Below are 230,686 nucleotides of genomic sequence, written 5' to 3'. Positions count from 1 at the left end.
TCCAGTCCGGCGTCCCAGAATTGCCGGCTTTCAAGAAAGTGTCTGAAGCGTTCAATCGGCTCTTTTAACTGGGCTTCTTCCACTTCGGTTTTTGGTTGATAACGTGTCGCATCATCCGCGGTGGTGTGATCACAGAGTCGGTAGGTGATGGCTTCCACAAGTGTCGGTCCGCCGCCCATTCTGGCTTGTTCAATGGCATCGCCTATGACCTGACGGCAAGCGATCACATCGTTGCCATCCACCTGAATCCCCTTGAAACCGGCGGCAATGGCTTTTTGGGCAATAGTCTGAGTGCCGGTTTGTTTGGATAAGGGCACGGAAATAGCCCATTGATTGTTATTCACCACGAATACAACAGGTAATTTCCAGGCTCCGGCTACATTCATCGCTTCGTAAAAATCGCCTTCCGACGTACCGCCTTCCCCGATGCAGGTGACCGCGACACGTGGCTGTTTGCGGTATTGAAAGGCAAAAGCGATGCCTGAGGCATGCTGACACTGGGACGCGATTGGCACACAAATGGGCAGATCCTCGGAAGTGCCGCTAAAAAGGCTGCCCCGTTCATCACCGCCCCAGTAGGCAAGAATTTCAGACATCTTGACGCCACGTTGAAACTGGGCTGCGTAATCACGATAATAGGGAATCAGCACGTCTTCCTTGCGCATCGCGTGTCCTATCGCGGTAGAAATCGCCTCCTGGCCGTTAATCGGGGCGTAAGTTCCCATTTTTCCGGTGCGCTGCAAGGCTATGGCTTTTTTATCGAACGTTCTTGTGCGCACCATAACCCGGTATAGTTCCTGGAGTATGGTTTTGTCCTTGGCAAAATCTGGCAGGGGATTGCATGGTTCGCCTTTTTCATTAATGTATTGAGTAAAGGCGATTTCGAAACGGGCGACGGTCGTCACTGATTCTCTCCTTGTCCACATAAAGTCGCCATAGAATACTCACTATTTTTTGCAAAAACCAGTATCACGTTTCATCGATTCGACAGGTTGGGTTGCAAGTTTTGTAATTCCTGTTGTAATTGCGGTAAATTTACGAACAAATTGTTGGGATTGGGATGAACGCGAGTGAATACAGCCTTGTTGCCCTGCCTTATGAAAAGGATCTGATTGCCCGTTACCAGACTCTGAACGATCTGCCCGGCTTTACTCTATTGGAAAGTATGGATAAAACACGCGGACGTTACGATATTGTGACGGCCTGTCCCTATGATAAGGTCGTATTAAACAGAGACGATGATCTTGCTGACTCCCTGATAAGGCTAAGGCAGCGTATGTCTACTTGCCATCTGCCGCTCGATCTGCCGTTTCAGGGTGGGGCCATCGGCTTTTTTTCCTACGATCTGGCGCAGATCCTGGCCGGGATCCCCTGCCATGCCCCGGCCGCGGTTGCGGGATCACTGTCATTGGCTGAGCTGGGTTTTTATGATTGGGCTATCATTGCCGATCATGTTTTACAACAGGTGACGTTGCTGGCGGTTAATACGCACCACGATACCCGGGCCATAACACAAGAAGTGCTGGAAAGATGGCATACCGGGGATTCTGATTTCTACGGTGGAAAGGCTGTTTCCTCTTTTTTGCCTCTGGTTTCAAAAGAGGAGTATCGAGACGTGTTTTACGCAGTCCAGCACGCTTTGCAGAAAGGTCGTTGTTACCAGGTTAACTACACTCAGCCGTTTAATGCGCGTTATGATGGGGGGAGCTGGTCCGTATACCGGCGGGTGAGGGCGAGTAATCCGGTACCCTTTGCGGCTTATATGAAAACCGAATGGGGGAACATTCTCAGTTTTTCTCCCGAGCGGTTTATTAAAATGGAAAACAGGGTCTTGCAAACCTCACCTATCAAGGGTACGGAACGTCGATCTTCTGATCCGGATGACGATAAACGGTTAATGGCCGGATTGTTGAGCAGTGCTAAAAATCGTGCTGAAAATGTTATGATTGTCGATATGATGCGGAATGATTTTAGTAAAATTGCCCAGGTCGGCAGTGTGAAGGTTAACACGCTTTGCGAGTTGCAAAGTTTTGCCGAGGTGCACCATCTGGTCAGCCATGTTGAGGCGCTCTGTCATGATGCGGTGTCGCCATTGGATGCCTTTCTGTCCTGTTTTCCGGGGGCGTCTATTACCGGTGCCCCAAAACTGGAGGCCATGAAGATGATAGCCGAACAGGAGCGTTTTGCCCGCTCTGTTTATTGCGGGAGTATCGGGTATTTTTCCTCGCATGGGTGTTTCGATACCAATATTGCTATTCGAACCATGCTTGCCAGAGATAATGTTCTTAGTCTGTCTGCCGGCGGCGGTTTGGTTGTCGAATCGGATTGTGAAGAGGAATATCAGGAATGTCTTACTAAAATTGCGGCGATTAGCAAGGGGATCCATTAAATTGAGGACAGTTGATCAGGATAAACAGGCGGGTGTTATTGTTCTTTATGAAGAATGTCATGATGCCTTGATTCTCACCCAGAGAAGCCATCAATTGCGCGAACATCCCGGAGAAATCTGTTTTCCGGGTGGACGCTGGCAGGAAGGCGATGTTGATTTTTTTGCAACGGCACTTAGAGAATTACAGGAGGAGTTAGGCATAGAGTCCGAGCGTCTCCATTCTCCTGTCTTAATGAATACAGTGCGGACACAGAGTGGTTTTGTGATTCATCCCTGGTTTGCAAAAATCCCTCACCTGGAACCGTATCAACTGGATTGTCAGGAAGTCATCGAGGTATTTCGGTTACCAATGGCTGATGTTGAAAATCCGGATAATTACCAGCCCATTCGGGTGCGTCGAGGTGATCAGGATATCGAATCGTATCAATTTGCTACCGGGCAACGATTTGTCTGGGGGGCGACAGTTCGTATTATGATGCAATTGACTAAATCCAGTGCGACATCAAAATGATGTACATCATTTTAAACCGGATGGGAAGCGTTGCAATCCATTAAATACAGGATGGGCTGTCTGGGTTCTGTGAACCAATTTTTTCCGATCGAAACCAAGGCAACTATTGTTGCACACCAAATAATAATGTCTTGTAGCCCGTCATGAAGGCGAAGCCGTAATGCGGGATAACGTTCCTAATTGGCACATCAAACCCGCAATACGGCCGCAGGCCTCCTTACGGGCTACGGCCTTTTCGCAAAAAATGGTGCGAAGAAACTTTGGTTCACAGAACCTAGACAGCCCAACAAATCAACTGGTCAAAATTCAGGGTTTTCTTAACGCCCTTCTTAGAATTTTCCCGACGTTGGTTTTTGGTAATTCATTATAGAACTCCACAACCTTGGGAACCTTATAGCGGGTCAGATGTTCCCGGCAATGCGCGATAACCTCTTCGGCCGTCAGGCTGGGATCCCGTTTTACGATACAGGCTTTCACGCGTTCCCCGCTGTCTTCGTACACCTCACCGACCACGCCTACCTCCAGGACTCCGGGAAGCATGCCAATGACCTGTTCGACTTCATTGGGGTACACGTTGAATCCGGACACGTCAATCATATCCTTTTTACGATCTACCAGATAGACAAAGCCTTTTTCGTCAACCGTGGCAATATCGCCGGTTCGCAAATAACCATCTTTGGTGAATACCAACGCCGTTTCGTCCGGGTGTTGCCAATAACCGCTCATCACCTGTGGCCCCTTGACGCAAAGCTCGCCCGGTGTGCCTGGAGCCACTTCCTCTCCTGATTCATCCCGAACGGAGATGTCCGTTGAGGGCAAGGGAAGTCCGATGCTGCCGTTGTATTCTTCCAGATACATGGGGTTAATGGTCACGGCCGGCGACGTTTCGGTTAAGCCATACGCTTCCAATACCCGCGATTTTGTGACTTCACGCCATTTCAGGGAAACGCTCTTTTGCAAGGCCATGCCTCCGGATAAGGCAAGTTTGACCTTGGAAAAATCCACCTCGGCAAATTTGGGATTATTCAGCAAGGCGTTAAACAGAGTATTGACACCGGTAATTGCCGTGAACTGGGTGTTTTTTATTTCCTTGATAAAATGAGGAATATCCCGCGGGTTGGTAATCAGGATATTTTTGGCGCCGGCTTTCATAAACGTCAGGCAATTGGCTGTCAGTGAGAAAATATGGTACAGGGGCAGGGCGGTAATAATGGTGTCATGGCTGCCAATATGCAACGGACAAATCCAGGAATAAGCCTGCAATACATTGCTGACCATATTGCCGTGGGTCAGCACCGCCCCTTTGGCCAAACCGGTTGTACCGCCGGTGTACTGCAGAAACGCGATGTCCTGGTGAGACAGCGTTGGAGTGTTGAGAGGTTTGTTATGTCCGCTTTTCAGAGCTTCGTTAAATGGGACGGCCATAGGAATATGATAGGCGGGCACCATTTTTTTTATGTAGCGGACAACGGCGTTTACGATGACTCGTTTGACAGTGGGAAACAGATCGCCTATTTCGGTAATAACAACGTGTTTCAGACTGGTGTGCGGCAAGACTTTTTCCACGGTATTGGCAAAATTCGCCAGCACGACGATGACTTCCGCCCCGGAATCGTTCAATTGATGTTTTAACTCATCGGAGGTGTAGAGAGGATTCGTGTTGACCGCGATGAACCCGCCTCTTAAAAGACCGAACAAGGCAACCGGGTATTGCAGCACATTGGGCATCATCAGGGCGACCCGTGCCCCTTTTTTCAGGCCCAATTGCTGCAAAAATACGGCAAACTGCCGGCTTTTCTGTTCCAGTTCCTCATAGGTGAGTTTGCAGCCCAGGTTAACGTAAGCCGTATTTTTTGCATTTTTTTTACAGGACTCCTCAAACAGCGACACCAATGAGGCGTATTCATCCGCATTAATTGTCGCAGGAACGCCCTTTTGATACTGGGAGAGCCATACCTTATCCATATTGATGTCCTTCTGTTATTTTCCCACTCGTGTTAGTATAAACAAAAAAATCAGTGATGGATATCGTAGATATGCCGGATAATATGTTGAAATCACAAGCTTTTAAATTAAAGGGCAGGTTGTACACTTTTACGGTGCTTCAGCTTCTGCATCAGGACAAACAGGCTTTTGAACAACATCTGGACGAAGTCATCGCCCAGGCGCCAAAATTATTCGATAATACCCCGGTGGTACTGGATTGCACCGCTATCAGCGAGAATAGCATTGATTTACAAGATATTTGCCGGATTTTAAGGTTGCGCCAGATTCTTCCCGTTGCTATTCAGGGAGCAAACCCGGCGCTTTCCTCTATCGCCCAGTGCATGGGTCTCGCCGTATTAAACGCCTCGGCCAGCCATGATAAAAGCCTGCTGGAAGAAACACCGGAAGAACAGGAACCTGCCGTTGACTTGAACCGGAACAAGCTGTTAACTACGCCGGTTCGTTCCGGCCAGCAGGTGGTCGGCAAGGGCGGGGATTTGGTTATTACCGCACCGGTCAGTCATGGCGCCGAATTGCTGGCGGACGGTAACATTCATGTGTATGGCGCCTTGCGCGGCAGGGCGCTCGCCGGTATATCCGGCAACAGAAAGGCCCGAATATTCTGCCTTTCACTGGAGGCCGAGCTGGTGTCTATCGCCGGTTTTTATCGCCTGAGTGACGCGATTGACAGGCAGGAAGGCCCTTGTCAGATTTATCTTCAGGATGATCATATACAAATTGAACCTTTATGCTAGACGCCGTATTTATTTCCGATTTGCATTTGCATCCTGAGCATCCCGACATTACCTCGCGATTTCAGTCCTTTATGGCATGGGCGGTTGTCAACACACGAACGCTTTATATTCTCGGTGATTTTTTTCACGTCTGGCCCGGTGATGACGGGATGGATTCGTGGAGTCTCGGTATTGCCCGGATGTTGCGGGAAGCGGCAGAGCAAGGGTTAACAATCTATTATATGCACGGCAACCGTGATTTTTTACTGGGGAAGGCGTTTGCAGCGATTGCCGGGATGGTTCTGTTAAAAGACCCGGCGATTCTCCATGTAAGCGGAGAGTCGGTGTTGTTGTCCCACGGGGATAGTTACTGCACCCTGGACAAAGGGCATCAGCGTTTTCGCCGGCTAACCCGTAATCGTCTTTTTGTGCCCCTGTTTTTGTTACTGCCGTATCGATATCGTAACCGAATGGTGAATCATGTCCGGCAACGAAGCCAGCAACACCGCGGCAAGGATCCGTCGGTGATGGATGTTGTGCCGCAAGCCATGTTGCCGCAACTTGCGAAATGGCGGACTACTGCTGTGATCCATGGCCATACACACAAGCCTGGAATAACCCGCCATGAGTTTCAGGGAAGGGTTTATCAACAGTATGTGCTGAGCGATTGGGATGACAGACCGACCATACTGTGTTATCATCATTCAAAAGGGTTTGAATTTAGTCAAAGTATAGTTTATTGAGGGTTTTTGCCATGCCGACTCATGAAGAAATCAGACAAGAAGAGAAACGAAAAAAAAATCTTGAAAAAGAACGGGATATACTCATTCGCCAGGAATTGAGGGGAAAGGAACTCACTTCCCAGCAACTCATGAAAGATGAAGCCAAAAAAATCAGGGATGAAAAGCAGCAGACCAAAGCTGACAAGGCATGGGCGGAAGTTGAAAGGGTCGCTAAAGATCTGCAGTCTCCCGGCACGGCCACTTTTGCGGTTGAGCTGTATACGGCCTTTATGAAGATGTGGGAAGGTGCCGAACTGCTAAACAAAGCCGTACACGCCTCGGCAGGTGCGGGTCCGACAGCGTGGTTGTTGAAAAAAATCTTTGTTGGCGGGCCTACCGCAATGGCTTCTTTTATCAATAGAAAGATAGAAGACAAGGCGGGAAAAATAATCAGCGACACGGCACCGGGATCATTTGAGTATGATCTTCATTTTAACGAGGATGGGAGTTTTGATCTGGATGGGCCGCGTTATGATGGAGAGGATATTTCCGACGATAGTAAAGAGCGGTTTAAAGCCGGTATCATGATATGGGCGGACTTGAGGGGATACAAACCAAACAATGAAACCCCGCCCAAGCTCCTTAGCAAGGAAGGCAATGAGCCTTTGACTCAGGAGAAATTTGAGGCGCTCAATACGGACGGCGGCTTAAACATTAATACTTTTCTCGGTAAACGTTTTACCATGCCAAATATAACTCTGGAAAGTACTCCAGGTCCCAGATAAAAGGAATCGAACCCGGTATCACGAGCAAGGTATGCCGCTATGAAAGCGAAATACCTTGTCGTCATTTGTAATCAGAACGTTTTCACACGCCAGTAATTTATCCAGTCTGTCCGCACAGGGCACCCCGCAATTGTTAGCCAAAGCCAGGTAATTTTCAAAATGGCGCGCTTCCGATTTGACCAGAGACCGGTAAAATTTATGTAGTTCCTCGTCTTTTAGAAAAGGCAGCAAGGCAAAAAAACGTTCGCAGGAGCGTGCTTCTATAATGGCGCCTGTCAGCAGTTGCTCACATAATCGTTCCCTGCCGACCTGTTTGGTCACCATCTGATGGAGTGTTTGCGCGTAACCGCCGGGCGGCAAGGGGCGAAAACGCAGTTTACGCGCATTCATCAAATCAAGCACTTTTTCAAAGTGCAATAATTCTTCACGTGCCAGAGGAGACATAACCGCCACCAGTTGCTTTTGTTCCGGATATTTGCTGATAAAGTTCAGGGCGGTTGCGGCCGCCTTGCGTTCACAGTGGGCGTGATCCAGTAATAAAAGCGGCAGGTTGTCTACGGCGGCCTCCAGCCATTGGACAGGGGTTGGAACACGAAGAAAATCCGTTAATATTTGCAAATCGGTGGTTATTGGGTTTAGCATCTGTTAATAATCTATAATAACGATAAAGTCTTATAACACAGACGGTTATAAAATCAAGTTGGAAGAATAATGAACGAAGAACAAACCGAGCATGAAGATTTGTCCATGTGGTTCTCCACTTACGGATTGGTAACCATCAGTCGGATTCTAGCACGTTATAACATTCAACTTGATCAGGATGATTTGATAAAGGCTTTAAAAACGCCCAATACGTTTTATCGTCGTCTTATTCAATTGCCGTTAAAAAACGTACTGAACGGCATTATATATCAACAAGCCTACGACTATCAGGTTTACGCACAAAAGCTTTTTGTGGATTATCTTCTTGCCGGACAGGGTACCAAAGATGACAATTCTCCGGGATACACAACCCGGGAAGAACTGGAAGAAGAACGACAAAAATTAATGGCGATGAGCGAAACGTTGCATGAACTGGAACTGGAACATTACAAACTGATATCGGAAAGTCAATCCCTTCTTATCAAACATGCCGCAGCATGGAATCAGGCGATGGTAAGCGTTAATAAAGGGATCCGGGATTTTTTGCGTCGGAACAATGTGAGCAAAACCGAAGAGCAGGTTAAGCAGATCGTAACCAAACTGCTGGTACAGTATGACTTTAAAAAGGAGTCCGCCATGTCCGGTGACAAGTACCGGGCGAGTGTCGAGGCAATTTTGGGCGTGACATTGACTGCGGAGATGTACGCAAGCATCATGGAGCAGCTGGCAACACTGAATAATTTTAGTGCGGAAACCGATGCCATAAAAGAGAATTTCAGTGATAAAGTGACGCAGATGACTGCAAGGCTGAAACAGTTTCGCAGTGATTTTTCCAGTATGATAGTGCGGGTAAACACTCTTATCATGCAGTTATCCGATTATAAAATCGATAAAAATCAGGTTGAAATCAATCGTCAGGAGCTCTATTTTGATCCCGAAATAGGAGATGAATCCTCCTGATTATATGGACGTTTCGTATAAGGTGCGGTTGGCAACCGAACGATTGAGTGAGGAGATGTCTTGACTGCCATCGATATTCACCTTATTAATAACCAAAATGACTATTAATTACCCATATGTTTGCTGCGCGAAGCGAAAATATGGGCCGACCTTATTATAAAATAAGGTTACATAATCACTTATTGATACGAATGTGGTATCCTTCCCGTTTGCTTAAATCGAATTGAATTACTCTTAAGAATGCAACGTTTAAACAACATTTTTCATAATGTTTATCAATACATAGTAAAACAAACGGAAGATGCCAGTCATCAGATCACCTTGTTCGGGCTTGTCATGATGGTTAATTTTCCTCTTTTTGGTGTTTTCTGGAAGCTGGAAAGTTTTCAGCTGAGTGAGGAATTTTTCCTCAGACTTTTAGCTACAACATTATGTGCCTTGTTAGCGGCAAACAAATTCTGGCCACTTCGTGTTCAAAAAATACTTCCTGTCTTCTGGTACATGACCCTGTTGTATTGCCTGCCCTTTTTTTTTGCTTACCTGACCTTGCTTAATCATGGCGCTACGTTGTGGCTCATGAATTGTGTGTCCGCCATTTTTTTTCTCCTTCTGGTAACCAGTGTTTTGGGTGCACTCGTATTATTGTGTCTAGGCGTGGGTTTCGCGTTTATTTATTTTTTTTACATGACCGGTAATGCTTTTGAATACATACCCGGAAGCTTGTCCACATTCAGTTTGATGATTACTTATAGTGCTGCGGTCATTATTGGTGCCCTGTTTGCCAGGGACAGGGAAATTATCCAGGCAGGGCGATTATCGGGCATGCGATTGCTGGCCGGTAGTCTGGCCCATGATCTCAGAACGCCACTCGCCAGTATTCATATGCAGGCCGAACTTCAGGAAATGATTCTGGATAAATTAAATAACTCCGAGGTTCAAAAAATATTAAAGGAAAGTCTGCATAAAATAACCCGCGGGATAGAAATGGGTAATCAGCTTATCAGTATGCAGCTTCACAATATTAGCCGCGATAAATTCGACACCAGTACATTTACCATCCACTCCATAAAGTATCTTCTGGAAAAAACACTGGATGATTATCCTCTGGAAGAAGAACAAAAATCATTGGTCAAGCTGAATCTCGATGTGGATTTTTCAGTCTGGGTTGAAGAAGTCGCATTTAAAAATCTTATGTGGAATCTGTTAAAAAACAGCTTTGAATTCATTGAGGAAACCGGCAAGGGCAACATCATGATATGGCTGGAGCCAGGTGATGAGAAGGATGATTTTAATTATCTGCATGTCAGAGACACGGCCAAGGGCTTGTTGACAAAAAATAATGACAGGATTTTTGAATCCTTCTTTTCCGATCGCAAGGAAGGAACAGGTGTGGGGCTGGCTTATTGCAAACTTCTCATGGAAGCCGCCGGTGGCGGAATTACCTGTAAGGGTAAGGACAGGGAATTCGCTCATTTCATAGTCAAATTTCCCAAGGTTGATTAGACGGGCTCCTTACAAAAAAGAGGTAGCCCGTCATGAAGGCGAAGCCGTAATGCGGGAAAACCACTCACCTGTTCATCTGGTACAATATTGGAGCATAAAACCTGCAATACGGCCGCAGGCCCCGTGAAACGATATACCCGATACCCTGAACAAATTTTGCAGACCTAACTTCCTTTCTAAGCAACGCGACAGTCCGCATCCACCAGTGAAAATACGGAATCCGACAAATTACGCCACATTTTATATTGGTGGGAATAGATAAAATCAAACGCACTTTTTAATTTTTCGGGCGTATCATGCCAAATGGGAAGTAATAATTCGATGGTAGAGTCAAAGTGCTCGACATAAACATGAACATTAAAAAATGTCAAAGCCGACTGAGGGAGAGACAGGGAACGAGCCAGTTCAAGTAAATCAGGATAGTCAAGGTTATCAAGCCGTTCATAGGCGGCAAAAGCAGCGATTCGTTCATCCTCATCATGGCAGGTCAGCCATTGTAAATGAGACTTGTTAAACTCCCTCGCAAACGGGGTATAGTGGGTTTCATTAACGATTTCACTATGAATATCCACACCGCATTGCGTGGCGAAGCGTTCATATAAGAGCTCATGGGAAAAGCGAGTGCCTATACCGAGCTCTTCATGAATATTATTGATAATAATTTGTTTGGTCTGCTCGTTAGAGGAGAAATTGGCAACGTACCACATGAAGTTGATGAAATGTCCTCTCAGATGATAAAAGACGGCGGCAAAATATTTTTTCTGATCGTGATTCCATGTCCTGGTTTTTTGGGGATTAAACAAAGGGATAGATGCTAATGATTTTTTATAGTCCGCATCGGCTTTTGATAAAAATTGACTCAGTGATGCAGGAATATTGATAACCGGATTTTTCGCCATGATTCAATCTTCTATTCTAGAGATGGTTAATTTAGCAAAAATTTTACCATATGATTAAAATATAATCAATTGTAAAGGCCTATTTTGTCAGAAAGGTGATTTCCGGACCGTGGAATAAAAAGAATTTTCCCTATTTTCATAGGGGTTTATTTCACCATATTTTACTCATTTATTGAAGCATAAATCACTTTTTATTCTACTTCTTGCCTGGAAGGGGGGAATAAAGGATTGCCGGCCTCACAAAACCTGGTCGTCAGGAAATTTCTGATGTTAGATTATATAGAGTATATACTTAGTAGTGTTGAATAAAAATTTTATTTCCGTCATGAAGATAGGAGATGGTTATGATTGATCCTCTCAAATACGAACCCAAAGGTGATAAGCATAATTCTGATTATTTTAATGAATACCGCATAAAAATCTATGAGCGCCGCAAGGCGGTTGGTTTAGAGGATTTGTATGGCGATATGGCCGCGGTGGTTATTCAGGTACAAACAGGCGAAGCGCTGGATTATTTCAGGGAATTGTATTTAATGACACCTTATCGTTATCGTGCGAGCTATATCAGCGATACCCATAAAATTTATTTTCTGGAAAATACCGGTAAAGCGCCCTTGTATATCATTATGGAGCCGCTGGATCCGAACTTTAAGGATGACCTGACCCGGGTTAACAAAATGTATCCTAACGCCCGGGAGAAATACAACGCGCGTTACGTTGGTGAGATATTTCAAACCAGAGACAAGGATGAAACAAAGAAAATATTAGTATCACAGGGGTTTCATTTCCATGATTCGGACGTTACGGAAAACAAGTTTTTCTGTAACGAACATTTTCGATTTACTAAATTATCCGATTATTCCTATAACTCCATTGGCTATACGGATAATGATTTATTTGATTTTGACAGCCTTAACCTCGGGCAACGTTTTTATCTCACCAAAAACCAGCTCGAAACGCTGGATAACGTGGATAAACTCAGTGAAGACAAGGGGATCAAACCGTTGCTGAAAGGGGTGGATCACATGGCCACCCGGATCCTGGCCGGCGAGCGCGAAGATGCGATTCTCGAATTACTGTGTTTAACCAATTATTATTTTTGGGGGGCTTACAATATTTATGATATGAACTCGTCAACCAACGTGAATCGTACCCGGCATGGGCACGATATCAAATCTCCAGCTAAGGTTTTTACCGCGAACAACACCCCGTTTATGGTCAATTCCTTTGAAAACCTCCCTATGCCGACTGAAAATTTTGTGCGTAATTATGGCCGACGTATGCACCATATCGCTTTTGAAGTGACGGACGGGGATCATTCCAGTGGCTTGAAAAATATTGATTATGTTATCAATACGCTGCGAGATTTGGACATTCCATTTTTGGCGCAGGTATTCGGTGCCTGTACCGACTCGCCGGATCTGAAACAGATTTTTTCCAAACACTCGCCTTATTCTATTTTAATTACCGAATACGTCGAACGTTGCCATGGTTTTGATGGTTTCTTCACCAAGGAAAATGTCGCGGCCCTAACCGAGGCGGCCAGTCTTGATGAAGCCGTTCAGCAACATCATGCCAAACATGGTCTGGTTGGTGACTAGGCTCTGTGAACCAAAATGTCCTGTCACCATTTTTTGTAAAAAGCCGTAGCCCGCAAGGAGGCCTGCGGCCGTATTGCGGGTTTCATGCTCCAATATTGCCTCAGGAACACAAGTGATTATTCGGGCGAACGTTTTCCCGCATTACGGCTTCGCCTTCATGACGGGCTACAGGAAACACTACAAAAAAGAGATAATTTTGCAGCCGTAATTAATTTTTTTCACAGAACCTGGGCCTGGCCGATGCTTGTAATTTCATATTTTTTTAAGTCATTTGATATACTATTCGATTCATTCGGAGTTGGTTATTTATTAAACAAAGCCATTGCAGGTTAATCAGACGCTCCGGGTTTTATTTTTATATGAGGAAAGTTTATGCCGTTTCGCTATAAATTTCATCCGGCTATTAACAGGGAAAAGGCGTTCGAGACAGATTTTTGTAAGGATATTTCGCTGACTGATTATATGATTCCGGACGATTTTTTGGAACAATTGGCGACATTATGCGGTGAAAGGCGAAATTATTTTGATAAAAAAGCAGGGAAACATTCCTCATACACGTTAAAAAAACAATTGCGTGCGGAGCTTAAACTCATTTATTTGCGTTTGAACGGTGATTTGAACGAGACACTTCATCCGATGTCTCCTGATGAAAAAAAAGCGCTGATCACAAAATTAAAGGAAGAATCGGATAAATGTATACCGGGTTTTCATAACCGTGTCCGTTCCATAACCCAAAGCTTTTACATACCGCAAACTTTCAGCCAGCTACTAACCCGGGTTCGTCAAAATCTGGTCACTAAAACGGCGTCAAGCCTGAGTGGTGAAGTCCATGCCAATAATCGGGTAACTGCCATTGCTGCTACGGACGGATTAGGTGTTGAGGTTAATTTTGCCGGCGATATCTATGAAGGTCGTTTATCGGAGGGACAGATTCGGGTAGCCCTGAACAAAACATTCAGGAAAAATTACACGCCCGCGTTATTGCCTTTGCTTTTAAGTGATGAGTTGCGCGGTATCTTGATGAATGTCGGATACCTTGGTCATCATGAACAGGGCTATGGCACCGGCACGATGTCGCAGATAGTTCAAACAATCCATGCCATGCTGGGTGAATATTTAAACGAAATAATAAGTATTCCTTTTGAGGGTGAGCACCAATTAACAGATTGGAGCTATCTGGAACAGCTTTTCTTGAAAGAGGATTATTACGACGAGGATGGCGACTGGGATTTTTGTCGTCTTGTGGATATTAACTGGCCATTAATTCAGTATTGTTTCTGGGTAACTCTGGTAGAGGAAGGTGTTATTGATTTCTATGGACCCAGGTTATTGGATGTTTCAGAAGCGCTGGATTATGAATTGTATGCAAAAGAGGATGCTTTTCCGTTTTTGATGGACTGCCTGTCAAACCATCCGGCCACATCGCTGAAATCCGTTTTTCTGGATAAGAAAAAAAGTGTCATGTTATTGCATTTTTTAAATCGTCATATGGAAGAGCTTGACAGGCAAAAGGTAAAGGACATTTTTGCCGTATTTAATTCTCAAAAAAATCTGGTTAACCCTGCTGCTGTTTCGGCATTTCTGGATTGCCTTGAGAGCCATAAGGATTTTATAGGACGCGAAACGATAAAAAAAATGCTGATGGACAGGGATGGTTTTCTGCTAGCTAATATTGCCTTGATTACTCTTGGCCAGGGTGCGGAAGCGTTGCCGGGTTTGATAAGCTTTTTAGAGGCTAATAAAGAGTATCTGAACCCTGACGTTTTAGAGGAAATTCTTAGAAGAGCACTTGTGGAAATAGCTGTTCCGGGGATATGTAAGCCATTTTTAAACTCTCTAAAGCGATGTCCTCACGACTTTCTGCCCTGGATGGCGTTTGTAAGTAATAATTCGGAATCCCTCTATGGAGAGCGGTTATTAAAAAAATTATTAACGCTGGAACATAGTCTGTTACTTGTAACAATGAAAAACCGGCCGGATGTGGCTTGTGATTTATTGCTATTGTATGCCCGGCATCAGGATTTGATAAGCGTTTTTTATTTAGATTTAATTTTCAGTTACCGAGACTGGGATTACGAGAACGTGTTGAGCCTGGCGGTATGCCATAGTGTCGAGGCGGGTCGCAAAATGCTTGACTTTTTCAATGATAATAAAAATGCGTTTCTAGTCGATACTTTAAAGCTGATCCTCTGTGGAAGAAATATGCGCGGTGAAGACGTCTTTTGGTTGATTGTTTCTAAACAGCCCGATTTGCTTCCTGCATTTATCGATTTTATATGGGAAAATAAAGAATTGTTTGAGCGTGGTTCTGCCAAAAAGTCTTTGCTCATGATCAAAAAACAGGGTATTACAAAGCTGATTCCTGAATCCTCTCAATTTTCCGTTGCCCTTTTGATGCTGGAGTATGGGCTTATGTCAAAAGAGGTGATATCCCTAATTAAAGCAGCTCCCCCGTCTGACGATTGGCTGCATTTTTCTACCCGAAATATCTCGCATCCGGAAAAAATCAACGGAGCCAGGGAGGTTGCGCGCGTTTTGTTTTCTATTATAAATGATGTTCGTTTTGGTAAGGATGAGCGGAGGCAGGTGTTGAAAAATAACCATCTTCTTTTAATAAACAGTCTGGCGGACAAAAATATCTCTATTGCAGGTGAGCAAGGGTCATGGATAGTGAAACAATTAATAGCACACCATATCTCTTTTTTACGAATAAAGGTTGCGAAAGGCGAACACTCTCACCACCGCTATCGTTTTATGACCGGTTATTCAGCCTCCAGCCAGCAACGCGCTCTCGAAGCCTTGCAACAAGCACTGGACGAAGGCGAACCTATAGCTGGTTTATTGAAACAACACCCCGCCCTCAAGCATGGTACACCGGGCCAATTGTTCAAGGCAGGGCAGGCCATCCTGTCTCACCGGGCATGTCGTGTCGATCCGAAAGGAGACCACGTTTCGGGTCTCGTATGATTGGTTCAAATTGCGCAGGTTCGGCTGCCGAAGGGGCAGCCCGGTAAAGTTAGGGCGTGTCCCAGGTTCTGTGAACCAATTTTTTCCGATCGAAACCAAGGCAACTATTGTTGCACACCAAATAATAATGTCTTGTAGCCCGTCATGAAGGCGAAGCCGTAATGCGGGATAACGTTCATAATTGGCACATCAAACCCGCAATACGGCCGCAGGCCTCCTTACGGGCTACGGCCTTTTCGCAAAAAAATGGTGTCAATTGGCCTTTTTGTTCACAGAGCCTAGGGGAATGGTAAAATGGAAAGCCTGCGTCACACGCAAACTTCTACGGGCAATTGCCTGATCTCCTGAACGATATCATCCAGCAATTGTTCGGATTTGGTTTTGGGCGGTTTAAAAAAATGATGATCACCGGTGTACACTTTTCTGGCAATATTAGCCATTCCAAGACTCGCTACAGATGAAACAATAAAGGCGATATTAGCCAACGTTTCAGACCATCCTCGGTGTCTGGCGAGTTTTGGGCGCGCCTTCTTAATGGCTTCATCGCAGGTTTGTTTAAACAAAACATAATGCTGCGCAGGAGGGCGGTTTTCGGTAAAGAAAGCGTCTCCTGCGTCGTTCAGTTTTTTGTATAGCAGACCTGCGGCCTCGCTGGCAATTTCGTAGTTTCGTCTGGTTTTTGCCGTGATGAATCGTTTTTTTGATTTTTTGAGAAGGTCTTGTTGTTTCGTCTCCAGACCTTGAATGATTTGTTTAAACTCACCAAGCGTGTCAAAAACGGTTTTGTTCTCTATAAAATGGTTGATACCTTTGTATTCATTTTCTTTAAAAGTCTGATAATCCTTGCGTTTCTTCTCGAGTTCAAGCATTCCAGCTTTAATAACGGGCGTTTTCTCGGCGTCTATAAATCGTTGTTTTAACGCGGGCGCATTCTGATCGTAATGATTCATGATGCCTGTTATTAGTTGATAAGCCTCTTCCATGCGAGTTATGAATCGGGAAAGGGCTTGTTCTTCATCTTCGGACAGTGGCTGTGAGGCCGCGTTGTCCGTGAACGCGTATTTTTCCAGACAACTTGTGAGTTCGTCCAGCAGTTTTATGACTTTACTCAGGTTAGCACGTAATCGACCCTCATAAAGAAAGATGTTTGTTTTTAATGCGTGAAACTGTTGCGTTATGTCTTGGGAGACGTCTGTTGAATCGAGCGTATCCAATGTATTGTCATTAAAAAACGTTTCGGCTTCCTTAAGAAAGTCTTCCTCTTCATCGACTTCTTTATCGGATGGTAAATATTGCAACTCCGTATCCAGTTGCTTAAATAAGCCTTCTATATCGTTCCTGATTTTTTGTCGTAACTCTTCCACGTCCGAACGGGGGTTTATGACCAACGTATCTTCGTCTTTGGGGTATTGCTCGGGAAGTTGGGCAAGTTTTTCAATATCCTCACGAATGGCTTTGCCTTTTGTGCCTATTTGTCCGACTTCACTTTTATCACCCTGGATAAGGTTGCTTAAAAAAAGCTCGGCGGTGCTTTTTTGCCAGGTAATGAATTCGGAAGTCGACCATTTCTTGTATTGGCTGGTAAGGTGGTGTTTATAAGCAACGTTTACATTTTCTCGAACCCTGTCAAATCTGTCTTGTAATTCGGCCATATAGTATCCTGAAAAGTTTTTAAAAACTCACGTTGCGTTCTTAATTTGATCAGAAAGCCATCAGACAATACCATTTCAATACCTGGAGAATCAAGATCACAGAGCGACCATTCAGTTGTATTGAACTTTTTGAAAGGAACGGGGCAACAGGGATTGATTGTGTTTTGAATCCTGATTTTGTGTAAACTGGATAATGAGTGACGGCCGATTCGTTCAGGGTATGAAGTGACGGCTGGCTCTTGAGTCGGGAAGTTTTTCTCATTTTAAAAGGAATTAAATATGAAAATTTCAATCATTGCCGCGTCACTAATGGCGGCGTCCCTGTCCGGACATGCGGAATCGTTACAGACGTCTTTTGATATCCGGATGACTGCTCCGTCGGCCGGGAAACATACTGTCGTGAAAAAATACTCGAATCTCAAGGAGGTGATGAGCAATCACCAGTCATTGATCCGGAATGGCAATTATCCTACCCAAATCGTTCGTATCAGGGGAGAGTTCGCTCATCCTTCCCGCTATTGTGATGAGGTACTTGGTGACATCGATGAATTTTTTAATAGAAAAATCACGTCCGATCAATTCCTTTATAACACGCTGGTTTTTTGTGGTTTTGATCCGGCTACGGAATACGCGACGCAATTTGCTATCAACAGCTATTTTGATCCCTTAAACGATAAAGCCGTCGCCTATTTGCAAACCTATCTGGCGGAACATAACGGGCGTGAATTATTGGGAACGACGTTTCAGGTGGAAGAAGCAAAAGGTGTGGCCGTTTCCATGGATATCGATGCCGGCGAGGAAGCGGATAGAAGCAGCCAGGTATTGACACGCTATCGCCATGATAATCAAACCCACTATTTTTCCAGTAATTACGATCTGACAAAGCAATTGATCACGGATATTCGTCAGCGTTTTTACTCCAATGATCCTGATAAGATATTGCCGTTTCTGCAAAAATGGTTTTTCCACAATGCGGGCAGTATGTATTATTACGTGTTGAAAAGCTCCAACTTCGTGGAATTGCGGCCACAGAGGTTATTCATTATGGATAAGGAGCCCAAGGTATACACGTCTCCGTTGCGGATGTATTTTGCTCATCACTGCGATAACTATGAGAATAGTCGTTGTTTATAGGGGGGAACGTATTTTGCCGGGCTGCCATTGTAGTCCGGTCTGCAAAAAATGAATTCACGATATCATTCTGGCAAAATTAGGTTCTTTGTACGGTTTTCATGTCATTTTGCAAGGTTCTGTCATTCCCGCGAAGGCGGGAATCCAACTGTCTGGTGGCGCCGCGCCATTATGAAAATGGATCCCCGCCTTCGCGGGGATGACACAAAAATAGAGCGCAATGTTCAACACCACCTTGCAAAACTAAATGGAAACACGCCCTAGAAGGAATCCGGGTGGGCACGATCCCAATACCGTTTATAACTTTCCGGTATGTTTTTACCCAGTAATTGCCCAGGCTCCAGATAGTCATAAATTTCACGAAAGGATTTCACCGATTCCTCGCTGATACGCCTCATCAAATACTCGGGTTTGAGATCGCTTGGGTTACAAAGCCCCATTGCTCCGACCATTTCCAAAAAACTTTTGACCGTATTGTTATGAAAATTGGCAACACGATGTTTTTTGACGTCAACAACCAGACCACGCTGTAAACGCTTGTTCTGGGTTGCCACACCTGTAGGACAAGTGTTGGCGTTACATTGCTTCGATTGTATACATCCTGTCGCCATCATCATGGCACGTGCCGCGTTGCACATATCCGCGCCCATGGCAATTTTTGATACCATGTCATAACCTGTCGCGACTTTGCCGCTGCAAATCACTCTGATTTTATCGCGGACGTTAATACCCACCAGAGCATTGTGTACAAAAATCAAGGCAGACTCCAGAGGCTCGCCGACACGATTGGTGTATTCAAGCGGTGCGGCTCCGGTTCCTCCTTCCGCGCCATCGACCGTGATGAAGTCCGGTAATATTCCGGTATCAAGCATGGCTTTACATATGCTTAAAAATTCTTCACGACGACCGACACATAATTTAAATCCGACGGGTTTACCGCCCGTGATGTCGCGCAGTTTTTTGACAAATTGCAGTAATCCTTTCGCAGAATCAAACGCGGTATGTGCCGGTGGCGAGATCACGTCATGCCCCATTTTCACCTTGCGGACAGTCGCGATTTCCTTTGTCAGTTTAACCGCGGGCAAGATCCCTCCGTGTGAAGGTTTCGCGCCTTGTGATAACTTGATTTCGATCATTTTTACTTCCGGACGGTTAGCCTCCTTTTTAAATTCCCCTTCATCAAAATTGCCGTCTTCATCACGGCAGCTGAAATAAGCGGTACCAATCTGGAAAATAATATCACCGCCTTGTAAATGGTAGGGACTAAGACCGCCTTCGCCGGTATTATGGGCAAACCCTCCTAACTGAGCGCCTTTATTAAGCGCCATAATCGCCCTGGGCGACAGCGATCCGAAGCTCATGGCCGAGATGTTAAGGCGGGATGCGCTGTAAGGTTTTTTACAGTCAGGTCCCCCGACAACAATTCGAGGTTCTACTTCCGAAACATGCTTGGGTTGCAGGGAATGCAGAACCCAGGTATAGCCAACCGAGGTAATTTCTCGTTCGGTACCGAAAGGAACGGTATCCCGGACATTTTTAGCCCGCTCATAGATAATGGAACGTATTTCCCGATTAAAAGGGCGCTCCGATTCGTTATCAGCAATAAAGTACTGTTGGATTTCAGGACGGAAAAATTCCAGAATATAACGTGAATGTCCCAAAACGGGAAAATTGCGTAGTATGGTATGTTCCTTTTGCAAGACGTCGTAAATCCAGAGTAATACAAAAGGGATGGCGATGAATAATATCCAGATGGCTTTGTCAATCATAACAAGTATCAGAACAACGGCTAACACAATAACGGCTAATCCCGCATACCATTTCCCTCTCATAAAAACCTCCGTCAGCAACGCGTATATATTTGATTATAGGTATAAATATGAAAATTACACAATGTGTTGGCACGCTTGGGAAATGCCGGTCAGGTAACTGTGGGTGGAATTGGCTAAGGCCCTTAAATGGTAGCCTCCTTCCAGTGTTGAAATGATGCGTCCGTTGCAGCAGGTATTGGCCAGTCTTGCCAGGGTTTCACCCAACCAGAAGTAATCGTCTTCTGCAAGATTCAAGCCGCCTATGGGATCGAGGTGGTGAGCGTCAAATCCGGCGGATACAAACAAAATGTCCGGGTTGTAGTCTTGCAGCCGGGAAAGAAAGGTGTCTTCAAACCGTTGCCGGTATTCATTCCCCCGTGTTCCTGCGGACAACGGTAAATGAATGATAGTCGGATGGTCGGTAATAACCGGACTGAAAGGATAGAAAGGATGTTGAAAAGAAGAGCAAAAAAGGACATTGCTATGGTTCTTCAGAATATCCTGGGTACCATTGCCATGATGAACGTCAAAATCAACGATGGCAACACGGGTGGCTTCGTATCGATTGAGCGCATACAGTACGCCGCAGGCAAGGTTGTTGAAAAAACAAAATCCCATGGCCTGATGATATTCGGCGTGATGGCCCGGGGGTCTTACCAGACAAAAAACCGGTTCTGTTTTCTGCCGATACACCAGATCCACCGCGTCAATGATGCTGCCCGCCGCATACCGCGCGGCGTCTAGAGTAGCCGGATTCATGGTGACATCCGGGCCTAAAAAGTAATACTCCTGTGAGGGGGCAACCGCTTTGATCCTCTCGATATGCTCTTTGGCATGCGCCTGAAGTAACAGATTCTCCCCGATTTTTCGCGCCGTGTGCCACCGCAAGGATAAAGGGGACGTTGCAAGTTCCTTGTAAATGGCTTCAAGTCTGGCCGCGGATTCCGGATGGGCGTCGCCCATATTATGACGCAGGCAAGCATCGTGGGTAATGAGGTGTATGGTGTGTGTTGCCATAGTTTAATGAAACAGAACGTATTATGAATGTAACTATAGCATGCCGTATGAGTGTTAAACGGGTATAGGGACATCTGGAAATTGAGCAAGGCTTGTTCATCGTATGTTTTTTAAAGCGTCTCGCTCCCTGGTTGAAAGCATTGATTTCCTATTCATTTCATAATGATTTTTAATCAATTCCAATCTTGTTTTATAATCGTGAAAATGTTTATTTAATGTGCCTGATGCTTTATTTTTGCCATGTTTTTCAGACAAGTCATTATTGTTTTTGGCGTATTGGTCCACGATCCCGATCATTTCCTCGATTTTTTTCACAATCGTTTCCGGATGATTTAACGAATCAAGCTGATTATCCAGCGTTGCCATTGCGTCAATAAATTGCATTGCCAGTATTCTCCTTTCCCGCGTCAGTCCTTTATTATAAATGCCGAATCGAACGTACAGTTTCCTGTTGATACTTCCACGTTGATAATCAGAAATGACTTTTGTCGCTTGCGCCACATTATTTTTCATAATTTGCTTGATACCAACAAAAATATCCGTGGCAGACGTGGCGTGGAATTTTAACGTCACTTTTCCATCGTAGGCGTTTATCTTAAGTTTTTTGGACTGGCATCTGAGCGTATCGGCCGGATCGTCAAAGGTCAGGATATTGGCCTGTGAAATATCGACCCCGTGACTGGAAAAATACTGCAGCAAGCGGTAAACAGAAAAAAGAGACGGTTGGTAGTGCCCGCTATGGGTGGTAATGGCGATAAGCCGCCCTTCTTTAATTTGCATTTCTCCCGCCGCTACGACCGGAGTACCCTTGTTAAGGGATGAGTGGGCAATTCGGTCTTTCATATCCTTGTGATTAAAGAGTGATAATTCACCATTGGCGTTGAGGGTGTAGGCGGCAAATTCTTTTTTGCCGTGGGTAACGTATCGCCTGGTGTCAAACACTTTACCATGACGGTAAAACAGTCCTTCCTTTATGGAGACACGATAATGCGCCCTTGAGTGCTCATCGTAAAAACTCGTATGGTGAATGTGATCCTTGATTCTTGATTCCGTACGAACATCAAGTAAATCGCCTTCATCCAAGGCGGCGGCAATATCGCTGTCCGGACTGACTTGATAGTCTTTTGTTCGTCCAACACGTAGTTTTTCAGGGGGGAGGTCGAGAAAAAAAGGCGCTTTGCCCGGCACGTATTCGGGGTTGTTTTTTTTATGCCTGTTCCGCTCGGCCATTAAATCGATCAATTTAACGGTAACTTCAATATCACGTTCCTCAGGGACTTGTAAATCAAAGGCAAAAATTAAAAAATCGAGGGCTTTTTCTCTTTGTTTGTCTTCCTTGTCCTCATTTCTAAAATCATCCCAGGCCTGATCGATTCTTTCGGCTAATGTTCCAAAGTGGGCAGAATAATATTCATTCATCGGTTCGGGTTAAAAATCATTGTCTTATAGTTAATATAGTCTATTTTTTTAACCCTGAGGATATTTCTTACCCCAACTTATTTTCTGCTGTTATAATCGTGGCATTGTCAACAGACCCTATATTAACGGTTATAGTGATTTGAATTTTAAATGACTTATCTCGACGTACCGCTGCTTGTCAGCGGTATCCATAAATCACTCTGGATGCCTCGGTTGAGCCGAGGCACGTAGTTTTTTTGAATAGGTCATTTCAATTTACTATAAAACCGGTTACGGAGAGACCATGACGTTACCTTTGTTTTATGCTGTGATTTTTATTGGTGCCGCATTATTAACAGGATTGATTCGCCGTTACGCGTTAGCGACGGATTTGCTGGACATTCCCAACGACCGCAGTTCCCATGCCCTGCCGACTCCCAGAGGTGGAGGGCTTTCTTTTGTCCTGTGTTTTATGGCTTCCATGTTGATGTTGGGCAAACAGGGCGTTATACCTCCTGGCGAACTCTATGTGTTTATCGGGCCTTGTTTTATTGTGGCTATGTTAGGTTTTCTGGATGACAGGTTTCATTTGTCAGCGGTATGGCGTCTCGCCGGTCATTTTATGATGGCTATTCTGGCTATTTACCTGCTCCGTGGCTTCCCGGTTGTTTTCGAGATGACTCCGTATGTTGTACCGGGATATCTGCTCTGTGTTTTCGTCGTTTTTTACCTGGTATGGCTATTGAATTTATTTAATTTTATGGACGGTATTGATGGCTTGGCCGCGGCTGAAACGATTTGTGTGTGCGCAGGAGGCGCGTTTCTTTATTACCTGCATGGACAAGCCGGACTGGCGGTTCCCCCTCTTTTACTCGCTGTGGCTGTGGGGGGCTTTTTGATCTGGAATTTCCCACCGGCGCGTATATTTATGGGGGATGTGGGCAGTGGATTTCTGGGGTTTGTGATTGGTGTTTTTTCCCTTCAGGCCGCCATGGCTCAGGGAACGCTTTTCTGGGGTTGGGTCATTCTGGCCGGGGTGTTTATTACCGATGCGACGTTGACTCTCATACGCCGCGGGTTGGCAGGTGAGCGGGTATTTGAGGCCCATCGCAGTCATGCTTATCAACAGGCCGTGCAATATGCTGGCAAGCATTGGCCGGTCACTGTCTCGGTCATTTTGATTAATGCGGTCTGGCTTTTTCCGTGGGCGCTGCTGGTGGCGTTGGAAAGAGTCAGTGTGATAACGGGAATAACGATTGCCTACGCGCCATTATTGTTGACAGCGATAAAATTTAATGCCGGAAAAAAGGCGGAGTGTTAAAAATTTTGCTATTTTTAATGTAGCGGGAACTATTTTCTTAATAATTTGTTAAGTTAGCTTGTGTACAATTACAATCAGATAGTCAAAAATGACTATTATTTGTACAGATAGTAGCAACCTGGAGCGCCGTGGATGCATTCTATGGAAGAAGAGGGGAGCTGCGAGACAAGGGAGATTTATTATGTTAATTTTAACTCGCCGTATTGGTGAAACATTAATTATCGGTGATGATGTGAATATCACCGTACTGGGTGTTAAGGGAAACCAGGTTCGTCTGGGGATCAACGCGCCCAAGGACGTTTCAGTCCACCGTGAAGAAATTTATTTGCGTATTCAACAGGAAAAAGAATCCTCTGATACTGAAGAAGCGGTATAAACGAATTACTTCGCAGTCCTCCTGTCCCGAGCGAAATAAAGTAGTCCGGGACAAACCATCTCCCGACCATGTTTGATAACAATACCCTATGCGTATTTCGATACTGACGTATCTCCTGAGGACAATTCGTGGATCATGCCCTGTTCATCCCTGAGATACAGTTGACCTGAATCACTAACTCCACATGCCAGGCCTTGAAGGGAACCTGATAAATGAGTAACGGTTATCCATTGATCCCGCAGGTAATCCACTTGCTGCCATTGTTCTTGAAACACTGGAAATCCACAGGTTAGAAATCGATTCAAATAGATATCAAGATAAACAATTAAATCGGCGATTATAAGATTGCGGTCAAAATGGCGTCCGGTAATCTCATACAAGGAACACCAGGGCTTATCAGGTATTTGCTGTAGTTGAGTTGCGGTGTTGGTGTTGATACCTATACCGATGATCAGTTGTATCTGTCCATTGCTTTCAGCCTGAACCTCAATGAGTACGCCCGCCAGTTTTTTATGACGCCACAATAAGTCATTCGGCCATTTCACACGAATGTCTTCCTTAATGCCGTTATTATTCAGGCAGGCTAAAACGGCGAGGCTTACCACCAGACTGAGTCCGGATAATCTCGATAAACAGCAGTGTAGTTCCCAGCGCCCGGAGAAATAAATGTTTTCAGCAAAGGGCGATATCCATTGACGCCCGAAACGACCTCGTCCGCGCGATTGCATTTCCGCACAGCAGACGGTCAGGGATGGTGAGGCCGGACAATCTTTTAAAAATTGATTGGTTGAATCTATTTCTGCAAAAAGATGAATATCAACGGGGTTGGTAAAACCGTGCGTTGCCAAACGGGTATGAATGATTTTATCGCGGAGAAAATATCTTGGCGAAATCAGTTGATAGCCGCGGTTAGGCAGTCGTTTGACAGTGATACCCAGTTCACCCAGTTGTTTGATCTGTTTCCATACGGCCGTTCGTGATATTTGTAAATGATTGCCCAGGGTACTGCCGCTGTGGCATTCACCATCGGCGAGAAAATCAAGTAATTGTAATTGTGTGGCACTGAATTGTTTCATAGCGGATTTCGCAAAAAAGTGTCGGCGAATTTATCGAGTGATCGCAGGTTGTAATAGCGAAACCGTGTAACGTTCGGATGGCAGCATAAAGCGGCGCTGCACGCGGCTTTGGGCATGAACGGTATCATCTGCCAGTTTTTTTTTGTTTCATGGTCTTTTATCGAGGAGCGCATGACTGGCAGGACCGGTACATCAAATTGTTTGGTGGGATAGGATAAGCCCAGGCCGACCGCTTTGATAAAGGCTTCCTTTTGTGCCCAGATATTAAAAAAACCGATGGGTCTTAATGGCCTTGGTAATTGGGATAGCGTTTGGATTTCCGCTTCCGAAAACAAATGTCTGGCTATGCCAAGATACGGCCTTGCGGAAAAAAATTCCAGATCGATGCCGAGCGCGTGCTGTTGTCCCACCGCCAGTAAGGCCCAGTCGCCGGAATGACTCAAATTAAACTCCAATTGTCGCGTGCTCTGCAAATACGGTTTGCCGTGCTCGTTGTAGCTAAAATCCAGTAGTGTCGGATCTTTCTTGAGGTAATGAGCCAGCAGGGCGCGCAACATCGCTCGGGCCACCGTAAATCGGCGTTGGTGGCGAGGAAAGTGGAAACGTCCCGCTCGCTGTTGTTCGGCTCCCTGTAAAAGGTCAAAAGCCCGGTCCGGAAGGGTATGAAGGGGGATTTGCCAGATATCAATGTTATCGGGCCGCATTTGGAAATCAAAGGCAGGCTGGATTTGAAACAGGGACATACTCATAATCAGGATCAACGGTGGCGTCAAAATGCAGTTGAGGTTATCATAGCGCATGATTATAAATCCGCCAAAGAGTTACCAATGAATCGACAATTTTTGGACTTTGAACAACCCATTGAAGAGTTAAATCAGAAAATAGAAGCGTTGCGCATGGTTGGCAGTGATAATGAAGTCAATCTGGGTGAGGAAATTGCTCGCCTGGAGGCGAAATGCGAGGAACTGACCGCGACGATTTTCGCCAATCTGGAGCCCTGGCAGGTTGCTCAGGTAGCCCGACACCCCCTGCGTCCGCAAACAACGGATTATATTGAGCATATATTTACCGATTTCCAGGAATTGCACGGCGATCGTCATTATTCCTCCGCGCCTGCCATCATAGGCGGACTGGCGCGTTTAAATGGCGAGCCGGTCATCGTGCTTGGCCATCAGAAAGGCAAACGCACCAAGGAAAAAGTGTATCGTAATTTCGGCATGGCCAGACCGGAAGAATACCGCAAGGCACTACGTTTAATGAAAATGGCCGAAAAGTTTAAAATACCGGTTTTCACTTTTATTGATACCGCCGGTGCCTATCCTGGTATTGGCGCAGAAGAGCGTAACCAATCGGAAGCGATTGCCCGTAATTTGCTGGAAATGTCTAAATTAAAAACACCAATAATCTGTACGGTAACGGGGGAAGCCGGTTCCGGAGGTGCTTTGGCTATCGGAGTGGGCGATCGGGTTTTGATGTTGCAATATGGTATTTATTCCGTGATTTCACCGGAAGGTTGTGCCTCCATCTTATGGAAAGATCCTGCCAAAGCGAGCGAGGCAGCAAAGGCTATGGGTATTACCGCGGACAGGATTTCCGAATCGAAACTGGTGGATGGGGTTATCAAGGAGCCGTTAGGCGGTGCCCATCGGGATGTCGCTGCGATGGCTTCGCGCCTGAAAGACGTTTTGACGAAGGAATTACAGAGTTTGAAACACCAATCTATGGATGAATTATTGAACACGCGTTATCAAAAATTCATGGCTATGGGTGCCTGTGAGTGAGATGCAACCGGAAACAGGCTGGTTTAAGGAACTGTTCTCCCGTAAGCGTTTGTATGTAGGGTTCAGCGGAGGGCTGGATTCTACGGTTTTGCTTCATTTGCTCGCAACGCACCCTGATCTGAAGCGTAAACTGTCGGCCATTCATATTAATCATGGTTTAAGTCCCAATGCCCAGATCTGGGAGTTACATTGCCGACGCTTTTGCAGGCAACTTGATATTCCCTGTCTGGTGAAACGTGTAAGCTGCCAACAGGAAGCCAATATAGAAGAATCGGCAAGGCGGGCGCGTTACCAGGTTCTGGCTGGACTGGTACAGGAAAATGAGTGTCTGCTTATGGGGCACCATCTTGATGATCAGGCGGAAACGTTGTTACTGCAATTGTTTCGTGGAGCAGGCATCGATGGGCTGGCTGCCATTCCGGCACAAAGCCGGATTGGTCAGGGCGAGTTGCACCGACCTTTATTGTCTTGTCCCCGTTCCGTTCTGAAACAGTACGCGAACACGCATCAACTGGACTGGATCGATGATGAAAGTAATGAGGATACCCGTTTTTCCAGAAATTTCATCAGGCACAGAGTCCTGCCATTAATTCAGGAAAGATGGGAGGGGGTGCACAGGACTCTGGCTCGTACCGCACAGCATTGTCAACAGGCGCAGGCTAATCTGCAGGATCTCGCGGAACTCGACTGTCCGGCGTTAAAAGAAGTATCCTCCCGGCTTTCCGTTCGCCATTTAACGCATCTTGCGCCCGCACGTATTAGTAATGTGTTACGTACCTGGCTGCGGCAAAATCAGGTACGGTTGCCGACAACCGCGACGTTTTCCCGTCTTATTGATGAAATCATTTTAGCCGGTGACGACGCGAATCCCCAGGTCGCATGGGATGAGGTCGTGATTAGACGATATCGGCAGACCTTGTATCTTCTGCCGCGCCAATCTGTTGATACGACTTTGAAGCCCATGGTGTGGACTTCTTTTCCAAAACCACTGGATTTGGGCGAGCAATGCGGGGTGTTGCGGGCGCGGCATGCGCCAACGGGAATTGTCATTGTACCGGGCAGCACGATTGAGGTTCGCTATCGACAGGGCGGTGAAACATTGTTCTGGCACGGACAAACCAAATCGTTGAAAAAATTAATGCAGGAATGGCAAATTCCTGTCTGGTTGCGGCAACGGACTCCTCTTCTTTATATGAACAATCAATTGGTTATGGTGGTTGGATATGCTATCTCCGATCATTTTTTTTCTGAACATCAGCCTGATACCTTCCAGATTAATGTTGATTGTTAATAATATATTAACAGTTAATAACATAAAACCATATTTATTGAATTATTGTTAATTGTTAAAATGGTGTTCAATTAATCACCGAGGTATCCTGATGATTTCGAATACTCGTTTGGCGTGGCTGATCAGTTATATTGCCACCGCTTCCATTTCAGCAGCGATCATAACGCCGGCGTTACCGATCATCGCCCTGCAATATCATCTGTCGCAGGGCGCCGTCGAATGGCTGGTGACGGCGTTTTTAATCGGTTATGTGATAGGACAATTAATTTACGCACCCCTGGCGAACCGTCTGGGACGTGTTACGGCACTGCGTATCGGATTAACTATCAACCTGGCCGGCATACTGGTTTGTATCGCTGCCATTTACAGTCAGGAATACTGGCTATTAGTGGCAGGGCGTCTGGTGAGCGCTTTGGGGGCTGCCGGTGGTCTGACATGCACATTGATGTTAATTAATGAATGGTTGCCGGAAACGCAGCGGCGCGCTGCCATGGCGTATTCGATTCTGGCGTTTACCCTTGGTATTGGTATCGCGGTGACCCTTGGCGGATTCATAACGGAATACGGTCAATGGGCATGGTGTTTTGGAGTCTTGCTGGTACATGGTGTCAGCTTGCTGGCCGGAACAATCTGGTTACGGGAAACGCTGACGGAGGTGCAACCCATCAATTTCCCGAGCATTATCCAGGGGTATCGCAGGGTATTGGCCTCGCCGATGCTGTTGTTATTTTCTGTGGTGGTGGGTTTTTGTTCCGCCATCGGTTATTGTTTTTCTGCAGCAGGTCCGCAAATTGCGGAACAATTTCTGCATTTATCAGCAGCAGGTTATGGTTGGTGGAATTTACTCAATATGGCGGGTATGCTCGGTGGCGGATTGTGGGCCAGGCGATTGATGCTGAACATGGCGGCTAAACAGGTGGTTTATATCGGCCTGGCCGGTTGTGCCCTGGGGTTGTGTAACCTGATTGTGATGGTAATACATCATTCCGCATCGGCGCTCTGGTTTTTTAGTAGTTCTACGGTTCTTTATCTGTTTGGCGGTTTGCTGTTCGCCGGCGGATCCTTCCAGGCATCCAGCGCGATTATGGACAAGGGAAACGGCTCGGCCATGCTGAGCTTTATCAATATGTCAACAGCAACGCTGAGTGTCATGGTGATGGGATACCTTAGCCGTAATCCGTTACTGGCATTCATAGAGATTTTGTCGGTGTTATGGATAGTTATAACGGTGTGCCTGTTAACCCATGTCTCGCAACAGGCGGTTGAACTGCAAAAATGAACAATGCCCGCACGGCAGTCACTCTGAACCTGGTGTCAAACACTCAGCATTCCGGAAGATTGACTGCCAGGCCGCCCATGGAGGTTTCCTTGTAAATACTCTGCATGTCCATGCCGGTTTGTTTCATGGTCTTGATGACCTTGTCCAGTGAAATCTGATGCTGACCATCGCCGATCAGAGCCATGCGTGAGGCGTTGACCGCTTTGACAGCACCCATGGCGTTACGTTCGATACAGGGGATCTGCACCAAACCAAGTACCGGATCACAGGTCATGCCGAGATGATGTTCCATTGCGATTTCCGCCGCGTTTTCAATTTGCTCGATCGTGCCGCCCAATACCGCGGTTAATCCGGCCGCAGCCATGGAGGACGCAACACCCACTTCGCCCTGACACCCTACTTCCGCACCGGAAATGGAGGCGCCTTTTTTATAGAGTATGCCAATGGCTGCCGCGGTTAGAAAATACGTGTAAATGTCTTCCTTGCTTAATCGGTCATGGGCCTCCTGGCAATATTTGAGGACGGCGGGAATAATACCGGCCGCACCATTGGTTGGCGCGGTGACAATACGGCCGCCGGCAGCGTTTTCCTCATTAACCGCCATAGCGTAAAGATTCAACCGGTTCATAATGTCGGATTGTTCAAAGACGCTCGGTACGCCTTTATGATCGCTCAGTTTTTTATACAGTTCCGGTGCCCGTCGTTTTAGCATCAAGCCTCCGGGCAGGATGCCGGGATGATGGCAGCCGTTGTCAATACATTTATCCATGACTTCGGCAATGGCTAGAATCTCTTCGTGAATGGCGTTTTTGGTACGCCAGGTTAATTCATTAACCATCATTAATTCCGCGATGGTTAACCGGTTTTCCTTGCAAAGGGAAATCAGCTCAAACGCGGAGGAAAAAGGATAGGGTGGTGCGTTGGTATCCTCGGTGGTTTTATCAAAATCCTCTTCCGTGGTGATGAAACCGCCGCCGATGGAATAATAGACCTGGGCGGCGAGGATCTGCTTTTGTTCATCGTAGGCCGTATAACGCATACCATTGCTATGCCTTGGCAATAACTCTTTCTGTAAAAAAAGAAAATCCCGTGTGTCGTCAAACGCGATGTCTTTTTTTCCGTTTAAGTTAATTTTTTGTGCGGCAATGATTTCCCGCATGCGCGGCACCATGCTTTCAGGATCGACCGTTTCGGGCTTTTTCCCCTCCAGGCCGTTCAATATGGCCTTGTCTGTTCCGTGGCCTTTGCCGGTCAGGGCAAGGGAGCCGTATACCTCAATCCGGATCCGAACTACCTGATTCAACAGATTTTTATCTTCCAGCAATTGCACAAACGCGTTGGCCGCATACATGGGGCCAACGGTGTGAGAGCTCGATGGACCGATACCAATGGAAAACAAATCGAAAATACTAATACTCATAACCAACGCTTAAATGTTTTAATTTATATCAAGTTTAGAAGGAAAGTGAGCACTAAACAATAGGGACTGCGCTCCATTTGCAGGATATAAAACCGATGTTAAAAACTTAATCCTGTCGTCGACTGGAAATTTCAGTGAAACTTAGGCAAAATAATCAGGCGAGTCGGCATTCACATTTGTATGTGCAGTCTGGTTGTAATGTGCTCAAATTGAAATGAATTGATATTACCGTGTTATTTCAGGAAAATTCATATAAATTTAAGTCAAATTATACTATATTTGCACCAGGAAGTTGATGCCCGCGGACGTACAGGCATTATCGCATGATGCTAATCTCACAAAGATAAAAAGGGGATTGTTTATGAAGATGAAACTGGTCGCTGCAGCTGCCTTGGGTTTGGCAATGTCAACGACGCATGCTGTAACCGATACTACTACGAACTTAAATACGGATACCGATAAATTGTCTTATAGTATTGGGGCTGATTTAGGTAAAAACTTCAAAAAACAGGGTATTGATATCAGTCCGGCCGCAATGGCAAAAGGGATCCAGGATGGCATGAGCGGTGGTGAGCTGATGATGACCGACCAGCAGATGAAAGATGTGCTCAATAAATTTCAGAAAGATTTAATGGCCAGACGAAGTGCGGAATTTGCCAAAAAATCAGAAGAAAACAAAGCCAGAGGCGAGACGTTTCTTAGCCAGAATAAAACCAAGGATGGCGTGGTAACTTTGCCAAGCGGCCTGCAATATAAAGTTATTGAAAAAGGCAATGGCGCCAAGCCAAGTAAAGACGATGTCGTCACGGTTGAATACACCGGACGATTGATTGACGGACAGGTTTTTGACAGCACGGAAAAAACAGGCAAACCGGCGACATTTAAAGTGTCTCAGGTTATTCCGGGATGGACTGAAGCGTTACAATTGATGCCGGCAGGGTCTACCTGGGAAGTATATATTCCTGCTTCTCTGGCCTATGGCTCACGCAGCGTTGGCGGCCCAATCGGACCCAACGAAACACTCATTTTTAAAATCCATTTGATTTCCGTCAAAAAAACGGACGCATAAAACCGCATTTGAGCGCTTCCGGATAGCAGCATGCTTACCGGAAGCGATTGCTGTTCAAAAAGTGGAGGCAGAGCGAGCGGTGTTATGAATAAGCGCCTGTTTATTATTTTTCTTCTGGGCTTTTCTTCGGGCCTTCCTCTTGCTCTGATTACCGGTACACTGCAGGCATGGTACGCGGATGACGGTATGTCCGTACTGGCTACCGGCATGCTGAGTCTGATTGGACTTCCTTATGTGTATCGCGTGGGTTGGGGGCCTCTTCTGGATCGCTACTCGCTTCTGAATATCGGAAAACGCCGCAGCTGGATGCTTGTCACACAATTGTTGTTGCTTCTGGCTTTTAACCTTCTCGCCTGGTTTACACCGTCTCATTTCCCTCAGCTTATGGCCGTTATCGCTCTGCTGATAGCTTGTTTGTCCGCGACTCAGGATGTGGCTATCGATGCGCAGCGTACCGAATACTTGCCTGTTGCGGAGCATGGGCTTGGCGCATCGCTGGCTGTTTTTGGATATCGCCTGGCTCTTTTGATAGCCGGTGGCCTTGCGTTGATCATCGCACAGCATGTCGGCTGGCATTTTACCTACAGACTTATGGGTTTTTTAATGCTTATAGGCGTATTGGCGACGTTATGGAGTGAGGAGCCCTCGCATAGGGAAGTGGTGAAACAAGCAGGGTTTTTTGCTTCTTTTGTTGCGCCGCTTAAAGACTTGTTTGCCCGTCGCGATATTATTGTTCTTGTCCTGTTTATCCTGCTTTACAAAACGGGAGAAGCGTTTACTGCGACGACCAGCGGTATTGTCATGCCGTTTTTAATCCAGGGACTTGGTTTTCCCCTGGAAACGATAGGTTATGTCAATAAAATGCTGGGTATTGGGTCTATTTTATTAGGGGGGCTGGCGGCCGGATTAATTTTAATGCGATGGTCCTTGTATCGCTCCCTGCTGGTTTTTGGCTTGTTGCAGGCGGTAACTAACTTGTTGTTCGTTGCGCTGGCTATGACCGGAAAAAATCTGTCGTTGTTTGCCACCGCAGTTGTTTGCGATAATTTTGCGGCAGGCATGGGATCAACAGCTTTGGTGGCGCTATTTATGAGGTTGGTGAACCTGCAATATACCGCGACGCAATTTTCCGTGCTTGTCGCGATATCAACTATCCCGAGAATTTTATCAGGCCCAATAGCGGCTGGTTTGCAAATGTGGCTGGGTTGGGCAGGTTTGTACGAACTGTCCTTTTTTTTGGCTTTGGGGTTTGTGCCTTTTTTATTTATGATTAGAGATCAGACGAAACTGTTGCCCAAAAAATATCCCGATCTTGAACCAACCCATTAACCGGTGCACAGAACCCGGCAAACAGTTCAACATAATTTCTTGAACATTCCAGGAAAAATCAGTAGTATCCTGCGTTTTTAACATGACATGCAACATGAAAATTATAATCGCATGTCATAATGGTGAGGAACAATGCCTGAACCACGTAGCTTGAAATATCTGGCAGCCAAGCAATTAAAAAAATCCAATCCAAATCAGTTTTTTAAATTTCACAACAATATTGTTCTCGATAAGGAAATTCAGGAGCAATTTGTAGAGCCAGCAGTTGCACAAATTATTAAAAAGCAGGAACATCTTTTTGAAAGAAAAGTTTTGGCTCGTCAGGAGCAAGTCGAGGACTGTAGTGGCAATCTGGCTCAAAATCGTTGTTTCTCAAAGACGACTGCGAGTATGGGATTGGTAGTCACGGCGGGCATACATCTTGGTATTTATTTCATATTGAAGGCGAGCAATGTTTCACAGTCCACACAATCAACTTTTTTGTTGACGATGCCGCTTACAGCTATTGCGGGAATATGTGGCGGTGTGTTTATGGTCAGACAGATTGCCTCATGTCTGGCGCATTGTTGTATTCCAGGGGTATCAAATAATATTACGGTTGATTTAAACGAAATAGCAGATGAAGAAAATTTATTAAAGGCGGCATTTCAAGTTTAAACAGTTTTATTTTTAAAATTTACAAAAAATAGCAGGCTCTGGAAGCAAGTTTTTTTGGGAAAGAAGGCGGCGGTAGCCCGTAAGGAGGCCTGCGGCCGTATTGCGGGTTTCATGATCTAATATTGCAGTAGCAGAACAAGTGGGTACCCAAGTGCAGGTTATCCCGCATTTCGGCTTCGCCTTCATGACGGGCTACATGAAATATTATAAAATAATTAAAATGGTTTGTACGTCAGAAAGAGTAGTACTTGATATTTTTTAAATGGTACCGAGGGTGGGAGTCGAACCCACACGGTGTCACCACCACCGGATTTTGAATCCGGCGCGTCTACCAGTTCCGCCACCCCGGCACAGGTCGCCATTATAACAAAGATGGCCATTGAAACAATGGGGATTACAAAATAAATTTTACCGGTGGCCGATTGTCATAACCCGGGTTGACAGCCGGTTAAATATTGACAAATAATGACTCAGTCGGAGTTGTTGAACTTGGTGGAATAAAGGAGTGAACGGATGAATAAACGAGCCAGGGTAGTGGTGATGGGCTGTTCGTTAATTATGTCATTTGCGTTGCAGGCACAGGTTTGCCCTGATCCGAACAGCAGTTCCCTGCAATGGGGGGAGCCGCCTGCGCCATGGACTGTGAGTCCCTTCTCGATGAATTCCCCCCAGGGCGAGGAAAATACCACGTTTGTCCGGGCGAATATTCTGGTCGCTGGACTGGGCCGTGGTGTGGCCTGTACATATAAAAACTCGGTTGGTCTTTATACCATCTGGTGGCCTGTTCTCGTTAAGGTGCCTTCAAGAAATGATTACCGATGGATAGATACGGTAGGAGGATTTGTCTGTACCGGATCGGTGGATTATTGCGAGTTTAGTGCAGCGGAATAACAATTTTCTATTAACTACCTGTGGTTTTTCAGGAATTCATCCTGTTCATGGTCTCAAACATTGCTGATTTATTATTTCTCGTGGCCGATCCAGGCCACAGCTATCCCGCGACGATACAATCTATAGCTTGCAGGGATTATTTTCTGTTGTACTCAATTAATTCAATATTTTCAAAATAATACGATTTCTTATGGCATAAAAAAAACACTTTGACTCAAATTATTTCATTAATTTGTTTTTTTGGTATAAACTTGCCCGTTTTTGCGTTGCAAGTACAGGGAAGCACGTCCTTTTTTATACGAAAAACGCATAATTTTATTCAATGATAGGTAACAAGAAGGAAAATGATGTCAGTTGATCCAATAAAAGATTTTAATGAGAAATTAAGAAGCCGGCTTAGTCAGCTTGAGACGATACTGGAAAATGTCATTAATAACGCCAACGGTAGCCTGGATGAGCATTTGAAAAACCTGAACCAGACTATACAAGGCATAGTTCAAATATTAGGCGAATACTCCACTGAAGCTGCGGAAAAAGCGAATGGTTTTCTACAAAGTCTGTTAAAAGGAGTTACCAGTAATCAAGTTGAACTGGTAGCGGCTGTTGATCGTTTATTAAATGAGTCCAACGCCTGGCGAAAAATTGTTGAAAATGTCATTAGTTCCGGCAAGAGTTCAGCTATTGCGTTTGGCCGCTCGACCGGTAAAAGTCTCGTTTACACCAGTGCCGCCGCCTTTTTTGGGACTTTTGGACGAAGAACGGCAAAATATTTAGGATATTCCGAGGATACCCTGAATAAAGTGGAGTTTGCCAGTTCGGCAGTAGGTGGAACTCTGGTGGCCGTTGCGAGCAAAGCGACGCAGTTAAGGCCGGATGCAATTGCCTTACGACTGGCAAGCTATCTTTCCTTACCTGTTATTAAGAAGGGACTCGAGTTGGGGGGATGCGATTCGCAACAAGCGCTGCTCTACGCCGTCAGCGTGCAGACATTGGTGGATTGTTATAGTGATCCTGTTAAAGGGATCAGTACTACCGCAGGTTTTTTTGTCGGTAATTATGCCGGGCAAAAAATAGGTTCCAATAGTGCGGATGCTATTGCCAATCTTTTCTATGGGCCAGGTAATACGGCTTAAATCCGCTTTCTGTTTATTCCAAACTGTAAAAAGTGTTTGATGGGTTTTTTTGGCAGGCTGGTTTTCCTGTAGGCAAACCAGCCTGCCATTTTGGGGATGGGATAAATGCAGGGAACCTGGAATGCCGTTTCTTGTTATCACAACCGGTTTTCAGTAATGGCTATCATCATTTGTAACGCTTTTTTTGCGTTGTCGATGACCCATTGTTGCTCCTGATCGGACAGACGCTGACGTGAACCGGTGAACTCGTTCACGACATCACCGGCTTTGACTTCATTGTAGTCCATGGTCTTTCCCTGACGCAGAAGATCAAGAAGGGCGACCAGATGCGGCGGGTCGTTTCTTGACATGGTTGCGCAACCACATCCAATGCCTTTTTCATTATCTTTTTTGGGAGCTTCGGCCAGATTGACGACAGCAATGCCCAGGCGTCGGCAATGTTGTTTCAAATTTTCAACCAGATGATTTTCAGTACCAATGGCGTAATACCCTGTATTGGCACGGTCGTTGACGACATAATCCCAGATAAACGCGGTAGAGCCGGCATGCTGGGCGACGCGTATAACGTCGTTACGGCACTCCGGGTGGACAATGGTTGTATAGCCTTTGCTGTGCCAATACTCGCACATATAAGGTTGGTAATGGGTATGAACGGCGCACTGGCTGGCAAATAATATTAATTCCGCCTGATCAAACCGGTTTAAAGTCTGTTTTTCCTGTGCGGCGAGGGAATATTGGGCACCGGCTGTTCCTCCCGGCCAGTAAGCGATGTTTTTTATACCTAACCAGTAAGCAATATTTTCACCCATATGTTGATCGGGAATAAAAAGAATTTTTTTATTCTGCTCCCGGGCCCATTGAAAAATTTTTTTCACGTTGGAGCTTGTACAGACGGCTCCACCCTGAGCGCCGGTCATGGCTTTTACCCGGCCGGAGGTATTCATGTAACAGACGGGAAGGATGTGATCGCTGCCATAACGTTCGTTTAAATCGAGAAATGCCGGTTCCACCATGAAATCCTTGGCCAGCATTTCCATGGTACAACCCGATTTGGGGTTGGTAATATAAACCTGTTGATTGTTGCTGGCGAGAATACTGATGGACTCCGCCATAAAGTGAACTGCGGATTCGATAATCACTGATTTTTGCGGGTTGTCGGCGGCCATCAGGGCCAGTTGATACGAATCACCGATTTGGCCGCCAAATTGTTCGACCAGGCGCACGATATCACCGCCCATGTAATAATGCGCCAGTAATAATAATTGATCACCAAAATGATCCTGTGCCTTTTTTAAATAAGGAGTCATCCAGGCAAGTACCGTAGTTAACTTACGGTCAGGCAACGCCTGATATTCCTCGGCATAAGGGATGAATTCCGTTTGATACCAGTCAAGCGGATAATCACTTTGACAGATACTCATATCATTGGTAATCGACATGAGTGTTTTTTCAGGCTGATAAGTCAGGGAACTGTTGAACATAAAAAACCTCTGCTAAATAAACAGGTTTTGTGGTGAGGTTAACCGCGCGATGCTTTCTTCGGAAAATTCGTGTTTGCACGGGAAATCCTCACGGTAATGACCGCCCCGGGATTCTCTTCGTGATAAAGCCGCGCTGACGATTAATTCAGCGTTAAGGACAATATTGCGTAATTCAATGAAATCACGGGTAATACAATGCTTCCAATAATATTCCTCAATCACTTTTTTACGCTTCATAATTAATTGTAGTATATCCTGGAGACCAGCCTCGGTACGGATAATCCCGGCGTAGGATGTCATTTCGCCGCGGAGACCGCGCCAATGGGCGTTGATCTGGCTTGCTCGCCTGGCGTTGACCTCACCGGGTGAGTTCCAGTCCGGTATTTTACAGGCCAGCTTTGTGACGGTCGTGATATCTTTCAGGGAGCAACGCGCCGCGTTACCGGCCATGACCAGGGCTTCGAGCAATGAGTTGCTGGCCAGACGGTTCGCGCCATGCAGGCCGGTAAAGGCCACTTCACCTATGGCGTATAAGCGCTTTAAATCGGTACGGCCATCGACATCGGTTAATACGCCTCCGCATTGGTAATGGGCGGCGGGAACCACCGGTATCATATCCTGACTCATATCTATACCGATGGAAAGCAAGGTGGCGTAGATGTTGGGAAAGCGTTTCTTCAGGAAAGATTTGGATTGATGGGTAATATCAAGATAGACAAAGCCGCTGTCACTGCGTTCAATTTCATTGAAAATGGCGCGTGCAACCACATCACGTGTGGCCAGTTCCATCTGTTGTGAAGCGTAACGCTTCATAAAGCGTTCGCCGGTATCGGCGCTTTTTAACAGGCCCCCTTCACCGCGCACCGCTTCGGATATCAAAAAATTATTCAGGGAGTGGTGATGGAGCAGGGTCGGATGAAATTGATAAAACTCCATATTGCCGACACGTGCCCCGGCTCGGTATGCCATGGCAACGCCGTCTCCGGTCGCTACCATGGGGTTGGAGGTGTAGCGATAGGTTTTGCCGGCACCTCCGGTGGCAAGGATGACACAGCGAGCGATAAAGGTATCGATGTGATTGGCGTTACAATCCAGCACGTAAGCCCCCAGTACCTCGCCCTGGTTGTCAGTGCGATGGGGATGATAATGGGTGATCAGGTTAACGGCCACATGATGCTCAAATACATGGATTTGGTTATGCTGCCGTACGGCAGCTAATAAAGCACTGGTAATGGTTAAACCAGTTTCATCGCCGCTGTTAAATATGCGGCGATGAGAATGGCCGCCTTCCCGAGCCAGGGCAAAATGCCCCGCCGAATCTTTGGTAAAAGAGACCGGATAATCCAGCAATTCGCTAATGGCTTGCGGGGCCTGCCGTATGATAAATTCGACCGCCGGTGTAAAGCATAAACCGTCTCCCGCCTTGATCGTGTCATCAATGTGTGACTCAGGGGAATCACTCTCGGACATTGCGGCTGCAATGCCGCCCTGGGCATAACGGCTGTTACATTCCGTGATCTCAGCCTTGCTGATCAAGGCTATTTTTACTCTGGGTTGGAGTTTGACAAGTTGCAGGCAATAGTGAAGCCCGGCAAGACCACTCCCAATAACCAGCACATCAAACTCTTTCGCGCTGCCCCGTTGCGAAGGTGATTGGATCATGAAAAAGCCTTCACCAGTTGCGCCGCAAGCCCGGTGTATTTTCCAGGCGTTAAATCCATCAGAGACTTTTTGGCTTTTTCGGGAATATCCAGTGAGTGGATGAATTTTTTCAGGCTGTCACTGTCTATGCCCTGACCGCGCGTCAATGTTTTCAGTTGTTCATAGGCATTGGGGATCTGGTAGCGTCTCATAACAGTCTGGATGGCTTCGGCCAGTACTTCCCAGTTTGTCTCCAGATCCTCTTGCAACGCCTGTTTGTTAATTTTTAATTTGTCATTGCCTTTGGCAATAGCCTGATAAGCAATCAAACTGTAGGCAAAGGCAACACCCAGATTTCGTAATACGGTTGAATCCGACAAATCACGCTGTAGCCTGGATTGTGTGAGCTTGTTGGCAAAATGGTCAAACAAGGCGTTGGCAAGGCCAAGATTACCTTCGGCGTTTTCAAAATCAATCGGATTGACTTTATGAGGCATGGTTGAAGAGCCGACTTCCTCGGCTACGGTTTTCTGAGTGAAATAGTTTAACGAGATATAAGTCCATACGTCACGGGTGTAGTCAAGCAGGATGTTATTGATTCTGACCATGATATGGCACACTTCGGCAATGCCGTCGTGCGGTTCTATCTGGGTCGTGTACGCACTGAACGACAGACCCAGCGAATTGACAAAGCCGGCGCTGTGTTTTCGCCAGTCTACCTCCGGGTAGGCAATGCTGTGCGCGTTATAATTACCGACGGCCCCATTGCATTTGGCAGGAATCAGGACTTCCGCCAGCTGCTGTTGCGGACGTTTGAGCCGGGCGACGAAATTAACCAGTTCCTTCCCTATGGTTGTCGGCGTGGCCGGTTGGCCATGGGTCCTGGCCAGCATCGGGATATCTCCATGCTGCTTGCCCAATAACATGATGCCGCCGATGATTTCAGCAAGCGTGGGCTGGATAATTTGGGCTATGGCTGATTTCATCATCAGGGCATAGGCGAGGTTATTGATATCTTCCGAGGTACAGGCAAAATGGATGAAGCCGGCGTAAGGCCGTAAATATTCATCTTTCTCCAGTTTTTCTTTCAGGTAATATTCAATCGCCTTGACATCATGATTGGTCTTTTTTTCAAAATCCTTGACTTTCTGGGCTTCCTGCTCGTCAAATTGATTAATAATTTCGTCCAGATACGATCTTGCTCCATTGTCCAAAGGAGGAACTTCCTCGATATTTTCATTGGCGGCCAACGATTCCAGCCAGCGAATTTCGACCATCAGGCGATAAAAAATTAAGGCATATTCACTGAAATATGGACTTAAAGTAACCGTTTTTTTTAAATAGCGACCATCTATGGGGGAAATGGCAGTCAATGAGGATAGCGTCATGGGAAATTCACCAATTTCGTAAAGCGCATATAATATTAGATGCGGCGCCGGATGTGAAATAAAACAGACGATTATCGCCATTCTGTGGTGTAAAATATGATTTCACGCCCTCGCGACATGATGTCACGGCCCGAATCGGACGGAAATCCGGCCAATGTGGTTGGCGATTTCCAGTGCCGTAAACAGGTGTTTTCGTGAGCCGGTTTTTTTTCATTCACTTCCCGGATCAATTTAAGTAGAATATCCCTCATTTTGAAGTATAGGAGTGGTTATGACTGATAACGTCCATACGATTGATTTTAAGCAATTAGGGATGCGGGATATTGAACTTGTGGGCGGGAAAAACGCTTCGTTGGGAGAAATGATCAGTCATTTATCGGCAGCGGACGTGATGGTACCTGCCGGATTTGCAACGACGTCCGATTCCTTTCGCGCTTTTTTATCTCAAAATCATCTTGACACGAAAATATACGAGTTACTGGGTCAACTGGATCCTGAAGATATCGCGCAACTGACCCAAGTTGGCAAAACCATCCGTGATTTCATTTTAAAAGCGTCTTTCTCCCCGGACTTTGAAGAAGCCATCCGAACCTCGTACGCGCAACTGGCCAGGACTATTGGCCATGATGACTTTACGGTGGCGGTACGGTCATCGGCGACGGCTGAGGATTTGCCGGACGCGTCCTTTGCCGGCCAGCAGGAAACGTATCTGAATGTCTGTGATATTGACGGCGTATTACAGGCGATAAAACAGGTTTTTGCCTCGTTGTTTAATGATCGGGCCATTACATACCGGGTTCATCATGGTTTTGCTCATCAGGACGTCGCGATTTCGGCAGGTATCCAGCAAATGGTTCGCAGCGATATCGCCGCAAGCGGTGTGATGTTCACTCTGGATACGGAGTCGGGTTTTAACGAGGTGGTGTTTATAACTTCTTCCTATGGTTTGGGAGAGATGGTGGTGCAGGGCGCGGTAAATCCGGACGAGTTTTATGTTCATAAACCCGGCTTGCGATCCGGGAAACCGGCCATTATCCGCCGGACTCTGGGAAGCAAGGCATTGAAGATGGTTTACGATGATAATCCGGACAGTCACGAAACCGTCAGGACGCAGAAAGTTGATGGCGACGATCGGTTACGTTTCTCCCTGAAGAGCGATGAAATCGAATTATTGGCACGTCAGGCTCTCATTATAGAAGATCATTACGGACGTCCCATGGACATCGAATGGGCCAAAGACGGAAAAAATGGCAAGCTGTACATATTGCAGGCCAGGCCTGAAACGGTTAAAAGTCGCGGTAATTCCCGTATTCTTGAGCGGTACTCACTGAAAGACAAGGGTATCGTTTTAACGGAAGGTCGCAGTATCGGGCAGCGTATTGGCCAGGGACGTGCGCGGATTATCAAGGATGTCCATGAAATGGACCGCGTTGAGCCCGGTGATGTTCTTGTTACGGATATGACGGATCCTGACTGGGAACCGGTCATGAAACGGGCTGCAGCCATCGTGACCAATCGTGGCGGCAGGACATGCCATGCGGCTATTATTGCCCGGGAACTGGGTATTCCGGCTGTCGTGGGGTGCGGCGATGCCACCAAAACCATACATGATGGGGATGATGTTACCGTCAGCTGCGCGCAAGGGGATACCGGATATATCTATCAGGGGTTGTTAGCTTATGATCGAGTGACTCTTGATGTGGATACCATGCCTGAGTTGCCGATAAAGGTGATGCTGAATGTCGGCAATCCTGAAAGGGCTTTCGCCTTTCAATCCGTGCCCAATGCAGGGGTTGGCTTGGCGCGGCTTGAGTTTCTGATTTCCAATACTATCGGTATTCACCCTAAAGCACTGCTTGAATACGATACCCTGACCGATAAGCAACTTAAAAAAACCATTGATGAAAAAACGATGGCGTACGATTCTCCGATTGAATTTTATATTGAACGCCTGAAAGAGGGGATAGCGACCATTGCCGCCGCGTTTTATCCCAAACCGGTTATTGTCCGTTTGTCGGATTTTAAATCAAATGAATATGCCAATCTGGCTGGCGGCCAATACTACGAACCGGATGAAGAAAACCCCATGCTTGGTTTTCGTGGTGCGTCGCGCTATGTTTCTCCGGACTTCGCAGCGTGTTTTGCCCTGGAGTGCAAGGCGGTTCGCCGGGTGCGCGAGGATATGGGGCTGACAAACGTTGAGGTTATGATTCCGTTTGTACGAACCGTTTCTGAAGCGAGTCAGGTTATTGACGTATTAAAAGCGCAGGGGTTGGAGCGTGGCAAGCATGGTTTGCGAATCATTATGATGTGTGAGTTGCCCTCCAACGCGTTATTGGCCAGCGAATTTCTGGAGTATTTCGACGGATTTTCAATCGGATCAAACGACCTGACGCAACTGACTCTTGGCCTGGACCGTGATTCAGGATTGATTGCGTCCCAGTTTGACGAGCGAAATGAAGCGGTAAAAATTTTACTGCATATGGCCATTTCGACGTGTAAAAAAGCCGGAAAATACATTGGCATTTGTGGACAAGGTCCTTCGGATCATCAGGATTTCGCTCAGTGGTTGATGCAGGAAGGTATAGACAGTGTTTCCTTAAACCCTGACTCCGTACTTGAAACCTGTTTGTTTCTGGCCAGGCAGAATGTATGAAAAAATATTTTAAACCAATTCTTGCAGCCGGTTGTTTTTATCCCCTTTGGGGATGGGCCGGTGCTGTGGCGGGACAGGAGCATGATCCGGTGTCCGCCGTCATATTATGGGTAACCGTAATTTTTTCGCTATCCATTCTTGGCCGTTATATTGCCAAGCGCTTTCATCAGGCCGGTGTGCTCGGTGAGCTCATTATGGGCGTTGTGGTCGGCAATCTGTGCTATTACTTCGGCGTGCAGCTATTTATAGTGCTGCGTGAAGGATCCTCGGTGTTTAATATTATATCGGATATGCTTCATGGCATGCCTCTGGGCAAAGCCGTCAGCGACAGTATAGCCAATCCGTTCTATGCAAAACAGATTACGGACGCACTTAGCAGTAGTCACGGGTTTGAAATCATTAAAGTGGGATATGTTCTGGATATATTCTCCCGCTATGGTGTTATTTTTCTGCTGTTTATGGTGGGGTTGGAAAGTTCTGTAAAAGATCTCAGGCAGACCGGTTCGGAGGCCGTAAGAGTAGCTGTTATTGGTGTTCTGGCACCAATAATTCTCGGGTTTGTCATAGCTCATTTAATATTGCCTGAAGCATCCTACAAGGCGGATTTATTTGTAGCGGCTACCTTGTCTGCGACCAGTATAGGCATCACGGCAAGAGTATTGGCTGAGATGAAAAAATTGCGTACCCGCGAAGCGAGAACCATCCTCGGCGCCGCCATGCTTGATGATATTCTGGGTCTGGTTATTCTGGCGATTGTCAGCAGTGTGGTGGTCAGCGGAGAAGTTGACATGATGACAGTGCTGCAAGTGGTTGTTTCAGCGGCTTTGTTTTTTATTGTCGTTTTACTGGTCGGACCGTGGATTTTAAGCAAGTCGATTAAATTGTTCGGTTTGTTTGAACTGTGGGAAGCAAAGCTGTTCGTGTCATTTGTTTTTGTTATGGGGTTAGCCTGGTTGGCTACCTTGATGCAGCTGGCTTCCATTATGGGTGCCTTTGCCGCAGGTTTAATTCTCCACGACGGTTATTTTGAAACGGACGGTAAAACTCAAAAACGCCGTTTTGACATCAAGGATCTGGTTTCACCCTTTGAAGCTATTCTGGCACCCTTGTTTTTTATGTTGATAGGGATCCAGGTCAAGCTGGAAACGTTTTTTGACGGACGTGTCCTTTTGATGGCCGCCGGTTTGATTGTAGCGGCTATCGTTGGTAAATTGGTCAGTGGTTTGGGAGGCAGTAAAAAAGACAACCGCTTGCTGATAGGCATAGGCATGTTGCCGCGTGGTGAAGTAGGCCTGGTGTTCGCTTCCATAGGAAGAACATTGGGTGTTATTAATGATCAGTTGTTTTCAGCTATTATTCTCATGGTCATCGTGACGACCTTTCTTGCTCCGCCCTGGCTTAAGGCTCAATACGCCAAATCACCAAAGGATGCGCAAGCATGATGGAGCCGCGCCCGGATATCATCGCCGATGTGGCTCGCGCTCTGTCAGAGGATGTTGGCGAAGGCGATGTCACGGCCTTACTGCTGCCTCCCGAACAACGAATTTCAGCGGAGATTATTTCGCGGGAACCCATGCTGGTCTGCGGAAAACCCTGGGTGGACGAAGTGTTTGCGCAGATCAATCCCGATATCGGCGTGCACTGGCTGGTGAAAGAGGGTGAATGGCTTGCCGAGCCGACTACCTTGTGCCGGGTTCAGGGGTGTGGCAAGGATATACTAACCGCAGAGCGTACCGCATTGAATTTTTTGCAAACCTTATCGGCCACAGCGACCAAAACGCATTTTTTTCTGGAGCAGGTTGCCGGAACCGGTACCCGACTGCTTGATACGCGTAAAACAATACCCGGTTTGAGGCGCGCCCAGAAATATGCCGTTGCCATCGCCGGTGGAAGTAATCATCGTTTTGGTTTGTACGATGCTTATTTAATTAAGGAAAATCATATCAAGGCTTGCGGCTCAATTACCGATGCCGTGCGACTGGCGAAAGAAACGCATCCAAAATTGCATGTCGAGGTTGAGGTTGAAACCACAGATGAGCTAAAGGAAGCTTTACATGCCAGGCCGGATCGTGTTCTTCTGGATAATTTTTCCCTGCCGCAATTGCAGGAAGCGGTAGCGATAAACAAGGCTTATCGCTGTCAGCTGGAGGCGTCGGGAGGCGTGACTCTGGCGAATATCAGGGACATTGCACGGACCGGGGTGGATTTTATCTCCGTTGGGGAATTAACCAAATCCATCCGTGCCATTGATTTAAGTTTACTAATCAGGGAAGTGCAATGAATGCAAAACTGGTATTGACTGGCGGTGGAACGGCAGGGCATGTGACCCCCAATCTGGCGTTGATTGAGCACTTGCAATCGCAGGACTGGACGATTGATTACATCGGCTCGGCAATGGGTGTTGAACAAACGATTGTCGCATCGACAGGTGTTCCATTCCACGCCATCAGTGCCGGAAAATTACGGCGCTATTTCAGCTGGAATAATTTTCTGGATCCGTTTAAGGTTCTCCTTGGTATTTTTCAGGCTTTTCGTCTGCTTCGCCGTCTGGAAACGGACGTTGTTTTTTCCAAGGGAGGATTTGTTGCCTTCCCTGTTGTTGTGGCGGCATGGCTGAACCGGATTCCGGTGGTGGCGCATGAGTCGGATATTAGTCCCGGACTGGCCAACCGGTTGGGTTTTCCCTTTGTCAATAAAATCTGTGTGACGTTCGCCATAGCGAAAAAGCACTTCAGGAATCAGGATAAAGTGGCAATTACCGGAACGCCTATCCGTCAGCAACTGTTTCAGGGAGACAGGCAACGCGGTCTTGAACGTTGCGGTTTTCAAGGTGACAAGCCCTGTCTTATGGTGATTGGCGGCAGTATGGGGGCTAACGCGATCAATCAGGCTGTCCGGGAAGCGTTACCGGTTTTAACAGCCCAATTCCAGGTTATTCACTTATGCGGCAAGGGCAAAACGGATCCCGCCCTGGCCGGGAAATCCGATTATTTTCAACTGGAGTACGCCACGGATGAACTGGCGGATCTGTTTGCGGCCAGTGATTTGGTCATTTCACGGGCTGGAGCTAATGCGCTGTATGAAATCCTTGCCTTGCAGAAACCACATATTCTCATTCCCCTTTCTGCGAAAGTCAGTCGTGGTGATCAGATCCAGAACGCTGAATATTTTCGTGAGCAGGGTATCAGCGTGGTTATTCCTGAAGAAGAATTAACGGCAACCAGCCTGTTAAACGCGATTGAAGACGTCAATGCAAGACGTGATGAGATTATGACCCGGATAAATTCATTAAATATTGAATCGGCGGTTCTGAAAATAGTAAGTATTATCAAGGAGCAATTGCATGCTGAATCCCCGGAAGCTGTCTGAAGACATTGAACAATACTGGCAACAGGACATTTTGCCAAGTCTGATGGAATACATCAGGATCCCCAACAAATCCCCCCACTTTGATAAGCGTTGGCAAGAACATGGTTTTATGGAACAGGCGGTTTCACACGTCAGTGCCTGGTGCGAACATCATGCGCCGGCTGGTATGCTTCACGAGGTGATTCGTTTACCAGGAAGAACACCGCTTTTGTTTATGGAGATTCCCGGAGCCTCGGATGAAACCGTTCTGCTTTATGGCCACCTGGACAAACAGCCCGAAATGAGTGGATGGCAGGAAGGATTGGGTCCCTGGGAGCCTGTTATTCGTGACGGGAAACTGTATGGCCGCGGAGGTGCGGATGACGGGTATGCCGCCTATGCTTCCCTAACGGCCATTAATATGCTGCAAAAGCATGGTTTGCCGCATGCTCGCTGTGTCGTTATTATTGAAGCCTGTGAAGAAAGCGGCAGTTATGATCTTCCCTATTATATTGATGCCTTGAAAGATCGTATCGGAAAACCTTCTTTGGTGATATGCCTGGATTCCGGAGCCGGAAATTATGAACAACTCTGGATGACCACGTCCTTGCGGGGGAATGTGGTTGGTGAATTGACCGTGGAATTAATAGAGGAAGGGGTGCATTCCGGTAGTGCCAGCGGTGTCGTCGCTGACAGTTTTCGCGTGGCGCGGGAATTGCTGGGTCGTCTGGAGGACGAACGCACGGGTGACATCAAACTGCCCGGACTTTATTGTGATATTCCACAAGAACGGGTTGAACAGGCTGTCCAGTGTGCGGATATTCTGGGAGAGGCCATTTATACCAGTTTTCCATTCCATGAAGGAGTGATGCCGGTGAGTATGGAAAAATCCGAATTAATTCTGAATCGTACATGGCGGCCTGCCTTAACCATCACCGGTGCCGCGGGATTGCCGTCCATAGCCGATGCCGGAAACGTCATGCGCCCAAAAACGGCACTAAAATTATCCATGCGGATCCCTCCTCTGGTTTGCCCTGAAAAAGCATCCGAGGCTATGAAACGATGTCTGACACAACAACCGCCTTATCAGGCGAAAGTCGATTTTCGTATTGATGACGGGGCAACGGGGTGGCATGCTCCGCTTTTGGCAACGTGGCTGGCAAAAGCGGTTGATGATGCATCCATGATTTTTTACAACAAACCGGCCGCGTATATGGGTGAGGGTGGTACGATACCTTTCATGGGGATGCTGGGTGAAAAATTCCCGGACGCCCAATTTATGATCACTGGTGTTTTAGGCCCCCATTCCAATGCCCATGGGCCTAATGAATTTTTACATCTGGACATGGTGAAGAAATTAACCGCATGTGTAACCTATGTTTTGCACCAGCATTATCTTAACCGGGATAAAACCCGCAATTAATTGTTTCCAATGATATTTTTATGTCATTTTTTATGAAAATCTCTCGACAGGCCATGTGGTTTTTGACATAATCCCGAGCCTCCTGCCAAGGAAAATAGCAGGAGGTTAGCGCGGTGTGTAGCCGCCAGGTCCAATCAAATAAAGGAGAAATTTATGAAAGCAAATGTATTTGCCGTTGTATTATCATGTCTGTTATTGGCATTGCCCGTACATGCGGTGACTCATCAGGAACCCTCCCAGACCGGGAAAATTAGTGCTTCGGCGAAAATCAACCTCAATCAGGCGGATGCTAAAACACTCACTCACTCCATTAAAAGTATAGGTAAAAAGCGGGCGGAAGCCATCGTTAAATATCGTGAAGCACATCATGATTTCAAATCACTGGATGAACTGAGCCACGTGCCTGGGCTTGGCAAGTCATTCGTCAATCGGCTCCGTGCGGAACTGGAGCGGGTCTTTACACTCCAGTAACAACTGGAATTATTTTGTTGGGTTGCCCATATTCTGTGCATTTATCCCATCTGAAAATTGGTAGGTCGGGCGCCTCGCCCGACGCTTCCGACGAGCCAAACAATTTTATTTCAAAAAAACAGAGCCGGTAAGCCGTCTTTTATGTGGGCAAAATACAGTGGGATAGTCCCCTGTAGCCCCTCATGAAGGCGAACCCGAAATGCGGGAAAACATTCACTCGGTTACTCACCTGTTCACCTGCTACGATATTGGCACATGAACGGCCGCAGACCTCCTTACAGGCTATGGTTCTTTTGTAAAAAAACGGAACCTCACAATTATGATCTTAAATTTATGCAAATTAATCAATTTTAAAACCAGATCAATAATGGATAGCAGTTTCGAATAATTTTTTATCCCGTTTATAGATATCTTCACAAAGATATGTCGATTTTCATGTGAATTTAGGGTAAAGTACAGTGCAAAAAAAGAACGAGGTAGTGTTGCACATGTTAAGGAAATTAAGGGGCGTTTTTTCCAATGATTTATCCATTGATTTGGGTACGGCCAATACACTTATTTATGTAAGGGACAGGGGGATTGTCTTAAATGAGCCTTCTGTGGTTGCCATCAGAAATGAATCCGGACAAAAACGTGTTGCTGCGGTAGGGCTTGAAGCCAAACGCATGCTAGGAAGGACTCCCGGCAACATCAATGCCATCAGGCCGATGAAAGACGGCGTGATTGCTGATTTTTCAGTGACGGAGAGAATGTTGCAGCATTTTATTCATAAAGTGCATGAAAACCGTTTTCTACGTCCCAGTCCCAGGGTATTGGTTTGTGTGCCATGTGGTTCCACCCAGGTGGAGCGGCGTGCCATTCGCGAATCGGCAATGGGCGCGGGAGCTCGTGAAGTCTTTCTGATTGAAGAACCCATGGCGGCCGCCCTGGGATCCGGGATGCCGGTTGAGGAAGCCAGTGGTTCCATGGTGGTTGATATTGGTGGCGGCACGACGGAAGTGGCCATTATTTCCCTGAGCGGTATCGTGTACCATCAATCCGTTCGCATTGGCGGTGATAAATTTGATGATGCCATCGTGTCTTACGTTCGTCGCAATTATGGCACATTGATTGGTGAGACTACGGCCGAACGCATCAAACATGAAATTGGTTCTGCCTTTCCGAGTCGTGATCTTTTTGAAATCGAGGTCAGAGGCCGGAATCTGGCTGAAGGCGTGCCGCGAAGCTTTACCTTGACCAGCGCGGAAATACTTGAAGCCTTGCAGGAACCATTGTCAGGTATAGTAGGTGCGGTAAGAGCGGCTCTGGAACTGGCGCCGCCTGAATTAGCCGCTGATATTGCCGAGCGCGGTATGGTATTGACCGGCGGCGGAGCGTTGTTAAAAAATATGGACACCTTATTGATGGAGGAAACTGGTCTACCGGTGCTGGTGGCAGAAGATCCTTTAACCTGCGTAGCGCGAGGTGGTGGCAAGGCGTTGGAAACAATGGATTTACGTGGCGGTGATTTCCTCTCAACCGAATAATTCAAATAACAAGCTTTTTGCCAAGGGCAAGCATAGAACCGTCTCGTATATGTTTGCTCTCGCGCTGTCTATTTGCCTGATGTTTTCCGATTATCATTATCATTATCTCGATAGTGTGCGCAGTGGTTTTTCATTTCTCGTATCCCCCGTGCAATACCTGGTTGACTATCCGGTGCGGATTATAGGATGGGTGCAATCTTTAGTCAGTTCCAAAACTTTTTTGATAAACGAAAATATGGAATTGCGTTATCAGCAAACCATGCTCGAGGCCGAGTTGCAAAAATTGATGATTATCAAAGAGGAAAACTCCCAGCTGAAGGAATTGCTGCTCACTTCATCCAAGGCGGGAATGAAAGCTATGGCGGCGCAAATACTGGCGGTAGATACCAGCGTTTCCCGCCAACTGGTTATTTTGAACAAGGGAAAACGTGACGGGGTTTATACCGGTCAGCCGGTGCTTGACGCCAAAGGTGTGATGGGGCAAATCATTGACGTTGGCTATATGACCAGCACCGTATTGCTAATATCTGACGGCAAGTGTGCTGTGCCGGTAAGAAATAACCGCACAGGTGAGCGGGCCATACTGGTAGGAACTAATAATCTGGATCAATTGTCTTTAATTAATTTGCCAAAAACATCATCGACTCGCAAAGGCGATTTACTGGTAACGTCCGGATTGGGTCGTCTATATCCTGAAGGATATCCTGTCGGGCGTGTGGAGAAAGTGACCAGCGTGTCGGGTGAAGCGTTTATCAAGGTCGATGTAAATCCCGTCGCCCTGTTAAACCGTAGCCGCCTGGTGTTACTCATCTGGCCGGATAAGGAACAAGCCATGTTAACCGCACAGATCAATGAGCGAAGGAGAGTACTGGGAGTTCCGACATGAGCCTGGTGAAATGGCGTTTGGTTCTGGTTCTTCTTGCGGCGCTGACTCTGACCATCATGCCGTTGCCAGAGTTATTTGTCAGTATCAGGCCTCCCTGGGTATTGCTGGTTATTTTATATTTGCAGTTTTACATGCCGGATTATTTTAAAGTGTTTCTGCTTTTTTTCCTTGGGCTGATACTGGATACCCTATTGTCCTCCGTGATTGGAGAGCATGTTTTTGCTCTTTGTCTGATCAGCTGGTTGGCCAACAGCAAGGCCAGACGTTTTTATGTGTTTCCGATTGGGCAGCAAATGACTCTAATTGGAATTCTTTGTGCTTTTTACCAGATGATTGTGTTATTGATCGATGCGTTTCTGGGCTATCACGTAAGTTTTTTCAGTGTGCTTGGAACCGGATTATTGAGTGTTTTGTTCTGGCCCTGGATAAGGTTGGCGCTGGAGGAAACCTTGCTTATGAATAACCATACTAAAACCTGAGTGCTGGCAGGCTTTACGCCAGAAAAGGTAAAAACCTGTAGCCCGTCATGGAGGCACAGTCGTAATGCGGGATCAACGTTTTAAAACAAGCCCGGGAATCTCGCAATCCACTGCGCGGTTTCAAAGCTACGGATTTTTATAAGAATCTCCCGTCCGGGGAAATAATAAGCGCGCATTATCAGGCGGTGACTATTTTATACTCCCCCGGTTTTAAGTCTTGCAGCGACCAGTCTGCAATGCGATGGCGAATTAATCGCAAGGTCGGGAAGTGGATGGCTGCCGTCATTTTTCGGATCTGGTGATTTTTCCCCTCTCCAAGGATGATTTCGAGCCAGGAAGTGGGTACGGTTTTTCGAAATCGAACAGGAGGCGTTCTTGGCCATACCGGCGGCTCATTGATTATTCGTACTTTAGCCGGCAGATAACGCACGTTATTTGTAATCAATCCCTGTTGCAAGGGAAGCAGATTTTTTGTTTCCGGAATACCTTCTATTTGCACCCAATAATATTTTAACTTATTGAAGCGGGGATGACTTAACTGATGCTGCAAACGACCGTCGTCCGTCAACAGCAATAATCCCTCACTGTTTTTGTCCAGGCGTCCTGCCGGGTAAAATCCGGGCATTTTTATAAAATCCGCCAGGGTTTGCTCATGGCCTTCACCGCTGAACTGACAGACGACGCCATAGGGCTTGTTGAAAAGTAACAGCTTGCTTGAACTCATAAAACGAATGAACCTGACAAAATGTCATTATGCCGTGATTCTCATTTGGGACAAAGCATTTTAGCATGCTATTATTACCGACTCTAATCAAGACGGAGTTGTCCATGACTTTTGATAAAATTAATGTTCCCGAGCAAGGAAAAACAATCAGCGTAGCTTCCGATCTTTCACTCAATGTGCCTGATTGTCCGGTAATTCCATATATTGAAGGGGACGGTATTGGCGTTGATGTGACGCCGGCTATGTTACGTGTCGTTGACGCCGCGGTGGCCAAGGCTTATAACGACAGGAAAAAAATTTCCTGGATGGAAATTTATGCCGGTGAAAAAGCAACCCGGGTATATGGCAAAGACCAATGGTTACCGAAAGAAACCATGGACGCCATGAAACAATTTGTCGTCGCCATCAAAGGTCCTTTGACAACACCGGTTGGCGGGGGGATTCGCTCATTAAATGTTGCGATTCGCCAGGAACTTGATCTGTACACCTGTCTTCGTCCTGTAAGATATTTTACCGGCACGCCCAGTCCGGTTAAGGAACCATGGAAAGTTGATATGGTTATATTCAGGGAAAACTCCGAAGATATTTATGCTGGTATCGAATGGCAGGCCAATACGCCTGAAGCACAAAAAGTGATTCATTTTCTGCAAGAAGAAATGGGAGTGAAAAAAATCCGTTTTCCCGAGAATTGCGGCATAGGCGTGAAACCGGTCTCCAAAGAAGGAACAACCCGTCTGGTCAAAGCAGCTATACAATATGCGATTGACAATGAGCGTGATTCAGTGACCCTGGTGCATAAAGGGAATATTATGAAATTTACCGAGGGCGCGTTTAAGGACTGGGGCTATCAGGTTGCTCGTGATACGTTTGGCGCCAGGGAATATCAGGGTGGGCCCTGGATGGAAGTAACAAACCCCAAAACAGGAAAACCCATTATTATCAAAGACGTGATCGCGGATGCTTTTTTACAACAAATACTGTTGCGACCCGAAGAATACAGTGTGATTGCCACATTGAATCTGAACGGTGATTATATCTCAGACGCATTGGCTGCTCAGGTTGGGGGTATTGGTATAGCTCCGGGCGCCAACATGAGTGATGATGTTGCCGTATTTGAAGCGACGCATGGCACAGCACCCAAATACGCGGGGCAGGACAAGGTGAATCCGGGGTCATTGATTCTCTCCGCTGAAATGATGCTTCGCCACATGGGCTGGACTGAAGCGGCGGATTTGATTATCAAGGGAATGGAAGGAGCCATCGAAGCCAAAACCGTCACGTATGATCTGGAGCGCTTAATGAGCGGCGCAACGCGCGTGAGTTGTTCAGGTTTCGCAGACGCGGTTATTAATCATATGTAACCAAAACGGCGTTGTTGAGTTTTTATTTGGTCGCTTCGTGAATAAAAATTTAACAGCGCCTGGTGCTTCGTCAATATTTTACTTGGATCCGGCACCATTTTTTTGCGAAAAAACAGTAGCCCGCAAGAAGGCCTGCGGCCGTATTACGGGTTTCATGTTCCAATATTGTGCCAGCAGAAGGGGGTGGTTACCCGAGTGAACGCTATCTTGCATGACGGCTTCTCTTTCATGACGGGCTGCGGGAACTGGTAATCCACACTGTAATATGAGCCAAAAGCGGTTGGCAGGTCGGGGGATGGGTTCACGGAACCCGTAACAAGCGATATAAACGCTATAATAATTAAGAGAACAATAGTTTATTTCCCGAAAGAGTGAATGTAATGTAATCAAGCTGGTAATAATCATTACCAGGTTTGATTTTTTCATGAATTAATTGATGTTTTTACTGGCCAAAAGCCTGTTGTAAGTCTATAAAATTAGTAAAGGGTGTATGAAAATGGGTGGGCAGTTTTTAGAGGAAATTGTTGAACGCAGGAAATTGGAAGTAGAAGCGGAACCTGCGATTAAACAGCCTAAAAAATATAAAGTCATCCTGCTCAATGACGATTATACGCCTATGGAATTTGTAGTGGATGTGTTGAAGCGGTTTTTTCATTTGAGTGAGCAACTAGCTACCCAGGTGATGTTGCAAGTTCATTTTGTTGGAAGGGGTGTTTGTGGCGTGTTTACGAGAGATATCGCGGAAACCAAGGTGGCTCAGGTTAACGATTACGCCCGAGCGAACGAACACCCGCTGTTGTGCGACATGGAACCCGAATAAGTGGTGGTGGATTGAGAGGAGCAACGAACATGTTAAACAAAGAACTTGAATTCACCTTAAATCTGGCTTTTAAGGAAGCGAAAGAGAAACGTCATGAATTTATGACGGTTGAGCATTTGCTCCTTTCATTGCTCGATAATCCGGCGGCCGGCAACGTGTTGCAGGCCTGTGACGCCAATATTGATTCCTTGCGTCGTGATCTGATTGAATTCATTGATGAAACAACACCAAGAATTCCTGAAGACGAGATTGATCGGGAAACCCAGCCTACCCTGGGCTTTCAGCGAGTATTACAACGCGCGGTATTCCACGTTCAGTCCGCGGGAAAAACGGAAGTTACCGGTGCTAATGTACTGGCGGCCATATTCAGTGAACAGGAAAGTCAGGCCGTTTATTTCTTAAGAAGAGAAAATATTACCCGTCTCGACGTCATTAATTATATTTCTCATGGCGTATCCAAATACCACAATAATGAAATGAATGACGGTATGAATTCCGGTATGGACGAAGATATGATGGCTTGTGAGGGGAACGAATCGCCGCTTGAAAGCTATTGCATGAATTTAAACAAACGGGCCAGGATGGGAAAAATCGATCCATTGATTGGCCGCCATGAAGAAATCCAGCGAACCATACAGGTTTTGTGTCGACGACGTAAAAACAATCCTTTGCTTGTTGGTGAGGCGGGAGTCGGTAAGACAGCTATAGCAGAAGGTCTGGCAAGACGTATTGTGGATGGGGAAATTCCCGAGTCCATTCAGAATTGCGTGGTTTATTCCCTGGATCTTGGGGCGCTGCTGGCCGGTACCAAATACCGTGGCGACTTTGAAAAACGTTTGAAAGCGGTTCTCAAACAATTAGGCAGCCAGGAAGGCGCGGTATTGTTTATTGACGAAATTCACACCATTATAGGTGCGGGCGCCGCTTCCGGTGGCGTTATGGATGCGTCCAACCTGATTAAACCGCTGCTGGCGAACGGGGAACTAAAATGTATCGGTTCCACCACGTATCAGGAATACCGGGGGATCTTTGAAAAAGACAGGGCGCTTGCCCGTCGTTTCCAGAAAATTGATATTAAAGAACCGACCGTGGACGAAACATTTGAAATTCTCAAGGGTCTTAAAGGCCGGCTTGAAGAGCACCATGGTGTCAAATTTTCCATTCCTGCTTTAAAAGCGGCTGCCGAGCTGTCCGCAAAATACATCAACGATCGTTTTCTGCCCGACAAAGCCATTGATGTCGTTGATGAGGCAGGCGCCTATCAGAACCTGCTTACAGCGAACAAGCGTAGAAAAATCATCAGCGTGGCTGAAATAGAAAGTGTTGTTGCTAAAATTGCCCGCATACCGGTGAAGAAAGTGTCAGCACAAGACAAGGATACCTTGAAAAATCTGGAGCGGGATCTGAAATTGCTGGTTTATGGCCAGGATGATGCGATAACCGCCCTGGCTTCCGCCATCAAACTGGCTCGTTCCGGTTTACGTGAGCCGCAAAAACCGGTTGGATGTTTTCTGTTCGCAGGCCCTACTGGAGTCGGAAAAACGGAAGTGACCAAACAGCTAGCCAATGTTCTTGGTATTGAGTTGCTTCGTTTTGATATGTCCGAATACATGGAAAAACATACCGTATCCCGATTAATCGGTGCGCCTCCCGGCTACGTCGGTTACGATCAGGGGGGGTTATTGACCGAGGCGGTTACCAAAAACCCGCATTCCGTGCTATTGCTTGATGAAATTGAGAAGGCGCATCCGGATGTCTTTAATCTCCTGTTACAGATTATGGATCACGGTACTTTGACCGACACCAACGGCCGCCAGGCTGATTTCAGGCATGTGATTCTGGTGATGACCAGTAACGCCGGCGCCAGTGAGATCACCAGAAATTCCATTGGTTTTTCCCTGCAGGACAACAGTAACGACAGTCTCGAAGTCATCAAACGTCAATTCAGTCCGGAATTTAGAAACAGACTGGACGCGATTATTAATTTCGCGCCGCTCGATACCATGACTATCGGACTGGTTGTGGACAAGTTTATTATGGAGCTGGATGAACAGTTGAGTAATAAAGGTGTTACGTTCAAAGTCGATCAAGCGGCACGTGACTGGTTAGTCGAACACGGTTATGATAAATCCATGGGTGCTCGACCAATGGCCAGATTAATCCAGGAAAATGTCAAGAAACCGCTGGCCGATGAACTGCTGTTTGGTAAACTGGTAAATGGCGGCCATGTCACATTGAAAGTAAAAGACGGCAAACTGCACTTTGAAAGCCACGATTATCGGGAAGGAGTCTGTTAACTTGAGTGAGAACAGTTCCTTCCTGACTATTCTGATGGAAAAAGATTTTTCTGCGCCGCAAAAAGCGTGTTTTGCAGAAGGGTTGTAATAGTCATCGGTCCGACGCCTCCTGGTACGGGTGTAATCCATGCCACTTTGGCGGCCGCTTCATCAAAATTGACATCACCTGTTAATTTGCCGTTGGGCAGGCGATGGATCCCGACGTCCACAACAATTTGTCCGCTGTGCAGCCATTCCGTGCTGATTATGTTACGCCGTCCCGTTGCTACAATCAGAAGTTCGGCCGAACGGACGTGTTTTTCCAGATCTCTGGTAAAACGGTGACAAACAGTAACGGTCGAGCCAATCGCTAATAATTCCAGAGCCATGGGTCTTCCAACTATATTGGAAGCACCGACGACGACTGCGTGCATACCTTTCAAGGGGATATTATAGGCTTCCAGTAACTGAATAATGCCGTAAGGTGTGCATGGCCTTAACAGAGGCAGGCGTTGAGACAGGCGACCAACATTGTAGGGATGAAAACCATCAATGTCCTTATGGGGGTGAATACATTCAATAATATGGTGGGTGTTCATGGATTTTGGAAGAGGAAGCTGCACAAGGATCCCGTCAATATCCGGTGAGTTGTTCAATTTGTTTATTAAGTCAAGCAGTTCCTGTTCGGTGGTGTCGTCAGAAAGATTGTAAGACCAGGATTTAATGCCGACTTCCTGACAGGCTTTTTGTTTATTGGCCACGTAAATTTCAGAAGCCGGATCATTGCCTACAAGAATCACCGCCAGCCCGGGCGTCCTGTATCCTTCATTTGCCATGGCCTCTATAGCCAGTTTTATTTCATTTCTTTTCAGGGAAGAAAGTTGCTTACCGTCTAAAACTGATGCTGTCATCGAATACGTCTCTAGGTCTTAAGTTAGGCTTTGCGAAAAAATTGGTTCACAGAGCCTGGGATAATTTTACGACAAAATCGATAGCATAAATCTCGCATTTTGAAGTTTCCTGGGTATAAAACCGGCAAAGCTGGTCTGGATTATGAAATAGACCCGGCTCATATGCAATCCTGGCGTGTTTTATTTTTTAGTCTGAAAGAGAAAGGCGTGTCAACAACCCTGGATTTATTATTATCCTTTATGATTTTTTGGTGATCAATTCTGCGCTATTGTCGGCTAAATTGTTGAATACCACTAATGAAGATGCTATTTTTTTAACTATTAATTAGCAAGTTAATAGTTCCGTGCAGGGAGCGCAGATTGAAAAAAACCCCTTTGTATGCGGCGATACTGGCACTGTCATTACCTTATGCTGCTTTTCCGTTAGGCATGGGCGACATGATGGTGGACTCTTCGTTGAATCAACCCTTCAAAGCGGAAATTTATCTGATTGATGTGGACGTTCCTCTGCCTGGTATCAAAGCCAGTGTGGCAGCGTTGGAGGATTTTGAGCGAATCGGACTGGATCGCAATCCTGTTTTATCCCTTTTAAAACTCACGGTAAAAAAGAATAAAAACGGCAAGCCGGTTATTTCCATAACCTCCAGTGAACGAATCGATGATCCTTATCTGGAAATTCTGGTTGATCTTGCCTGGTCAAACGGACAACTCTACCGCGCCTACACCGTTCTTCTCGATCCCCCGGATTATAAGCTAAGCGGCCCTGCCAGGGCGACCGGTACCGCGGTGCGAATCAAATCAGGCGGTGCTTATGAAAAACAACGCGGCGTCGTCAGTAAACCACTCTATGCCCATGTGATTGATCAGCAGGCCGAGGAGGTTAAAAGCCGCAAGAAGGCTACATACGGCCCGACCCTGGCCAATGAGAATATATGGCAAATAGCCCAGCGCTATACCACGCCGGGTACGTCTATTCAGCAGGTAATACTCGCCATTGTGGGTACCAATTCACAGGCGTTTACCCAAGGTAACCTGAATGGTTTGAAGAGCGGCGAGCATTTACTCATTCCATCCAGCGAGGAAGTCAGTAAAGTTCCCGCCGAGCTGGCTATCAAGGAAGTGGAAGCCCATGATGTGGCATGGCAAACCAAAACGGAAATCAGGCATGTTCTGTTGCCCCCTTATATTAATGGGGAAAAAGGTATGTCGCAATTTGCCAAAAAACCGAAACCGGCAGGTGAGGCGACACAAGCTTTTTCTTCCTCTATTCCACAGGCTCCTGTTTTCAATGAGGAAAAACCTGAATTACAGGAAAAGCCTGAATTACAGGAAAAACCCGTATCGAATAATGCCTTTACCAGCATTTTTTCTTCCGCCAACGAATTCCTGTCAGGTAGCGAAGACAGTAAAAAGCCTACCTCCACTGCGGATGAACCGGTCAAACAACAGAGGAAGATCAAAGCGCAAATCGATATTACAACCGCGGCCATAGATTCGGTACAAATGGATAACTCACAATTGAAGGAACAATTAAAAACATTGCAGGAAAACAATAATCTACTGCAGCAGAAAATGGAGGCGCGTGACAAGGATATCCAGCAACTGCGTGAACAAATTCGCATGATTCTTAAAAAACGCCAGGCGATAGCGGCACAAACCAGTTCGCAACCCCTCGAGGAAGAATCATCGTATCTGTGGCTTTATGTACTGTTGATCCTGGTTGCGGCAGGATCCGGTGGCTTTGTGTATTGGCGGTTCTTTCTACAACAGGATAAAAAACCTGATCAAAATAACGGCGACTCAATACCAGCACCAGCACCGAATTTGCCTGTCAAACCGACAGAGGAAACGGATAAAGAGGAAGGCGCCCATGTTGAAATTACCGGTTATCCCGAATCGGAGAAGAGTAACGTACTTTCCACAGAGGATAGCGAGCATGCGAAGCAAGAGGAGGTTTTAAAAGCGAAGACGTCCTCGACACTACCCCCATTAGAAACATTGCTGACATCATCGGAGTTGGCCGGAGAAGATGAATTACCCATTCCTCGTAAAGACAAACAGGAACCTGCTTCCGATGTTTCCGAAGAACCGGTTTCAGTATTATCCGGACAAAGGACTGCGGGGGAGGAAAAGACCGGGGAAAACAATGAGGAGGGCCATGTCGGTTCCGATGCGGATAATGAAGAAGAGGTTTCCGATGAGAGGAAGCAAACTTACAAACGACCATTGAGCGACCTTGCCAAGACCAATTCCCTTCCGCCTGAAAAAGATCCTCTGGCTGGCGAATTGAGGGACGAAGATTTTGAGATTGTGGAAAATAAAACCGAACTGACCGTAACAGATCAGCAGGATACAGCCCCGGCCGAAGAAAAACCTGAGGATTATGTTCTTGATTTTGAACCCAGCCTCAATGAAATCGTCGAGCAGAACAAGCAAGGCAAAAAAACAGCGCCTCCGGTTAGCCAGGAAGATGATAAAGGTCTTGAATTTGTAACCGGTTCCGAGTCTGGTGCTGACAAGGTTGATAAGGGTATTGCCGAGGGGAAATCCGAAAAATCGGAGGAGGAAAAGTCGCAGACGTCCGGTGATAACGCCCTGTCGTTTGACAGTAACGCGAAACCTGATGAAGCGAGTGATAATAGTGTGCCGCATGTGAGCGACACCAAGCCTGATGAAAAAGACGATAACGCGCTTGCCTTTGAACCGGATGCCGGATCGGATGAAAAAAATGGTACTTCCCTGCAGAAGAAAGAGGAAATCAGGCCAGCGGAATCCGATGATCATGTACTGGAATATGAACTGGAGTTGGATACGTTACCCGGCGAGCCCCAAGAAAAGCCGGCTGAATCAGAGATGGAGACCAAGGGTAAAAAACCTGCGAAAACGACAAGGGATATCGAGCCGGATAAGGATTTGGCATTGGAATTATCGTTACAGGAAGAAAGCCTGAGTGATGAGTCGACGAAAGAAATAGAAGATATGCTGAAAGAGAATACGGAGACAGGCGAGAAAATGGATGATGATTCAACACCGGCAAGTCCGGCGGCAGAGATACCTGAGTCCGTCCAATTTGAGGATTTGGTGGAACTCGACGAAAAGCCCGAAGCCGTTCAAAACGATGATGATCAAAAAGATCACAAAAAGAAAAGCGTAAAAAAGGATCGCGTTGAATCGGAATCGGATTTGCCATCCGGGATTGAAGACAAGTCGGGAAGAAAACTGGTGAAGAGCAAACAGGCGCTTGATACACTGCTTGCCTTGGCTAAAACCTATATCGGTATGGAGGACTTCGATTCCGCGCGGCAATCACTGGAGGAAGTCGTAACATTCGGTAATAAAAAACAGCAAAAAGAGGCACAGGCATTGCTGGATGAATTGCATAAAAAATAGAGTCGGTACCACGGACAAAAGCCGTTGTTCCGTCGTTTTCCGGGTGCCTGCCCAAACTGTTTTCAGAACTGGACAAACGCAATCCGGTGTTATACAGTCTGCGTTTTAGGCAGGAAAAGCACATGCGTATTGCCTTAGGGGTCGAATACGATGGTAGCCAATATCATGGCTGGCAAGAGCAGCCGGGTCTTCATACCATTCAACAAAGAATTGAATCCGCACTCGGTCGTGTGGCAGATACCCCAATCAGCGTAGTTTGTGCCGGCAGAACCGATACGGGCGTCCACGCAACCAATCAGGTTATCCATTTTGACTGCGACAAGGAACGGTCAACCCGATCCTGGATTCATGGTGCCAATTCCTATTTACCAAAAGACGTCTGTATCAAGTGGGGACGGGAAATGCCCGGCGATTTTAACGCTCGCTATTCGGCTCTGTCACGTCGTTACCGCTATATTATCTATAACGCCTCAATAAGGCCGGCGTTGTTACGCTGCAATGTGACCTGGCAATACCGATTGCTTGATCATCGCGCCATGGCTGCGGCGGGGAAATGTCTCCTTGGCGAGAATGATTTTACGTCATTTCGATCCGTGGAGTGCCAGTCCAACACGCCCATGCGCAACGTCCATAACTTACAGGTCAATCGTTTTGGTGATTTGATTGTGATTGACATAACGGCCAACGCGTTTCTTCACCATATGGTGCGCAATATTGCCGGTGTGTTGATAGCGGTTGGCTCCGGTAAAAAACCGGTTGAGTGGGTGGCTGAAGTGCTTCAGGCCAAAGATCGAAAGTTAGGTGCCGAGACAGCGCCTCCCTATGGCCTGTACCTGGTTGCGGTGCATTATCCCAAAGAGTTTGGCGTCATTCAGATGCCGCCGGGTCCCTTGTTTCTTGGGGAGCGGTGAGAATGGTACGGGTAAAAATGTGTGGTATGACACGCCGTGAAGACATCGAGTATGCCCATCGCCTGGGGGTTGATGCCGTCGGGTTTATATTTCATCAGTCAAGCCCCCGTTTTGTTACCATAGAGCGGGTGAAGTCGTTGCTGGCATCGGTACCGGTTTTCATGGACACGGTAGCGGTACTCGTTAATCCGGACGCTGCGTTTGTCACGCGGATTTTGCAGGAGCTGCCTGTATCATGGCTGCAATTTCATGGTGAGGAATCACCGGCGTTTTGCGAGCAATTCCGATGTCCGTATATTAAAGCGGTGCCCGCCTTATCGTCCGGCGTTATCAATGAGGCGATGGATAATTATCGAAGTGCTACGGCTATTTTGATCGATACGCCATGTGAGGCACGCGGTGGTAGCGGGCAACCATTTGCATGGGAAATAATTCCTGAACAGAGAAGCAAGCCTCTTATGTTGGCGGGGGGACTGGATGCGTCCAATGTCAGGCAGGCCATTGCAGCCTGCCATCCGGAGGTTGTGGATGTATGTAGCGGTGTGGAATTATCACCGGGTATTAAAAGTCATGAAAAAATGAATTTATTTGTTCAGGCTTTAAAAGATTACCGCAGTTGTAAAGGCAGTTAACCGGTACCATGGTGGCTTGGATACGTTAATTAGAACTCGCTATTCGCCTCGTTCAAACGTAAAATGACACACCATCGTCCACAATTTTACGCCAAAAATGAATACTCAACAGAGCCTGGGAGACAGAAGATGAGCAGTTACGATCTTCCCGATGAACGGGGCCATTTTGGGCCTTATGGCGGAATTTTTGTCGCCGATACCTTGATGGAAGCCTTGCAACAATTACAGCAGGCTTATGAACGATATAGCCGGGATCCCGAATTTCTGGCCGAGCTGGCTCTGGAATTAAAGGATTATGTCGGACGCGCGACGCCGCTATATTATGCCAGACGGCTCAGTGAACAGACCGGCGGTGCCCGGATTTACCTGAAGCGTGAAGACTTGAACCATACCGGCGCGCATAAAATTAATAATACGGTCGGACAAGCCTTGCTGGCCAGCCGCATGAACAAAACCAGAATTATCGCCGAAACAGGCGCGGGGCAGCACGGTGTCGCATCCGCGACGGTAGCGGCCAAACTGGGGCTGGAATGTGTCGTTTATATGGGTGAGGAAGATATCAAACGTCAGGCCAGCAACGTTTATCGTATGAAACTCCTGGGTGCAAGGGTGGTGCCGGTTACGGCTGGTTCCAGAACGCTAAAAGACGCCTTGAATGAAGCCATGCGTGACTGGGTTACCAATGTAGATAATACGTTTTATATTATCGGTACGGTCGCCGGACCGCATCCCTATCCTAAAATGGTCAGGGATTTTCAAGCGATTATAGGGCAGGAAGCGCGTGCTCAAATGCTTGAGAAAACCGGGCAGTTACCGGATGCGCTGGTCGCTTGCGTCGGAGGAGGTTCGAACGCCATTGGCCTTTTTTATCCTTTCCTGAAGGATGATTCCGTGGCCATGTACGGCGTGGAAGCGGCCGGAAGAGGGATAGAGAGCGGTGAGCACGCGGCATCCCTGATAGCCGGAAAGCCCGGCGTACTGCACGGGAACCGGACGTATCTGCTGGCCGATGAATATGGGCAAATTAAAGACACCTACTCCGTTTCAGCCGGTCTTGACTACCCGGGTGTTGGTCCGGAACATGCCTATCTGAAAGACACCGGACGGGTTGAGTACGTTCCGATTAATGATCAGGAGGCACTGGACGCGTTTCGTACCCTGACCAGGGTTGAAGGGATTATTCCGGCTCTGGAGTCCAGTCATGCGATAGCCTATGCCATGAAGCTGGCCAAAACCATGACGCCGTCACAACGTATTATTGTTAACTTGTCCGGAAGAGGCGACAAGGACATGCAGACCATAGCCCATATTGATGGTTTGACGTTATAACGTTCAGGAAAAATAGTTTATGAATCGAATTGACGCGACACTGGCACGATTACAGAGCAGTAACCGAAAAATGTTAAGCCCCTACATTACGGCAGGTGATCCGACGGCAGACAGCACGGTGAGTCTGATGCACGCGCTGGTTAAGGCCGGTGCCGATGTTCTGGAAATCGGCATCCCCTTTTCCGATCCCATGGCCGAAGGGCCTGTGATTCAGGCGGCCATGGAACGTGCCTTGCAACAGGGCATAACCCCGGATCATGTCCTGGACATGATTGCCGCCTTTCGTGAGCAGGACAAGCAAACGCCCGTGATTTTGATGGGGTATCTGAATCCGGTGGAAGCCTATGGATATCGCCGTTTTGCCGAAAAGGCGAGAAAAGCCGGTGTGGACGGCACGATCCTGGTCGATTTGCCACCGGAGGAAAGTGAGGAAACGGCGGCCATCTGGCAAGAGGAAGGGCTGCATAATATTTATCTTTGTTCCCCCACCACCAGCGACAAACGCATGGATTTGATCAATCGTTACGGTGGTGGTTACCTGTATTATGTGTCTTTGAAAGGGGTTACCGGAGCCGGCAGTTTTCAACTGGAGGATGTTAAAACGCAATACCAGCACCGTAAATCACAGACCTCATTGCCTTTAATGGTTGGTTTTGGTATTAAAACACCCGATATGGCAGCCCGGGTAGCCGACTTTGCGGATGGGGTGATAGTAGGGGCGGCGCTTATCGACCGGATGTTCGAGTCTTACGGTCAGCAAGGTGATTTTATTGCAGAGGGGGCGGCGTTAATAGGTGACATGCGGCGAGCGATGGATCATCAGTAACGGATAAAATTATGACAGAAAGCAGTGAAAAAAGAGCACATTTTGTTAGACAAATGATTAGTGAGGATCTGGCCGGCGGTAAACATAAAAAGGTGATTACCCGTTTTCCCCCGGAACCGAACGGCTATTTGCATATAGGGCATGCGAAATCCATTTGTTTGAATTTTGGATTGGCCGAGGAATTTGGCGGGCGTTGTTACTTACGGTTTGACGACACAAATCCCATCAAGGAAGAGGAAGAATTTGTCAACGCGATCATCGAGGATGTGCGTTGGCTCGGGTTTGAATGGTGCGCCATGACGCATTCCTCCGATTACTATCAGCAGTTGTATGATTACGCCATACTTCTCATCAGGGAAGGCAAGGCGTACGTGGATAGTCTTGGTATGGAGGAAATCAGGGCATACCGCGGCACGTTACAGGAACCGGGCAAGGACAGCCCTTATCGTGACCGTCCGGTTGAGGAAAATCTTGATTTGTTTCAACGCATGAAACAAGGGGAATTTGCGGATGGGGCGCACGTCTTGCGTGCCCGTATCGATATGAAATCCGGCAATATCAATATGCGGGATCCCGTGTTGTATCGCATCCGTCACGCCGAGCATCAACGCACCGGCAACACGTGGTGTATTTATCCCATGTATGATTACGCGCATCCTCTGTCCGATGCGCTGGAACATATTACCCATTCCCTTTGTACACTTGAATTTCAGGATCATCGCCCGTTGTATGACTGGCTGATTGATAATTTGCCCGTTCCTGCCAAACCCGAGCAAACCGAATTTGCCAGACTTAATCTGTCGCACGCGATAACGAGCAAGCGCAAGCTGAGGTTTTTAGTCGAGCAAGGTATTGTCGACGGTTGGGATGATCCTCGCCTGCCTACATTGCGAGGTATGCGCAAACGAGGCTATCCGCCGGCGGCTATCCGGCAATTTTGCGAGGTGATCGGTTTGTCGCGCAGCGATTCCGTCATTGATATGTCGGTTCTGGAAGAATGTGTCCGCGATGAACTCAATAAAACAGCGAAGCGAGCGCTTTGCGTGCTGGATCCCGTCAAGGTTATTATTGAAAATTACCCGGAAAACGAGGTCGAGGAATTATCGGCCCCGTTTCATCAGAAAGATCCGCAGGCAGGGGTACGGATATTACCGTTCACCCGGGAAATTTATATCGAACGTTCGGATTTTATGGAAAATCCGCCCAAGGGTTATTTTCGTCTGTCGCCGGGCAAGGAAGTGCGTTTAAGGCATGCCTATGTGATTCGGGCCAATAGAGTCGTACATGACGACAACGGCCGGATCAGTGAAATTTATTGTACCTATGATAAAGACACGCTAGGTAAAAACCCCGAGGATAGAAAAGTCAAAGGGGTTATCCACTGGGTATCCTGTCTGCACGCGTATCCGGTTACCATTTATCAGTACGATCGGTTGTTTCATGACTCCAATCCGGCTCGTGAAGAGGATTTTCTCAAGTTTCTCAATGAAGATTCCCTGCAAACCGGCCAAGCGCTTTGTGAGCCGGCCATGGCTAATCAGGCTCTCCATGACGTGTTCCAGTTTGAGCGTCTTGGATATTATTGTGTTAACTCGGTTGCGAATAATCAGATCCGGGCGTTTCATCGTGTGGTGAGTTTAAAAGACACCTGGAGTAAAACAAGCTAAGGGGCAGGCATGTTGCATTTATATAATTCCTTAACACGTAAAAAAGAGGTTTTTAAGCCGATTAAACCCGGAAAAATCGGACTTTACGCCTGTGGGGTGACGGTTTATGACCGGTGTCATCTTGGCCATGCCCGTTCCATGGTGTCTTTTGACGTGATAGTCCGTTTTTTACGCTCGCAGGGTTATGATGTGACGTATGTCCGGAATATCACGGATATTGATGATAAAATCATTGTGCGTGCCAATGAGCGTCAGCAGCCCATTGAAGAATTGACGGATCATTACATCAACGTCATGCACGAGGATGCGAGCGCGTTGCGAATTCTCCCGCCTGATCTCGAGCCACGCGCCACAGGCCATATTGATTCCATCATCAAGCTCATCGAACGCCTGCTCCGCAACGAATACGCTTACATCAGCGAGAATGGCGACGTGTGCTTTGAGGTGGAACGGTTTAAGGATTACGGAAAATTGTCCAACAAGGATCCGGACAGCTTAATCGCCGGAGCCCGAGTCGAGGTGGTTAGAGAAAAGCGTTCGCCTCTTGATTTTGTGTTGTGGAAGCGAGCCAAGCCGGGTGAGCCGAGCTGGCCTTCGCCATGGGGAGAGGGACGGCCTGGCTGGCATATTGAATGTTCGGCTATGTCGATGGAAGAGTTAGGCGAGCAATTTGATATTCATGGCGGTGGCCTGGATTTGCAGTTTCCCCACCATGAAAATGAAATCGCACAGAGCGAGGCGGCCAGCGGCAAACCGTTTGCCAATTACTGGATTCATGTCGGGCTGTTACAGGTTAATAATGAAAAAATGGCCAAATCAACGGGGAATTTTTTAACCATCGAGGATGTTTTGAAAAAGCATCATCCCGAGGTTATCCGTTATTTTCTGTTAAGCAGCCACTATCGCAGCCCGCTGAACTATTCGGAAGAAAATCTCCATAATGCCGCCAGGGCGTTAACCCGTCTCTATCAAAGCATCAAGGATATTCCGTCCGTTGATTCCTCCCAGCCCCTGGCTGAGCGCTGGGTGGCGGAATTTAATGATGCCATGAACGATGATTTTAACACGCCGGTCGCCTTGTCGGTTCTGTTTCAATTGAGTCATGAAGTCAACAAAAGCAATGATCCGGAACTAGGCCAGACATTGCATCATCTGGGCGGGATTCTGGGCATACTGCAATCGTCACCGGAGCAGTTTCTGAAGTCGGGGTTGAACGACGAGGAACGTCTTGATATAGAGCGCCTCATCGAGGAGCGCCTGCAAGCCCGTCGTGATAAAAACTGGGCGCGTGCCGATGAAATCCGGGATCTCCTGACAAAATCCGGCATCGAGCTGGAAGACGGGGCAAAAGGCACCACCTGGCGTAAAGTAATGGATTAAAAGTAGTTCGTGTGCAATGCGGGGAGAGAGGCGTGAATTTGGCGTATTTCCCCGCATTACGCTTTGCTTCATGCGGGCTACCCTCAGCTTATTTTTTGCGCCGAACTTCAGGGTTTGAACGAAGAATCCTCGTGTGGTTGCTCCTGTTCAAGTTCTTCGGAATTTTCCAGTTTGGATTTTAAATCATTAAGATTTGAAATCAACGTTCTCTGGCGTTCATAACGTTTTTCATCTTTACTTTGTAATAATTGTTCATTTCCTGTAAGGAATCGAACAACTCGAACAAAAAAATTAACCTGTGGTTTGGATGGGCTGGTCTGTAGAGCATTCTCAGCACCATCTAGAAAAATTTTTACAGCCTTATCGTATTGCTCTGTTGCCTTATTATGTTTTGTTTCTACTGGTAAGTCTACAATATCTTCATTGTGTGGATCTAACCAATATAGAGCCGTATCAAGATTTGAATTAATTACGTCTGAACTGGGGATATTTATTTTTTGTTCTGTTGCTTCATTCATTAGTGCTTTAAAATTCAGTAAAATTTTGTGTAAATCAACTAAGTCCATTTTTTTCTTTTCATCAGCCAATCCCTTCAAGGAAATATCTTTGGCGAGGTTTTCCATGGAGGGGAGAAAAGAGTTAAATGCTTCTACTTTTAAATGTTCATCCTCAATTTTATCCAAAACTCTTTGTCCATAGCTTAACATGGATGCTTTTACAAACTGCATGGCAACTTCTTCCGAATTGCCATTCACTTCAGGGCTTTCTAAAATAGCGTGATAGTTTTCTTCACCTATAGCTTCAATAATCCTGTCATTAAGACCTGAATGCTCATCGTTTAGTAAAACGGGTAAAATTTCGTCTATATATTCCTGCATATACGCTCTTAATCCGTTAGGTTTACTGCTAATTTCCTTTATTTCCTCGTAGGATAATACCGGAAAGTCAAATGCGTCCAGTATTCTGGATAATTTTCCAAGAGTGCTTTTAGCCTCCTGTATTATTTTACCCGGTTGATTTTTCTCACCCTCAGGATTATGTTCTTGAGTTAAATAATTGAATATATTTTCTTCAAAATATTTACCGTATTTAATTATTCCTTCATCTTCTTTAGAATGATAACGTTCATGTAATCTTTGCCATTTGTTTTTAGACATGATAATTAAAATAAAATCAAGTTGTTTTTATTTTAGCAAAAAAAAGGCGTAAAGGAAATCTGTAAAATGAATGGATATATAGGCGCCAGGGGCTCAACCTCCAATCTGATTAGGATGAATGGTCAAAAAACCCTGGATTCGCAGACATTGAATGACTTAAAATAATACATTAATTGTTTTTTTATCTATATATAAATAAATAGATAAAAAAGGAGCCCTTCGGCCGTATTGCGGGTTCCATGTGCCAATATTGCAGGTGAGCGCCTAATAAGTGAACGTTTTCCCGCATTTCAGTTTCGCCTTCATGGCGGGCTACAGGAAACTATATGATCAGAATCTTTTGAGGAAGAGGGATCAGGATTTTCAAATTCTCATTTTAAGGGTATTTCATAGCGTATTCGCTCTTTTACGTTACAAATTCTCACTATAATAAGAAATTTTTGCAAAATAATCTAAATTCGCAATTATTCTCATTACAGTGAGAATTATTGGGTTCGGTTTATGAATAAAAATATTATTAATAGCGTAGAAGAATTAGCGGAAGTACTTAAAATAAAGCGGCACCAGTTGAAAATAACCCAAAAATCGCTGGCTGCCTTTTGTAATCTTTCTCATAATGGTATTAGTCGTATAGAGCTGGGCCAAACCGACGTTCAGCTATCAACAATCTTGAAGATGTCTAAAGTTTTGGGCTTTAAAGTTATACTTGAGATGGAGCCATGAAATCTCTTTATGTTTTTTACGAAAATCAAGGTGGTGCACAGATTGCATCAACAAGATTTTTGCCAGGCGCAAGGAGTCGTGAGTGAAGCAAAGTATGAGTTTAAAGACGGACCGAGTATCAAAAACAATTACGAATTATTACTTAATAATGTCACAGCAACCAAACGTATTCATGCCTTACAGGAGTTTTTATCCTGGATAAGTTTTAATCTACTTATTGGAAATAACGACAGCCACTCCAAGAACCTTTCCTTATTGCTGGTTAACAATAAAAACGAACTTGCGCCATTTTATGATCTTCTATGCACAGCGATTTATGAAAGTTTACATAAAGATTTTTCTTTCAGGATAGGAGACCGCTATACTTTTGCCAAAATAGGCTTAAATCAGTTTACTCTTCTTGAAGAGGAGTTAGGTATAAAAAAAGGGGCGTTTACCCAGCGAATGAAAGATACCCGGGAGTTAATTTTAACTCATAAAGATCGCGTCCTGGAGCAAGTAATGGATAAACATCCACAAGCAAAAATTCCTAAACGTATTAGGGCGTGTATTCATTCTGTATCACGGCTAAAACCTGTGCTAATTTGCTCAAATTACAGTTTGAATTCGTCAAATAGGGCTGGCTATTCTCCTCATTCAATCTGCAATTTGCTCTAAATTATCCCAACTTTTAGCTCGCGAAACAGAATGAGGACACGCCCTAGTGCATTGATTGCCAGGCGAGCAAAGGGGCTTCGTCAACAAGGGGGTATGAAAAAATCAAGCTTGAAATTAGACACAATCCAAAAAATGGATGATATGTTGCCGTCCAATTTTAGCTCATTCGGTGCCCTAGGCTCTGTGCACCAATTTGTTTCCGATCGAAAACAAGGCAACTATTGTTGCCCAACAAATAATAATGTCATGTAGCCCGTCATGAAGGCGCAGCCGAAATGCGGGAAAACGTTCCTGATTGGCATATCAAACCCGCAATACGACCGCAGGCCTCCTTACGGGCTACTGCCTTTTCGCAAAAAAATGGTGCGAAGAAAAATTGGTTCACAGAGACCAGGCTCTGTGAACAAAAATTTTCACAGCTGCAAATACGGCTAATTGGCGCCATTATGTCTTTGAATTCGTTAAATAGAGCCAGCTACTCGCCTCATTCAAAGACATAATGGCACTCAATTATCCACATTTTCGCTTTGCGAAAAAACTGGTTCACAGAGCCTAGTGCTGACTGGTTACACGCAGAATTTCCGCCAGTGACGTATCTCCGGCGAGTACCCGTTTAAAACCGTCCTCGCGAATAGACGGATTGGTGGGACGTAAATGATTTTCCAGCGTCTGGATGTTCTCATTGCGATGGATCATGCCGCGCAGGGTTTCATCGATTTCAATCAATTCATAAATCCCGGTGCGGCCTCGGTAGCCTAATTGATTACACTCGGAGCAGCCATGCGGTTCAAAAATGACTGTGCCTGCTTTGGCTTGCGGCAGACCCATTAACTCGCTTTCATCCTTGCGAAGCTCGTGCGGAGTTTTGCAATGGGTGCAGAGGGTTCTGACCAGCCGCTGGGCAATCAATCCGACAATACTGGATGAGAGCAGGAAGGATTCCACGCCCATATCGCGAAGCCTGGTAAGGGCGCCGAGAGCGCTATTGGTGTGCAGGGTGGAAAGTACCAGATGGCCGGTCAAACTGGCCTGTACGGCGATTTCGGCGGTTTCAAGGTCACGGATTTCCCCGATCATGACCACATCCGGATCTTGCCGTAATATCGCCCGCAAGCCTTTGGCAAAGGTCATTTGCACTTTGGTGTTGACCTGGGTCTGGCCAACGCCGGGCAAGTCGTATTCGATAGGGTCTTCGATAGTCAGAATATTACGGCTGACTTCATTTAACTCCGTCAACATGGCATACAGGGAGGTGGTTTTACCGGAGCCCGTGGGGCCAGTAACCAGAAGAATGCCGTGCGGCTGGGCAATCATTTTGCGCATGGCCTTTAACGTATGTTGCGGCATACCCAGCAAACTTAAATTAAGCTGGGCGGCTTCCTTGTCCAGAATCCTTAACACAATCCGTTCGCCGTGATTCGATGGCAGAGTTGAAACCCGCACGTCAATATTATGTCCCCCGATTCTAAGCGCAATGCGCCCATCCTGAGGGATACGTTTTTCGGCGATGTCGAGTCTGGCCATAACCTTGACCCGTGAAATGACCAACGGAGCGATGGCTCGCTGAATTTCCAGAACTTCATGGAGTACGCCATCAATACGGTTTCTGACCAGTACCCGGTTTTCATACGTTTCAATATGAATGTCCGAGGCTTTTTGTTTGATGGCCTGGGTGAACAAGGCGTTGATTAAGCGGATGATCGGCGCGTCGTCCTGATTTTCCAGCAAATCCTCGCTGTTTGGGAGTTGGCCGGCAAACAGGGACAAATCAATATCGTCTTCCATATCGATAGCGGCGTCTAATACGGATGATTTGGATTGATAACATTGTGCCAGGTGTTGCTGGAATTCATTCTCGTTGACTTCCTGTAATATGAAGTCACGTTGCAGCAGGCGTTTTGCTTCGGCAAGTGCCTGTAGCGATGGATTGGACAGGTGATAGAGTATTACGCCCTGATCGGGTTTTTCTATGGCGATAACCCGTTGTGTTTTGGCAAAACTGTAAGGCAGTCTGGGTGTGTTCTCGTTGTTGCTCATGATGTTATTTGGTCATCGTGGCGCCATTCATGGGAGGCCCGCTGAATGGTCTGGGTAGTTCGGCGCTCCGGAGAGCCGGTAATACCGTTTCGTCATTATTTTGTACAAATACTTCCTGGGAATTCAGAAAATCAAGTTGAGTCTGGCGTAAATCATTGTATTTGGTACCGGTAACCAGAAACGAGTCTTTTTGACTTCTTAAAATAATCGGTCGGATAAAGACCATTAAAACCCGTTTGTCGCGGGTACGTATGTTGTGCTGGAAAAGTCGGCCTACACCTGGTATGTCACCGATAATAGGCAGCTTGTTATCATTGTTGGCGAGGCTGTCCTGGGCTAATCCTCCCAATACGACAATATCACCGCTTTCAACGTGTACGGACGTAACGATACTGCTGATGTTAAAGATGGGGTTTTCGGTGTTGATATCCGTTGATGAGTCCAGTGTATCATTGCCCTGATCAATCTGCATCTGAATGCCTTGGCCTCGGGTGATTTGTGGTCTGACATAAAGATGCAGGGCGACATTAACTCGCTCAAAGGTGACGTAAGGGCTGGCTGTGGTGGTTCCTCCGGCGTTGTTCGGATAGGTTGTGCTGGCTACGGAGACCTGTTTACCGACCAGAATTTTAGCCTGACGATTATCCAGCACGACTACCGATGGGGTAGACAGGATGTTAGCCTTGCGCTGTTGAGCCAGGGCATAAATCTGGGCTTGAAAATCATCAATGTTGGTTTGACTGTTAATGATGGCAAACCCGGGGCTGAAGCTGGCCGGATTTCCGGTCTGGTGATTGCTTCCCCATTCAATACCAAGACTGTTGATGTCGTTTTCATTGACTTCCGCGACCAGCGCTTCAATTAACAGTTGGGCCGGTTTGATATCAAGCTGGCTGATGACGGATTTCAGTATTCGGATCAGTGTTGCCGGTGCGTTGATAATAATTGAGTTGGTGTTAGGCTCCGCGATGATTTGTACCGTCGGTTTGGTACTGCCTTCGTTTTGTGTCGTGGCGCCGGTTGTGTTCGGGGTCGCACCCTGCGACGTCTGGCCCGTAGCCGCTGGTGTTGTCTGATTGCCGCTCTGGCCGGTAGATGTTGACGAGGTCCCATTGGCCAGACTGGATGCGGGATTTGTACTGTCCAGTTCGGGACGGGTGATGGTACCGATGGTTGTGCCGACTGTGCCGCTGAAGTTTGCCTGGGCAACGCCAGCCAGGATAGGCACCAGATCCTGGGCTCGCAAATAATTCAGATAGACCACCTGGGTGTTGCTGTTTGCACCATTGGAGCTTTCCCTGTCCAGTCTGGAAATGATTAAACGAAGTCTGATGCGCTCGGTTCGGCTTCCGCTAAGTAATATGGAGTTGCTGCGGTCGTCGGCAGCCAGGGTGGTAGGCGTCCGGCCTCCCGAGCCAGGCTGTGTTTTGACCAGATCTTTCAAGGTGTTGGCGACGTCCATAGCCAGGGTATGTTGCAGCGGAACAATATCAATGCCGTTCGCCGAGGAGCTGTCCACCTGTTTGATGATGCTGGCCAGACTTTTGATGTTACTGGCCCGGCCCGATAATATCAGCATGTTGGATGGTATGTAGGCTGAAATGCTGCTCCATTGCGGCATAAGCGGCCTTAGCACCGGAACCAGTTGCTCGGCGGGAACGTATTGTACCGGAATGACTTCCACCAGCATATCGTCGCCTTGCGGCGGATTTCGCATCTGGCTTAACAAATCGGAGGAGACGGTTTTGGCGTCAATATTTGGTACGATTTTGATGGCATCGCCCGATGGAATCGCCGCGTATCCCGATATTTGCAGCATGGAAAGAAAAACCTGATACAGTTCCTTGTCAGACATTGGTTTGCTGGAGATGATGGAAATTTTACCCTGTACCCTCGGATCAATAATAAAATTTTTGCCGGTGACTCGCGATACCTCTGCAATGACCGCTCGAATATCCGCGTTGCGCAGGTTCCATAATTTTTTTCGCGTCCCGGGTTTCGTTGCTTTTTCAGCCGGTTTCGGTTGAGCGGGCGGTGGGGATTCCGTTTCACTGTTTAGCAGTTGTTTGATATTTAAAGCAACCTGGTAGTCCTCGACCGGACCAATTTTAACGGTAAAACCGCTTTTATCCTGGCTGCGCACAATAGCGACGGGTTGTTTTAAGGTCGAGGACAGCTTTAGTTTATGCTGCAGGGCGTTATTTTCATTGGCAAAATGCCCGACTTCAAGTTCATAGACTTGTTTGCCGTCCAGCATAATGGTTTTGATATTTACTGCCGCTGTGACTTTAAATGCCGTGCAACACAAAATCAGTAATAAAAATGCAATCTTACCCATCAAACAACCATGAAATCATCAATTAGGACATCATAACCAAATTTGAAAGGATGCAATAGGTTTTTTGGAAATTTGCGATATGGAAGTATAAACGGAAAGCAATTGGTATGAAATGGTGGCTATGGGTGGACTTGAACCACCGACCTCAGCATTATGAGTGCCGCGCTCTGACCAACTGAGCTACATAGCCACAAGAGGCCGTGATTTTGTCGTTTAACACGAATGATGTCAATACTTCATGGGCGATTTTTTTTATGAATGTACCGCTTCCATTTCATTTGAGTGAGGTTCCCTTCTCCCGCGGGCGGGAGAAGGGCGTTTTAACCGGCCAGAATTAAACGATAAGCAGATACATGGCACCCGCACCGCGCAATACCTGAACCAGCATTTGTTGCTTGTTCTTTTGTGATACGGTTTGCAGGGTTTTCACGTTAGGCGTCGCCTGTTTGTTGGCGCTGATGATGATGTCGCCCGGTCTTAATCCCGCACGCCAGCCTGCGCTGTTTTCACTGGCGCCCACAACCTGTATGCCGGTGATATGGCCGTGCAGTGGTGAATCCTGTTCAAAGTTTCTTAATGCAAGTCCATACAGGAACGGATTGCTTGATTGCAATTCCTGTTCGTGTTTCTTGATATCGGTGACCACGGCGTTTAAGGTTATTTCCTTGCCTTCGCGTTTTACGGTAATTTTTACATCACTGCCGACACGTAACAGGCTGATTGTGGTTTTAACCTGAGTGGCCTGGGTAATTCTGGTGTTATTGATTTTTGTAATAATATCACCCGCTTTTAAACCGGCGCGTTCGGCAGGGGACTGCTCGTTGACCTGAGATACTAGCGCGCCCTGGAAATCTTCCGGGTAACCCATGGCCTGAGCCAGTTCAGGTGTCAGGTGCTGGACGAATATACCCATCAGGCCGCGTCGGATGGAGCCGTAGCGAATCAATTGCTGCACCACGTCTTTCGCCATGTTGACAGGTATAGCGAAGCCTATGCCGACATTGCCGCCGTAAGGGGATAATATCGCGGTGTTGATTCCAATCAACTCGCCTTTGGTATTGATCAGCGCGCCGCCGGAATTACCCGGATTAATCGCGGCATCGGTCTGGATAAAGTTTTCAATGCCTTCTATGTTCAAGTCGCTCCGCTTCATCGCGCTGATGATACCAAACGTCGCGGACTGGCTGTTGCCGAAGCTGTTTAAACCAAACGGGTTACCAATAGCGACTACGAAATCACCAACTTCCGCCTTGTCCGAATCACCAATTGGCAGACTTTTAAGGTTTTTAGCGTCAATTTTCAGGACGGCCAGATCGGTATCACTGTCTCCGCCTATCAATTTGGCTTTCAGACGACGCCCGTCATTCAAGGTGACCGTAATGAGGTTTGCGTTACGAATGACGTGATCGTTAGTGATGATGACCCCGTTTTTCGGATCGACGATAACACCGGAACCAATGCTTTGAAATTTCCGTGGTTTTTCAGGAATCATGGGAGCCGGACGCTGATTTCTGTTATCTTCATCGTCTTCACCGGCCTGCGGGAAGGCGGGAATAACACCTTGAACGGCAACGTTCACGATGGCCGGCATGGCATTCTTAAGTACAGGCGCCAGCGACGGAAGCGATTTGCTGTCTTCCGCTATGGCATGCAAGGACATGGTTGCCAGCAGCAACCCGCTCAATAATGAAATGAATTTACGATACATGGTTGTTATTCCCAACTATTTTAATTAAACCAAACCAAAGTGACCATTCTACCTGTTTGTTGCTCTCTGCGATAGGAATAGAAGTCTTTTTTTTGCTCATATGTGCATAAATTGGACAAATAGACCGCTGAAACGCCTGCATTCTCCAGAACGAGCCTGGCCAGTCCGGGTAAATCGGCTAACCATTTTTGTTGATGCGGTTGAAAAGCGTCCGCCGCAAATTTGTAACGGTTCAGGAAAGTCCATCGTACATCCTCCCCAACTTCATAACAAGACGGGCAAATGGCAGGCCCAATCCAGGCCAGCAATTCTTCCGGGTTGCTTTTCATTTTTACAATAGTGTTGTCAATCACGCCGTTGACCAGCCCTCGCCAACCCGCGTGAACAGCGGCAATTTCGGTTCCCTGTCTGTTGCAAAGCATAACAGGCAGGCAATCTGCGGTCATGATGGCCAGAACACGATCAGGGCTTCTGGTTACGGCGGCATCGGCTTGCCGGTTAGGATCCTCTTCAACGAGGACGCAACGGTTGCTGTGCGTTTGTTCCAGCCACACCGGCTCGCTCGGCAGGTTCAAAAAACTGATCAAATCCGCGCGGTTTTTCAACACGTGATCCGGGTTATCACCCACATGAAGACCCAGATTATTACTGTCGTACGGAGGCAGGCTATGCCCTGGATATCTCCGTGTTGTCAGGGCATGGATATTGTCCGGGGCGGGCCATGTTGCGATTATATTAGCCAAAATAATCATCCAATAGCGTTAGCAGATGCTGAAAATCATCAGGCAAAGGAGCCGTTAAAGTCAATGGTTTCGAGGTTTCAGGGTGAATGAAAGCAAGGCTGGCCGCATGGAGTGCCTGACGTTGAAACGCCTGTACGTTCCGGCGCAACGACTCGTCGAGCCCGCCGGCGATACGGGATTTGCCGCCGTAAAGTGGATCGCCGACGACCGGATGGTTGATATGATCCATATGAACACGAATCTGGTGGGTACGTCCCGTTAACAGCCGGATGTTGAGCAAAGTGAAATGATGGTAGTGCTTCCTGACGGAATAATGAGTTATTGCTTCTTTTCCCTGAGCCAGCACGGCCATTTTTAACCGGTTTTTGGGGTGTCGGCCAAACAGGGTTGCAATGTCACCGCCGCCAATAACGTGTCCATGTACCAGTGTTATGTATTGGCGTTGAATGTCTCTCGCCTGCATTTGCCGGACAAGATCCATGTAGGCGGGCAATGTTTTTCCTGCTATCAGTAATCCTGTCGTTTCTTTATCAAGACGATGGACAATGCCCGCCCTTGGCAACCGATCAAGTTGTGGAGCATGGTGGAGAAGGGCGTTAACCAGGGTGTGGCCAGGATTTCCGGCACCGGGATGAACAATCAATCCCGCCGGCTTGTTGATAACCAGCAAGGATTCATCCTCATAAACAATATTCAGGGGAATCGCTTCCGGCTGGCAGGACGGGTTTTGATTTTCAAGGGTTTCATCACTCACTGCAAACAGAATGACATCGCCACTCAATACCTTATCCTTGGGTTTCAACTGTTTGCGGTTGACGGTAATCAGTCCCTGCTTCAGCCATTCACTTAACAGGGAACGCGAATACCGGGGAAATAACCGGGCCAGGGCGATATCAACACGTTTGCCATGTAACTCATGAGGCACCGTCAATTCCTGCCTATCCGCGTTTTGATCAGACAACGTGACATTCATGAGCAATCAATCGTCCACGTAATGAATTAGGCAAGGCATCGGTGATATGGATATCAGTAAACTGTCCGATAAGTTCTTTCGGGCCATCGAAATTAACCACCCGGTTACATTCCGTTCGTCCAGCCAGTTGCCGGGCATCTTTCCTGGACAGTCCGGTGATTAATATCCGCTGGGTTGTCCCGACCATGGACTGGCTGTAGCGGGCCGCGTTGACCAGCAGCCTGTTTTGCAAAATCTGCAAACGCTGTTTTTTCACATCCATAGGGGTCTCATCGGGTAAATTGGCGGCCGGTGTGCCTGGGCGCGGGCTATAGATAAAGCTGAAGGACGTGTCAAAACCTATTTCATGAACCAAATCCATGGTGTCCTGAAAATCTTTATCGGTTTCCCCCGGGAAGCCTACGATAATATCCGTGGACAAGCGAATATCCGGTCGGACTTTTCGCAGCTTGCGGATTTTGGATTTGAATTCCAGGGCGGTGTAGCCTCTTTTCATCATGGCCAGTATGCGATCCGAACCGCTTTGCACCGGCAAATGCAGATGATTGGCCAACTCAGGCACTTCCGCAAAAGCGTTGATGAGATTATCGGAAAAAGCCAGAGGGTGGGAGGTGGTAAAACGAATGCGGTCAATGCCGTCGATGGCGGCGATATAATGAATTAACAGGGCCAAATCTGCGATATCTCCCTGCTCCATCAAACCGCGGTAATCGTTAACGTTCTGGCCAAGAAGATTAATTTCCCGAACGCCTTGGGCAGCCAATTGGAAACACTCCGCCAGAACGTCATCAAAGGGACGACTGATTTCCTCGCCGCGGGTATAGGGAACTACGCAATAACTGCAATATTTGCTGCACCCTTCCATGATGGACACAAACGCGGTAGGACCTTCCGCTCTTGGAGCCGGTAAATGATCAAATTTTTCAATTTCAGGGAAGCTGATATCGACAACCGGTTTCCGGGTTTTCATGCGCTCTTCCAGTAAAGCCGGCAGGCGATGCAAGGTTTGCGGTCCAAACACAAGGTCAACAAAGGGAGCCCGTTTGATGATATCGGCACCTTCCTGACTGGCTACGCATCCGCCAACGCCGATGATAATCCCGGGATTGTTTTTTTTAAATTCCCGCCATTGCCCCAGTTGGGAAAATACTTTTTCCTGTGCTTTTTCGCGAATGGAACAGGTATTTAAAAGAATCACATCCGCGTCTTCCGGCTTTTCCGTTTTTACCAGACCATGGGTATGGAACAAAACATCCGCCATTTTTGATGAATCGTATTCATTCATCTGGCAACCGTTGGTTTTAATGTAGAGTTTTTTAGTCATGCTTCAATCTGTTATCCAGGTTAATAAAAATAAAAAATCAAGATATGTCCATAAGGACGAAGTACGAGATCATACCATTTTGATGGTATTAAATACCAAAAAAAGTGCAAATTTTCGTCATCTCTAACCTAATCAATCGTTCACGCTCTGGCAATATGTTTCCTTGATGCGGGGTAAAACGAGCAAAGAGATGAATATACCGGCCGGCAATATAGCAAGGGCTACATGGTAGGCTTCAAGAGGGTATACCCGGACTTTATCGACGATTTTTCCTTGCCACATCAAATCAAGAATATAGCCGATTAACGGTTGTGCCAGGGCTATACCCACCATGTTCATCATGTTCATGAAACTGAGTCCCGTTGCGACATATCGTTTGCAGCACAGCTCTTTAGCCACGGCAAAAGCGGGTAGAAAACCGGATGAGAATATACCGAAGGCAAACAGAAAAATTTGCATAAGCAAACCGGATTTAAACGGGTAGAAAATAAATAAAAGACTGGTTAAGAGAGCACCGACGGATCCTATGTACATAGGCGGTTTACGCCGTCCGATACGATTGGAAAAAATGCCCCAGAATGGGCTGGCGATGGCCCAGCCGACAAAAACCAGCGAGATATAGTTGGCCGCGGTCGCTTTGGTCAGTCCCATTTTAAACATCAGAAAAGGTACACCCCATAATCCGCAAAACACCGGTGTGGACATATACATCAAGCCGCCAAAAACAGCGACCAGCCATAACTGTCTGTTTTTAATCAGAGTGAGCAGGCTGCTCATAAGAGGGGCCTCCCTGATCTCTTCCGAGATTTTCACCGTATGCTTGGCGTTGCGGGGTGCATCCTTGGCGATGACCAGTATCAGGAACGCAATGACCAGACCAACCATGCCCATAATGACCATACTATGCCGCCAGCCGTAGTGATCAACCAGCAAGGCCAGAGGCGCTTCTCCTCCTATCGCGCCAAGCATGCCTATGGTGACCATCATCCCGGTCAGGAAAGCGAATCGGTTGGCGGGGAACCAGTTTGCCGCAAGTTTCATGGCCCCAACCGCCGCGAAAGCTGATCCGAAACCAATCATCAGGCGAGCGATGCAGGCCGTGTAGAAATGATCCGTCAGGCCGAAAGCTATGGTGCTGATGGCGCAAATGGTTGTTGCCAGGGTAAGGAGTCTTTGCGGTCCGAAATAATCCATCATAACTCCCCCGGGCAGCTGCATGATGGCGTAAGAGTAAAAATAAATACCGGAAAGTATGCCCAAAGTATGACTGGTGACTGCAAAGTCACGCATTAACTCGGTGCTCATGACGCTTGGGGAAACCTGTAGCAGACATTCATAGAAGTAAAAAAGCGAGCCAAGTCCCCAGACTACCCAGGGTTTAATGTTGTTGGACGGATAATTCTCGGGCAGGACATGGTTCTGACTATATGACATCTATTCAAATACTCCCTATTAAAAATAACCCCGGGGCTTGTTGACCTATCATTAGGTGAATGAAAAATAGTCAAATCGAACTTAATTGTCCGCATTTTCGCAGCACGTCATGGCATGTTAACAAGCTCTGGCTATAAAGCTAAAAGCCAGTCATTTTATCTTAATCAGTCAGAATTGGAATAGAAATAAAAAATTTTATCAAATTGGTTTTAAATTGTCTATTTGTGCGGGATTTGAAGTAAAAAAAGCGCTGGTAGTAAGATTCGTTATTTTCTAGATTGTGTTTAACCCTTATATTTTATAAATTTTCCCTTATAATGCGCATTTCATAAAACCTGGTGATACGGGGTCATTTATTTCGAGTTGGCAAACTCATTGGGTATCTTTCGATCTGTGTTATCCTTAATCGGATACATATTTCAGAGATTCCTGACAAAAAGAGATGGCGCTGTCGAAAAAGGCTTTATAGCGATTTTGTTCACGGAACCTGAGGGCTGTTGACATGCGAAGACCTGCTTTGCACCATTCTGTTTCGTTTAATTTTTTGTAGGGCATTCATGTATGCATACTAATACTGTTTTTTATACTATCTTTCTGATTTTTGCCGGTGCCGCCATTTTTTCGACTCTGGTCTTGTATACAAAACAGTCGCTGCTGGTTGCTTACATACTTCTCGGTGCGGCCCTTGGTCCCTGGGGGTTGAAACTGGTTTCTGATGTCACCATCGTCCAGCAGGTGGGAGATATCGGCATCGTTTTTCTGCTTTTCTTGCTGGGGCTGCACCTGCAGCCGCAAAATCTGGTACACATGCTCAGGAAAATAACCTGGATTGCCATCGTCAGTTCGATATTGTTCGCCCTTATCGCCTATGTGATTGGCCGATGGTTCGGGTTGGGTAAAACCGAGTCCTGGATTTTAGGTGCCGCCATGATGTTTTCCAGTACCATCATTGGCCTTAAGCTATTACCTACAACAATATTACATCACCAGCATACCGGTGAGGTGATGATTAGTGTTCTTTTGATGCAGGACGTCATTGCCATTATTGTCCTTATCCTTATTAACGGTGCGAAACAGGGCGGAGGGCTGGCTGTTAACGATCTGATCCTGGTGCTGGTTGCCCTGCCTTCCCTGATCTTGTTCGCGTTTGCGGTTGAACGATATATTTTAGTGAAATTGCTCGCTCGTTTTGACAGGACCCAGGAGTATGTCTTTTTACTCTCCATCGGCTGGTGTCTGGGGCTCTCTTTTCTGGCGGAGCAGATTGGTCTTTCGGAAGATATCGGGGCATTTGTTGCCGGAGTCGTGCTGGCGTCAAGTCCCATTTCCCTGTTTATTGCGGAAAGTCTGAAGCCGTTGCGCGATTTTTTCCTGGTGATGTTTTTCTTTTCGATAGGGGCGACGTTTAATTTCGGTTATGCCGCGCAGGTTGTTATTCCGGCTTTAATTCTGTCCGCACTTATACTGGTTGTGAAGCCTCTGTTATTCAATATTCTTTTAAGGCGGGCCGGAGAGAAGAAACAGGTGGCCAGGGAAGTTGGTTTCAGGCTTGGGCAGGCCAGTGAGTTTTCCCTTCTGGTGGCCAGCATTGCGTTAAGCTCGGAATTAATTTCCGAGGTTGCATCCAATCTGATTCAGGCGACGACTATTTTAACATTTATCGTTTCATCGTATCTTGTAGTATTAAAATATCCGACACCCATTGCCCTGTCTGAAAAAATGCAAAAGGATTAAGCATGAAATTACTGGTTATAGTACTTTGTTTATTCAGCGAACGATATCTGGTTCATTCCGTCTCGCACAAGCGTTTTTCATGGTTTACGGATTATTTTAATATTGTCTGTGGAAAGCTGCCTCAAACAGGATTCCTGGCCAATCGATGGCTGACTTTATTTATTGTAATACTGCCGTTGTTTCTTGCCGTGTTCATCGTACTTTGCCTGTTTAAAAGTTTGTTATTTGGTTTTATTTATCTGATCCTGAACCTGATTGTTTTTTATTATTGCCTTGGCCCGGGCAATCCTTTTTATCCGGTCAATAATGGTGAGACCGAGGCGGAAGAAGAGTCCGCCGCCTTCAATTATTTTGCGGTAGTTAATAATCAGGTCTTTGCGATCATTTTCTGGTATATTATTTTGGGTCCGTTAGCGGCACTTGTATACCGCCTTGTCTCCTTATGCCGGGATCAGTCATTAACGTCCGGTGAGGCACAAAGACTTACTGATATTCTGGACTGGATACCCGCAAGATTAACGGTATTGCTGTATTTACTGGTTGGTAATTTTCAGCATGGCTTGCATTTTCTAATCCAGAATCTTTTTGCCTTGCCCGCATACAATACGGAATTGCTCGGACAAGGCGGGCTGCTCGCCGCACGCGCCAGGGAAAACGAAATGGTTTCACTGCCATTTGCCCAAAGCCTGGTTGAGCATGCCATGATCGTTTACCTGGTATTCATTGCCGCTTTTACCCTGGTCGCCTGGTTGTAGTTTATGAAATGTTTACAAACAAGCCCTAACCAAATACGAGTCCGAAATGATAAATTCTATTAGTCGAGTGGTGTTGTTGATTGGACTGGCGTTATTTCTGGCATCCTGCGTATCAATGACCAAACAGCCCGGGGATAAACAGGCATTCGCTGCCTGCAGGGTCGCTTGTCAGCAGGCGGCGAAGCAGTGCAACAGGGTATGTCGAAACAATTGTCCCCAATGCACGGCTTACGCCAACCAGACTGCGGCGAGACACTATCGAAAATACGTTCATGAAGTTTGTGTGGAGGGTGGAATTATTGCCCGTGATTTGAAATCCTACCGTGATCCACTACAATGCCGCAAAACAACCTGTAATTGCCGGGCCGATTATCAGGTTTGCATGCAATCGTGCGGTGGCGTTATCCATAAACGATTGCAGGTATCTCCTGTGTGCTAACAAAGCCTGAAGACTGACGAGGAATACATTCATGTCACAAGAAAATGCAAAAGATATTGATCCAATAGAAACACGTGAGTGGCTGGATGCCTTGCAAGCGGTAATAAGAAATGATGGATGTGTTCGTGCTTCTTTTATTCTCCAGGAGCTTTTTAACAAGGCCAATTCGGAAGGTGTCCATCTGGAGAGCATGGTACATACGCCTTATCGCAATACTATTAAACCACATGAAGAAAAACCGATGCCTCCGGATGAAGGAATTGGTAAACGAATCAATGCATTAATTCGATGGAATGCCGTAGCTATGGTTTTGCGTGCCGGAAAATACGCACCGGAACTGGGTGGCCATATTGCGTCCTACGCGTCGGCATCTACGCTTTATGAAACCGGGTTTAACTATTTTTTCAAGGGGCCAGAGGCTACCAGTCATGGCGGCGATTTGGTTTATATTCAAGGCCACTCTGCACCGGGAATTTACGCGCGGGCGTTTCTCGAGGGACGTTTGAGCGAACATCAGCTGGCCAGATTCAGGCAGGAAGTGGAAGTGGATGGCTTGTCCTCCTACCCGCATCCGTGGTTAATGAGCGAATTCTGGCAATTTCCAACGGTGTCCATGGGGCTTGGACCGCTACAGGCCATTTACCAGGCCAGATTCCTGAAGTATCTGGAAAACAGGGGCTTAATTCCTGCGGAGGGAAGAAAGGTATGGGCATTTCTTGGTGACGGAGAAATGGATGAGCCGGAGTCTGTGGGTGCCCTGTCTATTGCTGCCCGTGAAAAACTGGATAATCTTATTTTTGTAGTGAATTGCAATCTGCAACGGCTTGACGGCCCGGTGCGCGGCAACGGAAAAATTATCCAGGAACTGGAAGGTGTATTCCATGGGGCGGGATGGAATGTCATTAAAGTGTTATGGGGTGGCCGCTGGGACGCGCTGTTTGCCCGTGACAAGACAGGCATTCTGCAAAAACGCATGGAAGAGTGTGTCGATGGTGACTACCAGGCTTACAAAGCCAACGACGGCGCTTATGTCCGCGAGCATTTTTTTGGTCAGTATCCTGAATTGAAAGCTATGGTTGCCAATATGTCCGACGAGGAAATCTGGCGTCTTAACCGTGGTGGACATGATCCGCAAAAAGTCTATGCCGCTTATGCCCAGGCTGTCGAGCACAAGGGTACCCCTACGGTTATTCTGGCTAAAACGATCAAGGGTTATGGTATGGGAGCCGCGGGTGAAGGACAAAACATCACCCATCAGCAGAAAAAAATGACCATTGAACAATTACGCGCTTTTCGTGATCGGTTCAGTATCCCTGTCAGTGATGATAAAATAACGGACATACCTTTTTATCGTCCTGAAGAAAACAGCCCTGAAATTCAATATATAAAAAACCAGCGTGAGGCTCTTGGCGGTTATCTGCCGTCCCGAAACCATGAGCTTGAAAAACTGGATATTCCCGAGCTTTCCGCTTTTTCTTCTGTGACCAAGGGTACGGGAGAGCGTGAAATTTCAACAACTATGGCATTTGTGCGAATTTTATCCGTTTTATTAAAGGATAAAACGTTGAGTTCCCGGATTGTACCAATTGTTCCCGATGAGTGTCGCACCTTTGGTATGGAAGGACTGTTTCGCCAGATAGGAATTTATTCGCCGGTCGGGCAACTGTATACTCCGGTTGATCATGAGCAGGTCATGTATTATCGGGAAGCACGCGACGGGCAGATTCTTGAAGAAGGCATTAATGAAGCGGGGGCGTTTTGTTCCTGGATTGCCGCAGCGACGTCGTACAGCTCCAATAAACTGACTATGATTCCGTTCTATATCTATTATTCCATGTTTGGATTCCAGCGTATTGGCGATTTGGCCTGGGCCGCCGGTGATATGCAGGCGCGGGGATTTCTTCTGGGTGGTACCGCCGGACGTACAACGCTTGCCGGGGAAGGGTTACAGCATCAGGATGGCCATAGTCATATCATGGCCTCAACTATCCCGAACTGCGTGGCTTATGATCCGACGTACGCCTACGAACTGGCGGTAATCATGCGGCATGGTTTGTACCGCATGTATCAGAAGCAGGATAACGTGTTTTATTACATTACCGTTATGAACGAAAATTACACACATCCTGATATGCCGAAAGGGGTTGAAGAAGGCATTATAAAAGGTATGTATCTGCTTGAAACCATTGGTAAAAAGAATAAGGCCCATGTACAGCTTATGGGATCAGGTACGATATTACGGGAAGTAATCAAAGCTGCTCACTTGCTTCAGGAGGATTTTGGCGTCAGTTCGGATATCTGGAGTGTGACCAGTTTTAACGAGTTACGCCGCGATGGCCTGGCGGCCGAGCGTTATAATCGTATGCACCCTGACACCGCCAAGCCGCGCCGAAGTTATGTGACGGAGCAATTAAAGGATCGAAAGGGACCTGTGATTGCCGCTACCGATTACATGCGTCTGTACGCGGATCAAATAAGACCTTATGTTCCTGGCAGCTATGTGGTGCTGGGTACGGACGGTTATGGTCGAAGTGATACGCGTGAGCGCTTGCGTCATTTCTTTGAGGTTGATGCGAAATTTATAGTTCTTGCGGCACTGGAAGCGCTCGTGGCACAAGGTGAGATGAAACAGACTCATGTGAAGGATGCTATCAAGCGGTATCAAATTAATAATGAGAAGCCTGACCCGATTACTCATTAATGAAACACGAATGAATACCTTTAGCCGGGATTGAACAGCGTTTCATCCCGGTTGAACTGTTTGCGAGGATAAATATGGCCGAAGATATGAAAGTTACAATACCGGATATTGGTGGCGCGACTGATGTGGATGTTATTGAAATTCTGATAAAACCGGGCGATGAGATTTCAGTGGATACGCCCCTGGTCACGCTGGAATCGGAAAAAGCAAGCATGGACATTCCCTCTCCTTCAGCAGGAAAGGTTGAAAAAGTGCTGGTCAAGGTTGGTGACAAGGTTTCAGAGGGTGATGAGATTCTGATTCTCTCGGGCTCGCAACCGACTGCCGCCTCTGAAGATGGTGAGATGTCGAAGTCGAGCACACCGCCACAAAAAGAACAGACACCCCCGGGCAAGCCGGAATCGCCGCAGCCGAAATCCGTTTCCTCATCCGAATCGAGAGAGATCCTGATTCCTGATATTGGTGGTGCGGAAAATGTGGATGTTATTGAAGTGATGGTCAATGCCGGAGATGTTATTGCCAAGGATCAGTCTTTAATTACCCTGGAAGGTGATAAAGCGACAATGGAGATCCCCTCGCCCTATTCGGGTGAAGTGTTGTCTGTTGCGGTAAAAGTAGGCGACAAGGTGTCCCAGGGAAACAGGATAGTCACCATGAAGGTTGAGCAAGAGGAGCCTGAAAAGACGAAGTCCCCCTCCGGTGAACCGGAATCGATCGCGGACAAAACCATGGTTGAGGAAAAAGCGCCGCAACGACAGGAAAAGGCCGGGTATCAGCCGCGGGAAAGCGACGATCCGGCCAGTACGTCAACAAACCTTGTTGCGGCGGGACCGGCGGTTAGACGCCTGGCGAGAGAATTGGGTGTGGCGCTTGACAGGGTGAAAGGAAGCGGCCGTAAAAACAGGATCACCCGGGAAGATGTTCAGGCGTATGTCAAGGAACGCTTGAGTCAGAAAGCCGGTTCGGGTCTTATGGCTATGCCACAGGCACCGGTGGTGGATTTCAGCAAATTTGGCGAGATAGAAACAAAGCCGTTGAATAAAATCAAACGTCTGACCGGCGTTAACGTCCATCGTTCCTGGATTACAATCCCGCATGTCACCCAGTTTGATGAGGCCGATATTACGGAGCTGGAAGCGTTTCGTAAACAGGAGTCGGACAAGGCAAAGCAAGCCGGATATAAGTTGACCTTGCTCGCTTTTGTTACCAAAGCGGTGACCAAAGCCTTGACAAAGTTTCCGCAGTTTAACGCGTCCCTGGATGCGGGCGGCGAGAATTTAATTTATAAAAAATATTTTAACATCGGTATCGCGGTGGATACACCCAATGGTTTGGTGGTTCCGGTCATTAAAAATACGGACCAGTTATCGATTGGGGACATTGCCCGGCAAATGGGTGAATTAAGCGGAAAAGCGCGGGAGAAAGGTTTGACTCCTGCCGATATGAGCGGAGGTTGTTTTACAATTTCCAGTCTGGGTGGAATAGGAGGCACGGCGTTTACTCCCATTGTCAACGGGCCGGAAGTCGCCATCCTGGGATTGTCACGATCGTCAATAAAACCGGTTTATCAGGGAAGCGATTTTAAACCCCGTCTCATGCTTCCTTTATCATTGTCCTATGACCATCGGGTTATCGATGGTGCGGAAGCGGCTCGATTTACCCGTTTCCTTGCGGATTTACTGGAAGACGCGCGTCGGATATTATTGTAAAAAATCAGGGTCTGTTGGCAGGTCATTTCACGGCTGTAAATGCGCTGTCAACAGGCCCGGCTTTCTAATTAAATAAAGAGGCTTGTAATGAGTGAAAATGTAAAAACCGAAGTTGTAGTTCTGGGAAGCGGGCCTGGTGGTTATACGGCAGCATTCCGTGCCGCCGATTTAGGTAAAAAAGTTGTCCTGGTTGAACGTTTTGATAGTCTGGGCGGCGTTTGTCTCAATGTCGGTTGTATTCCTTCAAAAGCACTTCTTCATGTTGCAAGGATACTGGATGAAGCCCATGAAATGGGCGATATGGGGGTTGGTTTCGGCAAACCCAAAGTGGATAGCAAAAAGCTGGTTGCCTGGAAAAACTCCGTAACGGGCCAGTTAACCGGTGGTCTGAAAGCGTTGGCCAAGCAACGTAAGGTTGAGGTATTGACCGGAGTGGCTAATTTTTCCGGAGCCAATCAGGTTGTGGTTGATGGTAACGGTAAAAAAACAACCATTGATTTTGAAAACGCCATTATTGCCGTAGGCAGCGAGTCCATCACGTTACCTTTTGTGCCTGAAGATTCCCGAATTTTCAGTTCCACCGGCGCTTTGGAACTGGCCGATATCAAAGGGGATTTGCTTGTTTTAGGCGGTGGTATTATTGGCCTTGAAATGGCGACCGTATACAGTGCTCTGGGTGTCAAGGTAACGGTTGTTGAATTTATGGATCAGTTAATACCCGGTGCGGATGCCGATTTGGTGAAGGTCTTGCAGAAACGTATGGCCAACAAAGGCGTGACATTCCTGTTAAAAACCAAAGTCACTGCTATTGATGCGAAAAAAGACGGTATCTACGTCACCATGGAAGGTGAACATGCCACGGACAAACCCTTGTGTTTTCAGCAGGTTCTGTTATCGGTTGGCCGTAAACCAAACGGTGGTACTATCAGTGCGGACAAGGCTGGTGTCAAGGTGGATGAAAGAGGGTTTATTAAAGTTGATAAACAAATGCGTACCAATGTGTCTCATATTTTTGCGATAGGTGATGTGGTCGGGCAGCCAATGCTGGCGCATAAAGCGATACCGGAAGGCCGGGTTGCCGCGGAAGTGATTGCCGGTATGAAACATCAGTTCGATCCACGCTGTATTGCCAGCGTAGCTTATACTGATCCTGAAATCGCCTGGGCCGGACTAACGGAAAAAGAAGCGAAAGAAAAGGGGATCCCATATGAAAAGGGAACGTTTCCCTGGGCGGCCAGTGGGCGGGCTCTCAGTATGGGGCGTGGTGAGGGTATGACCAAACTGCTTTTCTGTCCTGAAACCAACCGCATACTTGGAGCCGGTATTGTTGGAGTGAATGCCGGAGATTTGATCTCCGAAGCGGCACTCGCAATTGAAATGGAATGCGACGTTGAAGATATTGCTTTAACCATTCATCCACATCCGACACTCTCTGAAACGGTTATGTTATCTGCCGAGGCGTTTGAGGGAACCATTACGGATTTGTATCTGCCCAAAAAGAAGAAAAAATAATAGTTTTCGTTTGAGTAAGTTCGTTGTCTACAGATAACGAACTTACATATCCTGCCATGAGCTATCACTTCCTGTCATTAAGTTACAAAAACTTGCCGGACTGAGTATAATGAGAAAAAGGATGGTGATAATTAGGCTCTGTGTACCAAATTTTCTTCGCACTATTTTTTGCGAAAAGGCAGTAGCCCGTAAGGAGGCCTTCGGCCGTATTGCGGGTTTGATGTGCCAATTAGGAACGTTTTCCCGCATTACGGCTTCGCCTTCATGACGGGCTACAAGATATTATTTTTTGTTAACCCAATCTGGTAACGGTAACATGCTTAAAGTTCGCCCAATGCAGGTTAGTGATCTTGATCGTGTCTATACTATAGAACTTGCTTCCCATAAAGCGCCCTGGAGTCGCAGTATTTTACAGGATTGCATTTTGGTTGGTTACAATTGCCGTGTTTTAGAGTCAACGGAGAAATCGACTGGACCACGGATTGTCGGATATTTGATTGCCCGTCAAAGTAACGGTGTATGCCATATTCTTAATCTTTGCATCGACGTTTCTTGTCAAGGCAAAGGCTATGGACGTTTTTTATTAAAAAATTTACTGGAGTCTCTGGACAAAAATCTGATCGCCACCCTTGTTCTCGAAGTTCGACCGACCAACAAAGCCGCCATAGCGTTATATGAAAGTCTGGGGTTTCAAAGGAAAGGCATTAAAACCGGCTATTACACGGATGAAGATGGCAAGGAGGAAGACGCACTGGTGCTGAAAAAATGGCTTTAGCTCGATCGCAGGCGGGATCAGGCCCGGCAATCTGCGATCGGCAAAACACCCTCTGCGGAATTTATTGCTTTTATCCCCCCCTGGTTATGCCGCTATCATTTTGTTTCGCTCTTTATACAACAATGCCAGGAAGCCAAGCACCGCGATACCCAGGCCAATCGGGATGATGCTGATCCCGTAGATAAACGCTTTTGATACGGTAGTACCGCCAAAATGGTTGACTACTAATCCAATCAGGGAGTGAAACGCGTATCCAAAACTCATGATAATCATGTTGGCCACCGCGGTGGTTAATCCGGCGACCTGTTCCGGTACGTAGGTGGACGCTTTATAAATAGCAAGGATCTGATAAGCGGAACAGGTTCCTATTAAAAGAAAACTGGCTACCATACTGTGGCTGGTCAATTGTCCCGATATCAAAACCAGAAAGCAAAACATCATAAACGCCCCTGCGGCGCCGATAACAGCCAGATAATTGCCGGTTTTTTCACCTATGTAGCTTAAAACAGGCGCTCCAAAGCACATGCCCACAAAAATCATGGACGTCAGATAGCTGGAGTTTTCATGGCTGAAACCATAGATTTTTTGCAGAAACGCTGCTCCCCATACATCGGCAAACCCTTCCAGGGGGCCAACCATTAATCCGGCTAACAGGCATATCATGATCACCTTTTTGTTCATGAGAACCGATTTAAGATCGGATAAGACGCTTTCAGTTCGTTTCTGTTCCAGATCAGGGATAATAAAATAAGTCATTCCGGCCAGGATGAGTCCAAATCCGATAAATATTTGCACCACATTTTTATATCCCAGACTCTCTGTCAATGCGCTAACCGGCCCGCCACCGTAGATGGCTCCGATTAAACCGATAGTCACGGAAAGACTCAGCATTCGAGTAAACTGTTTCTCTGTAAATGTCATACGAATGATTTTAAAGATGCCTAAAATAGCGGCAGACGAACCCATGCCAATCAACAAGCGACCGATAACGGGATAAATCCAGTGTTCTGCAAAAAGAACAGGTAGCAGACCGATGACGGACAGCAAGATACATGCGGTCATAATTTTTTTAGGCCCGTAGCGATCGAGGAGAATTCCTAACGGCAAGTGCATCAGGGCGTATCCTATGTAATACACGCCGGAAAACTGCCCAAATATGGTGCTGTCAATATGGAACTGCTGAATAAAATCCTGCAGCATGATATTTGGCATAACTCGTAATATATATTGGTAAGCGTAAAAGATGGATGCTGTTGTCCAGATCACCCAGGCGGCCAGTCGCGATATAGGCATAATTTAAAAAATCCTTTCTATAAGCTAACTAAAGAAGATTGAGTTTTTTTATGATGATGAAATATATGCTCCGCCCTAGCGGAGAAGAATAAGGGATAGTCGTTGAGAGTTACCGGAAAGTTGTTTGCTAAAATAGTCCATAAACATCAGCCAAATAAATAAACAGTCTATATATAATAAATGCACCAGGATTTTTAGTCAATTGTTGTTTATATTTTATTTTTTTTGAACAGTTAGGCGTTCCAGGCATTTATGAGCTTATTTTTTATTTCATAGTGTTTTTTATTAGTTCATTTGGTTGATTTTCGTGTATAATTCAGTCTTTTTAATTTTAAATGAATGGAGTAAATTCATGACTCAAGAATTAACCTTGTCAATTATTAAACCGGATGCTGTCAGCAAATCCGTTATCGGCAAAATTTACGCCCGATTTGAAGATGCCGGCTTAAAAATCGTGGCTGCCAGAATGACGCATTTGAGCCGTGAGCAGGCGGAAGGATTTTATGCGGTACACAAAGAGCGTCCCTTTTTTAATGATTTGGTTTCTTTCATGATTTCCGGTCCGGTTATGATTCAGGTTTTGCAAGGCGATAACGCCATTGCCAAAAACCGTGACATCATGGGTGCTACAAATCCCAAGGAAGCGGCTCCCGGAACAATTCGCGCTGATTTCGCCGAAAATATTGACGCCAATGCCGTTCATGGTTCAGACAGTGCTGAAAACGCGCAAAAAGAGATCGCTTTCTTTTTTGAGCCTCACGAAATTTGCGCCAGGTAATCCATCGTATTCGGGGCAGGTAATGAGCGAAAAAATTAATCTGTTGAATTTCAATTATCAGCAAATGCGAGCGTTTTTTACCGATTTGGGTGAAAAGCCGTTTCGTGCTCAACAGGTAATGCAGTGGATTCATCAGGCCGGTTGCCATGATTTTTCAACCATGACCAATTTGGGAAAATCATTACGTGATCGGCTTTCTGAACAAGCGGAAATTCGTTTGCCGGAGATTATCGCCTGCCAGAAATCCGACGATGGAACACACAAATGGTTGTTGAAACTGGATTGCGGTAATTCCATTGAAACCGTATTCATTCCTGAAACCACAAGAGGTACTTTATGCGTATCCTCACAAGTTGGTTGCGGTTTGAACTGCAGTTTTTGCTCCACGGCCAAACAAGGGTTTAACCGTAATCTGACCACTGCGGAAATCATAGGCCAGGTATGGCTGGCTGTTCGTGAGTTATCAACCAGTAATGGCAGTCATGATAAAAAAATTACCAATGTGGTGATGATGGGAATGGGTGAGCCGTTGCTTAATTTTGATAATGTCGTCGCCGCCATGGATATTATGATGGATGATTTCGCCTATGGTTTGTCCAAGCGCCGTGTGACACTAAGTACATCCGGTGTGTTGCCGGAACTGATCCGGCTGCAATCCGCGAGTCCGGTTTCTCTGGCCGTTTCGCTGCATGCCCCGACGGACGAGTTACGTAATCAACTGGTGCCCATAAACAAAAAATATCCGTTGGCGCAATTGATGGAAATTTGCAAAACCTATTTCAAAAACGAGTCAAAACGCAAGGTAACTTTTGAATACGTTATGTTAAAGGGCGTCAATGATCAGCCTGTTCACGCCGAACAATTGATTAAACTATTACGTAACGTTCCGGCCAAGGTCAATTTGATTCCTTTTAACCCGTTTCCCTATACCGAATACGAGTGTTCTTCCCGGGATACTATTAATTCGTTTCGTGATCGGCTTGTTGCCAAGGGAATCAATACCATTACCAGAAAAACACGAGGTGATGATATTGATGCGGCATGCGGTCAATTGGCTGGAAAGGTAAATGATAGAACCAGCCGCTCCAAAAGATGGCAAAAATTGCATTTTATGCCACACGAAAAGATGGTTTCCGAAGACAGAGCCTAGGCTCTGTGTGCCAAATTTTTTTCCAGGCGAAAGCGAGGCGATTATTGTTACACTAAATAATAGTTTCCCGTAGCCCGTCATGAAGGCGAAGCCGAAATGCGGGAAAACGCACTCACCTGTAACTTCTGTTGCAATATTGGCACATGAAATCCGCAATACGGCTGCAGGCTTCCATACAGGCACTCTCTTTTTCGCCTGGAAAAAAATTTGTTTGCGGAAGTTTGTGATCCTTTGCATAAGCCTTTTGAAATTCCACTGTTCATAGGTATAATGCACAATCTTTACTAGGTTTCGTGATCATAGTGCGCATGCTATTTGGTTTGACTGGTTATCGTCGAATTTCGATATTAAAAATGTTCGACCGCCATGCTTTGAAATCCGGTGTTTGCGACGAGCGATCATATCTTTGTGGTGGAATAATGGGCAGAAGGTCAGGCTGGAAACAAATTGGCTGGTTAGCTTCCTTATGCGTATTTTTGCTTCTGCAGGCATGTCAACATAGCCTGGAAACTGAGCGAAAAAAACAGGTCAAAGAGCAGAAGTTAAGCAAGGCGGCTGGTTATAATACTCAACTGGGTCTGGCTTACCTGAAACAGGGTGATACGCCGCGAGCGAAAAGAAAATTACTCTACGCCTTGCAAATGGAACCCAATTCGCCTGACGTGAATGTCGCCATGGCTTATTTCCTGGAAAAAACAGGCGATGTGGATGAGGCGAAAAACTACTACAGCAAGGCGTTGTCGCTTGCACCGAATGATGGGTCGCAACTGAATAATTATGGTACTTTTTTGTGTCGTTCAGGTAAATATAAGGAAGCCGAACGCTATTTTTTAAAAGCGGTGAACGATGTCCATTATATCCATAGCGCCGGTGCTTATGAAAATGCGGGACTTTGCGCCAGCGCGATTCCTGATCTTGCGAAGGCGGAGCATTATTTTACCAAGGCTCTTGAACAGGATCCGCATCGCAGGCAATCACTGGTAGAACTCGTAACACTGGAAATAAAACAAAATGATCCATCCAAAGCACTGAAGATTCTGCAAAAATATCAGGAAATGGCTTTGAATGATCCCTCCTTGCTTGCTTTGGCCGTTGATGCTGCGCATAAGGCGGAGAAAGCGGACATGGAAGATTTTTATAAGCAACGCCTGGGAAGGTTCACTAATAATGTTGCCGGAGAAAAAAATGACTACGAACACAACAGTAACGGATGAATTATCACAAAATCCTATTGAAAATCCCGGCGCACACCTGGCGCACATTCGTGAGCAAAAGGGTTACAGTCGCGAATACGTTGCGAGCAAGCTGCATTTACGGGTAAAAGTGATTGAGCTTCTGGAAGCAGGCGACTATGAACAGATGCCTGAGCCTGTTTTTGTCAAAGGTTATTTTCGAGCCTACGCCAAATTGCTGGATGTATTGCCGGAGCCTTATCTGGCATCATTCAATAATATCTTTATGGCCGAACGCAAAGCCGAAAAAATCGCTTTATGGCAAAGCAGACGTGAAACAAATCGAGGAGAGCGCCTTGTTCGCTGGGTAAGTGCTCTTGTTGCTATCAGCGCGATTGTCGCTATTAGTTTCTGGTGGCAGAAAAGCAATGATGGCAAGCTGTTTTTTTCCGGAAAACAAGCCGGATCGGGAGTGGCGTTAGCGAAACAGCCTGACAAGGAAATGGAAGTTAAATTAACCGATATTTCAAAAATGCAGTCGATGTTCAGAGCCGATTCATCGTCCGTTTCTTCGGAGAAAAAGGGTGGCTGAACGAATCCAGGCAATTCGAGGCATGAATGACATACTGCCTCATCAAACATCATTGTGGCGATCCGTAGAGAAAATATTCGCAGACTGTCTATTGCAGTACGGATATCAGGAAATACGCTTTCCTCTTGTGGAAAGCACGCAACTTTTCAAACGTACTATCGGAGAAGTGACCGATATCGTTGAAAAGGAAATGTATACGTTTACCGATTTGAATGGCGACAGTCTGACCTTGCGGCCTGAGGGTACCGCGGGATGTCTTCGTGCCTGTCTTGAGCACGGGCTTTTGCATAATCAACAGCAAAAACTCTGGTACATGGGTCCCATGTATCGCCATGAAAAACCACAAAAGGGTCGATATCGTCAGTTTACCCAATTTGGTGTGGAAGCGCTGAATATCCCGGGAACAGCGGTAGAGCTTGAATTGATAGCCATGTGTTTACGGTTATGGCGGGAATTGAGGATTGATCAATCCGTCGTATTGCAAATCAATACATTGGGTACGCTGGATGAGCGGCGCTTGTATAAAGAGGAATTACAGCGTTTTTTCCGGGCTAATCTGGACGTACTTGACGAGGATTCCATAAAACGACTGGATAGAAATCCCCTTCGCATTCTGGATAGTAAAAATCCTGATATACAAGCGTTGATCTCAAACGCACCGAAATTGATGGACATGCTTGGTGAAGAGAGCAAAACCCATTTTCAATCTTTTTGCGCGGGTCTCGACTCTCTGGGGATTGCTTACCAGCTTAATCCATTTCTGGTTAGAGGACTGGATTATTACGGCCATACCGTTTTTGAATGGGTCACCGACAAACTGGGCAGTCAGGCAACGGTTTGCGCCGGTGGGCGGTATGATGTTCTGGTTGAACATCTGGGCGGTAATCCGACCCCCGCGGTTGGATTCGCCATGGGGGCTGAGCGCCTGCTATTGTTAATGGAAACATTACAAGTGACACTCGATGATAATAAACACCCGACGTTGTTTATTATCATCGGTGATGATTCGGCCACGCAGAGCGCGTTAGGTCTTGCTGAACAATTAAGAGATTTTCGCAGCGACTGGTCTGTCATTACCAATACCGCGGGTGGCGGCTTTAAAAGTCAATTCAAAAAGGCCGATAAAAGCGGGGCTGATCTTGCTATTATTCTGGGCGAGGATGAAATGAAAAACGAACAGGTCAGTGTGAAAAACTTGCGAAATCACGAGGAACAGTTCACTATGCCCCAGCAGGATTTGGCAATACGAATAAACGACTATCTTGGACGATAGCAGGAGAATATGATGTCGGTTTATATGACTGAAGACGAGCAAATAGACGCCATAAAAAAGTGGTGGAGTCGCCATAGTACGTGGATTACTATTCTGGTTTCATTGTTATTATTAGGCGTTTCCGGCTACAAATACTGGAATTGGCATCAGTACAAAATCAAGACACAAGCGTCAAACGCTTACGAACACTTAATCCTGGCTTTTTCCAACGAGAATAATAAGGATATCAGGGCTTATTCCAACCAATTGATTAATGAATACGGCCAGACAGTATATGCCGATGTGGCAAGAATGACCCTGGCCAAATTGTATATAAAAAAGAATGATTATAACAAAGCGAGAGATATGCTGGATTATGTTGCAAAGCATTCCACCATGTCCGCCTTCAAGCAAATTGCAAAACTTCGGATTTCACGTTTATTTGTTGCCGAGAAGCAGTTTGACAAGGCGTTGACCGAATTGAGTGTGGTTGATGATGGGGCTTATATGCCGCTCATTAATGAGTTGAAAGGTGATATTTTTGCGGCAACCGGTAAGTATCAGCAGGCAATTTTGTCTTATAAGGAAGCAATGAGTCAGACTCGTATCAAGGGTATGGGCAATTTGTTCCTGGAAATGAAGACAAACGAACTCGCCTCGCTGACGCAATCGATGTCGAATGATAAACATTCATTACAAGCGGCTTGATAAAGAGGTTTTATGTTGTACATTAAAAGAAATTTGATTGTTATTGCTCTATGTGTTTTATCTGCGGCGTGCAGCACCATTGATGATTACATGCTGGGAAAAGACAATACACCAAAGCCGGACGCTCTGCCCCCGGTTAAATCGCGGGTAAGTATGGTCGAAAAATGGACCGCTCCTGTAGGGCGTTCGAAGAAAAATGATAATCCCAAACTAAAACCGGTCATTGTCGGCAACATCATCTATAGTGCGGACGGAGCCGGAAATGTTCAGGCCATTAATAAATCTACCGGCGCGCCAGTCTGGTCAAAAAAACTGTCATCCGATCCGGTTAGCGGACCGACTGTCGCGTCAGGCCATGTTATTGTCGCGACCGATGATTCCAGTTTGACGGCTTTGAAACAAAGCGATGGAAGCGAACTCTGGAAGGCGAAGGTTTCCAGTGAGGTATTGGCCAACCCCGTCATTTCTAACGGACGTGTGATTGCAAAATCTATCGATGGCAATCTTTATGCGCTTGATCTGAAAAATGGCGCCAGGCTTTGGGTTTCCGATCATGGCGCTCCTAATTTGATATTGAAGGCCAGCTCCTCGCCTGTCGTACTCGGAAATATGATTCTGGTTGGTTATTCCGATGGAAAAATGGACGCGGTTGAACAGGAAACAGGACGGGTTCTCTGGCAGCGAAGTATCGCCTATGCAACAGGTTCCAGTGATGTTGAACGCCTGGTGGATATTGATGCGGATCCCATCGTTATTAACAATGTGGCGCTTCTCGGAAGTTATCAGGGGTATCTTGGCGCGCTTTCCCTGCAGGACGGCCATTTTTTATGGCGAAAACCCGCCTCAATTTACAAGAATATGACCGTCGTTGGCAATAATCTTTATGTCACCGATACGGATGATGTGATTTGGTCTATTAATAGAAAAAACGGGCAGGTAAACTGGAAACAAATGGCCTTGAAAGCACGGGGATTAACGGAACCTGTCCTTATGGGCAATCGTTTGTTTGTCGGTGATAAAACAGGACTGTTACACGTTTTATCCGCTTCCAGCGGCGAATTTTTAGCCCGTGTTCCGATGGGTGGTCCGGTCAATGTCGCTCCTGTCGTTTCCGACCATAATTTATATGTGATGACGGCCAATGGCAAATTAAGCCGGTATTTGGTGAGTTAAATTCATGATTCCAGTCGTTGTATTAGTTGGTCGCCCGAATGTGGGCAAATCCACTTTATTTAATCGTTTGACAAAAACACAGGATGCGTTAGTCGCTGATTTTCCAGGTTTGACTCGTGACAGGCAGTACGGGCAAGCTGTTTTTGAAGACAAGCCCTTTATTGTGGTGGATACGGGCGGCGTGGGTGTCGATGATGCGGCTGTCGATACATTAATGTCCAGACAATCGGAAACAGCCATAGATGAAGCGAATATTGTCCTTTTTCTGGTAGATGGCCGGGCAGGGCTTGTGGGGATTGACGAAAGTATTGCCCTTCGGCTAAGAAAAATAAATAAACCCGTTTATCTGGTTGTTAACAAAGCAGACGGCCTGGATGAAGAAATTGCCGCGGCGGAATTTCAATCATTGGGTTTTAACAATATCTATGCGATTTCCGCGTCTCATGGTCGCGGAATCCAGACTCTTTTAACCAGCATTACCGAAAATTTTACAAGTAACGCCGATCAGGACGCGTTAACACCAGAAGACCATGCCATTAAAATTGCGTTTGTAGGGCGACCCAACGTTGGCAAATCCACCCTTGTCAACCGTATGCTTGGTGAAGAACGGGTGGTGGTCTATGACATGCCTGGTACAACCCGCGACAGCATCGCCATTCCTTTCGTCAGAGACGAGAAACACTATGTGCTCGTTGATACGGCGGGGGTTCGGCGTCGTTCACGTGTTGATGAAAAAATTGAAAAATTTTCCATTATTAAAACCCTGCAAGCCATTAAGGAAGCCCACGTTTGTCTGATGTTAGTTGATGCACAGGAAGGGATCACCGAGCAGGATATGCATTTGCTGGGTTTTATCATTGAAGCCGGCAAGGCACTGGTCGTAGCCGTTAATAAATGGGACGGACTGGAAGCGGATCACAAGGAACAAGTCCGTATGGAATTATCCAGGCGCCTGCATTTTGTCCGGTTTGCAAAAACACGTTTTATTTCGGCGTTGCATGGCAGCGGTGTGGGTCTGCTGTTTGAGGATATCGGACAAGCCTATCAATCAGCCGTGCAAGCTTTTTCAACGCCCAAATTAACCCGTTTGCTGCAGGACGCTGTTGAGCAACATAACCCGCCAATGGTCAAAGGCCGACGGATCAAATTGCGCTACGCCCACGCCGGAGGCCATAATCCCCCAATCATTGTGATTCATGGTAATCAGCTGGATTCCTTGCCGGAAAGTTATAAACGCTATCTGAACAATACATTTGTTACTCAACTGGGTTTGATTGGTACGCCGTTAAAGTTGGAATTCAAGGGTGGAACCAACCCTTTTAAAGACAAAAAGAACAAATTGACCGATCGCCAGATTAAGCGGAAAAAGCGTTTGTTAAAACGGGTAAAAAGACGATAATTTTGTAGCCTGCAAGAAAAAATAAAACCCTGGTTGGAGATGGCACAATGATAGCCGGTCATAAGGAAATGGCGGTTGGATTAGATTCTATTGATGAATATCTGATAAAACAAAAGCTTTCTCCCTATCTTTCCCTGAGAACCCTTTTTGAATTTAAAAACGCCTCTTTCCCTCATTATATTTTTTGTATAGAAGCGGTATTTGAAAGAAAAGGCCCTGAGGCTTGTACGTACCAGAAAATGCTGGCCGAAACATGGTTGTCTCAAGACAGGGTGTTTATCTTTTTAAGTGAGAAGGCACAACGCCTTAAAAACGCCTCTTTGAACCAACTCAAAATCGAATGGTATCACCGGTTATCCGGATCCCTTCAAGATCCGTCCGGAACGTTCCCGCACAAGCTGGCAGTTATTCATTTGTTAAGCGTGCTGTTGGGATTAAAAATAAACAATTTAGTGGATAAAATAACAGGATTTTTAATGACGACGTGGCATTATGAGGATCGCAGCCTGATTGGTGAAGCCTTCAGGAATAGCGCACGCCATTTGTCGCAAGCATCTTGGGATAATTTGATTGATAAGTTAACAAGCCGGTTAACGGGTAAGAACAATAAGGCTTCTGATGCGGCTCTGAACCTCATAGACAGTGTTGTGCTACGCCTGCCACAGGAACAGTTGGAGAAAATTGTTGATGTACTGATGGGACAGTTAATAGTAACAGGCGAGTTACTGGGTAAGGAATATTATGAGTACGATGCTACAATTGTGCAAATCATAAACAAAGCGTTACCACGTTTATCACAGAAACAGTTCGATAAATTGATCGATGAATTAACAGGGCGAATAAAGGATGGGCGAGGGCATGCTCAGTATGATGTTGTAGAAACCATAGAAAATATTGCCCCATATCCTTCACAAAGGCGCTCGGATAAGTTAACAGGATGGACAAATAAAAAGCGAAAATACCTTCATCATGCTGCGGCAGGTCTTATAAAAAAAGTGACCCCGAGCTTTTCACGGAAACAATCAGATAAAGTGCCGAATGACCCTGAAGACCAGGTAAATGATAAGGACAGGGCGGCGGTTCGTTCTGTTGCCTTACAAATCATTAAACGCCTGGCGCCATACTTGTCACAGGAACAATCGGATAAAATGTTTGATAAATTAACAAGCCGGTTAATGCCCAATGATGATGTTAAAGACATTGTGCCAGTCATAAAAATTGTTGCGCCCCGGTTGTCACAGGATCGTCTGGATAGGCTGGTTTCAAGGTTGCCAGAATGGTTCGGATATAAATATGTTTGTCATGATGTCGTGCGAATCATAGAAAATATCGCACCACACTTGTCACAGGAGCAGTCGAGTAAAGCGGTTAATGAATTTGCCGGCTGGCTAGAGTCTCACGATATAGCGGAGGACGCGGCAAGAGCCATAGTGGCTCTTGCACCATGCGCGACTCAGGAACTGTTGGATAGACTGGTAATTGGTTGGACAAAGGATGTAACTACGTATACGCATTTTGAGTTTATACGACTTATAGAAGGCATGGCACCTTTCTTGTCAAATCAACTCGTTAATGAGCTAACAAGCAGGGTTATCCCTATTTATATAGAGACAGAAACATCGTACGAATCCTGGCAGTTCTTGCGCCACATCTGTCACAGGAACAATTTGATAATTTGATTGATATATTAATAAACGACAAATTAAAGGCTTGGGACGAATCTGATCGTCATGCTGCTTTAGAAATTTTAGAACGTGTTGTGCTACGCCTGTCACAGGAACAGTCGGATCAAGCGGTTAATACAATTGCTGAATGGTCACCATTTTATGATATGGCTCTTAACTGTTACGACGCTCGGGCTATAGTGGCTCTTGCACCATGTGTGTCACAGGCGCCGTTGGATAAGCTGGTTAAGAAGGTAATCGGTTGGATAGAAAATATAAATTCGGACATACAACTTCTTATAGAGGGCATTGCACCATTCCTGTCAAAAGAACAAGCGTATCAAATGGTTAGTGAGCTTAATAACCATTATGCTATCTACCAAGTCAAACGAATGGTGGCATCTCTTGCACCACACCTGTCTCAGGAACAACTTGATAGTTTGGTTGATCTGTTACTAAACCAGTTAGTCGATGAGGACAAACATGTCCGCCATGCGGCTTTAGAAATTATAGCAAGTATTGTGAATCGTTTGTCACAAGAACAATTGGATCAAGTGGTTGGTATGCTGACGGGTCAGCTAGAGGGTAAGTATAATTGCCATCTTACCCGGCAAATTATAAAGGAAGCGGCACCAGGTTTGTCACAAGAACTGGGGGATATATTGGTTAACCAATTAACCGGGTTGATGAAGGATAAAGGGGAGTGTGTTTATCATGCTGCCTTACGCATTATAAAAAAAGTCGCACCTCGTTTGTCGCAAGTACAGTCAGGCAAATTGGTTGATGAGTTAAGTGAGTTGTTAACCCATGAGGATATTATCGATGAGGAGGTTGATATTTGCGAAGACGCTGTAAAAATTATTGGCGCTGTTACATTACAATTGACACGGGATAGGCTGGTTGGTGTGATTGAAAATTTTACAAAACTGTTGATCCATGAAAATAAAGCTATTCGTAATGCCGCGGGAGAGGTGTTGTTGGCCTGCATGCCTGACATTGCGGTTCAAGGCATCCCTATCCGTATTCCCGATGTTGATTATCTTGAACCGAGACTGGTGAATTATGTTTTTGAAATGTACAGCCATTGTATTGCAATGATGGCGGCACTAAATAAAAAACCGGCAGAAGATAGCATGAAATTAGTGGACTGTTCCGGGCTAACACATGAAGTCGGGCTATTTGCGAGACGCGCGTCGTCCGGATTTGAAGAAGGTTGCTCAACTTCAAAAACGCCGGCTATTAGCCTGGATGCTGGCTCCGGCGCGTTACCTGTTTCCGCAATATATACTATTTCCTTATAGCCCGTCATGAAAGCCAGCGTAATTGCTAATGTCGCTTTTTACCCCCTTACAAAGACTTGCCGGACTATAATCGGCAACAAGCCCTAACCTTCTCTTAAGCTTCACTCGATATAATGCAATTTATTCCTTTTATTTTATTTATGGAAATCGGCATGATTGAAACATTGAAAGTCACGCTTTTGAAGGGGGACAAAACAGCCTTTAAACAAGAGGTTGTCAACCAGACAGGCCTACATGGCGCTGCTTGCCTTAATGATATTGATGGGGAGGGAAACTCGCTTTTGCATCTTGCGGTCATGAAGGGCGCTTTGCCGTTTGTCAAATGTTTACTGGCTGAAAATGCCGATATAACCTTGCAAAACCATCAAGGCAACACCCCGCTGCATCTTGCCGTACAACAGGGCTATTTTAATATTGTCTACGAAATGCTCGGAATTTCAGCAGCGGCAAAGGACAGAAAAAACAAAATAAAATGGCAGGATAAGGATCGCGGCAATAAAGCAAGTGTACTAAAAGAATCTCAAAAACGTGCGTTGTCATTACTTCATGTGGAAAATAATCAAGGTGAAACGCCGCTTGTTATGGCGGCAAAACTGCAAGACGATCTTGTCTATAAAAAATTATTATTGCTTGAACCGGCCCCTGGTTATAAAAAAGAACATCTGGATAGTGTATCGCGTATACGACAAAAACATGTAGGGCGATTAAAAAGTAAAAGTTTTACAGCCGCCTTGATTGAAACGTTTTGCCCTTCCGCATCCATCGCGGAATTAACGGAGTCGTTTGCCTATAGTGGATTATTGGTGGGAGCCAGTGCCGCGGTGGCTTTGGGAGTGAATATTGGTTTTGCGGTCATCGCCATCCTGGGATTTAGCATCATCATGTATGCTAATTATAAAAAAATGCAATCAGAGAAAAATGCGGTGTGGGAGCTGGAGGAATTGCAAGCGGAGCTGGCTTTGCTGCTGAATATCAGAAAAAGGGTGCAGCAATTGTCTTCACAGCCTTCGCTCACCGTTCAGGAAAGAAAAGAACTGGAATTTATACGCGAGGAATTAAAAAAAACCATTAACAAACCGGAAAGCCTGCAAGGCAATGAAAGAAACGCGGCCGATTTTATAACCGGGAAAGATAAAATATATGTCGCGTTAAGTTCGACGGGCAGTTTTTTATGTGCCTACTCCGGTGCATTGGGGGTCGCGGGGTTAGGCTTGGCCGTGGCTGCACAAATAATGGGAACCAGCCTGGCCGGTCTTATTGTTTTGGCAGGTCCGGTAGGGATTTGTGTGGCGTTAGGGGGCGGCTTATTATTAGCTGCGGCACTGGCGTTTTACCATTATAAAACCCGAAAACAGGACTATATGGTTTTTGGTGAGCAGCGTCAGGCTATTTATAAACTGCAAGACAGTATTTACAGAAAACAGCAAGATATTATTCATGGTCCCGACAACGTTCTGAATAGCATTAATAGCTTGCTGGATAATAACTTATCAGAGCAACCCGAAGAAAAAAGGGCGAGCGCTATTATTGAGCCGGCACGAGATAAATATGATCATGGGCATGGCCCGGATGAGATCTGCTCTATAGAAAGTGGACAACTACAAAGCATCGGACTATTAAGACGAACCCGAAGTTTATCTGAAATTAACAGTTCCGTGCCGGATGCTCGTTGGTCAGGTTTGTTACAAAAGAGCGGTAGCCCGTAAGGAGGCCTGTGGCCGTATTGCGGGTTTCATGTTCAGGAACACAGGCGCATAGCTAAGTGAATGTTATCCCGCATTCCGGTTCTGCCTTCATGGCGGGCTATAGGAAGTTGACCAACCTATCCCAAACAGCACTGTTAGATAAATTACGGTTCTTTTAACCTGCGATGTCAGTTATTAACTGACATAAATGAATAATAGGTCAATTTTTCAAAGGATTTAATGAGCAATACGAAAGAGACAACATTGCATACCAATAATGCCGATGCGAAACCATAACCATAGTACAGTGGCCCTAAATAAAAACTGCAAAAAGTAAAAAGGAAATTCAGCAGGAAAAATAAAAGGGCCATATAAGCGGCTTTTTTGGGCATGTTCAAATAATACAACAAGTTTAACTGGCCAATAAACAAAATCAGTAATGAGGATGCGATAATATCTATACGCAACAGGTAAACAAAAACCGGTGATAACTTAAGCAGATTTAATATCTCAGGAGCCAGAATAATCGTAAATGCCGCAGTAAACGCCTGAACTTTTAACGTGTTAAATATACAGGTCCTTGCCATGGCAACCACTTCGATATGTTTTTCATGGATCTCCTGTAATGTGGCTCCGTCACGAATTGCGTCATAATAACGATGATAATAACGTGAAAAATTGGTTTCTATTTCATAAAAAAACATGGACATACCAGGAATCATAAGTAAAAACGCGATGAATATAGGCATATCGTATACAGGAGAGGCACGTAAGGAGTCGAGGATGGGGAGGCTGGTATTCGGGTTAATCCAAAAACAAAACTTGTCTATCCAGACACCCAGATAAAATAAAAATCCGCCATAGGCCAGAGATTGATATTTTTTCAGAAATTGTATTATTTCCCATCCAAGAAATTTTTTTGACGGATAATTATGCAGCAGAAAAACAAAAAACGCGAGAAGAAGCAAGGTATGGCCAATGCAAAAAGCCAGCATCAAACCGGGCAATTGATAGGAATATAATAAAATGGCCAGAAGAAAAATAATGGCGTAGCTGATTAAAAAGGAAAATAAAATAAAACGGTATTTTTTCAAGCCGGCAAACGCGTTGGAGAACACCCAGATGAGATTTAATTCAACAAAACTGCAGACCAGCAGAATTTTTAACAAAAGGGACTGGTTGGCGAATAACAATTCTATAGATACATAGCCTATTAAGGTCGCGGGAATAGTTAAAATCAATATTGCCGTAAAAAAATTGGGGCAAATTAAATCGAGTTTCTTGTCAAATATGCGATCGGCAATAAAACGGTTCAGGGTATGTTGAAAAATACCACTCAAAATCAGAGAGACGGCAATAAGATAGGTGATTACAACAAGAAACTGAATCGAAAATAAAACAGGACCCAGGCGGTCGTTGAGATAAAAATAAATGGCTATCAGGATACTGATGGATATAATCCATGCGCCGCTGCTTAAAATGCCGGCATAAAGATGGGCACGCAGAAATCCCCAGAATGAATCGTTATCCGTTAATTTTCGTAACTCTATGCCTATTCCTGCCATATGCCCATTGCCGTATTGTATATTTTTCTATAGGAAGACAGCATATCCGTTTGATTGTAATATTTTTCTGCCCGCTTGATACAAACTTCCCGCATTTGTAACCACAAGTCCGGATTATTAAGCAAATTCACAACTTCATCGGCTAGCATGGAGGCGTTAACAATAGATACCACCGAGCCGCACTTACCCAGTGCCTTGTCCTCTTCATCGCGCCCCTCAATAATTTCCCGGCAAGCACCCACAGACGTAGCAATCACCGGGATGCCGGCAGCCATGGATTCCAGCAGAACCAGGGGCATGCCCTCACTGATGGATGATAAAACAAGCACGCCGATTTGAGCCAGGACATCCAGCATGTCTCCTTCCATGACAATTTTGATTTTGTTTTCCAATCCCATTAAGGCGATGTAATCGAGACACTCCTGTTTGTAATCTGGATCATCACTGCCCGCTGTTTTTATCCAGGCTATGATGTCTTTATCCTTTGTTGCCATGATAGCGACGGAACGGATAAATGTTTTTATGTCCTTAATACGAACCACACGCCCCACATAGCAGACTATTTTAGGAACAGGCGTCCCCGGGGGGCGTCTGACGGAAGCGAATTTGGGAATATCAATGCCGTTGGGAATCACTCTGGTTTTATTGCTGTCCGCGCCGGCCGCTTGCTGCTGGATGCTGGCATTTTCGAAGAGACTGATGATCGGATTGGCGTTATGGTAGCAGATGCGGGCAAGCGTATTATAAAAATTGAGCCATAATCGGTGCTGATAGTTAAACGTCTTGACATTGGCAAGTAACCGATCAACTTTGGAAAACATGGTGGTTTGCAATAATTCGATGTTACGTTCCTTGGAGTACAATCCATGCTCGGAAAGTATAAGTGGAAAGCCGTATCGTTGATGTACCATGGCGGCCAGCATGCCGGCATACCCTGTTGATATGGTATGTAAAATTCCGGCCATTGGAACCTGGGGAATTACCTCTTCCATACGCCATAAGGGTGCGTGCATATTGCGTATATTCCAGAAATAATCAATAAAAGCCGGATCGGTGCTGTAATTGCAGTATTGCTCGGAAATATATTGCCAGGCTTCCTCACTATGTAAAAACTGAAAATAATCAAACCCTTTTCCCCGTTCAATCATTTCTCCGATATCGCCAATGGAATCGGATAATCCGATGGGTAACTCATGCGAATTTTTGAAAATATCGTGCATTCTTTTGATATCGTGTAATGTTTTTTTATGGATTTTATTTTTGTGGGGGATGTCGTCCTGATTTTCACTCTGAAATAGATAGACAATTTGCAGGTGAACGAGATTTTCGGGCAAAGGGTAGAGGGGTTCGTCGTATAAGCCCTCATAAGCGCCAAGAAATATAATCCCGAAACGGTATTCGGCAAGATTTTTGATCATCTCAAAAATCCAGGTTGACACACCGCCTTTCACAAAAGGGTAGGTTCCTTCCGCAAAGAGAAGTATATCTACTTGCTTGCTGGCAAAAAGGGTATCAATCATGGGTTTGTCCAGAAAGAGATGATGGGCTGCAACCCAAAGATACCTTTATTACGGCATGCGCAAAGAATCGGCTTGATGTTGGAATAATTACGCTCAAGGTATAAGATTTCAGCCTGATAGGCCAGTATTTTATAATCGGGCGCTTCATTGATTATGGCTAGTTTCAACCAGCTTTTGGCTTCCCGGCTGTCGGATTTCTGCAAGGCGATTTTAGTCAGCAACAAGGGAAGCTCCATATCATCGGGAAGCATTTCCAGGGCTTCTGCCGCATAAAGTTTAATTTTATCAAGGGTCATTGCGAGATTTTCATTAATCACCAGATATTTATAGACTCCTTCCCACAAGGCTTCGGCAATCTGTTTTTTAAACTGAGCCTGAATAATGATATCGTCTGTTTTTTCAAGCTCCAATGTATATGATTTTATCAGTGATAAAAGTTTTCGCTCCTGTTTTTCAATCAGACTATGAGCATAAAGACGAATCTCATCCAAATCATCGCTCAATGCCAACGAATTAATTTTATTTACATTTTTTGAATCAAATTGATTGATGGCCACCAGGATTTTCTGGCGAACCAACTTGGGCAAGACATGCTCCTTGATCAATTTAAACCCGCTGCCTTCACCATAGACAATCCTCTCCGATTGGGGAGAACGTTGATAGTCCGGATAATCGACTGTAATCCACGGACGTATGTTATTTTTCAACGGTTTTTGATAATGAAAAACCAACACCAGCAGAAAAACAAAAAAAACACCTAAAAAAAGCATCGAGATGGCTAGAACATACAGAAAAATAAAGGGCGGAAATGGTTTTGCCTTTAGTCGATGCGGCAATAATGCGGTCATAACATAAACCAATGGTATACAAAACAAACTGTACAATAGCCATATCGGCACAATATTATGGGGATGGGACAGGTAGCTAAGTGATAGCATGGGTCGCTTCTTCTATCAGGTTAATAAGGTGGTCGCTCTCACTTTGCCCTCTGATTTGGTGATAGCGGAACAGCACATCCTGTTTGTTTAACTCAACGCCCAGTTCACTTTTAAACAAGTCGGTCATGCGCTTTTTATACCCAAAAATCCCTTCCATACTGGTTAGCGGCATTAAGACAACAATGAATTGGACTTGTTTAATCGTTAGAACACAAAAACAATCGAGAGCACGTTTTTGCCGCTCTATTAAATAGACGATATTTTGCTGTTGAACACCGGGAGGCACGAGAAAATAGGACAGGGAGCTGTCCACATTGCTGTATTTTTTAAGTTGGATAACGGATCGCAGTTCAGACAGGAAGTCAGGTGAAAAATCAGGAAAATCCTTTAACAGCGGACTGATTTCTCGGATGATCGACCATTGCATGGCAAAATAAGCTGCAAAGACACTAAGTACTTCCAGGTTATCATGTGTTAGTGACCAGAAAGGCATATCCTTGATGATGACAAATCCTATCGTATCGCGTTCGTCATTGAACAGGGGAATGACCGCCAGAAAATCGGTATCATCTTCTTCGGTCAACCTGCTGATGGCCAGATAAGTGGAAACTTTATTATCGATGGCGTTTTTTACCAATGGGTCATTTGGTGAAATCGGGAATTCCTTACCTAAAAACGCAACAGCTTGTATATCTTTATTTTTTTCATTGTATAAACAGAATGCGGCATTGTTAATAGAACAGTATTGGCTGAAAATACCAAGTAGAAACTGACCATTTTCCTCATTTATTTCACAATCATTGCGGATAATATATTGTTTTATTTGAGAAAACGCCTCACGAAAGGATAAAGGTTTAACAATATAGGCCTGCTCTATGTTTTCGTGAGAAATGCGTAGCAGAAAATAATCCCGTGATAAATTCTCCAGGTGTTCACGAACATAATGATTCAGATGCTCCACGTGCCTGATGCGTGATATCCAGTACGAACTGAAAACGCTGGCAAGGGCTGTAAGCCCGGTTATTCCTATGATGTATTCCCTGATGCGAAGATCATAAAATATTTCTTTCGGGAGCTGAAAAATAATAAATAGCAGTATGAGAATTAAAGAACTCATGCCATAGGCTGCGCCGTAGAATAAACTGCAAAAAACAGGCGCGAATATTATCCATGGGACAGGCCCCATGATAGAAAACGGGTCATTGGGGTTTTTAAGGTATATAAGCAGAAGCAGAAGCAAGGTAATCAGGATCGTCTCGATCGACTTCCAGAAACTGCTTCGCCTCTGAACAAGTGCTATGGAAAAATCCTTTTCAAATTTCATTTTTTAATAACTTGGTTGTATTTTTTTGAGTAAATTGTTTAACAGGGATTGCCCAACAACATCCAGTCCGGAACGGCTCGTACCAATAACACTGCCTACGCCTGTCCAGATTGTTTTACCGGTATTGACATTAATCAGGATCAGGCTGACACCTGCTACCGGCTCGCCGTCAAGTCCGACTTTGTAACGCCACTCATTGGTAGCTCCGGTTAGTACGAATGCCATTTTGTTCGCACGCGCCCAGCGAAGGATTTGTTCTCGTGACTTGGTTTCATCAGGACAATAGAGTAGTTTCGCACAGGCTTTGTCGTGCGGATAGGGTTTTATGTTCATGAATCCCTTGACTTGTAATAAACCTGTCAGCATGGATTCAACCTGACGATTGGCCAAAGGGGTTGTAGAGTGGTTGGCCAGGGGACCAACGGCGATAGGGGTGTGCATGGGTAGCGACAGGCGATTACTGACATTCAGATTCAAAGTGGTACAGGCGGCCAGTACCCCGCCTAGTAACGCAGTAAGGCTGAGACGTAATGTAATGTATCGGCCGCGCCTTATAACATCAATGAACGATTTAGAAGTAATAATCATAACTGATCCCTATTAGATATAATATTTGTGATTCCTGTCGCTGATTTGTCAACTGCTGCTGGTTTACCTGTTGCTGGTTCACAGTATATTCAGCATACAACACTAAATGATCACGGCCAAATACGCTAGTGGCAATTCCTCCCTGTGCTACCGCGCCCCAGGTAAAAACCTTGCTGTATATGACGCCAGCTTCGCCGAAAGGTTTCCAGCTATGGGTGTATTGCTTCCTGTATTGCTGCCCGAATCCGAATGTGACTGCTCCGTTAATATCGCTGACGGGCATGTAAAATGCAATCAGGGGATCGGAACCGGCCGGGATCAAGGTCTGAAGCAGTGGGGACAGGGTCCCGGTGTTTGTCTGGTAATTAAGCCATGTTCCATATAAATTGATATTCCAGTCGGGATACTCCAGATAAAAACGATGTTGCCAATGTACATCCAGGGTTTGTCCATCGCCCAGATGCAAGCCATCCTGACCCAGAAATTGATTCATCGAAACTTGCATATCATACAGGTTATAGCTGTCGGTAAAATAATTAAAGCCCAGTTTGAGCTCGTTTTTCATCCCGCCCAGAACAAGATTGGTTGTTTCATCCGCGCGGCTATGATAACCAAGGGTTATATCCATATCCAGTTTGTGTACAAGATTATCACGATGCCATCGATAACTGATGGGGAAAAAATTATCAAGACTCTTCCTTTCTGCCAGTTTAAGCTGCCACCAGCCCCGTTTTACGTATTTGCGCAGCAATATCCCCACCGTTTCATCAACGGAGGGTGTGGTGGCAACAATAGCCCGATCATCGGTGCGTGGAAACCAGGCTCTTGCATATGGTGTGACGGACAGTGAGGGCGTTACAAAAACACGAGCGGATAATCTCGTTATCGGGCCATAGACATTGCCCCAGGTTTGTTCCGCTATACCGGCGGAAATTTTGTTTGATCGCGGTAGCATCGTGTCGATGAACAGATCATACATGTCGGAATCCTGAGGATGCTCTTCCAGTCCCTTGTAGGCTAAATTCTCGGCCAGAGTGAGATTACCGGTGCGGGTGGCCGCGGTGACTCTGTCCCGGTAAGGCAACAGATCCTGGTAATCGGACAAAAGTAATTGCAACAGATCCTGGTCATTGTTTTCAAGAGCCAGCGTTAACTGCATCCAGGGAGCTGTGGCGAGTCCTGTCGCGTTATGGATATTGACAATGTAATTTCCGAGATCATAATTTCTCTGGCCCAGCGCCCAATCCAGGATAAGATCATCGACTTGAGAATTTTTGAACAAATATTGGCTGAACAGTACCATACTGTTGTAGATCATGGATTGTGGTGCGTGGCCGGACATCAATTGCGCTACCAGAAATTGTTGAGTGAAGGGGATTTTATCTATGGGGATCCCGGACAATTGTCCGGATAGCAGGTATATTGCCCGTCTTTGCAGATAGTAGGCTTCAAAATTCCGATCGTTTTGGGTAAACAGGCCGGCTATGTTAATCAGCATGGAGACATCGTTATTAACCGTTGAGCGATGTTGTTTCATGATCCGGAGTGCGTTTTTATAATCACCGATTTGGTTAAGAGCCGAGGAGTAAACTTCCCAGAGAGCGGGTTTAAAGCCGAGTATTCTTGACCAGCGATCCAGCGTATAGGTTAATTGTTTGATGTCATTGTTATCAATTAAAAACCAGAGATAACTGCTTTGTACAATATCCAGGGCAGGCCAGCGTCTGAATATTCTTTGCCATTCGTCATGGGCTTCCATAACAAGTCCGGCATGCTGGATTATGTTAGCGATGGCTATGGAGTCCTGGGGGCGATTTCTCAAGGCGGCCATTTGTTGTGGCGAAAGAGCATCGAGAAAACGTTTTAACTCTTGCCATAAATTTAAGTCAATACCCAGTGAGAGAATGGTTTTTGCCAGATTGATATCGGGATATTGCCGATAAATGATGATCGCGTCGCGGTATGTCCTGGCGCTTTGTCCCTCCAGCTGCTGCATAAATACCAGCTGCAAGGCGGAGGATTTGTCGAGCGATTTGATGCGCAGCAGTTTTTTATAGGCCATTATGGCGGGTCGGATATGGCCTGATAATAAGGAAATGCTTGCGTAATTGTTCCAGAAATTCACCTCTTCGGAAGGTGTTGTGGCTGCCGCTTCGGTATAAAGCTGATAGGCCGCCTGAAAATCACCTCGGGAGGATAGAAGGGACGCCAGCGCCATTTTCGCGTTGTTATCCGATTTATCAATGGCTATGATCCGTTTCAGATAGCGAATCTGCTTATCGGGTTCGTCAATGCCCTCGGTAATCGCCGCCATTTGTCTCAGATAGACAAGGTTATTGTCAACGCCCGCTATTTTTTTCAGCACGCGCAATGCTTTTTGAGGAAACCCCTGCTTTTGGACAGCAATGATGTATTTGAGAAATAGATCGGGGCTGTTAGGATGTTGCTTCATTAAATAGCGTAAAATAGTAACCTGGGCATCGTAGTTGCTTAATTGTCCTGCTAAAGTTAACGCTTTATCCGCGTATTTTTCCGGTTCAATATTATGGTTGATAAAATACAGATATTGATCCAGCGCGACTTCACTATTGCCGCTCCACAGTGATACCTCAGCCAGTTTTTGACGCCATTCAATGCTTTTTGGATCGTACTTGACGGCGGCTTTGGCCACTTTATAGGCAAAGACGACTTCTCCGTTCATCACGAACACACTATGTGCCAACCGATAAATTTTAGGATCATAGCGGGTAAGGTTAATAGTGACTTTGGTACCGTTTTTAATAAACGATATTGTTTCGTCCGACGAATCCGAATCGGTAGGGGCGGGCGAATTAATTGGTATGGCCATCTCACTGCCGCCCTCACCGGCCGCGGCCAGTAAAAAAAGAGGTGGGTTGCCGGATAGTCGGGATTGGGATTTGTTTTCCCGGGAAGGACTCACACCTGGGAAAATCCTGTCGGTTAGAGGAATATGATATTTAACGGGAGTTCCGAGTTGATTTCCGGATTGTTGATGAGTCAGGCGAATGGGGATAATCGCTGATCGGTAATTGTCTTTGTCGTTATCATCCGTTCGGGTTTGTTTTTCGGAAATTTTTTTATCCCGGGCGGGAAAGGCTATAAAATTCTGAGGATTCCTTTTTTTGTCCGGAGATAAACTTGTCGGGATGGATTGGGATTTATGATATCCGGCTGGTTTGGTGAGTAACCGGCGGCTTACTTCATGTAATGTATCTGTGTCCTTAACCGGCCCGATAATGACCCGATAGAGCATTTGTTTTTGGTTAATGGTAACGATGCGTACAGGAATATCGATCCGGTTTGATAACATCGCTTTATATTTTACGGCATTAGGGCGTTTCGAAAAGGAACCGGCCTGTATAGTATACGTAGTGTAAGGATTGTCGTTTTTGAATTGGCCGGCTTGCTCCAGGCCAAAAATAGTTATGGCTTTACGGGTGGGTACAGCTTGAGCCTGTCCCATGAGGAGATAAGCAAAACATATAATGAGAGCGGTCCTTCTCATCTCAGTCATCGGCTCCCTGAAAGGGTTTGATCATTTCCCCGATATCCCTTACGACATGGTGCTAGCTGACATACTTTCGGGAATTGTAAGGACAACAGCACTTATTATACTGATTATTTTGTCAATAAAAACAATATGGAATAAAAAAATAGTTCGAACGCGTTTCCCATTAAAGATAACTGGGCCGCTGTCAGATGTGATAATTTTTTTCTATCAGGCTTTCGCCCTGATTGGTGCGGAACAGTCGAAGGTTGATGACAAATTTATCTTGACACGTTGTTGATCAACTTACTATTCTCATTGTTATTTAACAATAAATTCCAACGCTATTTACCCACTTATGGCAACTTCATGACAAGGACGCATATTTTCGTTTATGCAATGATAGGGCTTTTTCTTTGCCAGACGTCGTTTGCATTGAACGATAATACGCGGGTGGCATTTTATTATGGTAACAATCCTCCCCTGGACGAATTGCACGCGTTTAATGTGGTTGTTGTCGAGCCGCAAAACGATCTGGATCCCAAACAATATAATAATGCCTACAGTGAATTGTACGCTTACGTGCATATCGGTGAAATGGATGCGCATGCAAACTATATAAAGCGGATCCCCGCAGCCTGGCGTAAAGGAAAAAATCCTGCCTGGGACAGTCATATTATGGATTTAGCCAATCCCGGCTGGCGTGATTTTCTGCTCAATGACGTCTTTAAACCATTATGGGAAAGCGGCTATCGTGGTTTTTTTCTGGACACTCTTGATTCTTATGAGCTTTTGAAATTAACCCCACAGCAAAAACAACAGCAACGTGCCGGAATCGTTGATATTATTAAACGAGTCAAGAGCAAATATCCAAAAGCCAAAATTATTACAAACCGTGGTTTTGAGGTATTGGACGCGGTTCATCAGGATGTGGATGCCGTTGCGGCCGAGTCACTGTTTGCAGGCTGGAATCCGCAGAAAAAGCAATACCAGGCGGTTTCAAAAAACGACAGGGAATGGTTGACCGGTAAGCTTGAGACGATCCGCCGCGATTATCATTTACCGGTTATCGTCATTGATTATCTTCCGATAGACAGGCGTGACGAAGCACGAAAGGTTGCCCGGAAAATCAGCGCGTCAGGATTTATTCCCTGGGTTACTGACTGGGATTTGCAGTCTCTGGGAGTGGGAACGGTTGAAGTGATACCGCGCAAGATTTTGCTGTTGTATGAAAAAAACGCTGAGAATGCCAAAAATCCCGCAACGGCTATCGCGGCGTTTGCTTATAGTGCGTTTCCGCTCCAATTCATGGGGTTTATACCTGTTTTACAACCGGTTGATGAGACCTTGCCCCAAGGCGTTTTGAAAGATCGTTACGCGGGAATCCTGACATGGTTTAATCAACCGGTTATCAAGAATCATAAACGGTTGGAAAAATGGTTGACACAACAGATCCAACAAGGCATTCCTGTGGTTTTCATGCAGAATTTTGGGGTGCCGCTCAATTCCCCGTTGTTTAAACGTTTAAATATCACCGTTCGTGAAAACTCAAAGCACATAAGCAAGATTCGGATTAAATATCGTGATGAGAGTATTGGCTATGAAGCTTTGCCGCAGCCGATCCCGGTTGATTTTCTTGGCGTCACCTGTAAAAACGGCCAGGTGCTTTTGCAAGTGCAGGCGGATGACCTGCTGGAGGATGTCATCGTCGTTACGCCGTGGGGAGGGTATGCTTTGACGCCCTATGATATTGTTGTTTTACCTGATAGTGGCCAATCTCGCTGGGTTGTAAACCCGTTTGAGTTTTTCAGGAAAACATTAAAACTCCCCGAGTTTCCTGTTCCTGATGTCACTACCGCAAGCGGCAGAAGAATTCTGAACATACATATCGATGGTGACGCCTTTATTAGCCGCATACCCTGGATGCACGGGAAATTTACCGCGGAAGTCATACTGGAACAAATATTAAATCGTTATAAACTTCCTACCGGTGTCTCCATTATTCAGCGGGAATTTGAGATCATCAAATCCACGCCCAATATCGCCAGGCGCCTCACCAAGGTAGCCAGGCGGATATTCGCATTGCCCTGGGTGGAGATAGCCACGCATACTTATTCCCACCCTCTGGACTGGGCAAATCTTAAGGAAGGTCAACCGAATACGGAATATCTTTCCTACCCCGATAAAAATTATCATTTCAGCTTCCAGAAAGAAATTACAGGCTCCGTGGCGTTTATTAACAAGTTTCTGGCGCCTTCTGACAAGAAGGTTACTGCAATTTACTGGTCAGGAAACAGTAATCCTTTGGAAAAACCACTTAAAATAGCTTATCAGGCCGGGTTAATGAATATTAACGGTATGGCAAAAATTTACATAAACAGCACAAAATCCATCACCAATTTGGGGCCTTTAGGAATTAATACAGGGAAATTTATTCAGGTGTTCGCGCCTATTCCCAATGAGTTTGAATATACGGACAACTGGGCACCTCCCTATTATGCGTTTCAGAATGCTATTCATACGTTTGAATTGACGGACAAGCCCGTGCGTTACAAACCAATATCCATTTATTATCATTTCTACGCGGCGGTTGATCAGGCTTCCTTACGGGCGTTAAAACGTATTTACAAATGGACTGTCAGGCAATTGGTGATTCCATTACAGGTCACGGATTATATTCATAAGGTTTTGGATTTTAATAATACGGTGATTGCCAAAAATATCACTGATGATACGTCGTTGGCCTGGCTTATTGTTAATAACAAGTCATTAAGGGAATTTCGCTGGCCGATTGGACAGGGTGTTCCTGATCTCGCTAAAAGTCGCAATGTGGCGGGGTATAGCGCTATTAATAATGATTACTATATTCATACCGGCAACGCGTGTGATACGTGGATTCGTTTTACCAGTACGCCTCCGACCGAACCCTATCTGGTTGATGCCAACGCAGAAATTACACACTGGCATAGAATAAACAAGGATACGTTTCAATTGTCATTAAAGGGCTACGTGCCGTTAGATTTTAAACTGGCTAATATGAATCAGTGCCTGTTAAAACACAATAATCATGTCTTACAGACGGCTGCGGATAACAATTACTCTTTAAAGGATGCGCATTGTGGAACATTTGAGATACATTGTACCCGATGAATTGCATATCAAACATGAAAAGCGGTTAATGTCCTATTGGTTATTAGCCAGCTTTTTTTTATTGGTTTCAGGTTGCCTTGTCTACCTGTTTCCCGGACAGTCACTAATCCTGACGCTGACGCACCAGGAATATATATCCGAAGTCGATGTCGGTTATAGCATTTTATTGCTGAATCGTGACGGTGGTACGCCAATCACATTCCGGGAAATAAAAAGACATCCGTCCGTCATTATCAAACAGTTGGAAGATGATTTAATTGACCCTGATCTTAATCATCTTTGGGCGCAATATATCATTCTCAAAATGATTGCCTATGCTCCCGAAGTAGACAAAAAACTAAAACGGCAGGCCAATCGGGTCTTGCTTGATTACTTGAAGACATTTCAAAAAAAACAGACAACCTTTAACCAGGATATCGTTTTGGTTCGTGATGCGTTGGCCATTAATAATGCAGGAATGGCTCTTTATTTTTATGAACGGGCCCTTGCAAAAAATCCTGAACAGGATGTGTATTTTTACGCACACGTTGGCGAAACCGCGTTATGGGCACAACAGTGCATTAAAAGTGCGCATTACTATTTTATTGCCCAGGATAAAGCCGCGACCATCAATGATAAACGATATTTTTATATTCTGGCGGTGAAAATTCTTTTTGAATGTGAGAAATATGATCTCGCTTTGTCCGCTATCGATAAACACATTGATGGGTTGATTGATGACGAGCTAACCTATCAATTACTGACTGATATGGCGATAAGAGCGAACAAACCTGAAAAAGCCCAGGATTTTTTATTAAAACTTTTACAATTAAAAGAAAAATAATCGGGTGAGGTGCTACATGACCTGGCCCGTTGTCGCGGCAATAATAAATAGGCAAGACAACGGTAATGAAACGTTGTACCAGGTTCTGAGCATCAAATATTAATCAATTCAAGTATCATAAAAGAAAATTCTGCGCAACCCCGTCGCGACGGGGATATCCAAAAATTTAAAAATAACAATAATATCGCATCCTGAAACACGAAAGATTACACAGGGTTTCAGGAAATTCCTGTTCATTTAAAAGGCTAATGAAAGGGTATTTTTAACTGTTATTTTTATTAAAAAAGGAGAATAAAATGACGCATAATAAGGAACGTGTTTTCGCCTATAATCTCGCTAAAACGATATCTAATGACGATCTGGAACAGGTATCCGGCGGATCATCGCAATGGACTTCAAAACAAACGGTACAAGCTACCGGTGGAAGCGGGCAGGGTGTTGATGCCAGATATGATGTTTCAGTGGACTGGTAAGGAGATAAATTATTTAGATTGAACAACGAGGGCCGCGTGGATTCAAAAAAATTGATCATGCGGCCCAATACAAAGATGATTGTTCATGTATTTTTTATTTATAAATATAAGGAAAAGGGAAATGAAGTTTTTAATCCCTACGGAGCCGGATGACAGTCATGCCCTGCTTGTGAAAATGGCATTGGAAAACATGGGACATTATGTACAGTGTCTATTTACAGCTGATCAACCTACATTATTAAAAAATTCGGCATACGTTGATCAAACCGGATATCGTTGGAAAAGTGCTGATGATTATGAGTCTGTTCTCCATGAAAACTATGAAGTAGTATGGTGGAGAAGGGCAAGAAAACCCTATATCCCGCAGCATAAAACTCATCCCGGAGATTATAAATTCGCTCTCAGGGAAAATACATTATTTTATGAGTCATTAACCGATAATATGGCGCCAAATTCCTGGTGGGTTAATCCTAAGGGAGCAGCGAACAAGGTTAATTCAAAACTGTATCAACTTAATATGGCAAATGAATGTGGCATGGATATTCCAATCACATTATGCTCAAATGATCCGAAGGAAATTCGTAATTTTTTATCAAAATATGAGGAATATGGCGTTATATACAAACCATTATGTTCTAATTTTTGGTTTGAAGAAGAGCAGGTGAAAATTTCGTATACTTCCAGTATTAATTTTAAGGATCTACCTGATAATCACATTTTACAATTGGTTCCCGGAATTTTTCAGATAGAAATTGAAAAAATATTTGAACTGAGGGTTACCTGTTTTGGTGATTATATAGTTGCTGCCAAACTGCATTCCCAGATTCATCCGGATGGAAAAATAGATTGGCGAGCCATACCAGAAGGAGAGATGATTATTGAGCCTTATAGATTACCACCTGATCTGGAAGACAAGATCAGAGTATTCATGCACAAAACAGGAATTGTTTTTGGTTCGTTCGATTTTATTGTGACCCCCTGCGGCAGACATATATTTCTGGAGGTGAATGAGCAAGGACAGTTTCTATGGATTGAGGAATACAACCCTGATTTTAAAATGCTGGATATGTTTGTTCGTTTTCTGTTGAGCAGAACAAGGCGATTTCATTGGAATCCTCAAAAAACGGAACATACCATAGCTCGTTATCAATACGAAATGAATCGTGCAATATGTGTAAACATGGAACGTCATATCGATTTAAATTGCGCGAAAATCCATAGTGAATAAGGAAAAGTGATAATGAAAAAACTGGTTTTTTGTCTCTGCATTTTTATATCCCTGCATGTCAATGCCAAAAACATTATAGATATGTATGGGAGCGAGCCGGAACAGGCGGATAAATTTATAAAAAAATATGGAAGTCAGGTGGGTGAGATTGAAAGTCAATTATTAACAAAATTTAAGGAAATCAATCAGGATGATAAAAATGGCGTTAATGATCAGTTGGAAATAATTTTATTAAAAAGAAATCAATTATTAGAGCAAATCAAGAAAGAGGGTGATTTCCTTTTTGTAAATTTTAATACCATTTTTTATCCTGATGATGAAAACCAGTACACAACCATCGAAGTGGTTAAAAGGAATGATAAAAAACGACTTCGTTTTATTAATACAAGTGCTATGGCTGTTTATCAGCCCGGAAATGATTTAATAAATACCATGATTGATTTTGAAAATCTTGAACTACAGCTCATGATTAATAAGAAATTGAATAGCAAACAGTTATCCTGCCCGGTATTTCATTGCGTAAGTGGTTTCCATCATAAAAAGCTGAAACCCTATTTGAAAATCTTTAATGATGGCGCCATCAAAGAAAAAAAACTGATTGTTGACACGTTAAACCAGGATCCGGATCCCGAACGAAGGGCAGCGGCAGCGTTTTTAATGGGGCATTTTAAAGATCCCAAAGAAATCATATCCTTGCTTTTACCCCATGTGACCGATAAAAACAGCAAGGTTAGAAATAATGTCATTCGTGTGATAGGTGGAACGATGTCCAAATCCGGCATCCATGATATTGATGTAAATCCTTTTATTGAATTACTGGATTCGCCCGAAAATACGGACAGAAATAAAGCTTTTTATGTGTTACTTAACGCTGCTGAATCGGATAAGGCTAAAAAATTAATTATTCAAAAAGGAGGAAAAAAAATATTGAAATTATTGCAATTAAATCAACCTAATAACCATAAGCTGGCTTACGAGTTATTACAAAAAATAAGCAGCAAGAATTATGATGACGGCAATGTGGTTGCCTGGGAAAACTGGCTGCAAACTTGCGGTTAATCAAACGGTTGGATAATTGTATTCGGAATTAGGGATGATACGTTAATAACAACAAGCTTGATGATAAACGGAATAAAGTCCAGCTTGAATTACAGAGGAAAATAACATGGAAAAAAAACAAGAGCGAGTCCTGGCCTATGGATTATCAACAGAAATTAGAGACAGTGATATACAGGAGGTATCCGGAGGCGTGGCAAATATGTCCCGTATCGTGACATGGTATTACAGCGGCGAAAAAACAGGGGGGCATATGGCCAAGGATATTGATTATGATTTGTAACTAACCGTTTGGATATCAAATAATATTTGAATGTTAGGTTATGAATCTTATTTCCGGATTTGCCCCTGGCTCATTTAAAAGGATGCTTTTTTGAATAAGACGGGGAAAACATGGCTCTGAGTATAATTATTTGCAGTGTTTTCATGAGTTTTAATCTAAAAAATCATGTGTAAATCCGGGTTTTATAGCATTTTTATAAGGAAATATTTGTTTTATGAATGTCTTAATAGCTACCGAACCGGATGATACCCATGCCATGCTTGTTAAATTGGCTCTGGAGCGCAAGAATCATTCCTGTTTTTTATGGTATCTGGCTGATTTTCCCACACAGCAAACCAATTCTGTTTATTGTTCCAATTCACATCATTCATGGACGACCAATAGTATTTATGGTTTATCAAAAAAAATAGAACCGGAGCAATTGGATGTCGTATGGTGGAGAAGACCAAGACGGCCCTACATCTCTGAAAATTCGCACAAAAATGATTTGGAGTTCATTAGAAAGGAAAATCATATATTTTATGAATCCATTCCATTGGAAATGGCCAAAGGCCCATGGTGGATTAATCCCTACGATAGTATTAAATACGCCTCCTCAAAGATATATCAATTAAAACTGGCTGTTAAGACCGGATTTAAAATACCGGATAGCTTGATTTCAAATTCACCCGAGGATATTAAAAGGTTCATTGGGTCTCATGAAGATGAGGAGGTAATTTATAAAGGTTTTGGCTCCCATTACTGGTATGAACATAATCAATTAAGATTATCCTACACCAAACCGGTGACGGTAAACGATTTACCTGATGATCAGATCCTCCAGCTAACCCCGGGTATTTTTCAAAAAAAATTACAAAAAAAATATGAGTTACGGGTCACTTGTTTTGGTGATTATATTGTAGCAGTAAAAATTGACTCTCAAAAGCATCCTGAAGGACAGATGGACTGGCGTCAAATTCGTCCTGGAATATTGCCGATAAAACCTTATATTTTGCCGGAGTCTATTGAACATACGATACGTGTCTTTATGAGAAAACTCGGCGTGGTCTTTGGATGTTTTGATTTTATAGTAACACCCGATAATGACATTCATTTTCTTGAAATTAATCAACAGGGTCAATTTTTATGGATTGAAAAATTGCTTCCCGAGATTCCCATGCTGGATGTTTTTGTTCGCTTTATTCTGGAAAAAACAAACCGTTTTCAATGGGAACCGAATGGTAGAATTATCAGGATGACTGATCTGGAACTTGAGGCAGAGAAGATAATCCGGGAAAAAATAAACAACCATATTTATCTTAATGGTGTTCGTAATACTGGCTGAAAAAGGAAAAGATATTGGATTCTGTTCATGTCGTTTTTTACCATTTTTATATGGGAGAAATTTACATAAAAGAAACCAGGTACTCTTTCCATGTCATGTTGTTCAGTCGGCAACATTGGTTATGCGTGTTGAGATATTTATAGAAAACTACACGCCCTGATTATCGTTTCATTGATATGAGTAAGTTGTGGATAGTTTGTTTAGAAAAGAAGTTATTGAAAGCAGAAGCAATCAGGCGTATGGCTCTGTTTTCATAAACGAACCGCCAAAATACAAAACAATATTAATTGGTTATGCCGCATTAATTGTCATGATCGTTGTATTTTTTATGTTTGCTGAATTTACCGAGAAATTTATAGTCTCGGGATTTCTTAATTCCAGTCGACCTTCCGTCCAGGTTTATCCCAGGATAAACGGTATTATTACAAACAGTTATCACCACCAGGGAGACAGGGTTAAAAAGGGAGAGCCATTATTTTTGATCAATACTTCGTATACGGAGTTTAAAAGTGACATGCGCGAGATAGCGTTACAATTACAAAATAGAAAAGCAGCCATAGAAGAGGAAATCGTTTACAAGAAAAAACTTGCTCACTCACTGGAACCTTTATTACAAAAAAAATACGTTGCCATTACGGAATATAACCGAATAAAGGAAGATATTGCGGAACTTGAGAACAGACGCAATCTCGTTGAAATAGATCGGATTAAAAATGAACAAAGTAAATCTTATGTCCTTAAGTCTCCTATAGATGGTGTGATCTCGAATGTGTTGTACCGGGAAGGGCAATACATCAATACAGCCAAACCGCTTGCCAAAATTATACCCGCCGAGTCGAAACTGGTGGCTGAAATATTTGTTCCAGCCAGACAGGCAGGATTTTTACGCAAGGATAGCCCGGTGATTATTCGTTACGACGCTTATCCCTATGAACGATTCGGAACCTACAGGGCCGTGATTGAGGACATCAGTCAAAGTGCTATGACCGATGAGGAGGAAGAAAAACCGATAAAAATCGGTGAACCTTATTATAAGGTTACCGCCCGATTAAAAAAACAGTCTGTGATGCTTTATGGCAAGCGGGAAACCATGAAACATGGTATGACCTTGTCAGCCGTCATAGTGGGTTCAAAGCGAAAGGTATGGCAATGGGTTCTTGACCCTGTATACAGTTATTATGGGGTGTTATTCAAATGAGTTTTACAAACGCAGTCCTTCAATTTAAAAAATCGCCAAAATTACCTGTTATTCTGCAAGATGAAATTGGAGAATGCGGACATGCCTGTGTAGCGATGATCAGTAATTTCTGGGGGCATAAACTTGATTTGCACGCATTGCGAAAAATGAACAACCCGTCTCAGCGTGGTATTTCCTTGCTGGTTGTAAAAAATTTACTGGAAACTATCGGCTTTTCAACAAGGGCATTAAAAGTATCTCTTGAGCAGATTGGGCAAATAAAAACACCGGCAATCCTGCATTGGGATATGAATCATTTTGTTGTTTTGAAAAAGATGAAACGGGATGGCGTGGTGATCCACGATCCCGCAACCGGTATCCGATATTGCTCTATGGACGAACTGTCCAGTTCTTTTACAGGCATCGTTCTTGAGGTTGAGAAATCAGAGCATTTCGCAAGGATAAAAGATACCAGCAAACTGAGTTTGTTTTCGCTGGTAAAAACAGTGGTCGGGATCAACCGATATATTCTGTTACTAATCCTGTTATCGCTTTCTATTGAAATACTGGGTTTGTTAAATCCATTGTTTGTGCAATACGTGACTGACGATGTGGTGGGGACCAGTAATAGCAATAATCTGCATATTATTGCCTGTGCGTTTATTATTTTAGTGTTGATACAGGCGTTTACGGAATATATTCGAGGCAATATGGTGATTTATTTATCGAATAACTTAACCGAACAATTTTCGGCGAATGTTGTGAGGCACTTGTTGACGTTGCCTTTACAGTATTTTGAGAAACGACATAAAGGAGATATTCAATCCAAGTTTCAGGCAATAGATCAGATCCAGAAAAAAATAAGTACGGATTTCGTTAATGCCGTACTGGATGGCTTGATGATAGTCATTAATCTTGTGGTTATGATTATCTATAGTCGTTTTTTGACTTTGTTGGTTGTGATGGCGTTGTTTCTATATCTTGCCATTCGATATCTATCGTATCATTCCCTGAAAAAACAAACCGAATCCTCAATAACGCAACATGCGAAAACCGCATCCGTTTTTCTGGAAACGTTGCAGGGCATTATTCCGATCAAATCTTTTCTCAAGGAAAAAATGCGGTTTAACGCATGGAGGAATAGCAATATCCATTCGTTGAATGCGGATATCAAGGTTTCCCAGATACACCTTCTCTACAATATTGTGAATCAACTGATATTTCATATCGAGCCTGTTTTGGTGATATGCGCGGGTGCATCATTGATCTTGAAAAATGAATTTTCGGTAGGGATGCTCATTGCGTTCCTGTCTTATCGGTTGATGCTGGTTAATAAAGCGGCGTCTTTCATTCAGAATCTGGTCGACTATCAATTAATCTCGATACAATTGAGTCGCTTGAGCGATATCCTGTTACAGGAACCGGAAGTACTGGATAACGTTTCCTGCTATCGTCAACCGGCGCGGACAGCTGGTACTCTTAGCCTGAGAAATGTTACTTTCAAGTACAATGACAATGAAAAAAACATTTTAAATAATATTAACCTGACCATAAATCCCGGCGAAAAGGTGGTTATTGTCGGACCATCGGGTTGCGGTAAATCAACGCTACTGAAAGTCATGATGGGGTTACTGAGCATCAGCAGCGGTGATATATATCTGGATAATGTCTCCATCAGGGATATTGGTATTTTGAATTACCGTAATTTAACGGCTTCCGTCATGCAGGACGATGTATTACTGACCGGCTCCATCAGAGATAACATCTCGTTTTTTGATGAAGGGGATGTCTCAATGGAGGTTATCCATCAAGCCGCAAAACTGGCCAGTATCCATGACGTTATCCTCAAATTACCCATGGGGTACGATACGATGGTTGGTGAAATGGGGTCAACGCTGTCTGGTGGTCAAAAGCAGAGGGTATTGCTGGCGCGAGCATTATATAAAAAACCTAAATTACTGTTTCTGGATGAGGCAACCAGTCATTTGGATGTCGATAATGAAAAGCGCATTAATCAAGCATTAAAGTCACTGGAGATCACCCAGATAAGTATTGCGCATCGTGAAGAGAGTATTCGTATGGCTGATCGGATCATTAATCTGGATGCAATAAACGTCACATCGTGAATGCCGGGAATCAGGCACGTTTTCCATGTCACTGTCCATGACAGGCGCGATAAACGACATATAGTTATTAAAAATCATTATCTCTTGTTTTTTAGGGTGGGGATGGTGATACATTCCATTTTTATATGGAACAGGGTTTGATTTGAACGCCCTCATTGATTTTCATCAAAATTAACTATAATTAATAAAATACCCGATTACCTGACAGGGCATTTTATGGGAACAGCGATAGTTAATCGAATTTTCCGCAAAGCTGATTATCATGCCTTTTATAATGTCTTGCGAGATGAGACCAATTTATTAAAGAAATGGGTAAAAGAAAAGAATATGTCGGAGCGGACTAAAGAAGTCGGGTTAGAGTTGGAGGGTTGGCTTCTTGATGAAAATATGTCTCCGTCACAGTCCAATTTGCAGTTTATTCGGGATTATAAAGATTACCATCTGGTTTTTGAAATTACGAAATCATGTCTGGAGATCAATTCCGATCGTTATCCCCTTGATAGTCATGTATTTTCAAGGCATGAAGCCAGTCTCAACGAATATATAGGAAAATGTATTGCCAATGCCGGGGAGCAGCATAAGAATTTTATTTACGTAGGTGCCTTGCCAACCGCTCAAACGACCAGCTTCTCAAAAAAATTCCTGACCAAGGCGGCGCGTTATCATGCCATAGATAAAAGTATGGTTAATTTGCGTGATGGAAATCCTATATGTTTTGATATCCAGGGTGAGCAGGATCGATTCATCAAACGCATTCATTCCGTGGCTATTGGCGGTGCTATCGCTGCATTGCAAATACATTTACGGATTGGATTATCGGAATCCGCCAGATGTTATAACACGGCTCAAATCATCGCGGCGCCATTGGTCGCATTATGTTGTAACTCTCCTTGTCTGCTGGGGCAAAGACTGTGGTCGGAAAGTCGTATTCCCTTTTTGGAACAACTTTTTCAAATGAAAAATAAATATAATAACCAATGGACCACGAGAGCATTTTTTGGACGAGGTTATCTTAAACAATCCATGCTGGAATTGTTTATAGAAAATGAGACGTTTCATGAATCCTTGTTGCCGGAAATCAATAGCGCATCCAGAGAGCAAATGTTGAATTTACGTTTGCATAATGGAACGATTTACCGTTGGAACCGGCCAGTTCTTGGTTTTGACGAAAGTGGAGGTCCTCATTTCCGTATTGAAAACCGTATGTTGTCCTCCGGGCCGACGGTAGTGGATATGTGTGCGAATATGGCGTTTTACATCGGTTTGATACAATTTTTTTCCAATCGGGCGGTCCCCCTGGAATCGGAGGTGGCATTTAAAACAGCCAGACGAAATTTTTATCTGGCTGCCCGACACGGCCTGGCGGCCAAGCTGAACTGGGTTGATAATAAAACCTGTAATGCAGGAGAATTATTACTGAATACGTTACTGCCGGCTGCGTGGCAGGGCCTGACTCAACTCGATATTAATCAGAGTGAGATTGGATTTTATTTATCCATTTTAGAGGCACGAGTCAGAACGTTAAGAACGGGTAGCTATTGGCAAAATCTGTTTCTGGAAAAAAATAACAATGATGTGGTGCACTTGACTCAAACTTATGTTGAGTTGCAAAAAAAAGGTTTCCCTGTGCATGAATGGCCAATTTGACGAGCCTTTTCTATACTGAGTGGTAAGCCAGCAAATAAATCCTGTTATGAAGTCAGAGATTGATAAAAAACAAATAGCGGTATTAAAAAATACCCAGCCCTTTAAATATCTTGACGAGACACGAATCAAGATCATCCAGGAGCTGGGAGAGTTTGTGGCGTTTGATGATGCTGAAATTATTTTAAAACAAGGTGAAATAAGTCCCGGTCTTTACATATTGTTGAGCGGGAAAGCGGACGTTACGGTTATTGCGCTGGGCCAGGGACGAGTGACATTGGCACAGGTCGCACCGGGCTATTTCTTCGGTGAGGTAAGTCTGCTTGAAAACGGGCCTTGTACCGCTTCAATCATTTCCTGTAAAAAAACAATCTGCTTTTTGCTAAAAAGGGCATGTTACAATGCCTTTCTTGCGGTTATGCCTCAACTTGGTTATTTCATTAACCAGGCCATAGTAGAGGATGTCATGGAGAGGCACCGTATGATGTATAAGGAAATTAAGAAGTTAATGGAATTGCCGCAGGCAACCGTTTTTAATAAAATATTGCCGTCCGGCAAAAAAAAATATCACAGACCGGATTCTGATCATCAATTGTTTGAGCGATTTTCCTATTTGCATCGCTTGCCGGTTTTCCAGTTGTTTTCAAAACAGGAGTTGCATGATTTTCTCCAGCATGCCCGGGTAGTTGAAGTTCGTAAACATTGTACTTTAATCAGGGACGGCTTAACTCGCACTTGCGGCTATTTTATTATTAACGGCTCGATTCAGATCTCCGTCGAGTCCAGAAATAATCGTGCCAAGGTGACGGTTTATGGTCCCAATACGCTCGTTTGTCCGGGATCTTTTATTGAGAGCAAACCGGAAATATTTCATTACACAACCATTGGTGCGGCAACGTTGCTGGAAATTTCACCGGATTATCTGGAGCGTCTTGCCAAAACCAATCCATTACTTTGGTATCGTTGTCATGATGTATTCTGTCGTTACGTAGTATCGCTACAGAGTAAATTAAACAGTCTGACCCTCAGGTTAATGAATGAGAAGGTGATATCCGGGGTGAAGGAATGAATTATGTGTAGAGTGTTATCTTACCTGGGCCAGCCTATTTTAACGGATGAGTTATTGTACCAACCGGATAACTCATTGATTACCCAAAGTTACAATCCAAAATTGATGCCTCATATGATGCTTAATCTGGCCGGTTTTGGCATGGCTGCCTGGGGCCGAATTTTTTACTCTTCAAGATCTCCGTTTATCTATCGTACTCCAACGCTTCCATTTTATGACGACAACCTGAAAATAATCGCCTCGCAAATCAGGGCAAATTGCTTGATTGCTCATATCAGAGGTGTACCGTATAGCGAAACCAATATTGTTTCCAAACAAAACGTACATCCTTTTTTATACCATGGCACTGATGTGGTGTTTGCCCATAATGGCGGTTTGGCCGGCTTTGAGGATATTCGTTTTGAATTGATTAAATACATGCAGACAAGGTTTAAAAACCAGATAAAAGGAACAACGGATAGCGAGTGGATGTATGCGGTCTTTCTTTCGCAACTTCCGAATAAAGAAGTTATTGAAATAAAAGATGTTTTTGAAGCTGTTCTCATTTTGATTGATATTTTACAACAGATCCGCAAAAAAAACGGTATCAAGATTTCATCGCCCCTTAATTTTTTTATTTCAAATGGCCGTTTTCTCGCCGCTACCCGGTTTGTACTGGATTATGGCCATTATCCTGATACGGAATATTTATCGCCACATATGGTATACCATTCGTTATGGTATACCTACGGGGAACGTTATGGGTTGATTGAAGATGATTATAAAATGAAAATGGGTAAGAGAAGAAAAAGCATTATTATAGCTTCCGAACCGTTGACTGAAGACACAACAACCTGGATTGAAGTGCCTGAGTACACCTTTATTGGTGCCCATCTGGAGCAGGGAGATATTCAAATCAGTTCATCTGATATTCCTGTTTGATTGTGGGTGCCGCTCAGGTTTTCCGGCAACTATCCGGTTGTCCATTGGAGTCGCAAATACTGACGTGGTGTTCAAGGCAAAAGGAATGTGTCGTGAGTGGGCAGGGCGGTAATGGCTCGCTTTGGAAAATGGTGCCCAGACATTCACCCTGATTTTTGAACGTCAGGGAAGCAGGGCAATCCGGTACCCGGGATAAAGGCGTACAGGTTAGAAGGTTAAAATCAAGACAATAAGGTTGGTCGCCTGTTAAATCATCATAGGGTATGCAGGCACAATATTGATAGATACCGTCGTAGCAGCCGTCCTCATCAGGACCGCAAAGGAAATAACGGTCGCTGCCGTACGTTGCACGAATCATACCGGTCAGGATTACAAAACATCCGATATAAAAACGAATTCTCGTGAAAGTAGACCGAATGCAGGGTGATTGGGTATGCAGTTTGAATGTATCCATTGTTTAATTCCATGGTGTGAAACGTGTGTTTTTTCCTGCCAGTTACGCAGGATTGAGCCATAGAATGAGGGAATTTGTGAAAATATTTCATTACAAAAAACTGGACTTGATTTTCAATAAAAACAATATTCGCCAATTAGATGATCCGCTTTCTGGCTCCGCCTTCAAGACGGCTACATATTTACGTAAAAAACCGTAGCCCGTAAGGAGGCCTGTGGCCGGATTGCGGGTTTTATGGTCCAATATTGTTTCAGGAGTTCAGGTGAGTACACGGGTTAGCGTTATCCCGCATTTCGGCTTCGCCTTCATGTCGGGCTACATGTTTATGTAATAAAAAGCGTAGCCCGCAAGGAGGCCTGTGGCCGTATTGCGGGTTTCTTGATCCAGTATTGTCCCGGGAGTTTAGGTGAATACCCGGGTGAACGTTAATCCCGCATTTCGGCTTTGCCTTCATGACGGGCTACAGGAAGCTCTTATTTGGTGTATGGCAATATTCACCCTGTTTTCGCTCCGTATTAAATTTAAACGATACTCATAATCAAGAGAATAAACGCCATTAAAGCCATGCCAATGTCTTCGGCCAGTGTTACCGTAGATAGAGGAACGTCTAAAACCGTGCCCATGCAAGGGCAATTTATATCAAGTCCCTTTTGTAGCGCCTGAATGACTCCAACAGAGCCAATAGTTAAAATAACAATCGTGACAATGTAAATAAGTATCGGTAAAAAGAAAGATAGAAAAGCGAGTCCCAGAAATAACTCAATTAATGGGTAACAATAGGCATAAATACGCGATCGTTTTGCAATGATATCGTACATCTCGAAACCGTCTGCAAAATCGACAGGATGAAATAGTTTCAGGGTACTGAATAGGACAAGAAAAACACCCATGAAATAATGCATCCATATGTTCATTCCACCCTCTGCCTGCCAGTTCAGCGCGAACGCCGCCAGGAGTGAGACAAGAATCAGGGAAAATAATGGCCAGTATTTTTTTAAAGAAGAGCGGTTTTCTTTTTTTCCGGATTGGCTTTCCACCAGGCCCTGATACTCGGGATGATCGTCAATATAATTTTTTACAAAAGGGCAGGTTGGTGTGATTTTATAATTATTTTTCCTGGCGTATTGCAGTGCGTAATCGGTGATTTGACCGGCAACACCTTGCCCACGGTGTTCTTCCGGCACAAAAGTAGTAAAATAATCCAGGGTTTTTTCATCGGTTTTTTTATATTTCAGTTCACTTTCCCTGTTATCTTTCGCAACATAAAATCGCTGATTTTTTTTATCATGTTTTATATTCAAGTCCATTTGGATGCCTCTGAAATTTTTCCGTCAATGATTTTTTAAAACTAGCAGTTCTTCTATTATTTGACAACTATGACGTCAAATTGCAAATCTTTCATCATCGGAGTCGTAATCTTCAACTCGCTGAAATATGGTCTCTTTGTTAAGAACAAAAACCGGTTCGAGCAATTTTAAATGCAACTCTTGTAATAGATCGTCATGCCTGATGGTATCGTTGCTTTCTGCAAATTCGGCAACAACAAGTTGAATTTCGCTCATTTTTTGGCGGGTCAGTAATAATGAGTTATTTAGTGACTTATTCAGGTAGTTGAATAATAATAATATAAATATGGCGGCCAATAGCGTTAAAAGAAGATTGATGTCTCTATGGTAATTATCGTAATCATCATGAGCAGGGTATTTGAAAAACAGATGCAAGTTGAAAGCGAGAAATGTACTTAAAGAAATTAATCCAAATTGTGCAAATTGATATACCGGAGAAGAAATTATGTTTCTACCGTTTTCAAAAAAGCATAATTTTTTTCTGGAGACATCGGCGTCCTTTTTTAAATCATTCAAAACACTTGTATGTATTAAGTTTACGTCGATGGATGATAATGGTTCTGAGTGGTTTAATGTCATCAGAACGTCGTAAAATGCCCTGAGAATCTCAATGTGAATAATATCCTTGTAAAAAGAGAATGCCATGTTTCGACGTGATGAATGGAGTAGTGAGGCCGGATTGGATGTTTTACTTGCCAATATGGTAAAAAAGTCATGAAGATCGCTTTTATCTTTGAAAGACTCTCTTGTGTTTTCGTAAAAATATCCCATCGATTTTTTATAATTCTTTCCTGATTTCAAGCGGTCAAACAAGTCTTTCAGGCAGTTTTGTAATAATAGGCTGCCACGTTTCCATTGTGTATCATCCATCATTTTGGTTTTATAAAATGTCAGGTAGCCATACATCAAATTAACATCGTCTTTGGTAACATACATTGGTTAAAGTCTTCAATTGAAATGCTGTTTATAATTTTTTTGTGTATATTTATAAATTTAAGATAATATCATGTAAAAAAAGCAAATTTTCTACTTTGCATGTAATAAGAAAGTTTCATTGTTTTTAGGTTCACGGAACCTGGGTATTGAATTTGCAATTTGCCTTATGTATCGTAGGCGATATTAAAATTACTGTATCGTATTCCCGGGTTCTTTGCTGATTCTTACAAGGAAGTGTGTTTATGTCAACCAAATTGATAACAAAAAATACTCTGTGGGGTGTTCTCTCATCGTTGGTGGTTTCACTTGCCTTTGCCGGTACGGCAGGTGATGTTGTTCAACATCCACTCAGACAAGGGCAATGGAACCTGTCCATTGACGGTGGTGCCAGCGATACCCGATTTACCAGTCCCTCCAAAGTGTTGCGTTTGTCGGGAACTAATATCAATGGTAATGTGAATCCTGCCGGAGTGTTGGGAGTTGGTAGCGATTATTATTTTGACAAATTATTCGGCACTCATTATTTCTATGGCATTGGTATTAACTATGCGTATACGGATAATCTGGAGTGGGGGCTTGAATTTGAGGGAACCTACGCCGACAGTCAACGATACCGTCGCAATACCCCGATAGGTTTTTTTGATCAAACCTACTCGTCTTACGAATCTTACTCGTCTTATTTATCCAGCTCGTATTATTTTGACAATTCTTTCACCGCGTTTAACCGCAGGATCTATCCTTTCGTCGGCGCCAAAGTAGGAGTGAGCTACCGACCCAAGGTGGTCGTTTCCAATGATTTTCTTAATGGATCACCGGTCTCTTTTGCCGGTGGCAGCTCCAGTGTCACTTTTTACAAATCCAGTTCGAGCTTGTCAGGGGGGGTGTATACCGGGTTAATGATGTCTATTCAGGAAACCTGCGCCGCTTTTATAAAAGTCGGTGTGATGGCCAGTGATGGTTTGCTCGGAAACAATCTAATCGATAAAACCGTACCCATTCGTCCTATTCAGAAGGCAAGCATCAGTAATACCGGAGCTATTATTTCCTATCCTGTTATCATCGGGATCAAGAAATTTTTTGGTTAGGCATCAATAACGTTATTCCGCATTTCGGCTTCCCCTTCATGAAGGGCTACGTGCTTTTTGTAAAAGTACCGTAGCCCGTAGGGAGGCCTGCGGCCGTATTACGGGTTTATCGATCAACCGGGATGATTCTTGAAAATGCTTGCTAATAGAATTGTTATATCCATAATCCCAGTTTTTTATGCCACTCTTCAATGGACAATGGGGGGTAGTGGGTATGATGACTATGGTGCTCGCCCTTGGGGATTTCACACCATGGCGCCGCATAATCGGTCATAATATGAACTTGTTCAGGCGGTATCGGTAATGGTGTGTCTATAGCGGACGCAAATGGGTGGATAAGTTGTGGCCATTCAGGATCAAAGACCCATAAACAACTGCCGCAAACCTTGCAGAAATGGCGTTGTCCCGTACCTGGCTCGGGATCTTCTGGGGACAGACGCGCTCTGTAGACGGTGATGTATTCTTCACCATGCACTTTTAATGTCCTGGCATCCCCCATGATATTAATGGCGTATCCGCCGCCTCCCGCGGTTTTACGACATATGGAACAATAGCAACGCATATAGGGATAGGGTGTGTGGCTTAGGCATTCAAACCGGACTGACTGACAATGACATGATCCGGTTAATTTCATAATGGTTTCGCTATTTTTTATCGTTTTTTCTTTTTTTCTCATGCCGTCTTTCCTGCCATTGTTGTAAAAGCACGTAAAACGCCGGCACGAAGACCACCGCAAGACAGGTAGAGGCGAGCATACCGCTGGCTACCGCAATACCGATGGAGCGTCTGCCGTTGGCGCCCGCACCGGAGGCAAATACCAGGGGCATGACGCCCATAATAAACGCAAATGACGTCATTAAAATAGGGCGAAAGCGGGTTTGGGCGCCCATGACGGCAGCTTCCAGAATGGATTTGTTGTTATATAGCCTTTGTTCACGCGCCACCTCTACAATAAGAATCGCGTTTTTGGCTGCAAGGGCGATCAACAGCAAAATACCGATTTGTGTATACATATTGTTAGAAAGTCCCAGAATGGATAAGACTGATACTGTACCGATTAATGCCAGCGGCACACTAAGCAGAATGGATGCCGGGGTAACCCAGTTTTCATACTGGCCGGCCAGTATCATGTATACCAATACCAGAGATAAAATGAAAATATAGTAGCTCATATTTCCGGCTATTTTTTCCTGGTAAGCGGTGCTTGTCCACTCGTAGGATATACCGGCAGGAAGCACTTTGCTGGCCAGTTGTTCCATGGCTTGAATGGACTGGCCGGAACTGTATCCTGTCCCGGACATGCCGTTGATACTACTGGAAGGATACAGATTATAAAGGGAAATGATTGCAGGCCCTGTGTCTGGTTTGATATCGGTGAGGGTTCCGAGCGGCACCATTTCGCCGGATTGATTTTTAACATAATAATTACGTATATCCTCATCGGTCATACGGGCAGACGCGTCTGCTTGCACATAGACCTGAAATACTTGTCCGAATTTGGTAAAAAGATTGACGTAGGAAGAGCCAAGGTAAGTCTGTAAGGTATCAAACGCATCTCCAACCGCGACACCGAGCGATTCTGCCTTGGTGCGGTTGATAGGCGCTAAAACCTGTGGTACTGCCGCTCGAAACGAAGTCATGAGTTTTTGCAGCGCGGGCCATTGTACGGATTGCTTGATGAGTTGATCGGTGGCGTTTTGCAGTTTTTGATAATCAAAAGTACCGTCCTGAAGCTCCACTTGCATTTGGAAGCCGCCGGATAACCCCAGCCCCTGGATGGGCGGAGGAACCACGACCATGACTTTCGCGCTCAGGGTTTCGGAGGCTATCTTGTTGAGCTTGGTGTAAAGCGCCAGCAAATCCTCGCTTTTGCCTCGCTCGCTCCAATCCTTGAACATAACATACAAGATCCCGGCATTGGCCAGATTGGCGTTATTGTCCAGCAATGAAACCCCATCGATTGCGATGACATTATCAATACCGCCAATTTTAGCCACCTTGGTACTGAGTTCATCCAAAACGGCTTCCGTACGTTGCAAGGAAGATCCATCCGGAAGCACCACATTCATAACTAAATAACCCTGATCTTCAAGGGGAATAAAGCCGGTTGGTATTCTGCTTAATCCGTAAATAGCCAGAGCGACCAGAACCACTCCAATAAAACACGTGTGGCCGCTGCGTTTGACCAGTCGATTAATGAAACGAACGTATCGTGCTTCCATGGGATTGTAGATGTTATCAAAAGTCCGGAAAAACACGTTCTTCGGTTTGTCAGGATCAATTGGTTTTAGCCATAAGGCACATTGGGTCGGTTTCAGCGTCATGGCGTTTATGGCACTGATAAAGGCGGTTGCCGCAATGACCAGAGCAAATTGCGCATACATGGCTCCCGTCAATCCAGGCATGAATCCTGCCGGGACAAAAACGGCCATCAATACTAGCGTGATGCCTAGAATGGGTCCGAATAGTTCCTGCATGGTTTTAATGGACGATTCTTTCGGCGACATTCCCTTTTCAATATGATGCGACACCCCTTCCACAATGACGATAGCGTCATCCACAACAATTCCAATGGCCAGTACCAGTGCGAACAGGGTGAGCAGGTTAATGGTGTAGCCAAGCATGTACATCGCGATGAATGATCCGATAATTGTGACGGGTACGGTGGTGGCAGGCACCAGCGTCGCACGAAAATTCTGCAGAAACACGACGATAACCAGCAACACCAGAATGCCTGCTTCAAACAGGGTTTTATAAACCTCTTCAACGGATGCCTTGACGAAGATGGTTGTATCGAAGGGAATAGAATATTGTAAGCCCGGAGGGAATTTTTTAGCCATTTTAGCTACGGTATTACGTACTTCCTGGGCGACTTCCAGGGCGTTTGCGCCCGGGAGCTGATAAATCCCGATAGCCGCGGTTGGTTTGTTATTGAGTTTGGCCAATTGACTATAGCTGGATGAGCCCAGTTCAACACGTCCAACGTCGCGAATACGTACGATTTGCGCACTGGTGCTGGCGTTGGCGCTTTGATTGGGTTGTGCCGCCTGTGATTTGATGATGATATCGGCAAATTCATCGGGATTGGCAAGCTGACCGGGCACATTAACGGTAAATTGATAGGGCTGCTGTCCCGCCACGGGCGGGGAGGCAATCTGTCCCGCGGAAACCTGCTTGTTTTGATTGCTGACCGCGTTAAGGACGTCACGAGGCGTTAACGAATAGGTTCTCATTTTTTGAGGATCAAGCCATACGCGCATGGCGTAGTTGCCCGAGCCGAAGATCACCACATTTCCGATACCGGGCAGGCGTGCCAGTTCATCTTGCATGTTGATAGTCGCGTAATTATTCAGAAACAGACCGTCGTATTCACCGTTTTCCGAAGTCAGGGTAATAAATTGCAGGATAGCGGTGGATTTTTGCTGCACGACCACACCTTGTTGTTGAACCGATTCCGGCAATTGCGCCATCGCCGCCTGCACACGGTTTTGTACCAGCACCTGCGCGAAATTGAGATCCGTCCCGATTGCAAAGGTAACGATCAGATTATAATTACCGCTGTTTGTGCTGGTTGATTGCATGTACAGCATGTTCTCCACGCCATTGACCTGTTGTTCAATGGGAAGGGCGACGGTTTTGATTAATGTTTTTGCGTCCGCACCCGGATAATTGGTGGTAACCTGAATGGTAGGAGGCACAATGGCCGGATATTGAGCGACCGGTAAAATCGCAACGAAAATCAGGCCGAGCAAAACAAGCAACAGCGCTATGACATTCGCCAGTACGGGTCGTTCAATGAAAAATTTGGAAATCATCGTTACTTGTCCTCACTTTTAGAGTGGGGAGAAACAGCGTTTCCGGGTACGGCGTTTTGCAATCCATTGACGATAACCTGATCGGTTGCCTTCAACCCTTTAACGATAGCGCGCATCCCCTGCTCCACAGCACCTGTTGTCACCCGTTGCAGGACTACGCTATTGTTTTTGTCGACTAATAATAAATAAGGGCCAATCTGATCGTACTGTATGGCGGTATCCGGAACCGTTAATTGCGGAGATGGCTGGGAAATGGCGATACGTACCCGCACAAACTGCCCGGGCAGCAATACGTAATCACTGTTGGGCAAGAGCGCTCTGAATTCTATCGTCCCAGTGGACGCGTTCAGGCCGGTATTGACAAAATCCAGCCGTCCCTCATACGGAAATCCGGAGTCATTTTGCATGGCAACCTGCACCGGAATCTTCTTGATGTCTTTGGGTTTTAAGCCTTCGGTTCTCGCAGCTTTACGGATTTTAAGTAAATCCAGTTCGTTGATATTGAAATAGACATAGATGGGTTTGATTTGTTCAATAGTAGCCAAGTTAGTTGCCTCACCATGGCCAACCAGATTTCCCGGATCAACCAGATGACGGCCTATACGCCCATCAAACGGGGCTTCGATATGGGTATAGCTGTAATTAATTTTCGAGGAATTCTCATTGGCTTTGGCCTTGTCCACTTCCGCAGAAGCCTGTTCGGTTTGAGCCAGCCATTTTTCAACACTATTTAACGACGTCGCGTTTTCCTTATACATTTGTTTCTGGCGTGCGTATTCCGCTTTGGAGTAAGCAAGGCTGGCTTTTTGGGCAGCTACTGTTGCCTCAGCCCCTTTCAGGCTGTCCAGATAAGGTTGCGGTTCAATCACGAACAAGGATTGCCCTTTTTTGACGAACGTTCCATCGGTAAAATTTACCTCATTGAGATAGCCCTCAACTCGGGCAACCAGATTCACCGAATTGTAGGCCACGGTATTACCGGTTTGGGTGATGTATTCGACCATCTCCATACGTTTCGGCTTCATCACGACAACGGAAGGGGGCTGTATGGCCGGTGTAGTCGCGCTTTTTTTAAAGAAAGCAATATAAACCAACAAGCAAATAATAATCACCATGCCTGTAGTTTTAGCCAGTTTTATTTTTTTTTCATCAATATTCATAGTTATCACCAGTTCGGCAGATAAAGCTGTTTTATTCGTTGACTGTTAGTGGCTGGCGGTTGATGATTTTGCTGCTTCAGCAAAGTACCCCAGTTGGTACGCGCAGCCATCTCTTCCTTGATATGCCCGGGCACGATGTCATGGCCCCTGCGTATTTGCCAGCCGCCTCCTAATGCACGGTAAAGTGCCACTAACGCTTGTGAAACATCCCCTTTGGCATTCGTTAATGATCGTTGTATTTGCAGTTGTTGCCGTTCCGCATCCAGAACGGTGGTGTAAATGGATTCGCCTTCCTTATAACGTATCAAAGCCAGCCTGGTGGATTGTATTGCTGAATTATCGGCTACTGTCAGCGAATATACGGTTTTTTTAGCCTCCACATATTGCGTAATGCTGTCTTGTACCTCTTGCTGGGCTTGCAAGACCAGATTCATATATTGCAGAAGCGCCTGTTGAAACGCCGCGTCCTGAACGCGTACGGCATTGGTGATCTGTCCGTAATTCAATATTGGCCAGCTAAAAGATGGTCCTGCCGTGATGTTGCGATTTGTCCAGTTAAAAATATCCTTGATGGATGAGCTGCCAATAGTATTAGAGGCAAAGGTAAACGTACCCGCGAGGGAAAAGGCGGGATAAAGATTCGCTTTTGTCGCTCCTATCGCCGCAGATTGTGCTATGGCTTCGAGACGTGCCTGATGAATATCCGGGCGTTGCGCCAGGGTTTCCTTTGGAATACCCACCTCTATCCGGCGTGGCGCTTTGGGGATACCGTAATTTTTGGTCAGCAGGCTATCGACTTTATTCGGTGTAATGCCCAGTAACACACCCAAAGCGTCTTTTTGACGCTGCAGGCTGCTGACAAGCGAGGGGAGTGAGGCTTGCGTCTGAGCCAGTTCAGTCTGGGCCTGTTGAACGTCAAGCTTGCTTGTCTGACCCGCCCTGAAACGGGAGTCGGCAATCCTGAGGCTCATGGTTTGCAGGCTGATATTCGTTTTGGTGACCTTAATCAGTTCCTGGGTGGTACGGATGTTAATATAGGTTTTGGCAATATCGGCGGTGAGTGAAACCAGCGCGTTATCATAAGCCGCGATGGATGCCAGGAAATTGGCGTCGTTTGATTGAATCGCTCTGCGGTATTTCCCCCAGAAATCAATCTCCCAACTGGCTGAGAATCCCAGTGAAGCCGTATAAAAATTTGGCGGTAGAATACCTTGCAGCGAGCTTCCACCAATACGGTTATAGGTGTAATTCCCGAGTGCGGCCTGCTGTTGCGGATAAAGATCGCCCACTACCTCGGCTAGTTGCGCGCGAGTTTGCAACACACGAACACCGGCAATTTGCAGGGTCAGATTGTTGTGGTAACCCTGATTAATCAAGGAGGTCAGGGTGGGGTCGTAAAATACGTTCCACCAGTTCGCGGTTTTAAGCGGGCCTTCACGTACGGGGGCGTTTTTGTGAAGCGAGGCTTGCTGCCAATGATCAGCAACGGAAAATTTGGGATCCTTGTAATTCGGACCTACCATACAGGCACTAAGCAGCAGGCAGGATAAGACAATCAGGTTTTTTAACATAGGTGTTAATAATCCTTTAGTTAATAAGGATCCATCCAAAGCAGGAACTTTAATCAAACAGGCATGGGTTAATTGTTTGAATTAAAATAGAGATTAAAATTGCCTGACTTAAAGATAATAACCCAATTATTATTGTCTTTTCCATATAAAATTCGGACTTGCTGATATTTCGTTTGGACGTGGATCCCGCAATACGGCCGCAGGCCTCCTTGCGGGCTACGGTCTTTCATTGCATGCCAGGCTTACCAACTGGTTAAAAACAGGAAATAAACCATTATTTGTAGTAATGTTACGGGGATACCGTATATCAGAAACTGCCAGAAACCAAACGCTTTCACGCCTCTTTTTTCAGCGTTCTGAATAATAATGATATTGCTGGCGGCGCCAAGTATTAACAGGTTACCGGCAATGGTACTGGCCATGGCCAGTAATAAATAGTGTTGTGTCGTTGTTTGAGCAAGCAAGGGCAAATACAATGCGACCAGGGGAACGTTTGAAATAAGCTGGCTTAGTAACAGACTTAGCCACACTATTGTCGATTTCGAGGTGACCTGGATGTGGCTTTGTTCCACAATAGCCTGGAAGTAGCCCGACAGCCAGACGCTTTCCATGAAAATAAACAGCGCGATAAAAAACACGATGGTGTGCCAGTCAATATGGCGAATTAACGTAAAACGTCTGGGGCTGAGCAAAACAATGGGGGAGGCGGAAATCAGGGCTATGGCACTGAAAGGAATAGCTACTGCAAACGCCAGCAGGGCGTTCAAAATATCATACCCGATAAGAAGCAACATAATTGTCATAGATAGTTTGGCCAGGCGTGCCAATCGGCTATCCACGTCGACGTCCAGATTATGGATATCCTCTTGCACAGGCTGCTGAAATTGCCGGCGAAAGCAAAACCAGATATAGAAATATAAAATAACAAGGCCAAGCAGTGTAGGTATTAACAAATGTTGCGGGAAAAGGACGAAAGGATTATCAAGTTTCATGGCGATGAGCAGATTTTGCGGATTGCCGATAGGACTGGCGATGCTGCTTACCGTGATGGTATAAGCCAGTGTGAGTAACAACGGGATTAAAGGCAAGCGAAACCGTTGGTGCAATAAGATTAAAGCCGGTGTCGCGATGATGGCCGCTGTATCATTCATCAGCAACATCGATATGATCGCGGAAAAAAATATCAATAGACCCAGAAGCCATTTTATTCCGGTGAACGTTTGTAAAATCGTAAGTAACAGGTGCTCCAGATAATTGCTCTCCTCGAACGCCTGGCCGATGATGAAAACACCAAGTAAATACAATATCACATCGGCGTTAATCGAACGTATAGCTTCGGGAACAGTAATTTGTCGGGTAACTAAAACCGCAAGGGCGGCCAGGGTCATGATGAGCCAGATAGGCAATTGCAGGCGGCCGATTTTGCGAATACTGATTCCTGCGAAGACAAAGAGCAATATCACAATGGGCAGTGGCGGGTATCCTAAGGCATTCATCGGGTTTCGTAACCATGGCTATCGGTAAATGGCAATAAATTTTTCGGCCGTGTTTCAGGTATCGCAAAGTAAAATAAAAACAGGGCGGCTAATGCGATGCCGGCCAGAACGTAAAAAGCCGCTACAAAGCCGTATAAATCGGCGATAATCCCGCTGACCAGCGTACTGCCTGCGGCACCAATAGCCTGCAAGGTGCCAAGTGCGCCCAGCGCCGTGTTGTAGTAACCTGTTCCACGAGTCAGATCGGCGATGACAATTGGAAAGAGCGCGCCGAAAAGACCCGCACCTATTCCATCAAGCAGTTGAACCGCCAGTAAATAATAGGGATCACTGGATAGCGTGAATAAAAGACCCCGTATCGGCAAGGCAATAAAACCCAGGAGAAAAAGCGGTTTTCTTCCCCACTTGTCCACTTTTTTGCTGACGAGAATAGCCATAAAAAACATAATGAACTGAGCACTGATAATGCTGCCGGATACGAACAAAACCGGCGATTGACTCTGTTTTCCTACGGCTATTTCCTCACCGATAAGAATAAGCATGGCGGCGTTGGCCAGATGGAATAACAGGATGGCTATTCCAAAAAGCAGCAACGTTTTATTTTCCAGTAATACGGTCAGCGCCCTTGGGGTTTCCTCATTGCTGTCTGTCAGCAATCCACGCGCCTGGCGGTGGTCAATGAGATTTTTATTTAATGATAGTGCGCTGGCTACGGCGGCCATGGCCATGATGGCCGTGAACCAGAACAACGATTCAAGACCCAGATAATATCCCAAAAGAGCGGCCATAAGAGCCGCAAAAATATTGCCGGCATGGTTAAACGCTTCGTTACGGCCGACCTGTCCGGCATAATATTCCGGGCCGACGGTACCTAGAGTAAGTGCCGCAATAGCCGGCGGGAAAAAAGCCGCGGCGGCTCCAATCATGCCCTTGCTAATGGCTACGACATAAAACCCGGGATAATATTGTATGGCCAGAACGGCTACAGCGATCGCCAGGCTGCAGATAATAAAAATACCGCGTTTAAAGCGGGTATTGTCAATAATAACCCCTGCCGGGGTTTGCAACAGCAAGGTTGTCACTCCGGCTATGGTCATAATCACACCGATTTTTCCGCTGTCCCAACCTTGACTTGCGATCAGATAAATGGCCAGGAAAGGTCCGAGGCCATCGCGCACATCCGCCAGAAAAAAATTAATGCCGGCCAAGGGTAACCGTATTGAGGAGGAAGAAGTCATAAGTGTCAGGGAAACCATGCGTTTGTTGTACAATTTAGCCCTAATTCACAGGAAAAAACAATTGTTAATCATGATGAATGGCCATTTATGGCTATTTTCATTGCATAGTGTATCTGTGATGAAAATGTTGTTTGAAATCGAGTTTAGTATTTTAACCTGTTAATCAAACAGGTTTGTTATGATATAATTCGCTTATTTATTTTACATATATGGATTATGCTGACCGTTTCCCGACTTAAAGAATGGCTTGCTGATTGCCGTGAAAAAAACAGGATTTATCTCGCTGACCTACCGGAAAACAGAAAAAAAATTGAACAACTCGAAAATGAGGTGTTTTTAAGTATTCTGGAACGGATTATAACCCAATCCCAAAATGAACTCGTATCCGAATCGCATGTACGTGATTTATTAAAGCGGCGTGCCCGTTTTGTTGTTAATGGAGACAATGACCTCTTCTGTCATCCTCACTATCCGTTGAACCGTCTTTTTTTACACATTGCCCACGCGTTGGCTGAACCGGATGAACCGGTCTGTACGGTATTGAACCCTTCTCTGCACGGGCTTTGCCGGCAAAGCTATTCCCTGAAATCGGAAACGGAGGACGAGGGGTTCTTTTATCCGGAACATTTTCTTCCTTGTGTCGATAATGAGAAATTGCTGGTTCCAATAGCGGAAATCTATGAGCAGGCGGAATTGCATCCGGAATATTTATTTCGATTTTCGCGGGGCAAGGCGTCTGCCCCTTATTTCTTGTCTAGATATGATGTGAACAGGCTGGCAGAAGCCGGTGGTGATGCGGGTATTCGTTATATCAAGGCCCTGAAGGAAACGTTTGAGTTTCGCGAAGCCAATAATCTTGGCCATTATCTCGAGATTCTGGCAGACGAATTGTATGACGCGTCTAAAATGGGCAAGGGTACGGAAGAAGAGGCTTTTGAAAGCATTGCCGGTGCGGTTAGGCAATTTTACGAGATCTGGCGGCAGTTTTCGGTCAGCGAGGATATCAAGGAATTAAAACTGACCGGGTGGGGAGGAAAAGATTTCACGTTGAATGACTATTTGTTAGCCCTCTTTGTTCCCTATATCGATAAGGATTTATTAAGCGATGAAGAGCGTCGGCGCGCTACTGACAAGGAAGTTTTTCCCTGTGCTCATCAGTTATCCTGCGCTCTGAATGAAGCATTGCGCCGTTTTCCGCAATTGTATTGCGTTCGTCTGAATCCGGATGAACAAACGCCTGTCCAGCATAATCTGGTGCAACTGAAAACCGACGCGTTAGAAGCGATCAAGAATCGGGGCCGATTGTTTCACGTCGAGCCTGATGACAACGATGCCTTCCATTTGATTGCATTTTTGCTGCGGGATGAAGTGTTACAGGCGGAACAAAAAAGTCGATTTATCAGCAAGCTGACAACCAATTTTGATACGTTCCGTTATTTTGTAAAGAAGACAACAAAATATAAAATCGATAAACCGGAACGCGCTTTGGAGTATGAGAAACTTATAGCGGATCTCTTGCGGGCAACGGCGCCCGGCATTGCGAAATTCGCATTCGCTACCTTAAGCGAGGTACGAGACTTTAGCAGTATAATTGGCTATTTATCTTGCAATAACCAGGCGTTGCTTATTGAATTGCTGCGTAACAACTGGATTGAAATTATAAAAAAATCAGAGTTTTTATACGTTATTAATCACAGTTTTGATGATTTAGCGATTCGAAAACAATTTCTGCTGGCTGTGGTCCATGAGATGGCCGCACGTACGGAATCGATAACGGATATCCCTGTTTATTACGAGATGGTGAGGTACGAGGACATCGCGGCAGAAGCCTATTGGCTGCAAATAACAGAAAAATTTCCCGAACAGTTCGGCAGCCTGGACGCACTGCAAGCCACATTACGTACATTCTATAGTGATTCTGTTTCATATGGTAAACCGCTGGCGCGGTCATTGCTTTCAGCCTTGTCGGAACGACTCTGGTTATGGCTGGATAATGAACAAACCTTCGCTGCTTTTTTTCAGGCCATAACGCCTGACAATTACGAGAAAACGGTTAAATGGTTTTTGGAACGGTATATTGAAAAACATGAGAAAATGGACATATCGGATGTTATCCGATGGCTTGGAAAATTACCGGTTTCCTGTCACGAGGCGATTTTTGCCAATGACAGGATAAAAAATGACATGACAGCCTGGTTTAAACAATTCTCCTCCGTGCAACAATTGCTGATGCAGGAAGAATTAAGCAATATTTCTTTCAGGCAAGGGATTTTCACGAGTTATACCAGCGAATTGCTGGGTTTATCGTCAAAGTTTGATGATCTGAAATGTCTCATGAGCGCTGCTGACAGTCAAGAACGGCAAGCCCTCTTACTTGCCGCGTCCACCGGATTAAAGCATCCTTATTTAAAATGTGAATCCGATGTGGAGGAATTTCTGGGATGGTTTCCTGAGTTCGGAAACTGGGATGAAGGAAAACAAGCTGTCAGAAATGCGATGAGCCGTCGTACGGAGCTTGTGGTCTTGTTACAAGGCTGGTACGACGAACTCAGGCATTATGATTGTACGCCGGATGCAAACAGAACAATGCGTGTCAATCCGTTGATGTTTTCTTTTTTTGAAAGCTTTAATCCTCCACCCGAGCCTGCTTTTTTGGTTATGACGATCAGAAGCCAAATTGAAGTCTGGCTGAATAGTAACGATTTTAGCGAGCAAGATATTCTCTCATTTTTTACCGAGCAATGTTCACGAAATGACGGGGTTTTAAAAACCTGGATTAAAGAGAATGTTTTTATGCAACTGATTCCGGATAAAATGTTTTTTGAGGAATTGTCAATAAAATTTGAAGAGTTAAGAAATAAGTCCCGGTTTAGACCAGGTGATTTGTTTTCCGCAACATTCCGATTTTCCAGCATATCCACAAGTGACGTAATGATAGAAACGGTTCTCGATAAATTAAAACGCATGACTGATCAAAAACCAATTAATTTTCAGGAAATAAAACACTTTCTTTCCTCACAGGCCGACGAGGCAGAAAATCGGGGTTATTTATCAACTGCAAAAACACTGCGTGAAATGGTTAGTCTGGCAGAGCGATATAGGGAAAGAACCCCTATTTCATTGCAAGATATCTTGCATGAGGAAACATCAGGGTTCAGACATTTTGCTGCCGATCGGATGATAATGAGGTAATACGGTTTTTGCATACGCTTCAATTTTTCCTATACTTTGATTAAATACATAGCTTAAGGAAGAACTATGCCTGACAGAATACAGCCTGAGGATGAAATTGGACCCAACAATGCCGGAAAAATGATTCTGCGTGGGTGTTTTATGAATGTTTCACAATCCTGGCTTGAGAACGTATCCGGACAAGTGGGCGGCGTACTTTCCCGATATCTTGATAACCGTCACGGTGAAGCCACTGCGATTACGCTAAATTATGGAGAGAGTGTTCCCCAAGGGCGTGAAGAGAAACTTTACAAACCAGATATAGATTTTATGGCGACTGTCGTTGCTCGATTAAGGCATCTGGAAAAAAAAGGTGCTGAGCTTCAACAGGCCAGCAAAGAGGATATTCGGGATCAAGTAGATGAGCAAGTCATGGTGCTGCAGGATGAAATTATGAAATATGAAAACCAATGCGATAAAATTGGTGTAAAGCCCATGTTTACCGGTTTGCCAAACGTTATTATTGAGAATGTTTTGTCTCGTAAAGAGGTAGCCCACGATGAAAGCATGCAGTGGGAAACGAGAGACGACGTTGAGTTTGATTTGTTTGCGGGATTAAATGTTCATGATGACAACGAATCAGAACAAGGATATCAGCCTCCCAAACTCTCTTAGTCTATGTTATCGCATAACCCTGGCTCAGAGCCTGGTACTGTTTCCATTTCGTTTTACATGATTTTAATTCTTGAAAAACGTCTACGTCCCGCGATGTATTCGCGGGAACCAGTGGTTCAAAGTTCCGAACTACGCAAGCCTGGATGCCGCGAACAAGTCGCGGCACGTAGATAATTCTAGAACAATTTGTATATCACCACCGGTCAAAACGAAATGGATGAGGTGCTAGGCTCGTGGCGGCCTGCTATTATAGGCGGCAACACGTGCTCCCCATTCAAGCAGATTTTTATTGCAATCGTCCTTATCCAGAATAACCTCAATAAAACAGAGGGTATCGGATTGCACAGCCTCCCTGATGGCATCGAGAAGTGCCTGATGGGTAGGTGCCCGAAACGCTTTTGCCGTACCCTTCTCACCGTTAAACACCTCAATCAGTTTGGAATAATGCCAGTTGTTGATGACGTTATAGGGGCCGTCATGAATCTGTACTTCAATGGTATAGGCCGCGTTATTCATCAGGAAAATAATGGGTTTGAATCCGTAGCGAATAAGCGTTGAAATTTCCTGGGCGCTCATTTGAAATGAACCGTCGCCAATCAGCCCGATAACCCGTTTTTTATTATGAAGGGCTGTTTGCATTCCGAGCAACGCACCGACTGACCAACCGATTGACCCGTATTGCATCTGAATTTCGAATGGGCAGTCTTTGGGCAGATTCAGGCGCATGCCGTTAAACCAGGAATCACCGGTTTCGGCCAACACCCCATATTGATCACTTAACATCTTCTGGATTTGGCCAAACAGAAAGCGGGTGGTGAGCGGGTCATTCAGATCAGCGGGTTCTTCATACAACGGCGCGGAGCCGGCAATGCGGCGGTAGGCTTTGTACGAGGCGTCGTTGACATTCAATTTTTCCTTCAAGCCCTGCAGAAACTCATTCATATATACTTCGGTATAGACTTTACCGGCCACGGACACGCTGCCGTCGGCAATGACAATCAGTTTTTTTGGTTGAATATTACTCATATGTCCGACGGTGGTGTAATCGTTGAAATTGGGGCCGACGAAGAAATACAAATCACTGGACTCGACAATTTCAGCACATCCCGGCGAGCTGACCGGGCCCCAATAGATGCCGATATAGTTGGGGTGTTGTTCAGACACGAATCCTTTGGCATCCGGCATCGCTGCCAGGGCGTAACCGCAGGATTCGCTGAGTACCTCAATCATTTCTGTCGCTTCGCAATGACGTGATTTACTGCCGGCGACAATGACCGGTTTGACGGCTTTATTTAAACACGCCGCCGTCTCTTCAACCGCGGCCTTGAGGGACGAGGTGTCACTTAGGCGTTTGACATTCAGAGCACGCCGGGTCGGTGGAGACACTTCATCGCCGGCAATGTTACAGGCAATTTCGATATAAACGGGTTTTTTCTTTTCGAGCGCGATGGCAATGGCGCTATCAATTTGCATGGGCGCGTCGCTTGCCCTGTGGATGAAAATGGCGTGTGCCGTGATTTTGGCAAAGATTTCACGGACATAACTGTAATTTTCAGTGGCCAGCGTATGGTGTAAAATTTCCGCATCCTGAACGGAGTTGGTGTTGGGGCCGCCGGAAATAACGATGACCGGCAGATTTTCGGCGTAAGCGCCTGCCACCGCGTTGACGGCGCTTAATCCACCCACACTGTAAGTAACCACTAAAGCCGCCACGCCTTTGACCCGGGCGTAGCCATCGGCGGCATAGCCCGCGTTGAGTTCGTTGCAGCAATTGATCATCTTGAGATTTTTGTTTTTTAAAAACTCATCAAGCAGTCCCAGATTATAGTCGCCGGGTATGGCAAAATAATCATCCACCCCTAATTCCTGGAGGCGTTTTGCAAGGTAGGTGCCGATCGTTGTCATAAGAAATCCTTCTCTTTATAAATATAATTCTTACATATCGACCAATACGTCAAAGCCGCCATAGGCCATACGTTTGCAATCGAACCAGGAACCATGTTGGCCGCAATTTTCCTTTATGCGCGGATCGTCCATCACTTTTTTATTGACCTCATCGCGGTGTTGCCGGGATTTGAAAACGATATAGGAGAAAAGGACGGTTTCATCGTCTTTCGCGTGAGCCAGTTTGGGAAAAGCAATCATTTCATGGGCCGTCGTATCCTCCGCCACACACTCCCTGAACGCCAGGGCGCCATGCTCCATCCATATCTTGCCAGCAGCTTCAGCCATACTTCGGTATTGCGGTAATTTGTCTTGGGGAATGGGTATAACAAATCCGTCTACGTAGGTCATTTTGATTCCTTAATCATCCGGAGTATGACGTCATTTCATCCATACAATAAAGGCTAGATGATAAACAGCTGTTATTCAAGACCGGTTAATCAGCAACGAAACTTTAAAAACACCCCTGGAGCAAGATGATTTAAAAATTAAACAAGTGTCGTTAATTAAGTCATTTTGATATAATGTAAAATAGTAAAAAGTGCGTGAATTGATTCCAAACGATGAGGTGGTCATGAAAAGCAAAATAGAATATGTCAATCATCAGTACACGGATGAACATTGGGCCATTGCCTACAGGCGTGCGGGTACGTCGATTGCTAACGTGGCTTACCGCAGTCGTTCGGGCGATTTGTATCATTACTCCATTATTCTTAACCCTGGCGATTGCCGGGGATATCGCACTATCATTCGTTATCTGAACAAAGAGGGCGAGTCGCTTGCTTCCGCGCTTAATCGGCCGTATACGGCGGTTGAGGAAAAAGGGTTAAACGAAGTGGCATCCATGATGATGCAGATTTATAAAAAGCAGGATTTAATCCCGCAGACATCCCTTCTTGGTAATAATGCCCATACGTTTGATAAGACTACGGGCATAACCATGATTGGAACGGAAGAGGAGCCCGGCATGCTCCATTTGCATATGTTTGGCAGGGGAAACCCGAATCACGAGTACATTCCGGGTGTACGTCTTCGTGGGCCTGAAGCCGGGCTGATGTTTGATCTCATTGCAAAATCCGAAGCCTCTCCCTACAATCAGCATGCCGTAAAATGGAATGCCGTAGAGCTTGTAACCGCACTGGATACGTTTCAGGGAATGTTGTCTGATTACGTCAATTCATCGGAATTCAACAACGATTTCGGTGATACCTTGCAAGTAACCATTCACGATAAAAAAGATCATGATATTATCAGCACAAGTCGAGACGGATTTTTCCGGAAAAATGGCGCTGAACCGCAGGAAAGCGGTCGAACAGGGGAGGTATTATCATCAGATGGCGCATACACGGAATCAGGGATACGCAAGTGATGTCAGATTCCAGAGATTGCGGCAGTGCGTAGTGTATGTAAATCAGGATCAGGACAAGCCGGTTTTTCTTGCTTGCTAGCTTAACGACCATGTCTGAAAATAAAACGTTTACCAATATTACTATTGAAACACTGGTGCTCGTTGCCGTATGGGAGCGACCTTTTGTTTTTCAGGGGTGTTTCAAAATAACCCGGACAGGTGCTATTCACAGCGTTTTATTATTTTTCCGTTGTGAGTGTCTGACGCCCGACCAGTCGGATACGATAAACCCTGATTTTTCACCCCATGATTACCGGTTTACCCACCTTTATAACGCGACACATCCCGTTCGACCTGATCCTGCGATTCAATCCGTGAACCATGCGTTGTATCTGTTAAAGTACGCACTGCATGCAACCTTGACCGAAATGCACAAAAGCCAGACACAACGTTTTATGTCTATAGATGCCGTGGCCATGCAGGCCATGATTAGGCGCGTTGAACCCATATTAAAGGGCGAGGTCAAATGGACGGGGGCGGAAGAAGAACTTGGATTTGCGGCATCCATGGATTTCAGTCCGCAAGAGGTCATGGGAGAGATGGCGGCCAATACACTGCTTAAATGCTTCAATCATCCGGATAATGGTTTGCCGGGCACGCATTAGACACGGTTTCCCGCAGTCTGACTTGATTGTTATTTTAATTCAATGACTTTTAATTTCATTTGTTTTAAGTTAAAGATGGTATCAGACGTTGATGGTTGGACAGGGTTACCATTCCAATATGAATATCGACAGATAAGAAACGCTCCGGATAAGGCCAGGAATGATCCGACTCTATTGGTGGATAAGTGTTGTTTTATTTTTTGTCATGACGCAGGGCGTGCATGCCGAAAACACCTTGCGTTTTGCCCGGGCTCTGGATTGGGCGTTTCAAAACAACCCGGAGTTACAGGCTCAAATTCAAAAGGCGAATGACATAAAAGGCCGATTTGTCCAGAATAGCCAGTTTTTAAATCCTTCCATCCGGTTAGAAGGGGAGAATATCGGCGGCTCGGGGTCTTTCAAAGGGTTTGAGTCGGCGGAAACGACACTATCCGTTACCCAGCCGATACCTTTGGGGGGAAAATGGCATACCCTCCGGCAGGCCAGTTATGCTCAATACCAGGCCATGATCATATCGATACAGCGAAAAAAAGCGGAACTTTATATAGCGGTTGGAGAGGCTTATATTGATGTGCTATATGCGGACAAATGGCATCGTGTGACAAAGAAATTGACTCGCCTGAATGAGAATATCGTAGAGGATATTACCCGAAGAAAAAACGCGGGCGCCAGCGCGGAACTTGATTTGAAACTCGCGCAAATCGCGCTGGGAGAAGCCCGAATTCAGCAAAGCAGGGCGTGCAGGGCGATTAAAAAAAAGAAAGCTTTTCTGGAGCGGTTGATTGGCAAGGGTCATGCCGATGGCAAAATACTGGAAGATAAAGGACTGCCTCATTATGGAATGTCCTGGACGGAGATAACCGACTCCATAGGGAACAATGTGTTTGTTGCCGAAAAAAAAGCGCAGTTAAGCGCAAAACGGGCAGCCATTACGGCTGTTAAAAAAGACGTCTGGCCGACTTTACAGTTCCAGTTGGGTGGCAGGCATTTTGCGGACGATAATGAAAACGCTCTGGTTATCGCCACCTCGTCTTCCTTGCCCGTGTTTGATCGCAATCAGGGAAAAATACTGTCGTCTGAAGCACAATATACTCAAACCCTGCAAGAGTTAAGAGCCTTGCAGCTTGAGTTAAGGCAAAAGCTCACCGCATCCTTTCTTGATATGCGTCAAAATCTGGAAGAATCACAGCGGGTTAAAAAAGAATTACTGCCCTTGGCGAAAAAAGCGGCTGCTCTCGCCCAGAAAGGCTATCAACAGGGATTGTATACCTATATCGATTTGTCCAATGCGATGCGTGTGTTGTTTGAAGAGGAAAGACATTATCAAAGTTCTCACGCAAGGCTTGATAAGGCGATGATCCGGATTACGGGCTATTTGCGAAAAGAATAGTGAAAAAGGAATGATTATGTGGCAAACAAGGCTGTGTCTACTATTAGTTATCCTGCTCCCCTGTACGGTTTTGGGCGTCGAAGGAAACCATCATGAAAACCATGTCCTTATTTTAAGCGCGAAGACTATAAAAAAATATAACATCAAAACGGAGCAAGCCGGGAAACAGGAAATTCAAATGACCAGGGATGTTCTTGGTAAAATTGTGCCCGATGCGAACAAGACCATCTTTATCTATCCCAGGTATAGCGGGATTATTAAAAAACTCACCAAATTTCTTGGCGATAAGGTTAAAAAAGGCGAATTGCTGGCTGAGATTGAAAGCAATCAGACGCTGCAAACGTATGCAATCCATGCCCCTTTTTCCGGTTATATCATTAAGAAGGAAGCGAATGTGGGGGAGTTTGTAAAAACGGGTAGTCCCGTTTATCAGTTAGCGAATTTGTCTTTTGTCTGGGTTCATTTGTTTATTTATCGTAAAAACGTGGATCTGATTAAAAAAGGACAGAAAATAATTATTTACAATGAAAAAGTACCTGAAAAAAAGATGGCTACTGTTATTGATTATGTTTCACCACTAGGTGTCGAGCATAACCAAACCATGCTGGCTCGCGCGACTTTACCCAATGATATTGATAAACTGATCTGGATCCCGGGTTTATACGTTGATGCGCGTGTGGTGGTCGCCAGTAAAACAGTACCCGTGGCGGTCAGGAAAACCGCAGTGCAGACGCTAGGCGGTAAAAAGGTTGTTTTTATAAAAACGGCAGGAGGTTTTGTGCCGAGAGCCTGCCAGTTTGGGATAGAGGGCCGCGATTATATAGAAGTCTTGCAGGGGATAAAGGCCGGCCAGGATTATGTTGTCCAAAACAGCTTCATACTGAAGGCGGAAATGGAAAAGGAAAGCGTGGGAGACGACCATTAGAGGGAGCTTATGCTAAAGGCAATATTGCGGTTCTCTGTTCATCAGCGCTGGCTGGTTCTGCTGGCGACTATAGCGGTTGCCTGTCTAGGTGTTTATAACTTTACCCGCCTGCCTATTGATGCGGTACCTGATATCACGAATGTTCAGGTGCAAATCAATACGGAGGCTCCAGGTTATACCCCTCTTGAGGTCGAGCAGCGCATTACCTATCCCATTGAAATCATTATGGGCGGACTGCCGAAAATCGATTACACCCGTTCACTGTCCCGTTACGGGCTATCGCAGGTCACGGTGGTATTCAAGGAAGGAACCGATATTTATTTTGCCAGGCAATTAATTTCCGAACGTCTGCGAGCCGTAAAAAATAAAATACCGCAAAATGTAACCCCATTAATGGGGCCAATATCCACCGGACTTGGTGAAATTTATATGTATAAATTAACCACCAGCAATCCTCAAAAATACACGCCCCTGAAACTTCGTACGATTCAGGACTGGCTTATCAAGCCACGTCTTAGAAATGTGCCCGGGGTCGCCGAGGTCAATGCCATAGGAGGGTACATCAAACAATATCAGGTGTCTCCCAATTTAAAACAGTTGATACGGTTTGGTTTGACCTTGGATGATATTGAATCGGCCTTGAAGAAAAATAACGATAATGTCGGTGCCGGATACATTGAAAAGAATGGTCAGCAATATCTGATGCGCTCCCCCGGACAGTTAAAAACAGTTCGGGATATAGAAAATGTGGTTGTCGTAACCAGAGACGGGGTTCCCGTTCGTATTTCCGATGTTGCTGAAGTCATGATTGGCCATGAATTACGGCAGGGGGCGGGGCTTGCAAACGGCTATGAAACGGTGATCGGTACGGTGGCCATGTATATGGGAGAAAACAGCCGTATTGTGGCCGAGGATACCCATGATCGGTTAAAGGAAATTAACAAAATACTGCCAAAAGAGGTCAAAGCTGTCCCGGTATATAATCGCATGAATCTGGTGGATGCCACCATTAATACGGTAAAAAATAACCTGTTGGAAGGCGCGTTACTGGTTATCATTGTACTCTTTCTGTTTTTGGGTAATTTCAGGGCGGCTTTGATTACCGCCTTTGTTATTCCCTTATCCATGCTTATGACCGTCACGGGAATGGTGGAGCGAGGCATTAGCGCGAATCTGATGAGTCTGGGCGCACTGGATTTTGGGCTCATTGTAGACGGGGGTATTATCATTGTTGAAAATTGTGTCAAGAAACTAGCGCACCGGCAATCCTTGTTGAAACGAAAATTACTGCGGCATGAACGTCTGGAAACGGTTTTGGCCGGAGCGGTCGAAGTCGTAAAACCCAGTCTTTTCGGGGTAATCATTATAACCATGGTGTATATTCCAGTTCTCACGTTAACCGGTGTGGAAGGCAAGATGTTTAAACCTATGGCGCAAACGGTTATTCTGGCGCTGCTTTCCTCTATTCTGCTATCACTTACCTTTGTGCCCGCGGCAACGGCCGTTTTTTTATCCGGCCCAATCACCGAGCGTCCTAACAGCCTTATGCGATTTTTCCGGAAAATCTATAAGCCGTTACTCATTTTTTCCTTTAAAAAACGGCGCTGGGTCGCATTATTTTCGATAAGTCTGGTTGTATTCAGTGTCTTGCTGGCCGTTAATATGGGGGGGGAGTTTATTCCCGGACTTGATGAAGGCGATGTTGCCTTGCATGCCATCCGTATTCCTTCCACCAGTTTGTCGCAGTCGGTTGTTATGCAAAAACGGGTAGAAGAGGTTATTGATAAATTTCCCGAAGTGGCGGAGGTGTTTTCCAAAATAGGTACGTCGGAAGTGGCTACTGATCCCATGCCCCCGAATGTCGCAGATACCTTTGTTATTCTAAAACCAAGAGCGGACTGGCCTTCCCCGGCAAAATCAAAAAACAGTCTGATTGGTGAAATAAAGAAAGCTCTGGCCGCAGAACCCGGCAATACTTATGAATTCACGCAACCTATTCAGATGCGTTTTAACGAACTTGTTTCCGGGGTGCGTGCGGACGTGGCCATTAAAATTTACGGGGATGACATAGCGCATTTATCGCGTATCGCAAAACAGGTGTTTCAGGTTATAACCCAGATCCCTGGATCAGAGGATATGCGAATAGAGCAAGTCACGGGATTACCGACCATAACGATAGAGATTAACCGGCGATTACTCGCGTTATACGGCTTGAATATGTCTGATGTGCAAAACGCCATAGAAACAGGGACAAGCGGTCATGTGACCGGATTGGTATACAAGGGAGACAAACGCTTTGAGTTGGTCGTCAGGCTTAAGGAAAGTCAACGTCAGGACAAACGGATATTGTCTGAAATTTTTATTAAACTGCCGCCGAAAGGAGACGGGATAAATCATTTTCTCCCTTTAAGTGAAGTGGCTTCCCTGCATGAAAATATCGGGCCGAATCAAATTAGCCGTGAAAACGGCAAGCGCCGTATATTTGTGACGGCCAATGTGCGGGGACGGGATTTAAGCTCTTTTGTTGATGACGCAAAAAATCGCATTGAGGGTAATATTGCCTTGCCCTCCGGTTATTGGATAGAGTATGGCGGGCAATTTGAGCAATTAGAGTCTGCCGTTAACCGGTTGTTGTTTATTGTGCCCTTGACCTTGCTGGCAGTATTTGTTTTGTTGTTTATGGTTTTACAAAATAAATACGATGCCTTAATCGTATTCAGCGGCATACCGCTGGCCTTGACCGGCGGTGTGTTTTCATTATGGCTTCGGGATATGCCGCTTTCCATATCAGCCGGAGTCGGCTTTATAGCGCTTTCAGGCATAGCCGTCCTGAATGGACTCGTGATGATCACATTTATCACCAATCTTGGAAAAAAAACGAATCATCTGATGTATGCCATTGTACGAGGGGCAATGGCCAGGCTAAGGCCGGTACTGATGACTGCGTTGGTCGCCTCTCTGGGCTTTGTTCCTATGGCACTGTCCACCGGAACAGGTGCGGAGGTGCAACGACCCCTGGCGACGGTGGTTATCGGAGGTATTTTATCCTCCACCTTTTTGACCCTGCTGGTGTTACCGGGACTTTATTATTGGGCGCATAGATCCTTGAAACCTTCATTACCGCGACCTATATAAACGGATTTTCCCGACGTCTGCGAAGAACATGACGTCGTTTATTTCATTTTTAAATTGCTATACACTCTAGGTTCTGTGAACAAATTTTTTTCCGAAAATAATAATTTCCTGTAGCCCGTCATGAAGGCTTCGCTGTAATGCGGGATAACGTTCATAATTGGCACACCAAACCCGCAATACGGCCATAGGCCTCTTTACGGGCTACTGCCTTTTCGCAAAAATGGTGCGAAGAAAAATTGGTTCACAGAACCTATAATATTCAATGCGATACGTGTTTTTTTAGTTTAATTATTAAGATATGGAAAGAGATTATTTTGATAACACGTAAACAACTCAGCGAACGATTTCAAGCGGTTAGAAAAACTACCGAAGAGATTTGTCATCCTCTAATTACCGAGGATTATGTCATTCAGAGTTGTGAGGATGTCAGTCCTCCAAAGTGGCATCTGGCACACACCTCGTGGTTTTTTGAAACCTTTGTTTTAAGCGACAAGCCGTGTGGCTACAAAGAATTTGATCCCCATTTCAATTATTTGTTTAACTCCTATTATCAGACTATTGGCAGCCCTTATCCGAGGCCCCGTAGAGGTTTGCTGTCCAGACCGTCAGCCGAAACGGTGTATGCCTATCGCCGGAGCGTTGATGAAGGGGTTTTAAATCTTCTGATCCGGGCGACGGAGGAGGAATTTGTGGCTATTGCGCCGATCATTGAGGTTGGCCTGCAGCATGAACAGCAGCATCAAGAGCTTTTGTTCATGGACATCAAACATAATCTTTCCATTCAACCGGATTTACCCGTTTACCGATCCTTGTCTTCCTCCCGGAGTGTGTGTACAGGCGGTGGTAGTAGCGAACCATCCATAGCCATGGAGGGTGGTTTAACCACGATTGGTTATTTTGGTGACGGTTTCTGTTTTGATAACGAGAGGCCGCAACATCAGGCGTTTATCAACCCCTATGCCATAGCGCCAAAGCTGGTGACGAACGGGGATTATCTGCAATTTATCGAGCAGGGCGGCTATTCCCAGCCGCAATGGTGGCTGGCCGATGGTTGGGATGCCATACAACGTTTCGGCTGGCAGTCTCCGCTTTACTGGAGCAGGCAGAACGATCGGTGGCATGTCTTTACCCTGTCCGGGCTGAAAGAACTGGATCCTTGTGAGCCGGTCAGCCATGTGAGCTACTATGAGGCTGATGCCTATGCACGATGGCGCGGGTATCGCTTACCTACCGAGGAAGAATGGGAATATTTTGTCTTGCGAAGCGGCCTCATTTGTAATGAAGGTCATTTCATGGAGTCCGGACTCTTTCATCCGCAGGCTTGTGACAAGGCGGCTGACGGTGTCGCACAGCAATTTTTCGGTGATTTATGGGAATGGACGGCAAGTGCTTACCTGCCTTATCCTGGTTACAAGCCATTACCCGGCAGCCTGGGCGAATATAACGGGAAATTTATGAATAACCAAATGGTGTTGCGGGGAGGATGTTGCGTGACGCCCCGTGATCACATTCGCCCCACCTACCGTAATTTTTATCAGCCGGAGAAACGGTGGTCATTTTGTGGTATTAGACTGGCTGTCACTATGTAAGGAAACAACTTATGGGCGCAACGATTCAGATCATTGATGATCGGTTTGAGGAGGAGGGCGACAGAGACTTCCTGCGCGATATTAATCATGGCTTGTCGATGCCGACCAAGCGAATTCCGTCAAAATATTTTTATGACGCCAACGGTTCGAAGTTGTTTAACGAGATCACCCGTCATCCGGATTATTATTTGACCAATTGCGAGTTGGACATTTTAACTCGTTACAAACAGGAAATTGCCGGTTTTCTTACCAAAGAGACATGCAACCTTATTGAATTAGGGCCAGGAGAGGGTATTAAAACCAGTCTGTTGCTTGATGAATTCATGACACGGAATTTGCGCTTTACCTACTATCCGGTGGATATATCCCGGCAATATCTGATTGATCTTGAAAAAAAAATTGCAAAACAGTGGCCCCGGCTTGATATCACGGGTCTTAAGGCAGATTATTTGCACGGTATTCAGTGGCTTACCCGCCATTCCTCACACAAAAATCTGGTTCTTTTTCTGGGTTCGAGCATTGGTAATTATGATTTTGCCGCCGCCAATCAATTTCTCCGTAATCTTTGGCAATCCCTTAATCATGGTGATTATCTGTTGATTGGTTTTGATTTGCGCAAGGATATCCATGTCCTGACTCGGGCATATAATGATAGTGACGGGATTACCCGTCAGTTTAATCTGAATTTATTACGGCGTATGAACACCGAACTGGATGCCAATTTTATTATTGATCAATTTGAACATTATGGTGTTTACAATGTTCATTCCGGGGCAATGGAAAGTTATTTGCTGAGTCGCTGCGAACAGGATGTTGTTATCGGAAAGTTAAATCGAACCTTTCATTTCCACCTGCTGGAGCCCATTCATGTGGAGTATTCGTTTAAATACCTGCCGACTCAAATTACACAGCTGGCCCATGATAATGGTTTTCAGCGTCTTCAAAATTTTACCGACAGTAAAAACTACTTTATCGATTCATTGTGGCAGGTTGATAAAAGCAATACGATTTAGGTCATGTGGCGTGTTGACGATAACATTTTTATAACAAAGGCAATGATACCGGGAGGTAGCGAACGTGGAACAGTTGATTATTTTTGTAATAAGTAATTTTACATTGACTTTTTTTGTTTTAAGCCTGCTGTTTGCCGGAGTTTCATTGGCTTTTAAGCCCAGGCCATTGCAGAAGGCCACGGTTATTGACATTCTGTTTTCCTATTACCTGTTGTTTAACATTGGTATCAGTTCCTTCTATAACTTCGTCATGCACGTGTTTTTCGGGGAGATGGCCGCTCAGTTTATCGGCTGGTCGCAAAGCCCGTTTCAGCTGGAAGTCGGTTTCGCAAGCCTGGGGTTTGCCGTCGTCGGCGTCATCAGTTTCTTTGGCGGGCTTGGATTTCGAGCGGCAACGGTTATTGCGCCGGCCATGTTTTTATGGGGAGCAGCCGGCGGACATATCTATCAAATGATTGTGGCCCATAATTTTGCTCCCGGTAACGCTGGCGTTATTTTCTGGTCCGACATCTTCCTGCCGATTATCGGTTTCGCGTTACTGTGGTTGCAATATCGCAATCCTGAGCGCGGCAGGAGAGGATAATCCTGCCGGGTTCTGTGAACCTAAGGTTTGTATTGACCGGCAGGTTGATGCTCAACCTCGCTTGCAGCTTGATCGATATCATGGAGCAATTTTTCTCTGGTTTGCGCAACAAAAAGTTCGCCGTCTCTATGATGAACCTCATAATGCTGGGCCTTTAACGTGTCACCTAACTGCTTAAGTTTACTGGCGTCTTCTTCATTGGATCGGATGGCGGCAAAGATTTCGCTATTTGTGCTGATTGGGACGCGCACCTGAAATGGTGGTCTTGGACTGTTGCTGGTGGCGAATGATCGTGCAAAAAAATTGCTGCTGTTTCGTGTTGTTGCCAATCTTTTAAACATGGGTATTCCTTTCTTTAAAAACAGGGCTTGTCGAGATGAGTGACGGTATATTTTAAGACATTATTTTACATAAAGCAAACAAATTGTTCAAATTATGATTTTCTTGGGGGTGTATTGAAACGAAAAAATGGTGGGTTATTTTCAGGCTCGGTGAATCCGGAATAGAAAAAAGGGAGACATCGCTCTCCCTGTAAATAAAACGGTACGCCCGGCGCTAAATTTTAGTTTTTGGACCGCTTTCTTCCTGTTCGGGGCTGATTTCCTCTTTCCCGGTGTCAACGCCTTCTTTCTTTTGCTCTGTATCCTCTACCACCTCAATAGAGTGGTATGTTGTGGAAGGCTTGTGTTGATGTTGTCTCATTTCTTGCAGGATTGAGTAGTAGATATCCTGTTCTTGACCGCTCATTGACAATATTTCAAGGTTAACTTCCATGTTAAGAGCTACTACTTCAGTAACGATCTCGGAGATTTCCTGCTCTGATATCCGCCCCATGCCGGGTATGGGACTTCCGGTTCTGTCAATAGTGCTTAAATTTAAAAATGCCATGGTGGCTTCTTGCGATTTTCTCACAATTTCCCTGGGAGTTTCAGGATTGTGTACGTCAATAAAAAATGGATTCGTTGCTATTTCCACTCGCCGGCCGACTCTTCTGATGGCGCCTGCGATAAGAAAGGACGGAACATCCTGAAGGGTGATTTCATTCTCGTGGGTGTGGATACTTGGGGTACCATCAGGGTCGTATACGATAGGGCCGCTGCTGACGCTTTGGTGATATTTATGAGTGTCGGGTAATATAGTCGGATCCACCAGAACAATACTGGAATTACCACTTACCAGCGTCATCAGGTGGTATAACGTGTATTCATCAGAATACGATAGCCCGAAGCCAATGTGTTCAGACGATTCGGGTTGGTGATGCCCACGGTAATTTTTCGCAGTTTGTTCCATATCAACCGTGCCATTTTCTTTATCATACGAAACCAACTGCGCCTGACCCTGCAGCCCCAGCGGTACTATTTGATTCGGGCTTTTCAGCCATTTTCTTCTTTGTCTGTCAAATTCCACGTCACGCATGGTTCGTGCTACCAAGCTACTGGTTCTTAATGTTTTCAGTTTGACTACGACGTTATTTTTGTCAAGCTTTGATCCGCCTATCGATATGGGAGTATATCCTTTTGAAAGAACCCTTGACTCCGTTGACCTCGTTGACCACATGGCGGAATTTATATTTATAAGTTTGTCCCATTGAGACCCACTACCTTTGCCGAAAAAACGAGATTTTCTCATAATCAATAAACCGGAATGTATAATATGTAGCTATATTATAGCACTTTGTCTATTATTTGATCTTCGTGAATTGAGTACACCTCTGGGTGTGGGCATTCGGTTTTACGCGCTTTTCATCCGGATATTTACGGGATTGCCTATAAATAGACCGGATTGGATAAAATAAGCAAACTACGCCCGTTTACAGAAGAGCTCCTGGTTGACGAAAGGAAGTATTATACGTTCTAATAATGGATGGACTCAGGAAACATCAATATGTCCGTTTGATGAGTACCTCCGGATAAAATCATTCCGGGAATGACCTGAAATGGATTACCGATATGGTTGTTGTTTCTGATGACAGCGTGTTGTTTTCGCCAGGGTTATCGTGTTTGAAAGCGATAAGGTTGCCTGCTAGAAAAAATCATCACGTCTTGCTTATAGTGGTGTGTGCCTTATTTCTGACGCCATTGTTTGCAAAAACCAATCCGAAGGCAATTGCGCCGGATGCACCTCCCGAGACCGGTAATTATTCCCTGCCCACGGCGCAGCAGCCCGGGCCTTTTTATTCGTTTGGCCAGGATATTGTTGACAAGGGTAATACCCAGATATTTCTGCAGCCTTCTTATCAGCAATTGGCCAACGAGCAATATCCCAATATCACCGCCGCATTGAATTATGGGATAAGCGACTCATTGGCGGTATTAGTTTATCTACCGGTCGCGGTTAATTATATTGAGGACTTTCGACATTCCTCGGGGATAGGGGATACGGGATTTCAGGCGGAGTACGCTTTCTATAACGCTTCCAACCGGCTCTATACGGCACAGGCCACTGTACTTGTGGCGGCAAAGGCGCCCACGGGTTCGGCTCGCAAAGATCCCGCAACCGGTTATGGCACGCCCAGTTATTTTATTGGCGGTACTTTCAATCGTATGTATGTGGACTGGTATTGGTTCGTTTCTCCTGGAGGCACCTGGATCGCACCGTATCAAAACATTCATCGAGGTTCCCAATATTATTATCAATTTGGATTGGGTCGAAACATTGCGAGCGCAACCAACAAATATATTCTGTTTGGTTTACTGGAAGTGGATGGCGAATACGATAAAAAAGATAAAATTGCCGGTCAATATGATCCGGATTCCGGCGGCAATATTGTGTATATGACGCCGTCACTTTCCTATTCGACCAAACAGTTCATAGTGCAATTAGGTGTTTCATTGCCCCTGCTGCAACAATTAAATGGCGTACAGGATAAAATACAATATCTTTCGGCAATGAATATCATCTGGACGTTTTATTAGAGGCTGTCGTTATGAGGTTATCTGTGCTTAGGCTCCGTAAGCCCTTACACCAATTAGTACTGTTTCCATTTAATTTTGACAGGTTAACTGTCATTCCCGCGAAGGCGGGAAACCATTCCTGATGTGGCTCAGTGCTTGATTCAGTATGGATCCCCGCCTTCGCGGGGATGACAAAAAGACAAACATTCTGTGCAAGCCAACCTGTCAATACGAAATGGAAATGGTATTAGTTTGTTTCTGATTTATCTCTTGTCTTCAATGAATCATCCGTTATAAGCAAATTATTGGCACGAAACGTATAATAAGACCAAAACCAGTTTAAAATAACACTTAAACGATTTCGAGAGCCAACCAGGAAAAAGACATGGATCCCGCCCCAAAACCACCAGGCCAGTTCTCCGCTGATTTTAAAACTATTAAACTCAGCAACGGCGGCTTTACGACCAACAGTAGCAAGGCTACCCAAGTGAACGTATTTGAACGGTTTGTTTTTTGATTGATTATTATAAATCCTTTTAGAAATGACTTTGGCTACATAAACACCGCATTGTTTTGCGGCAGGAGCAATGCCAGGTACTGGCTTACCTTTCCAGGCATTTGAGGCGGCAGTATCGCCTATAACAAAAATATTTGCGTAATTAGCTACGGTCAGATCGTCATTCACTATAACACGACCCGCTGGATCAGCGTCTACTTGAAGCCATTTTGCAGCCGGAGAAGCAGCAACCCCCGCCGCCCAGAAAACCGATTTTGAATAAATTCTTTCATTATTAATAATGACGCCATCACCATCAATTTGCTCGACCATACTATTCACTAATACTGTAACACCCAGACTTTCTAAAAAGCTGTGAGCTTTTGCCGAGATTTTTTCTGAAAAAGTGGGCAAAATGCGGGGTGCCGCCTGAACCAGGATAATATTTGCTGACGATGGGTCAAAGTGACGAAATTCCTTTACGAACCCAAATCGTGCAAGTTCCGCTATTGCCCCGGCAAGCTCAACACCAGTAGGTCCTGCTCCCACAATGATGAAATTTAACAATTGCTTGTGTTCTTCATCACTTTGCGCAAGCTCGGCTAGTTCAAACGTTCTGATTATGCGGCTACGTACGGAGGTACCATCATTAATTGTTTTTAACCCTGGCGCATAAGGAGCCCAATTATCCTTACCAAAATAGCTATGGGTTGATCCTGTTGCTATCACCAGATAATCATAGGGAATGGTAAAATTATCAGCTATAACGAGTCGCTCCTCTTTATTAATATCTGTAACATCTCCCAATAATATTTCTGCATTAAATTGCTCTATAAATATGGATCGAATCGAAATGGCAATATCAGCTGGCGAGAGACTTCCAGTAGCAATCTGGTATAAAAATGGTTGGAAAAGATGATAATTATGTCTGTCAATTAAAGTGATTTTGACTGGCATATGACGTAATGCCTTGGCGCAAGCAATACCCCCAAACCCGGCACCAATAATAACTACGCGTGGTAAGTTGTCCAGGCTAAATGCCGGTTTGCCAGAAAGCTGCGGATAATGTTTTTTCAAAGCATTAAAAATCACATGATCCAATGATATGAATCCCGGACCTGAAACAAATAAAATGGCCATCACCATCACCCAGTATAAATCAAACCCCGTTACTTCTGGAGTAAAACTAAAAAGAACAACTATTAATCCCAGAATTGCAACAAAGCGGGTAGCAAAGCCAACTCCCAAAAAAAGGGCAATAAATAATGAAAAATGGCTAAAAACGATTGATGCTGAACTTAAAGGTAGCCACGACGTAAGAGATTGTAGCTTATCAGGAGAAATTATTTCGACGTTTTGATTGGCCAGCAACAATGAAATCATTAACCAGATACGTAAAAGAAATAAAAACAAACTTGAAAAAAAACCCCTTGCTTTATCTACAAAGGTTACAATCGCCATTGCAAATGGCAAAGGACTTCTGCTAAATCCATGCTCAAACAAATTATCAAGAGAAAGGGGACCTGGCCCTCTCAACACATAGCCCAACATTAATGTGATCCAGAGCAAATTAAGATCTATGGGTTGATAATAAATTTGGGTCATAGCCGCGAATACTGCAATAATCGCTGCCCCACATCGGGTAAACAAGCCAAAAAGAAGGGAAATACCGCCAATAAATTGTGCCAATATTCCTAACAGCGCCTCCCATTCAGGAGATAACCATGGAACCGGGTATTCATTTTGGGCTAAATAAACCGCAGTATCCCATTGGTTAGTTAAAAGAATCGCTGAGACTAATACTTGCTGCGCTATCCATATTCGAAATGCCAAATCAATTACAGGCCATCCAATCCGGCCAAGAAAGTCAATAGTATCGGTAAAGGTGTCAAAAAACCTCGCTATGTTTCTTGAGAACGTACTGATTTTCTGAGTTGCCGATATATGATTTACTTGCTGCATATAAGAATCCCTTTCAAAAAAATTTTAAAAAAATCCCTTTGTTTCAAATAACTTCGGATTTAATTATAGCCACAAATTTAAAATTATATTGCGGACCATTTTTTTAACCTGAAGTTACAGGTATTCATCAAGATCGATAGTTGTCATTTTCCCAAGGTGCTTAAAATTTACCTTCCTAGTACCATTTCCATTTAGTTTTGACAGGTTGGCTTGCACAGAATGTTTGTCTTTTTGTCATCCCCGCGAAGGCGGGGATCCATACTGAATCAAGCACTGAGCCACATCAGGAATGGTTTCCCGCCTTCGCGGGAATGACAGTTAACCTGTCAAAATTAAATGGAAACAGTACTACTTAAGGATGCCTGATAAATACCCAGTGCGGGTTTAATTTACCAGTCACTAGAAGATTGCATGGATAGAGCAGTTCGGTGGGAAATCAAAAATCTGTGCTTAGATCCGATTCAAAAAAAATCAGGGGTATTGCCCAATATTGGAGGAAAATAATGTGGCGTAACTCTTTTTCCCATCTTTTCAATTAATTCAAAGATGTAGGTTCAATTTATATCCTGTGACAAATTGAAAAATGATACTATACTAATGACGTTGTTATTAAATAACATATGGATTAATCATATAATAAAGGACAGGCATTATGAATAATATTTCTAAAATAACAATGGCTGCTGTTATGGCCGCCGGGCTTTCAATTGCTACCGTACCAGCCAGTGCCGAAACTACAAATGATATGGAAAAATGTCAGGGTGTGGCTAAAGCGGGCAAAAATGATTGTGGTACCGCTCAACACGCTTGTGCTGGCCAATCCAAGACAGACGCCTCAGAAAAAGACTGGATTTACCTGCCCAAAGGTACTTGCGATAAACTTGTTAACGGGACGGTTAAAAGCTAAATAGAATGGCAAATAATAATTCTATTAATCAAGCCGCATGTTTTTCAGGATGTTCAGGCATTGGATTGCGGCTTGAACATATAGACGACATATTAAATCGGCAGCCCTCTATCGATTATTTTGAAATTCTCGCTGATAATTATATCAGGCAATCAGGGATTCAATTTAAGCAATTGCTTGAAATCGCAGAGTTTTATCCAATGAGTCTACATAGCGTTGGATTATCAATTGCCACATCCTCCGAACCAGATTATCAATATTTGCAACAAATAAAGGATTTAGCCCGTTGTTTGAATTCGAGTCTGATATCAGATCATCTATGCTGGACTCATGCCAACAAATTTTTTACTCATGAGCTTATCCCATTCCCTTATACTGAGGAAACACTGGCTTTCATTATTGAAAAAACAAATCGAGTCCAGGAATATCTCAACCAGGCAATCATGTTTGAGAACGTTTCACGTTACGTAAGCTACCAGCAAAACACGTTAACCGAAGCGGAATTCCTTAATGAGCTTAGCACGAAAACAGGTTGTGGAATTTTATTGGACGTCAATAATTTATATGTGAACTGGTATAACCATAACGACGATTTAGACAAATACCTTCAATCAATCAATGCCAGACACGTATGGCAGATGCATCTTGGCGGCTTTTCAAAAGAAGAGGGTTATTTACTGGATAGTCATAGCGATAGAATTTATCAGGACGTTTGGCAACTTTATGAAAAAGCCCAAAACCTCTTTGTCAATACCCCCACAATTATCGAGTGGGATAATAATTTGCCTGATTTTTCTGTCTTATATGAAGAAATGCTTAAAGCGAAAGCTATAATAAAACGAGTGGCAGAGCGGAGTTTGAATCATTATGCGTAATACTCTCCTTGAGGCAATCCAGCACGAATGGATAGCGCAGTTTAGAGAAGAAGTTCAGTCAGACCCGTTATCCAACCGGTTCACTCAATCAAAATTTGATGGTATTGCGGTGTATCTCGAAAGCCATCACGCCACTTTATTTAATCATTTGAAATCAACATTCCCGCTCTGTTTGCGTTTGGTGGGGGATTCTTTCTGGTATGCTTTATTGCATCGTTATATTAATCAACATCAATCCACCCAATACGACATCAATCAATACGGTGATAGCCTCCCTCAATTTATCGCTGGTTTTGAGCCCGCTAAAGCACTGCCTTATTTACATGAGCTATGTACCATTGAATGGCATTGGCATACATTAAAACTTTTTTCTCCTGCCCAACCCTTTGATTTTGAATCTTTTTCAAAGCTGGAAGATAGAGCTATTCAATCGTTATGTTTTCATTTGACGCCAAATTTAAAAATACTTGGTTCTGACTATCCTATTTACCAAATATGGTCTATGAATTACTTTAAAGAGGATAAGGAAATACAAATTTCGGGTTATCCTGAAAAAATTGTTATTTATCAACATAACGATTTACCATGTATTATGCTAATTAGTAATGAGGAATATTTGCTTCTGGAATTTTTATCATCTGGAAACCAAATAGCATGGCAAAACGTAGTAGCTGACTTAAGTCAATGGATTAGTGAAGAGAAAATTGGTGTTCTTTTAACTAAAGCCCTTCGCAATCAATGGATTAATCGTTTTTCGTTGGAGGCTATATGAAAACGTTTATAGCAAAGACCTATTTATTAAATGATAAAATCTTTGATTTTCTTGCTCCGATTTTCATTCTTATAACACGCCTTTATTTGGCCCAGGTTTTTTTCCTGTCTGGTTTAACCAAAATTGGTAATTGGCAGTCAACCATTTTCTTGTTTCAGAACGAATACATGGTACCGGTTATATCCCCTACGTTTGCTGCCTACCTGGGAACCGCTTGTGAACTTGGGTTTCCTGTATTGATTACATTAGGCTTAGGATCCAGGGTTGTTTTTCTTGGACTTTTTCTGTTTAATTTATTTGCGGTTTTCTCATATAAATTTTTATGGACACCTGACGGTGCGGTCGGTCTGACTGATCACATGCAATGGGGAATAATGATTTTAATGCTCTTATGTACCGGTTCAGGAAAATTATCGATTGATTATTTAATTAGAAAATATTATTTGAAACTTGATCGATAAGTGGTTTTTGAGGGCAAAGATAAGGTGCCAGTTTTTCTAATTAATGCCGGATCGGTTTTGATGTGCGGATCACTGAAATGGATTGCCGGTGTGATTGTTGTTTCTGATGACGTCGTGCTGATAATTTGCCCTGTCATTCGATGTCAAAACAACAATCCCGCAGGGCGACCATTCTGGTTTTTTTTATCCATTTATGGCCGAGCCAGATCAGGATAAATAGCGGCAAGCCAATATAAGATACCAATAGACCGTGCCAGTCAATGTGGTGATTCATAAAAGCCTGATAATTCTGGCCGCCGATAATGAGCAGACACAGGCCAAACGCACACAGAGGGCCATAGGGAAATCCTTTGGCCAGATAAGGAAGAAGTGCTGGATCCTTGCCCTGATGGAGATAAGCCTTGCGAAAACGGTAATGACTGATGGCAATGCCCATCCAGACAATAAATCCCGCCAGACCACCGGCGTTGAGCAACCAGAAATAGACCTGGCCGTTACCAAAAAATGATGATAAAAAAGCCAGCATGGCAACCCCACAGGTGGCTGCCAGAGCAGGAATGGGCACGCCTCGTCGGTTCAACCTGGCAAACGTCGGCGGCATATGACCCTCTCTGGCCAGAAACCAGAGCATTCTGCTGGCAACATACATACCGGAATTGGCCGTGGATAAAATGGCAATGAGAATGACACTGTTCATGATTGTGGCGGCAAATACCTTGCCGTATTGGGTGAAAACAAGGGTAAAAGGGCTGGTGACAATATCGGACGACATCAGTTGAGGCGATGTGTACGGAATCAAGAGGCTAATGATAAAAAGGGATAAAATAAAAAATAACAGAACTCGCCAGAATACCATTTTTACCGCTTTGGGGACATTAACGCCCGGATCGTGACTTTCTCCCGCCGCTATGCCTATTAACTCCGTTCCCTGAAACGAGAAACCGGCAATCATGAACGCGCCTAGTATGCCCAGCCAACCGCCATGAAATGGCGCGTCGCCAATCCTCCAGTATTGAAATCTGCCCGGGTGGCAGGAGGTCATCCCCAGCACAATGAGCGAACCAATAATGATGAACAGGATAACGACAGTGATTTTAATAAAGGAAAACCAGTATTCGGCCTGGCCGAATGTTTTTGTGGAGATGGCGTTGAATCCTGTAACCAGTGTTAAAAAAAGAGTGCACCAGATCATCGGAGAGCTGTCGGGAAACCAGAACTGCATGACCAGTGATGTTGCAGAAATTTCCGAGGCGATGGTGACGGCCCAGCTATACCAGTAATTCCATCCCAGTGCATAACCGAGGGAAGGATCGACAAATCGGGACGCATACACGTAAAACGAGCCGGAGGTAGGCATGAATGCTGCCATTTCACCCAGGCCGGTCATCAGATAATAGACCATCACTCCCATGATCAGGTATGCCATCAGAGTACCGCCCGGGCCGGCTAATGATAACGCGTTGCCGCTGGCCAGAAAAATGCCGGTTCCCAGCGAGCCGCCAAGGGTAATCATGCCCAGGGTACGGGCATTTAATGGTCGGTGCAGATTGTTTTCACTGGATGACTCATACATCGTTTATTCTCTTCCATGATGGTGTGCGATTCAGGTTCGGATGCTTCCGCTCTAATCATTAAGAAATTCGCAGAGTAAACGCTGAAAATGGTGGGTACCCTGTTCTTTGGTCGGTGAAAATCGTCCTGTGTCATAAAAACGGGAGTGAATGCCTTTTTGCACGGATTCAACAACCGCTTCATCCTCAAGTTCAACCTGATGCAGATCGCCTCCGGCTCCCTTGCCGAGCTTGCTCTCATCAAGAACATAGGTCAGGAAAGATACTTTGGTTAAATTAACGGCAAGCGGTTTGACCACATTGACCGAGCAGCCCCACGGGTAAAAATTAAGCATGGTATTGGGAAATATCCAATAGTAATAAGCGGCAACCTGTTTGCCGTAATCCTGGGAGTCCCTGGGCAAATCAAACCGCTCTTCGCCATCTTTGGCCAGGGCTAATTGCAGATTGCAATACCGGAACAATTCGGTGGTGTAGGTCGTGCAATCAATGACTTGCCTTAGTCCATGATGTAAAAAGGGGATATGCAGCGCCTCCAGATAATTTTCACAATACAATGCCCAGTGTCCCCTGACCAGATAATCCTTGCTGCGTTGAATATCCAGTCGCATGTTTTCCATGGGAAGCCAGAAAAGGCGCTCTTTCAAGTCGCTGAACACGTCCTGGAAAGAGGCCTGAGGGGATAAGGACGCAAAAATGAATGGATCCAGCCTCTCGAAAGGAACACGAGTCAGATTATCCCGTTCGGAGGGAAAATCCCTGGTTTTTTCAAATTCGGGCATATGCAGCATGTCACCGCAAAGGCTAAATCGGCGTCCGTGATAGGCGCATTTTATTTTTTGCGCCGTACATGGAGATTCAACCAATACTTTCCCGCGGTGGGTACAGACATTACTTAAGCAGCGAATAGTGTCTTCGTGGTCACGCACAAATAACAAAGGTTCGTCTAGAAAATCGGGAAGCAGGGTGAACGGTATCAGCTGGTTTCTGGACTGGAGTGATTCCATACCAAGGCAAAATTGCCAGGTTTTCGCAAAAATTTTTTCCTTGCTGCGTTCAAACCAGTCCTGCGATGTATAAAAACGGGACGGGATTGTGGAGGCTTTTTCAATATCAGGGTCAATATAAAGGGTATTCATTGCTATTTCCTTACGCTTGCAAATTAAGTATCCTGGCATGGTGCACAGAGCGTAAAGCTATTGCATTTTGTTATTTGATGTCAAATCCAGTAATTCCGGGTTGACCAGAAGCAGTAAATCATCGTCCGTAGTCGGCACACCCCGTCCATCCCGGTTGTTTGTCGTGATATACAAGAGCTGATCCGGTCCCAGTTTCACTTCCCTTAACCGACCCAGTTGCGCGCTAAAATACCGGTTCAGACGTTTGGATTTCAGATCGTAGCCATACAAGGTTCTGCCCCTTAAACCGGCGAAATAAAGCACGCCTTTAACTATGTCTGCGCCTGAAGGCGCCCAGGTGTCATTGCCGCTTTCAAGAACCGGACTGTTCATACCCCGTCTGGTTTTTTTTCCCTGAATAAGCGGCCAGCCATAATTTTCACCGGGTAGTATTCGATTAATTTCATCGTGGGAGACAGGGCCGTGTTCCGTTGCCCAAAGTTGCCCGTTTGCATCCCATGCAATACCCTGCGGATTTCTGTGTCCATAGGAATAGACGGGTGATCCTGGGAACGGATTATCGGCCGGTATGCCGCCATCGTCTTTAATCCGTAATATTTTTCCGGCAAGGGAATTGAGATTTTGCGCGTTGGCGGGTGTTTGCGCATCGCCGGTCGTGATGTAGAGATAACCATCCGGTCCAAAACGCATGCGACCGCCATTATGAGTGGACGCGCTGGGAATGTTATCCAGAAGAATGGTCGGATTGTTTAAAGAGGACTTCTCCAGTCGATAACGTACCACTTTATTGAAATAGCGGTCTTTGGAACGGTAGGTGTAATACAGGTAAACATAATGATTATTTTTAAAATCAGGGTGTATGGCAAGACCCAGCAAGCCGCCTTCGCCTACAGCTGCTACCCCGTCAATTCGGGCTAAACGCTGCCCGCCGGTATTGGGTTTATCGCGGTTGATGACATAAATATCACCGCCGCGTTGTGTTAGCAGGATTCGTTGTCCGGGTAAAAAATCAAGTGCCCAGGGCACTATTAAATGTTTGGCCTGAATGGAAATCAGAGGTTTGTTTGAGTGTGGCGTTGTATTTTTATTATTGTTGCTTGTGTTGGTTGCCAGGGGTAGATCCCGCATCCTTTTTCCTAAAAATTCCCACCATCCCACCGAGAGAAGGCCGACAAGGACAAGAAGGATGATCAACAGGGTTATTTTTCGTTTCGTCATAGTTTGAGTGTACCCGGGTTGTCGGTGGTAAGTGAAAATTAACGAAAGCGTAGTATACTGATGATAATGTCGCGAATGAAATATAAAATATGGCCGGGAAGGAATAATTATGGTGATACGGATTATTATCATGTTAACTGGTATATTGATTGTAGGGCAGACGATTTTTGCAGCCCAAAAGCCGATTGTATGTACGAACACTTACGCCTTGTGTAATGCCGCTGATTGCCAGCCCATTCCCGGCATGCTGGACAAAGTGTTATGTTCCTGTTCTATCTGGAAAGGCAAAAATGTCGGTTTTTCCACTTGTGCTGATCGCAAGGAAAGAAAAACCAGAGATAGTCTGACTGCGCTGGTTTCAACATTTTCATTTGGCGGCGGGCACTACAAATACATGACCTGTCCTTCCGGATTACCTTGGGCAAACTGTCTCGATCACCCTTGTCTGGTGGATGACGATTCTCCGGATCATCGCAGGGCAAACTGTACGTGTGATGTCGTGCGTAACCAGGGCTATGTGACGTTTGCCGGCGAATGCAAAACCGAAAATTGCAGTAAGGGGATTTGGTCCGGGGCAAGTATCAACGGTAATCAGCAACTCATGAAAGAGCTGGCCAAAGTGCCTGGTATGGTACCGGAGCATGCGGTTTGCATCGTTCAGTAAGAAAGCAAACACAAGCTATTCTCCTGATTATAAGTTATAATGCGCCGCGTGTATTGTAAGGAACATGGAGTCCCGATGAGTATCTTGGTTTATTGCCTCTTTATTGCTGTGTTATTACCCTATCTTTCTAAAATTCCTGTGGCCTACGCCATGCACAAGGCTAGCGGTTATGATAATCGCTATCCTCGGGAACAACAGGCCGGTCTAAAGGGGTTTGGTGCCCGTGCCCTGGCTGCGCATCAAAACAGTTTTGAATCGCTTCTGGTATTCGCTACGGCGGTGATTACCGCGATAGCCACACAGCATGTGACGATAACAACCCAATATCTGGCGATCACCTATATTGTCACCAGATTTCTGTACCATATTTTTTATTTGGTTAATTTATCAACACTTCGATCCACCGTATGGTTCATCGGAATAGTGGCTTCTCTGACCATACTTTGGCAATGTATTCCTGCCACGGCGTAACCAGCCCCCGGAAGGGGTTAACATTGCAAGCTGTTTGGATGAGCGTGTTCAGGATGTATTAATACAGACTATAGTGCGAGTGACGAAAAGCCATGATTAAGCATTTGTTCAGCGAGATGCATTTTACCGAAGCATTAACAAAAGTACTCTGGATTAGTTGTCTGGTAGGCGCATACAGTGCCCTTGTGTATTTGTTGTTTGAACAAGGTTATGCGCACTCATATACCTGGCTATCTTATTTCCAAAGCATTTTTGGCATTGTTCTCGGATTGCTTCTGGTGTTTAGAAGCAATCGTTCCTATGAGCGCTGGTGGGAAGCGCGAACGCTTTGGGGGGAACTAGTCAATGCCAGCCGTAATCTGGCTATCAAGATAAAGGTATTGTTAGTGCCTCATAAAAAGGAAGCCAGACAATTTTCCGAGTTAATAAATAATTTTTGCGACGCGTTAGCCATACATTTACGGCAAAAAAGCACTCCGGATGATTTTAAAGCCCTGCTGAATATGAAAACCCTTCCCGAGCATGTACCGTCTTATCTGGCTAAAAAATTATATACCCAACTTTACCAGACGCCTGCTGCGAAAGAAGGAATCAATCTCTGGCTTTTAGATGGCGAATTCAGCAAGTTTATGGATATATGCGGCGGGTGCGAGCGAATCAAAAATACGTTTATTTCCCTTTCCTTTCGTGTGTTTGTCAAGCATGTTTTTATTATATTTGTCCTGATCCTGCCCTGTAGTCTCGTCGATGCGCTTGGTGTGTGGATGATTCCATCCACTGTCTTAATCAGTTATTTAATTATTGCTGTCGAAGGCATTGCCCGAAACCTGGAAGAGCCTTTTGGCTTAACCGAGGATCATTTGAATCTCGGCGCCATTACTGAATGTATCAATGCCAGTGTTAATGAAATTTTATTGTCGGAAAGGAAGTGAATGCTTTTTGCGCTTATCTTTTATCGGCTGCAAAAAGGGGAGTGATTTGTCTTTTTTTGTAATGTTTCCCGTAGCCTGTCATGCAGGCTTCGCTGTAATGCGGGATAACGTTGCTAATTGGCACTCCAAACCCGCAATACGGCCGCAGGCACGGGCTACCGTGCATTATTTTACAGCGGTTTGGATTTCGGGGCGGGAGAGTTATTTTCGGTGAAATATTGCAATTCTACGCCTTTGTCAGTTATTTGAATGAGTAAATCGGTGATCTCGGACGGCTCTTTATTTATTTCATACCGGACCTCCTGAATAATACCTTTCTCTTGCAGTTTTTTTAATTCCTCCGTATTGTCCGGGTGGTCTTTATCACCCCCAAGCGCACACGAAAAAAAACTTTCCTCCATGACACCCATGCGTAACATGGTATTTTTTAATAACTCCAGGACAGCTTCCGCAGTTTTGTTCTCTCCTATCCAATGATTTAAACCGATTATTTTTTTGCCGTCCCGTTGTTCTCCAATCACTATCAGGGCATAGCAATCTGCTAATTTGGCCGTACCTATCATTTCAGACGATTTACGAAGAAAAACCGTACTTCCAGGGTCAGCTATATGTAGATTCCCTTTTCCGACAAATGCTGCAACCGGGTTTTTTTCAGCTTTTTTTATGTGCAAGGCTGGTTGGGTTTTATTGTCAGAAAAAAATTTCATAGTAAAATATAAATTTGTACAACATGATCTAAGTTTAGACAATCAATGGGCAGTTGTCATAAAGAACAGGCATTATTTTCAGTAAGGCAGAATGGCTATGGATAAAACCAATGGTTATCTGCCGATGGTGATTTGACCGGTAAAAAATAAACAAATCACGTACTGTTTGCAACCTGAAACAGACAAGTGTCCAGGGTATTTTTTTTCGCCGGAAATGCCCTTGACAAATCAGAAAATCGTGCTAAACACTATGTATGCCTGCCTATTCCATTAGGCTTGGAGCTTATTATTTGTTGATTGAATTATAAAGGAGATGTGATTCATGAACGGCATATTAAAACAAGGTAAGGGAACATCAATACCAATAGAGCGTACTATAAACCCGATGTGGGGTTTTCATAGATCCATGAGTGACGCGTTGAAAGATTTTTATAACGTGTTTGAGTCCGGTGATTTGAATCTTGAGCGTTTTGAAAACCGCAATCTGTTTCCCGCCATGGATGTTGTCGAAGCGGATGACCATTTTAATATTGAATTGGAAATGCCCGGCATGGGTGAAGAGGACATCAACGTCAGTATCAGTGAAAACAGACTGATAATTAAGGGTGAAAAAACCTCTTCTAAAAAACACAAGGATAAGAATTATCTCAGCAGAGAAATCGGCTATGGCTGTTATGAAAGAACCATAGAATTACCTCCCTCAGCTGATGTTGAAAAGGCATCCGCCTCTTTCAGGAAAGGTATGTTATGGGTAAAGATCCCCAAACGAGCGGAAAGCAAAAACAAGTCGCGTAAAATTAAAGTCGATAAGGCGTAAGTATCAGGTTCTGAGTACTTGTCTATTTCGGACTGAAAAGCTGTTGCATTGGTTCATTTTTTGCAGGTTGGACTGCCAAATTGACAATCTAACCTGCGAGTTTTTGGATGAGATAAGTGCGCAAAGGACGATAGGAACAGGTATGGAGTTAACATATATCACTCTGTCCACCAAAGTGAATCAGTTGTTAACCAAACTGAATGTCATGGGCAAGGATTTGTATAATGGAGTTGGTTTTGACGCATCCTCTATAATCCTCTGCGAAAATCAGGATATTGTGAACCTTGTCAAGGACAGAACGGATGTTGTCTGCTTTTACCTGAAAACCGGAACTATCGAATTATCGCTTGAGAAAATGGTGTTACTTTCCTACGTGGCACAGGATTTTATTATTCCGCCTGTTGACGCGTTTTCACAATTGAGTTTGATAACGAAAAACTCGCAAGTGGAATTGGTGCCTATAACTTATCAGGATGTTTATTCGGCAACAAAAAAAGATATGCAAAAAAGTCAGTTATGGAATCGTTTTTTAACGTTTCATGTTAGTGTTCTTATTGAAGTAATCGGCGTCTATTCACGTTTTAAAATGAACTGGCGATATAATATAGAGCAGTTTCAATCCGGGGAAATAGTCATAAAACAGGGTGATGAAGCGCAAAACGCCTACATCCTTCTGGAAGGAAAAGCGGATGTTTGTGTCAATGGCCATAACATAGGACATATTCAGACCGGAGAAATTTTTGGCGCCATAGCGGTTGTGACGGGCAATAAACGTAATGCCGATGTGATTGCTAAAACCAATTGTAAAATTCTTAAAATTTCCAAAAATGATTTTTTCAAATTCCTTGGTTATTACCCCAAATTTTCTTCCAGAATTATTGATGACATGGCCAAAGTCATCAATAGATTGAATTTATCCCTGCACGACGAGCAATCATGACTCATATTATTCGCCAGGCAAAAAATATTGTTGTTAAAATCGGCTCCGAGCTTTTATACAATGAAAAAGAAAATAATTTGTGCAGCGAAAGGCTCATTAAACTGGTGTCAGATATCAGTACGCTGTATCGGGAAGGAAAAAATATCATTATCGTTACGTCAGGCTCCATCGCCCTGGGACGAAAATCCATCCTGAAAGATGATAATCCGGTAGAGATCAATCAATTGCAGGCTGCGGCGGCGGTTGGTCAGGCTAAATTAATTGTGGCTTATGAAAAAATTTTGTCCCTTTATTACCTGCCATTTGCTCAGGTTCTGTATAATATAGAGGACAAAGATGATCCTAAACGGGCTTATAATACCAAGGCAACAATCACCGAGTTATTGAACAACAGAATTATTCCGATTATTAATGAAAACAATACGGTTAGTCAGAAAGATGTGGCTTTTAAGGATAACGATGAACTGGCGGCTTTTATTGCTTCCCTGATTCAGGCGGATGTACTTATTCTGTTTACTTCCGTCAAAGGCTTGTATTCCGAAGACCCCCGGCGTAATCCTGATGCCGTACTCGTAAAAGTGGTGGACGAAATAACCGATGACGTTATGGCGCTGGCTAAGGATAGTAAATCGACCTATGGCAAGGGGGGCATGAAAACAAAGATCGAGGCGGCGAAATATGCGACAGGGCATGGTTGTCATGTGTTTATTACGGCCATCACGGATAGCAAACCTGTTCAGCGTATTATTACGCATCAGGAACACACGCACTTCAAACCGACATTGCCTAAAGACGAAAATAGAAAACAGTGGCTGATGCAACAATCGGTCAATCAGAATAACAGGCTTGTTATTACGAAAGATGCCAAATCCAAAATGCAGAAGGGATTAGGGATAGAACTGGATGATATTATATCCATGCGTGGTGTTTTTCGTGCATCGGATCTGGTGGCTATCTCTGTGGATAACAAACGTCCTTTTGCCAAGGGGATTATTCTATATTCGGCCGATGAATTGCGCGATCTGTTAAAATACCGCTGCAATATTGAGTCCATTGTGGGCGATTATATTAAATGCGACGTGCTGCAGGCGCACGATATTGTTTTTTTATAATGGCTCTAATGAATCGAGCTTTCAACATGCCATACCCCATCCCAATGCTCGGGGGGCAGGTTGAGTAGAAACTGGCAGCGCTCGATATAAACAGCCGCCAGAGGGTCGTTTTTGTAAGCCGGTGTCAATTTTTTAAATAACGCCAGGCTTTCATGCCATTTGCCGCTTTGATAGGCGGCGAAGGCTTCCAGAAATTCCTTTTTGTGTTGATCAAGATTGGGTATGTTGATTTCGGTAATGAGCTCATAAATTTTACTGCTTTCCTGCTTGCCTCGCACGGCTACCTCATCAATCAGACGGAAAGTAAAATATTTTTCAGTTTGTTGAAAGGTGGCGTGGCTGACTATGACCCGGGTGTTATACAGTTTATTGATGGTTTCCAGGCGGCTGGCCATATTGACCGTGTCGCCGAGAGCCGTGTAGCTTAATCGGTCACTGGATCCAACGTTACCCACGACGGCCTGCCCGGAGTGAATGCCTATGCGAATATTTATAGTTGGTGATCCTTTTTCAATGTTTTTTTCATTCAGTTTTGCAACAGCAGCTATCATGTCCATGGCGGATTGACAGGCATGGCGGGCGTGCTCATTGTCGGTAAGCGGCGCATTCCAGAATGCCATAACCGCGTCTCCTATATATTTATCGAGCGTGCCATGATGGTGGATAACCGAATCGGTCATGGATTGAAAAAATTCCGACAGATAATTCATGAGCATTTTGGGATCGGTTTTTTCCGATAGTCCGGTAAAATCCTTAATATCTGAAAACAGAACGGTGATGTTTTTATTTTCACCCCCTACCTCGGCGATTTTGCTGGTGCGCATCAGTTTTTTAACCAGGGAACTCGGCACGTATCGTTGAAAGGAGGTTAAGCTTGAGCGCATGGTTTGTAATGACTTGTCCAGATAGCGAATTTCCGTGATGATGGTTTTAAGCGCGGGTTTGGGGGTTAGATCGAGCTTGGTTATTCTTTGGGCGTCATTGGCAAGCTGAATAATGGGTCGCGATATTCGCAGTGAAATCAGGCGAACAATAATAATGCCGATCAGTAAAATAAGTAAGGCTACCAATACCGTACGCAGACTCGCTTTTTTTAGCGGAACCAGGACGTCATCGGCTGGCACGATAATAATAATCTGCCAGAATACATCGGATCGTTTATCGGAGATATGCTGGTAAGCCAGGAAGTAGTCCTTGCCGTCTTTTTTGAAAGACGTGACCAGGGATTGATGGTTTTCCAGATTAAAGGAAGGGAAAGGCAGTTTGTATTTTTCCATTAATTCACGGTCAAGGGTTTTTTGGCTTAAATCCACTCTATGCAGAGGATCGTGATAGGCAATGATTTGCCGGTGTCTATTCATGATTAAAATCAGGGCATTGTCAGTGACGTCCAGCTTTTGAATAAATTTTTGCAGGCCATCGACGGTTAAATCCATGGCGACGACCCCCTGTATTTGTCCCTGCTTGTTATAAACAGGAACCGCCGCGGTAATTCCGGGTTCAAAATCCAGTTGATTGCTTAACACAAAGAACTGGTAGACATCGGTCCATACAGGTTTCCCCGCCTCAACAGCCTGACGATACCAGAGCCTTGTTCTTGGGTCATAATGATTCAGGACGACATCGGATTTGGTCATTTTATACTGATCATCAATTTTGTAATTGATTCGGTATGGCGGCTTGCGGGAATTAATAATATGAGTTACGGACAATTTTCCGCTTCGCGCACGGTCAACGCCAAAAAAATTTCCGTCTACCGTGCCGTAGTAGATCATGAATATTTCGGGCTCATCATTAATGGTTTCTATAAAAAAACCATCGAGTTGCTTTTGATTGTCCGGGTTGATAACGCCTTTCTCAATCATTTTTTTCATTTCAATCAAATGGTGATTTAGCGGAAGGATGTAGGCATGGAGCCGTTCTTTGACCAGGAGGGAAGATTGTTCAATCAATTTTTTCGTACTGGCGCTTAAAATTTTATCCAGGGCAAGGTATTCAACGCTTATGATCGAGAAGCCGACAAGGCTTAGCAGCAATACGAATAAGGTAATGATGCTGACACGAATGCTGATGGTCATACCTTTAAATCTATTTATGCTAAACACGTTCTTCCCGGATCCTTGCTGAGAATTTCATAATGTCTTTCTTTAATAATAACTGTTCTTTGCTAAAAAAGTATTATTCTATGACAATATCGAGGAAAATCAGGTTGTAAAGTGCCTATCGGGAATACAAGCCATGGATGAAAAATGCAAAAAATGGTTATTGTTAACCATTGACTGCTGTATGAAGGAAGCTGCGATACTTTGTAATTGGGTGGCAACTTATACGGATAAACATAACCGCGCATTGCTGGATAGATTGCGGGCATGTGGCGAATATTTTAGCAAAATTGAGCGACATGATTCTTTTCCGGAGCTAAGCACCTGTCTGCGTGAAACTGTTCATGCCTGCAAAAAGAAAATTTCCCGAAATTACATACAAGTGAACAAATTATTTATGTCGGAAAAGATGGACAGGTATGGCATTACCTATCAAATTCCCTGCAAGCGGGATATTGACGCTATGAAGGGTTTTTGTGCCGGCTATAAAGACGATCAACAGCAACGGTTGCAAAAAATATCTCGCACTCTAGCTGCTCGAGTCGAGTTTGAAAAACTGGTTGAAACCAGAACTTTTCCCTGTGAAAAGTGGCTCGATACCCTGCCATGGGAGATTTTATTTCAGGCTATCCGGGGGGGCGATCCGGAACTGGTTCAATTGGCTTTTGACGAGATCCCCGGAGACAATCTCCTGTTGCAATCTTTGTTAAAGGTACACAGCCGGGATTATTTGTGGTTTTTGATCTCGCAATGCGTCGGGCTGTCTGAAGGGGCCATAAAGGAAGTGGACGTGGATGTGGTTTGTGGTAGGTTGACCTTTGAGGTGTTAATACAGGATTTGATAACGACCATAACGCAACGTCGTGCTATTAATGTATGTTTTGGATTACCGACGCATCATGCCTATCGTGAGCGGGCAGCAGGGTTTTGTATGATCAATAAAACAGCCGTTGTGATGGTCTATGAACAATTGATGGCTTCCAAACCTTTTAAAGCGATTGTTATCGGCACGGATGTGAATCGTGACGATGGATTGAGCGCCATTTTAATGGGCGACGATTTTAAGCAGAATTTGCTGCATCTCGATGCTTATGATTCACGGGTTTATCCTTGGCATAAGGAGAAACAAATTAATGAGATAATTGGCTGTGAGAGCTATTCCGAACCGGGCGTCAGCGTATGGAGCAAGGAAGGCAAACGATACCTGGGTATTGATCTGTCAAGGCACGCTCGAAAAAATGAGACTGATTATCATCCTGCATTACTGCTCATCCTGTCGCAATTAAAGACAGCCCTGGAAGAAGCCTGCCTTAAGAAAAGTCCGGTTATTCTGTTTTTGCCGACGGGATGGGATTCCCACCATGAGGAACAGGCGCCTTGTAGCAAGTGGCTTAATCAAAAACAGGAGCTTACGCCAAAACAAAGTTCTGGTTGTCGTTTTACTGACCGGGACATGACCTACTTTAACCGACAGCTCATGATTTTATGTCAGGATTATAAACCGATAATTCAGCGAATTTACTGGCAATTGGAAGGGGGCTATACCGACGAGGTTAATTTCAGACAGATTGCCTGTTTAACGGAGTGTTTGCAGTCACTGTTTTTGCTCAATGATAATGAGGTCGAGTGTTCTGAAAAAATGGAAATAACGGGATGATCACCAAAATGGCCGCCCGTAATAAGGCGAGCAGTACCGGTTCCATTTCGTTTTACAGGTTGGTTGTCCGGAATGTTTGACGTGTTGTCATCCCCGCGAAGGCGGGGAACCATAGTGAAGCAAGCATAGAGACAAATCAAGGATAGTTTCCCGCCTTCGCGGGAATGACAGCCAACCCTGGAAACGGTAGTAGTATAGATTGACTTTACAAGAAAGGAGACGTCATGTTGATTCAATTCAAGAGCGATGCGTATGAAAATATTACCATGTTTGGTGATATTGCCATTCATTTACTGAAAATGATGGGACAATCCGGCGTTGTTCCCGGAGCGCTTAAAGCGGAAGAAATTCCCGAAGCGCTTGCGTCACTGGAAAAATCACTGCGCAGGGAATACCCGCTCGATAATGAAGAAAATTTACCCGAGGATGATGACAATTCGCCTCCCATTCATTTGTCGCAAAGGGCGTTTCCATTAATCAATATGCTTAAATCGGCCCAGGAAAAAAACTGCAGTATTATCTGGCAAAAACAGTAGCCTGGCGCTCTTTCTATTTTATTTAGACAGCCAACGGATTATCAGGAAAACAAGGGGTATAAAATGAGTGGGGATAAGGATTATCAGACAGCAAGAAATCATTTCACAACGTGGCAGAAACAACTCAGGGAGAACATTCTGACGGATCACTCCTGTTTAATGCATACTTACCGGGCTTATTTTTCGGATGATTCGGAATTTATTAATGAATTAAGACGATTTGCCGGTGATGTGGCGGAACGGTTGGAGCCGGCTGTTATGGAAAATAATCTGGATGCCAATCTTCCCGACATTGAGCAATACAACGCGATTGGCGAACGGCAGGACAGGGTGGTTCATCATGCTTCCTACGTTCGGGCCGGAGATATTATTTATGGCTCGGGTCTTATGCGGTTCTTGCTTAAGCCCGGTGATATGAAAAAAACGCTGAGTTTGTTTTTACTGTCGTCTCACGCCGGAGAAGCGGGGCATAATTGCCCGATCGCCTGTTCGGCAGGTGTGATACGCGTTTTAAGCCATCACTCACAACTGGAACAAACCCAGTACTATCTGGATAAATTAACTCATCCGTCTTTCAGTCATAACTATACCGGCGCACAGTTTCTGACTGAAATCCAGGGTGGCTCCGACGTCGGAGCGAATGCGGCCCGTGCAGCGAGGGATGATCACAATCAATGGCGTATTACAGGTGAAAAGTGGTTTTGTTCCAATGCCAACGCCGATTTGATCCTTATGACTGCGCGTTATGATCAGGATATAGCCGGAACAAAAGGTCTGGGGTTGTTTCTGGTACCTGCCCGCTTGCCGGATGAACGACCGAATCATTACAGGCTGCGCCGGCTGAAACAGAAAATAGGTACGCGCTCCATGGCGACGGCTGAAATAGATTTTGATGGTGCCGTGGCCTATCCTATGGGGCGTGTTCAGGATGGTATTCATCTGGTCATGGAAAATGTTTTGCATTTATCAAGACTGTTTAACGCGTTTTCCGTATTGGGTTTAACGCGCCGTGCGTATCAGATAGCGTATTACTACACGCAAAACCGCCCGGCTTTTGGTCATAATATCTTCGACTATCCCCTGGTTAAAGAAACATTGGCCGGCATCAAGGCCGAAAATCTGGCTATGCTGGCCAGTGTTTTTCATATGGCGCGCTGTCAGGATGAGCTGGATATTCTGCCGTTGAGTGAGCAGTCTGCGTCACAGAAACTCTTGTTAAGAACCCTGGCGAACATTAATAAATATTTTACAGCCAAGCGTTCTGTAGAGAACATCCATCACTGCCTTGATTTGCTGGCCGGAAATGGAACGATCGAGAGTTTTTCTTCCTTGCCGAGGTTATTAAGAGACAGTATCGTTTGTGAAAACTGGGAAGGTACGCACTTTACGCTATGGATGCAAACGCTCAGGGACATTCATAAGTTTGCCGTTGATGAGTTATTCCTGCATCATTTGTCACAATTGACGGATAAAATTGATGACGCCGCCGATCACAAACGACTATTAAAAGAAAAGCTACAGGAGCTGGATGCGGCCATGAAAACAATGAAGACTCTGCCGCATGATGAGCAAACGTTACGGATTCGGTCCGTAATTGAGCAAATGGCTATTCTGCTCGCCGCATCATCTCTGGCTGTTGAAATTCAGTATGGAGATGCCCCACAGGCGAAAAAAGCGTCTTTAACATGGTTTATTCATAAGTACCTGATGAAAAATATTGCCGATCATAAGGATTATTTGCTGCTATTAAATCAGGTTCTGGAGTGATTTCGCACCATTTTTTTACAAAAGCGCGGCAGCTCGCAGGGAGATTTGCGGCTGTATTGCGCGCTTCATGTTTCAATATGGTACCAGGGAAACAGGTGAGTGCCTAAATGAACGTTTTCCCGCATTTCGGCTTTGCCTCCATGACGGGCTACAGGAAGTATGTTGTACAACCAAACCGGTCAAAACCAAATGAAAACGGCACTAGTTAAAGTAAGTTTTATAAAGGGTAAGATAGCTGCCATCCTCTTCCATGCGAAGCAGACATTGATTCACTTCCCGGATTAAATTCGCATTTTGCGGGGCTGCCATGATTCCGAATCCATCACCTATTGGTATAGGGTTTCCCAATAATTTTTGTGCGTTACTGGAGTTTTGCACCCAATAGGTAGCCATCGGGTCGTCAATCAAAATGCCGCTGATGACATGCGTTTTCATATCGGTGAGCATGTCAATCATGGCGTCGTACACAACAATTTGTAATTGATCCGGATAGTGAGTTTTTAAATAGGTTTCATAGGCTGATTCGCGGATAACACCAATTTTGGTATGAGGGGCCAGATCCGCAACGGATTTGGCACGGATATCCGCTGTGACAACAAAATGGCCTTTGCTTGGCAGGTAAGGGAGGCTATACAGGACGTTGGATTTCAGTGGTGATATGGTAATTCCGCCAATCGCCAGATCGATTTTATTTTCAGCCAGTGCCGTATACAATTCAGGAAGCCGCATTGGCTGATAGGTACAGGTTACCTTCATGCAGTGACAAATCCTGTGCATCAGCTCCATATCCAAACCCGTTTGCCCGGTAATGACAAAAGGGGGTTTAAACCAGACATTTCCGACTCTAAGAGCGTGGGTTATGGTGACAGGCAAACACAGCAGTAATATCAGTATTTTCCATTTCATAATGATAAGTGGATGTATTTTAATTCACCAAGCCTGCGATGAATTCATTATCCTTTTCATATCAGGTATTTAATAATTCTAGTACATTTACGGCGTTTATGATTTTTTGTTTGATATTTGTCGCGGCAAGGGCTAAAGAGGATTTACAAACCCGGGATGACGGTATAAAATTTGATTTTGGTCACTTAATTCAAGATAACATTCTCTATGAGTCATGGCGGCAAACGAGCGGGGGCGGGGCGGCCCAGAGGCCAGGGTAAATACGGTGAGACAACCAAATCCATGCGGATACCACTTTCACGTGTGTCCGAGGTAAGGGCTTTTCTGGACAGCGGCCAGGCGTCAAATAAGTTACCGTTGTATTCCAGTACGGTACGAGCAGGATTTCCCTCTCCGGCTGACGATTATATAGAAACCTATCTGGATCTGAACCAGCATCTGGTGAAACATCCGGCAGCCACTTTTTTTGTTGTTGCCTCCGGTGACTCCATGATCGGAGCCGGTATTGCCTCCGGTGATATGCTGATAGTCGATAGAAGTCTGGAGCCGGTGCATGGCAAGATAGTAATTGCCGCGATTAACGGGGAGCTGACCGTCAAGCGATTATCACATCAGGATGGCCGTATGCGGCTAATGCCTGAAAACAAACACTACAAACCCATTGATATTACCGAGGATCTGGACATGGTAATATGGGGTGTGGTGACGCATGTTATTCACCGAACCGATTAAAAACGAATCTCTTGATACGCCTGATTGTCAAACGGCGAATTTTGGAATCCGGAGCTTGTAATTTAACTGGCTATGGATTTGATTTTACGATACATTATGGGTTGTTTTTTTACGCTGAGAAGCCGTTGTCATTTGGTTTTGACTGATGGTTCGGCAGATTGGGTTGTCGATAGACAACCCAACAAGATATTCCAATACATAACCTGAAAAACACGCCCTAATTTACAAATTTATAATCTTCGAGGTTGATTATGATTCCCGGAAGTGATGTTGTCGATCTGTCCCGCCTGCAATTTGCTTTAACAGCGCTGTACCATTTCCTTTTTGTACCTCTGACGCTGGGTTTGTCCTTATTGCTGGCTATTATGGAAACCGTCTATGTGATGACCGGACGGGAAATCTGGCGTCGTATGGTTAAATACTGGGGGGTATTGTTCGGGATTAACTTTGTTCTTGGAGTCGCTACCGGATTGACGATGGAATTCCAGTTCGGAACGAATTGGTCTTATTATTCGCATTATGTCGGTGATGTCTTCGGGGCGCCACTGGCTATCGAAGGATTAATGGCTTTCTTTCTGGAAGCGACGTTTGTCGGACTGTTTTTTTTCGGTTGGGACAAGTTAAGCAAGATTCAGCATATGTGCTGCACCTGGTTGCTGGCATTGGGAACCAACCTGTCCGCGCTTTGGATTCTAATCGCGAACGGCTGGATGCAGAACCCGGTCGGCTCGTCATTTAATTATCAAACGATGCGTATGGAAGTCACCGATTTCAGCGAAGTGATGTTTAATCCGGTCGCACAGGCAAAATTCGTTCATACCATCAGTGCCGGTTATGTGACGGGGGCCGTGTTTGTATTGGCGGTGAGCGCCTATTTTTTGTTGCGGGGACGCAATATGGAATTCGCTAAACGATCCATGGCTGTCGCCGTGTCGTTTGGGTTGGCTTCGGCGTTGTCTGTGGTTGTTCTGGGGGATGAGAGCGGTTATCTGGCCAACAGCAACCAGAAAATGAAAATCGCGGCTATGGAAGCCATGTGGCACACTGAAAAGGCGCCGGCCAGTCTCACGCTTTTTGGTCTGCCTAATGAAAAGACAAAGCGAACGGACTACGATATCAGCATCCCATACGTGTTGGGACTTATCGCAACACGTTCCATCAACGAGCCGCTGGAGGGAATCAGTGAGTTAATTGAGGAGGGGAAAGTAAAGATTCATGAAGGTATGAAAGCCTACGACGCATTGAGCCGTTTGCGGAAAAATCCCGAGGACACGCAGGCCCGGGCGGATTTTGAGGCCCATGGCAATGCGCTGGGTTATGGTTTACTCCTTAAAAAATATACGGAAAAAGTGACCGATGCTACCGAGGAGCAAATTAATCAGGCGGCTAATGATCTGCAGCCGCATGTGACGCCTCTGTTTTTTTCCTTCCGGATCATGGTTGCGTGCGGCATGTTTTTTATCCTGCTGTTTGCCACAGGTTTTTATTTATCGGCCAGACAAAAAATCCACACGTCCCGGTGGTATCTTCATGTGGCTTTCTGGTCACTGCCTCTGCCCTGGATTGCAGCGGAACTGGGATGGATTGTTGCCGAATACGGGCGTCAGCCATGGGTCGTGCAGGGCGTATTGCCCACAATGATGGGCACTTCCTCGTTGAGTGCGTCGCAGGTATTAACCTCATTGGCCGGATTTATCATTTTTTATACGGTTCTCGCTATTGTGGAAGTCTATTTGATGGTTAAGTATATTCGTCTTGGTCCCGATAACCTGGCTCATTAGGAGGGTCGATCATGCCTTTGGATTATGAAACATTGCGGGTGATTTGGTGGGTTTTACTTGGTGTGTTGCTTATCGGTTTCGCGGTAATGGATGGATTTGACCTTGGTGTGGCAATGTGTTTACCGTGGCTGGCCAAAACCGATGTGGAGAGGCGCGTGGTTATCAATAGCATAGGCCCAACCTGGGAAGGGAACCAGGTATGGTTTATTCTTGGAGGCGGTGCTATTTTTGCAGCCTGGCCCATGCTGTATGCCTTGTCGTTTTCAGGGTTTTATCTGGCCATGTTGCTTATTCTTCTCGCATTGATTCTACGGCCGGTCGGCTTCAAATACCGCTCCAAACTGACTCATCCGCTATGGCGTTCCTTTTGGGATATGGCCTTGTTTGTCGGCGGATTTGTTCCGGCTCTGGTTTTTGGCGTGGCCGTTGGCAATGTGCTGCAAGGTGTTCCGTTCTATTTTGACGAGAGCCTGCGTCCGTTTTATACAGGTACATTTCTAAATCTGCTTAATCCATTTGCACTATTGTGCGGACTGCTTTCCGTAAGTATGCTGGTCATGCACGGATCGTTATTTCTCAACATTAAGACCGATTCCCGTTTACAGTACCGTGCTATAAGCACGAGCCGGTATTTTGCCTTGTTAACAACGGTTTTGTTTGCTGGCGGTGGTGTATGGCTTTATTATGGTATCGATGGTTACAGCCTGGTAGGTGTCACTGCTCATGATGGTCCTTCCAATCCGTTGTATAAAACCGCCATACAACAACAGGGAGCCTGGCTCGCCAATTACATGCGCTACCCGGTTTTTCTGGTTGCACCGCTAGCCGGGATTGCCGCACCCATCCTGGCGGTTATTTTCTCAGGATATGCCCGAATCGCATTCCTGTGCAGCGGGGCGGCCATTATCGGAATTATTGCAACGGTAGGATTAAGTATGTTTCCCTTTATCCTGCCGTCTTCAACCCATCCGGCCCAAAGTTTAATGGTCTGGGATAGTTCATCCAGCCACTTAACCTTGTTTATCATGTTGGGCGCAACGCTTGTTTTTCTGCCGATTGTCATACTGTATACGGGCTGGGTTTACAGGGTATTGCGAGGTAAGGTGACGGAAGAAACAATTACACGTAATCAGGAAACGGCTTATTAGGAGAAGAGGATATGTGGTATTTTTCCTGGATTTTGGGTACTGGACTCGCCTGTACCCTGGCAGTATTAAATGCTATGTGGCTGGAGCTGAAGGACGATGCCGGCAAAAAATAACCCTGGCGCCGGATATTTTTATGTCATTATGATTTGTCCGATGCAAATGTAAGGCAGCATCAAATCATCCACATGCTTGTTTCATGCCATGAAATGTTAAAAAACGTTGATGTTTTTTACTTGCAATTGCATGTGGTCAAATGGTTCATGAATAACATTGAGCAATGTAATGGATTACGATCAGATATTAATGTTATCAATTTTAATCGTGGCTCTGTTTTTTTTTATTACAGGTTTTTTACGGTATGACGTCGTCGCGACAATGACTCTCCTGCTCAGTGTTTTTTTAGGGCTGGTGCCTGTCAAACATACCTTTATCGGTTTTAGTCATAGCGCGGTCATTATGGTTGCTGCCGTATTTATAATCAGCCGAGCCGTTGAGAATACCGGTTTGCTTGATGAAATGGCAAATTATCTCCGATTACGACGCAAAAATATTCCCAAACAGATTTTTGTACTTTGTTCCATGGTAGTACTTATATCCGCGTTTATAAATAATGTCGGCGCCGTGGCGTTGATGATTCCCGTCGCTTTAAAAATTGCCCGTATAAAAAATATACCCAGACGAGCGCTGTTGATGCCTTTGTCTTTCAGTTCCCTGTTGGGCGGATTAATTACCTTAATTGGCACAACACCTAACATCATTGTATCGGAATACCGGAGAACTGTTTCCGGAAGTCCTTTCCATTTTCTGGATTTCACCCCCGTTGGTTTGAGTGTGGCGGTTGTCGGCCTTGTTTTTATGTCTTTGGTTGGATGGCGATTGATTCATCTGCAAAAGGTGGGTGATAAAAAAAAATACGTTGAGGAATTTACCCTGGAACTTGAAGTCAAATCAGACTCCCCATTAATCCACACCAAAATCATACGTATGATGAAAGAGTATGAAGGCAGGGCTAATTTGCTGGCCATCCTGCGAGATGGTGAAGTGATCCGCGAAAATCTGGGTTATTATGTGGTCAAAACAGGCGATGTTTTTATTCTGGAAACGGATAAATGGACGGCGGGTGAATTGATGAATCAATATAATTTAATCAATGAACCTAAATCATCAAAAATTTCACACAACTATTTTCTTTCCGAAATCACATTATTGCCGCAGTCTTTTTTATGCAGTAAACCGATTAAGGAACTTAATCTGATTGAAACCTATGGCATAGAAGTCATTGCCATTTCTCGAAGAAACGCCCGATTTACCGAAAGTTTAAGGGAAATTATCCTGAAACCCGGGGATGCTATCCTGATTAAATCAGAACAGAAAATAACTCAGGACAGGCTTTATGATTTAAACAGTATTATTTTTGAAGAAAAATACGTTCGTTCCTTTTCAAAAAGCGGGACTATCAAGGTTATGACGTTTTTCGGGTTGGCCATTGCCGCAGTCATTTCCGATTTACTTCGTCCTGATGTTGCCTTTTTTACCGCGGCGGCCGCCATGGTGCTTACCGGATGTATCAGTCTTGACAGGGCTTATCAGAGTGTTAATTTGCCTATTATCGTGTTAATAGGTACTTTAATTCCGATTGGGGAGGCGATGGAGAGTACTGGTACCGCAAAACTGATAGCGCAAGGGATTCATTATTTTGGTCAATCTTTGCCTATAGGGTTGAATCTTTATCTTTTGATTGTCACGTGCATGTTATTTGCGAATTTTATCAATACGTCCATAGTCGCCCTGATTTTTTCACCCATTGCCATTATGGTGGCATCCGACTGGGCTGCTTCACCGGATCCGTTTCTTATGGCGATTGCAGTCGGATCGTCGTGTACTTTTCTTATTCCGGTCGGCCATCAATCCAATACGTTGGTCATAGGGCCGGGAAATTATCTTTTTTCCGATTTTTGGCGTATGGGACTTCCCCTTACCGTATTACTGTCTATTGTGGCAACGTTATTGATCATGTTTTTCTGGCCATTTTATTGAGCTTTATGACTTAATTTCTCCTTTGGCGAATGACGATATTTTTATTAGAAGTTAATATTTTCTTAATAATTTACCTATATATTCCTCAAAAAATGTTAATTTGAGGAATGAAAAATGAAATTTAAAAAATCAGAAACTGAAAGGAAATTAAATGATTACTGGAATAAACAAATTGTTGTATTAGATGAGGCGATTCGAAGTGCTTCACTAAATCTTGGTTTTTTTGCCGGCTTGAATCAGGCTGGAGGTTTGATAGAAAAATATATGCAAACAGCACGGATTTTTTTATCAGAACTGGACTGTCAATCCGATCAGTTTGAAGATAAATTATATATACGGAATTACCGGGATGGAGCTATCAAGCAGATAGTTGACGATCTCACATTATATAGTGGACTTGTTAAATACGAAGATCTTGCGGCACAGTTTCTGGAGGCCATTGGTGAACAAACTTTGAAGTATCCGGATACGGTCTTTCATTAATAAATAACCAGGACGTGTTTTTGGGCAGGTTGAGTCCTTGGCTCAAAAAAATGGTTGGTTAGCATAACGCTCCAGCTTATTTCCTGAGGGTGTTGGGCCAGGGGCCCAACCTGCAATCCGCGCAATTATTTTGCTATCTGTAAAAAATTAACCAATTACCCCCCTTTTATTTTAATACCTTAATGGGGTCGGGCGGCAATTCCTGTGTTGTTTTTAAAAAGTCCGTTATTTGGGTAATTTGTTCCACGGTCGCTGATGATATGATACCGGTCGTGCATGTTGATGCGCTTTTTTTATCGGTTACAATGACGTAATCACCGAGATTTTTGACCAGAGAGCATGTGCAAGTTGCCTTGGATGGATTTTGCCTGTCAACCAGGCAGGGTTTGTCAAGACACCATGCCCAGGGGCGTTTGTTGGTACAGACGGCATAACTGCGCACCGGATAATAACGCGAATAAACTGATATCTCCCCCCCGATTTTTTTCAGGCCCTGGCAAGGTTGCTGCGAAGCAGAGTATCCTGTTTTGACGTCGCAATGACATGATACCAAATCTTTTTTACCGGCTACGGGAGCGCATTTTGCAGTCGTGCATAAGGCATACGTGCTTTTGCAAACTACAAAATCAGACGTTGATGCTGCAACAACGGTTGCACTACAGACTAATGAGAGTACTACGGGTAATAAATATTTCATAATGTCTTTCCTTGTTAAGAAAACCAGTTTTCTGCCAGAGGTGTATTCTGGTAATGTTTTAAATAGCGATTAAAAAACTGATAAGCCTTATCTTTTTGGTTGGTGCGTAACAAACTGAGTAAATACGTTTGCGTAAAGAGTTCGTCTTGTGCGTCACTGCCGCCCATTTGCAAGTAGTTTTCAATAACGGGCGCTAAAGTCTCCTGTGCCGTTTTATAATCCTGTTGTGCGAAGTAATAAATACCTTTACAAGACGGGAAAACAAGATTGCGCCAGAGATTTTGGCCGCAGCCCTTGGGCTGCGATCTGGCATGAGCCTCAATAGTTTTCAAGGACGTGTCGGCGAGTTTCATTTCTCCATTTCTTACCAGACAATAGATAAAATGAGCACTGTTGAATCCGGTGTAATGTTCAAAGGGATGTTGCTTCAAGTGGGGCAGTAAGGACTGGAACAAGGTATCTTGTGGTAATCCGGCCATATCCATGCGCCATAACAGGGAAATAGCGTCGATTTGTTCGGATACCGTATCGGGCATGGTGCCGAAGATCTCCGGGAAAAGGTATGATACGGCGGCATTGTCTCGCCAGGCTAAATGAAAAAGAGCAAGATGCCAGGTATTGTGTCCCTTTAACAGGGGTAAAATGTCGTTCCAGCTTCCTTGTAATGTTTGCAACCGTTTAATACCGCCTGTTATATCGTTTTTTAAAAGATATACGTGGGCCAGGGTATGATGGGCCCAGGGGGTCAGACGATTCATGGATATGGCCTGTTCGGCCATATCATTGGCTTTATCGTAATGGCCGCTGAGCTCCAGGGCGAAAGAGTGCATCGCTAAAAAATGAGATTCGTCCTGATTTTCACCGGCGCATTGTTCACACAAAGCCAGGTATTGATGCCCCTTGTACGCTTGTCCCTGGCAGTAAAAAAGCCACTCGGCAAATTTTAACGCCAGGGTATCGCGTGGAAACAAATCCGTCACGGCGGCAAACAAGGCAATGGCACACTCAAAATCACGGCGTTGCCAGGCAACGGCGGCATGATAAAGCAATTGCTCACGCCGGTTCGCGTTATGTAATTGTTTTTCCGCTTGCATCAAATAATCTGCGGCGGTAACCGTGGCTTCGTTTTCCTGAGCGTACAGATAAAAGATCGCCGCATAGGTTTGTATGAGCAGGTTATCCGGGTGATCGCTGGCGGCTGTTAGGATATCACCGGCCTGTTTTCCAAACCCCAGTATTTGATGGTGAAAATGATTGATCGCGTCAATAGCCTGGTTTGAACCTGTGGTAACGAACAATCCTTTTTGCGTTTCCAGCATGACTAATAGTCCAGATTTTGGAGCATAATAGAAAATCATAGCACACACAGAGCCTGTTGTTCTAAACTGTTATGACTTCCAAAGGCTCTACTTCATTGGTGTTATCAAAATGAATGATGCAATCAAACTGATAGGTCAGGTGCGTGAAAAAATAGTGGCTCATACGCTCGGTTTCAGGACGGTAAATGACACCAATCGCCCGCTGCAGCCGAGGTATTTTCAAATAATGTTCCAAAGATAGATTATGGTTTAAAAACAAAATGAAATTGTTGGATCTTAATTGATGAAACAAGTCTTCATAACTGCCTTGTAATCCCGGATTTATTTTTTTACGTTCCGCGGGTTGGTCCCAATCGGACGCTGCGGTGACGTAACCGTCGTACGTGGAAAATCCGATACTATAGACGTGTTGATCGTATTGCTCCCGCAAAAGTTGACCAATATTAATTTCCCCTCGTTCACTCATCTCCGTTGCCCGGGCGTCTCCTACGTGAGAGTTGTGCGCCCAAATCACTATTTTGGCCGGTTTTTTGAAGTTATTTTCCAGATGAGCGGCTAACGTATTCAGCGTTTCAGCCATATGATGATCTCTTACATTCCAGGAAGAGACATGCCCTTCAAACATGGAGCGGTAATAAATTTCAGCGTCCTTGACGACACGGGCGTTTTGGGTGGCAAAAAAATATTCATCTTCCGCGGTTATGCCATCGCGTCCGAGATATTCAAACGCATTATGCTGGAGTTCAACCAAAACGGTAACCGCTTCGTCGATACAGGATTTTTTTATGCCAAGGTTGGTAAGATAGCCATACAACTGAGGATCAATATTGATATGATCAAAGCAGGCATAACGGCTTTTGGCGCGTTCGGCGGCATCCGGATCGACATTCATCAGGTAATCAATCACGGCATGCGTGGAGGATTGCAAACTATAAATATCCAGACCGTAAAAACCAGTTTTTTCCCTGGCGGAATTGATAGAGTCATTATAGCGGCGCAACCATTGGATAAATGGCGGGATGGTTGAATTACGCCACATCCAGACCGGAAATCTGTTGAAATCCCTTAACGCGCTTTCCCAGTCAGTCCTGTTGCCCTTTCCTTTGATAAATCGATGAATGCCATAAGCGGAAGGCCAATCTCCTTCAATGGCGACGGCCATAAATCCTTTTTCCTTAATGAGCCGCTGGGTTATTTCAATACGAGTCTGATAAAATTCATAAGTACCGTGCGTCGCTTCGCCGATCATCACAAACCGCTTGTCGCCTATTTCATCAAGCAGGGATGAGTAATTGTCCGTTAAGGGATGTATATTCTTATCCAGTATTTGAATTAAATGGTGTTGGGCATCTTTATCCATGAACGTTATCCCCCTTGCCCAGAAATGTTGTAAACCAGGACTGGGCCAGCCTGGCGACCGTCGCTAATGTGCCCGGTTCTTCAAACAAATGCGTGGCTTTGGAAACTATTTCCAGTTTGACCGGGCAATTCATCCTGGCCATGGCCGTTTTATTCAACTCTATTACGACGTCGTCTTTCCCGCCTACAATCAGCAGGGTAGGTGTTTTGACTAGTGGAAGATAGTCTCCGGCCAGATCGGGTCGGCCGCCTCGGGACACGATCGCTTTGGCCGATTCAGGTTCCCGGGCGGCAGCCAGTAATGCGGCGCCTCCCCCGGTACTTGAACCAAAATAACCTATCTGCAAATGCCTGGTGGCAGGCTGAATCAGACACCAGTGAGTGGTGTCTATTAATCGCTGGCACAATAACGGGATATTAAAGCGGTATTCGCGTGTGTAAATATCAATTGATTCTTCAGAGGGCGTTAACAGGTCAAATAGCAGAGTGGCCAGGCCCGCTTTGTTTAAAACACTGGCAACGTATTGGTTGCGCCTGCTTAAACGGCTGCTGCCACTGCCATGAACGAACAGGACAAGTCCTGTGGCTTTTGATGGAATGTGCAGAATGCCATCAAGCTTTACCTCATCCAGGGTTATGGTGGTTTCATGCTCCCTGTTTGTAGAAAGGTTTATCATGATTTGTCCTTAACGCTCCGTCGATATCTCGGCAATGTAGTGTTCATGGGCTCTGGCCAGCAAATCGGTGACTTCCTTGTCCGTGGTTTGTGAGAAATCGCTATACCACAAGCCAACGGCGTGGAAATTAACGGGTTTGAGGGGACAGATTATGCTATCTGCGAGGACGGACATTTCCTCATAGGTGGATAAAGCGGCGACGGGTACTGCAATAATAATTCGAGCGGGGTTTTGTTTGTATAATCCATTAATGGCTGCGCGCATGGTGGCGCCGGTTGCGATGCCGTCGTCGACCAGAATGATGGTTTTGTTGCTCAGATCAGGGAAAGGTCGCTTTCCTCGATAGATTTGTTCACGTCGTTTTAGCTCGTTTTCTTCCGCCTGAATGACCTGGTTTATTGCGTCTTCGGAAATGAAGAGTGTATTGATAATTTCCTCATTGAATATCATGGTGCCACCTGATGCCAGGGCACCCATAGCCAACTCTTCGTGGCCCGGGACACCCAGCTTCCTCACAATATAAACGTCAAGTGGTACAGAAAGCGCTTTAGCGACTTCATAAGCGACGGGTACGCCTCCTCGTGGCAAAGCCAGTACGATGACATCCGGGTCGTTGGCGTAATCAGAGAGTTGCTTTGCCAGAAATTTACCAGCCTCTCTGCGATTACTATACTTGTCCATTGTATTTCCTGTTTAATTTATAAGCATCCCGATGATTTTGTTTATTTATAATTATAGCAGTTTAGTGCTTACAATTAATTCTTATTGTTGACTATTGTTGCAAAAAGGGGTGGTTTAATTCATAATTACTGTCCAATGAAATGGCCATTTTTCGAGGACAATGGAGATCATCAAATGGAAGAAAATCATAAAAATATAATACGAAAAGCGTTCGAGGTTATTTTTGAAAAAAAACACCATGACGAAGAAACCATCGGTTTGTATTTTTCCAGAAATTATCGGCAGTGGGTGGATGGTCATGAACTGGATTTTCAGGATTTCATTGCCCATATTAAAGCGCAAGGCAAACGCATCGAGCGTTTATCTGTCACCTTCAAATCCATGGTGGCAGAAGGTAACAGGGTTGCGACCATTCATTTGATCGATGCGCTGACCAAAGAAGGTTTTCCGGTTAAAGGCAAGGTGATGGCGCAATTCACACTGGAGGATAACAGGATTGTCGCATGCGAGGAGTTGACTCATTTTAGTGAGGCGCGGGAAAAAGACAGGGATTTAGGTTCGGTGCGCTAAAGATTAAATGATTGAGAGAGAATTTATTATGTATCGTTTTCACCAAAGTCCCCGGGCTGTCGATGAGGAAAATAACAACGAGCTTCACAAAGCCATCCTGGCAAGGGATTCCGAAGCATGTCTGGCATTGATAGACAGTATGAGTGAAGATGAGTTAAACGCTGTGTCGTTAGGTAATTCTCCTGCCTTATTGGCTATAAAGACCGGTTTAATTGACGTGGCGGCCAAACTGGTTGCGATGGATGAAATTAATATTCATGTCATGGACAATAAAAAGTTTACCCTGCTGCATTACGCCTGTTTTTTAAGGGAAGATGACTTAATTGAAAAATTGATCGCGCGGGAAGCACACGTTTTTGTATGGTTCGAATCCGCTGACGAGCCTCCCGAAATGTGTCATTATAGGAAACCAAAAGCCATACATCCGGTTAATCTCTATAAAAATAAAGGGTTCTGGTTCGATGTATGGAAAGAAATCATTGATGGGCCAGGATTTTTAATTTTCCCTACCCTTATCCTGACCAATTTGGTATTTCATGCGAAATCCCTCTGCCTGAACTATGATATTTTGCCGGTAGAAGCGTTTGAGAAAGCGGATGATATCCCGCGTAGCGCCGATCAATTTGTGGCATATTGTAAAATTGGTATGCAAGCTTTCCTTGATCATAGAAACAGCAAGCCGGTTAATGAGGCTATTCTGAGTCAGTTAAATGGCGAAGAAAAAGTCATAAACGAAACGTGCTGCCTGTAAGAGGTCGCAGGCTGCCGGGAAACCGGTATTGGTTGACAACTCGCTTTACAACTGCAAATATTTTTATTCGCTTAACTCGTCAGTCAAAATGACAGGCAACGAGTATCAGATCCCACTCAGAGCCGAAACAGGACGTTTTCATGAAAAAAACATTATTGTTGTTAACCTTGATTCCTTTAACCGTTCACGCCGCTGAAATCCAGCCAATTTGGGGAAAAATACCGCCTTCAATAGCCGCGACGCAATTCAAGAATCAGTTGCAACTGGTAAAAGACAAAAACGGGCACCGCCGTTATCAAGTGGTTTATAAGGGTATACCGGTCTGGGGCTATCAACTTATTGAGCACAGCAAAGGGAAGATTTCCTACAGCGGTTATATGGTTTCAGGCATTGAAAAAGATATATCCTCCCTGACGCCGGCCTTAAACAAGGGATCTGTGATCAGGACAATCGCGGCTCGGGGTGGCAAGAACATCACATTGAAAACCGTGATCTACATCAGGAACAAAAAAGCCAGATTGGCTTACCATGTGAAATACTACACTATGGATAACCATAAACCGGCTAACCCCAATAAAATTATTGATGCCAATGACGGCACCGTGTTAAAGGCGTTTAACGCGTTACGTACCCGACGCGTAGGGCAGGGATCCGGAGGGAACTATATCCGCCTGCCGTCGCGTTCCGGAGATTTTTACTACGGCCAGCCCGATTCCCGGATCAACAGTCTCGGGCGTTTTGATGTCACGGTGGCCGGGGGAACCTGTCGGGTCGCCAATAGTAATTTTGAGGTGGTGAATCTGCAAAACAAGGCGTTTGACTGGGACTTGTTTCCGATAAGTGCGGCAACACAAGATCAATATCCGGTTTTTTCCTATCCCTGCAGCAGGCATACGCAATATGTCAATTATGACGATGGAGGCTATGCGCCGATCAACGAAGGATTATCTCCTGTTAATGACGCCATGTACTTCGCCCAGACAACACTGGATATGTATCAGCAACTGTACGGTGACGATAAACCATTCGGCGATGATTTGCCTGTTCGGGCGTATGTTCATGTTGCCAATCTGGATAACGCTTTTGCCATTGGAACCGAATATGAAAACGGCCGTATCCATTCTCATCAGCAAATTGTGATCGGGAACGGAGAAGAGTATTTTGCCCCGATGAGCCAGACCACCATCCCTCATGAATTAAGTCATAACGTGACGAACAATTACTCCGGACTGATTTACGACGGACAGTCCGGCGGCATTGATGAGGCGTTTTCGGATATGGCCGATCTGGCGTTACGGGATTATTTAAGCCGATTATATCCCTGGTACTGGGACGGTAAAGACTGGAGTATAGGGCGGGAAGAAGCTCTGGACGGCATACCATTGCGCTATATGGAAAATCCCGGCGATGATGGCTATTCCATTGCTTCGGCCGAAGAGTACCACGAAGGTCTGGATGTGCATTTTTCAAGCGGTGTGTTTAACCGTGCTTTCTTTTTGCTGGCGCATCAGCCTGGCTGGAATGCGCAAAAAGCCTTTCAGGTGATGTTTGACGCCAATCGTTATTATTGGGTGCCCAATACAAATTTTGATTTTGCATCGTGTGGTGTTATTCAGGCCGCTATGGATAGAGGCTGGGATACGGCAGCTGTGATAGATGCGTTTCATGTGGTTGCGGTTCGCTGTCCGCTTGTGTAATCAACGGCCAGGTTTTGGTAGCCCGCAAGGAAGTCTGCGGCTGTATTGCGGGTTTCGTGTCCTAATACCGCACACAGAGAAGTGGGGTGCACCCATGTGAGGGGTTTTCCCGTATTTCAGCTTTGCCTTCATGTCGGGTTACAGGGCTGTACCATTAGGTAGCCCGTAAGGAGGCCTGCGGCCGTATTGCGGGTTTCGTGTCCTAATACCGCACACAGAGAAGTGGGGTGTACCCATGTGAGGGGGTTTTCCCGCATTTCGGCTTTGCCTTCATGGCGGGCTACAGGGCGCCCTCAGGGTTAAGCCAACAGTGCCTTGATTTCCTTTTCTATCCGCATGACGAGTAAATTCAAGGCGGAAGCCACAATAGCGGACAGTTCAAATTGACTGGATATCTCCTGAATTTCAATACCATATAAAATCATTCGTTTCGGCAATTGATTGAGCGCATGCCCCAGTTGTATGGTTTCGGCTATACCAATGTTGTGAGACGATAGCTGATTGTGAAAGCCGCCGATGCTCCTGTTTTCAAGACGGTGACAGGTTCCGGGAGCGGCCCCCGTTTTCACCGCGTCAATGAGAATCACGGTTGCGGCGTCTTGCATCAATTCCAGCAGTCGTAATCCCGGCCTGTCATAGTGGCTGATCTGTAACTGCCGGCTGGAGTATTGTTTCAGGGTATTTTGTTGTTGTAACAGGGCAATCGCTTCCCAGCCTAGCCGATCGTCGCCGAAGGGGGAGCCGATCCCCAAAACCCGCAGATCGCTCATGTGCGAGTCACCGTCAGATTGAGAAAGTGCGTGGAGCAGGAAATACAGGGATCATAATTCCTGATAAGCATTTCGCTGTAGGCACGTAATTCATCGTCCGGCTTCTGTAAGCCGAACCGCGCCAGCGAAATACGCAAATCTTCCTCGATTCTGGCCTGATTCTGGCTGGTTGGCGGTACGATACGAGCCGTGCGAACATGACCCTGCTCATCCATGTCATAGGTATGCCATAACAAGCCGCGCGGCGCTTCCGTACAACCATATCCTGTACCGGCACGGGGTGTAAAGGCGATGCGAGGGTATTTTGGGTAAGTATAATTCTCAAGAATGCGTTGCGCTTCCAGTACGCAGTAATAGATTTCCACCGCACGGGCTATGATGCTGTGTACCATGTTTTTACTGGGGAAATGGACATTATTATCCTTCAGAAACGTTTGCAGCGATTGCGGCAGACGATCATAATTAAGATTGAGCCGTGCCAATGGTCCGACCAGATAGGGCTTGCCCTCCAGCAGGCAATGCAAGGCGGTGGAATAGGGAACCTGAAACTCCCGGAAATGCTGGTCAAATTGCTCAATGCTGATATCCAGCCCCTGATCCGAGACGATGCGGCCTTCATTCATGGGGTATTCGTCAGGATGGCGCAACGAGACACAGGTAAATTCATGGGTATTGTCCGGCAACGCCAGGCCGGCCAGCCAGCGAATTAACGCCTGACAATCTTCAATGCGCTCGCGAATTCGCCTTGATAAATCCTTGACGGCTTCCGGCCTGGGCGCCTGGTAAAAGCCGCCGATACAGGCACCGATCGGATGAACGGAGCGTCCTCCCAACAATCGAATCAATTCATTGCCCAGTGATTGCAAACGCAGTCCTCGCCGTACTTCTTCCGGGTACACTTTGGCCATTTCGGGTGCGGAGTGAAAGCCGAGAAAATCAGGAGCGGCCAGGAAATGAATATGAAGACTGTGGCTTTCCAGCCATTCGCCGCAATAAAACAAACGGCGCATGTCGCGAACCCAGTTCCCGGGTTGTACGATAAAACAATGCTCGATGGCATGCGCGGCACTCATTTGATAAGCCACCGGACAAATGCCGCAGATTCGAGCGACGAAATCCAGGACTTCCTCGTGGGAGCGGCCTTCGAGGAATTTTTCAAACAAGCGGGGCGGTTCGTAGATTTTGAGTTGCAGGGATTCAATGTTGTGATCGCGGATTTGCACGCAAAGCGCACCTTCGCCTTCCACCCGTGCCAGGATGGGCACATGAATGGTCTTTTTTTTATTTTTTGACAACTTTCACCCCTTTAAAATAAGTGGCGGCCTCCTGAAAGACTGGCGCTTGATTGTTAATATGCAAAAATTGATCGGCGATTTGATGGCCGGATAACCCGTTGTTCTGAAATTGCTTGCCCAGGGAATGGGTATTGGGATTTTCAGACGGCCCATAACAACCATAACAGGCTCGGCCATGAGTCGGGCATAAAGCGTGGCATCCGGTTTGGGTTACCGGACCCATGCACGGTTCTCCCCTGGCCACCAGCACACAGACCTGATTCAGGCGTTTACATTCCAGACATACCGCATCACGAACGATGCCGGGTGTGGCACCGGATAACAGGGAACGTATGGTTGACAGGACTTGTCCGGTATTAACCGGACAGCCCCATAACTCCCAGTCGACCTTGACATGGCGGGAAATCGCCGTTGACGTCTCCAGGGTGTCGATGGTTTGCGGTGAAGCATAGATACTGGCCATCCATTCCTTATGTGACGCGGAGTTACGCAACGCCTGTATACCGCCCGCGGTCGCGCAGGCGCCTATGGTTATCAGGTATTGGCTGTTATCACGAATCGTCTTGATGCGCTGGATTTCAGAAGGTGTTGACACGCTGCCTTCTACAAAAGCGATATCGACTTTAGCATCCGCATTGATCATGCCAGCCTCAACAAAATGTACGATATCCATCAATTGTGATAATACGAGTAACGACTCACCGGCATTAAGAAAAGCAAGCTGGCAACCGTCACAAGAGGTGAATTTATGTACCGCCAGACGTGGTTTTCCCATGGCTAAAATCCTTTCTCGCTGAATAACGCCTTGATTTTAGGATAAGCGAAAACCGGACCATCCTTGCAGACAAACAATCCGCCGTACTGACAATGGCCGCAGTGGCCCAGACCACAGGCCATATTTCGTTCCATACTCAAATAAATATTATCCTCGGCCATGCCTTTTTGAACCAGTGCCTTTACCGCGGCGTACATCATCATTTCAGGGCCGCATAACATAGCGATGGTTTTACTGGAATCAATGGTAATGGACTGAATCATATCGGTGACATAACCGATACCCCATGGCCATCTCGGTCCGGCCTGATCGGCGGCGATGTGGACATGAGTGTCGGGTGATTGCTGCCACAAGGCGTATTGTTTGCGAAAAATAAAATCCTCGCTGTGTTTGACGCCTTGTAACAGAGTCAATGTCCCGTATTTTTGACGTCTGGCCAGGATGTAATTAATAACCGAAACGGTGGGGGCGCAGCCTAGTCCTCCGGTGACAATGACAACATCCTTGCCTTGTGCCTGATGAACCGGCCAGCCTTGACCAAATGGGCCGCGCAGTCCAAGTTGATCGCCTTTTTTTATAGTTTGCAAGGCTTTGGTCACTCGTCCCACGGCACGAATGGTGTGGCGCAGGTATGTTTTTTCGTCCGGATCCGATGAGATGGATATAGCGACTTCGCCGACGCCATACAGATACAGCATATTGAATTGTCCGGGATGAAATGAAAAATACTCGTGGTGTTTTGACTCGGTAAACCGGGCTTCCAGACTAAATATGGTGGGGGATTCCTGTGTTCGGGCAATGATTTCAATCGGGTACGGCAAACAGGGATCGGTATTGGCGTTAATCATGGTCTGTCCCTCGTTGATTGGATTCCCCCGAGATCGCTGCTAATTCTTCCGTAATATCAATGCCAACGGGACACCAGGTCACACAACGTCCGCAACCTACGCAGCCACTGGTATCAAATTGATCAAACCAGCTTCCTACCTTATGTGTCAACCATTGACGGTAACGTTTTCGTGTGTCGTCACGTACGGGTTGGCCGCCAGCCAGATGACTGTGTCCCGCGGTAAAGCAGGAGTCCCATTCGCGTTGATGTTCGCTTGCGGTTCCGTCCAAAGCGGGTTTATCCTGTTCGCTGTGACAAAAGCAGGTAGGGCAGACGGAGGTGCAATTGCCACAGGACAGACAACGTTCGGCTACGTGATCCCAGCGGGGATGACCCAGATTGCTGAACAACAAATCCCGAAGTCCTCGTTGATTGTCCAGAGGAATGCGTTTGGTCTGGGTTTTTGCCGCCTGTGTCACCCGTTTTTCTGCGTCCTGTTTCCGGGTTTCATGTGCCGACGATAATGAAAGCATGGTCAGGATTTTTTCACCGCGCTCGCTGCCGCTTTTGATAACAAAACCGTCTTCGAGTTCGGTCATGGCCAGATCGTAGGAGTCTTTGGCCGAGGGTCCGGTTCCTGCCGAAACGCAAAAACAGTTGCCGGAGGAATACGTGCAATTGACGGCCACGACAAACAAGGCGTCACGCCGATTTTTATAGCGGACATCGCTCCCGGTGCCATTGATAAATACCTTGTCCTGAATAACCATAGCCGCAATGTCACAGGATCGGGCGCCAATAATGGCAACGGGTTGCTCATCATCGGCCTGGCAGGGAACAAAAGCCAGTTTTCCTTTTTGATCACGCTCGACACGCCAGACGGTTTCTCTGGGTTTAAAAAGTACGGGCTTGATGGCTTGCGGGCCGTTCGCCCAGGAAAAAGCCTCGTGCTTATCGAGTTTCTCCAGCCGGTATTTACCGGGCTCCTGATGATCGCGTATACCCCAGGGTAATTGGGACGCATGGGTTAAATCATCATAGACGATGGCGGCGTCACGAACCTGCGGTCCGACACAGCGGTAACCTGAGGCCTTTAAGGCGTCAAGCAAGTCCTGCAATTGAGCATGAGGTAAAAAAAAGGATCGTTCTTTGTTCATCCCTAGCATATCCTTGGTAATTGTTCGCCGGCCAGCCAGTCCATCATCCGCAGGCCGCCCATTTTGGTGCGCAACTGCACAAAGTGCCGGGGATCTTCAATGACTTCACCGATGTCGGCGGCCTCTTTTCCCTGCGGATGGGTGTGCATGGCAGCCAACAGCGCTGCGGCTTCGTCAGGAGGGCAAATGGCCAGTAATTTGCCTTCATTGGCCACGTACAAGGGATCGAGCCCTAATAATTCACAGGCGCTGGCCACTTCGGTTCGAATCGGTATATTTTTCTCATTAACCATAAATCCCACTTGCGACTGCCTGGCCCATTCGTTCAATGTGGTCGCCACGCCTCCGCGAGTGGGATCGCGCAGGCAATGGATATGGGGGGCGGCGCTGAGCATATGGGCGACCAGATCATGCAGCGCGGCCGAATCGGATTGAATGCTGGTGAAAAATTGCAGGTTGTTTCGTTGGGACATGATGGCTACACCATGATCGCCCACATAACCGCTGACGATGATCCGATCACCCGGTCTGGCCCTGTCGCCTGAAATCAGGATGCCGTCTTGCAGGGTACCGACTCCGGTTGTCGTAATAAATACACCATCCCCCTTACCGCGCTCAACGACTTTGGTATCACCGGTAATAATGGCAACGCCGGCTTGTTGCGCCGCCCTGGCCATGGAGCACACTATTTTTTTCAAGTCGCTTAAGGGAAAACCCTCTTCCAGTATGAATCCGGCTGATAGATAAAGCGGCTTCGCACCGGCCATGGCGATGTCGTTGACAGTACCGTGCACAGCCAGTGATCCAATGTCGCCGCCCGGAAAAAACAAGGGGGAAATCACATACGAATCCGTACTCATCACCATACGGCCGGTTGTGGCTGTAAAACAGGCCTGATCATTATTTTGCGCGAGCCATTCATTATCAAAAACGGATAAGAAAAGCTGATCGATCAGTTGAGCCGTATTGCGTCCGCCGCTGCCATGGCTTAAATCCACACGGCCGTGTTTGAAATTCAGTTTTGAGCCAATTCTTTTTTTCTTCGGGAGAAGTTCGTTGATTGTCGTATCCAGGTCGTTCATGTATTCACTCGTCCATATGCGTATACGGCGGCACAGGCGCCTTCTGAAGAAACCATACACGCACCCAAAGGGTTTTCCGGTGTACAAACGGTGGCAAACAAGGAGCAATCGGTGGGTTGTTTGAGACCTCGTAAAATAGCGCCGCAATCGCATCGTTTGTGCTCGACACCTGTGGTGTCGGGTAGGGAAAACCGCTTCTCCGCATCGTATCGCTCGTATTTCGACTTGATTTGCAAGGCGCTTTCCGGGATAAAACCGAGACCGCGCCATTCAAATGAGGGGCGTAATTCCAGGACGTCGCCCATCAATGCCTGTGAGCGTGTATTACCCTCTCTGGATACGGCACGGGTGTACTGAATCTCGATATCGCAGCGTTGTTCATTGATTTGTTGAATGAGCATTAAAATGGCATGCAGCACGTCCAGTGGCTCAAACCCTGAAATGACGATGGGCTTGCGGTATTTTTGACTGACGGATTCATAAGCTTTGCTGCCGATCACAATACTGACATGGGCCGGCCCCACAAAGCCGTCAAGCTGGACTGAGCCGGTTTCCTTCTGTTGTGTCTGCAGCAAACTCTCCATGGCCACAGGGGTCAGGACGTGATTGCAAAAGACGCTGAAATTGGCAAGTTGTAATCGTTCGGCCTCTTTAATGGCGTGTGCCGTCGGCGGCGTCGTAGTTTCAAAACCTATGGCGAAAAACACCACTTCTCTGTCGGGATTTTTCCGGGCAAGATTTAAAGCGTCGTCCACACAATAAACCATACGCACATCCGCCCCGGCGGCTTTGGCCTGCAGCAGACTTTGCTGCCCGGAACCGGGAACGCGCAACATATCGCCATAACTGCACAGGATAATATCAGATTGTTTGGCAAGTGCGATGGCCTTGTCAATGCGGCTGACCGGTAATACACAAACCGGGCAACCCGGTCCGTGAATCATCTTGACATTGTCCGGAAGCAGGCCGGGCAAACCGTAGCGGTGAATGGTATGAGTATGGCCGCCGCAAAATTCCATAAGCCGGTACGTTCGATCGGAACGTACGGTGTTTGCGATAGCGTTTGTCAGGGCCTGAGCCAATTGTTCATCGCGAAAATCATTGATGTACTTCATGGTTGTTCGCCTCCGGGCACCATTTCGGCAAACAGGCGCAACGTTTTTTGAGCCTCGTCTTCATCGAGTCTGGTCAAGGCGTAGCCTACATGAAGAATGACATAATCGCCTTCCTCAACGTTGTCAACGAGAGCGAGAGACACGTCTTTTTCAATACCACCCAGATTAACCAGCGCACGCTGATCGTCCAGTATGCGGGTAACTTGCACCGGAATTGCAAGACACATGGCCATCATCCTTTTATTGCTTTCGTTCCAGCCACCCATGCCTGTCCAAGGGACAGGCCACCATCGTTGGGGGGGAGCCGTTGTGGTAAATATACCCGTAATCCTTCTTGAGTCAATCGCTTGTTTAGACCCTCGCGGAGGACTTTATTGAGAAAACAACCGCCGCCAAGCAGAATGACATCAACGGATGTGGTTTTTGCCCAGGATAACAACCATTCTGTCAGACCTGCGATTAACGTGCCATGAAACAGGTTGGCTCCTCTTATTGGATCCACATGGAGCAGCTTCTCAAAGAGCGGGGTCATGTTAAACTGTGAGTGGTATATTTGCCAGCCTTCCGGTTCGATCTCAGGCTGAGTGACCAGGCTTTCGAACTGCTGGGCCGCCTGTCCCTCGTATTGCGATATCCTGCCAATGCCCAAAAGCGCACTTGCTGCGTCAAACAAGCGCCCGCAACTGCTGGTCAACGGGGTAGGAACACCGGCGGCAAGTAACTCGCTTAACCACAGCGATTGTGGTTGATCGACAAAACGCTCCGCTATCTCTTTTGTCCGGTTTATATGATGCAACAGGCTTGCTCCCATACGCCAGGGTTCGCGAACCGCCATGTCTGCGCCTGGCTGTTGCAATGGCGTAAAATGGCCAAGACGCTGAAACCCTTGCAGGTCAAGCAGCAAGAGTTCGCCGCCCCATAATTCGCCCTGACTACCGTAACCATAACCGTCCAGTGCCAGACCCAGGGCAGGTTCAAGGAGATGATGCTCCGCGGCGATCGAGGCCAGATGCGCATGGTGATGTTGTACACTGATAACGGGCAGCCCCTGCGTGTGCGCCCATTGCGAGGTATAAAAATCAGGATGCTGGTCGCAGGCTACCCGCTCGATGTCAATCGCCAGAAATCGCTGCCAGTGCGTCAGTGTTTCGTGGAAAAACTCAATGGTGGCTTTGTTGGTCATGCTGCCTATGTGTTGGGAAACAAAAGCTTCATCATCACGGGTTATGCAAAAGGTATTTTTCAGGTGGGCGCCTGTTGCCAACGTGGGGGGAATAGAGTAGGGCAGCTTGATGCTTTCGGGTATAAATCCTCGTGCGCGCCTTATGAATACGGGGAAACCACAAGAGAGCTGTAATACGGAATCATCGGCGCGACTGACAATAGCGCGATCATGGGACACAACCAGATCGGCTATGAGTGATAACTGGTTGCGGGCATCACTGTCGGTACTAATAATCGGCTCGCCGTTTACGTTGGCGCTGGTGACAATCAGAACGGTTGATTGTGGTTCGTTTAACCACTCCGTTTGTCGGGGATAACCGGCCAGTGCTTGAAAAATCAGATAATGAAGCGGGGTGGAAGGCAGCATAACCCCCAGATGATTCAAGCCTGGCGCTATGTTTGGCGGCAGTATCTCATTTTTTTTTGTTAATAACACAATAGGGCGGGCGGGATTTGCCAGATAATGCCGCGCTTCTTCGTCCATAGACACCAGAGGTTCGGCGCTGGCCGCGTTGGCGACCATGATGGCTAATGGTTTCGCCTCCCGGTTTTTTCGTTGCCGTAACCTGTTGATGGTATTTTCACAGCGCGCGTCACACAACAACTGATAGCCGCCTAATCCTTTCAGGGCGACGATTTGTCCGTCTGTCAGCGCGTTCACAATGACTTCGATTGAGTGCGACAATTCAGGGCCACACACCGGGCAGGCAGTTGGTTGAGCGTGATGGCGTCGATTGGCTGGATCGGAATAGTCTTTGTGACAATCGGCACAGAGCGCAAAACAATCCATGGACGTCTGGTCCCTGTCATAAGGCAGGTTGCGGGTGATGGTGAAGCGAGGGCCGCATTGGGTACAATTGAGAAACGGGTAGCGATAGTAGCGGCTGTCAGGGTCGAATAATTCGTCCAGACAATCACCGCAAATGGCTGTATCCGGCGAAATATTGGTCTGTGATGCGCCAGGTTCGCTGCCCAGGATCTGAAATGGCGCTTCGTGGTCAACAACCGGTATGACTTTTGTTGCCATCGACGTGATTTTGGCCAGTGGCGGCAGAGAGGCGGTAAGTCGGGACACAAAATCGGCAACGGTTTGTCCCTGGATCTGAACGAGTACCCCGCGGGCGTTGTTTTTAACCCATCCGGTTAGTTGAAGCTGTCGGGCAACGCGATACACATGGGGGCGAAATCCTACGCCCTGAATTTGTCCGGTTATTACTATTTCCAGCCGTTCCAATCTTTTTTATACCCGATTGTCGTTCAGCCATTGATACCAGGTATCAAGCCCTGAATCTTTAGCCGCTGACAGGGTTATAAACTGTACGCCCGGGTTGATGCGCCTTGCATAGGTCATACACTTGTCCACATCAAAGTCAACATAGGGCAACAAATCCATTTTTGTCACAAGAATCAAGTCGGCGCGACGAAACATATCCGGGTATTTCAGAGGTTTGTTGTCTCCTTCCGTAACGGAGAGGAGAACGACTCTATGTGCTTCTCCGAGATCAAACAGGGAAGGGCAGACCAGGTTGCCGATATTTTCGATAAATAAAATGGTTGGTTGTGCGACACGCAAATGCAAAACGGCATGACCAACGGCGTGGGCGTCGAGATGACATACTTTTCCGGTATTGATTTGTATGGCTTGGCCGCCGGATTGTTTGATGCAGTCTGCGTCGTAATCCGTTTGTTGATCACCGACTACGACGGCCATGTTCATCCGGTGTCCTGGTTGCTCTATGGTTTTAGCCAGCAATGTGGTTTTTCCGGAGCCCGGGCTTGACATAAGATTGATGGCCGTTATTTTGTGGTTGGAGAAATACTCGCGGTTGTCTGCGGCGAATTGATTGTTTTTTGCCAGCAATGACTGTTCTACCGCAATAAATTCTCCTTGCTCCATGGGATGATGATGGTGGGTGGTGTTGTTGTGATGTTGATGAGCCATTTCTGTTTCACTTGTACATCCGCATAGTCCACACATTATCCAATCTCCAGATAGTTAACACGGAGCTCTTCGCCCTGTGTGATTGTAAGCGACATATTGCCACAAGTTGGGCAAAGGTCATAACTATGTTGCACGGCTATTGTTGTGCGGCAGAGATTGCATAAGGCCATACCGGGAATCGTAACAATCTCAAGAATGGCCTGGTGCGCGACGGTGCCTTTGCGTACCGCATCAAATCCGAAACGTAACGCCGCTTCATCCACCGCGGCTAACTGTCCTATTTCCAGGCCAATTTTTTTGACTTGTTTGCCGGATTTATCCGTTACATGATCGTGAATGATATCAAGGATGGCCCGGCAAAGTGATAATTCATGCATAAGTTCCCGTTGTACAATCCTGCTGTTTACGGATATTATTCTGCGCAAATCGCGGCAGGATTACAACCGCGCCTCATGACAATTCGAGTCGAGACGGAGAGCAACAGACATTGACAGGCGATACTTCATTATATCTTCTGATCGCCATGGCGTTCGCGCTGGGTATACGCCACGGGTTTGATCTGGATCATTTAGCTACTATTGACGCCATAACCAGACATGTAAAAACTCATCACAGACTGGCAAGATGGACCGGCTTTTTATTTTCGCTCGGGCATGGGCTTGTTGTCATTGTAATAAGTGCCGTTGTTGGCGGTGGTCTTGTCAGGATGCACGCCCCGTTATGGCTGGAAGCCTTTGGAAACTGGGTGTCTATTATTTGTCTGCTTATCTTCGGCTCGCTCACGCTCTGGAATATATGGCCTCATAGCAGTATGTTACCCGTCGGTTTTAAATCTTACCTGTTTCAAAAGCTGGCCGGAAAGTCGTTTAACCCGTGGTTTATTGCGGCAACAGGCGCTTTGTTTGCCTTCTCGTTTGATACCTTCACCCAGGTGGCTTTATTTTCCATGTCGGCGTCGGTAACGGCAAATACCTTGTTTTCAATCATGCTCGGTATGGTTTTTATGCTTGGAATGATAGCGGCTGATGGTTGTAATGGTGTGATTGTATCCATGTTTATCCGGTTAGCTGATCAAAGGTCTTGTCTGGTTTCTCGAATCATCGGATTGCTTATCGCAGGATTCAGCCTGGTATTGGGATTGAATGGATTGGTCGGGCAACTGGTTGTTTCGTAAGTTCTGTAACTAAAAAAAATTGTACAATTTTTTTATAAAAATGCGGTAGCCCGTAAGGAGGCCTGCGGCCGTATTGCGGGTTCATGTGAGCGGTAATCCCCGCATTACGGCTTCACCTTCATGACGGGCTACAAGGCTAATTATAAGAGAGGAGGGCGGGTTGGGTTGTACGACAACCCAACCTGTCATTTTATCTTACCATCAGCTCCCTGGGGGCGTTGGTCAGAAACTCGCAACCGTTTTTTGTGACTACTACGGAATCGGAAACAAACGCGTCTCCCTTGCCGGTGCGCATCAGCCAGGAGAGCAGGTGAAAGACCATGCCTTCCTTGATGATCATATCCGATCCGTTTCGCAAACTGCGAGGAACGCCGGAACCGGACCAGCTGGGTGGAAAGCCGATACCCACCATATAACCACAATGATGACGGTGGTAATGTTCAAAACCGTATTTGTCGATAGTTTTTTTCCATACCTGGTACACCTCGTTGGCGGTCACTCCAGGCTTGATGGTGTCTACCACGTTTTGTTCGGCTTCGACACAGACGTTCGTCGCTTTTTCAGCGCCCGCGGAGGCTCGGCCTATATGGATAAGCCGTCCAGCCGGGGCATGATAGCGCCAATGGCAACCGGACATTTCAAGAAACAGTAAATCATCATCCTGCAAGATATCATCATCCCAGGTTCCGTGCTCATGATCCAGAGTTCGGGTTGAACGGATAAGAGGTGTGAACGCGGGATAGGTTCCGCCGCGCTGGATCATAGCCGAGTAGGCCTGGGCCGCCACGTTTTTATTTGATACGCCTTTGCCAGCCATGGCAATGGCGCTCATAATCATCGCATCGGTAATTTTACCGGCAAATCGGGCACATTCTATTTCCTGGGATGATAAAACGGCGCGACAGTCGTTGATTATATCGCCGGCGTCCGACCATTGAATATTGGGCATACCCTGTACAAAACCTTCCGCAATTTTATAGGGTAAAAAGGAGCTGTTTTTTTCAAAGGCTACGCGTGATGATTCCAGTCTCAATTCCTTCAACGCCATGCAGGTCACTTTGGCGGGATTGGTGTAATCAATGCCGGAGTCCTCATCAACGCGAACCGAGATACCCAGGCTCATGCTGGATGGCATCAGTCCGGCAGACTCCGCACCTTCCTTATAAGCGGACATGGTGATGTCCTCATTGATATTGGTCGCTTTTGGCAATGGTGCGACGCCGTCGTTATAAGGATAAAATTCTACGGTAGGAATGACCATATCCTTGACGATCATTTTTTCCATGGCACGCATAATCAAAACCGCTTTATCATGGGTGAGGATTAAGGAGGTGTAGGCAAAATAGCCTTGATGATTCAGCCCGGTAAGGTAATAAATATTTTCCGGGTTGGTAATAACGCAGGCATCAAGACCATTTTCCTCAAGCACCTTGCGTGCCCTGTTAAGGCGGGCTTCAAATTCCTGATCAGTAAAATAGCGCATAATTTTCCTTCCTAATGGCAATAGTGAGAAATTAAATTCAGTAAAAATGTTCGGTAACGGTTCATAGCTTCTATGGATACGGATTCGTTGGGTTGATGGGCCTGTTCCAGGTCGCCCGGACCAAAGACTACTGTCGGTATGTTTGCCTGCTGAAACAAGCCGGCTTCCGTTACAAACGGCGCTGTGGCCGTTTTGATGTCCCGGGGTAAAAATTCCTTTAATAATTCTATGATTTTTTCATTGCGATCGGCTGTTAGCCCCGGTACTTGTGACAGAATTTTATGCTCAATAGTGACTTTGGAATGACCGGTTATGTTTTGACTGATATGGGCGATTCCCTTATTGATCCCGGCGATGTCGACGGCGGGTATGGTTCGACATTCCCATTCCAGTTGACAGTGTTCGGCAATAATATTCACGGCATTGCCGCCGTGGATGGTTCCTGCGTTAAAGGTGGAGGCGGGGGGATTAAAGCGGGGATCTTCCTGTTCCGGAATGGTTGACGCCATGTCCCTTAAAAACTCGGCTGCTGCCAGGATGGCGTTGCTTCCCAGGTGCGGACAACTGGAATGGGCCGGTTTTCCGGTAAACGTGCTGTGAGTGACCTGCAAACCTTTATGGGCGTTTACCAACGCGAAATTGGTAGGTTCACCTATCAACGCGAATTGAATATTTGAGGCCAGCGTCTTTAAATACCCTTGCAAAGCCCTGGCTCCGAAGCATCCCACTTCCTCATCGTAGGTGAATACAAGATAGACGGGGTTGGTGAGCTTCCCGGGATCGATAGTGGTTATCGCGTCACAGACCAGAGCTATAAACCCTTTCATATCCGCAGTGCCACGGCCAGTCAGTGTGGTTTGTGTTTCTGTGAGTTGAAAGGGCGGGGTGTCCCAGGGTTGTCCTTCCACCGGAACCACGTCGGTATGCCCGGCCAGCATAAAACCGCCTGAAACATCAGGGCCAATGGTTGCTACCAGATTGGCTTTGGTGTGGTCATCATTATAAAAAATACGCGTTTTAAACGAGTATCCCTGTAAATAATTGTCCAGCCATCGTATAAGCGGCAGATTACTGTTACAGGATGTGGTGTCAAAGGATATCAATTGTGCCAGCAATTCCTTGTAACCGGGACTATTGGTACTCACGAAGAACCTCCTTTATCTTTTTCGCAAAAGCATGAACGGTCTCTTCCCTGGTGTCGTAAGAAGTCATCCAGCGAACGATGTGATGTCGCGATTGCCAGACTGCGAACGGAAACGACTGTTGCAAGGGAACAATGGCGGCAAAGGGTAGTCGGGCAAAAACGACATTGGTTTCGACTGGCATAACGATGTCGACGTCGTCTTGAACCAGTTCGGCCAGCAAGGTACTCATTTGATTGGCGTGACTGGCGTTTCTCTGCCACAGATTGTCATGGAATAGAGCGGAAAACTGGGCGGAAAGATAACGCATTTTGGAGCTTAGTTGCATGAATTGTTTCTGAATAAACGGGGTTCTGGCTGCCAGCTTGGGGTTAAAGATAATAACCGCTTCCGCCCCCATCAAACCGTTTTTGGTGCCCCCGAAAGACAACAAATCCACATCGCCATTCAGGCAAATCTCCTTGAGAGACGTTTGGAGACGGCATGCCGCGTTGGCTAACCGCGCGCCATCCACATGCAGCAACAACCGGTGTTCACGGCAAAACCTGGATAAGGCTTTTAATTCATCCAGGGTGTACACGGTTCCCCATTCTGTGCATTGTGAAATGGAAACCACTTTCGGTTGAATCCGATGTACCATATTGGTATCCAGTAAAAGCGGGGCAATGGCTTGTGGAGAAATCTTGCCTTGTTCCGTGGTGACCGGCAGTAACTTGGCTCCGAGAATAGCTTCCGGCGCACCGCATTCATCTTTGTACAAATGAGCGCTGTCGGCACAGATAACGGCCTGATGTGATTCAAGCACACTTTTTAACGCGATAAGATTGGCGGCGGTTCCCGTAGAAACAAAAAATACCTGGCAATCCTCGCCGAAATGTTTTTTCAAGTCATCCATGGCTTTGGCGGTCACGCGGTCGTGACCATACGCCGCTTCATGATTTTTATTGGCCTCTACAATGGCGGCAATGACCTCAGGGTGTGCCGGCGAGGCGTTATCACTGATAAAATGTTGCATTAATACATCCTTGCAGCCATAGTGACTGTCTTGGTTTCCGTGTATAAATCCAGGGACTGTTCGCCAAGCTCGCGCCCGCTGCCGGAATGCTTGAATCCACCAAACGGAGCTGCCGGATCCACGATGTTGTAGCAGTTGATCCACATGGTTCCCGCTTTAACTTTTTGTACAACTTTATGGGCAATGTCTATGTTGTTGGTCCAAACGGCACCGGCGAGTCCAAACGGGGTGGCATTGGCGCGAGTTATGACATCATCCACATCGTCGAAGGGTATGAGACTGGCGACCGGGCCAAAAATTTCTTCCCGGGCAATGGTCATGGCGTCAGTCACATGACTAAAGACCGTGGGCTCTATAAAATAGCCTGCCTCGCCATGTCGTTGCCCTCCGGCTACGCAATTCGCCCCTTGCTCCTTGCCCAGTTGTATGTAATGCATGATTTTATCAAATTGTGCCTCATCAATCTGGCTGCCGTGCTCGGTCTCTTTGGCAAACGGATTGCCAATGCGCCGTTGTCTGGCTTTTTGGGCAAACAGTTCCACGAATTGATTGTAAATGTTTCTGTGTACATACGTGCGACTACCCGCACAACAATTCTGTCCCTGATTCAGAAAAATGGCACCGTATGCGCCTTCAACCGCTTCCTCAAGATTCACATCGTCAAAAATAATATTCGGGCTTTTCCCTCCTAACTCAAAAGACAGGCGTTTCATGGAGTTTGCAGTGGCCTGTTTAATGATTTGGGCGGTTTTTGCCTCGCCGGTGAAAGCGATCTTGTCTATGCCCGGATGATGGACAATGGCTTCGCCGGTGCTGCCTGCACCGAAACCTGGCAAAATATTGAGGACGCCCTCAGGCATACCGGCTTCCAGAGCCAGCTCACCGGCGCGAAGCGCTGTCAGTGGTGTCTGCTCAGCCGGTTTTAACAAGGCGCTGCATCCGGCTGCAAGGCAAGGCCCCAGTTTCCAGGCCGCCATGGCCAGCGGGAAGTTCCAGGGAATAATCAAGCCGCAAACTCCGACCGGTTCCTTTTGGGTATAGGTAAAGAAATGGCCGGACACGGGAATGGTTCTGCCTTCGATTTTATCGGCCCAGCCGGCAAAATAACGAATAGTCGCCGCGGCACTCGGAATATCGTAACCCAACGCTTCATTCAGCGGTTTGCCGTTATCCAGTACTTCCAGTTTCGCCAGCTCTTCCTTATGGCGGTCAATCAAATCGGCCCATTTTAATAAAATATGGCCTCGTTCGCGCGCATCCATTTTACCCCATGGTCCCTGTTCCAATGCCCTTCGGGCCGCTTCGACCGCTTCGTCGACATCGGTTTGCCCGGCAAGCGCCACCGAGGTTATCACTTTTCCGGTGATGGGAGATACCGTCTCAAATGTTTTTTCAGAGCGTGACGGAGAAAATCGGCCGTTGATTAATAATCCTGTTTGTTTAATTTGAACAGTATGTTCATCCTGGAAATTTGTTGATGAACTATTATTCATTGCGACTCCTTGCTTGTTTTCAAGGGGGAAAGTTTCTCATCCATGGAGGTCAGTTTCAAGTTTGAAAACAAGCAATTAATACGAGTAGGTGCTTGTGTGTTTAACAGGTTGCCTGCTAAATTGTTTTTCTTTTATAAAAAACATAGCCAGAATAAAACTGATTATAATGCTGACAGGCATTAGAACAAGCCCGTTATAGTAATTGGTTAATGTGTAATGATAGGAGAGGTTTCCGGCGGTATTTAGCAGATAGGAACGCTCAATCAAGTAACTTGACAGTGGTTGTAAAAAAGCGCCGGAAAGAATGACGGCCGTATTATTAAATCCTACGGCGACACCACGACAATGCTCGGGATTAGCCTGCTGAATTTTAACGAAACTGATGGGTTGTGCGGCGGTAGAAAATCCAAGAAAAAATAAAATGACTTTGTAGGAAGCAGTGGAATACAAATGTCCATTAAGTAATAAAAGGCTGGCAATAAACCCTGCGCCAGAGCAAAGTAACATTAAATTTTTAGGGCGGTTAACCCGATTGGCCAAATAACCAATACAGGGACTGCCAATGGCGATGCCTAACCAGGTGTAGGAAAACAGATAGGTCGCGTTCTGGATAGAAAAAGACAGTTTTTCAGCCAGAAAAGCAGGTCCCCATAAGGTCGCGGAGATAGTGATAGGCCCCCAGGAAAAGAGGGCGTACAAAACAACGGGATAAGAGCGTGGATTTAAGGAAACCGTTTTTAGTTGCGCAAGCAAGGTGTCGTTTCCTGATGATGTTTTAGAGTAATTAACCGGGTTTTTCGGGGTGTCTCTAAGAAAAAAATAAAACAGGATTGTGAGTCCTATGCCTACATAACCAAAGAGCACACTGAGCGCTCGCCAGGTGATGTTTTCGGATAAAAAAGCCAGGAATTGCTGGCCATACATGGCTCCCAGACAGGCTATAAATTGCAGCAATCCGTAGAGAAAAGCCCACTTTCTTATCGGAAACCAATTGGCAATGAGTATATAGGCGCCAATAAAGGCAAAGCCGCTGCCAACACCAACGAGAAGGCGCAGGCCAAATAAAATTTTGAAGTCATGACTTGCTGCAAACAGCAATGTGGCGGCCACGCATAAAAACAGGGCGCAAGTCAAAACCATTCTGGGTCCGAAACGCTGGATAATGGGGCCAGACAATATCTGAACAGGCGCGTAACCATAGAAAAATGCCGAAGACAGCAAGCCAAACGCATTGGCCGAGCAGTTAAATTCGGTTAAAAGCTGATGGGAAAGCGGACTTAGTTTGACTCTCAGGATGTATTCGTAGGCACAAAAAGCTGCGGCTAACAGAAAAATAAACCAGGCGTATTTTTGTCCGTCTCTACTCATGCAAATCAAAACCTCGTCATCCCTGTTCGGCAAAACGGCCATCCAGGCCGTATCGTCATAAACCGCACTCCCAGTTATTTTTTACGCTAAAGCAAATTGAATAAAAAAACAAGGTTGGTGTCCGATCCTGCGTAGATATCTATCTCAGGGCGCAAATGCGGCTATTTCGCCACTCAATTACCCACATTTTTGCTTCAATGAGTAAAATGACAACACGCCCCGGCCTCTGTACCCTTATCTTTAATATTACAAAAAAATCGTAGCCCGCAAGGAGGCCTGCGGCCGTATTGCGGGTATCCTGTTGCAATATTGTGCCGGTAGAACAGGTGGGCGCCTAGGTAAACGTTATCCCGCATTTCGGCTTTGCCTTCATGGCGGGCTACAGGAAACTGGTTTTTAGATGAGATAAGCACACAGAGCCTAATCGAAGGCATCGTAATTTTGTTACTATTTTCATGCCTGGGGTTACGGTAAACGTTGTCCTTGTGGCAGAATGAATTGGTGCTAATTTTCCGGCAGGATGCTGACGTGTACCAATCCGGTATTAATAAACATTGTTTTTGTATCTTCCTGTTATTATGTCTGAGTCTGACAGGCTGCATGCTTGGACCCGATTTTCATGCCCCGCGAGCGCCGCATACCAAACAATATATCCAGGGACAAAAAACCGGGCAAACGACAAGCGTTCCGTCGGCGGGAGCAGCAGGTAAAGCACAACACTTTCATCCCGGACAGACGATTCCCGCGCAATGGTGGCGAGTATTCCATTCTTCACAGTTAAACGCGCTCATTAAGGCGGGATTGAAAAATAATCCTGGTCTGGCGGCAGCCAAATCAGCCCTGGATGAGGCGCAACAAAATTATTTTGCTCAAATCGGTACGTTATTTCCCAGTGTCACGGGTAATTTTTCAGCAGAAAGGCAACGGTTCAGCTCCGCCCAGTTTGGGGGGACCAGTAGCGGCGTTATCGGTTCACGAACCTTTAATCTGTATAATGCGAATGTTGCTGTTGCCTATACCCTGGATGTCTTCGGTGGTCTTCGCCGTCAGATTGAAGCGGCAGGCGCTCAGGTCGATTATCAGCAATTCGAACTGGAGGCGGCTTTTCTTACCCTGTCGGCCAACATTGTCACCACCGGAATTACCATCGCGTCTTTACAGGGCCAGATTGCCGCGACCCATGATTTGATTCAATCACAGGAAAAAACACTTGCCGTAGTTAAACGGCAGTTGTCACTGGGCGGTGTTTCGGAGGCGGATGTTTTATCACAGGAAAACCAGTTGGCGCAAACCAGGGCGCTGTTACCGCCTTTAAAACAAAATCTGGCGCAAAATCAACATGCGTTGTCCGTACTGGTCGGGGAGCTCCCTGCTGAAAATCTGTTGTCGACATTAAAACTGGACCATTTGCACCTGCCTTCGGATTTACCCATAGGCATTCCATCGCTGCTGGTAAGACAACGCCCGGATATCAGAGCTTCCGAAGCCTTGTTGCACGCGGCCAGTGCCTATATTGGCGTTGCTACGGCCAATTTGTTTCCCCAGATTACCTTAACCGGTAATTACGGTCAGCAAAGCACTACACTAAACACCCTGTTTCAACCGCAGAATAATATATGGAATATCTCCTCTGCGGTAGCGCAACCCATTTTTCAGGGTGGGTCATTGATCGCGCAAAAAAGAGCGGCGGTTGCGGCTTATCAGCAGGCTGCCGCGCAATATCGGGAAACGGTGCTTCTATCGTTCGGCAATGTCGCGGATGTGTTGCGAGCCCTGCAGCATGACGCGCAACTGCTCAAAGCTCAGCAGGCGGCGGAAGTGGCTGCCCGCAAATCCCTGAAACTGACGCAAAAACAGTTTCGCCTTGGCGGTGTCAGTTATTTGAATTTATTAACGGCGCAGCAATCCTATCAGCAAGCCCGCTTAAACAAAATACAGGCTCAGGCTTCACGATTTACAGACACGGCAGCCTTGTTTCAGGCTCTGGGTGGTGGATGGTGGAACCGCCCTTTATTGAGTTGTAATCTTGATGTGGCGTGCAACACACAGCAATACAAGCCGGAGAATTTCGGGAGATCATGAGAATGATGCAAAAAAGAATGATAATCATGCTTGTCGGAGTTGCCATTTTGTTTGGCGGTATTTTTCTTTACAAGGGAATCATGGGGCTGATTATTAAAAAGGCTATGAAGAGCCAGGAGCGAATCATCTCGGTCAGTACCATGAAAGTTGGCTACTCCTCCTGGACACCTGAAACGTCTGCATCAGGCAGTTTAAGGGCGATCCGCGGGGTTAATGTGACCACGGAACTTGCCGGCATGGTACAAACCATTCACTTCAAACCCGGTTCTTCCGTCCGGAAAAACGATTTACTGGTACAGCTAAACGCCGATAATGAAATTGCCCGCCTGCATTCGCTACAGGCTAATGCGGCACTGGCCAGGACAACCTATCTGCGGGACAAAGCCCAATATGCCGTTCGTGCAGTCAGTAAACAAACGCTGGATAATGATGAGGCCAACCTCAAAAGTTATCGGGCACAGGTTGCCGAACAGGCGGCTATCGTCGCTAAAAAAACGATACGGGCTCCTTTTTCCGGACGTCTGGGTATCAACAACGTCAATCCTGGTCAATACGTCAATCCCGGAGACAGTGTCGTCATGCTGCAAACCCTGGATCCGATTTATGTTGATTTTTTTGTGCCGCAACAGTCTATTGCCAAGCTTCAAGTGGGGCAGGCTGTTGTCTTGACGACCGACGCTTTCCCGGGCAAATCGTTTAGAGGAAAAATCACTACCATTAATCCGGCCGCCGATGTCGGAACCAGAAACATCGGGGTGGAGGCGACCATAGCCAATCCGGACGAGGCTCTTTTGCCGGGGATGTTCGGGCATGTCACTATTCCGACAGGCAAACCGTCGCCGTTTCTGACCGTACCACAAACGGCAATCAGCTTTAATCCCTATGGCAATATTGTTTATGTCGTACGTCAATCCGGCAAGGATAAACAGGGCGATCCTGTTTTGACAGTCAAACAATACTTTGTCATGACCGGAGAAACCCGCGGTGAGCAGATTCAGATTCTAAAAGGCTTGAAGGAGAAGGACGAGATTGTAACCAGCGGCCAATTGAAACTTAAAAACGATAGTCGTGTCGCTATTAATAACACGATCAAACTTCCTGATAATCCATCTCCAACATTGCGCGATAATCATTAAGGATCAGGTTATGCGGTTTACGGATATTTTTATTAAACGCCCTGTTCTGGCTACCGTCGTAAGCCTGATGATACTGGCGTTAGGCGCCCGCTCCCTGAGCTCTTTACCTGTTCGCCAGTATCCTTACACCGAAAATGCCATTGTTACGGTTTCCACGACTTATACGGGGGCGGATCCTTCTATCGTTGCGGGGTTTATTACCACGCCTTTGGAAAACGCGATAGCCCAGGCGAACGGCATCGACTACATGACGTCAACCAGTAATAATAACGTCAGTACGATAACCGTGTACCTGCGTTTGAACTATGACGCCCAGGAGGCGCTTTCCGACATTAACACCAAAGTCAATTCCGTGCTTAATCAATTACCGGAAAACACCTTGCTTCCGGTCATTACCGTGCAGATAGGACAAACCATTGATTCCATGTATATCGGTTTTTACAGCGATATGCTGGATACGACGCACATCACCGATTATCTTGTCCGGGTTGTCCAGCCGCAAATTCAAGCCATAGAAGGTATACAGGAAGCCGAGTTTAGAGGCGACAGGCAGTTCGCCATGCGGATCTGGATTGATCCTGACAAATTGGCCGGATTTGGCTTAAACAGCAGGGATATAGCGAATGCTCTGGCTAATAATGATGTCATTACGGCGGCGGGACGAACGGACGGCAGCATGTTTACGGTTAATCTGGCAGCTACCACCAATCTGACTACCGTGGAACAATTCCGCAATATGATTATTAAAGCGGAGAATGGCGCCATTATTCGCTTAAAGGATGTGGCCCGTGTCGCAATGGGATCGACCAATTATGACACGGCGGTCAGTTTTAACGGCAAGCGGGCTGTTTATATAGGAATACTTTTAACCCCGAATGCAAATCTTTTGAGCGTAATCGCTAAAGTAAAAGCGCTTTTCCCCTCTATTCAACAACAATTGCCGGAGGGCTTACAGGCTAAAATCGTTTATGACTCAACGGAATTTGTCAACAGTTCCATACATGAAGTCATTATGTCGCTTCTGGAAGCGTTGTTTATAGTCACCGGTGTTATTTTTATATTTCTGGGTTCATTACGTTCCGTCATCATACCCCTGGTTACGATTCCCTTATCGTTGATTGGTTCGTTTTTCATAATGCTTCTTCTGGGGTATTCCATCAATCTTCTGACCTTGCTCGCACTGGTTCTTGCCATTGGTCTGGTTGTCGACGACGCTATTATCGTGGTTGAAAATATCCAGCGTCACATGGAAGAGGGAGCCTCCAAATTACAGGCGGCGTTGCAAGGTGCCAGAGAGCTTGCCAATCCAATTATTGCCATCACCATCGTATTAATTGCGGTTTATATTCCGATTGGTTTTATGAGCGGTTTAACCGGTGCCTTGTTTACGGAGTTTGCGTTTACCCTCGCAGGGGCGGTTACCGTATCAGCCGTCGTTGCCTTGACATTATCCCCCATGATGTGTTCCAAATTGCTGAAGTATACGCATAATCAACATAGCGGCGGACATTCGTTTATAGCATGGATTGATCGCCAATTTGAACGTCTGAAGAACAAATATCATCGTGCTTTACACGAAGCGCTCAATTCTTTGCCCGTGATAGCCGTGTTTACCATTCTTATTCTGTCAAGCATTTATTTTCTGTTTACCACCGCGAAATCCGAACTGGCGCCCCAGGAAGATCAGGGTGTCATCATCTCGCAATTGACGGCGTCGCCGAACGCGACCCTGGAGCAAACACAGCTTTTTTCCAATGCCGTAAATAAGGTTTATCGTTCTTTTCCTGAAACGGAACGGATATTCCAGCTGGATGGTATCAACGGCTTGAACACCAGTATCATTGGTATGGGGCTTAAACCCTGGGACAAACGGGAACGAACGTCTAACCAGTTACAACCGTTGGTGCAGGAGAAGCTGGATAACATTACCGGCGGTATTATTGCGGCATTCCAGTTGCCGCCCTTGCCCGGCGCACGCGGTGTTCCGATTCAATTCGTCGTTGGCACCACCGATTCCTTTGAGCGCCTGAGCGAGGTTAACCAGGCTTTGCTGGCCAAGGCCCGCGAAAGCGGCAGGTTTGTATTTCTGGATACGGATCTCAAGATCGACAAGGCGCAAACGCGCATTGTACTTGATCGTGACAAATTATCCGAATTCGGATTAACGATGCAGGATATCAGCGGTGTATTTACCGGTTCACTCAGCCAGGCCTATATCAATTATTTTGATTATTCGGGGCGTTCCTATCAGGTTATTCCGCAAATGAAACGGGAAAAACGGCAAAATGCCAGTCAGATTCTGGATTATTACATCAATACGGCAAGCGGTACGCCCATCCCTCTGTCGACGGTGGCCAAACTGGAAACGAAAATTGTTCCCGAATCACTCAATCATTTCCAGCAGTTAAATTCCGCTACCCTTTCCGGGGTGCCTTTCCCGGGTGTCACGATGGGGCAAGCTCTGGATGATTTGAAAAGTATGGCTAAAGAGATTCTCCCACAAGGATATACCATTGATTATGCCGGACAGTCGCGGCAATTTGTGCAGGAAAGAAGTACGTTGCTGGTTATTTTTATTTTTGCCATGATTATTATTTTTCTATCGTTGTCGGCACTTTTTGAAAGCTTTCGTGATCCGCTTACCATATTAATCAGTGTGCCTCTGTCGATTTGCGGTGCCATGATTTTTATTAGTCTGTCCGTTGGCGGGGCGAGTCTTAATATCTATACGGAAGTAGGCCTGATAACCTTGATTGGTTTGATCAGCAAGCACGGCATATTGATTGTCCAGTTTGCCAATGATTTGCAAAGGGAGGGCAAGAAAAAACGTGAAGCGGTTGAAATGGCCGCCAGCATCCGGCTTCGTCCGATTTTAATGACTACCGGTGCTATGGTTTTGGGCGTTGTGCCGCTTATCATGGCCACCGGTGCAGGCGCTGTCAGCCGTTTTAATATCGGACTGGTGATTGCGTCCGGCATTGGTATTGGCACCTTGTTTACCTTGTTTGTTGTTCCGGCTATGTATATGTTCCTTGCTGCTGATCACGCCAGACATCAGGCAGCATAAATGGAATATGGCCAAACTATTATAAAATAAGTATTATTTTATCCTTATTGCAAGGAGAGGCAATTACAATGAGAATTTCAGAAATTGAAACATGTTTGCAAGCCTATGATGAAAAGAAAGGCTGGGGTCGTTCCTTGCTCAAGGAAGAACCGCATGTTGCCGAGTTAAGGGCGCTTTATGAAAAAATCAGGCAAGATAGGGATAGATCATTAACGTCGGACGAATTACTGGATCTGGTAATCATCTGTCTTGGTAAAAAAAACTGGAATGGCTCGGCAAGCAGCGACTTGTTTCTTGATCTTTTTAGCCGTCTGGGCGGTAAAGAGGCTTATCAAAGTCTATATGATAAGGGGTTGTTAACTGCGGATCATGTGGCAAGAATAGAGCGTGTCGCCATGATCTATACAGAACAACTGGCCGAACTTATTATTTTTTTTGAAGAGTACTCGCCGGAGAGTGTGATACTTCTTGACGAACTGGATAATTATTTACTGTGTAATAATACGGACAGGTTGAAAAGCCTGGCCGAGGACGGATTACTGTGCGCTGAAGCGATACGGATGATGGGAACAAGGGGTTCCCAGGCCTATAAGCTCTTGCTTCTGCAGGAATTACACCGTCTGGGATTTTATAATGCCGGGATTCTTGCTGAAGTGGTTAAAGATACTGATGATAAACGGATCAGTACTCTTTATGCGATACTGAGGTGTCTTGGGGAGTCAAATTGTGAGTTATTGACTCAGGAAAGCGTCATGGCCGTTGTGACGCTCGAAGGGAACCGGATTTTTCCTGTAAAGGAATGGATTTCCCGCCTGGCTTTGCGAGACCTGTTATCACAGGATAATTTTAATATTCTGTTGACAGTCGGTAAACGGGTCAAACCGGAAACAGGAAAACATTATGAACTCAACGCGTTAGAGGAGGTAGCATTAAATAACGTGCTGGACTGTTTCAAAAGCGCCAAATGGAATTTGACGCGTTATCTTGAGGCGCTCATGCTGAGTGACGTTCCTTATCAATTATATCTTGGTACAAATGAATTAAGAAAACTGCCTTTATCACCTGAACAGGCAGAGAAGGCTCTGGATGCGTTGTTCCAGGAACCCCATCAACACGAATTGCTAATCAAACATATCCAATTGTTGCTTGATAAGGATTTTTTTCATGACGGGGCGTTGAATTTCCTTACAAAACATGCCGAAAATCAGGAGTTGGCAATCATTTTGTTGGGTGTCCTGGTAAAATATAACTGCTGCGATGAAGACACATTGGCTTTGCTCGATGAGAAGAAACTGGTGAATTTAGCGACGGTGGAGGCTCTGGAAACTCTGGAGAAAAACGAGTTTCTTGACGTATACGGCATCACGATGTTGTTAAAAGAGCCTGAGCACATGTTTCTTGCTGCAACGAACTTGTCAAATAGCGCCAAAGATGCTCTTGACCATGACAATTCGGCAGAACAAGAGAACGTGGCGGCTTCTGAAACAGTCGGAAGAACTGTTTTTGCCAATAAGCCGACCCAGGTTTTTTTCAGTCCCAATCCCAATCCTCGTGAGATAGCGGACTATCCTTGTGAGACCGCGCTTGGCAGATTTATGGAAAACGTTGCCTGGGATGATGATACGGGATCCGACGACGACTTATCACCAGTTTCTTTCAATTTTACAAGTTGGTGGCCACAGTAGTACCACTTCCATTTAGTTTTGACAGGCGCCTGTCAAAACTAAATGGAAACAGTACCAGATCGGTTGGGTGAATCATGCAAACAGCCTTAGGCGGTTTCCCTTCTACCAAATCACACAACGAGGGTTATTGACCATAGGGCTTTGTTCCGGTAGTGCAAAGGCCTTTTGAAATTGCGGCATGTTGGCAAAGCTGCCGTTCACCCGATAGCGTGCCGGTGGATGTGGATCGACTGTAATCAGGTAACGCGCCTGTTCAGGTCGAATATTGGCCGCCCAGACGTGCGCTGCGCCAAGAAAGAATTGCTGATCGGGTGACAGACCGTCTATGGTGCGGGCTTTCCTGTAATGGTCGGAATGGTGCAACGCGTGGAAAGCCAACGTTAATCCGCCCAAATCCGCTGTTGCCTCTCCCATAACAAGTTTGCCTTGTACGGCCAGGCCATCGATCTTATATCGCGAAAATTGTTCTGCGATACAGCTTGTCGCTGCCTGGAATTTTTTTAAATCCGTAGCTGTCCACCAGTTTTTCAAATTACCATGGCCATCGAATTGCGCGCCCTGATCATCAAAGGCATGGGTCATTTCATGTCCCATTACAAAGCCTATGGCGCCATAATTAACGGCGGCAGGAGCCTTGGGATCAAAAAAGGGCGGTTGCAGAATTCCGGCTGGGATGTTCAGGTTATTCATGGACGGATCATAATAGGCGTTGATGGTCTGGGGCGGCATGGCCCATTCGCTTCTATCCACCGGTTTGTTGATTTTATCCAGATCACGCCGGACTAGAAATTCATTGGCGCGTATTATGTTGAGAACATAAGGACCGCGGTCAATGTGCAGGCTGGAATAATCCCGCCACTTATCCGGGTAGCCGATGCGCTCTTCCATCAGATCCAGCTTTTTCAGGGCGGCAAGCCGGGTTTGCGGGGTCATCCAGGCCAGTTGCCGTAAATCCCGCTGCAAGGCGCGCCGGACGTCATGCAATATATCCAGAGCCGCTTGCCGCGATGATGGCGGAAAATAACGTTCCACGTATAATTTTCCTACCGCGAACCCCAGAGCCGCGTTTTCAGTTGCAACAACCCGTTTCCAGCGGGGCAATAGTTTCCTGGTGCCGGTTAAGGTGCTCACCATACGAAAATTCTGATCGACGAAAGGCTTTGATAAATAAGGGGCGAACGCGTCGATAAGACGCCAGCGTAAATAGGTTTGCCAGGCTGTTATCGGTACGGTGCGTAATTGTTCATTCATGGTTTTAAAAAAATCGGGCATAGCCAGATTAACGTGTTTTATGTCTGGTCGTCCCATGGCAGTGAAATACTGCGCCCAGGAGAAATCAGGTGTGATTTTATTCAGCTGTTTGCGATCCATTATATGATAAATGGCATTGGGATCACGCTGGGCGATTTTGGACATCGACGCTTTGGCAAGGGCCGTTTCAATGTTTAAAACCGTTGTCGCTTTTGTCGCTGCCTTCCCCGGCTCATCACCGAGCAACACAAACATTGCGGCTATGTGGTGGAGATAAGCGTCACGGATGGCCCTGAATTTTTTATCCTGTTTTAAATAATAATCGCGATCAGGCAAACCAAGACCGCCCTGGGACAGGATGCCTATCATGCGGGTACTGTCCTTGAAGTCCTGCATGCTGGAAAAATCAAAAAGAACATCGACGCCAATTTTTTGCAGATAAGGAATGGTTTGTTGCAAATCCCGCTTGTTTTTTATAGCGGCAATACGGGCGAACACCGGTTGCAGGGGTTTTACACCCTGCTGATTAATCGTTTTTTCATCCATGCCGCTGAAATAAAAATCACCCACTTTTCGTTCGATGCTTCCAGGCTTCGCCTGTTGGTCATTTGCAGCGTTGATCATCAGTTGATGAATGATCTTCTGAACTTTTTCCTGTAATACATTGAAGCTGCTCCAACTGGGGTATTCAGGCGGAATGGGATTTTGTTTTTGCCATTCTCCGTTGGCGTAGGTATAGAAATTCTCGCCGGGTAAGATTTTGGGATCCCGCCAATCCAGATGAAGGCCGGCAATGGAATGCGAAGCTGTTGTCGTTGTACCGTGGGCAGGATAAATAATCGTTAGCAAAGCGGTATAAAGTATCAGGATAGATCGCATCATCGTAAGCTCTTTCCATTTCGTTTTGTTCGGTTGACCTGTTGGGTTCGGTGCATAGATAGTCTTATTCACAAAACCAAGTATAGATGAATTATATAACGTATAGAAGCCGGTGATCAGGCGTAACCATTGAGACAATCAAGCCACGCGCCACATACGGGAAATCCCTGTATCATGTTCCCGGCATTCATTTTACTATACTATTTTTATTCTTGAATTATTATGCAATCCTTTAGGGCGTGTCGCCATGAGATGTATTGGCTGCATGATAACAATCCGGAGGTTGAAGCGAGTGAGTGAACAAAATTCATTTGGGGTCGCAAATCCCTTGCAACAGGAACTGGATCTTGCTATCGCTCTTTGTCGTGAAGCAGGCAGTGTTGCGCAAGAGATTCGGTCAAAGGGTTATGACGTTCGCGAAAAGGAAAACCATCATGGCCCGGTAACGGAGGCCGACCTGGCCGCCAATACGTTGTTATTACAAGGTATAGCGCGGGTTTTTGGTAACGATACCATCGTTTCGGAAGAGGCGCCTGTTGTCGGTGCCGTCGATGCCCGGCATCGTGTCTGGTTTCTGGATCCCATTGATGGTACCAGGGAATTTATAGCCGGTCGGGAAGACTGGTCTGTTATGGTGGGACTTGCCATTCAGGGGCGTCCCCGGCTTGGCGTGGTTTTTCAACCGGATACGGATTGTCTTTATTTTGCGGTTCATGGTTGCGGAGCATTTCGTGTTGTGTCGGGTGAAACGACTCGTCTCAAGGTACGAGTGGTTACAGACATTGAACAGGCTATTCTGATTCAATCCCACAGCCACTGGAGCCAGGAGGTGGAGGAATTCGCCGGAAAGCTTGGGATCACTCAAACGATAAAATACGGCTCTTTGGGGCTTAAGCTGGCTTTGATTGCGGCGGGTAAGGCCGATCTTTACTGTAATTTCTCGAGACGCTGTCATTTATGGGATTTATGTGGGCCGGAAATGATACTTTCAGAAGCGGGCGGACGCGTTTTATCGGTGTCAGGAAATGATATGTTATATCCTGCCCATGATCCGGTAATAAGAGAACGTTTTTTGGCCGCGCATGCTGATTTATCCACTCGACTGGTACCTCAATCATTTAAGTCAGGCGATATTTGTTCCTGACAAGGCGCGAGGACGTGTTTACTAACGAGGTTTTTATGGATATTCAACTATTTGCCTTGAATGCCTCCCGGGAATGGGGCGAGAAAATCACCAGTCATTTTCCCGAGATATGTCTTGCTGGCCACGAGGAGACGGATTTTGAGGATGGCGAGCATAAGACACGATCACTTGTGAATGTACGTGGGCGTCATGTCTTCGTGGTGCAATCGCTTTATAGTGATGATGAACAAAGCGTCAATGATAAATTATGCCGTTTGTTGTTTTTTATTGGTGCTCTGAAAGACGCTTGTGCACAACAAATTACGGCGGTTATCCCTTATTTTGCATACGCGCGTAAGGATAGAAAAACAAAGGACAGGGATCCGGTAACCATGAAGTATATGGCGCAACTGCTGGAGGCAGCCGGTGCCAATGCCGTCCTTACTATGGATATTCATAATTTGTCCGCATTTCAAAACGCGTTTCGGATCCCGACGGATCACCTGGAAGCCCGGGTTTTGTTTGCGCCCTATCTTGTCAAGCAATTGGCTGGCGAAGACATTGTTGTTGTTTCCCCGGATGTTGGAGGTGTAAAACGTGCGGAACAATTGCGAGAAACGCTTGGTGAGCTTACCGGACGAGAGATAGGCAAGGCTTTTCTCGATAAAAAAAGAAGCTCCGGCGTGGTAAGCTCGCGGCAGGAAATTATCGGTTCCGTGCGAGATCGTACCGCTGTTATTATTGATGATTTGATTAGCACCGGAAGTACGATAGAGCTTGCGGTTGAAGCTTTGCATAAGCAAGGTGCTCGTAAAATTCTGGCCTGTGCCACCCATGGTATTTTTGTAGGCAAGGCCAATGAGATTCTTGCCAATGATGATCTCGATCAAATTATTATTACCAATACAATACCTCCTTTTCGACTGGATAAGCATCTTTTGGATAAAGTGGTTGTTCTCGACGCAACCCTGTTGTTTTCAGAAGCTGTAAGACAATTACATGCTGGCGGTTCCATTGTAGATTTATTACAGGAGTATTCGGGAAGACGTCTTGCTATCAATGGCAAATAATTGTGGAATAATCGAAATATTTACGGACTTTTTCATGCCACTTGTCTGAATCGTGGGTTCTTGGATCCTCAATGTGCCATATGGATAGTTTTGCCCGTAGACTGGCGCGGCAGCTTTTATAAAATAAAAATAGATCGGATGAAAAAACATCCTGTGACGCCTTTTGATAGGTGTCGCAAAAAAAATCACCGATATCCGGGCGCCCCAGCAAGTCACATTCAATAAATAAATAGGCCAGTTCCTCAACCGGATCCATCATGCGTAAATCCAGGCTGAATTCCAGTCTGTCGATAATGACAGGTGGTGAGGCAAGGCATATATGTTCCGGCCGTAAATCGCCGTGACATTCAATAATTTTTCCTCTCCTTACCCGCGTGAGGATATCATTTGACAGCTCTTTTAGCCGGTTTTTCTGAGCACGGTATATTTCTTCAACCAGAAATGGTTCAAGTCCGTACCCGGGTTGACTCAGCGTTTTTTTGTTTTCCAAAAGGGATTGTTCCAGACGGTGTAAAAATGTTTCGGGTTTTACTGAGGCAGGAGTGGATTGCTGATAAAAACCGGTTAACATAGAGGCCGATTTTTCCAGTAAATTGTTATCAATGCGGTTGTTGATAATGGCTTGATCGAGTGTTTTTTCACGGGGAAAGCGCTGCATTTTCACCATCCATTCCGCTGTTTTTCCTTTTGCAAAACTGCCAACAGGGTAAAACTGGTGTGGTTTCCCTTCTATTAAGGGAACAACGTCTCGATAGATATCCGCTGCCAGAAACTGATTCAGTTTCAGTTCTCGCAAGCAAGCCAAATGCCGTTGTTGCAAGCTGATCATATTCATATAGGGCAGTAAAACGGGTTTTTTAAGCTTGTAAGCGTGATTGTTGGTTAGAAAGACCCAGGACATATGAGTTTCAATACTTTCCACTGTTGTGCACTCTTCAAGATACGACGTCGGACTCGTTAAAAACTCGACCTTTTCCTGTAAGGATTGCCAGAGTGCGTCCTGCTCATGTCCATTCATAACGCGTCATTATTTTGTTCGTAAGGTTAACACGTCACAAGTCGCGTGGTGAACGATGGCATTTGCTGTGCTTCCCAGAAAAGCGGGCAGATGATTGGGCGCATGACTGCCGATAATAATCAAGTCGCAATCCAGTTCCCTGACTTTGCTGAGAATGATTAATTTGACAGAGCCTACCTCAACATGCTGTCTTTCTACAGGAATATTCAAGGCGTCACCCAGAACATTCATGACCGTTTTGGCGTCGTCTTTAACAGGAGTGGCCAGTTCTGCAAAACCAAGGCCTTGTGCCAACTGCAATGATGCCGGCGGTTCAATCACGTGAAGCAGGTGCAGGGTCGCTCCAAAACGGCTTGCGATATCAGCGGCTTGTTCACAGGTTCTGAAATGATTCTCTTTTAAATCGGTGGCATGCAGTATATTGGTGTACACGATTGAATTCCCTTGCGTTTGTTAAGTACCCGGGCAAAACGTTTAAATAATTTCGCCACATCCATGCCGGATTGCCAATCTGGCAGCCCAACCTGTAATGAACAATGGAACTGATACTGGAATTTTAGTTTACTCTTTATGAAAAGTATAACTCTGATTGGCGACATTAACTTCCGAAGCAAGCAAACGTCCGTTCGGCAATGCTACCTGAGGCGCGATTTCAAGTAAAGGAATATAGACAAAATCCCGGTAGCATATACCCGGATGCGGTACCTGTAATTGCATGGTATTGATGAATAAATCGCCATAGAGCAAAAGATCGATATCAACGGTTCGTGCTCCCCAACGCACTCGGCGGCAGCGTCCCTGATGCGTTTCTATCCGATGACAAAGTTGCAATAGCCGCTGAGGGGGCAATTTTGTCTGAATGGCAACGACGGTATTGCAAAATTTCGGTTGGGTTTTTCTGCCCCACGCCTCGTTATGATAAAAAGAGGCGGTCTTGACGACACGTGTTTGAGGAAGCAACCTTATGGCATTTATCGCATGGCGTATTTGTCGTTGCGGGGAGCGGAGATTGCTCCCCAGAGCCAGATAAACATCAGTCATGAAGAAGCGGCTTTCGGTTTCTTTCGCCTTCTGGGTTTCCGGGGAGGCGGTGGAGCAATGGCCGCTACCATATTAGCCTGTTCCTGTTCATCGACATCTTGAAAAGTTGTCCACCATTGTGCGAGTTCCATGGATTCGTCACCAGCCAGGGCACGCAAGGCCAGAAAATCGTAAGCTGCGCGAAATCGTGGGTGTTGCAATAAATTATTGGCTCGGCCGCCGTAACGTTTTGGAAAACGAAATTGCAACACCCACATTTCGCGCATAATCTGGGTGTATCGCTTGGGTATGGCTATCACCTGGTTTTGAGTGGTGATGACCTGACTCATCGCTTTCTCAAGTGCGGGCAAGGGCGGTAGATTCTCTTCCTTGCGTAACTCGGCTGCAAGCGCCTGGAGCGGGAACCAAAGCATGACGGCAAGCAGGAAAGCCGGAGTAACCGGTTTGTTTTCCTGGATACGGCTATCGGTATTTTCAAGAGCGATACCCAGGAGCGCGTTGACCGGGTAATCCGAATCAAGCAATCGGTCGGTCTGCTCAAAAAGCTGGGCAAAAAGGCCGTATTTTACCAGAAGTCGCTGGATGCTTGCTGCTTCGCCGCATTGATACATTTTTGTTATTTCATCAAAGAGG

General features: G+C 45.6%; 189 protein-coding genes and 2 tRNA genes (2 of these 191 cut by a window edge). 112 read left to right on the top strand and 79 right to left on the bottom strand.

The features are described 5' to 3' along the window. Positions 1-905: the 5' portion of a pyruvate dehydrogenase (acetyl-transferring) E1 component subunit alpha gene (pdhA, locus tag CKW05_RS09095; RefSeq protein ID WP_058484141.1), read on the bottom strand. It extends 169 nt beyond the left edge of the window; only the first 905 of its 1,074 coding nucleotides appear in the window; the start codon lies at positions 903-905; its stop codon lies beyond the left edge, outside the window. Positions 906-1,060: 155 nt separating this feature from the next. Here pdhA and pabB point away from each other — a divergent pair, with 155 nt between their 5' ends. Both pabB and CKW05_RS09085 read left to right on the top strand, forming a co-directional pair. Then, positions 1,061-2,389: an aminodeoxychorismate synthase component I gene (gene pabB / locus CKW05_RS09090; RefSeq protein WP_058484142.1), complete on the top strand. Its 1,329-nt coding sequence runs from the start codon at positions 1,061-1,063 to the stop codon at positions 2,387-2,389. Position 2,390: 1 nt separating this feature from the next. Beyond that, a complete protein-coding gene (locus tag CKW05_RS09085; protein WP_231950428.1) occupies positions 2,391-2,900 on the top strand; it encodes an NUDIX hydrolase in 510 nt (169 codons plus the stop codon). Between the two features lie 306 nt (positions 2,901-3,206). Here the strand turns inward: CKW05_RS09085 and CKW05_RS09080 are convergent, their stop codons facing one another. After that, positions 3,207-4,865 carry an AMP-binding protein gene (locus CKW05_RS09080; protein ID WP_058484143.1) on the bottom strand — a complete coding sequence of 553 codons (1,659 nt, stop codon included), beginning with the start codon at positions 4,863-4,865 and terminating at the stop codon, positions 3,207-3,209. Between the two features lie 71 nt (positions 4,866-4,936). Between CKW05_RS09080 and minC the strand changes: the two genes are divergently transcribed. Genes minC through CKW05_RS09065 form a run of 3 tightly spaced genes read left to right on the top strand, consistent with a single transcriptional unit; the run spans position 4,937 to position 7,127 of the window. Continuing rightward, on the top strand, positions 4,937-5,641 hold the full coding sequence (minC, locus tag CKW05_RS09075) for a septum site-determining protein MinC (RefSeq protein WP_058484144.1): 705 nt from the start codon (positions 4,937-4,939) through the stop codon (positions 5,639-5,641). Beyond that, positions 5,635-6,363, top strand: coding sequence for a UDP-2,3-diacylglucosamine diphosphatase (locus tag CKW05_RS09070; RefSeq protein WP_058484145.1), 729 nt, complete (start codon positions 5,635-5,637; stop codon positions 6,361-6,363). The genes minC and CKW05_RS09070 overlap by 7 nt, the downstream gene beginning before the upstream one ends. 11 nt (positions 6,364-6,374) lie before the next feature. Continuing rightward, positions 6,375-7,127, top strand: a complete 753-nt coding sequence (locus tag CKW05_RS09065; RefSeq protein WP_058484146.1) for a hypothetical protein — start codon at positions 6,375-6,377, stop codon at positions 7,125-7,127. An 18-nt stretch (positions 7,128-7,145) separates the two neighbouring features. Here the strand turns inward: CKW05_RS09065 and miaE are convergent, their stop codons facing one another. Next, complete coding sequence (gene miaE, locus CKW05_RS09060; protein WP_058484147.1) at positions 7,146-7,769, bottom strand: tRNA-(ms[2]io[6]A)-hydroxylase; 624 nt, start codon at positions 7,767-7,769, stop codon at positions 7,146-7,148. Between the two features lie 69 nt (positions 7,770-7,838). On the opposite strand from miaE, the gene CKW05_RS09055 reads away from it, so the two are divergent. Both CKW05_RS09055 and CKW05_RS09050 read left to right on the top strand, forming a co-directional pair. Further along, positions 7,839-8,729, top strand: a complete 891-nt coding sequence (locus tag CKW05_RS09055) for a hypothetical protein (protein WP_058484148.1) — start codon at positions 7,839-7,841, stop codon at positions 8,727-8,729. Positions 8,730-8,969: 240 nt separating this feature from the next. After that, positions 8,970-10,232, top strand: coding sequence for a sensor histidine kinase (locus CKW05_RS09050; protein WP_058484149.1), 1,263 nt, complete (start codon positions 8,970-8,972; stop codon positions 10,230-10,232). A gap of 176 nt (positions 10,233-10,408) precedes the next feature. On the opposite strand, the gene CKW05_RS09045 is transcribed toward CKW05_RS09050, so the two are convergent. Next, entirely contained in the window at positions 10,409-11,131 is a 723-nt protein-coding gene (locus CKW05_RS09045; RefSeq protein WP_058484150.1) for an iron-containing redox enzyme family protein, read from the bottom strand. Between the two features lie 344 nt (positions 11,132-11,475). Here CKW05_RS09045 and CKW05_RS09040 point away from each other — a divergent pair, with 344 nt between their 5' ends. Both CKW05_RS09040 and CKW05_RS09030 read left to right on the top strand, forming a co-directional pair. Continuing rightward, positions 11,476-12,732, top strand: coding sequence for a hypothetical protein (locus tag CKW05_RS09040; RefSeq protein WP_058484478.1), 1,257 nt, complete (start codon positions 11,476-11,478; stop codon positions 12,730-12,732). A 372-nt stretch (positions 12,733-13,104) separates the two neighbouring features. Further along, positions 13,105-15,699: a hypothetical protein gene (locus CKW05_RS09030; RefSeq protein WP_058484152.1), complete on the top strand. Its 2,595-nt coding sequence runs from the start codon at positions 13,105-13,107 to the stop codon at positions 15,697-15,699. 308 nt (positions 15,700-16,007) lie between these two features. Here the strand turns inward: CKW05_RS09030 and CKW05_RS09025 are convergent, their stop codons facing one another. Next, positions 16,008-17,351 (bottom strand): hypothetical protein, encoded by a 1,344-nt coding sequence (locus CKW05_RS09025; RefSeq protein ID WP_058484153.1) that lies wholly within the window; start codon positions 17,349-17,351, stop codon positions 16,008-16,010. A gap of 279 nt (positions 17,352-17,630) precedes the next feature. Here CKW05_RS09025 and CKW05_RS09020 point away from each other — a divergent pair, with 279 nt between their 5' ends. Further along, complete coding sequence (locus CKW05_RS09020) at positions 17,631-18,485, top strand: Lpg0189 family type II secretion system effector (protein ID WP_058484154.1); 855 nt, start codon at positions 17,631-17,633, stop codon at positions 18,483-18,485. Between the two features lie 257 nt (positions 18,486-18,742). Here CKW05_RS09020 and CKW05_RS09015 read toward each other — a convergent pair whose 3' ends face one another. From CKW05_RS09015 to CKW05_RS09005, 3 genes are all read right to left on the bottom strand, one after another. Next, positions 18,743-20,314, bottom strand: a complete 1,572-nt coding sequence (locus CKW05_RS09015) for an FMN-binding glutamate synthase family protein (protein WP_058484155.1) — start codon at positions 20,312-20,314, stop codon at positions 18,743-18,745. A gap of 54 nt (positions 20,315-20,368) precedes the next feature. Further along, the gene (locus CKW05_RS09010; protein WP_065238421.1) at positions 20,369-21,310 is read right to left on the bottom strand and encodes a histone deacetylase family protein; all 942 of its coding nucleotides are present in this window, start codon (positions 21,308-21,310) and stop codon (positions 20,369-20,371) included. A 96-nt stretch (positions 21,311-21,406) separates the two neighbouring features. Next, positions 21,407-22,729 carry a hypothetical protein gene (locus CKW05_RS09005; protein WP_058484157.1) on the bottom strand — a complete coding sequence of 441 codons (1,323 nt, stop codon included), beginning with the start codon at positions 22,727-22,729 and terminating at the stop codon, positions 21,407-21,409. 283 nt (positions 22,730-23,012) lie between these two features. Here CKW05_RS09005 and CKW05_RS09000 point away from each other — a divergent pair, with 283 nt between their 5' ends. Further along, positions 23,013-24,029 (top strand): MraY family glycosyltransferase, encoded by a 1,017-nt coding sequence (locus CKW05_RS09000; RefSeq protein ID WP_058484158.1) that lies wholly within the window; start codon positions 23,013-23,015, stop codon positions 24,027-24,029. 181 nt (positions 24,030-24,210) lie between these two features. Then, complete coding sequence (csrA, locus tag CKW05_RS08995; RefSeq protein WP_058484159.1) at positions 24,211-24,405, top strand: carbon storage regulator CsrA; 195 nt, start codon at positions 24,211-24,213, stop codon at positions 24,403-24,405. Between the two features lie 86 nt (positions 24,406-24,491). On the opposite strand, the gene CKW05_RS08990 is transcribed toward csrA, so the two are convergent. Together CKW05_RS08990 and CKW05_RS08985 are read right to left on the bottom strand one after the other, a co-directional pair. Next, positions 24,492-25,481: a biotin--[acetyl-CoA-carboxylase] ligase gene (locus CKW05_RS08990; RefSeq protein WP_058484160.1), complete on the bottom strand. Its 990-nt coding sequence runs from the start codon at positions 25,479-25,481 to the stop codon at positions 24,492-24,494. Then, entirely contained in the window at positions 25,478-26,281 is an 804-nt protein-coding gene (locus tag CKW05_RS08985; protein WP_231950426.1) for a 4'-phosphopantetheinyl transferase family protein, read from the bottom strand. Before CKW05_RS08985 ends, CKW05_RS08990 begins: the two co-directional genes overlap by 4 nt. A gap of 27 nt (positions 26,282-26,308) precedes the next feature. Between CKW05_RS08985 and CKW05_RS08980 the strand changes: the two genes are divergently transcribed. The 3 genes from CKW05_RS08980 (at position 26,309) to CKW05_RS08970 (ending at position 29,832) form a co-directional block, all read left to right on the top strand. Further along, positions 26,309-27,262, top strand: coding sequence for an acetyl-CoA carboxylase carboxyltransferase subunit alpha (locus CKW05_RS08980; RefSeq protein WP_058484479.1), 954 nt, complete (start codon positions 26,309-26,311; stop codon positions 27,260-27,262). Between the two features lies 1 nt (position 27,263). Continuing rightward, positions 27,264-28,553, top strand: a complete 1,290-nt coding sequence (gene tilS, locus CKW05_RS08975) for a tRNA lysidine(34) synthetase TilS (RefSeq protein WP_058484162.1) — start codon at positions 27,264-27,266, stop codon at positions 28,551-28,553. 91 nt (positions 28,554-28,644) lie between these two features. Further along, on the top strand, positions 28,645-29,832 hold the full coding sequence (locus CKW05_RS08970) for an MFS transporter (protein ID WP_058484163.1): 1,188 nt from the start codon (positions 28,645-28,647) through the stop codon (positions 29,830-29,832). Between the two features lie 43 nt (positions 29,833-29,875). Here the strand turns inward: CKW05_RS08970 and CKW05_RS08965 are convergent, their stop codons facing one another. Then, positions 29,876-31,252 carry an L-serine ammonia-lyase gene (locus CKW05_RS08965; RefSeq protein ID WP_058484164.1) on the bottom strand — a complete coding sequence of 459 codons (1,377 nt, stop codon included), beginning with the start codon at positions 31,250-31,252 and terminating at the stop codon, positions 29,876-29,878. Between the two features lie 361 nt (positions 31,253-31,613). On the opposite strand from CKW05_RS08965, the gene CKW05_RS08960 reads away from it, so the two are divergent. From CKW05_RS08960 to CKW05_RS08950, 3 genes are all read left to right on the top strand, one after another. After that, entirely contained in the window at positions 31,614-32,321 is a 708-nt protein-coding gene (locus tag CKW05_RS08960) for an FKBP-type peptidyl-prolyl cis-trans isomerase N-terminal domain-containing protein (RefSeq protein ID WP_058484480.1), read from the top strand. An 84-nt stretch (positions 32,322-32,405) separates the two neighbouring features. Beyond that, positions 32,406-33,650 (top strand): AmpG family muropeptide MFS transporter, encoded by a 1,245-nt coding sequence (locus tag CKW05_RS08955; RefSeq protein WP_058484481.1) that lies wholly within the window; start codon positions 32,406-32,408, stop codon positions 33,648-33,650. 150 nt (positions 33,651-33,800) lie between these two features. After that, positions 33,801-34,307 (top strand): hypothetical protein, encoded by a 507-nt coding sequence (locus CKW05_RS08950; RefSeq protein ID WP_133141146.1) that lies wholly within the window; start codon positions 33,801-33,803, stop codon positions 34,305-34,307. Between the two features lie 263 nt (positions 34,308-34,570). Here CKW05_RS08950 and CKW05_RS08945 read toward each other — a convergent pair. Next, positions 34,571-34,657: transfer RNA gene (locus CKW05_RS08945), tRNA-Leu, on the bottom strand. 163 nt (positions 34,658-34,820) lie between these two features. Between CKW05_RS08945 and CKW05_RS08940 the strand changes: the two genes are divergently transcribed. Continuing rightward, positions 34,821-35,198: a DUF3757 domain-containing protein gene (locus tag CKW05_RS08940; RefSeq protein WP_058484166.1), complete on the top strand. Its 378-nt coding sequence runs from the start codon at positions 34,821-34,823 to the stop codon at positions 35,196-35,198. Between the two features lie 344 nt (positions 35,199-35,542). Beyond that, positions 35,543-36,331 carry a hypothetical protein gene (locus tag CKW05_RS08935; protein ID WP_133141144.1) on the top strand — a complete coding sequence of 263 codons (789 nt, stop codon included), beginning with the start codon at positions 35,543-35,545 and terminating at the stop codon, positions 36,329-36,331. A gap of 137 nt (positions 36,332-36,468) precedes the next feature. Here CKW05_RS08935 and nadA read toward each other — a convergent pair whose 3' ends face one another. Genes nadA through purB form a run of 3 tightly spaced genes read right to left on the bottom strand, consistent with a single transcriptional unit; the run spans position 36,469 to position 40,841 of the window. Continuing rightward, the gene (nadA, locus tag CKW05_RS08930; protein ID WP_058484168.1) at positions 36,469-37,812 is read right to left on the bottom strand and encodes a quinolinate synthase NadA; all 1,344 of its coding nucleotides are present in this window, start codon (positions 37,810-37,812) and stop codon (positions 36,469-36,471) included. A gap of 12 nt (positions 37,813-37,824) precedes the next feature. Next, on the bottom strand, positions 37,825-39,474 hold the full coding sequence (gene nadB / locus CKW05_RS08925; RefSeq protein ID WP_058484169.1) for an L-aspartate oxidase: 1,650 nt from the start codon (positions 39,472-39,474) through the stop codon (positions 37,825-37,827). Continuing rightward, positions 39,471-40,841 (bottom strand): adenylosuccinate lyase, encoded by a 1,371-nt coding sequence (gene purB / locus CKW05_RS08920; protein WP_058484482.1) that lies wholly within the window; start codon positions 40,839-40,841, stop codon positions 39,471-39,473. Before purB ends, nadB begins: the two co-directional genes overlap by 4 nt. Positions 40,842-41,112: 271 nt before the next feature. Here purB and ppsA point away from each other — a divergent pair, with 271 nt between their 5' ends. The 9 genes from ppsA (at position 41,113) to mreD (ending at position 51,630) form a co-directional block, all read left to right on the top strand. Beyond that, positions 41,113-43,497, top strand: a complete 2,385-nt coding sequence (gene ppsA, locus CKW05_RS08910; protein ID WP_058484171.1) for a phosphoenolpyruvate synthase — start codon at positions 41,113-41,115, stop codon at positions 43,495-43,497. Then, positions 43,494-44,939 (top strand): cation:proton antiporter, encoded by a 1,446-nt coding sequence (locus tag CKW05_RS08905; RefSeq protein WP_058484172.1) that lies wholly within the window; start codon positions 43,494-43,496, stop codon positions 44,937-44,939. Before ppsA ends, CKW05_RS08905 begins: the two co-directional genes overlap by 4 nt. Continuing rightward, a complete protein-coding gene (nadC, locus tag CKW05_RS08900) occupies positions 44,936-45,778 on the top strand; it encodes a carboxylating nicotinate-nucleotide diphosphorylase (protein WP_058484173.1) in 843 nt (280 codons plus the stop codon). The genes CKW05_RS08905 and nadC overlap by 4 nt, the downstream gene beginning before the upstream one ends. After that, complete coding sequence (locus CKW05_RS08895) at positions 45,775-46,866, top strand: undecaprenyldiphospho-muramoylpentapeptide beta-N-acetylglucosaminyltransferase (RefSeq protein ID WP_058484174.1); 1,092 nt, start codon at positions 45,775-45,777, stop codon at positions 46,864-46,866. Before nadC ends, CKW05_RS08895 begins: the two co-directional genes overlap by 4 nt. Next, a complete protein-coding gene (locus CKW05_RS08890) occupies positions 46,841-48,268 on the top strand; it encodes a M20 family metallopeptidase (RefSeq protein WP_058484175.1) in 1,428 nt (475 codons plus the stop codon). The genes CKW05_RS08895 and CKW05_RS08890 overlap by 26 nt, the downstream gene beginning before the upstream one ends. Positions 48,269-48,421: 153 nt before the next feature. Further along, positions 48,422-48,739 carry a ComEA family DNA-binding protein gene (locus CKW05_RS08885; RefSeq protein ID WP_058484176.1) on the top strand — a complete coding sequence of 106 codons (318 nt, stop codon included), beginning with the start codon at positions 48,422-48,424 and terminating at the stop codon, positions 48,737-48,739. 488 nt (positions 48,740-49,227) lie between these two features. Then, complete coding sequence (locus tag CKW05_RS08880; protein ID WP_058484177.1) at positions 49,228-50,265, top strand: rod shape-determining protein; 1,038 nt, start codon at positions 49,228-49,230, stop codon at positions 50,263-50,265. Continuing rightward, the gene (gene mreC / locus CKW05_RS08875) at positions 50,243-51,151 is read left to right on the top strand and encodes a rod shape-determining protein MreC (protein ID WP_058484483.1); all 909 of its coding nucleotides are present in this window, start codon (positions 50,243-50,245) and stop codon (positions 51,149-51,151) included. Before CKW05_RS08880 ends, mreC begins: the two co-directional genes overlap by 23 nt. After that, positions 51,148-51,630, top strand: a complete 483-nt coding sequence (gene mreD / locus CKW05_RS08870) for a rod shape-determining protein MreD (protein WP_058484178.1) — start codon at positions 51,148-51,150, stop codon at positions 51,628-51,630. The genes mreC and mreD overlap by 4 nt, the downstream gene beginning before the upstream one ends. 178 nt (positions 51,631-51,808) lie before the next feature. Here mreD and CKW05_RS08865 read toward each other — a convergent pair whose 3' ends face one another. After that, the gene (locus CKW05_RS08865) at positions 51,809-52,354 is read right to left on the bottom strand and encodes a pseudouridine synthase (RefSeq protein WP_058484179.1); all 546 of its coding nucleotides are present in this window, start codon (positions 52,352-52,354) and stop codon (positions 51,809-51,811) included. Between the two features lie 65 nt (positions 52,355-52,419). On the opposite strand from CKW05_RS08865, the gene icd reads away from it, so the two are divergent. From icd to clpA, 3 genes are all read left to right on the top strand, one after another. Next, positions 52,420-53,715, top strand: a complete 1,296-nt coding sequence (gene icd / locus CKW05_RS08860) for an NADP-dependent isocitrate dehydrogenase (protein ID WP_442911350.1) — start codon at positions 52,420-52,422, stop codon at positions 53,713-53,715. Positions 53,716-54,211: 496 nt separating this feature from the next. Continuing rightward, positions 54,212-54,535, top strand: a complete 324-nt coding sequence (gene clpS / locus CKW05_RS08850) for an ATP-dependent Clp protease adapter ClpS (protein WP_058484182.1) — start codon at positions 54,212-54,214, stop codon at positions 54,533-54,535. Between the two features lie 29 nt (positions 54,536-54,564). Continuing rightward, positions 54,565-56,832 carry an ATP-dependent Clp protease ATP-binding subunit ClpA gene (clpA, locus tag CKW05_RS08845; RefSeq protein ID WP_058484183.1) on the top strand — a complete coding sequence of 756 codons (2,268 nt, stop codon included), beginning with the start codon at positions 54,565-54,567 and terminating at the stop codon, positions 56,830-56,832. 26 nt (positions 56,833-56,858) lie between these two features. Here the strand turns inward: clpA and folD are convergent, their stop codons facing one another. Beyond that, positions 56,859-57,722, bottom strand: a complete 864-nt coding sequence (folD, locus tag CKW05_RS08840) for a bifunctional methylenetetrahydrofolate dehydrogenase/methenyltetrahydrofolate cyclohydrolase FolD (RefSeq protein ID WP_058484184.1) — start codon at positions 57,720-57,722, stop codon at positions 56,859-56,861. 360 nt (positions 57,723-58,082) lie between these two features. Here folD and CKW05_RS08835 point away from each other — a divergent pair, with 360 nt between their 5' ends. The 7 genes from CKW05_RS08835 (at position 58,083) to cysS (ending at position 67,857) form a co-directional block, all read left to right on the top strand. Next, positions 58,083-61,112: a FimV/HubP family polar landmark protein gene (locus CKW05_RS08835; protein WP_058484185.1), complete on the top strand. Its 3,030-nt coding sequence runs from the start codon at positions 58,083-58,085 to the stop codon at positions 61,110-61,112. Between the two features lie 122 nt (positions 61,113-61,234). Next, on the top strand, positions 61,235-62,023 hold the full coding sequence (truA, locus tag CKW05_RS08830) for a tRNA pseudouridine(38-40) synthase TruA (RefSeq protein WP_058484186.1): 789 nt from the start codon (positions 61,235-61,237) through the stop codon (positions 62,021-62,023). A 2-nt stretch (positions 62,024-62,025) separates the two neighbouring features. Continuing rightward, positions 62,026-62,655 carry a phosphoribosylanthranilate isomerase gene (locus CKW05_RS08825; protein WP_231950422.1) on the top strand — a complete coding sequence of 210 codons (630 nt, stop codon included), beginning with the start codon at positions 62,026-62,028 and terminating at the stop codon, positions 62,653-62,655. A 129-nt stretch (positions 62,656-62,784) separates the two neighbouring features. Then, the gene (gene trpB, locus CKW05_RS08820; protein ID WP_058484187.1) at positions 62,785-63,984 is read left to right on the top strand and encodes a tryptophan synthase subunit beta; all 1,200 of its coding nucleotides are present in this window, start codon (positions 62,785-62,787) and stop codon (positions 63,982-63,984) included. A gap of 19 nt (positions 63,985-64,003) precedes the next feature. Then, a complete protein-coding gene (gene trpA / locus CKW05_RS08815; protein WP_058484188.1) occupies positions 64,004-64,810 on the top strand; it encodes a tryptophan synthase subunit alpha in 807 nt (268 codons plus the stop codon). Positions 64,811-64,821: 11 nt separating this feature from the next. After that, positions 64,822-66,477, top strand: coding sequence for a glutamine--tRNA ligase/YqeY domain fusion protein (locus CKW05_RS08810; RefSeq protein WP_058484189.1), 1,656 nt, complete (start codon positions 64,822-64,824; stop codon positions 66,475-66,477). Positions 66,478-66,486: 9 nt separating this feature from the next. Beyond that, positions 66,487-67,857 carry a cysteine--tRNA ligase gene (gene cysS / locus CKW05_RS08805; protein WP_058484190.1) on the top strand — a complete coding sequence of 457 codons (1,371 nt, stop codon included), beginning with the start codon at positions 66,487-66,489 and terminating at the stop codon, positions 67,855-67,857. 107 nt (positions 67,858-67,964) lie between these two features. Here the strand turns inward: cysS and CKW05_RS08800 are convergent, their stop codons facing one another. Then, entirely contained in the window at positions 67,965-69,014 is a 1,050-nt protein-coding gene (locus CKW05_RS08800; protein ID WP_058484191.1) for a hypothetical protein, read from the bottom strand. 501 nt (positions 69,015-69,515) lie between these two features. Between CKW05_RS08800 and CKW05_RS08795 the strand changes: the two genes are divergently transcribed. After that, positions 69,516-69,737: a helix-turn-helix domain-containing protein gene (locus tag CKW05_RS08795; protein ID WP_058484192.1), complete on the top strand. Its 222-nt coding sequence runs from the start codon at positions 69,516-69,518 to the stop codon at positions 69,735-69,737. A 9-nt stretch (positions 69,738-69,746) separates the two neighbouring features. Continuing rightward, positions 69,747-70,394 (top strand): HipA domain-containing protein, encoded by a 648-nt coding sequence (locus tag CKW05_RS08790; protein WP_058484193.1) that lies wholly within the window; start codon positions 69,747-69,749, stop codon positions 70,392-70,394. 552 nt (positions 70,395-70,946) lie between these two features. Here the strand turns inward: CKW05_RS08790 and lspE are convergent. From lspE to CKW05_RS08745, 8 genes are all read right to left on the bottom strand, one after another. Then, a complete protein-coding gene (lspE, locus tag CKW05_RS08780) occupies positions 70,947-72,431 on the bottom strand; it encodes a GspE family T2SS ATPase variant LspE (RefSeq protein WP_058484195.1) in 1,485 nt (494 codons plus the stop codon). A 4-nt stretch (positions 72,432-72,435) separates the two neighbouring features. Further along, positions 72,436-74,769: a GspD family T2SS secretin variant LspD gene (gene lspD, locus CKW05_RS08775; protein WP_058484196.1), complete on the bottom strand. Its 2,334-nt coding sequence runs from the start codon at positions 74,767-74,769 to the stop codon at positions 72,436-72,438. A gap of 113 nt (positions 74,770-74,882) precedes the next feature. Continuing rightward, positions 74,883-74,959 (bottom strand) — tRNA-Met (locus tag CKW05_RS08770). A gap of 144 nt (positions 74,960-75,103) precedes the next feature. Continuing rightward, entirely contained in the window at positions 75,104-76,429 is a 1,326-nt protein-coding gene (locus CKW05_RS08765; RefSeq protein ID WP_408607008.1) for a Do family serine endopeptidase, read from the bottom strand. 68 nt (positions 76,430-76,497) lie between these two features. Next, a complete protein-coding gene (gene pgeF / locus CKW05_RS08760) occupies positions 76,498-77,220 on the bottom strand; it encodes a peptidoglycan editing factor PgeF (protein WP_058484485.1) in 723 nt (240 codons plus the stop codon). Next, a complete protein-coding gene (rluD, locus tag CKW05_RS08755) occupies positions 77,213-78,193 on the bottom strand; it encodes a 23S rRNA pseudouridine(1911/1915/1917) synthase RluD (protein ID WP_058484198.1) in 981 nt (326 codons plus the stop codon). Before rluD ends, pgeF begins: the two co-directional genes overlap by 8 nt. Next, positions 78,174-79,517: a tRNA (N6-isopentenyl adenosine(37)-C2)-methylthiotransferase MiaB gene (miaB, locus tag CKW05_RS08750; protein ID WP_058484199.1), complete on the bottom strand. Its 1,344-nt coding sequence runs from the start codon at positions 79,515-79,517 to the stop codon at positions 78,174-78,176. The genes rluD and miaB overlap by 20 nt, the downstream gene beginning before the upstream one ends. Positions 79,518-79,649: 132 nt before the next feature. Then, positions 79,650-80,951 carry an MFS transporter gene (locus CKW05_RS08745; RefSeq protein ID WP_058484200.1) on the bottom strand — a complete coding sequence of 434 codons (1,302 nt, stop codon included), beginning with the start codon at positions 80,949-80,951 and terminating at the stop codon, positions 79,650-79,652. Between the two features lie 561 nt (positions 80,952-81,512). Here CKW05_RS08745 and CKW05_RS08740 point away from each other — a divergent pair. The 7 genes from CKW05_RS08740 (at position 81,513) to rimI (ending at position 90,576) form a co-directional block, all read left to right on the top strand. Continuing rightward, positions 81,513-82,685 (top strand): cation:proton antiporter, encoded by a 1,173-nt coding sequence (locus CKW05_RS08740; protein ID WP_058484201.1) that lies wholly within the window; start codon positions 81,513-81,515, stop codon positions 82,683-82,685. A 2-nt stretch (positions 82,686-82,687) separates the two neighbouring features. Continuing rightward, positions 82,688-83,440 carry a hypothetical protein gene (locus tag CKW05_RS08735; RefSeq protein WP_058484202.1) on the top strand — a complete coding sequence of 251 codons (753 nt, stop codon included), beginning with the start codon at positions 82,688-82,690 and terminating at the stop codon, positions 83,438-83,440. 46 nt (positions 83,441-83,486) lie between these two features. Then, a complete protein-coding gene (locus tag CKW05_RS08730; protein ID WP_126338257.1) occupies positions 83,487-83,879 on the top strand; it encodes an acyltransferase in 393 nt (130 codons plus the stop codon). 31 nt (positions 83,880-83,910) lie between these two features. Continuing rightward, the gene (aceE, locus tag CKW05_RS08725; protein WP_058484204.1) at positions 83,911-86,580 is read left to right on the top strand and encodes a pyruvate dehydrogenase (acetyl-transferring), homodimeric type; all 2,670 of its coding nucleotides are present in this window, start codon (positions 83,911-83,913) and stop codon (positions 86,578-86,580) included. A 74-nt stretch (positions 86,581-86,654) separates the two neighbouring features. Further along, positions 86,655-88,289 carry a dihydrolipoyllysine-residue acetyltransferase gene (aceF, locus tag CKW05_RS08720; RefSeq protein ID WP_058484205.1) on the top strand — a complete coding sequence of 545 codons (1,635 nt, stop codon included), beginning with the start codon at positions 86,655-86,657 and terminating at the stop codon, positions 88,287-88,289. A gap of 87 nt (positions 88,290-88,376) precedes the next feature. Continuing rightward, on the top strand, positions 88,377-89,801 hold the full coding sequence (gene lpdA, locus CKW05_RS08715) for a dihydrolipoyl dehydrogenase (RefSeq protein ID WP_058484206.1): 1,425 nt from the start codon (positions 88,377-88,379) through the stop codon (positions 89,799-89,801). 316 nt (positions 89,802-90,117) lie between these two features. Next, positions 90,118-90,576, top strand: coding sequence for a ribosomal protein S18-alanine N-acetyltransferase (gene rimI, locus CKW05_RS08710; protein ID WP_058484207.1), 459 nt, complete (start codon positions 90,118-90,120; stop codon positions 90,574-90,576). An 84-nt stretch (positions 90,577-90,660) separates the two neighbouring features. Here the strand turns inward: rimI and CKW05_RS08705 are convergent, their stop codons facing one another. Next, on the bottom strand, positions 90,661-91,869 hold the full coding sequence (locus tag CKW05_RS08705) for an MFS transporter (protein WP_058484208.1): 1,209 nt from the start codon (positions 91,867-91,869) through the stop codon (positions 90,661-90,663). A gap of 352 nt (positions 91,870-92,221) precedes the next feature. On the opposite strand from CKW05_RS08705, the gene ndk reads away from it, so the two are divergent. The 11 genes from ndk (at position 92,222) to CKW05_RS08650 (ending at position 104,764) form a co-directional block, all read left to right on the top strand. Next, entirely contained in the window at positions 92,222-92,647 is a 426-nt protein-coding gene (ndk, locus tag CKW05_RS08700) for a nucleoside-diphosphate kinase (RefSeq protein ID WP_058484209.1), read from the top strand. A gap of 22 nt (positions 92,648-92,669) precedes the next feature. Further along, positions 92,670-93,797, top strand: a complete 1,128-nt coding sequence (gene rlmN / locus CKW05_RS08695) for a 23S rRNA (adenine(2503)-C(2))-methyltransferase RlmN (RefSeq protein ID WP_058484210.1) — start codon at positions 92,670-92,672, stop codon at positions 93,795-93,797. 419 nt (positions 93,798-94,216) lie between these two features. Next, positions 94,217-95,011 carry a type IV pilus biogenesis/stability protein PilW gene (gene pilW / locus CKW05_RS08690; RefSeq protein ID WP_058484211.1) on the top strand — a complete coding sequence of 265 codons (795 nt, stop codon included), beginning with the start codon at positions 94,217-94,219 and terminating at the stop codon, positions 95,009-95,011. Next, on the top strand, positions 94,983-95,561 hold the full coding sequence (locus CKW05_RS08685; protein ID WP_058484212.1) for a helix-turn-helix domain-containing protein: 579 nt from the start codon (positions 94,983-94,985) through the stop codon (positions 95,559-95,561). Before pilW ends, CKW05_RS08685 begins: the two co-directional genes overlap by 29 nt. 22 nt (positions 95,562-95,583) lie before the next feature. Further along, the gene (gene hisS, locus CKW05_RS08680; RefSeq protein WP_231950750.1) at positions 95,584-96,834 is read left to right on the top strand and encodes a histidine--tRNA ligase; all 1,251 of its coding nucleotides are present in this window, start codon (positions 95,584-95,586) and stop codon (positions 96,832-96,834) included. Positions 96,835-96,846: 12 nt separating this feature from the next. After that, a complete protein-coding gene (locus tag CKW05_RS08675) occupies positions 96,847-97,521 on the top strand; it encodes a YfgM family protein (RefSeq protein WP_058484214.1) in 675 nt (224 codons plus the stop codon). Positions 97,522-97,533: 12 nt separating this feature from the next. After that, positions 97,534-98,694 (top strand): outer membrane protein assembly factor BamB, encoded by a 1,161-nt coding sequence (bamB, locus tag CKW05_RS08670; RefSeq protein WP_095140617.1) that lies wholly within the window; start codon positions 97,534-97,536, stop codon positions 98,692-98,694. A gap of 4 nt (positions 98,695-98,698) precedes the next feature. After that, the gene (der, locus tag CKW05_RS08665; protein ID WP_058484215.1) at positions 98,699-100,093 is read left to right on the top strand and encodes a ribosome biogenesis GTPase Der; all 1,395 of its coding nucleotides are present in this window, start codon (positions 98,699-98,701) and stop codon (positions 100,091-100,093) included. 47 nt (positions 100,094-100,140) lie between these two features. Continuing rightward, a complete protein-coding gene (locus CKW05_RS08660; protein WP_058484216.1) occupies positions 100,141-101,772 on the top strand; it encodes a hypothetical protein in 1,632 nt (543 codons plus the stop codon). Continuing rightward, positions 101,769-103,058 (top strand): hypothetical protein, encoded by a 1,290-nt coding sequence (locus tag CKW05_RS08655; protein WP_058484217.1) that lies wholly within the window; start codon positions 101,769-101,771, stop codon positions 103,056-103,058. The genes CKW05_RS08660 and CKW05_RS08655 overlap by 4 nt, the downstream gene beginning before the upstream one ends. Before the next feature lie 152 nt (positions 103,059-103,210). After that, positions 103,211-104,764 (top strand): ankyrin repeat domain-containing protein, encoded by a 1,554-nt coding sequence (locus CKW05_RS08650; RefSeq protein WP_082642833.1) that lies wholly within the window; start codon positions 103,211-103,213, stop codon positions 104,762-104,764. Positions 104,765-104,931: 167 nt separating this feature from the next. Here the strand turns inward: CKW05_RS08650 and pelG are convergent, their stop codons facing one another. Genes pelG through CKW05_RS08620 form a run of 6 tightly spaced genes read right to left on the bottom strand, consistent with a single transcriptional unit; the run spans position 104,932 to position 114,204 of the window. Next, entirely contained in the window at positions 104,932-106,308 is a 1,377-nt protein-coding gene (pelG, locus tag CKW05_RS08645) for an exopolysaccharide Pel transporter PelG (protein WP_058484218.1), read from the bottom strand. Beyond that, positions 106,296-107,828, bottom strand: a complete 1,533-nt coding sequence (pelF, locus tag CKW05_RS08640; RefSeq protein ID WP_058484219.1) for a GT4 family glycosyltransferase PelF — start codon at positions 107,826-107,828, stop codon at positions 106,296-106,298. The genes pelG and pelF overlap by 13 nt, the downstream gene beginning before the upstream one ends. Next, positions 107,825-108,766, bottom strand: coding sequence for a hypothetical protein (locus CKW05_RS08635; RefSeq protein ID WP_133141143.1), 942 nt, complete (start codon positions 108,764-108,766; stop codon positions 107,825-107,827). The genes pelF and CKW05_RS08635 overlap by 4 nt, the downstream gene beginning before the upstream one ends. Then, positions 108,753-110,090, bottom strand: coding sequence for a PelD GGDEF domain-containing protein (locus CKW05_RS08630; protein ID WP_058484221.1), 1,338 nt, complete (start codon positions 110,088-110,090; stop codon positions 108,753-108,755). Before CKW05_RS08630 ends, CKW05_RS08635 begins: the two co-directional genes overlap by 14 nt. A gap of 3 nt (positions 110,091-110,093) precedes the next feature. Then, the gene (locus CKW05_RS08625) at positions 110,094-110,678 is read right to left on the bottom strand and encodes a hypothetical protein (protein WP_058484222.1); all 585 of its coding nucleotides are present in this window, start codon (positions 110,676-110,678) and stop codon (positions 110,094-110,096) included. Then, positions 110,662-114,204, bottom strand: coding sequence for a tetratricopeptide repeat protein (locus CKW05_RS08620; protein WP_162264432.1), 3,543 nt, complete (start codon positions 114,202-114,204; stop codon positions 110,662-110,664). Before CKW05_RS08620 ends, CKW05_RS08625 begins: the two co-directional genes overlap by 17 nt. A gap of 351 nt (positions 114,205-114,555) precedes the next feature. On the opposite strand from CKW05_RS08620, the gene CKW05_RS08610 reads away from it, so the two are divergent. From CKW05_RS08610 to CKW05_RS08565, 12 genes are all read left to right on the top strand, one after another. After that, the gene (locus CKW05_RS08610; RefSeq protein WP_058484225.1) at positions 114,556-117,336 is read left to right on the top strand and encodes a bifunctional glycoside hydrolase 114/ polysaccharide deacetylase family protein; all 2,781 of its coding nucleotides are present in this window, start codon (positions 114,556-114,558) and stop codon (positions 117,334-117,336) included. Then, on the top strand, positions 117,305-118,159 hold the full coding sequence (locus tag CKW05_RS08605) for a hypothetical protein (RefSeq protein ID WP_058484226.1): 855 nt from the start codon (positions 117,305-117,307) through the stop codon (positions 118,157-118,159). Before CKW05_RS08610 ends, CKW05_RS08605 begins: the two co-directional genes overlap by 32 nt. Positions 118,160-118,455: 296 nt before the next feature. Next, positions 118,456-118,632: a bacteriocin gene (locus CKW05_RS15325; protein WP_126338227.1), complete on the top strand. Its 177-nt coding sequence runs from the start codon at positions 118,456-118,458 to the stop codon at positions 118,630-118,632. Between the two features lie 85 nt (positions 118,633-118,717). Beyond that, positions 118,718-119,860, top strand: coding sequence for a hypothetical protein (locus CKW05_RS08600; protein WP_157737719.1), 1,143 nt, complete (start codon positions 118,718-118,720; stop codon positions 119,858-119,860). A gap of 12 nt (positions 119,861-119,872) precedes the next feature. Next, positions 119,873-120,919: a HEAT repeat domain-containing protein gene (locus CKW05_RS08595; RefSeq protein WP_058484228.1), complete on the top strand. Its 1,047-nt coding sequence runs from the start codon at positions 119,873-119,875 to the stop codon at positions 120,917-120,919. Between the two features lie 106 nt (positions 120,920-121,025). Beyond that, positions 121,026-121,199: a hypothetical protein gene (locus CKW05_RS15320; protein WP_156413340.1), complete on the top strand. Its 174-nt coding sequence runs from the start codon at positions 121,026-121,028 to the stop codon at positions 121,197-121,199. A gap of 214 nt (positions 121,200-121,413) precedes the next feature. Beyond that, positions 121,414-122,523: a hypothetical protein gene (locus CKW05_RS08590; protein ID WP_058484229.1), complete on the top strand. Its 1,110-nt coding sequence runs from the start codon at positions 121,414-121,416 to the stop codon at positions 122,521-122,523. 187 nt (positions 122,524-122,710) lie between these two features. Beyond that, on the top strand, positions 122,711-123,721 hold the full coding sequence (locus tag CKW05_RS08585; protein ID WP_058484230.1) for an HlyD family secretion protein: 1,011 nt from the start codon (positions 122,711-122,713) through the stop codon (positions 123,719-123,721). Continuing rightward, on the top strand, positions 123,718-125,826 hold the full coding sequence (locus tag CKW05_RS08580; RefSeq protein ID WP_058484231.1) for a peptidase domain-containing ABC transporter: 2,109 nt from the start codon (positions 123,718-123,720) through the stop codon (positions 125,824-125,826). Before CKW05_RS08585 ends, CKW05_RS08580 begins: the two co-directional genes overlap by 4 nt. 216 nt (positions 125,827-126,042) lie before the next feature. After that, positions 126,043-127,473 carry a hypothetical protein gene (locus CKW05_RS08575; protein WP_058484232.1) on the top strand — a complete coding sequence of 477 codons (1,431 nt, stop codon included), beginning with the start codon at positions 126,043-126,045 and terminating at the stop codon, positions 127,471-127,473. Positions 127,474-127,519: 46 nt separating this feature from the next. Next, the gene (locus CKW05_RS08570) at positions 127,520-128,539 is read left to right on the top strand and encodes a cyclic nucleotide-binding domain-containing protein (protein ID WP_058484233.1); all 1,020 of its coding nucleotides are present in this window, start codon (positions 127,520-127,522) and stop codon (positions 128,537-128,539) included. A gap of 3 nt (positions 128,540-128,542) precedes the next feature. Continuing rightward, complete coding sequence (locus tag CKW05_RS08565; RefSeq protein WP_058484234.1) at positions 128,543-129,460, top strand: class II glutamine amidotransferase; 918 nt, start codon at positions 128,543-128,545, stop codon at positions 129,458-129,460. A gap of 13 nt (positions 129,461-129,473) precedes the next feature. On the opposite strand, the gene CKW05_RS08560 is transcribed toward CKW05_RS08565, so the two are convergent. The 3 genes from CKW05_RS08560 to CKW05_RS08550 form a co-directional block, all read right to left on the bottom strand. Next, positions 129,474-129,914: a hypothetical protein gene (locus CKW05_RS08560; RefSeq protein ID WP_231950420.1), complete on the bottom strand. Its 441-nt coding sequence runs from the start codon at positions 129,912-129,914 to the stop codon at positions 129,474-129,476. Positions 129,915-130,435: 521 nt separating this feature from the next. Then, positions 130,436-131,221: a GNAT family N-acetyltransferase gene (locus CKW05_RS08555; protein ID WP_058484235.1), complete on the bottom strand. Its 786-nt coding sequence runs from the start codon at positions 131,219-131,221 to the stop codon at positions 130,436-130,438. A 75-nt stretch (positions 131,222-131,296) separates the two neighbouring features. Next, the gene (locus CKW05_RS08550; RefSeq protein WP_133141142.1) at positions 131,297-132,133 is read right to left on the bottom strand and encodes a hypothetical protein; all 837 of its coding nucleotides are present in this window, start codon (positions 132,131-132,133) and stop codon (positions 131,297-131,299) included. 305 nt (positions 132,134-132,438) lie between these two features. Between CKW05_RS08550 and CKW05_RS08545 the strand changes: the two genes are divergently transcribed. After that, a complete protein-coding gene (locus CKW05_RS08545) occupies positions 132,439-133,281 on the top strand; it encodes a hypothetical protein (RefSeq protein WP_058484237.1) in 843 nt (280 codons plus the stop codon). A 154-nt stretch (positions 133,282-133,435) separates the two neighbouring features. On the opposite strand, the gene CKW05_RS08540 is transcribed toward CKW05_RS08545, so the two are convergent. The 6 genes from CKW05_RS08540 to CKW05_RS08515 form a co-directional block, all read right to left on the bottom strand. Then, complete coding sequence (locus tag CKW05_RS08540; RefSeq protein WP_197697339.1) at positions 133,436-133,957, bottom strand: GFA family protein; 522 nt, start codon at positions 133,955-133,957, stop codon at positions 133,436-133,438. Then, positions 133,926-137,096 (bottom strand): efflux RND transporter permease subunit, encoded by a 3,171-nt coding sequence (locus CKW05_RS08535; RefSeq protein ID WP_058484238.1) that lies wholly within the window; start codon positions 137,094-137,096, stop codon positions 133,926-133,928. Before CKW05_RS08535 ends, CKW05_RS08540 begins: the two co-directional genes overlap by 32 nt. A gap of 2 nt (positions 137,097-137,098) precedes the next feature. After that, positions 137,099-138,256: an efflux RND transporter periplasmic adaptor subunit gene (locus tag CKW05_RS08530; RefSeq protein ID WP_058484239.1), complete on the bottom strand. Its 1,158-nt coding sequence runs from the start codon at positions 138,254-138,256 to the stop codon at positions 137,099-137,101. 5 nt (positions 138,257-138,261) lie between these two features. Next, positions 138,262-139,827, bottom strand: a complete 1,566-nt coding sequence (locus CKW05_RS08525) for an efflux transporter outer membrane subunit (protein ID WP_058484240.1) — start codon at positions 139,825-139,827, stop codon at positions 138,262-138,264. Positions 139,828-140,069: 242 nt separating this feature from the next. Next, on the bottom strand, positions 140,070-141,323 hold the full coding sequence (locus CKW05_RS08520) for an SLC13 family permease (RefSeq protein WP_058484241.1): 1,254 nt from the start codon (positions 141,321-141,323) through the stop codon (positions 140,070-140,072). After that, entirely contained in the window at positions 141,320-142,594 is a 1,275-nt protein-coding gene (locus tag CKW05_RS08515; protein WP_197697338.1) for an MFS transporter, read from the bottom strand. The genes CKW05_RS08520 and CKW05_RS08515 overlap by 4 nt, the downstream gene beginning before the upstream one ends. A 183-nt stretch (positions 142,595-142,777) precedes the next feature. Between CKW05_RS08515 and CKW05_RS08510 the strand changes: the two genes are divergently transcribed. Both CKW05_RS08510 and CKW05_RS08505 read left to right on the top strand, forming a co-directional pair. Beyond that, on the top strand, positions 142,778-145,753 hold the full coding sequence (locus CKW05_RS08510) for a hypothetical protein (RefSeq protein WP_058484242.1): 2,976 nt from the start codon (positions 142,778-142,780) through the stop codon (positions 145,751-145,753). Positions 145,754-145,819: 66 nt separating this feature from the next. Beyond that, positions 145,820-146,407 carry a hypothetical protein gene (locus tag CKW05_RS08505; RefSeq protein WP_058484243.1) on the top strand — a complete coding sequence of 196 codons (588 nt, stop codon included), beginning with the start codon at positions 145,820-145,822 and terminating at the stop codon, positions 146,405-146,407. A gap of 225 nt (positions 146,408-146,632) precedes the next feature. On the opposite strand, the gene CKW05_RS08500 is transcribed toward CKW05_RS08505, so the two are convergent. Further along, on the bottom strand, positions 146,633-148,312 hold the full coding sequence (locus tag CKW05_RS08500) for a thiamine pyrophosphate-binding protein (protein WP_058484244.1): 1,680 nt from the start codon (positions 148,310-148,312) through the stop codon (positions 146,633-146,635). Positions 148,313-148,342: 30 nt separating this feature from the next. Next, complete coding sequence (locus tag CKW05_RS08495; RefSeq protein ID WP_058484245.1) at positions 148,343-148,702, bottom strand: DUF1428 domain-containing protein; 360 nt, start codon at positions 148,700-148,702, stop codon at positions 148,343-148,345. 223 nt (positions 148,703-148,925) lie between these two features. Between CKW05_RS08495 and CKW05_RS08490 the strand changes: the two genes are divergently transcribed. From CKW05_RS08490 to CKW05_RS08455, 8 genes are all read left to right on the top strand, one after another. Beyond that, on the top strand, positions 148,926-149,720 hold the full coding sequence (locus CKW05_RS08490) for a hypothetical protein (protein ID WP_058484246.1): 795 nt from the start codon (positions 148,926-148,928) through the stop codon (positions 149,718-149,720). 89 nt (positions 149,721-149,809) lie between these two features. Continuing rightward, positions 149,810-150,364, top strand: a complete 555-nt coding sequence (locus CKW05_RS08485; RefSeq protein WP_058484247.1) for a hypothetical protein — start codon at positions 149,810-149,812, stop codon at positions 150,362-150,364. A gap of 160 nt (positions 150,365-150,524) precedes the next feature. Next, on the top strand, positions 150,525-151,754 hold the full coding sequence (locus CKW05_RS08480) for a TolC family protein (protein ID WP_058484248.1): 1,230 nt from the start codon (positions 150,525-150,527) through the stop codon (positions 151,752-151,754). Between the two features lie 16 nt (positions 151,755-151,770). After that, positions 151,771-152,679 (top strand): efflux RND transporter periplasmic adaptor subunit, encoded by a 909-nt coding sequence (locus CKW05_RS08475; protein ID WP_058484249.1) that lies wholly within the window; start codon positions 151,771-151,773, stop codon positions 152,677-152,679. A 9-nt stretch (positions 152,680-152,688) separates the two neighbouring features. Then, positions 152,689-155,814, top strand: coding sequence for an efflux RND transporter permease subunit (locus CKW05_RS08470; protein ID WP_058484250.1), 3,126 nt, complete (start codon positions 152,689-152,691; stop codon positions 155,812-155,814). A 314-nt stretch (positions 155,815-156,128) separates the two neighbouring features. Then, positions 156,129-157,403, top strand: coding sequence for an ergothioneine biosynthesis protein EgtB (egtB, locus tag CKW05_RS08465; protein ID WP_197697337.1), 1,275 nt, complete (start codon positions 156,129-156,131; stop codon positions 157,401-157,403). Positions 157,404-157,414: 11 nt separating this feature from the next. Beyond that, complete coding sequence (egtD, locus tag CKW05_RS08460) at positions 157,415-158,416, top strand: L-histidine N(alpha)-methyltransferase (protein WP_058484251.1); 1,002 nt, start codon at positions 157,415-157,417, stop codon at positions 158,414-158,416. Between the two features lie 64 nt (positions 158,417-158,480). Further along, complete coding sequence (locus CKW05_RS08455) at positions 158,481-158,999, top strand: DUF6790 family protein (protein WP_058484252.1); 519 nt, start codon at positions 158,481-158,483, stop codon at positions 158,997-158,999. Positions 159,000-159,019: 20 nt separating this feature from the next. Here CKW05_RS08455 and CKW05_RS08450 read toward each other — a convergent pair whose 3' ends face one another. Then, entirely contained in the window at positions 159,020-159,340 is a 321-nt protein-coding gene (locus CKW05_RS08450; RefSeq protein ID WP_058484253.1) for a hypothetical protein, read from the bottom strand. Between the two features lie 214 nt (positions 159,341-159,554). Further along, the gene (locus CKW05_RS08445) at positions 159,555-160,415 is read right to left on the bottom strand and encodes a hypothetical protein (protein ID WP_133141141.1); all 861 of its coding nucleotides are present in this window, start codon (positions 160,413-160,415) and stop codon (positions 159,555-159,557) included. A 533-nt stretch (positions 160,416-160,948) separates the two neighbouring features. Here CKW05_RS08445 and CKW05_RS08440 point away from each other — a divergent pair. After that, positions 160,949-161,914, top strand: a complete 966-nt coding sequence (locus CKW05_RS08440; protein WP_231950418.1) for a hypothetical protein — start codon at positions 160,949-160,951, stop codon at positions 161,912-161,914. A gap of 226 nt (positions 161,915-162,140) precedes the next feature. Here the strand turns inward: CKW05_RS08440 and CKW05_RS08435 are convergent, their stop codons facing one another. Further along, positions 162,141-164,351: an FAD-dependent oxidoreductase gene (locus CKW05_RS08435; RefSeq protein WP_058484255.1), complete on the bottom strand. Its 2,211-nt coding sequence runs from the start codon at positions 164,349-164,351 to the stop codon at positions 162,141-162,143. A 652-nt stretch (positions 164,352-165,003) separates the two neighbouring features. Here CKW05_RS08435 and CKW05_RS08430 point away from each other — a divergent pair. From CKW05_RS08430 to CKW05_RS08415, 4 genes are read left to right on the top strand one after another with little or no spacing between them, the layout of a single operon-like run. After that, positions 165,004-165,258: a BufA1 family periplasmic bufferin-type metallophore gene (locus CKW05_RS08430; RefSeq protein WP_058484256.1), complete on the top strand. Its 255-nt coding sequence runs from the start codon at positions 165,004-165,006 to the stop codon at positions 165,256-165,258. Between the two features lie 5 nt (positions 165,259-165,263). Next, complete coding sequence (gene bufB, locus CKW05_RS08425; protein ID WP_058484257.1) at positions 165,264-166,133, top strand: MNIO family bufferin maturase; 870 nt, start codon at positions 165,264-165,266, stop codon at positions 166,131-166,133. Next, a complete protein-coding gene (locus CKW05_RS08420; protein ID WP_058484258.1) occupies positions 166,126-166,905 on the top strand; it encodes an HvfC/BufC N-terminal domain-containing protein in 780 nt (259 codons plus the stop codon). Before bufB ends, CKW05_RS08420 begins: the two co-directional genes overlap by 8 nt. Continuing rightward, positions 166,902-167,366, top strand: a complete 465-nt coding sequence (locus CKW05_RS08415; RefSeq protein WP_058484259.1) for a DoxX family protein — start codon at positions 166,902-166,904, stop codon at positions 167,364-167,366. The genes CKW05_RS08420 and CKW05_RS08415 overlap by 4 nt, the downstream gene beginning before the upstream one ends. 133 nt (positions 167,367-167,499) lie before the next feature. On the opposite strand, the gene CKW05_RS08410 is transcribed toward CKW05_RS08415, so the two are convergent. From CKW05_RS08410 to CKW05_RS08400, 3 genes are read right to left on the bottom strand one after another with little or no spacing between them, the layout of a single operon-like run. Further along, complete coding sequence (locus CKW05_RS08410; protein ID WP_058484260.1) at positions 167,500-168,939, bottom strand: amino acid permease; 1,440 nt, start codon at positions 168,937-168,939, stop codon at positions 167,500-167,502. A 51-nt stretch (positions 168,940-168,990) separates the two neighbouring features. Further along, positions 168,991-170,076, bottom strand: coding sequence for an SRPBCC family protein (locus CKW05_RS08405; protein ID WP_058484261.1), 1,086 nt, complete (start codon positions 170,074-170,076; stop codon positions 168,991-168,993). Positions 170,077-170,133: 57 nt separating this feature from the next. Further along, positions 170,134-171,294 carry a PQQ-dependent sugar dehydrogenase gene (locus tag CKW05_RS08400; protein WP_058484262.1) on the bottom strand — a complete coding sequence of 387 codons (1,161 nt, stop codon included), beginning with the start codon at positions 171,292-171,294 and terminating at the stop codon, positions 170,134-170,136. 109 nt (positions 171,295-171,403) lie between these two features. On the opposite strand from CKW05_RS08400, the gene CKW05_RS08395 reads away from it, so the two are divergent. The 3 genes from CKW05_RS08395 to CKW05_RS08385 all read left to right on the top strand — a co-directional run bounded on the left by CKW05_RS08395 (position 171,404) and on the right by CKW05_RS08385 (position 173,361). Next, entirely contained in the window at positions 171,404-171,958 is a 555-nt protein-coding gene (locus tag CKW05_RS08395) for a hypothetical protein (RefSeq protein ID WP_058484263.1), read from the top strand. 75 nt (positions 171,959-172,033) lie between these two features. Next, positions 172,034-172,429: an MAPEG family protein gene (locus tag CKW05_RS08390; RefSeq protein ID WP_058484264.1), complete on the top strand. Its 396-nt coding sequence runs from the start codon at positions 172,034-172,036 to the stop codon at positions 172,427-172,429. 92 nt (positions 172,430-172,521) lie between these two features. Then, the gene (locus tag CKW05_RS08385) at positions 172,522-173,361 is read left to right on the top strand and encodes a bestrophin family protein (RefSeq protein WP_058484265.1); all 840 of its coding nucleotides are present in this window, start codon (positions 172,522-172,524) and stop codon (positions 173,359-173,361) included. A gap of 170 nt (positions 173,362-173,531) precedes the next feature. Here CKW05_RS08385 and CKW05_RS08380 read toward each other — a convergent pair whose 3' ends face one another. Next, positions 173,532-174,068: a hypothetical protein gene (locus CKW05_RS08380; RefSeq protein ID WP_058484266.1), complete on the bottom strand. Its 537-nt coding sequence runs from the start codon at positions 174,066-174,068 to the stop codon at positions 173,532-173,534. Positions 174,069-174,390: 322 nt separating this feature from the next. On the opposite strand from CKW05_RS08380, the gene CKW05_RS08375 reads away from it, so the two are divergent. The 3 genes from CKW05_RS08375 (at position 174,391) to proB (ending at position 176,937) form a co-directional block, all read left to right on the top strand. Then, positions 174,391-174,885: an Hsp20/alpha crystallin family protein gene (locus CKW05_RS08375; protein WP_058484267.1), complete on the top strand. Its 495-nt coding sequence runs from the start codon at positions 174,391-174,393 to the stop codon at positions 174,883-174,885. A gap of 142 nt (positions 174,886-175,027) precedes the next feature. Continuing rightward, positions 175,028-175,825, top strand: coding sequence for a cyclic nucleotide-binding domain-containing protein (locus tag CKW05_RS08370; protein ID WP_058484268.1), 798 nt, complete (start codon positions 175,028-175,030; stop codon positions 175,823-175,825). After that, a complete protein-coding gene (gene proB / locus CKW05_RS08365; protein WP_058484269.1) occupies positions 175,822-176,937 on the top strand; it encodes a glutamate 5-kinase in 1,116 nt (371 codons plus the stop codon). Before CKW05_RS08370 ends, proB begins: the two co-directional genes overlap by 4 nt. A gap of 5 nt (positions 176,938-176,942) precedes the next feature. Here proB and CKW05_RS08360 read toward each other — a convergent pair whose 3' ends face one another. After that, a complete protein-coding gene (locus tag CKW05_RS08360) occupies positions 176,943-179,015 on the bottom strand; it encodes an adenylate/guanylate cyclase domain-containing protein (RefSeq protein WP_058484270.1) in 2,073 nt (690 codons plus the stop codon). Positions 179,016-179,175: 160 nt separating this feature from the next. Between CKW05_RS08360 and CKW05_RS08355 the strand changes: the two genes are divergently transcribed. The 3 genes from CKW05_RS08355 to CKW05_RS08345 all read left to right on the top strand — a co-directional run bounded on the left by CKW05_RS08355 (position 179,176) and on the right by CKW05_RS08345 (position 182,999). After that, complete coding sequence (locus tag CKW05_RS08355; RefSeq protein ID WP_058484271.1) at positions 179,176-180,696, top strand: arginase family protein; 1,521 nt, start codon at positions 179,176-179,178, stop codon at positions 180,694-180,696. 224 nt (positions 180,697-180,920) lie between these two features. Further along, positions 180,921-181,232: a DUF1840 domain-containing protein gene (locus CKW05_RS08350; protein WP_058484272.1), complete on the top strand. Its 312-nt coding sequence runs from the start codon at positions 180,921-180,923 to the stop codon at positions 181,230-181,232. A gap of 63 nt (positions 181,233-181,295) precedes the next feature. Beyond that, positions 181,296-182,999 (top strand): acyl-CoA dehydrogenase family protein, encoded by a 1,704-nt coding sequence (locus CKW05_RS08345; RefSeq protein ID WP_058484273.1) that lies wholly within the window; start codon positions 181,296-181,298, stop codon positions 182,997-182,999. Positions 183,000-183,200: 201 nt separating this feature from the next. On the opposite strand, the gene CKW05_RS08340 is transcribed toward CKW05_RS08345, so the two are convergent. Next, positions 183,201-183,905 (bottom strand): transporter substrate-binding domain-containing protein, encoded by a 705-nt coding sequence (locus CKW05_RS08340; protein ID WP_058484274.1) that lies wholly within the window; start codon positions 183,903-183,905, stop codon positions 183,201-183,203. Between the two features lie 207 nt (positions 183,906-184,112). Between CKW05_RS08340 and CKW05_RS08335 the strand changes: the two genes are divergently transcribed. From CKW05_RS08335 to CKW05_RS08310, 6 genes are all read left to right on the top strand, one after another. Beyond that, a complete protein-coding gene (locus CKW05_RS08335) occupies positions 184,113-184,637 on the top strand; it encodes a LexA family protein (protein WP_058484275.1) in 525 nt (174 codons plus the stop codon). Between the two features lie 251 nt (positions 184,638-184,888). Further along, positions 184,889-186,418: a cytochrome ubiquinol oxidase subunit I gene (locus tag CKW05_RS08330; RefSeq protein ID WP_058484276.1), complete on the top strand. Its 1,530-nt coding sequence runs from the start codon at positions 184,889-184,891 to the stop codon at positions 186,416-186,418. 11 nt (positions 186,419-186,429) lie between these two features. Continuing rightward, positions 186,430-187,566 (top strand): cytochrome d ubiquinol oxidase subunit II, encoded by a 1,137-nt coding sequence (gene cydB, locus CKW05_RS08325; protein WP_058484277.1) that lies wholly within the window; start codon positions 186,430-186,432, stop codon positions 187,564-187,566. Between the two features lie 11 nt (positions 187,567-187,577). Beyond that, complete coding sequence (gene cydX / locus CKW05_RS08320; protein ID WP_058484278.1) at positions 187,578-187,679, top strand: cytochrome bd-I oxidase subunit CydX; 102 nt, start codon at positions 187,578-187,580, stop codon at positions 187,677-187,679. Between the two features lie 169 nt (positions 187,680-187,848). Next, on the top strand, positions 187,849-189,603 hold the full coding sequence (locus CKW05_RS08315) for an SLC13 family permease (RefSeq protein WP_058484279.1): 1,755 nt from the start codon (positions 187,849-187,851) through the stop codon (positions 189,601-189,603). A 114-nt stretch (positions 189,604-189,717) separates the two neighbouring features. Continuing rightward, on the top strand, positions 189,718-190,086 hold the full coding sequence (locus CKW05_RS08310) for a hypothetical protein (protein ID WP_058484280.1): 369 nt from the start codon (positions 189,718-189,720) through the stop codon (positions 190,084-190,086). Between the two features lie 166 nt (positions 190,087-190,252). On the opposite strand, the gene CKW05_RS08305 is transcribed toward CKW05_RS08310, so the two are convergent. The 5 genes from CKW05_RS08305 to CKW05_RS08285 all read right to left on the bottom strand — a co-directional run bounded on the left by CKW05_RS08305 (position 190,253) and on the right by CKW05_RS08285 (position 194,819). Beyond that, a complete protein-coding gene (locus CKW05_RS08305) occupies positions 190,253-190,783 on the bottom strand; it encodes a hypothetical protein (protein ID WP_058484281.1) in 531 nt (176 codons plus the stop codon). A 14-nt stretch (positions 190,784-190,797) separates the two neighbouring features. Then, complete coding sequence (locus tag CKW05_RS08300; RefSeq protein ID WP_331712928.1) at positions 190,798-192,102, bottom strand: tetratricopeptide repeat protein; 1,305 nt, start codon at positions 192,100-192,102, stop codon at positions 190,798-190,800. 61 nt (positions 192,103-192,163) lie between these two features. After that, on the bottom strand, positions 192,164-193,462 hold the full coding sequence (locus CKW05_RS08295; RefSeq protein ID WP_058484282.1) for an erythromycin esterase family protein: 1,299 nt from the start codon (positions 193,460-193,462) through the stop codon (positions 192,164-192,166). Continuing rightward, positions 193,455-194,138 carry a dienelactone hydrolase family protein gene (locus CKW05_RS08290; protein ID WP_058484283.1) on the bottom strand — a complete coding sequence of 228 codons (684 nt, stop codon included), beginning with the start codon at positions 194,136-194,138 and terminating at the stop codon, positions 193,455-193,457. Before CKW05_RS08290 ends, CKW05_RS08295 begins: the two co-directional genes overlap by 8 nt. 9 nt (positions 194,139-194,147) lie before the next feature. After that, positions 194,148-194,819 carry a phosphoribosyltransferase gene (locus CKW05_RS08285; protein ID WP_058484284.1) on the bottom strand — a complete coding sequence of 224 codons (672 nt, stop codon included), beginning with the start codon at positions 194,817-194,819 and terminating at the stop codon, positions 194,148-194,150. Positions 194,820-194,993: 174 nt separating this feature from the next. On the opposite strand from CKW05_RS08285, the gene CKW05_RS08280 reads away from it, so the two are divergent. The 3 genes from CKW05_RS08280 to CKW05_RS08270 all read left to right on the top strand — a co-directional run bounded on the left by CKW05_RS08280 (position 194,994) and on the right by CKW05_RS08270 (position 197,837). Then, complete coding sequence (locus CKW05_RS08280; protein ID WP_065238431.1) at positions 194,994-195,389, top strand: nuclear transport factor 2 family protein; 396 nt, start codon at positions 194,994-194,996, stop codon at positions 195,387-195,389. 7 nt (positions 195,390-195,396) lie between these two features. Beyond that, positions 195,397-196,140 (top strand): ankyrin repeat domain-containing protein, encoded by a 744-nt coding sequence (locus CKW05_RS08275; protein WP_058484285.1) that lies wholly within the window; start codon positions 195,397-195,399, stop codon positions 196,138-196,140. A 140-nt stretch (positions 196,141-196,280) separates the two neighbouring features. Beyond that, positions 196,281-197,837 (top strand): M4 family metallopeptidase, encoded by a 1,557-nt coding sequence (locus CKW05_RS08270; protein ID WP_095140616.1) that lies wholly within the window; start codon positions 196,281-196,283, stop codon positions 197,835-197,837. A 299-nt stretch (positions 197,838-198,136) separates the two neighbouring features. Here CKW05_RS08270 and CKW05_RS08265 read toward each other — a convergent pair whose 3' ends face one another. Genes CKW05_RS08265 through hypA form a run of 11 tightly spaced genes read right to left on the bottom strand, consistent with a single transcriptional unit; the run spans position 198,137 to position 208,403 of the window. Further along, positions 198,137-198,607, bottom strand: a complete 471-nt coding sequence (locus CKW05_RS08265) for a hydrogenase maturation protease (RefSeq protein ID WP_058484286.1) — start codon at positions 198,605-198,607, stop codon at positions 198,137-198,139. Beyond that, positions 198,604-199,902: a Ni/Fe hydrogenase subunit alpha gene (locus CKW05_RS08260; protein ID WP_058484287.1), complete on the bottom strand. Its 1,299-nt coding sequence runs from the start codon at positions 199,900-199,902 to the stop codon at positions 198,604-198,606. Before CKW05_RS08260 ends, CKW05_RS08265 begins: the two co-directional genes overlap by 4 nt. Then, positions 199,889-200,677 (bottom strand): NADH-quinone oxidoreductase subunit B family protein, encoded by a 789-nt coding sequence (locus tag CKW05_RS08255; RefSeq protein ID WP_058484288.1) that lies wholly within the window; start codon positions 200,675-200,677, stop codon positions 199,889-199,891. Before CKW05_RS08255 ends, CKW05_RS08260 begins: the two co-directional genes overlap by 14 nt. Before the next feature lie 2 nt (positions 200,678-200,679). Next, positions 200,680-201,525 carry an FAD/NAD(P)-binding protein gene (locus tag CKW05_RS08250; RefSeq protein WP_058484289.1) on the bottom strand — a complete coding sequence of 282 codons (846 nt, stop codon included), beginning with the start codon at positions 201,523-201,525 and terminating at the stop codon, positions 200,680-200,682. Continuing rightward, on the bottom strand, positions 201,518-202,663 hold the full coding sequence (locus CKW05_RS08245; RefSeq protein ID WP_058484290.1) for a 4Fe-4S dicluster domain-containing protein: 1,146 nt from the start codon (positions 202,661-202,663) through the stop codon (positions 201,518-201,520). Before CKW05_RS08245 ends, CKW05_RS08250 begins: the two co-directional genes overlap by 8 nt. Before the next feature lie 2 nt (positions 202,664-202,665). Continuing rightward, entirely contained in the window at positions 202,666-203,745 is a 1,080-nt protein-coding gene (hypE, locus tag CKW05_RS08240) for a hydrogenase expression/formation protein HypE (RefSeq protein WP_058484291.1), read from the bottom strand. After that, a complete protein-coding gene (gene hypD / locus CKW05_RS08235) occupies positions 203,742-204,860 on the bottom strand; it encodes a hydrogenase formation protein HypD (RefSeq protein WP_058484292.1) in 1,119 nt (372 codons plus the stop codon). Before hypD ends, hypE begins: the two co-directional genes overlap by 4 nt. After that, the gene (locus CKW05_RS08230; RefSeq protein ID WP_058484495.1) at positions 204,857-205,087 is read right to left on the bottom strand and encodes a HypC/HybG/HupF family hydrogenase formation chaperone; all 231 of its coding nucleotides are present in this window, start codon (positions 205,085-205,087) and stop codon (positions 204,857-204,859) included. Before CKW05_RS08230 ends, hypD begins: the two co-directional genes overlap by 4 nt. 5 nt (positions 205,088-205,092) lie before the next feature. Beyond that, positions 205,093-207,318 (bottom strand): carbamoyltransferase HypF, encoded by a 2,226-nt coding sequence (gene hypF, locus CKW05_RS08225; protein ID WP_058484293.1) that lies wholly within the window; start codon positions 207,316-207,318, stop codon positions 205,093-205,095. A gap of 6 nt (positions 207,319-207,324) precedes the next feature. Beyond that, positions 207,325-208,062 (bottom strand): hydrogenase nickel incorporation protein HypB, encoded by a 738-nt coding sequence (gene hypB, locus CKW05_RS08220; protein ID WP_058484294.1) that lies wholly within the window; start codon positions 208,060-208,062, stop codon positions 207,325-207,327. After that, on the bottom strand, positions 208,062-208,403 hold the full coding sequence (hypA, locus tag CKW05_RS08215) for a hydrogenase maturation nickel metallochaperone HypA (protein ID WP_058484295.1): 342 nt from the start codon (positions 208,401-208,403) through the stop codon (positions 208,062-208,064). The genes hypB and hypA overlap by 1 nt, the downstream gene beginning before the upstream one ends. Positions 208,404-208,513: 110 nt before the next feature. Between hypA and CKW05_RS08210 the strand changes: the two genes are divergently transcribed. Further along, positions 208,514-209,200, top strand: coding sequence for a HoxN/HupN/NixA family nickel/cobalt transporter (locus tag CKW05_RS08210; protein ID WP_274519687.1), 687 nt, complete (start codon positions 208,514-208,516; stop codon positions 209,198-209,200). Between the two features lie 190 nt (positions 209,201-209,390). Here CKW05_RS08210 and CKW05_RS08205 read toward each other — a convergent pair whose 3' ends face one another. From CKW05_RS08205 to CKW05_RS08185, 5 genes are all read right to left on the bottom strand, one after another. After that, positions 209,391-210,683, bottom strand: a complete 1,293-nt coding sequence (locus CKW05_RS08205; RefSeq protein WP_058484297.1) for a M24 family metallopeptidase — start codon at positions 210,681-210,683, stop codon at positions 209,391-209,393. Positions 210,684-210,694: 11 nt separating this feature from the next. Next, positions 210,695-211,828: an acetylornithine deacetylase gene (argE, locus tag CKW05_RS08200; RefSeq protein ID WP_058484298.1), complete on the bottom strand. Its 1,134-nt coding sequence runs from the start codon at positions 211,826-211,828 to the stop codon at positions 210,695-210,697. Continuing rightward, positions 211,815-212,840 (bottom strand): threonine aldolase family protein, encoded by a 1,026-nt coding sequence (locus tag CKW05_RS08195; RefSeq protein WP_058484299.1) that lies wholly within the window; start codon positions 212,838-212,840, stop codon positions 211,815-211,817. Before CKW05_RS08195 ends, argE begins: the two co-directional genes overlap by 14 nt. Further along, entirely contained in the window at positions 212,840-214,333 is a 1,494-nt protein-coding gene (locus CKW05_RS08190) for an aldehyde dehydrogenase family protein (protein ID WP_058484300.1), read from the bottom strand. The genes CKW05_RS08195 and CKW05_RS08190 overlap by 1 nt, the downstream gene beginning before the upstream one ends. Positions 214,334-214,408: 75 nt before the next feature. Continuing rightward, the gene (locus tag CKW05_RS08185) at positions 214,409-215,701 is read right to left on the bottom strand and encodes an MFS transporter (RefSeq protein WP_157737718.1); all 1,293 of its coding nucleotides are present in this window, start codon (positions 215,699-215,701) and stop codon (positions 214,409-214,411) included. A 600-nt stretch (positions 215,702-216,301) separates the two neighbouring features. Between CKW05_RS08185 and CKW05_RS08180 the strand changes: the two genes are divergently transcribed. From CKW05_RS08180 to CKW05_RS08165, 4 genes are all read left to right on the top strand, one after another. Then, positions 216,302-217,783, top strand: coding sequence for an efflux transporter outer membrane subunit (locus tag CKW05_RS08180; protein ID WP_082642834.1), 1,482 nt, complete (start codon positions 216,302-216,304; stop codon positions 217,781-217,783). 2 nt (positions 217,784-217,785) lie between these two features. Further along, positions 217,786-218,919 (top strand): efflux RND transporter periplasmic adaptor subunit, encoded by a 1,134-nt coding sequence (locus tag CKW05_RS08175; protein WP_331712927.1) that lies wholly within the window; start codon positions 217,786-217,788, stop codon positions 218,917-218,919. Between the two features lie 10 nt (positions 218,920-218,929). Next, complete coding sequence (locus CKW05_RS08170) at positions 218,930-221,986, top strand: efflux RND transporter permease subunit (RefSeq protein ID WP_058484303.1); 3,057 nt, start codon at positions 218,930-218,932, stop codon at positions 221,984-221,986. 68 nt (positions 221,987-222,054) lie between these two features. Then, the gene (locus tag CKW05_RS08165) at positions 222,055-223,671 is read left to right on the top strand and encodes a hypothetical protein (protein WP_058484304.1); all 1,617 of its coding nucleotides are present in this window, start codon (positions 222,055-222,057) and stop codon (positions 223,669-223,671) included. A 102-nt stretch (positions 223,672-223,773) separates the two neighbouring features. On the opposite strand, the gene CKW05_RS08160 is transcribed toward CKW05_RS08165, so the two are convergent. Continuing rightward, complete coding sequence (locus tag CKW05_RS08160; RefSeq protein ID WP_058484305.1) at positions 223,774-225,804, bottom strand: M13 family metallopeptidase; 2,031 nt, start codon at positions 225,802-225,804, stop codon at positions 223,774-223,776. Between the two features lie 289 nt (positions 225,805-226,093). On the opposite strand from CKW05_RS08160, the gene CKW05_RS08155 reads away from it, so the two are divergent. Together CKW05_RS08155 and CKW05_RS08150 are read left to right on the top strand one after the other, a co-directional pair. After that, positions 226,094-226,945 carry a 3'(2'),5'-bisphosphate nucleotidase CysQ family protein gene (locus CKW05_RS08155; protein ID WP_058484306.1) on the top strand — a complete coding sequence of 284 codons (852 nt, stop codon included), beginning with the start codon at positions 226,094-226,096 and terminating at the stop codon, positions 226,943-226,945. 35 nt (positions 226,946-226,980) lie between these two features. Then, positions 226,981-227,994: a ribose-phosphate diphosphokinase gene (locus CKW05_RS08150; protein ID WP_058484307.1), complete on the top strand. Its 1,014-nt coding sequence runs from the start codon at positions 226,981-226,983 to the stop codon at positions 227,992-227,994. Here CKW05_RS08150 and CKW05_RS08145 read toward each other — a convergent pair. From CKW05_RS08145 to pcnB, 4 genes are all read right to left on the bottom strand, one after another. Then, positions 227,981-229,012 (bottom strand): phosphotransferase, encoded by a 1,032-nt coding sequence (locus CKW05_RS08145; protein ID WP_058484308.1) that lies wholly within the window; start codon positions 229,010-229,012, stop codon positions 227,981-227,983. The genes CKW05_RS08150 and CKW05_RS08145 overlap by 14 nt on opposite strands. Before the next feature lie 9 nt (positions 229,013-229,021). Continuing rightward, positions 229,022-229,444 (bottom strand): universal stress protein, encoded by a 423-nt coding sequence (locus tag CKW05_RS08140; RefSeq protein ID WP_058484309.1) that lies wholly within the window; start codon positions 229,442-229,444, stop codon positions 229,022-229,024. 129 nt (positions 229,445-229,573) lie between these two features. Beyond that, a complete protein-coding gene (folK, locus tag CKW05_RS08135; protein ID WP_065238424.1) occupies positions 229,574-230,053 on the bottom strand; it encodes a 2-amino-4-hydroxy-6-hydroxymethyldihydropteridine diphosphokinase in 480 nt (159 codons plus the stop codon). Then, a protein-coding gene (gene pcnB / locus CKW05_RS08130; RefSeq protein WP_058484496.1) for a polynucleotide adenylyltransferase PcnB crosses the window boundary here: on the bottom strand, positions 230,050-230,686 show its 3' portion. 689 nt of this gene lie beyond the right edge of the window; 637 of the gene's 1,326 nt are visible here — the last part of the coding sequence; its start codon lies off the right edge, out of view — the gene reads right to left on this strand; its stop codon occupies positions 230,050-230,052. Before pcnB ends, folK begins: the two co-directional genes overlap by 4 nt.

Origin of the sequence: Legionella spiritensis (genome assembly GCF_900186965.1) — a bacterium.
Taxonomy (GTDB): domain Bacteria; phylum Pseudomonadota; class Gammaproteobacteria; order Legionellales; family Legionellaceae; genus Legionella_C; species Legionella_C spiritensis.
This window is presented reverse-complemented; position numbering and strand designations above follow the sequence as displayed.

Excerpts from the sequence above, each read along its gene's own strand:
- hypE (WP_058484291.1), bottom strand. The coding sequence starts at position 203,745 with ATGAACGACCTGGATACGACAATCAACGAACTTCTCCCGAAGAAAAAA.
- CKW05_RS08160 (WP_058484305.1), bottom strand. The coding sequence starts at position 225,804 with ATGATGCGATCTATCCTGATACTTTATACCGCTTTGCTAACGATTATT.
- CKW05_RS08390 (WP_058484264.1), top strand. The coding sequence starts at position 172,034 with ATGAGTATCTTGGTTTATTGCCTCTTTATTGCTGTGTTATTACCCTAT.
- CKW05_RS08490 (WP_058484246.1), top strand. The coding sequence starts at position 148,926 with ATGAAAAGCAAAATAGAATATGTCAATCATCAGTACACGGATGAACAT.
- CKW05_RS08415 (WP_058484259.1), top strand. The coding sequence starts at position 166,902 with ATGAAAACGTTTATAGCAAAGACCTATTTATTAAATGATAAAATCTTT.
- CKW05_RS09070 (WP_058484145.1), top strand. The coding sequence starts at position 5,635 with ATGCTAGACGCCGTATTTATTTCCGATTTGCATTTGCATCCTGAGCAT.
- CKW05_RS08955 (WP_058484481.1), top strand. The coding sequence starts at position 32,406 with ATGAATAAGCGCCTGTTTATTATTTTTCTTCTGGGCTTTTCTTCGGGC.
- trpB (WP_058484187.1), top strand. The coding sequence starts at position 62,785 with ATGAGCAGTTACGATCTTCCCGATGAACGGGGCCATTTTGGGCCTTAT.
- CKW05_RS09025 (WP_058484153.1), bottom strand. The coding sequence starts at position 17,351 with ATGGCCGAATTACAAGACAGATTTGACAGGGTTCGAGAAAATGTAAAC.
- CKW05_RS08495 (WP_058484245.1), bottom strand. The coding sequence starts at position 148,702 with ATGACCTACGTAGACGGATTTGTTATACCCATTCCCCAAGACAAATTA.
- CKW05_RS08590 (WP_058484229.1), top strand. The coding sequence starts at position 121,414 with ATGAATGTCTTAATAGCTACCGAACCGGATGATACCCATGCCATGCTT.
- truA (WP_058484186.1), top strand. The coding sequence starts at position 61,235 with ATGCGTATTGCCTTAGGGGTCGAATACGATGGTAGCCAATATCATGGC.
- nadC (WP_058484173.1), top strand. The coding sequence starts at position 44,936 with ATGATGGAGCCGCGCCCGGATATCATCGCCGATGTGGCTCGCGCTCTG.
- csrA (WP_058484159.1), top strand. The coding sequence starts at position 24,211 with ATGTTAATTTTAACTCGCCGTATTGGTGAAACATTAATTATCGGTGAT.
- CKW05_RS08205 (WP_058484297.1), bottom strand. The coding sequence starts at position 210,683 with ATGCGCTATTTTACTGATCAGGAATTTGAAGCCCGCCTTAACAGGGCA.
- CKW05_RS09040 (WP_058484478.1), top strand. The coding sequence starts at position 11,476 with ATGATTGATCCTCTCAAATACGAACCCAAAGGTGATAAGCATAATTCT.
- CKW05_RS08145 (WP_058484308.1), bottom strand. The coding sequence starts at position 229,012 with ATGAATGGACATGAGCAGGACGCACTCTGGCAATCCTTACAGGAAAAG.
- CKW05_RS09020 (WP_058484154.1), top strand. The coding sequence starts at position 17,631 with ATGAAAATTTCAATCATTGCCGCGTCACTAATGGCGGCGTCCCTGTCC.
- aceE (WP_058484204.1), top strand. The coding sequence starts at position 83,911 with ATGTCACAAGAAAATGCAAAAGATATTGATCCAATAGAAACACGTGAG.
- CKW05_RS08880 (WP_058484177.1), top strand. The coding sequence starts at position 49,228 with ATGTTAAGGAAATTAAGGGGCGTTTTTTCCAATGATTTATCCATTGAT.
- CKW05_RS15320 (WP_156413340.1), top strand. The coding sequence starts at position 121,026 with ATGGAAAAAAAACAAGAGCGAGTCCTGGCCTATGGATTATCAACAGAA.
- CKW05_RS15325 (WP_126338227.1), top strand. The coding sequence starts at position 118,456 with ATGACGCATAATAAGGAACGTGTTTTCGCCTATAATCTCGCTAAAACG.
- nadB (WP_058484169.1), bottom strand. The coding sequence starts at position 39,474 with ATGATCCAATCACCTTCGCAACGGGGCAGCGCGAAAGAGTTTGATGTG.
- CKW05_RS08555 (WP_058484235.1), bottom strand. The coding sequence starts at position 131,221 with ATGGACTTGAATATAAAACATGATAAAAAAAATCAGCGATTTTATGTT.
- CKW05_RS09000 (WP_058484158.1), top strand. The coding sequence starts at position 23,013 with ATGACGTTACCTTTGTTTTATGCTGTGATTTTTATTGGTGCCGCATTA.
- bamB (WP_095140617.1), top strand. The coding sequence starts at position 97,534 with ATGTTGTACATTAAAAGAAATTTGATTGTTATTGCTCTATGTGTTTTA.
- CKW05_RS08705 (WP_058484208.1), bottom strand. The coding sequence starts at position 91,869 with ATGCCTATATCGCGACTGGCCGCCTGGGTGATCTGGACAACAGCATCC.
- CKW05_RS08270 (WP_095140616.1), top strand. The coding sequence starts at position 196,281 with ATGAAAAAAACATTATTGTTGTTAACCTTGATTCCTTTAACCGTTCAC.
- CKW05_RS09005 (WP_058484157.1), bottom strand. The coding sequence starts at position 22,729 with ATGAATGAATATTATTCTGCCCACTTTGGAACATTAGCCGAAAGAATC.
- CKW05_RS08385 (WP_058484265.1), top strand. The coding sequence starts at position 172,522 with ATGATTAAGCATTTGTTCAGCGAGATGCATTTTACCGAAGCATTAACA.
- CKW05_RS08315 (WP_058484279.1), top strand. The coding sequence starts at position 187,849 with ATGGATTACGATCAGATATTAATGTTATCAATTTTAATCGTGGCTCTG.
- CKW05_RS08825 (WP_231950422.1), top strand. The coding sequence starts at position 62,026 with ATGGTACGGGTAAAAATGTGTGGTATGACACGCCGTGAAGACATCGAG.
- CKW05_RS08630 (WP_058484221.1), bottom strand. The coding sequence starts at position 110,090 with ATGAAATTTGAAAAGGATTTTTCCATAGCACTTGTTCAGAGGCGAAGC.
- CKW05_RS08650 (WP_082642833.1), top strand. The coding sequence starts at position 103,211 with ATGATTGAAACATTGAAAGTCACGCTTTTGAAGGGGGACAAAACAGCC.
- CKW05_RS08565 (WP_058484234.1), top strand. The coding sequence starts at position 128,543 with ATGTGTAGAGTGTTATCTTACCTGGGCCAGCCTATTTTAACGGATGAG.
- tilS (WP_058484162.1), top strand. The coding sequence starts at position 27,264 with ATGCAACCGGAAACAGGCTGGTTTAAGGAACTGTTCTCCCGTAAGCGT.
- CKW05_RS08985 (WP_231950426.1), bottom strand. The coding sequence starts at position 26,281 with ATGCGCTATGATAACCTCAACTGCATTTTGACGCCACCGTTGATCCTG.
- CKW05_RS08335 (WP_058484275.1), top strand. The coding sequence starts at position 184,113 with ATGAGTCATGGCGGCAAACGAGCGGGGGCGGGGCGGCCCAGAGGCCAG.
- CKW05_RS08530 (WP_058484239.1), bottom strand. The coding sequence starts at position 138,256 with ATGAATATTGATGAAAAAAAAATAAAACTGGCTAAAACTACAGGCATG.
- pelF (WP_058484219.1), bottom strand. The coding sequence starts at position 107,828 with ATGATTGATACCCTTTTTGCCAGCAAGCAAGTAGATATACTTCTCTTT.
- hypD (WP_058484292.1), bottom strand. The coding sequence starts at position 204,860 with ATGAAGTACATCAATGATTTTCGCGATGAACAATTGGCTCAGGCCCTG.
- lspD (WP_058484196.1), bottom strand. The coding sequence starts at position 74,769 with ATGGGTAAGATTGCATTTTTATTACTGATTTTGTGTTGCACGGCATTT.
- CKW05_RS08405 (WP_058484261.1), bottom strand. The coding sequence starts at position 170,076 with ATGAATACCCTTTATATTGACCCTGATATTGAAAAAGCCTCCACAATC.
- CKW05_RS08345 (WP_058484273.1), top strand. The coding sequence starts at position 181,296 with ATGAGTGGGGATAAGGATTATCAGACAGCAAGAAATCATTTCACAACG.
- CKW05_RS08790 (WP_058484193.1), top strand. The coding sequence starts at position 69,747 with ATGTTTTTTACGAAAATCAAGGTGGTGCACAGATTGCATCAACAAGAT.
- CKW05_RS09015 (WP_058484155.1), bottom strand. The coding sequence starts at position 20,314 with ATGAGAGGGAAATGGTATGCGGGATTAGCCGTTATTGTGTTAGCCGTT.
- CKW05_RS08505 (WP_058484243.1), top strand. The coding sequence starts at position 145,820 with ATGCCTGACAGAATACAGCCTGAGGATGAAATTGGACCCAACAATGCC.
- CKW05_RS08765 (WP_408607008.1), bottom strand. The coding sequence starts at position 76,429 with ATGTCCTTGCATGCCATAGCGGAAGACAGCAAATCGCTTCCGTCGCTG.
- lspE (WP_058484195.1), bottom strand. The coding sequence starts at position 72,431 with ATGAGCAACAACGAGAACACACCCAGACTGCCTTACAGTTTTGCCAAA.
- CKW05_RS08580 (WP_058484231.1), top strand. The coding sequence starts at position 123,718 with ATGAGTTTTACAAACGCAGTCCTTCAATTTAAAAAATCGCCAAAATTA.
- hypA (WP_058484295.1), bottom strand. The coding sequence starts at position 208,403 with ATGCATGAATTATCACTTTGCCGGGCCATCCTTGATATCATTCACGAT.
- CKW05_RS08185 (WP_157737718.1), bottom strand. The coding sequence starts at position 215,701 with ATGAGTAGAGACGGACAAAAATACGCCTGGTTTATTTTTCTGTTAGCC.
- CKW05_RS08550 (WP_133141142.1), bottom strand. The coding sequence starts at position 132,133 with ATGATGGATGATACACAATGGAAACGTGGCAGCCTATTATTACAAAAC.
- CKW05_RS08935 (WP_133141144.1), top strand. The coding sequence starts at position 35,543 with ATGATGTCAGTTGATCCAATAAAAGATTTTAATGAGAAATTAAGAAGC.
- CKW05_RS08540 (WP_197697339.1), bottom strand. The coding sequence starts at position 133,957 with ATGAGAAAAAAAGAAAAAACGATAAAAAATAGCGAAACCATTATGAAA.
- CKW05_RS08635 (WP_133141143.1), bottom strand. The coding sequence starts at position 108,766 with ATGCTATCACTTAGCTACCTGTCCCATCCCCATAATATTGTGCCGATA.
- CKW05_RS09010 (WP_065238421.1), bottom strand. The coding sequence starts at position 21,310 with ATGGCAACACACACCATACACCTCATTACCCACGATGCTTGCCTGCGT.
- CKW05_RS08795 (WP_058484192.1), top strand. The coding sequence starts at position 69,516 with ATGAATAAAAATATTATTAATAGCGTAGAAGAATTAGCGGAAGTACTT.
- CKW05_RS08660 (WP_058484216.1), top strand. The coding sequence starts at position 100,141 with ATGATAGCCGGTCATAAGGAAATGGCGGTTGGATTAGATTCTATTGAT.
- egtD (WP_058484251.1), top strand. The coding sequence starts at position 157,415 with ATGGGCGCAACGATTCAGATCATTGATGATCGGTTTGAGGAGGAGGGC.
- CKW05_RS08895 (WP_058484174.1), top strand. The coding sequence starts at position 45,775 with ATGAATGCAAAACTGGTATTGACTGGCGGTGGAACGGCAGGGCATGTG.
- CKW05_RS08885 (WP_058484176.1), top strand. The coding sequence starts at position 48,422 with ATGAAAGCAAATGTATTTGCCGTTGTATTATCATGTCTGTTATTGGCA.
- CKW05_RS08610 (WP_058484225.1), top strand. The coding sequence starts at position 114,556 with ATGACAAGGACGCATATTTTCGTTTATGCAATGATAGGGCTTTTTCTT.
- clpS (WP_058484182.1), top strand. The coding sequence starts at position 54,212 with ATGGGTGGGCAGTTTTTAGAGGAAATTGTTGAACGCAGGAAATTGGAA.
- nadA (WP_058484168.1), bottom strand. The coding sequence starts at position 37,812 with ATGTTCAACAGTTCCCTGACTTATCAGCCTGAAAAAACACTCATGTCG.
- CKW05_RS08440 (WP_231950418.1), top strand. The coding sequence starts at position 160,949 with ATGGTTGTTGTTTCTGATGACAGCGTGTTGTTTTCGCCAGGGTTATCG.
- CKW05_RS08560 (WP_231950420.1), bottom strand. The coding sequence starts at position 129,914 with ATGGATACATTCAAACTGCATACCCAATCACCCTGCATTCGGTCTACT.
- CKW05_RS08970 (WP_058484163.1), top strand. The coding sequence starts at position 28,645 with ATGATTTCGAATACTCGTTTGGCGTGGCTGATCAGTTATATTGCCACC.
- CKW05_RS08370 (WP_058484268.1), top strand. The coding sequence starts at position 175,028 with ATGGAGTTAACATATATCACTCTGTCCACCAAAGTGAATCAGTTGTTA.
- rluD (WP_058484198.1), bottom strand. The coding sequence starts at position 78,193 with ATGAATGTCACGTTGTCTGATCAAAACGCGGATAGGCAGGAATTGACG.
- hypB (WP_058484294.1), bottom strand. The coding sequence starts at position 208,062 with ATGTGTGGACTATGCGGATGTACAAGTGAAACAGAAATGGCTCATCAA.
- CKW05_RS08960 (WP_058484480.1), top strand. The coding sequence starts at position 31,614 with ATGAAGATGAAACTGGTCGCTGCAGCTGCCTTGGGTTTGGCAATGTCA.
- lpdA (WP_058484206.1), top strand. The coding sequence starts at position 88,377 with ATGAGTGAAAATGTAAAAACCGAAGTTGTAGTTCTGGGAAGCGGGCCT.
- CKW05_RS08355 (WP_058484271.1), top strand. The coding sequence starts at position 179,176 with ATGGATGAAAAATGCAAAAAATGGTTATTGTTAACCATTGACTGCTGT.
- CKW05_RS08150 (WP_058484307.1), top strand. The coding sequence starts at position 226,981 with ATGGATATTCAACTATTTGCCTTGAATGCCTCCCGGGAATGGGGCGAG.
- CKW05_RS08470 (WP_058484250.1), top strand. The coding sequence starts at position 152,689 with ATGCTAAAGGCAATATTGCGGTTCTCTGTTCATCAGCGCTGGCTGGTT.
- CKW05_RS08300 (WP_331712928.1), bottom strand. The coding sequence starts at position 192,102 with ATGCTGGAAACGCAAAAAGGATTGTTCGTTACCACAGGTTCAAACCAG.
- CKW05_RS08865 (WP_058484179.1), bottom strand. The coding sequence starts at position 52,354 with ATGAGTTCAAGCAAGCTGTTACTTTTCAACAAGCCCTATGGCGTCGTC.
- CKW05_RS08575 (WP_058484232.1), top strand. The coding sequence starts at position 126,043 with ATGGGAACAGCGATAGTTAATCGAATTTTCCGCAAAGCTGATTATCAT.
- rlmN (WP_058484210.1), top strand. The coding sequence starts at position 92,670 with ATGAGCGAAAAAATTAATCTGTTGAATTTCAATTATCAGCAAATGCGA.
- CKW05_RS08520 (WP_058484241.1), bottom strand. The coding sequence starts at position 141,323 with ATGAATGCCTTAGGATACCCGCCACTGCCCATTGTGATATTGCTCTTT.
- CKW05_RS08800 (WP_058484191.1), bottom strand. The coding sequence starts at position 69,014 with ATGTCTAAAAACAAATGGCAAAGATTACATGAACGTTATCATTCTAAA.
- hisS (WP_231950750.1), top strand. The coding sequence starts at position 95,584 with ATGAATGACATACTGCCTCATCAAACATCATTGTGGCGATCCGTAGAG.
- CKW05_RS08595 (WP_058484228.1), top strand. The coding sequence starts at position 119,873 with ATGAAAAAACTGGTTTTTTGTCTCTGCATTTTTATATCCCTGCATGTC.
- CKW05_RS08310 (WP_058484280.1), top strand. The coding sequence starts at position 189,718 with ATGAAATTTAAAAAATCAGAAACTGAAAGGAAATTAAATGATTACTGG.
- CKW05_RS08535 (WP_058484238.1), bottom strand. The coding sequence starts at position 137,096 with ATGATTTCCAAATTTTTCATTGAACGACCCGTACTGGCGAATGTCATA.
- CKW05_RS08410 (WP_058484260.1), bottom strand. The coding sequence starts at position 168,939 with ATGTATGAGTCATCCAGTGAAAACAATCTGCACCGACCATTAAATGCC.
- icd (WP_442911350.1), top strand. The coding sequence starts at position 52,420 with ATGCTATTATTACCGACTCTAATCAAGACGGAGTTGTCCATGACTTTT.
- CKW05_RS08170 (WP_058484303.1), top strand. The coding sequence starts at position 218,930 with ATGCGGTTTACGGATATTTTTATTAAACGCCCTGTTCTGGCTACCGTC.
- CKW05_RS08480 (WP_058484248.1), top strand. The coding sequence starts at position 150,525 with ATGATCCGACTCTATTGGTGGATAAGTGTTGTTTTATTTTTTGTCATG.
- CKW05_RS08735 (WP_058484202.1), top strand. The coding sequence starts at position 82,688 with ATGAAATTACTGGTTATAGTACTTTGTTTATTCAGCGAACGATATCTG.
- folK (WP_065238424.1), bottom strand. The coding sequence starts at position 230,053 with ATGACTGATGTTTATCTGGCTCTGGGGAGCAATCTCCGCTCCCCGCAA.
- CKW05_RS09065 (WP_058484146.1), top strand. The coding sequence starts at position 6,375 with ATGCCGACTCATGAAGAAATCAGACAAGAAGAGAAACGAAAAAAAAAT.
- trpA (WP_058484188.1), top strand. The coding sequence starts at position 64,004 with ATGAATCGAATTGACGCGACACTGGCACGATTACAGAGCAGTAACCGA.
- miaB (WP_058484199.1), bottom strand. The coding sequence starts at position 79,517 with ATGACTAAAAAACTCTACATTAAAACCAACGGTTGCCAGATGAATGAA.
- CKW05_RS08675 (WP_058484214.1), top strand. The coding sequence starts at position 96,847 with ATGTCGGTTTATATGACTGAAGACGAGCAAATAGACGCCATAAAAAAG.
- CKW05_RS08190 (WP_058484300.1), bottom strand. The coding sequence starts at position 214,333 with ATGAATAATAGTTCATCAACAAATTTCCAGGATGAACATACTGTTCAA.
- CKW05_RS08745 (WP_058484200.1), bottom strand. The coding sequence starts at position 80,951 with ATGTCATATAGTCAGAACCATGTCCTGCCCGAGAATTATCCGTCCAAC.
- CKW05_RS08245 (WP_058484290.1), bottom strand. The coding sequence starts at position 202,663 with ATGAACAAAGAACGATCCTTTTTTTTACCTCATGCTCAATTGCAGGAC.
- purB (WP_058484482.1), bottom strand. The coding sequence starts at position 40,841 with ATGACGCTATCCTCATTGACTGCCATTTCCCCCATAGATGGTCGCTAT.
- CKW05_RS08400 (WP_058484262.1), bottom strand. The coding sequence starts at position 171,294 with ATGACGAAACGAAAAATAACCCTGTTGATCATCCTTCTTGTCCTTGTC.
- CKW05_RS08940 (WP_058484166.1), top strand. The coding sequence starts at position 34,821 with ATGAATAAACGAGCCAGGGTAGTGGTGATGGGCTGTTCGTTAATTATG.
- CKW05_RS08890 (WP_058484175.1), top strand. The coding sequence starts at position 46,841 with ATGCTGAATCCCCGGAAGCTGTCTGAAGACATTGAACAATACTGGCAA.
- CKW05_RS08330 (WP_058484276.1), top strand. The coding sequence starts at position 184,889 with ATGATTCCCGGAAGTGATGTTGTCGATCTGTCCCGCCTGCAATTTGCT.
- CKW05_RS08990 (WP_058484160.1), bottom strand. The coding sequence starts at position 25,481 with ATGAAACAATTCAGTGCCACACAATTACAATTACTTGATTTTCTCGCC.
- cydB (WP_058484277.1), top strand. The coding sequence starts at position 186,430 with ATGCCTTTGGATTATGAAACATTGCGGGTGATTTGGTGGGTTTTACTT.
- CKW05_RS09030 (WP_058484152.1), top strand. The coding sequence starts at position 13,105 with ATGCCGTTTCGCTATAAATTTCATCCGGCTATTAACAGGGAAAAGGCG.
- CKW05_RS08570 (WP_058484233.1), top strand. The coding sequence starts at position 127,520 with ATGAAGTCAGAGATTGATAAAAAACAAATAGCGGTATTAAAAAATACC.
- CKW05_RS08545 (WP_058484237.1), top strand. The coding sequence starts at position 132,439 with ATGTCAACCAAATTGATAACAAAAAATACTCTGTGGGGTGTTCTCTCA.
- pelG (WP_058484218.1), bottom strand. The coding sequence starts at position 106,308 with ATGGCAGGAATAGGCATAGAGTTACGAAAATTAACGGATAACGATTCA.
- CKW05_RS08740 (WP_058484201.1), top strand. The coding sequence starts at position 81,513 with ATGCATACTAATACTGTTTTTTATACTATCTTTCTGATTTTTGCCGGT.
- CKW05_RS09045 (WP_058484150.1), bottom strand. The coding sequence starts at position 11,131 with ATGGCGAAAAATCCGGTTATCAATATTCCTGCATCACTGAGTCAATTT.
- CKW05_RS08275 (WP_058484285.1), top strand. The coding sequence starts at position 195,397 with ATGATTGAGAGAGAATTTATTATGTATCGTTTTCACCAAAGTCCCCGG.
- CKW05_RS08340 (WP_058484274.1), bottom strand. The coding sequence starts at position 183,905 with ATGAAATGGAAAATACTGATATTACTGCTGTGTTTGCCTGTCACCATA.
- CKW05_RS08295 (WP_058484282.1), bottom strand. The coding sequence starts at position 193,462 with ATGGATAAAGATGCCCAACACCATTTAATTCAAATACTGGATAAGAAT.
- CKW05_RS08350 (WP_058484272.1), top strand. The coding sequence starts at position 180,921 with ATGTTGATTCAATTCAAGAGCGATGCGTATGAAAATATTACCATGTTT.
- CKW05_RS08685 (WP_058484212.1), top strand. The coding sequence starts at position 94,983 with ATGACTACGAACACAACAGTAACGGATGAATTATCACAAAATCCTATT.
- CKW05_RS08195 (WP_058484299.1), bottom strand. The coding sequence starts at position 212,840 with ATGCAACATTTTATCAGTGATAACGCCTCGCCGGCACACCCTGAGGTC.
- rimI (WP_058484207.1), top strand. The coding sequence starts at position 90,118 with ATGCTTAAAGTTCGCCCAATGCAGGTTAGTGATCTTGATCGTGTCTAT.
- ppsA (WP_058484171.1), top strand. The coding sequence starts at position 41,113 with ATGACTGATAACGTCCATACGATTGATTTTAAGCAATTAGGGATGCGG.
- mreD (WP_058484178.1), top strand. The coding sequence starts at position 51,148 with ATGAGCCTGGTGAAATGGCGTTTGGTTCTGGTTCTTCTTGCGGCGCTG.
- CKW05_RS08175 (WP_331712927.1), top strand. The coding sequence starts at position 217,786 with ATGATGCAAAAAAGAATGATAATCATGCTTGTCGGAGTTGCCATTTTG.
- pabB (WP_058484142.1), top strand. The coding sequence starts at position 1,061 with ATGAACGCGAGTGAATACAGCCTTGTTGCCCTGCCTTATGAAAAGGAT.
- CKW05_RS08600 (WP_157737719.1), top strand. The coding sequence starts at position 118,718 with ATGTATTTTTTATTTATAAATATAAGGAAAAGGGAAATGAAGTTTTTA.
- CKW05_RS08305 (WP_058484281.1), bottom strand. The coding sequence starts at position 190,783 with ATGAAATATTTATTACCCGTAGTACTCTCATTAGTCTGTAGTGCAACC.
- CKW05_RS08265 (WP_058484286.1), bottom strand. The coding sequence starts at position 198,607 with ATGAGCGATCTGCGGGTTTTGGGGATCGGCTCCCCCTTCGGCGACGAT.
- CKW05_RS08620 (WP_162264432.1), bottom strand. The coding sequence starts at position 114,204 with ATGAGAAGGACCGCTCTCATTATATGTTTTGCTTATCTCCTCATGGGA.
- CKW05_RS08980 (WP_058484479.1), top strand. The coding sequence starts at position 26,309 with ATGAATCGACAATTTTTGGACTTTGAACAACCCATTGAAGAGTTAAAT.
- CKW05_RS08905 (WP_058484172.1), top strand. The coding sequence starts at position 43,494 with ATGAAAAAATATTTTAAACCAATTCTTGCAGCCGGTTGTTTTTATCCC.
- CKW05_RS08810 (WP_058484189.1), top strand. The coding sequence starts at position 64,822 with ATGACAGAAAGCAGTGAAAAAAGAGCACATTTTGTTAGACAAATGATT.
- clpA (WP_058484183.1), top strand. The coding sequence starts at position 54,565 with ATGTTAAACAAAGAACTTGAATTCACCTTAAATCTGGCTTTTAAGGAA.
- CKW05_RS09080 (WP_058484143.1), bottom strand. The coding sequence starts at position 4,865 with ATGGATAAGGTATGGCTCTCCCAGTATCAAAAGGGCGTTCCTGCGACA.
- CKW05_RS08280 (WP_065238431.1), top strand. The coding sequence starts at position 194,994 with ATGGAAGAAAATCATAAAAATATAATACGAAAAGCGTTCGAGGTTATT.
- CKW05_RS08395 (WP_058484263.1), top strand. The coding sequence starts at position 171,404 with ATGGTGATACGGATTATTATCATGTTAACTGGTATATTGATTGTAGGG.
- CKW05_RS08420 (WP_058484258.1), top strand. The coding sequence starts at position 166,126 with ATGCGTAATACTCTCCTTGAGGCAATCCAGCACGAATGGATAGCGCAG.
- CKW05_RS09050 (WP_058484149.1), top strand. The coding sequence starts at position 8,970 with ATGCAACGTTTAAACAACATTTTTCATAATGTTTATCAATACATAGTA.
- CKW05_RS08475 (WP_058484249.1), top strand. The coding sequence starts at position 151,771 with ATGTGGCAAACAAGGCTGTGTCTACTATTAGTTATCCTGCTCCCCTGT.
- CKW05_RS08230 (WP_058484495.1), bottom strand. The coding sequence starts at position 205,087 with ATGTGTCTTGCAATTCCGGTGCAAGTTACCCGCATACTGGACGATCAG.
- CKW05_RS08500 (WP_058484244.1), bottom strand. The coding sequence starts at position 148,312 with ATGACAACGATCGGCACCTACCTTGCAAAACGCCTCCAGGAATTAGGG.
- ndk (WP_058484209.1), top strand. The coding sequence starts at position 92,222 with ATGACTCAAGAATTAACCTTGTCAATTATTAAACCGGATGCTGTCAGC.
- CKW05_RS08525 (WP_058484240.1), bottom strand. The coding sequence starts at position 139,827 with ATGTTAAAAAACCTGATTGTCTTATCCTGCCTGCTGCTTAGTGCCTGT.
- minC (WP_058484144.1), top strand. The coding sequence starts at position 4,937 with ATGCCGGATAATATGTTGAAATCACAAGCTTTTAAATTAAAGGGCAGG.
- CKW05_RS08450 (WP_058484253.1), bottom strand. The coding sequence starts at position 159,340 with ATGTTTAAAAGATTGGCAACAACACGAAACAGCAGCAATTTTTTTGCA.
- CKW05_RS08285 (WP_058484284.1), bottom strand. The coding sequence starts at position 194,819 with ATGGACAAGTATAGTAATCGCAGAGAGGCTGGTAAATTTCTGGCAAAG.
- miaE (WP_058484147.1), bottom strand. The coding sequence starts at position 7,769 with ATGCTAAACCCAATAACCACCGATTTGCAAATATTAACGGATTTTCTT.
- CKW05_RS08730 (WP_126338257.1), top strand. The coding sequence starts at position 83,487 with ATGATAAATTCTATTAGTCGAGTGGTGTTGTTGATTGGACTGGCGTTA.
- aceF (WP_058484205.1), top strand. The coding sequence starts at position 86,655 with ATGGCCGAAGATATGAAAGTTACAATACCGGATATTGGTGGCGCGACT.
- cydX (WP_058484278.1), top strand. The coding sequence starts at position 187,578 with ATGTGGTATTTTTCCTGGATTTTGGGTACTGGACTCGCCTGTACCCTG.
- CKW05_RS08625 (WP_058484222.1), bottom strand. The coding sequence starts at position 110,678 with ATGATTATTACTTCTAAATCGTTCATTGATGTTATAAGGCGCGGCCGA.
- CKW05_RS08965 (WP_058484164.1), bottom strand. The coding sequence starts at position 31,252 with ATGAGTATTAGTATTTTCGATTTGTTTTCCATTGGTATCGGTCCATCG.
- CKW05_RS08180 (WP_082642834.1), top strand. The coding sequence starts at position 216,302 with ATGCTTGGACCCGATTTTCATGCCCCGCGAGCGCCGCATACCAAACAA.
- bufB (WP_058484257.1), top strand. The coding sequence starts at position 165,264 with ATGGCAAATAATAATTCTATTAATCAAGCCGCATGTTTTTCAGGATGT.
- CKW05_RS08430 (WP_058484256.1), top strand. The coding sequence starts at position 165,004 with ATGAATAATATTTCTAAAATAACAATGGCTGCTGTTATGGCCGCCGGG.
- CKW05_RS08380 (WP_058484266.1), bottom strand. The coding sequence starts at position 174,068 with ATGAAATTTTTTTCTGACAATAAAACCCAACCAGCCTTGCACATAAAA.
- cysS (WP_058484190.1), top strand. The coding sequence starts at position 66,487 with ATGTTGCATTTATATAATTCCTTAACACGTAAAAAAGAGGTTTTTAAG.
- CKW05_RS08250 (WP_058484289.1), bottom strand. The coding sequence starts at position 201,525 with ATGATTAACGCCAATACCGATCCCTGTTTGCCGTACCCGATTGAAATC.
- CKW05_RS08435 (WP_058484255.1), bottom strand. The coding sequence starts at position 164,351 with ATGCAGCAAGTAAATCATATATCGGCAACTCAGAAAATCAGTACGTTC.
- CKW05_RS09055 (WP_058484148.1), top strand. The coding sequence starts at position 7,839 with ATGAACGAAGAACAAACCGAGCATGAAGATTTGTCCATGTGGTTCTCC.
- folD (WP_058484184.1), bottom strand. The coding sequence starts at position 57,722 with ATGACAGCATCAGTTTTAGACGGTAAGCAACTTTCTTCCCTGAAAAGA.
- CKW05_RS08290 (WP_058484283.1), bottom strand. The coding sequence starts at position 194,138 with ATGATAAACCTTTCTACAAACAGGGAGCATGAAACCACCATAACCCTG.
- CKW05_RS08445 (WP_133141141.1), bottom strand. The coding sequence starts at position 160,415 with ATGCGTGACGTGGAATTTGACAGACAAAGAAGAAAATGGCTGAAAAGC.
- CKW05_RS08255 (WP_058484288.1), bottom strand. The coding sequence starts at position 200,677 with ATGGGAAAACCACGTCTGGCGGTACATAAATTCACCTCTTGTGACGGT.
- der (WP_058484215.1), top strand. The coding sequence starts at position 98,699 with ATGATTCCAGTCGTTGTATTAGTTGGTCGCCCGAATGTGGGCAAATCC.
- pilW (WP_058484211.1), top strand. The coding sequence starts at position 94,217 with ATGGGCAGAAGGTCAGGCTGGAAACAAATTGGCTGGTTAGCTTCCTTA.
- CKW05_RS08510 (WP_058484242.1), top strand. The coding sequence starts at position 142,778 with ATGCTGACCGTTTCCCGACTTAAAGAATGGCTTGCTGATTGCCGTGAA.
- CKW05_RS08485 (WP_058484247.1), top strand. The coding sequence starts at position 149,810 with ATGTCTGAAAATAAAACGTTTACCAATATTACTATTGAAACACTGGTG.
- proB (WP_058484269.1), top strand. The coding sequence starts at position 175,822 with ATGACTCATATTATTCGCCAGGCAAAAAATATTGTTGTTAAAATCGGC.
- CKW05_RS08165 (WP_058484304.1), top strand. The coding sequence starts at position 222,055 with ATGAGAATTTCAGAAATTGAAACATGTTTGCAAGCCTATGATGAAAAG.
- CKW05_RS08360 (WP_058484270.1), bottom strand. The coding sequence starts at position 179,015 with ATGACCATCAGCATTCGTGTCAGCATCATTACCTTATTCGTATTGCTG.
- CKW05_RS08375 (WP_058484267.1), top strand. The coding sequence starts at position 174,391 with ATGAACGGCATATTAAAACAAGGTAAGGGAACATCAATACCAATAGAG.